Source organism: Pseudomonas sp. R4-39-08 (assembly GCF_003852275.1).
Lineage (GTDB): Bacteria > Pseudomonadota > Gammaproteobacteria > Pseudomonadales > Pseudomonadaceae > Aquipseudomonas.
Map to the genome: position 1 here is coordinate 5143792 of NZ_CP027733.1, position 229886 is coordinate 5373677.

Here is a 229886-nt window from a genome sequence, read left to right on the forward strand (position 1 = left end):
CGCTGCGCCCCATGCTGCCGATGGTGGCCGGCATGTGCGACATGCCGTTCCCGCGCTTCGCGGCCGTGAGCGTTATCGCGGCAGCGGGGTGGTCGGTGGCTTATCTGCTGCCGGGATGGGCCGCTGGCGCTGCGTTCCGCCTGCCATTGCCGGAAGGTTTCTGGCCGGAAGCAGCCATTGTCGCGGCCTGCCTGGCGGTGCTGCTGGGGCTGAGCTTGAACAGCAGCCTGCGCGGCCATCGTCGCGCGACCCTGTGGATTGGTTGCGCCAGCCTGACCTTGCTGGTCGCGCTGTTCATCGGCTACCCGCACCTCAACCATTTCGACCAGGGCCTGAGCGCCCTTGTGCAGGAACATCGCAGCCCGTGGCTTGACGAAGTAATGGTGCGCATCACCCAACTGGGCGAGTTCAAGAAAATGTTCGTGGCCAGCGCGGTGTTCACCGGCCTGCTGTTACTGGCGCGACAGTGGCGTCATGCCCTATTCGTTGGCGTCACACTGGCGGGAGCCGCCGTGATCAACACCGGCACCAAGCTCTTCTTCGCCCGTGGCCGCCCGGAAATCCTCACCGACCCGCTCACCAGCTTCAGCATGCCCAGCGGCCATGCCTCCGGCGCGTTTGCGTTCTTTCTGACCCTGGCGGTACTGGCCGGGCGCGGCCAACCCACGCGGTTACGCCTGACCTGGCTGCTACTGGGCTGCATACCCGCCGCGTTCATTGCCTTGTCGCGGGTGTACCTGGGCGCTCACTGGCCCACGGACATCCTGGCCGGCACGCTGCTGGCGATGACCGTCTGCGCGTTCAGCCTCAGCTTCAGTCAGTACCGCAGCCCCTTGCCCGCGATGACGCAAAAAGCCTGGTGGCTGGTGTTGCCCGCCGTGGTGGCCGTGCTCGGGTTTATTGCTTTTACCGGCACGTCCCATGCTTTGCTCAGGTACGCTTACTGATCCTTGGCCGGGCCGATCCACTCCACCGATGCCGAGCGGCGCTCAACGCAACGCTCGCGTCGCTCCAGCAGCATTTCATCAGCGATTTCAGCGGCGCGTTCGGCGATGTATTCCGGGCCCCGCGTGGCATCCTGCTGGAGGAATTGCGTGGTCACGCTGACAAGGTACGCGTCCCAGGCTTCTTGTTCCGAGGGTGTCAGCCGAATCATGGTCATCTCCGATCATTAGGGTGTGATCGGAAAATAGTGCAAGCCACGCTGCTGGAAGCAACGAAACAAAGTCTGAAAACCACGTCAGGGAAATCCGAATTTCAGGTGAATAATTCACCTTGCAACTCATCCAGCAGCATCTGGATCGCATCCAGCCGCTGCTGCGGATCGTCGAGTTGCAGCAGGTCGAGCTTGTCGGCCTCGGTGAACGGCAGCAGATACGCCAGCTGATTAGCCAGGGCCTGCTGGCCCTCGGCACGGGCGTCCATATCCAGCGAAGCGACCATCGGGTGCTCCGCCAATGCCTGCAGCAGCGCCAGCAGGTCGGCATCCTCTTCTTCCAGCGGCTGGTCCGGCAGCTCGTCGAGCCACTGCACCTCGGCCACCAGCAACTGGTCCTTGTGCACCTGGGCGTCACGTACGCGGAAACGCCGCCCGCCTTCGACACGAATGCCCAGCAGGCCGTTGTCCTGTTGCTTGAAGTCGCGAATCAGCGCCTCACAGCCAATCAGCGCATAGCCGTCCGGGGCCAGGCCGACTTCCTTGCCGTCAAGGATGCACACCACGCCGAAGCTTTCGCCCTTTTTCATGCAGCGGCTGATCATGTCCAGGTAGCGCGCCTCGAACAGTTGCAAATCGAGGGTGCAGCCAGGGAACAGCACAGTGTTGAGCGGAAACAGCGCCAGACTCATAAAGGTTTCCTTAAACCCGGTTCAAACGATCACCGACACGGCCAGCGGCAGGAACACCGCCGTGGCCACGCCCATCAGACTCATCGCCAGCGCCGCGAAGGCGCCGCATTCTTCACTTTCCTGCAGGGCCACCGAGGTGCCGACGGCATGGGCCGTCATACCCAGGGCCATGCCGCGTGCTTCGGGGCTGTGTACGCCCAGGCGCGACAGGAGCGCCGGGCCGATCATCGCGCCGACCACCCCGGTGATCAACACGAACACCGCGGCCAATGCCGCCACGCCACCGATCTGCTCGGCCACCAGCATGGCAATTGGCGACGTCACCGACTTGGGCGCCATGGTCATCAGCACCCTGTGTTCAGCGCCGAACCACCAGCCCAACACCACGCACAGGCCGGTGGCCAACACCCCACCTATCACCAGCGTAGTAAAGATCGGCCAGAACAATTGGCGAATCCGGCGCAGGTTCAGATACAGCGGCACCGCCAGGGCTACCGTCGCCGGCCCCAGCAGAATGCCCATGATCTCGGTGCTTTCGCGGTATTCGACGTAGCTCAGGCCGCAAGTGAGCAACACACCAATCACCAGCAACATGGAGACCAGCACCGGCTGCAGGAAGATCCAGCGGGTTTTCTCGAAAGCCGCCAGTACCAGTTGATAAGCACCCAGGGTGATGCCGATCCCGAACAGCGGGTGATGAATGACGGCCGTCCAGGCGCCCTGCCAATCGAACATCATTGGCCCTTCTCCTTGCGCTTGACCATCTGTTGCATCAGCACGCCGACGACGCCCATGGCGATGACCAGCGACAGCACCAGCGCGCCGACAATGGCCCAGAAGTCTGCAACGATGTCCTTGGCATACACCATCACGCCCACGGCCGGCGGCACCAGCAGCAACGGCAGATACCGCAGCAGGCTGCCGGCCGCCAGGCTCAGCGGCTCGCTGACTTCGCCGCGCCAGATCAGAAAGCCAAGCATCAGCAGCAGGCCGATGATCGGTCCCGGCAATACCGGCAACAGCAGATGATTGATCGCTGTGCCGATCAGTTGAAACAACACCAGCCAGGTCAGGCCACGTAACAGCATCCGCTTTCTCCCCCTTAAAGCCCGCGCGCATTATAAGCACGCCCGCCCTATGCTCCGGCATTCGCCAAAAGCATGTCGTTGACCGGGCCGATTGCCCATGATGATCTACATTGGTTCTCTGTATCCCATAAAAAACCCTCATCAGCGGGGGATAAAAACGATGAAACCAGGAGAGATGCAATGCCCCAGGTACCCGTAGCGCAGCTCAAAGAGTTTGTCGGCAAGGAACTCGGACGTTCCGAGTGGCTCACCATCGACCAGGCGCGCATCAACCTGTTCGCGGAGGCCACCGGCGATCATCAATTCATCCACGTCGACCCGGTCAAGGCGGCGCAAACCCCGTTCGGCAGCACCATTGCCCATGGGTTCCTGTCGCTGTCGCTGATGCCCAAGCTGATGGAAGACATCCTGATCATGCCCGAAGGCCTGAAGATGGCGGTCAATTACGGCCTCGACAGCGTGCGCTTTATCCAGCCGGTAAAGGTCAACTCCAAGGTGCGCCTGAACGTCACGCTCACCGATGTCCACGAGAAAAAACCCGGCCAATGGCTGTTCAAGGCCACCGCCACCCTGGAAATCGAAGGCCAGGAGAAACCTGCCTACATCGCCGAGTCGCTGTCACTCTGCTTCGTGTAGGACGCTGCCTGTGGTGAGGCAACAAACCTTGCCACAGTGTATGTAAATTTATGTATGAACCTCTCGGCTGCGGCATACTCGGCGCTCAATTATCCGGATCCCGCTATGCGCCCACTCGCTCCCCTTGCCCTTGCCCTGTTGCTCACCGCGTGCGGAGACGGCGAATCGCTGTTGCCGCCCGACGCGCGCCTGCCCGATGGCGGCCGCTACCGTGGTGATGTGGTCAACGGCTTGCTGCAAGGCCAGGCCCGTGTCGACTACCCCAACGGCAGTTGGTACGCCGGCGAGTTCGATAAGGGCCAGTGGCATGGCCAGGGCGAATGGCATGGCAGTAACGGCGAAGTCTATCAGGGCCAATTCAAGCAGGGCCTGTTTGACGGCCAGGGCCGCCTGACCACGGCGGGCAGCAGCTACGTCGGTGGTTTCAAGAACGGTCGACGCAACGGCGAAGGCACCCTCAAAGAGGGGCAGATGACCTACCGCGGCGAATTCAAGGACGACCAGTACTCCGGCCTCGGACGCCTGGAGCTGGCCGACGGCAGCCAATACCAGGGCCAATTCGCCCACGGCAAGCCCAATGGCGAAGGCCAGCGCAACGACGACAGCGGCAATCAGTTCAGCGGCCACTTCGTCGATGGTCAGCTGGAAGGCAACGGCACGTTCAACAGCGCGGATGGTGATATCTACGTCGGCCAATTCAAACAGAACCAGCTCAACGGCAAGGGCCGCTATGAAAACGCCGACGGCGACGTGTGGATCGGCCAGTTCAAGGAAGGCGTGCTCAGCGGCAAGGGCGAATTGATCGGCGTCGATGGCAGCCACTACGTCGGCCAGTTCATCGATTGGCGCTTTAGCGGCGAAGGTCGCCTGAACCTTACCGATGGCAGCTTCTATATCGGCGGCTTCGACAGCGACAGCTACCAGGGCCGCGGCACGCTGGTGCTCACCGATGGCACGGTTCAGGCCGGCACCTGGGTCAACGGCATGCGCGTGCGCGATGCCGAGGGCAAGCTGCTGCCCGACCCACTGGAAATCGGCGTATTGGCCCAGGGTCGCTTGCTGGCTGACGCCCTCGCCGCCGTGCCCGCGTCTACGCCTGCCATCGAGCTGTACACCCTGGCACTGGCCGGTGACGGCAAGCAAAGCGTATTCCTGCGCGAAGCCGATTACGTCAGCAATATGCTCGCCACCCGCTTCGGTGCACATGGGCAGATTCGCCTGGTCAACCACCGCGACCATATCGCCGACCGCCCCATGGCCACCCGCGAAAATCTGCGCCGTGCCGTGCAAACCCTGGCCGAACGCAGCGGGCCGGAAGACCTGGTGTTCATCTATATGACCAGCCACGGCACTCATGAACACGAACTGGTGCTGGACCAGCCGCGCATGGAACTGGCCGACCTGCCGGCCGACGAGCTGGCCGCCGTGCTCGCGCCGCTGAAAAACCGTGACAAGATCATCGTGATTTCCGCCTGTTACTCCGGCGGATTCATCCCGGCATTGAAGGATGAGCGCACGCTGATCATGACCGCCTCGCGCGCGGATCGCGTGTCGTTCGGTTGTTCAGAAGAAGCAGACTTCACCTACTTTGGTGATGCCCTTTTCGCACAAGCTTTCAGCCAAACGGACGATTTGCAACAGGCGTTCAAACTGGCACAACTGCACGTGGCCGAGCGCGAACAGGCGGACAATTTCGAAGCCTCCGAACCGCAGATCTGGGCCCCCAAGGGCGTGATCGCCCATTGGCAATTATTACGCAAACAGCAGGCACGAAAGGCGCTCGAAAGCGTCTCAATGAATAGCAAGGAAGCCAAAGGCAACTAAGCTGTAACGTGTAACAAGGGGGGAAACACAATGTACCTGACACCGCAGCATATCCTGCTGGCCGGAGCCTCTGGCCTCACCGGCGAACACTTGCTGGACCGCCTGCTCAACGAACCCACCGTGACCCGCGTACTGGCACCCAGCCGCAAACCACTGGCTGAACACCCGCGCCTGGAAAACCCGGTGGGCGACCCGGCCGTGATCCTGCCACACCTGAGCGGCCAAGTGGATATCGCTTTCTGCTGCCTGGGCACTACGATCAAGAAAGCAGGTTCGGAAGCGGCGTTCCGTGCGGTCGACCTGGACCTGGTGGTGACCTTCGCCAAGCGCGCACGGGAAATGGGCGCGCGGCACCTGATCGTGATCAGTGCGATTGGCGCCGACCCGAAATCCTCGGTGTTCTACAACCGGGTCAAAGGGGACATGGAGCAGGCGTTGAGAGCACAGGATTGGCCGCAACTAACGATCGTGCGGCCATCGTTGCTGTTGGGCGAAAGACTCGAGCCGCGTCTGGCCGAACAACTGGCCGGGCCGCTGTCACGCCTGATTCCGGGCAAGTACCACGGCATTGAAGTCTGCGAACTGGCCCGCGCCATGTGGCGCCTGGCGCTGGAAGAGCAGGACGGATTGCGCGTGGTGGAGTCGGATGAGCTGCGCAAGCTCGGCAAATAAAGTCTACACAGCAACAAATGTGGGAGGGGGCTTGCTCCCGATCGCGGTGGGTCAGTCGCCTGATGGGTTGCCTGAACCACTGCTATCGGGAGCGAGCCCCCTCCCACATTTGGTTTTGTGTTGCCATTAACGTCGAGTTATAGCCCGCCCGTGGCGTTGAAGCCCACACCCAGCACCGTCAACGCCGACAGTGGCAACAACAGGGTGTCGAGCAGCGCACTGGCCGGCAGGTCGATATGCGGATAACGCGGGGCCTCGGCGCCGAACCGGTCCTTGGCACAACAGCCTCCATTGATCGCATACAGGTCCAACCGCGTACCGGCGTACACCACCGGCGCGCCAGGTTGCGCGGCATCCAGCGTGCGAGCGGTGGCGCAGCCCGCCAATAGCAGCGCCAGCACGACCAACAGCGCCTTATTCATCGCCGCTCAAGTGATGCTCGCCCCAGCGTGGCAGCATGTCTTGCGGGATATTAAGCAAGTTGAGAATACGCGCCACCACAAAGTCCACCAGATCATCGATGGTCTGCGGCTGATGATAGAAGCCTGGCGATGCGGGCAATATGGTCACGCCCATGTTCGACAACTTGAGCATGTGCTCCAGATGGATGCTCGAATAGGGCGCTTCACGCGGCACCAGGATCAACTGCCGGCGTTCCTTCAAGGTCACGTCCGCCGCGCGCTCGATCAAATTATTACAGGCGCCCGTGGCAATCGCCGACAGCGTGCCGGTGGAACAGGGCACCACCACCATCGCCGCCGGCGCACCGGAGCCGGAAGCGACCGGCGACATCCAGTCCTCTTTGCCATAGACCTTGATCTGCCCCGCCGCCGCGCCGGTGTATTCGGTGAGGAAGGCCTGCATCATCTGCACCTTGGCCGGTAATGCGACATCGGTTTCAGTCGCCATCACCAACTGCGCCGCCTTGGAGATCAGAAAATGCACCTCACGGTCTTCACGCACCAGGCAATCAAGCAAACGCAGGCCATAAGGCGCACCGGAGGCGCCGGTCATCGCCAGGGTGACGCGTTCCGGGCCGCTCACTTGAGCGCCTCGGCCAGTTTGCCGTGCAGGCCGCCGAAGCCGCCGTTGCTCATGATCACCACGTGGGTGCCCGGCTTGGCCAGGTGCTTGACGTGCTCGATGATGCCCTCCAACGAGTCACAGACGGTTGAAGGCACACTGCACCGCGCGGCGATCGCCGGCAAGTCCCAGCCCAGGTTGGCCGGTGCATACCAGACCGCCTGGTCGGCGCTATTGACGCTTTCCGGCAGGCCATCACGGTGCGCCCCCAGCTTCATGGAGTTGGAGCGCGGCTCGACGACAGCAATGATCTGCGCATCACCGACGCGTTTGCGCAGGCCGTCCAACGTCGTGGCAATCGCCGTGGGGTGGTGGGCAAAGTCATCGTAGATGGTAATCCCATTCACATCGGCGACCTTTTCCATGCGCCGCTTAACGCTCTTGAATGCGCTCAATGCCGCGATACCCATGGAAGGCACCACCCCCACATGCCGCGCAGCCGCCAGGGTGACCAAGGCGTTGGCGACGTTATGCTGGCCGGTCATGTCCCACTCGACCGTGCCTTGGGGTTGGCCTTCGAACAGCACTTCAAACCTGGAACCGTCGTCACTGAGCAATTTGACCTGCCACTGCCCGCCCGCGCCGGTGGTTTGCACCGGAGTCCAGCAGCCCATCTCGATCACGCGCTGCAACGCCGGTTCGGTGGTCGGGTGAATCACCAGCCCTTCACTTGGAATGGTACGCACTAGGTGGTGGAACTGCCGCTCGATGGCCGGCAGATCCGGGAAGATGTCGGCATGATCGAATTCAAGGTTGTTCAGGATCGCCGTGCGCGGACGGTAGTGGACGAACTTGGAGCGCTTGTCGAAGAAGGCGCTGTCGTACTCGTCGGCCTCGATCACGAAGAACGGCGTCTCCCCCAGGCGCGCCGACACCGAGAAGTTCTGTGGCACACCGCCAATCAGGAAACCCGGGCTCATGCCCGCATGCTCCAGCACCCAGGCCAACATACTGCTGGTGGTGGTTTTGCCGTGGGTGCCGGCAACCGCAAGCACCCAGCGCCCCTGCAGCACATGGTCGGCCAGCCACTGGGGGCCGGAGACATACGGCAAGCCTTTATTAAGGACATACTCGACCGCAGGGTTACCGCGGGACATGGCGTTGCCGATCACCACCAGATCGGGGACCGGGTCGAACTGCGCCGGGTCGTAGCCTTGAGTCAGCTCAATGCCCTGAGCTTGTAGCTGAGTGCTCATGGGCGGATAAACATTGGCATCGGAGCCGGTAACGTGATGGCCCAGCTCTTTGGCAAGTACCGCCATCGAGCCCATGAACGTGCCGCAGATACCCAGAATATGAATGTGCATAGTTGACCTCGTAAATCATCGAGGCAGGTTAGCGCAGGGAGTAGGAAATGGCACTCTTTAGGTCACTCTGCCAAGTGCGCTGGCAGTAGGCAGACCAGTGGAGCCACCCATGGGCTTGAGGTGAACCGCATTTTTCACAGCTAAACGACCAAACTGCGTGAAATTTCATACTTTCGCAACTTTCGGTAAAGCGTATTACGGCTCACCCCTAACTGCTGCGCCGTATGGCTCATGTGCCAGCGTTGCTGCTCCAGCGTTGCCAGCAAAGCCGACCGCTCGGCGTCGTCCAGGGGCGAACGTGCAGGGCTCTGTTCACTCGATTGCGCGCGAGCCTGGCGGATGTTTGCAGGTAAATCCTCAAGCCCGACCAAGCTTGTGTCGCACAGCGCGACCAGCGTGCGCAACACCGTACGCAGCTGTCGGATATTGCCCGGCCACGCGTACGCCAACAGCACTTCACGCGCCGCAGGCGTCAGGCCAACAGCCTGCTTACCCGCCTCCTGCGCCAGCAGGAAGTCCAGCAGTTGCGACTTGTCACGGCGCTCACGCAACGCCGGAAGGGCGACTTCCAGACCGTTCAAGCGGTAATACAAATCTTCGCGAAAGCTGCCGTCCTGCACACGCTCAAGCAGATTTCGGTGCGTGGCGCTGATAATTCGCACGTTCACCGCCTGGGGCTCACCGCCGATAGGCACCACCAGGCGGTCCTCCAGCACTCTTAACAATCGGGTCTGCAGCGCCACCGGCATATCGCCGATTTCATCCAGAAACAGCGTACCGCCATCGGCTTGTTGCAGCTTGCCGCGCATGCCTTCCTTCAGCGCTCCGGTGAAACTGCCACCGCGATAGCCAAACAGCTCGCTTTCGATCAGGTTTTCCGGGATGGCCGCACAGTTGAGCGCGACAAAGGCCTTATCGGAACGCTGGCTGGCCTGGTGCACGGCCTTGGCGAACGCTTCTTTCCCGCACCCGGTTTCACCGTTGATCAGCAGTGGCACATCGCGCTCGAACACCCGCAGCGCCTTGCGCATTTCGCCTTGCAGGGCCGGGTCGCCCAGGCAAATTCCTGATAGCCGTGGCGATGCTGGTCGGGTAACCGGCGTGGGCACACGGCGCGGCTGGCCTCTCAATGCCGCAAACAGGCTGCGCCCCTCACGGGTACGCAATGGCCAACTGGCGGTCGCACTGGCGCTGGCGCGGCTCAGCAGTTGGTCCAGCGAACAATCGAAAAATGCCTCCACCGGCTGCCCCAGCAAACCGCTACGCGTGCATGCGAGCAGGTTGAGCGCGCTCTGGTTGGCCGCGCAAATGCGCCCCTCACCGTCGAACGCCAGCAGCCCTTCACTGAACAGGCCCACGGACTCTGCCTGCAGGTGAAAGCGCAGTAGCCAATGGTGCTCGAAGTGGCGCAGGAAATAGCAACTCTCGATCATCTTCGCCGAGAGATTGACCAGCGCCATGGTGTGGAATTGGCTCTGGCGCGACACCGCTTCCCGAGCCGACGACACGTCCAGCACCGCCAGCAATTCACCGTGAGGATCGAACACCGGGCTCGCCGAGCAGGTCAGCCCCGTGTGACGGCCGCGAAAGTGTTCGTCGCGATGAATCGTCACGGACTGGCGCTCAACCAGGCACGTCCCGATGCCATTGGTGCCCTCGCGGGCCTCACTCCAATCGGCGCCCAGCCATAACCCGGCGCGCTCGAAAATCTTGCGCTCGGACGGCGCGGTGACGCAGTTGAGGATCACGCCGCGCGCGTCGGTGAGCAGCACCGCGTGGCCCGCGCCGGAGAGCTGTTGATGCAGGCTGTTCATCTCGTTGCCGGCGATGTGCAGCACCTGCTGCAGGCGTTCGCGACTTTCCAGCAGGCGACCCTGTTCGAGCACGGTAGGGGCGATAGTTTGCGCGGGATCGAGGTGGTAATCCTCCAGGCAGCGCAGCCAGGAGCGAGCAATGGACGGATCGCTGCCGGGGCCTTGGGAGCATTCATGCCCGCGTGTGACGGTCAAGACTTGCCGGGCGTGGCGACTGAGCTGATCGTTGTGCATGTTCTTATTATTCTCCCTGCGTGAGAACGCCCAGCATCCTCCAGGCACCCAGCCATTGCAATCCCGACCCGACCCGCCGGTCACGGGCTGTATCGTTTATGGCACACACTGTCACCGCGCCTGTATCGAATGGGTGACAGCAACGCCCGGTAAAACTATTAACCCTTGATTTACCTGGCCTGCAACGCAGTGGCCCAACCTTTGCTCTACGCTTTATCACGCGCTTGCCGCGCTGTACTCCAATAAACATAAAAGCAGGAGATGCCCACCATGCGTTATGCACACCCCGGTACTGAAGGCGCTATCGTTTCGTTCAAGGCCAAGTACGGCAACTACATCGGTGGAGAATTCGTTGCCCCGGTCGATGGCAATTACTTCACCAATACGTCGCCGGTCAACGGCAAGCCCATCGCCGAATTCCCGCGCTCCACTGCCAAAGACATCGACAACGCCCTGGACGCCGCCCACGCCGCCGCTGACGCCTGGGGCAAGACTTCGGCCCAGGACCGCTCGCTGGTCTTGCTGAAAATCGCCGACCGTATCGAACAGAACCTTGAACTGCTGGCCGTCACCGAAACCTGGGACAACGGCAAGGCCGTGCGCGAAACCCTCAACGCCGACATCCCGCTGGCCGCCGACCACTTCCGCTACTTCGCCGGCTGCATCCGCGCTCAGGAAGGCAGCAGCGCCGAAATCAACGAACTCACCGCCGCCTATCATTTCCATGAGCCGCTGGGCGTGGTCGGCCAGATCATCCCGTGGAACTTCCCCCTGCTGATGGCCGCCTGGAAGCTCGCCCCGGCCCTGGCCGCCGGTAACTGCGTGGTGCTCAAGCCTGCCGAGCAGACGCCGCTGGGCATCAACGTACTGTTGGAGCTGATCGGCGACCTGCTGCCGCCCGGCGTACTCAACGTCGTGCACGGTTTCGGCAAAGAAGCCGGCGAAGCCCTGGCCACCAGCAAGCGCATCGCCAAGATCGCCTTCACCGGCTCCACCCCGGTGGGTTCGCACATCATGCATGCGGCGGCCGAGAACATCATTCCGTCCACCGTCGAACTGGGTGGCAAGTCGCCGAACATCTTCTTCGCCGACATCATGAAAGCCGAACCGCAATTCATCGAAAAGGCCGCCGAAGGCCTGGTGCTGGCGTTCTTCAACCAGGGCGAAGTGTGCACCTGCCCATCGCGCGCGCTGGTGGAAGAGTCGATCTATGAAGACTTCATGAAAGTGGTGATGAAAAAGGTCGAGTCGATCAAGCGCGGCGATCCGCTGGACACCGACACTATGGTTGGCGCCCAAGCGTCGGAGCAGCAGTTCGACAAGATTCTGTCCTATCTGGAAATCGCCAAGGGCGAAGGGGCGCAACTGCTCACCGGCGGCAAGGTGGAGAAGCTCAGCGGCGACCTGGCCACCGGCTATTACATCCAGCCGACCCTGCTCAAGGGCACCAACGAAATGCGCGTATTCCAGGAAGAAATCTTCGGCCCAGTGGTAAGCATCACCACCTTCAAGGACGAAGCCGAAGCCCTGGCCATTGCCAACGACACCGAGTTCGGCCTGGGCGCCGGCCTGTGGACCCGCGACATCAACCGCGCCTACCGCATGGGCCGTGCGATCAAGGCCGGCCGCGTGTGGACCAACTGCTACCACCTGTACCCGGCGCATGCCGCGTTTGGCGGTTACAAGAAGTCCGGTGTGGGCCGTGAGACGCACAAGATGATGCTGGACCATTACCAGCAGACCAAGAACTTGCTGGTGAGCTACGACATTAATCCATTGGGCTTCTTCTAACCCACAACACCCTCCCACCCTTGCAATGCAATCAAAGGTGGGAGGGGGCTTGCTCCCGATAGCGGTGGATCAGCCAACAACTCAGTAGCTGACACACCGCCATCGGGGGCAAGCCCCTTCCCACACTTAGAACTTCACAAGTACTTGCGAACTGCATTCGGCACACAGAGGCCGAGTTAAAACAATAAGAATGGAAGGTACTTCCCATGCCCAGCGAACCCACAAGTTCTTCCGTCGACTTCGAAAAAGTCGACTCCCAATACTTTCAACAACGCGAACTCAAAAAAGGCGCCGCCGGCTGGGTGTTATTAGTTGGCCTCGGTGTCGCCTACGTCATCTCCGGTGACTACGCCGGCTGGAACTTTGGCCTGGCCCAGGGCGGTTGGGGCGGCATGTTTCTCGCCACACTGCTGATGGCCACCATGTACCTGTGCATGTGTTTTTCACTGGCCGAACTGTCTTCCATGATTCCTACCGCAGGCGGCGGCTACGGCTTTGCCCGCAGCGCGTTTGGCCCTTGGGGCGGGTTTCTCACGGGCACGGCGATCCTGATCGAATACGCCATCGCGCCCGCCGCCATCGCGGTGTTTATCGGCGCGTATTGCGAGTCGCTGTTCGGCATTGGCGGCTGGATGATCTATTTAGCGTTCTACATCATCTTTATCGGCATCCACATTTTTGGGGTGGGTGAAGCGCTGAAGTTGATGTTCGTAATTACCGCCATCGCAGCCATCGCCCTGGGCGTGTTTCTGGTAGCGATGGTGCCGCACTTCAATGTCGCCAACCTGCTGGATATCCCGGTGACCGAAGCCAAGGGTGCCAGCCCTTTCCTGCCGTTCGGCTACGTCGGCGTGTGGGCGGCGATTCCCTATGCGATCTGGTTTTTCCTCGCGGTAGAAGGCGTGCCCCTGGCCGCTGAAGAAACCAAGAACCCCAAACGCGACCTGCCACGCGGGCTGATCGGCGCGATTGTGGTGCTGACCAGTTTTGCCCTGTTGATTCTGGTGATCGCGCCGGGCGGTGCGGGCACTTACGCCTTGATCAAATCCGGCAACCCACTGGTGGAAGCGTTGGCATTGTCCTACGGCGGCTCGACCTGGATGGGCAGCTTCGTCAACCTGGTAGGCCTGGCAGGCTTGATCGCCAGCTTTTTCTCGATCATCTACGCCTATTCGCGACAGATCTTTGCCCTGTCCCGCGCTGGCTACCTGCCGCGCAAGCTGTCCGAGACCAACAAGAGCAAGGCGCCGGTGTTGGCGCTGGTGATCCCCGGCATCATCGGTTTTGGCCTGTCGTTGACCGGCCAGGGTGATCTGCTGATTCTGGTGGCCGTGTTCGGCGCCACCATCTCCTATGTGCTGATGATGGCCGCCCACATCACCCTGCGCATCCGTCGCCCCAAAATGGACCGCCCCTACCGCACGCCGGGCGGCATCTTCACCTCGGGCGTGGCGCTGGTACTGGCCTGCGTGGCCGTGGTGGCGGGCTTTCTGGTGGATCCGCGCGTGGTCATTGGCGCCGCGATCATCTATGGAGTATTAATTGCTTACTTTGCTTTCTACAGCCGGCATCACTTGGTAGCGGGCACGCCGGAAGAAGAATTCGCGGCGATCCAGGCCGCAGAGGCCGCCTTGCACTAACTGCCGTAAACCTCGACGCGGGCGCCTTGCCCGCGTCGTCAAGGAGACACTGTATGGCAAGCTTTTCCCACGCGGTGGGTGCACAGACCTACCGCTTCGACAGCCTCAAGGACCTGATGGCCAAGGCCAGCCCGGCGCGTTCCGGCGACTTCCTGGCGGGCGTGGCGGCGCACAATGATGGCGAACGGGTCGCGGCCCAAATGGCGCTGGCCAACACCCCGCTCAAGCACTTCCTGGAAGAAGTGTTGATTCCCTATGAAAACGACGAAGTCACCCGGCTGATCATCGATACCCACGACAAACAGGCCTTCGCCACGGTCAGCCACCTGACCGTCGGCGGCCTGCGCGACTGGCTGCTCAGCGACGCCGCCGATGAACAATCCCTACGCGCACTGGCGCCGGGGCTGACCCCGGAAATGGCCGCCGCCGTGTCCAAGATCATGCGCGTGCAGGACCTGGTACTGGTGGCACAGAAGATCCGCGTGGTCACCCAATTTCGCGGCACCATGGGCCTGCGCGGGCGCCTGTCCACACGCCTGCAACCCAACCACCCCACCGACGAACCGGCCGGCATCGCCGCCAGCATTCTCGATGGCCTGCTCTACGGCAACGGCGACGCGATGATCGGCATCAACCCGGCCACCGACAGCATCGCCTCGATCTGCGCCATGCTGGAGATGCTCGACGCAATCATCCAGCGCTACGACATCCCCACCCAGGCCTGCGTGCTGACCCACGTCACCACCTCCATCGAAGCGATCAACCGTGGCGTGCCGCTGGACCTGGTGTTCCAGTCGATCGCCGGCACCGAAGCGGCCAACGCCAGCTTTGGCATCAGCTTGAGCCTGTTGCAGGAAGGCTATGACGCGGGCTTGAGCCTCAACCGCGGCACTCTGGGGCAGAACCTGATGTATTTCGAAACCGGCCAGGGCAGCGCCTTGTCGGCCAACGCGCACTTCGGCGTCGACCAGCAAACCTGTGAAACCCGCGCCTATGCGGTGGCCCGGCACTTCAAACCGTTTCTGGTGAACACCGTGGTCGGCTTTATCGGCCCCGAGTACCTGTACAACGGCAAGCAGATCATCCGCGCCGGGCTCGAAGACCACTTCTGCGGCAAGCTGCTCGGCGTGCCGATGGGTTGCGACATCTGCTACACCAACCACGCCGAAGCCGACCAGGACGACATGGACACCCTGCTGACCCTGCTCGGCGTGGCCGGGATCAATTTCATCATGGGCATCCCCGGCTCCGACGACATCATGCTCAATTACCAGACCACCTCGTTCCACGACGCGCTGTATGCGCGCCAGACACTGGGGTTGAAACCGGCGCCGGAGTTCGAGCAATGGCTGGCGAAGATGGGCATCTTTACGCAAGCCGACGGCAAGGTACGCTTCGGCAACAGCCTGCCACCGGCGTTCCGCCACGCGTTGGCGCAACTGGGATGAAGGAGCCGCCTGTGCAACTCGACCTGCCTGACAACCCCTGGCTGCAACTGCGCCGCCTGACCCCGGCGCGCATTGCCCTGGGCCGCACCGGCACCAGCATTCCCACCAACGCGCAGCTGGATTTCCAGTTGGCCCACGCCCAGGCGCGGGATGCGGTGCATCTGCCCTTCGACCATCAAGCGCTGAGCCGCCAATTCGCCGAACGCGGCCGCGACAGCCTGTTGCTGCACAGCGCCGCCACCGACCGGCATATGTACCTGCAACGGCCGGATCTGGGACGCCGCCTCAGCGATGAATCGGCGCAGACCCTGCGTGATTACGCGGCGGCGCATCCCGATGGCGTGGACCTGGCGATCGTGGTCGCCGATGGCCTGTCGGCGCTGGCCGTGCATAAACACACCGCGCCTTTTCTTGCACGCCTGGAAGAACAGACCCACGCCGAAGGTTGGTCTCTGTCACCGGTGATCCTGGTGGAACAGGGCCGCGTCGCCGTGGCCGATGAGATCGGGCAGCTACTCGGCGCCAAAATGGCGGTGATCCTGATCGGCGAACGGCCGGGGCTGAGTTCGCCGGACAGCCTGGGCCTGTATTTCACCTACAACCCCAAGGTTGGCCTCACCGACGCCTATCGCAACTGCATCTCCAATGTGCGCCTGGAAGGCCTGAGCTACGGCATGGCGGCCCATCGCCTGCTGTACCTGATGCGCGAGGCCTGTCGCCGGCAACTGTCCGGGGTCCATCTCAAGGATGAGGCGCAACTGCAGACGATCGAATCAGATGACCCGGACCTGATGAAAGGCAACTTCCTGCTTAGCCCACCTGCGGATTGATCGCGGCACGATTGCGCTTTTTCGCGGCATTAGGCAGCATCAAGCCACCACCGCGCGTGTGGTCATACCCATTTGGATGTTGAGGCCTGGCATGCGGATTATTCAAGCGACCCTGGAACACCTGGACCTGCTGACCCCGTTGTTCGTCAAATACCGCGAGTTCTATGGTGCCCTGCCGTTCCCGGACTCCTCGCGGGCCTTTCTGGAAAAGCGCCTGCGGCGCAAGGAATCGGTGATCTACCTGGCGCTGGCCGATGATGATGACAAGCGACTGCTGGGGTTCTGCCAGCTGTATCCGAGCTTTTCCTCGTTGTCGTTAAAACGCGTGTGGATCCTCAATGACATCTATGTGGCCGAGGACGCACGTCGACAATTGGTCGCCGACAACCTGATGCGCACGGCGAAGAAGATGGCCAAGGAAACCCACGCGGTGCGGTTGCGGGTGTCTACCAGCAGCGACAACGACGTGGCGCAAAAGACTTATGAGTCGATAGGGTTTCGCGAAGACACCGAATTCAAAAACTACGTGCTGTCGATCAACGAAGACTGACCCTCAAACACCGCCGATCCCCTGTGGGAGGGGGCTTGCTCCCGATAGCGGTATGTCAGCCAATACTCATGTCCCTGACCCACCGCAATCGGGAGCAAGCCCCCTCCCACATTAAACCGGCACCCAACCGCTTCACACTTTCACGACACTCCCCGCTACAAAAGCCACACGCTTTTCACCATTCAATCCGTATAATGCCGACCTTTCAGGGTTGTAAGAATCTCGACATACACGTGTAGCCTTATTCCCCGTCGTCCCCGCACTGGCCTGCTGAGCCGGGCCATTCACACAGGTGCCATCCATGGATTTCAACCCGCTTGACCTTATCCTGCATCTCGACGTTTACCTCGACATGTTGGTAACCAACTATGGTCCGTGGATCTACGCCATTCTGTTCCTGGTGATTTTTTGCGAGACCGGCCTGGTGGTCATGCCGTTCCTGCCGGGTGATTCGTTGCTGTTCATTGCCGGCGCTGTCGCCGCAGGTGGCGGCATGGACCCGGTGTTGCTGGCCGGCCTGCTGATGCTGGCAGCCATCCTCGGCGACAGCACCAACTATGTAATAGGACGAACCGTGGGCGAGCGCTTGTTCAGCAACCCGAATTCGAAAATCTTCCGCCGCGACTACCTGCAAAAAACCCACGACTTCTACGACAAGCACGGCGGCAAGACCGTGACCCTGGCGCGCTTCCTGCCGATCCTGCGCACCTTCGCGCCGTTCGTCGCCGGCATTGCCAAGATGCCCTACCCGCGTTTCTTCGGTTTCAGCGTGCTGGGCACCATCCTTTGGGTCGGCGGCCTGGTGACTTTGGGTTACTTCTTCGGCAACGTGCCATTTATCAAGAAGAACCTGTCGTTGCTGGTGGTGTTCATCATCTTGCTATCCCTTGTGCCGATGATCATCGGCGTGGTGCGCAGCCGCTTTGGCCGCACCTCCTCCGAAGCCAACCCGCACTGATCGCCCATGTGGTCCCTCAGCGCCTGGCGTCGCCGGCGCCTGCTGGCCAAGCACCCGATTGCCGATGACACCTGGCAACGGGTGCGTCACCACCTGACCTTCCTCGACGGCATCACCGCCGAGCAAGACCAGTGGCTGCGCGAAGCCTGTGTGCTGTTCCTCGCCGAAAAACACCTCACCGCCCTGCCCGGCGTCGAACTGCATCAGGAACAGCGCTTGCTGCTCGCGGCCCAGGCGCAACTGCCGCTGATGAACCTGGGTGACCTCGACTGGTATCAGGGCTTCCATGAAATCGTGCTGTACCCTGACGACTTTCTCAGCCCGCAACGTCATCGCGATGCCAGCGGCGTGGAACATGAGTGGGACGGCGAGCACAGCGGCGAAGCCTGGCAACAAGGCCCGGTGATCCTCGCCTGGCCCGGCGTACTGGCCAGCGGCCAATGGGAAGGCTACAACCTGGTCATCCATGAGCTGGCGCACAAACTGGACATGCTCAACGGCGACGCCAACGGCCTGCCCCCACTGCACAACGACATGCGCGTGCAGGAATGGGCCAGCGTGATGCAAAGCGCCTTCGACGACCTCAATCACCAACTGGACGCCAACCCGGACGCCGACACCGAGATCGACCCGTACGCAGCGGAAAACCCGGCGGAATTCTTTGCCGTCACCAGCGAGTATTTTTTCAGCGCCCCGGATTTACTGGTCAGCCATTACCCACAGGTGTACGCCCAACTCAGCCGCTTTTACCGCCAGGACCCGCTGGCCCGCCTGACCCAACTGCAAGCCCACGACCCGCGCTACCAGCCGCAGGTCGAATGACCGTACGACGCTTGGCGCATGGCATCGGCGTCAGAATATGCCTATAATCGCCGCCACTTTTAGGCCAATCCGGCCATGTCATATGGCCAACTACGGGGGCAACGCCCAATGAGCTACAGCAAGATTCCGGCTGGCAAAGACCTGCCGAACGACATCTACGTCGCCATCGAAATTCCGGCCAACCACGCGCCGATCAAATACGAAATCGACAAAGACAGCGACTGCCTGTTCGTTGACCGTTTCATGGCCACCCCGATGTTCTACCCGGCCAACTACGGTTTCATTCCCAACACCCTGGCTGACGACGGTGACCCCCTCGACGTGCTGGTCGTGACCCCTTACCCGGTCACCCCAGGCTCGGTCATTCGCGCACGCCCGGTCGGCATCCTGAACATGACCGACGACGGCGGCGGCGATGCCAAAGTTATCGCAGTGCCACACGACAAGCTGTCCCAGCTGTACGTCGACGTGAAGGAATACACCGACCTGCCGCCACTGCTGCTGGAACAGATCAAGCACTTCTTCGAGAACTACAAAGACCTCGAAAAAGGCAAATGGGTGAAGATCGACGGTTGGGGCAACGCAGACGCCGCCCGTGCCGAAATCATGAAGTCGGTAGCCGCCTACAAAGGCTGATACTTGCGCCTCATTGCCACGGCAATTAAAAAGCCCCGATTATTCGGGGCTTTTTTTATGAACATTAAACAACGAGTTCAACGTTTGATTTTCCATGTTTAACTAACACGAATGAATGAAGAATCAAGCTACAACTAAGGAAAAGCCTACACACGCAACTCAACGTATAGTTTATTTGAATAGTTTTCCTGGCCGGTAAACTCTGCGTTTATGAATACATCAGGTGATCGTTTAAAAGCGCTATTACGGGAAGTTCATCTTTCCGCCTCCGACTTCGCCAAGAATCGCGGCGTCACGCCTCAGCACGTGAACAACTGGTTCAAACGCGGCGTCCCCATGGGCCGACTCAACGAGTTCGCAGAACTGCTGTGCGTTTCCAGTCGCTGGTTAAGCGACGGTCGCGGCCCCAAACACCCACCGGTCAACTACCTGTTGGACGGCCCCACCGCAAGGATTGCACCGACCCGCGAAGACATCGGCAAATACCTCACAGGCCCTGCCTGCCGCCCGGATAGTACCGACGTGGAGATCCCCCTCCACCCCACATTCACCTCAACCGAACGCATCCGCGTCACCCAGCACACCCTCGAAACCCTCAACGTAAACCCCGACCGCGCGGTCGGCGCCTACATGGTCGACAACAGCATGATCGACATCATCCAACAAGGCGCCACCCTCGCCATCGATAAAGGCCGCACCCAAATCATCGACGGCGAAATCTACGCCGTCGAACACGACGGCATGCTGCGCATCAAATACCTCTACAACCGACCTGGCGGTGGCCTGCGCATGCGCAGCCACAACGCCAGCGAACACCCGGACGAATACCTCACCTACGACGAACGCTTCGAGCAGAACTTCCAGATAGTCGGCTGGGTATTCTGGTGGTCCACCCTCAACAACCGCCGCCCACCGGTACCGCTGGACGAACACCTGCTGGGCTGGGAAGGCTCTGAATCGGAACCGGAGGTGGGCAACTGAGGTGAATGTGGGTATCATGCGCCGCACATTTGGCAGGGGGTGGCTTTTAAGCTATTTACCCTGCCAGGCGATGCGGAGGAGTTCCCGCAGATGCCCTACTATTCAGCCCGACGCAATGTGGGCTGAGCGATTTGAAGGCTGATGAGGTTTGTCAAAAACAAGCTGAGACAGTCCCCGAGAAGCCGGCCACAAGCCGGCTTTTTAATGCCCGTCTATCTCAGATCAATTGTCCAACATCTGCTGGACAATCGAATGGTCAAAAGAGGCCGCTTAGCGACCTGCCGCCCTTGCACGTCATGAGGCCTGCAAACATTCCACAGCCCGATCGGCCACCATCTTGGCCATCTCCACCAAATGCATCACCGCTCTCTGCGGCGCAGCCACTGGTTCGCCGAGCACACGCGACGTAGCCACCGCACAATGCAACAGCTCAGCCACCTGAACCCAGGCGTCCTCGAAACTCAGTTCTTCGCTGACCGTAAACGGATTGGTCACAGCTGATGACGGCGAATCCGAATAAACATTATCCATAGCAAAACTCCAATCGATAATTTGGAGCTGCCACTTCCTGCGACTAAACAAAAGGCGGCAGCTGTACGCAGGTTAGTCGACCGGTCGATTGGGAACCCGGCGCACCCGAAGGTGCCCTGCGCACAGCTACCATAAGATGCAGGCGGAGAAATGCCTGACTCATGAATTGCTTATGCGCCAATCGATTCCGGGCGACTAAACCCGATCACTGAATGTGCAGTGACAATCCGCAGCCTAGTCACTCATTTCCGCTGGCGCAATGCGGTTGGGATTCTCTCGGAAACGTCCTGCGAATGAAAGGGATAGGACCTGCTGGCGCTTCAAAGTCAAATCCCCCATCGCTCTTCACATTGATTTATGCACCAGGCTACTGCACAAGCCAGAAAAAACCATCGTCCTTTTTAAGTTGACAGTAAGACTCCTCCCACCCGATTTATCCGTCACGAGCCACCCATTAATCTGTGCCCATGCTGAACACAACGCCCAACCAACCTAAACAAAAAAGGATTCAACCATGAGCACTCCAACCTACAACCGCCTCAACAAAGACGACGCCATTGTCCTGCTGGTCGACCACCAGACCGGCCTGATTTCCCTTGTGCAGGACTTCTCCCCCAACGAGTTCAAGAACAACGTGTTGGCCCTGGCCGACCTGGCCAAGTTCTTCAACCTGCCGACCATTCTCACCACCAGTTTCGAGCGAGGCCCCAACGGCCCGCTGGTGCCGGAGTTGAAGGAAATGTTCCCGGACGCGCCGTATATCGCTCGCCCTGGTCAGATCAATGCGTGGGACAACGAAGACTTCGTCAAGGCGATCAAGGCCACCGGGCGTAAGCAGATCATCATCGCCGGTGTCGTGACGGATGTTTGCGTGGCGTTCCCGACCTTGTCGGCGCTGGCGGAAGGGTTTGAGGTGTTCGTGGTAACGGATGCGTCGGGCACGTTCAATACCACGGTGCAGCAGGCGGCATGGAGCCGGATGACCCAGGCCGGTGCGCAATTGATGAACTGGTTTTCGGTGGCGTGTGAGTTGCACCGTGACTGGCGCAACGATATCGAAGGGCTGGGGAATCTGTTGTCGCAGCGGATTCCTAACTATCGCAATTTGATGAATGGGTATGCGGCGCTGACGGCTCAGCAGAAATAAGTCAGCCCAGTGTGACGATAAGCCTGCCCTGAAAAGGCAGGCTTTCGGTGTTTGAACCGGCTTACCCCGCCAGCTCTCTCTCTATCTGCTCAATGCTGGGCAAACTGGTCTGCAGTTCTGCCGACAAAGACTCTACCCACTGATATTCCGCCACACCGATAGGCCGGTTGTTATCGCGCAGAGCATATTCAGCCACCACCTCATTTTTACCCTTGCACAGCAACAGGCCAATGGTCGGGCCATCCTGTGGGTGCTTCAGTTCGGCATCTACAGCCGCGAGATAGAAGCTCAACTTGCCCAGATGCTCGGGCTTGAATTTACCCGCCTTGAGTTCGATCACTACGTAGCAGCGCAGTTTCAAGTGGTAAAACAACAGGTCAACGAAGAAATCATCACCGCCAACATTCAGCAGTACTTGCCGGCCAACGTAGGCAAAGCCCGCGCCCAACTCTAATAAGAACTCAGTGACATGTTTGATCAAAGCATTTTCGATATCACGCTCTTTCGCATCCAGGCCCAGGCTTAGGAAGTCAAAGCGATAAGGGTCCTTGAGAGATTCTCGTGCCAGATCGGATTGTGCCTTGGGCAAATGGCTTTCGAAGTTGCTGACTGCCTTGCCACTGCGCTCCAGCAAGCAATTTTCGATGTGCAGTAACAGCGTGTTCCGCGACCAGCTGTGTTTAACTGCCTGAGTGATGTACCAGCGACGTGTTTCCGGGCCGGGAAGCTTTTCGAGCAACACCATGTTGTGACCCCAGGGCAATTGTGCAGCAGCCTGTTGCACAAATTCCGAATCCGGCCACGCCTCGGCAAAAGCACGCATGTACTTGAGGTTGCGCGGCGAAAAACCCTTAATGTCGGGAAACGCTGCACGCAGATCCTGCGCAAGGCGGTCGATCACTTTGCTCCCCCAGCCTTGATCGCTCTGACGGGCCAAAATTTCGCGTCCAATCTGCCAGTAGAGCATCACCAATTCACGATTGACCGCGATTGACGCGCGCTGCTGTGCGTTATGGATACGGCTCTTGAGGCCTGTCAGCCAATCGGTGTAGCCATCAGGCGGCGCGTTTAAACCGATAGAGGCCTCGTTCATACTTTTTCACTCTTGTGTTTTCGGCAGGCTAGTCAAGCCGCCGGGCCGTCACAAGAGCTCTTAAATAGTCTAGGAAGGGTCCTGCTTACCTTACGGAACGGTCCTGCTGTTCGGGCCCGCGCGGGGCTCTTCGCTGACGCAGAGGGCCAACCGGCTGAAATAGGCCGGCGCACTATCTGAAAAAGAACTTTTCATGCATATCGGCAAAGCCGCGCAGGTGTCCGGCACGACCATCAAAGCGTTTCGTCATTATGAGGTCATCAGGTTGATGCCCGAGCCCCAGCGCCAGGGCGGTCATCGCGTCTATACGGCGCAAAGTTTCGAATCGCAACGGATGGGGGTCTGGTTGAATGCATTTGAGTCCTGCTGAAAGGCGCTCATTGGGCACTATTCGTCAATCAGCAGCATCGCAATCTGAAGTGCTCCGTGGGCATCAGTCGCCATCGACTATTGCCCGCCCTTTGTAAGCGCAATCTGATTTTTCAAACCACTCATCCAGCTGCCTTTCGCTGAGGCAGACTCCGACGCCTTGCCTTCTGCCGAGACGTCATGGATGACCCACGCTGCCCACATCACCTCGATCGAATATGGGCTGGATACTTTCCATCAGAGCCTGATGATTTATCGCCAGCAAATGGGTGCCTGGTATTCCCGGGCACTGGATTCGGTGAGCCATGCCACGGATATGCCGTCGTTGCTGGGAATGGACCGGGTGTTACGGGCCGGGGATTCGCAGCAGTCGGTGAGCCTTACCGACGCGGATTTCTCTACCGTGGCTCTTTGCCCTGCGGGTGGCGTGCTTAAGATCCAGAGCAGGTTCGAGTCGCTGTATGACGTGCCGATTGGCGACATCCCCGTTGAGGTGACCCGCCTGGATGACGGTAGCTCTGCAGTGATCATGCTCGATGAACACGGCGAGGGTTCGCACTACTGCGCCGCTGGCGGGCGCTATCAAGTTCGGGTTCAAGGCGGAGTTTCAGCGCAGCAAGTGGATGCCTTGTTTGACTCTTATGCCGGGCTGACAGCAGACCTGGAGCAATGGCTGCGCGATCAGTGGAAGAACTTCAAGCCGCATTGGCAGCAATCCACGGCCAGTGCAATTGGCAGCGGCGTACTGGCGGGCAGTTGGGCGGCGATCCGTGATGTGTGGGACAGCATAAAGCTGGTGCAGTCGATCCTTGAAGATCCGTTGCAATATGTAGAACAACTGGGAGCCCAGGCAGCCAAGTTGGCGCAAATTGCCACCGATGCCCCCAGGATCATGGAACAGGCGATGTTGCTCGCCAGCGATGAGGCTGCACTGTACCTGCTGATACGTACGGCGATGATATGGCTGGACGCGTTGCCGCCGAGCCAGGTCGCGGAAATGGCTGCAGGGTTAATAGTATCGCTGCTGATTGATCTGGTGATTGGCGCGGTGCTGACCATCGCCTTACCGGCGGCGGGTGTGGCGTATTTAAGCTTGCGGCTGGTCAAGTATGGCGCTCGGATTGTTGAGGCCGCGGTTGGCTTCGTACAGAGTATGTTGGCGATTCTGACCAAGTTTATGCAGGCGGTGGATCGCTATAAAGCGGTGGCGGTTCGAGGGGTGGTCGGTGGGCTGAAACAGGGCACCCTGCAGATGCGCTGGAAGGCTCGGCAGAACGCGGTGCTGAGGCACAAAGAGCATGTGGATGATGTGCCTGCCGTGGCTTCGAACCCGAAGGGTGATGCGGCGGCCTCTGCGGATAAAACCGTTACGAACGGTTGCCCGGTGTCGATGGTCACTGGCGAGGAACTGCTGACGCTTACCGATGGCGCGCTGGATGGGCTCCTGCCGTTCGAGTGGACGCGCTTGTATCGCAGCAGTGCGGTGGAAGTGGATTGTGGCTTGGGGTTTGGCTGGAGCCATGCGCTGGCGCAGCGGCTCGTGGCGTCAGGCGATTCGATGGTGTGGACGGACCATGAGAATCGCGCGACCACCCTGCCCTTGCCGACGGCTGCTCGGCCGGCGATTACCAACAGCCTGGCGGAAGCGACGATTTACTTGGGGTCGTTGCCTGATGAGCTGGTGCTGGCCCAGGGGTCGCGGTTCTACCATTTTCGCGACGGAGTGCTGACGGCGATCAGCGATGCGTATGACAACCGGTTGTTGGTTGTCCGGGATCGGTTGGGACGGCTTGAGCGGCTGGACAACGGCGTGGGCCGTTCGCTTCTGTTGCGTTATGAGTTCGACCGCATCGTGGCGGTGGACTACCAGGTTCATCGCGCCACGGGGCATGAACCCTTTGTTTGGGTGACCGAGCAGAACGTCGTTTCCTACGCCTATGACGACAATGGACGACTGGTTTCAGCGACCAATGCTGTCGGTGAGTGTGAGCGTTATCGGTACGACGAGCAGCACGTCATTCTTGAGCGCCAGCTGGCCGGCGGGGCGAGTTTCTTTTGGGAATGGGAACGCGCTGGCAAGGCGGCGCGCTGTGTCCGGCATTGGGCCAGCTTTTCGCAGATGGATACGCGGTATGCCTGGGGTGATGACGGTCGCGTCACCGTGCACAACGCCGACGGCAGCCAGGAAGTTTACGTACATGACCAGCGGGCGCGGCTGGTACAGCGCATCGATCCCGACGGCGCTCAACACTTCAAATCCTACGATGACAAGGGCCGCCTGACCGTCGAGCAGGACCCGCTGGGTGCGGTGACGGCGTATCAATACGACGACGCCGGACGCTTGGTCGCGCTGTTTCCGGGGGATGACGAACCAACGTCTTACGAGCATGACAACGGTTTCGTACGGGTGGTGCGGCGTGGTGAGGCGGCCTGGAAATATGAGCGCAATGACCAGGGCGATGTCATTCGCCAGATTGACCCGGATGGCAATGCGACCGACTACAGCTACGACAAACAGGGACAACTGACCGGGGTTTGGTACCCCGACAACAGCTGCCATCGGTTTGTGTGGAGTGAGCGCGGGCAGCTCGTTGAAGAGCAGTTGCCCAATGGTGGGATCAAGCGCTATCGCTATGACGACCTGGGCCGGCAGGTTGCGAGTGAGGACGAACAAGGCACGCTGACCCAGTATCAATGGGACGCCGTAGGCCGCCTGCTGAAACTGACCCAACCCGACGGTACCTACCGAGAATTCAGCTACAACCCCTACGGAAAAATCATCGCCGAACGCGATGAATTGGGCCAAGTCACCCGCTACGAATACGCCGACGGCCTGCACCTGATCAGCCGCCGCATCAATGCCGACGGTACCCAGGTCAACTACCGCTATGACAACGCCCGCTTACTGCTCACCGCGATCGAAAACGAAGTCGGCGAAACCTACCAGCTCGACTACCACCCCAACGGCCTGATCCAACAGGAAACCGGTTTCGACGGCCAACGCACCGCGTACGCCTACGACCTCAACGGCAACCTGCTGGAAAAAACCGAATACGGCGACGATGGCAGTCAGCTCGTCACTCAATACCAGCGCGACTATGCCGGTCGCCTCGTAAGAAAAACCCTGCCCGACGGCAGCGCCGTCGACTATACCTACGACCGCCAAGGCAACCTCCTCAGCGTCGACGACGGCCACTGGTTCCTGGCCTACGAGTACGACCGCCAAAACCGCCTCACCGCCGAACACCAGGGCTGGGGCACGCTGCGCTACGGCTATGACGCCTGCGGCCAACTTCAGCACTTACGCCTACCGGACAACAACCGCCTCACCTTCAACCACGACAAAGGCGGCCACCTTGCCACCGTCGAACTGAACGGTGCGCTGCTGACCTCACACCTGTTCAAAAGCGGCCGTGAACACCAACGCCAACAAGGCCAACTCCTCAGCCACTACCACTACGACGAGCAAAACCGGCTACATACCCACGCCGTCATCCAACAGGAAAACCACCTCTACCAACGCCACTACGACTACGACAAAACCGGCAACCTCACCCGCCTGCACGACACCCGCAAAGGCGAACACCTTTACCGCTACGACCCACTCCACCGCCTGACCCGCGCCGACCACTCGCAAGACATCCAGGAACGCTTCGGCCACAACCCGGCGGGCAACCTGCTGATGCAAGACAGGCCGGGCCCGGACATCGTCGCGGGTAATCGATTGATGATCCAGGGCGATCACCATTACGACTATGACGCCTTCGGCAACCTGATACGCGAGCGACGTGGCAAGGGTCATTCACTCGTTACCGAGTACCGCTACGACTGTCAGCACCGGCTGATCGGCATCACCAAGCCCAACGGCCAAACCGCCAGTTATCGCTACGATCCGTTTGGGCGGCGTATCAGCAAAACCGTGGATGGGAAAACTACCGAGTTCTTCTGGCAAGGCGACAAGCTGATTGCCGAGCATCATACGGAACGTCACCGAAGCTATATCTACGAACCCGACAGCTTCCGCCCATTGGCACTGCTGGCAGGCTTCGGCCCAGCAGAGACCAAGCCCTACCACTACCAACTCGACCACCTCGGCACCCCACAGGAACTCACCACGCCTGAAGGCGAAATCGTCTGGTCCGCCCACTACCGCGCCTACGGAGAAATCAGCCGCCTCGACGTAGGCAAAGTCGACAACCCGCTACGTTTCCAAGGCCAATACTTCGATCAAGAAAGCGGCCTCCACTACAACCGTCATCGCGACTACAATCCTGATATTGGTCGTTACCTGACGCCTGATCCGGTGAAGCTGGCGGGTGGGATCAATGCGTACCGGTACGTGCCCAATCCTACAGGGTGGGTCGATCCGCTGGGTTTAAGTAAGTGCCCGGGTGGCGATGGCTGTAAGCCAGGAAATGAACCGCTCGACCCAGCCAACACGGCTTTAGTTAATGATGGCGAAGCAGAGTTACCAAAAGCAGGAGGGGCGCAGCGAGCAGCCCGGTATTCGGCCAATTGGCAGACTGCTGATCTAAACGAAAACATTCTCAAGTTCGCAGGCCCCAGTCCAATAGTGACAACAACAGACAAAGGAAAGAAAACATACACAAACCCTCAGAATGGCATTGAGTTAGTGGAAGACCTAAACGGAAACTATTTTAGAATTCACGACCCATCCCTCTCAGGAGCTAGGCGATATCTTAGCCTCGCTGGAATAGTACCAAATAACAAAATCTCCCCGTCGGGAAAGCAAATGGGTAGAACACAAAGCGAATATAATGAAGTGACACATTTTAAAAAAGGAGATAAGCAATGAAGTTAATTTGCACACCTCTAACTGGCCAAGCCATGTCTTTGCTAGATATCAATGCTTGCCCAGACGACCAAATGGCAAGACTCATCCTCACAAACGCAGAACACCTACAGCTTCAAAACTCAGGAATATTCGAAGAAATCAACAATTCCTTGAGAAAACTTATCGATGACTACGAGGATGAACATATTAAAAATCACGAAGATCTTTCCGAAATGCTGAGAATACTGGAAAAAAAATCATTACCTGAAAACCCCGAATTACTAAAAAAATTAATCCATCTAAATAAATTAGCTATCGATAAAAAAACTGGCGTCTTTTTCTATTTTTAAACAATGAATATAAATTTAAAAAAAGCAGAAGTTATAGCGCTCAACAAACATGTTGAAGAAGACGTTACACTGCTCATTGAGGGTACGTTCATAAACTGCTTTATCAGCTACTGCCCCTACGAGCTAGAAGTAGGAAAAACGTATGCCGTGGAGCTGACATTAAACCTTTCCGACGATTACGAAATTGAGCGCACAGTGGTCAGCCGACCTTTGGTAAAACGGATAGGTCGAGGTTACGCCTATGTTCTCTACGGATATTTGAGTAATAACATGTTCATCACTTTCACATCACTTCATGATGAGGACATACATTACGTTCATCCCGAATGCAATGAGCACTTTATCAAACTAAAGATTGAAAGAATCGACGCCAGTTTCCACTGAGGTGTTAATAACCGTCCCTCATCACCATCACGACGCCACTCACAGATCAAGTCTAGACGATGAGCCGAATAACCTCTCCATTCGACTCACTCCCAGGCCCCGCCCATGGATTATTCACGCTGGATCTGGCAACACATCAACTGGCCCCATTTCCATTGGCAGCCCGGACGCTTGGCTGCTTTGCTGCGCGACTGCGGTCACTCCCAAGGCAAACTCCTAGGCATGCTCGGCTCCGCTGGTCAGGCAGCCAGCGCGTAGAACGAACTGGACGCGCTGCTGCAAAACATCCTGGCCTCCTCCGCTATTGAAGGTGAGCAACTTAATGTCGGCTCGGTGCGGTCCTCCCTGGCGCGACGGTTAGGCTTGGAAACGACGAAAGACGGTCAGGTCAGCCGCCGTAGCGAACGCCTCGCTGACCTGATGATAGATGCCACTGAGCAATTTGCCGAGCCGTTCACGTACTCGCTTCTCATGCACTGGCATCATCTGCTGTTTCCGATTCCAGAAGCGGGTCTTACCGCGCGAAGCATAAAGGTAGGGGGGTTGCGAGGGGATGAGCCTATGCAGGTGGTATCGGGGCGTCTTGACCGGCCGACCGCGCACTTTGAGGCGCCGCCACGCCAGGGGCTGGAGCAGGCGCTGGATGACTTCCTTGAATGGTTCGAACTGAGCCGCCATCAACCAGAACTGGACCCGTTCATACGCGCTGGCATTGCGCATTTCTGGTTTGTCACACTTCACCCGTTCGATGACGGTAATGGTCGCCTGACACGCGCCATCACTGACTTGGCCTTGGCCCAGGGCGACCATCACGCGATACGCTTTTATGCGATGTCAGCCAGTATCCTTGACGACCGCTCGGGTTACTACAAAGCGCTGGAGTCCAGCCAAAAGGCCACACTTGATATTACAGATTGGCTGGAGTGGTTCCTGAGAACATTGTTACGCAGCCTGCAGCAGGCGATGGCGCGGATAGACCGTGTGTTGAGCAAGACCCGGTTCTGGGACCAACACCGCGGCGCTGCGTTATCTGCCGAGCAGGTCAAAGTACTCAATCGTCTGCTCGACGGTGGTGATAAAGGCTTTGAGCATGGGATCAGCGCCGCGCAGTACCAGGCAGTCGCCAAAGTGTCCAAGGCGACAGCCACCCGCCATCTGTCTGATTTGCTGGAAAAAAACTGCCTGATCCGTCTCCCCGGAAGCGGTCGCAGCACGCGTTACCAAGTCAATACCCAAGGCGGATGACACCCCCACTCATTTGCCCCAATCCCCCATGTCTGCTAGTGTCGCGCCGGTTTACCGTCTACCGGAATTGCCGCCATGGCCCGCAAAAAAGTTGCACTCGATTTCGAACAATCCCTCGCCGACCTGCAAACCCTGGTCGAGCGTCTGGAGAACGGCGAGTTGTCGCTGGAAGACTCGTTGACGGCGTTTGAGCAAGGCATCGGCCTGACCCGTGACTGCCAGAGCGCGCTGGCGCAGGCCGAGCAGAAAGTGCAGGTATTGCTTGAGCGTGATGGGGAGTTGGCCGAAGAACCTTTCGATGCGGAACAACCCGAATGATCGACGCGTATCAGGCCAGTAGCCAAGCCCGGGTGAATGCGGCGCTGGAGCCCTTGTTTGTTGCGCCAAGCCCGGAAATGAAGCGCCTTTACGACGCCATGCGCTACAGCGTGATGAATGGCGGCAAGCGCGTGCGCCCGTTGCTGGCGTATGCGGCGTGTGAAGCGCTGGGTGCGCCAGCCGAGGACGCGAATGGCGCGGCCTGCGCGGTAGAACTGATTCACGCCTACTCCCTGGTACACGACGATCTGCCTGCGATGGATGATGACGATCTGCGTCGCGGCCAGCCGACCACCCATAAAGCCTTCGATGAAGCCTATGCGATCCTGGCCGGTGATGGCCTGCAGAGCCTGGCGTTCAGCGCGTTGCTCGACCCGCGTTTGAGCCGCGTGAATGCCGAGATCCGCCTGCGCATGGTCACCGCCCTGGCCCTGGCGGCAGGTCCGGCCGGCATGGTCGGCGGGCAGGCGATCGACATGGGTTCGGTCAGCCTCAAGCTGGATCAAACAGCCCTGGAACACATGCATCGTCACAAGACCGGCGCGTTGATCGAGGCTGCGGTGCAGCTCGGTGCCCTGGCCAGTGGCCGGGCCGAAGCCGCGCAATTAGAGGCGCTGCACACCTATTCACGGGCTGTTGGCCTGGCGTTCCAGGTGCAGGACGACATTCTCGACGTGGAAAGTGACACCGAGACCCTCGGCAAACGCCAAGGCGCGGATATCGCCCGGGACAAGCCCACCTATCCTGCGCTGCTCGGGCTGCAAGCCGCCAAGGCGTATGCCCTGGACCTGCGCGACCAGGCCCTGGACGCCCTGCGACCTTTCGACGCGGCGGCTGAGCCGTTGCGTGACCTGGCGCGGTATATCGTCGAACGTCGCCACTGATAACCGTGGCGATCAGCGCCGCATATCGGCCAAGTTGGTGCCCCTGCGTGGGCAGTTTGCAACGCTTGAGGTAAACTGCCGCCTCTTCTATACCTATAACGATTCGCCTGATGCCCACGACGTTCCAAGAGATTCCCCGCAAGCGCCCGTCCACGCCCCTGCTCGACCGCGCTGCCACGCCGGACGGCCTGCGTCGACTGGGTGAAGCCGAGCTGGAAACCCTGGCCGATGAACTGCGCCTGGAATTGCTCTACACGGTCGGCCAGACCGGTGGGCATTTCGGCGCCGGGCTGGGCGTGATCGAGCTGACCATCGCCTTGCACTACGTATTCGACACCCCGGACGACCGGCTGGTGTGGGACGTGGGCCATCAGGCGTATCCGCATAAAATCCTCACCGGGCGTCGCGAGCGTATGGCCAGCCTGCGCCAGAAGGACGGTATCGCCGCCTTCCCGCGTCGCTCCGAGAGCGAGTACGACACCTTTGGCGTCGGCCACTCCAGCACCTCGATCAGCGCAGCGCTGGGCATGGCGATTGCCGCTCGCCTGCAAAACAGCGATCGCAAGGCGATTGCGGTGATCGGTGATGGCGCGCTGACTGCGGGCATGGCCTTCGAAGCGTTGAACCATGCGCCGGAAGTGGACGCCAACATGCTGGTGATCCTCAACGACAACGACATGTCGATTTCGCGAAACGTCGGCGGCCTGTCCAATTACCTGGCGAAAATCCTCTCCAGCCGTACCTATGCCAGCATGCGCGAAGGCAGCAAGAAAGTACTGTCGCGCCTGCCCGGCGCGTGGGAAATTGCCCGTCGCACGGAAGAATATGCCAAGGGCATGCTGGTGCCCGGCACGCTGTTCGAAGAGTTGGGCTGGAACTACATCGGCCCTATCGACGGCCATGACCTGCCGACCCTGGTCGCCACGCTGCGCAATATGCGTGACCTCAAGGGCCCGCAGTTCCTGCATATCGTCACCAAAAAAGGCAAAGGCTTCGCGCCGGCGGAAGTCGACCCGATCGGTTACCACGCGATCACCAAGCTGGAACCGCTGGACGCTCCCGCCGCTGCGCCAAAAAAGGCCAGCGGGCCGAAGTATTCCGGTGTCTTTGGCGAATGGCTGTGCGACATGGCCGCCGCCGACCCGCGCCTGGTGGGGATTACCCCGGCGATGAAGGAAGGCTCCGACCTGGTGGCGTTCAGCGAGCGTTTCCCGCTGCGTTACTTCGATGTGGCGATTGCCGAGCAGCACGCGGTGACTTTCGCCGCCGGCATGGCCTGCGAAGGCGCCAAGCCGGTGGTGGCGATTTATTCCACCTTCCTGCAACGCGGTTATGACCAGCTGGTGCATGACGTGGCGGTGCAGAACCTCGACGTCTTGTTCGCCATCGACCGCGCCGGCCTGGTGGGCGAAGACGGGCCGACCCACGCTGGCAGCTTCGATCTGTCCTACCTGCGCTGCATCCCCGGCATGCTGGTGATGACGCCCAGCGACGAGAACGAACTGCGCAAGATGCTCAGCACCGGCCACCTGTACAACGGTCCGGCGGCCGTGCGCTATCCGCGCGGGAATGGCCCGAATGCGCTCATCGAGAAAGACCTGGAACCTATCGAGATCGGCAAGGGCATCGTGCGCCGCCGGGGCAGCAAGACGGCCTTCCTGGTGTTCGGTGTGCAACTGGCCGAAGCCCTGAAAGTCGCCGAGAAGATCGACGCCACCGTGGTCGACATGCGGTTCGTCAAACCGCTGGATGAAGCGTTGGTGCGCGAGATTGCCGCTGGCCATGAGCTGCTGGTGACGGTCGAAGAAAACGCCATCATGGGCGGTGCCGGCGCGGCGGTCAGCGAGTTCCTGGCGCGGGCGAATATCCTCAAGTCGGTGCTGCACCTGGGCCTGCCGGATATGTACGTCGAACACGCCAAACCGGCGCAGATGCTGGCTGAATGTGGGTTGGATGAAGCCGGTATCGAAGCCTCGGTGCGCGAGCGCTTGGCGCTCCTGAATCAGTAACCGGATCCAAATGTGGGAGGGGGCTTGCTCCCGATAGTGGTGGATCAGCCAACTTATATATGACTGAACCACCGCCATCGGGAGCAAGCCCCCTCCCACATTTGATTTGTGTCACCTTCAAAGGCCATGGGTAGCCCATGAAACATCTTCGTCTCGCCCTGCCCCTGCTGCTTCTGCCAGCCTCGCACCTGCTCGCCGACACCCGGGACCAGGCCCTGAAGCTCTCCGACGTGGTCATCAGCGCCAACCGCCAGGTGCAGGCGCGCAATGACAGCAGCGCCGCCAACACCGTATTTACCCGCGCCGATATCGACCGCCTGCAACCTTCCAGCCTGACCGATCTGCTCAGCCGCGTGCCCGGCGTGCAAGTTGCGCCCACCGGCGGCCGTGGCAGCTTGCCGGGCATTTACATTCGCGGCACGAAGTCTGCGCAAAGCCTGGTGCTGGTGGATGGCCAGCGCATTGCCAACACCACGTCCGGTGACAGCGGCCTGCAATACCTGAACGTCGACCAGATTGAGCGCGTGGAAGTGCTGCGCGGTTCACGTTCGGTGATCTACGGCAGCGATGCGATTGGCGGGGTGATCCAGGTGTTTACCCGACGCAACGCCGCGCAAGGCCTGCAACCGCGCCTGAAGCTGGGCGTTGGCAGCAACCAGACGTGGCAGCGCAGCCTTGGCCTGTCGGGTGGCGATGAGCAGACGCGCTTCAACCTGGGCGCAAGCCTGGATGAAACCGCAGGCATCAATTCAACCCATCAGTCGTTTCCCAGCGATGGCGACCATGATGCCTACCGCAACCGGTCCCTGAGCCTGAACCTCAGCCATTCGTTCAGCGAAGAGCTGGAGGTGGGTTTCAACCTATTGGATAACCGCGGCAAGTCGGAGTACGACAACAGCTTCGGGCGCTACGACTTCGCCACCGGGCAAAGCCTCGGCCAGAAACCCTACACCGACTACACCGTCAGCAGTGCCAGCGGCTACGTCGACGCCACCCTCAGCGAAGGCTGGCAGTCGCGCCTGGAACTGGGCCACAGTGAAAACCGCGACACCAAGCGCGATACCCTCAGCGACGATTTCAGCGTGTTCGATACCTACCGCGACTCGGTCAACTGGCAGAACGACCTGACGCTGAACGACCGCAACAGCTTGATCGTCGGTGGCGACTGGTACGAAGACCGCTTCCACGGCTCCACAACCTTTACCGAAGACAGCCGCTGGAACCGCGCCGCCTTTGTGCAGCACCGTTTCCAGGGTGAGTGGTTTTCCACCGAACTGGGCCTGCGCCGCGACCAGAACCAGCAGTTCGGCGGCCAGAACAGCTGGAGTGGCACGCTGACGGTGCCGATCAATCCGGACAACGATGTGTTGCTCAGCTACAGCGAAGGCTTCCGTGCGCCCACCTTCAACGACCTGTATTACCCCGATACGCAGTACAGCAACCCCAACCTGCAGCCTGAGCGCTCAAAGAGTTACGAGCTGCAATGGCGCAGTCAGTTAACCGACAGCACCCGGCTCGAGGCCTCGCTGTACCGCACCGACCTGAGCGATGCGATCATCCTCGACGGCGGCAAGCCGCAGAACGTCGCCTCGGCGCGGATCAATGGTTTTGAAGCGGCGCTCAAACAGGACCTGTTTGGCTGGCAGGGCAACCTGGGTGTGTCGCTGATCGACCCGCGTGATCGCGACAGCGGCCATACTTTGGCACGTCGTGCACGGCGCACGGTGAACCTGGATCTGGACCGGCAGTTCGATAAGTTCGGCGTAGGTGCAAGCTGGCAGGCGATCAGCAGCAGCTACGATGACGAAGCCAACCGTAATCGCCTGGGCGGGTACGCCTTGCTGGGCCTGCGCAGCAGTTGGGCGTTGAGCCACGCGGTGTCGCTGTCGTTGAAGGTCGACAACCTGTTGGACAAGGCCTATTCCCGTGCGCGCTACAGCTATAACGATCCGGCGTTCCTGAACAATCAGGATTACCGGGAAGAAGGCCGGGTCTGGATGTTCGGCGTAACGTGGACGCCGCAGATGTGAGGCGCCACAAAATGTGGGAGGGGGCTTGCCCCCGATAGCGGCCTCACAGGTTCGGCGCAATCACCTGACACAACCGCGCCAGCGCTTCCAGCATCTGCCCGCTGGGCCGTTCCAAGCCCTTGTCCGGCACCAAGCGCACGCGCGCCAGCATCGTTGGCCAGACCTTCCAGGCGTCCAGTTGCGCCTGATCGCCCACCAGGATCAGCTCGGGATCACGCTGCAATACTGATTCGACACTGACCTGCGGCGCCGGCAGCGTGAGGTCATCGAACACGTTGCGCGCCCCGCACACCTTCAACCCATCACTGATGATCTGCCCACCACCCACGGTGTACAGCGGCTGGTTCCATACCTGGTAAAACACCCGCACCGGCTCGGCGCGCTGATAGCGCTGGCGCAGGTAGGCGAGGCGTTGGCGCAGTGTGTCGGCCAACGCCCGGCCGGCCTCCCCGCGCCCCAATTGCTCGGCAATGGCTTGGACCTGGCCGGTCAGTTGTTCAAGGCTATGGGGTTCGGCGATGTACACCGGGATGTTCAGGCGCTGCAACTGCTCGCGTTGGGCCGCGCCGACACTGCCGGGCCAGAGCAGGATCAGATCGGGCTTGAGGCTGAGCAGGCGTTCCATGTCCAACTGGCCGTAGCGTCCGACCGATGGCACATTCGCCAATTCTTTCGGACGATCACCGCCATCGAGCACACCGACCAGTAAATCAGCGGCACCCAATTCGACCACGATTTCGGAAAGCGACAGCGCCAGGCTCACCACCCGTTCGACCGCCACCACCTGGGCGCTGAATACCAGCAGCAGCGCCAGCCCGTAGCGCTTCATCCCAACTGACGCGGTATGCGGTAGAGGTAAAACAGCACCATCGTCGACAGCGCCAGCAAGAACAACGGCACCGCTTCCAGCCCGACGAACACCGCCAGCGCGCCGATCCAGGCCGGTAACGCTGCCACCAGCAAGGCCGTGCGCCGACGCGCCGCAAGGGCGATCCAGGCGGCGGGCTCTTCAGGGGTGTCGAGGGCTTTGGAGGTGGCGATCAGCGCGTGTTTATAGGCGTGAAAATAACGCAGGCTGAGAAACATCGAGGCCACGCCGGCGATAAACAACGGCATGGCCAGTACGGGAAGCAGGGACTCGGCGCGGCCGAACACCAGGTTGATCACAAACAATGGCAGCAATGCCAGGGCCAGGTACTGCCACCAGTTGAAGGACAGTCGCCGTTTCACCTGGCCGCGGGTCACGCGCGGTCGACCTCGCCTTGATGCTCATTGCCCATCATGTGGTCGAGCTTGCTGGCTTTGGTGGCCAAGTAGAGTTTGTTGTGCGGGTTGTGCCCGGTGTGCAGCGGGACGCGCTCGGCCACGGTGATGCCCATTTCGGTCAAGGCTTTGACCTTGCGCGGGTTGTTGGTCATCAGGCGCAGGGATTTCACGCCCAGGTGCTCGAGCATCGGCAGGCAGATGGCGTAGTCACGCTGGTCGGCGGCAAAGCCCAGGCGCTCGTTGGCTTCCACGGTGTCGGCGCCGCCATCTTGCAATTCATAGGCGCGGATCTTGTTCAGCAGGCCGATGCCACGGCCCTCCTGTCGCAAGTACAGCAGAACGCCACGGCCTTCACGGGCGATGGCCTGCAATGCGGCTTCCAATTGCGAACCGCAGTCACAGCGCTGGCTGAACAGCGCGTCGCCGGTCAGGCATTCGGAATGCACGCGGCCCAGCACCGGCGCACCATCAGCGATATCGCCCAGGCTGAGCACAACGTGCTCGCGCCCGGTGGCTTCTTCGAGAAAGCCATGCATGGTGAACGTGGCAAAGGGGGTAGGCAGCTTGGAAGCGGCGACGAAAACGACGGGCACCGTGTGCTCCTGATTTCAGATTTCACAGAGGCGGGCATTGTAACAGCCTGTTCCTACAGACGCTTAAGCTGAATGATCGCTGATAAAGATCAATAGGTTCGATTGGCCTTCGGCTTGGTTCTATGCAGGTCAGAACGGATACGGCTGTTTCCAGCGTTCGAAAATCGGCTTCAACTCGCCGTTTTTCACCAGGGCGGTCATGCGCCGGTCGTAGACTTTCATCAATGCCCGCCCGCGTTCGTTATCGGCAAAAGCTATATAGAGCGGCAGTTCCATGATGTGGGTGAGGGTGAACCGGGACGGGTCGTCGGCCTGACTGAGCACGTACTTGGCTTCGGTGAGGGCCTCAATGTAGAAGTCTGCATGGCCGTATTGCAGCATCGCTAAAATGCCGCTGCGGCGCTGAATCTGGTTGAACCGGCGCACATTCGGCAAATATTTCTCGTATTTATAGCCACGCACCCAGGCCAGGCGGTAATCGCCGAGCGTCGCCAGGTTGGGCGTGGGCAACGTTGCCAGCCCGAGGGCATAGATAGGGTCGGAGTCGAACGGCCAGTGCGGGTACAGCACCTGGTCAGCTTCGTCGCGATAGACACCGACGCAGCCATCCACCTCGCCACGCTGGGCCAGGCCAATCGAGCGGGTATAGGGCGCGCTGTGGATTTGCAAGGCGACGCCTGCCGGTTCAAACACCCGGCGCAACACGTCCCAGGCCAGGCCGCTGCCATCTTTGCCGGTGTAGTCGTTCCACTCTTCGCTGGCCAGCATGATCTTGCCAGGCACCGGGGCTTCATCCGCCTGGAGCACAGCGGTAAAGGCGCACAGCATGATCAGCAACCAGCGGCGCACACTCATAGTGACGGCTTCCTACGTGGAGATATTCATATGAAGGGTAGCCCAGGGCGCCGGCTACGGCAGCTCGCGGAAATGCTGATAGCCGTGCACTGCCGGGGTAATGTCCTGGCCGTGGCTGTCGAGCAGCGTCACGCCCTGCCCCGCTTCGGCCCGTCCGATCACATGGATCGGCCAGCCATTGGCCCGCAACGGTGCCAGTTCGGCCTGGGGTAACGTGAACACCAGGACATAGTCGTCGCCACCACTCAACGCGGCCACACGGGCCTCGTCGTTGCCGACAAACGCCAGCAATGCCGCCGACAACGGCAATGTGTCGCGCTCGATCAACAGGCTGACAGCCGATGCCCTGGCGATATGCCCGCAATCGGCCAATAACCCGTCGGAGATATCCATGGCCGAGGTTGCTTTACCGCGCAGGGCCAGGCCCAACGCCAGTTGCGGCTGCGGCGACCAATAGTGGGCGAGCAGCGGTTCGGCGATGGCGGCTGCCGCGCTGCGCTGACCCAATACCAGCGGCAAGGCCCCGGCCGCATTGCCCAACTCCCCACCGACGCACAGCAGATCCCCCGGCCGCGCACCGCTGCGCGTCAAGGCAAGCCCGGCCGGCACGCGGCCAAACACGGTCAAGGTCAGGCTCAGCGGCCCGCGCGTGGTATCGCCGCCCACCAGGCCCACGTCGCAGCGTTGCGCCATGGCGTTCAAACCTTGGGCATAGCGTTGCAACCAGTCGGCATCGACGGTCGGCGTGGTCAGGGCAAGGGTAAACGCGAGGGGGTGGGCGCCCATGGCGGCCAAATCGCTTACCGCCACGGCCAGCGAGCGCTGGCCGAGCAGGAACGGGTCACACGGGTCGGCAAAGTGCACGCCGGCCACTAAGGTGTCTGTAGAAACTGCCAACTGCTCCCCGGCGGGGAGCGCGAGCAAGGCGCAGTCATCGCCGATCCCCAGGGCAATGCCTTCGCCGCCTTGCGCACAGGGCGCGGCGGCGAAGTAGTTGCGGATCTGCTCGAACTCGCCCACGGGACTCAAGCGCAAATCAGCGCTTGTGTTCCTTCACTTCGGCTTCACGCAGGCGCGGAGCCAGCTTGTCGAGCACGCCGTTGACGAACTTGTGGCCGTCGGTCGAACCGTAGACTTTCGCCAGTTCGATGCCTTCGTTGATCACCACGCGGTACGGTACGTCGACGCGCTTGAGCAGTTCCCAGGTGGACAGGCGCAATACGGCCAGTTCAACCGGGTCCAGCTCTTTGAGGGTCAGGTCCAGGCATGGCGACAGCGCGGCGTCGATCTCGGTCAGGTTGGCCGGAACACCGTGCAGGATGTCGTGGAAGTAGCTCTGGTCGACGAAGGTGAAATCGTTGTCGACGCGAAATTGCGCTTCGATTTCGTTCAGCGAGGTACCGGCCATGTGGCGCTGGTACAGGGCCTGGGTCGCGAGCTGACGGGCCGCGCGACGCTTTTCGCTTTTCGACGGTTTGCCGGCGTCGGCTGGACGCTCGTCGCGAGGGTTGAAACGATCGCTCTCGTCGGAAATCACTTGGCCTCCAACTGCGACAGCAGGCTGACCATTTCCAGGGCGGACAGGGCAGCTTCAGCGCCTTTGTTACCGGCCTTGGTGCCGGAGCGCTCGATGGCTTGCTCGATGGAATCCACGGTCAGCACGCCGAATGCGACCGGCACGCCGAACTCCATGGACACCTGGGCCAGGCCCTTGGTGCATTCGCCTGCCACGTATTCGAAGTGCGGGGTACCGCCACGAATGACCGCGCCCAGGGCAATGATCGCCGCGTACTCACCCTGCTGGGCAACCTTTTGCGCAACCAGTGGAATTTCGAAGGCGCCAGGGGCACGGATGATGGTGATGTCGCTCTCGCTCACACCGTGGCGAACCAGGGCGTCAACGGCACCGCTTACCAGGCTTTCAACCACGAAGCTGTTGAAGCGGCCAACCACCAGGGCATAGCGGCCTTGGGGGCGATGAAGGTACCTTCGATGGTCTTCAGGGTCATTCGACAAATCTCTTAAAGAGCCGGGACGCGAAAAGTGCGTCCCTCAGTGATGATTTAACCGCGAACAAGGGGCAAAAAATCGCCAGCCTTTATTCGGAGGGCACGTATTCTACAACTTCCAGATCGAAACCGGATATCGCATTAAATTTCATCGGTGCGCTCATCAGGCGCATTTTGCGCACACCGAGGTCGCGCAGGATCTGCGAACCGGCACCGACGATGCTGTAGGTGGTCGGTTTTTTCACCGGCGCGCGCTCCGCCGTTTCGCGGATATGCGCCAGCAACACGTCGCCATCCAGCGGGTGACCAAGCAACAGCACCACGCCACTGCCCGCCTCGGAAACCGCGGCCATGGCGGCGCGCAGGCTCCAGCGGCCGGGCTGCTTGACCATCAGCAAGTCGCGCAGCGGGTCCATGTTGTGTACGCGCACCAAGGTGGGCTCGTCGGCGCAGATATTGCCCAGGGTAAGGGCCATGTGCACGTCGCCTTCCACTGAATCACGGTAGGTCACCAAATTGAATTGGCCCAGTTCGCTGTCCAGCGGCTGCTCGGCAATCCGCTGAACGGTACGTTCGTGGATCATGCGGTAGTGGATCAGGTCGGCAATGGTGCCGATCTTGAGGTTGTGTTCGGCGGCGAACGCTTCGAGTTCGCTGCGACGGGCCATGGTGCCGTCGTCGTTCATCACTTCACAGATGACGCCGCTCGGCTCGAACCCGGCCATGCGCGCCAGGTCGCAGGCCGCTTCGGTATGGCCGGCGCGGGCCAGGGTACCGCCCGGTTGGGCCATCAGCGGGAAGATGTGGCCCGGGCTGACGATGTCTTCGGCCTTGGCATCCTTGGCGGCGGCGGCCTGCACGGTGCGAGCGCGGTCAGCGGCGGAGATGCCAGTGGTGACGCCAGTGGTGGCTTCAATCGATACGGTGAACTTGGTGCCGAAACCCGAGCCATTGCGCGGCGCCATCAACGGCAGCTTGAGCAACTCACAGCGTTCGCGGCTCATGGGCATGCAGATCAACCCACGGGCGTGCTTGGCCATGAAGTTGATGTGCTCAGGCAGGCAGGCCTCGGCGGCCATGATGATGTCGCCTTCATTCTCGCGATCTTCGTCATCCATCAGGATGACCATCTTGCCTTGGCGGATGTCTTCAACCAGTTCTTCGATGCTATTGAGCGCCACGCGGCACCCCCTTGGTCAGGATTTCAGGTAGCCGTTAGCGGCCAGAAAACTTTCGGTGATGTTACCCGATGCAGGCTCTGCGGCCTTTTCGCCGAGCAACAGGCGCTCCAGGTAACGGGCAAGCAAGTCCACTTCCAGGTTCACCCGGCGACCTGGCTGGTAGGCGGCCATGATGGTTTCGCTGAGGGTGTGGGGAATGATGGTCAGTTCGAATTCGGCGCCATTGACGGCGTTCACGGTCAGGCTGGTGCCGTCGACGGTGATCGAGCCTTTGTGGGCGATGTACTTGGCCAGCTCCTTCGGCGCGCGGATACGAAATTCCACGGCGCGCGCGTTTTCGCTGCGCGCCACGACTTCGCCGACGCCATCGACATGGCCGCTGACCAGGTGGCCGCCCAGGCGTGTGGTCGGCGTCAGGGCTTTTTCCAGGTTGACCGGGCTGCCGGCCGCAAGATCGCTCATCGCGGTGCAGTCCAGGGTCTCGCGGCTGACATCGGCGGCAAAGCCATTGCCCGGCAGCTCGACGACGGTCAGGCACACACCGCTGACGGCGATGCTGTCGCCCAGCTTGACGTCGCCCAGATCGAGCTTGCCGGTTTCAACCAGCAGGCGGATGTCGCCGCCCTTGGGGGTCATGGCGCGGATGCTGCCGATGGCTTCGATAATGCCGGTGAACATGTCGTGCTCCTGAAAACGGGGGGCTGACGCTTGCGCGCAGGCCGGGAATTATACGCTCGCTGCCGGCAGCGGGACGGCGGTGATTCGCCAGTCGTCGCCAACCGCGCGCATGTCAGTGATCTTGAGGTGGGGGGCGTCGACGAGTTTCTCAAGCGGCCAGTCCAGCAACGGCCGGGCGGCGGAGCCGAGGAACTTGCCGGCGACGAAAATCACGTATTCGTCGACCAGGCCCTGCTGGGCAAACGCGCCCGCCAGGCTTGGGCCCGCTTCCACCAGCACGTCGTTGACGCCACGGGCGGCCAGTGCCACCAACGCTGAGCGCAGGTCGACCTGGCCCTCCACGCCCGGCACCACCAGGCACTCGGGGCCACGGGGAAACTGGTTTTCCGCGGTCACGCACGTGATGACCAACGCCGGGCCAGCCTTGAAGAAAGGTGCATTGAGCGGCACGCGCAGGCGACCGTCGATCAATACGCGCAGCGGCGGACGCGACATGGCCAGGGCGGTGGTGTGTGCATCCAGGCCCAGCTCGGCGGCGCGCACGGTCAGGCGCGCGCCATCGGCCAGCACCGTATCGGCGCCGGTCAGCACCACACTCGCTTCGGCACGCAGGCGCTGGACGGCGGCGCGGGCGGCAGGGCCGGTGATCCATTGGCTTTCGCCGCTGGCCATCGCGGTGCGCCCGTCCAGGCTCATCGCCAGTTTGACCCGCACAAACGGCAGGCCCTGTTCCATGCGCTTGAGAAAGCCAGGGTTCAGCGCGCGCGCTTCAGATTCCAGCACGCCGCTACGAATCTCGATCCCTGCCTGGGCCAGGCGCTGCATGCCGCGCCCCGCCACTTCCGGGTTGGGGTCCTGCATGCCGGCCACTACCCGTGCCACACCGGCGCTCACCAGCGCATCGGCGCAGGGCGGCGTGCGGCCGTGGTGGCTGCACGGCTCGAGGGTCACGTACACCGTAGCGCCACGTGCCTTGTCACCGGCGGCGCGCAAGGCATTAGGTTCGGCATGGGGCTCGCCGGTGCGCTCATGCCAGCCTTCGCCGACAATCTGCCCATCGCGCACGATCACGCAGCCCACCCGTGGGTTGGGATGGGTGGTGTACAGGCCCTTGCGCGCCAATTCGAGGGCGCGGGCCATGTAATGGGCGTCGAGCACAGCCTGTTCAGCGGTCATTGTTTGGAAGGCTCACGGGCCAGGCGGTCGATTTCTTCGCGGAACTCATTGAGGTCCTGGAAGCGTCGATACACCGAGGCGAAACGGATATAGGCGACTTCATCGAGCTTTTGCAGCTCACCCATCACCAACTCGCCCACCACCAGGCTCTTGACCTCGCGCTCGCCGGTCGCGCGCAACTTGTGCTTGATATGCGCCAGCGCCGCTTCCAGCCGCTCGACACTCACCGGGCGTTTTTCCAGGGCGCGCTGCATACCGGCGCGCAGTTTTTCTTCGTCGAAAGGCTGGCGGCTGCCGTCGGACTTGATCAGACGTGGCAATACCAGTTCGGCGGTTTCGAAGGTGGTGAAACGCTCACCGCAGGCCAGGCATTCGCGCCGGCGACGCACTTGGTCGCCCTCGGCGACCAGACGCGAGTCGATGACCTTGGTGTCGTTGGCACCGCAGAAGGGACAGTGCATGGTTGGCAGGCAACAAAAAATGGGAGGGCCATGGTAGCGCATCCCCGTAGCAAGACAAGCCATAGCCTTTACGGTATATAGGCAGGCTTATATGTTTCATATTTTTAAGCCACGGATTTTGTCCTTTCTGGAGCCGTACATGCAGTTACGACCACTTGTTTTGATCACCCTGTTCAGTTTTCTGGTCGCCTGCAGCAGCGAAGCCCCCAAGCCTGCCGCGCCGCAGCCAACCCCTGCACAAGAGAAAAAAGTCCCCGGCATTGAAGACCTCGGCCCCCTGCCCGCCTACCAGCGTGAAATCAGCGGCAACCTGACCAACGTGCCGGCCGGCGCCGAAGTCGAAATGGCGCTGCTGGTGATCGACGACCGCTCGCGTCCGCAACAACTGCTTGCCAGCAGCGTGTTGACCGGCAACGGCAAGCCCCTGGCCTTTCGCCTGCGCTTCAACCCCGAAGCGTTCCCCGCCGGTGCGCGGGTGGAATTGCGCGCTCGCGCCAGCCAGTCTGGCCAGTTGATCCTGCACCTGCCCGCCGTGCGCATCACCCAGGCGATTACCCAGACCACCGGCCCCCTGCAGCTCGTCAAGGCACCATGACGCCACCGCTGCACCTGCAACGCGCCCTGAGCGAGTTGATCGGCGACGCACAGCTGGTGCCCTGCGCGCTGCCGGGCACCGAACTGTCGTTGTGGCTGCTCGACGCCGACAACATGGACCGCGCCTTCAGCCAGGAAGAAACCCGGCGCATCCTGCACGAGCCGCCCTACTGGAGCTTCTGCTGGGCCAGCGGGCTGGCGCTGGCGCGCTATCTGGCGGCGCATCCCGAGTGGGTCGCGGGCAAGCGCGTGCTGGATTTCGGCGCCGGTTCCGGCGTGGCCGCGATTGCAGCGGTCAAAGCCGGGGCATTGGAGGTGGTGGCCTGCGACCTCGATCCGCTGGCGCTGGCCGCTTGCCGGGCGAATGCCGAACTCAACCGGGTGAAACTGAGTTATTCAGCGGACTTCTTCACCGAAGCCGATCGGTTCGACCTGATCCTGGTGGCCGACGTGCTTTACGACCGCGCCAACCTGCCGCTGCTGGACCAGTTCCTGACCCGTGGCCGCGAAGCCCTGGTGGCCGATTCGCGGGTGCGCGACTTCCAGTACGCGGGCTATCAGCGCCTGGAAGTGCTGGACGCATTGACCCTGCCGGACCTGGCCGAGCCTTGGGAGTTTCGCAAGGTGAGCTTGTACCATTCGCGGCGATGATCGTCAGCGTTACAAATTTCCAGCAATAAATTGGTTGAGACAAGAAAAAGCACGGCGTGGAAAATGCCATTCCTCGCTCGCAGCTCTGACAGTCGACTGCAATGTCTTCGCACACAAATTCTCTGATAACCAAAGAAGCAAAGGACTTGTCAAATGCAGGGCATCTGCCTAACCTTTGCGCTAATACACCCGCCATGCCTCTGGTTGCTTCGGTAACCAAGCACAAATTGTGCGGGTTTTTTATGCCCGGTATTTTCGGAGCATGAGGTCATTCAGCAAACCTGCCATCGATGTTCCAGCTCAACTGGAACTGCTCAAGCTGCGCGGACTGATAATTCATGATGAGGCTCGCGCTGAGCGCTTCTTGCAATCCGTCAGTTTCTTTCGACTCAGCCCTTATATGCGGCCTTTCCAACAGTCGGAAGACATCAATCATCACTTTCGTGACGGTAGCCAGTTTCGTCAGTTGACCCGCCTTTACGACTTCGACCGGCGGCTTCGCTTACTGACAATGGATGCCGTTGAGCGGGTCGAAATAGCCTCGCGTTGCGTTATCAGCAACCACATGGGGCCAGTACATGGCAGTCACTGGTATACCGACCCGCTGCTGTTTCACCCGGCGTTTGATCATCAGCGCCTGCTTACGACACTCTCTATCAAACAAAACAAGGCAATGCGCGAATACATGCGCGAATGTGAACGGATCGACAGGTCGCACGCGAGCGATACGAGAAAGAATCTGCTTAAACGCCTAAGGTCAAAAGAGAGCTACGCCCGCCATTACCCCACGACCTACACCCACCCAGCGCTGATGCCTGGCTGGGCCATGTTGGAGGAACTTACGCTGGGGGACTTATCCCACCTGTACAAAGGCTTGGCCAGGGACGCTGATAAAAAAGCCATCGCCAGGCGCTTGCTGCTGCCGGCGCCACTGATGCAATCCTGGCTGCACACCTTGACTACGGTCCGAAATATTTGCGCCCATCATTCGCGAATGTGGAATCGGGAATTGGGCGTTCGACCCGAACTGCCAAGGAAAGCCAACTTTTTATGGCCCGGGCATTTGCTTCAACCAGGGTCACATAGTCGAATGTTCTCCGCTCTCTGCATACTCAATCATTTGATGCGCCAAGTGAGTCCACGTACTCGCTGGGGCCACAGCCTGCATTTGCTTATCAGCGAATTTCCCGAGGTCAGTATCAAAGCAATGGGTTTTCCTCAAGACTGGTACCTCGACCCGTTTTGGCAAGCGTCCGAGCGCTGAGTCCCATACGACTTCCGATAGCCCGCGCCAGCCCTTATAGTTGCCCCCATTCCCGCTTTATTCGAGACGCCTCATGAGTGAGCCCACGCCGTACATCTTCGACGTCACCACCGCCAACTTCGACCAGGCGGTGATTCAGAACTCTTTTGAAAAACCCGTGTTGGTGGATTTCTGGGCCGAGTGGTGCGCGCCGTGCAAGGCGCTGATGCCGATGCTGGCGCAGATTGCCGAGAGTTATCGCGGTGAATTGCTGTTGGCCAAGGTCGATTGCGAGGCCGAGCAGGACATCGTGGCGCGTTTTGGTATTCAGAGCCTGCCGACCGTGGTGCTGTTCAAGGACGGCCAGCCGGTGGATGGGTTTGCCGGGGCGCAGCCGGAGTCGGCGGTGCGGGCGATGCTCGAGCCCCATGTGCAGATGCCGCCACCGGCTGCGGCGGATCCGTTGGAGCAGGCACAAGCGTTGTTTGCCGAAGGCCGCATCAGCGATGCCGAAGCCGTACTGGTGGCGCTGCTGGGCGAAGACAACACCAACGCCGCCGCGCTGATCCTGTATGCGCGTTGCCTGGCCGAGCGCGGCGAACTGGATGAAGCGCAAACCGTGCTGGACGCCGTAAAAGGCGATGACCACAAAGCTGCCCTCGCCGGGGCCAAGGCGCAAATCACCTTCCTGCGCCAGGCGGCCGACCTGCCGGACGCCGCCGACCTGAAAAGCCGCCTGGCGCAGAACCCGCAGGATGACGAAGCGGCCTATCAGTTGAGCATTCACCAACTGGCGCGCCAGCAATACGACGCCGCGCTGGAAGGCCTGCTCAAGCTGTTTATCCGCAATCGCAGCTACAGCGAAGGCCTGCCGCACAAGACTTTGCTGCAGGTGTTCGAGCTGCTGGGCAACGATCACCCGCTGGTCACGGCGTACCGCCGCAAATTGTTTGCCGCGTTGTATTAATCGCCCATCCAGCTGTACAGCGGCGTATCCCCGCCGCTGGTCACCTTCACCTTGGCGCTGTGGCGCAGGCGCACCAACAGGCGCTTGCCTGCCGCCGCATCGCCGGCCAGGCCTTCCAGTTGATCCAGTAACTCCAAGCCGCTGAGCTGCCCGGCGTTGCGCAACAGATCCTGGGCGTTCTGCCATAGATCCTCACTTGGCCTGACCGGTACCGCAGTCGACTCGGTAGGCACCGGGGCGGCCTGCAGTTGTGCGCCCAACCGCGCCCAATCGCCGTCGTCCAACTCCAGGGTCAAGTCCACCGGCAGGTCGCCGACGGTTCCACGAATTCGCAACATCGTCCTTACTCCTGCATTTTTTCTGACGGGCATGCTCCCATGCAGCTTGCGCAACGCCAAGCGGGCGGTCAAACTCTCGGCACCAGTGTTATAAGATCACATAACAAAACTTTCATCTTTGGAGTCCTGTCATGCGCCGTCTGCTGCTCGCTTTGCCGTTTGCCCTGCTGCCACTGGCGGTCGCTCATGCTCATGAAGATCACGACCATGAGCACGCCAGCCTCGGTGCCCATGAACATGGCGTGGGCCGTCTCAATGCGGTGCTCGACGGCCAGTCCCTGGAGCTTGAACTGGACAGCCCGGCCATGAACCTGGTGGGTTTCGAACACGTCGCGACCAGTGCCGCCGACAAGGCCAAAGTCGCCGCTGCGCGCAAACAGCTGGAAAGCCCGCTGGTGTTGTTCAAGCTGCCCAAGGCCGCCGGTTGCGTCGTCAGCTCCCAGGAACTCAACAGCCCGCTGTTCGGCGACAAACCGGAAGCCGATCACGATGACGACGATGGCGATGACAATGACCACGCCACCGACGGCAAAGGCGTCGCCGCCCACGAACACCATCACGACCACAGTGAAATCCATGCCCACTACCAGTTCACCTGCGCCACGCCAGCGGCACTGAGCAACCTGGACCTGAGCCAAGTGTTCAAGACCTTTCCCGCCACCCAGAAGATTCAGGTACAACTGATCGGCCCGAGCGGCCAGCAAGGTATTGACGCGACCGCCACTGCAGCCACCCTGAAGTTCTGAGTTCACATGACCCATGCATTGATCCAACTGTCCGACCTGGGTTTCAACTGGCCCGGTCACCCGCAGTTGCTGGACATCCCCGCGTTCCGCCTGGAACCGGGGGAAACCCTGTTCCTCAAGGGCCCCAGCGGCAGTGGCAAAACCACCTTGCTCGGACTGCTCGGCGGTGTACAGACGCCCAGCCGGGGCAGTATCCGCCTGCTTGGCCAGGAGCTGACCGAACTCTCGGCCGGCGCCCGTGACCGGTTCCGGGTGGACCACACCGGCTACATCTTCCAGCAGTTCAACCTGCTGCCGTTCTTGTCGGTGCGCGAGAACGTTGAGCTGCCGTGCCACTTCTCCAAACTGCGTGCGCAGCGGGCGATCCAGCGCCACGGCAGTGTCGACCAGGCCGCGGCGACCTTGCTGGCACACCTGGGCTTGAAAGACCCGGACCTGCTCGAGCGTCGCGCCGATTCGCTGTCCATCGGCCAGCAACAACGGGTGGCCGCCGCCCGTGCGCTGATCGGCCAACCGGAACTGGTGATCGCCGACGAGCCCACCTCGGCCCTCGACTACGACGCGCGCGAGGCATTCCTTCAGCTGCTGTTCGCCGAATGCCGCGACGCCGGGGCCAGCCTGTTGTTTGTCAGCCACGACCAAAGCCTGGCGCCGCTGTTCGACCGCAACCTGTCGCTGGCCGAACTCAATCGCGCCGCCGCGCCCGCAGAGGTTTGAGATGTATCTGTTTCGTCTAGCCATGGCCAGCCTGGCTAACCGCCGCTTTACCGCGATCCTCACCGCCTTCGCCATCGCGCTTTCCGTCTGCTTGTTGCTCGCGGTGGAGCGCGTGCGCGTGGAAGCGCGCAACAGCTTCGCCAGCACCATCAGTGGCACCGACCTGATCGTCGGTGCCCGCTCGGGCTCGGTGAACCTGCTGTTGTACTCGGTGTTCCGCATCGGCAACGCCACCAATAACATCCGCTGGGACAGCTACGAGCACTTCGCCGCCAGCCCTCAGGTGAAGTGGGCGATCCCGATTTCCCTCGGCGATTCCCATCGCGGTTACCGGGTGATGGGCACCAACGAATCGTACTTTGAGCATTACCAGTACGGGCGCAAACAAAACCTTGAGCTGGCCAGCGGCCGCGCCTTTGCCACCGACCCGTTCGAGGTGGTGCTCGGTGCCGAAGTGGCCGACGCCCTGCACTATAAGCTCGGCGACAAGCTGGTGCTGGCCCATGGCGTGGCGGTGGTCAGCCTGGTCAAGCACGATGACAAGCCCTTCACCGTGGTCGGCATCCTCAAGCGCACCGGCACGCCGGTGGACCGCACGCTGCATATCAGCCTCGGCGGCATGGAGGCGATCCACATCGACTGGCACAACGGCGTGCCGGCCCAGGGCAAAGGCCGTATTAGCGCCGACCAGGCGCGCAATATGGACCTCACTCCGCAAGCCATCACCGCCTTCATGCTCGGCTTGAACAACAAGATTTCCACCTTCGCTCTGCAACGGGAAATCAATGAATTCCGTGGCGAGCCGATGCTGGCGATTCTGCCGGGCGTGGCGCTGCAAGAGCTGTGGAGCATGATGGGCACGGCCGAAAAAGCCCTGTTCGTGATTTCGCTGTTCGTGGTGCTCACCGGTTTGATCGGCATGCTCACGGCGATCCTCACCAGCCTCAACGAACGCCGCCGCGAAATGGCGATCCTGCGCTCGGTGGGCGCACGGCCGTGGCATATCGCAACGCTGCTGATCTTCGAGGCTTTCGCCCTGGCCCTGGCCGGCGTGGTGGCAGGTCTGGGGTTGCTGTACCTGTGCATTGCCGCATCGCGGGGCTATTTGCAGGCCAACTACGGTCTGGACCTGCCGATGGCGTGGCCGAGCGAATATGAATGGACGTTGCTCGCCGGTATCCTGGCGGCGGCGTTGTTGATGGGCAGCGTGCCCGCATGGCGTGCCTATCGCCAGTCGTTGGCCGATGGCCTGTCCATCCGTTTATGAGGAAGCTGTCGATGCGTCGTGCCCTGTTTGCCTTGCTACTGCTGGTGGCCTTGCCTGCCTGGGCCGAGGAGCAGCCCAGGGATTTGTCGTGGCAGGAAATGATCCCGCCGGATGCGCCACCGGAAGTGCCCAATATGAAACCGCTGCATGACCTGTCGAACATGGCCGATGCCTTGTCAGTCGAAGCCGCGCCGGCTGCCAGGCAGGACCTGCCCAACGCGCCGGTGGTGCAGAGCCTGGACGGCCAGCACATTCGCCTGCCGGGCTACATTGTGCCGCTGGAGGTGAGCGAAGAAGGCCGCACCACCGAGTTCCTGTTGGTGCCGTATTTCGGCGCGTGCATCCATGTTCCGCCGCCGCCGTCGAACCAGATCGTGCATGTGAAAAGCGAAGTCGGCGTGAAACTCGATGAGCTGTACCAGCCGTACTGGATCGAAGGCGCGATGCAGGTCAAGCCGTCGTCCAGTGAACTGGCTGACTCCGGTTACCAGATGGATGCCGAGAAGATTTATATGTACGAGCTGGAGGAATAACCCTTACCTGCAAACACACCGCAGATCAAAATGTGGGAGGGGGCTTGCTCCCGATAGCAGAGTGCCAGTCAACAGAGTTATTGGCTGACCCACCGCCATCGGGAGCAAGCCCCCTCCCACAGTTTTTACCGCGTGGTTGCCCTTTCATTGAGCTGAGTCAACAGATCGAGTGGAACGATCTTTACCATTGGACGTACAACTTTTAACGTCCTTTTGGAGCTCCCATGAACAAGTCCCTGCTCGGCGCGTCCCTGTTCGCGCTCGCCCTCGTCGCCCCTGTCGCTCACGCTCACCAAGCGGGCGACATCCTGATTCGCGCCGGTGCAATCACCGTGAATCCGAAGGCCGACAGCAGCAGCGTCAAGGTTGACCAAGGCCCATTGGCGGGCACCAACCTGGGCGGCAAGGCGACCATGAGCAGCGACACCCAACTGGGCTTGAACTTCGCCTACATGCTCACCGATCACGTCGGTATCGAACTGCTGGCCGCCACGCCGTTCGAGCATGACGTGAAAATCAAGAACACCGCCCTCGGCGCCGCCAACGGCAAGCTCGGCACGCTGAAACACCTGCCGCCGACCTTGAGCGTCGTGTACTACCCGCTGGACCACCAGTCGGCGTTTCAACCGTATGTGGGCGCCGGTATCAATTACACCTGGATCTACGACGAGCACGTCGGCAGCCGCGCCGAGCAGGCCGGTTTCAGCAACTTCAAGGCCGAGAATTCCTGGGGCTGGGCCGCGCAGATCGGCGCCGATTACATGATCAACGACAAATGGATGATCAACGCCCAGGCGCGCTATATCGATATCAGCACCAAGGCGACGGTGGATAACAACGCGTTGGGCCAGGGCACCCGGGCCAAGGTCAACGTGGACGTCGACCCGATGGTTTACATGGTGGGTATCGGCTACAAGTTCTAAGCAACACGCATAACCAAAATGTGGGAGGGGGCTTGCTCCCGATAGCGGTGGACCAGTCAATAAATCTTTGACTGACACTCTGCTATCGGGGGCAAGCCCCCTCCCACATTTGGTTCTGTGTTGTTTTCAGGTGTGGCGGTAGAAGCGGTCGAGCAGCGCCGGCAAGCCCGCCCGCCACGCCCGGGGCTTGATGCCAAAGGTGTGCAGGATTTTCTTGCAGGCCAGCACCGCGTGTTGCGGTTCTTCGGCCGCATCCGGCCGCGCCGCGTGGGCCTGGGCGGTCGGCGACTCGATGGCCAGCGGGTGGAAGTTGCGCGCTTCGGTGAGGATCGCCTGGCCCAGCGCCAGCGGTGTGGTCGCCTCGTGGCCGGCGTAATGGTAGGTGCCCCACAGCGGCGCTGCGCAATCGAGTTGCTTGAGCACGGAAATGATCACCCGCGCCGCATCGTCCACCGGCGTAGGGTTGCCGCGACGGTCATCCGCCATCAGTAATTCATCCGGCTGTTCGGCCCGGGCCAGGAAGCGCCCGAGGGTGCCGTCGACGCTGTCATCGAGCAGCCAGCCAAAGCGCAACAGCACATGTTGCGGACAGGTAGCGCGTACGCTCTGCTCGATACGCCACAACGCCTGGCCGCGCAGGCCCAGGGGCACCGGCTCGTCTTTTTCGCTGTAGGCGGTGGCGCGGGAACCGTCGAACACGCGGTAGCTGGACGGTTGCAGCAGGGTAATGCTGTGGTGCTGGCACAACTCGGCCAGGCGTTCGATGGCGAATTCCTGGGAAGCCAGGCGCGTTTCGCTGACCGCTTCGGCCTGGAACCAGTCGAAATAGTAGGCGAGGTTGATCAACGCATCGGGACGGGTGTCGTCGAGCAACTGGGTGAGGCTTGCGGCATCCCAGCCGTCTTGGGGCGGTTTGGGGGCGAGGAAACCGATGTCTTCCTCTGCACCGAGGCGAATCAGCGCCTGCCCGAGGGCATTCCCGCCGCCCAGTAACATAAGGCGCATTCGCATAGATTGAGCAGGCCCGGTCTGTTTGGAACGATGGTTGTGTCGGCAGGCGCGTGAGCCTTGCCGTAGGTTTATTCCAGAATCGTTGCATTTTGCGGGTTTGTAGCGCAACCGTCACGGACAAAGTAGGTGTTTGCAACTTGTTGGAGCAGGTGGCATCAATCACTACATGAACTTTCCCGAATCAACGGACAAGGCATTGGACGGCTTCCACCCCGCCGTCAGTACCTGGTTCCGCAGCACCTTCCCCTCAGTGACCGGCGCGCAGGCCCAGGCGTGGCCGCTGATCCGGCAGCGCCGCTCGACGCTGATCGCCGCGCCGACCGGTTCGGGCAAGACCCTGACCGCCTTTCTCGCGGTGCTGGACGACCTGGTCCACCAGGGTCTGGCCAACGGCGGCCAATTGCCCGATGAAACCCTGGTGGTCTACGTTTCGCCGCTCAAGGCACTCTCCAACGATATTCAGATCAATCTGCAAAACCCACTGGCAGGCATCACCGAGCACCTCGAGAAACAAGGCCTGCCGCCGTTGGTGATCCGCACCGCAGTGCGCACCGGCGACACCCCGCAAAAAGAGCGCGCCCAGATGCGCAAGCGCGCGCCGCATATCCTGGTCACCACCCCGGAATCGCTGTATGTGCTGCTCGGCTCGGACTCGGGCCGACAGATGCTCGCCAACACGCGCACGGTGATCGTCGATGAAATCCACGCGATTGCCGCCGGCAAGCGCGGCAGTCACTTGGCGCTGAGCCTGGAGCGCCTGCAGGCGTTGTGCGCCGAGCCGCTGACGCGCATCGGCTTGTCGGCCACACAAAAGCCCATCGAAGCGGTCTCGCGGTTTCTGGTCGGCACCGGGCGCGAATGCGCCATCGTCGACATCGGCCACGCCCGCCCGCGCGACCTGGATATCGAGGTGCCACCGGTGCCGCTCTCGGCAGTGATGGCCAATGATGTGTGGGAACTGGTCTATAACCGTCTCGCCGAACTGGCCCGTGACCACCGCACCACCCTGATTTTCGTCAACACGCGACGCCTGGCCGAACGCCTGGCGCGGCACCTGAGCGAGCGCCTGGGCAAAACGGCGGTGGCCGCCCACCATGGCAGCCTGGCCAAGGAAATGCGCCTGGACGCCGAGCAACGTCTCAAGGCCGGTGAGCTGCAGGTGCTGATCGCTACCGCGTCCCTGGAGCTGGGGATTGATATCGGCGATGTGGACCTGGTCTGCCAGATCGGCTCGCCCGGCTCGATCAACGGTTTTCTGCAACGGGTCGGTCGCTCCGGGCATCAGGTCGGCGGCACACCCAAGGGCCGCCTGTTTGCCACTACCCGCGACGACCTGATCGAATGCGCCGCTCTCCTCGACTGCGTACGCCGTGGCGAACTCGACACCTTGCACATCCCCGTGGCGCCACTGGACGTGCTGGCCCAGCAGATCATCGCCGAGGTCAGCGCCCGTGAATGGTCGGAAGCAGCCCTGCTGACGCTTATCCGCCGCGCCGCGCCGTATGCCGAGTTGGATGAGCGCCACTACCAGGCGCTGTTGCGCATGCTGGCCGATGGCTACAACGGACGCCAGGGTATCCGCAGCGCTTATCTGCACCGTGACGCCGTGACCCATACCCTGCGCGGCCGCCGTGGTGCCCGGCTCACGGCGGTGACCAGCGGCGGTACCATCCCCGACAACGCCGACTACAGCGTGCTGCTGGAGCCCCAGAGCCTGAACATCGGCAGCGTCAACGAAGACTTCGCGGTGGAAAGCATCGCTGGCGATATTTTCCAGTTGGGCAATACGTCGTACCGCATCCTGCGGGTAGAGGCCGGCAAGGTGCGAGTCGAGGACGCCCACGGCCAGCCGCCGACCATTCCGTTCTGGCTGGGTGAAGCGCCGGGGCGCAGCAATGAGTTGTCGGCGGCGGTCGCCCGTTTGCAGGGGCAGCTGGATCAGCTGCTCAGCGCCAGCCCCGGCGACCTGCTCCCGGCGCAGGCCTGGCTCACTGGTACGCTGGGTTTGAACCGCGCCAGCGCCGAACAGATACTGGATTACCTGGCCCGCGCACGCCTGGCCCTCAGCGCGTTGCCATCCCAGGACACGTTGATCATGGAGCGGTTTTTCGACGAGTCCGGCGGCACCCAGTTGATCATCCACACGCCGTTTGGCAGCCGCATCAACCGCGCCTGGGGCCTGGCCCTGCGCAAGCGCTTTTGCCGCACCTTCAACTTCGAGCTGCAAGCGGCGGCCAGCGAAAATGCGATCGTGCTGTCGCTGTCCACCAGCCACAGCTTCGCCCTCGATGAAGTGTGGCGTTACCTCAACAGCAATAGCGCTGAACACCTGCTGATCCAGGCGGTGCTGGATGCACCGCTGTTCGGTGTGCGCTGGCGCTGGAACGCCGGCGTGGCGCTGGCGTTGCCGCGCTATACCGGCGGGCGCAAGGTAGCGCCGCAGATCCAGCGCATGAAAAGCGAAGACCTGATCGCCAGTGTGTTTCCCGATCAGATTGCCTGCCTGGAAAACCTCGCCGGCGAACGCGAAGTGCCCGACCATCCGCTGGTGGAACAAACCCTCGACGACTGCCTGCACGAAGCCATGGACAGCGATGGCTGGCTGGCCCTGCTGCGGCGCATGGAAGCGGGCGACATTCGCATGGTCAGCCGCGACCTGCCCGCGCCTTCGCCGATGGCCGCCGAGATTCTCAGCGCGCGCCCCTACACCTTCCTCGATGACGCGCCGCTGGAAGAACGCCGCACCCAGGCCGTGCTCAACCGCCGCTGGAGCGACCCGCAAAGTACCGACGACCTCGGCGCACTGGATGCCGAGGCCATCGCCGGCGTACGCGAAGAGGCCTGGCCGGCGCCCCAGGGGCCGGATGAAATGCACGAAGCGCTGATGAGCCTGGCCTGCATTGCAAGCCAGGAAGTCACGCCGCAGTGGGCCGAGTGGCTGCAAGCATTGACCGAGGCCGGACGCGCTTACCCGCTGCCCAACGGCCTGTGGGTGGCCGTGGAACGCTTGAGCTGTTTGCAGGCGATTTACCCGCACACCCTGGCGCTGCTGCCCGGTTTCGATGAGCCGTGGACATTCGATGAGGCGTTGGTAGAAGTGCTGCGCGCACGCCTGGGCGGTTTCGGCCCGTTGACGCTGCCCGAGATTGCCGCGCCGCTGGTGTTGCCCGCCGCCACCGTGGCCCAGGCATTGGCGCGGCTGGAGCAGGAAGGCTATGTGCTGCGCGGGCACTTCAGCCCCGGCGCCGTTGAGGAGCAATGGTGCGAACGACACCTGCTGGCGCGTATTCATCGCTACACGGTCAAGCGCCTGCGCCGGGAAATCGAACCGGTGGCGCTGCAGGATTTCATGCGTTTTCTGTTCGACTGGCAGCACCTGTCCGACCACGCGCGTGGCCAAGGCAGCGCGGTGTTGCCGCAAATCGTCGGCCAGTTCGAAGGCTATGCCGCCGCCACCTCGGCGTGGGACAGCGACCTGCTCAGCGCGCGGATCAAGGACTACTCGTCAACCTGGCTCGACGACTTGTGCCGCAGCGGCAAGCTGGTGTGGACGCGCCTGAGCCACAAGGCCAGCGCCATGGCCTTGCGCAGCACGCCAATCGTGCTGTTGCCGCGCAGCCAGGTGCCGCTGTGGAGCGGGCTGACCGAACAGACGGACAGCACGACGTTGTCGCCCAAGGCGCAAAAAGTGCATTTGGCCCTGCGCGAACAGGGCGCGTTGTTTTTCGATGAGCTGGCGCACGAAGCCCATCTGCTGCGCAGCGAGCTGGAAACCGCGTTGCAGGAGTTGGTCGGCGCGGGCTTGGTCAATGCCGACAGCTTCGCCGGGCTGCGCGCCCTGACCACGCCCGCCAGTAAACGCCAGGCGCGCAGCAGCCGGCGGGGGCGCGGCGCGTTTATCGGCGGTATGGACGACGCCGGGCGCTGGGCCTTGATCCGCCGCGCGCCGAGCGACGCCGGTGCGCATTCGGCCGAGACGCTGGAGCATGTGGCGATGACCCTGCTGCGCCGCTATGGCGTGGTGTTCTGGCGCTTGCTGGAGCGCGAGGCGGACTGGCTGCCGAGCTGGCGCGAATTACTGCGCACTTTCCATCGGCTGGAGGCCCGGGGCGAAATTCGCGGTGGGCGGTTTGTCAGCGGGTTGGCGGGTGAGCAGTTTGCATTGCCGGAGGCTATCCCGTCGCTGCGCGAAGTACGGCGGCGCCCTCACGACGGTAGCTTGATTGCCGTGTGCGGGGCGGATCCGTTGAATCTGGTGGGTACGCTGTTACCAGGCAACAAGGTGCCGGCGGTGAGTGGCAATCGGATTGTGTATCGGGATGGGGTGCCGGCGGCGGTGATGGTGGGCGGTAAGCAGCAGATTTTGTCGGAGGTGGATCAGCAGACGGTGCAGGAGAAGTTGATCCGGCATTGAGTTTGAGGGCCTCATCGGGAGCAAGCCCCCTCCCACAGTTGATTGCGTTCACAGATCAAAATGTGGGAGGGGGCTTGCCCCCGATGGCTTCAGCTAAAGCAACACAATTATTGCGAGCGAGGCTGCTCGGTCAGCATCACCGCCTCAGTCTCATCCACTTGGGCAGTGCGCTTGGGCAACAACACCTGCTGTGGATAAGTCTGCGCGAAATGCACCTCATCGCAGTTATCCACAAGCTTTTTCAGACGCTGGTTAAACGCACGGCTCACCGCATATTGCCCACCCGACACGGTACGGAACTGCGCCGTCAGCACCACGCCGTTGAGGTCCATCTTGTCGACCCCAAACACCTCCAACGGCCCTTGCAGGTTGTACTTGAGGAACACATCGTCGCGAATCGACTGCCCGGCCTCGCGGATCAGCTCCACGGCTTTGTCCACGTCGGTGTCGTAGGTGAACTGCACCGAGAAGAACGCATAAGCGAACTGCCGCGACTGGTTGGTGACGGCCTTGATCTGCCCGAACGGCACCGAATGCACGAAACCCTTGCCGTCGCGCAGGCGCAGGGTGCGGATGGTCAGGCCCTCGACGGTGCCGGCATGGCCGGAGTCGAGCACCACCCAGTCGCCGATCGACAAGGTGTCTTCGATGATGATGAACAGGCCGGTGATCACGTCCTGCACCAATTGCTGCGAGCCGAAACCGATGGCCAGGCCGACCACACCGGCACCCGCCAGCAGCGGCGCGACGTTGATGCCCAGGTTGGCCATGGTGGTGATCGCACAAATCACCACGAGGATAATCTTCACCGCGTTACGCAGCAGCGGCAGGATGGTTTTCACGCGGGTGCTGGGCTGGCGGCTGGAGCGCTTGTTCACCGGGGGTTTGAGCGCTTCCTGAATCGCGGTATCGAGCACCACCCAGAACAGCCAGGTCATCAGCAGGATCAGGCCGATGCTGCTGAGGGAGTCGCTGATCGCCCGGCCCACCGAGTTGCGCTGGGCAAACTCGAACAACGACACGCCCCAGATCCGCCCGAGGATTTCAATAAAGGCGATGGCCATGACAATGCGCAATATCGCGTGCAACAGGCTGAGGAAGCGCTCCTTGTAGGCGCTGCTGCGCTGGATCGCCACCTGGCTGCGCGACTTGAACAGGTGTTGCAGCACGGTGCTGAGGAACACGGTGCCGATCAGCAGGATCGTGGTGAACAAGGCACAGCGCAGGGCCTTTTGGTTGTCGTCGCCGGCACCGATCAGGTTGATCGCCGAGACCAGCACCATCAGCAGAATCGGCCAATACCAAAGCCCGGAAAATACTCGCAATGACTGTTGCAACGCCGGGTGCTTGAGGCGCTGGGCCAGCGGCCGATTACGAATCAGATGCGCCACCGGACGCCGCAGGCGCACCACCAGCACGCCGAAGATCAGCGTGGCGAACAGGCCGGTAAACACTGCGATGCTGCTGGTGATATTGCCGCCGAACTGGCGGGCGATCTGCGGGCTGGTCAGCGCATCGCTGAGGGCCGCGAGGAAGCCGATCAGAAACAGCGGTTTGGGGCAGTAGTCGCGAATGATCTGCACCGCCGGGCGCTTGTGGCCGAGGTTGAACATAACAATGACGCACAGCAGCATTGAGGTGGAAAAGATGCCGCTACTGGTGGCATAGGCAAAACACAGCGCCAGCGCCCGGCCCACGGAGTTGACTAGAAAGTGGCTGACAGACAGCGTCAATGGCAGGCAGATAACCGCCGGGATGGTGTAAGGCACCACGTACCCCAGCACCGCCAGCAGGCGCGCCCGGCGCTGGAAAAACACCCGCTGGCTCAAGCGCCGGACGATCAGGCGCCCCAGCAGGGTCAGCAGCGCAAAGGCGCCGATCCACACCGCCGAAAGCAACAGGAAATCCCCGGCCACGCTCCACGGCGAGCGCGCGGCCGTCTGGTTGACCAGCCGCCCTACTTCGTTGGCGGCGCGGTCGGCGCGCAGGCGCCATTCGTCGATGAAATTCTGGTTGAGGTCCAGCTTCTGCTGCACATCATCGATGCTGGAGCTGATGGCCCCGAGCAGGCCGCCTTCCACCAGCAATTCCGGCTTGGCCGGGGCTTCGGGCTCAGGCGCGGTGGCTGCGGCATACAGTGCGCCATTGCCGCAGAACAGCAGCGCGCCGAGCAGTAATGCAGTCTTGAAATTCAGCAAAACACCGGGCTCCTTCAGAGGGTCTGTTAGGAACTGACGGGTTTGAGCCGTGATCGTTCCCCTGATTCACCACCACGGCTTCCTACCTTTGGACGCTCGACCGTTTGTAGGAATGTGGAAACTTTCGGTCAAAACTCACAGTCATCCCAACACGCAGGGCAATCGACCCTACCTCAATGGGAGTAAGCATGGCGGCGATTCATATCGGCATTTCCGGCTGGCGCTACACGCCCTGGCGGGGCGATTTCTACCCCGAAGGCTTGACCCAGAAACGCGAGTTGCAGTTTGCGTCACGCGCCGTCAACGGCATCGAAATCAACGGTTCGTTCTATGCGCTGCAAACGCCCAAGCGCTACGCCGAATGGTATGCCGACACGCCTGAAGGCTTCCTGTTCAGCGTCAAGGCCCCACGCTATATCACGCACATCCTGCGCCTGCGGGATGTGCACAAGCCCATGGCGAATTTCTTCGCCTCCGGGGTACTGGAGTTGAAAGAAAAGCTTGGGCCGATCCTTTGGCAGTTCCCGCCCAGCTTCAAGTTCGACCCGCCCCTGTTCGAAGTCTTCCTCGCCGAACTGCCCACCGACACCCAGCAGGCGGCCGCCCTCGCCCATCAACATGAGCCGCGCCTGAATGGCAAGGCGAGCATGAAAGCCTACGGCAAGCGGCCCATGCGCCATGCCGTGGAAATTCGTCACGCAAGTTTTGCGGTGCCTGAGTTCGTGCAGCTGTTGGATAAGTACGGCGTGGCCCTGGTGGTAGCGGACACCGCCGGCAAGTGGCCGTATGCCGAAGACGTTACTGCCAACTTCATGTACCTGCGTTTGCATGGCGACAAACAGTTGTACGCCAGCGGCTATACCGACGAAGCCCTCAAGCGCTGGGGCGACCGCATCGAGCGCTGGCGTCACGGCAAACAGCCCACGGATGCGCATCTGATCGACCCGAAACACAAGCCACGCGCCCGCAAACAGCGGGACGTGTTCTGCTTTTTCGACAACGACATCAAGGTGCGCGCACCGTACGATGCCCGCCAACTGTTGCAGCGCTTCGGGCTGGATAAACAGCTGCTGACCGAGCCCGGACGACTGCCCGAGCCGGGGGTGCTGGCATGACCCAGCCTGAGTTGATCCCCACCACGCCCACCACTGCCATCACGCGCTTTACCGTGCTGACGGTCAATATTCACAAGGGCTTCACCGCCTTGAATCGACGCTTCATCCTGCCCGAACTGCGCGAAGCGGTGCGCAGCGTCGGCGCCGACATGGTGTTCCTTCAGGAAATCCACGGCACCCACGAGCGCCATCCCCAGCGCTACAGCGACTGGCCGAAGATGCCGCAGTACGAGTTCCTCGCCGACAGCATCTGGCCGCAGTTCGCCTACGGGCGCAACGCGGTCTACCCCCACGGCGACCACGGCAACGCGTTGCTGTCGAAATTCCAGATCATCCGTCACGACAACCTCGACATCTCCCAAAGCGGCCATGAAAACCGTGGCCTGCTGCATTGCGTCCTGCGCCTGCCGGGCAGCGGGCAGCAGGTGCATGCGATCTGCATCCACCTGGGCTTGCGAGAGGTGCATCGCCAGCAGCAATTGCGCTTACTGGAACAGCGCATCAGCGAGATTCCGGCTGACGCGCCGCTGGTGGTCGCCGGCGATTTCAACGACTGGCGCCAGCGCGCCGACCTCAGCCAAAGCGGCCTCAAGGAGGTCTTCGCCGAAACCCTGGGCAAACCTGCGCGCACGTTTCCGGCGCGCCTGCCGCTGCTGCCGCTGGACCGCATTTACGTGCGCAATCTGACTGTGCATAACCCCCGCGTGCTGACCACGCGCCCCTGGTCGCACCTCTCGGACCATGTGCCGCTGTCGGTGGAGATTGAGCTATGAACATTGCTGTAGAACATATCGCCACTGATCAGCCGCCGGATGACGCCAAGGCCCGTGACCTGGATTACGGCTGGCAGAGTGGCAATCAAATCGAACTGCTGGAGAATGGCGAGGCCTACTTCCCCAAGGTGTTCGAGGCCATGCGCGCGGCGCAGCGCGAGATTCTGCTGGAGACGTTTATCCTCTTCGAAGACAAGGTCGGCTTTGAGCTCAAAGACATCTTGATCGAGGCGGCGCAGCGCGGGGTAACGGTGGTTGCCAGCCTTGATGGCTTTGGTTGCGGCGAATTGAGTGTTTCGTTTTTGCGCGAGCTGGCCGAGGCCGGGGTGGCGGTGCAGATGTTCGATCCGGCCTCGAAAACGCTGGGCATTCGCACCAACTGGTTTCGCCGCCTGCACCGCAAAATCGTGGTGGTGGATGCCGCTGTGGCCTTCATCGGCGGCATCAACTTTTCCGCCGACCACCTGGGCGACTTCGGCCCTGAAGCCAAGCAAGATTATGCGGTGCAAATCGTCGGCCCGGCGGTAGCCGACCTGCACCACTTCGCCCTGGCGCAAAGTGGTCGTCAGGTGCGCACACGGCGTGGCTGGCGGCGGCGCCCGCAACGTCCTGCGCCGTGGGCCACGTCTGAGGAAGACGGCCTGGTGCGCTTGATTTATCGCGACAACGTGCAGCATCGCGATGACATCGAAGAAGCCTATATCCACGCCCTGAGCAAAGCCCGTACACGCGCCGTGATCGCCAACGCGTATTTCTTCCCCGGCTACCGCCTGCTGCGCGAAATCCGCAACGCCGCGCGCCGTGGCGTGCACGTCCAACTGATCATGCAGGGCCAGCCGGATGTGCTGCTCGCCAAGCTGGCGGCGCGCATGCTCTATGACTATCTGCTCAAGGATGGCGTGGTGATTCATGAATACTGCCAGCGCCCGCTGCACGGCAAGGTCGCCCTGGTGGACGATGACTGGAGCACCGTGGGCTCAAGCAACCTGGACCCGTTGAGCCTGGCACTGAACCTGGAAGCCAATGTGCTGATTCGGGATCGGGCCTTCAATCAGCAGTTGTACGAGAGCCTGGAGGCACTCGCCAGAAACCACTGCCAGACCATGCCGGAAAAACGCAAACCACGCTTGTGGTTGTGGCGCCTGACTGTGGGTTTCCTGGTGTTTCATGTAATGCGCCACTTCCCCGTCCTGACCGGCTGGCTGCCGGCGCACAAGCCGCGTTTAAAACCCATCGAGAGTCCGGCCCATGACGTCTGAAAAACACGGCTCACGGTTCCAGCGCTGGAAGAAACCCCTGACCATTGCATTCTTCCTGCTGCTGATCGTGCTGTTCACCCTGCTTGCCCGGCGCATCGACTGGAGCGAAGTGCTGCAGACCCTGAGCGAATTCAAAGTGCGCACCTTGCTGATCGCCAGCGCGCTGACAGTGTGCAGCTTTATCGTCTACGCCTGCTTCGACCTGATCGGCCGCACCTACATTCGCCAGCCGTTGCGCTGGAAGCAGATCCTGCCGGTGGGCATCATCAGCTACGCGTTCAACCTCAACCTGAGTGCATGGGTGGGTGGCATCGCGATGCGTTATCGCCTGTACTCGCGGCTGGGGGTGAGCACCAGCAATATCGCCAAGATCCTGGGGCTGAGCCTGGCGACCAACTGGTTCGGCTATATGGCGATCTCGGGGGTGATTTTCAGCAGCGGCCTGGTCACCATGCCGCCGGGCTGGAAGGTCAGCACCACGGCCTTGCAAGGCATCGGCGCACTGCTGGTACTGGCCAGCCTGGGCTACCTGGCCGCCTGCCGGTTTTCGAAAAAACGCGCGTGGACGATTCGCGGCATGGAAATCAACCTGCCGTCGCTGCGCATGGCGTGTTTGCAATTGATGCTGGGCGCGTTGAACTGGGCGCTGATGGCGGCGGTGATTTTCACACTGTTGCCGTCGAAACTGGACTATCCGCTGGTGCTAGGGGTGCTGCTGATCAGCGCGATTGCCGGGGTGCTTACGCATATTCCGGCGGGGCTTGGCGTGCTCGAAGCGGTATTCATTGGGCTGTTGCAGCATGAAGCGTCACGCGGGAGTTTGCTGGCCGGGTTGATTGCTTATCGGGCGATCTATTTTATTTGCCCGCTGTTGATCGCACTGGTGATGTATTTGGGTGTGGAAGCGAAGGCCAAGGCGTTGCGGGTCAAGAAGACAGCTTGATACCTGTGATGATCGTCCCCACGCTCCGCGTGGGCACGCAGCCCGTGACGCTCTGCGTCATCTGCGGGACGCGGAGCGTCCCAGGAGGCATTCCCACGCGGAGCGTGGGAGCGATCATCGAGCATCGCTATTGCGACTGAATGATGCTCAACCGTTCGCCCACTACCATCTCGGTGATCCAGTCCACCAGGATCGAGGTGTAGGCCTGTTGTGACACTGGGTCGCTCAATGAATGGTCGGCGCCGTCGATGATGCGGTGGGTCAGGGAATGGGTCTGCTGGCACGCCGCGCGGTAACTCATGATGGTGGCATGGGGCACATGGTCGTCGGTTTCCGATTCGACAATCAGCACATCGCCGGTAAATTGTGCGCAGGCGTGCAAGGCGCGGTTGGTTTCGGCGTGCACAAGGGTGCTGCGGTAGTCCATCAGGTCGGCTTTATCCAGGTCACGCTTGGGCTTGAGCCATTCCTGGTCGCGGTACAGCGCCGGCACACGCAACGCCAGCCAGCGCACCGGGCGCAATGAGGTAAGGATGGCGGCCAGGTAGCCGCCGTAGCTGGTGCCCACCACCGCCACCGCCGAGGTGTCGATCGCCGGGTGGGACAGCAGGCGGTCATAGGCGGCCAGCAGGTCGCGCAGGTTATCTTCACGGGTCACGCGGGACAGCGGGATCCCGGTGCCGGCGTGGCCGCGCAGGTCGAAGGTCAGACACACACAACCGAGCCCCGCGATGCCTTTGGCCCGTTCCAGGTCGCGTTCCTGGCTCCCGCCCCAGCCATGCACGAACAAAACGCCCGGCACTTTGGATTTGGGGCTCAGGAAGGTCCCACTCATCTGTTCGTCGTCTATATCGATCGCAATGCTCTCGCTTCTAGCCGTCATAAGCCTCAACCGTCACGTATTTGAGTAAAAAATCGCTGTTTTCAGCCGGGCCTCGGTACACCTCGATGGCATCCGCCGGCAGCGCCTGGTCCACGTAGGTTTCCACCGAGGCCACTCGGATGGCCGTAAGGCTCGGGTTGTTGATAAAGCTCTGCAGCGCCGCGACTTCCGCGCTGCTGGCCCCGCCCATGCGCCAGGATTGCTCGAGCACGCCACTGCGGCGCTGGCCGTCGCTGTCCAGGCCGTGGGCGATGTCGTAGTTGCGCCGCGAGGCGTAGAAGCCCGGGTAGGCTTCGTCGGCAGCTCTGTCGAAGACCTGCGCTTGCCTCACGGCTTCACGTACATCGTCGGGCAGGTCCAGCCTGAGCAAATCGTCGTAGCCACCGGGCACCACCAGCAATCTGGAGCCGCCGTAGACGTCTTCCCCCTGCCCGTCCTGGGTCAGGTATTGCTCGCCGCAGTAGCTCAGCACCTGATCGCCAATAAAGCTCTGGCCTACACTGTGAGTGACCACGTCGTGCAGGTCTTGTTCCAGCACCACGCCATCGTCGAACATCCCCGCCGCTTCGGGACGCGCTAACAGGGCGTCGAATTCGTCGAGGCTGCGAATGACTTGCTGGCCGCGCCCAGCGCAGGCGTTCACGGGTTTCAAGCGAATCGGCCCGCTGTAGAGCAAGCGCGTGGCGGCCGGCCGTGCATCCTCCACAGCGAAGACACTCAAGCCATCGAGCACCACGCCGCGCACTCGCTCACTGAACAACGGCGACCAGCCCTCCGGCGCCTTGGCTTCAGGGCCCAGCAAGCCATGACTGATGGCTTTGGTGCAGATGAACCCGTGATCGACATAACCGCCCCACAGGTCTTGCGGGCCGTTGATATTGAGCGCGCGGGCTTGGGCCGCCCCCACCAGAGTTTGTGTGGGAAGCAGGTAGAGGTCGCGGCCAGCGTGCTGCTGTGGATCGTAGCTGCCGCCGAACTTGAGCCCCAGTATCTGCGCCAGCCAGCGCGCCAGGGCGCGATTGGTATCGACTTCATGCTGGGGTGCACCAGCGCGTGTCGAGTGAGCGACTACCCATTTTTTCGGTGAAATTGGGGTCATGCGTCCCCCTTGGCATTCGGCCATGTGTGTAGGGGAAGCGTAGCAGGGATCAGGCCAAGATCTGGCCGAGGAGGATCGTTTGAAAATCAATCAGTTGGGGCAAACGCAATAGCAGTTAGCCTGCGCCATTCTGCACGACGCGGCTGCGGGTACGCGGCGTTCTGCACGATTCACATGCATCGCACCCGATATCCGGCGACGGCGCCAGCTAAGATACTGGGCCTATCAACCCATCACGAGGCAATCCACATGGCCAAGCAAGCACTCATCCTGATCGATATCCAGAACGACTACTTCCCCCAGGGCAAGTGGCCGCTTGATGGTGTGGAGGCCGCCGCGGACAACGCTGCGCGAGTGCTGCAGGCCTTTCGCCAGGCCGGGGATGCCGTGATTCACGTACGTCACGAGTTCGAAGGCGATGACGCGCCGTTCTTCACGCCGGGCTCAGAAGGTGCTCATCTGCATGCCAAAGTGCTGAACCAGGGCAATGAGCCGGTGGTGCTCAAGCATTTTGTGAATGCTTTTCGCCAGACCAACCTGCGCGAGTTGCTGGAACAGCGCAGCATCACCGACGTAGTTGTGGCCGGCAGCATGAGCCATATGTGCATCGATGCGGTGGTGCGGGCAGCAGCGGACTTGGGCTACAAGGTCACGGTGATCCACGATGCGTGCGCGACCCGCGACCAGGAATTCAATGGGCAGGTGATTCCCGCCGCGCAAGTGCATGGCGCATACATGGCGTCGCTGGCCTTCGGGTATGCGGGCGTGGTGTCGACAAATGACTATCTGAAGGCCCAAGCGGCGGTGGCTTGACCGCCGCTGAGTAACCTCAGCGCGTGGCGATGATGAACAGGCGCGGGAATGGCAGCAACACGGTGCCGTCGCTCAGGGCTGGGTAAGCGTGGCTAATCCGCGCCTGGTACTCCTGCAGGAACGCAGCTTGTTCGCCATCATTCAGGGGGGCCAGGAAGGGTCGCAGCCCTGAAGCCTTGAACCACTCCACCACGGCCGCGTGGTCCACCAGCGGGTGGTGGTAGGTGGTGCGCCATACGTCGACGGTAGTGCAGTACCGACTCAGCAGCTCGTAGTAATAGCTCGCCGAATGCCGCTCGTTATGCCTGACCGCGCCGATCTTTGCAGCCCATGGCCCCTGCGCCGCGACTTCGCGGGCGAGCCGGTGGGCAGGCTCGTCGAGGTTGTCCGGCGTCTGTATCGCCAGCGTGCCGCCGGGGGTCAGTTGATGGACCAGATGCGGATAGAGCGTGGCGTGGTCAGGCAGCCACTGCAGGGAAGCATTGGCGAGAATCACGTCGAACTGCTGCGCCGGGGTCCAGGCGCCGATATCCGCCAATTCGAAGCTGAGCGTCGGCAAGCGTTTGCGCGCGTCGATCAACATGTCGTCGGAGCTGTCCATGCCGGTGATGTGCGCATGGGGAAAGCGCTCGGCCAGCACCTGGGTGGAATTGCCGGGGCCACAGCCCAAATCGACGGCTGTGCCCACGTCGGTATTGGGAATCGCCGCCACCAGGTCGCGGACGGGGCGCGTGCGCTGCTGCTCGAACATCGTGTATTGCTTGGCGGACCAGGTCATCACAGTTTTCCTTCGTTGGCGGTCAAGCATGCCCCATAAAAAACCCCCGATGCCAGGGGCTATCGGGGGTTTTGTGGGTTCTGGGTCTCAGACCTTAGAACGGGATATCGTCATCAAAGCTGTCGAAATCCGGAGCCGGCTGCGGCGCGGCCTGTTGTGGCGCTGGGCGCGACTCACGCTGAGGCTGCTGGCTTGGCTGCGGACGCGATTGCTGAGGACGCGGTGCCGAGTTGGACATGCCGCCCTGGCCCTGTTGGTCGCCCTGTGGACGGCCGCCCAGCAGTTGCATGGTGCCTTGCATGTCGACCACGATTTCGGTGGTGTAACGCTTGATGCCGTCTTTTTCCCACTCGCGGGTCTGCAGTTTACCTTCGATGTATACCTGCGAACCTTTGCGCAGGTACTCACCGGCGATCTCGGCAACCTTGCCGAACATCGACACACGGTGCCATTCGGTTTTCTCGACCTTCTGGCCAGTCTGCTTGTCGGTCCACTGTTCGCTGGTCGCCAGACTCAGGTTGGTCACGGCGTTACCGTTCGGCAGGTAGCGAACTTCGGGATCCTGGCCGCATGTACCGACCAATATGACTTTGTTAACCCCACGGGCCATAACGTTCTCCTAGGCTGGGCGCGCTGTCGGCACTGGGTTGACCAGTTGCTCGAGCGTCGCGCGATCCAATAATTCGGTGTCCAATTTGATGTAAATCGCAGCTTCTTCCGCGATCACTACTGCATCCGTTACTCCAACGACGGCCTTGAGGCGCTCGGCCAGGCCAGCTTCGCGCATCGCTTCAGGCGATAACGGCAGGCGCAGGCTCGTCACATACGGAGGTTCGCGCATGGTAACAGCAAAGGCCAGCCAAAGTGCAGCCAGCCCGGCGCATCCGAGGAACACAACCGACAAACCGCCATGCTGGAACATCCAGCCGCCCATGATCCCACCCAGCGCCGAACCGAGGAACTGGCTGGTGGAATACACGCCCATCGCCGTGCCCTTGCCGCCGGCCGGTGAAACCTTGCTGATCAGCGAAGGCAATGACGCCTCCAGCAGGTTGAACGCAGTGAAGAACACCACCGTACCGATCACCAGCGCCCGCAGGCTGTCGCCGAACTGCCAGAAGAATAGTTCAGTGAGCATCAATGTCGCGACGGCGCCGAGTAAAACTCGTTTCATTTTGCGTTTCTTCTCGCCGTAGATGATGAACGGGATCATGGCGAAGAACGAAACCAACAGCGCGGTCAGGTAGACCCACCAGTGCTGCTCCTTGGGCAACCCGGCTTTTTGCACCAGGGCCAGGGGCAAGGCGACGAAGCTGCACATCAGCATTGCGTGCAACACGAAGATACCTAAATCCAGGCGCAGCAGGTCCGGATGCTTGAGGGTCGGCAACAGCGCCTGGCGCGCGACGCCGGATTCACGGTGCTGCAGCGTGCCGGTAGAGCGCGGCACCATAAAGGCCACGATCACGATACCGAACAATGCCATGCCGCCGGTGGCAAGAAACAACCCATGCAGGCCGAACGCGCGCGTCAGCAGCGGGCCGACCACCATTGCCACGGCAAACGACAAACCGATGGTCATGCCGATCATGGCCATGGCCTTGGTGCGATGCTGTTCGCGGGTCAGGTCCGACAGCAGCGCCATTACCGCGGCGGAAATCGCCCCGGCGCCCTGCAGGATACGTCCGGCGATCACGCCCCAGATCGAATCGGACTGCGCCGCGAGCACACTGCCGAGGGCGAACACGATCAGCCCCAGGTAAATCACCGGGCGCCGGCCGATACGGTCGGAAATAATGCCGAACGGAATCTGGAAGATCGCCTGGGTCAGGCCATAGGCGCCGATCGCCAGGCCGATTAATGCGGGGGTCGCGCCGGCGAGATCCATTCCATAGGTCGCCAGCACCGGCAACACCATGAACATGCCCAGCATACGGAAGGCGAACACCAGGGCCAGACCGCTTGCCGCTCGGGTCTCGCCGCTACTCATGCGTTCGCTATGGGGATCGTGCATGGAAAAACCTCGTGTGAACCGGCGGCGATTCTACCAGTCCCATCGATTGAGGGGGTATATGCGGCGCTTTGCCGCGCAGCTTTCATGTAAGGCTGCAAGCGGCCTTTTGACAGTGTATATTCATCCAGTCTTTAGCCGTATACTCCGGCATTATTTACGCCCGCCGTGCGAGGCCATCTTGGACAAGATCCTGATTCGTGGGGCTAGAACCCACAACCTGAAGAACATCGACCTGACCCTGCCCCGGGACAAATTGATCGTTATCACCGGCCTGTCCGGCTCGGGCAAATCGTCCCTGGCGTTCGACACGCTGTACGCCGAAGGCCAGCGGCGCTATGTGGAATCGCTGTCGGCCTATGCCCGGCAGTTCCTGTCAATGATGGAAAAGCCCGACGTCGACACCATCGAAGGTTTGTCGCCGGCCATTTCCATCGAGCAGAAGTCGACGTCCCATAACCCGCGTTCCACCGTGGGCACCATTACCGAAATCTACGATTACCTGCGTCTGCTGTATGCACGGGTGGGTATTCCCCGCTGCCCGGACCACGATATTCCGCTGGAAGCCCAGACCGTCAGCCAGATGGTCGACCTGGTCCTGACCCAGCCGGAAGGTGCCAAGCTGATGCTGCTGGCGCCCGTCATCCGCGAGCGCAAGGGTGAGCACCTGTCGGTCTTTGAAGAGCTGCGGGCGCAAGGTTTCGTGCGCGCCCGCATCAACGGCAAGCTTTATGAGCTGGATGAAGCGCCGAAGCTCGACAAGCAGAAGAAGCACTCCATTGACGTGGTAGTCGACCGCTTCAAGGTACGTGCCGATCTGCAGCAGCGCCTGGCGGAGTCGTTCGAGACCGCGCTGAAGCTGGCAGACGGTATTGCCCTGGTGGCGCCGATGGACGATGAGCCGGGCGAAGAGGTCATCTTCTCTGCGCGCTTTGCCTGCCCGATCTGCGGCCACGCTATCAGCGAGCTGGAACCCAAGCTGTTTTCCTTCAACAACCCGGCCGGCGCCTGCCCGACCTGTGATGGCCTGGGCGTTAAGCAATTCTTCGACATCAAGCGCCTGGTCAATGGCGAACTGACCTTGGCCGAGGGGGCGATACGCGGCTGGGACAGGCGCAACGTCTATTACTTCCAGATGCTGGGGTCGTTGGCGTCCCACTATAAGTTCAGCCTGGAGGTGCCGTTCAACCAATTGCCGACGGATCAGCAGAAGGTCATCCTCAATGGCAGTGGTTCGCAGAATGTCGACTTCAAATACCTGAACGACCGGGGCGATATCGTCAAACGTTCGCACCCGTTCGAAGGCATCGTGCCAAACCTGGAACGTCGCTATCGCGAGACCGAGTCGGCGAGCGTACGTGAAGAACTGGCCAAATTCCTCAGCACCCAACCTTGCCCTGATTGCCGCGGCACTCGCCTGCGCCGTGAAGCGCGGCATGTGTGGGTTGGCGAGAAGACGTTGCCGGCGGTGACCAACCTGCCAATCGGCGATGCCTGTGAATACTTTGGCGTGCTCAAGCTGACCGGCCGCCGTGGGGAGATTGCCGACAAGATCCTCAAGGAAATTCGCGAGCGTCTGCAGTTCCTGGTCAACGTTGGCCTGGATTATCTATCGCTGGATCGCAGTGCCGATACCTTGTCGGGTGGCGAGGCCCAGCGGATTCGCCTGGCCAGCCAGATCGGCGCGGGGCTGGTGGGCGTGTTGTACATCCTCGACGAGCCGTCGATTGGTTTGCACCAACGTGACAATGATCGCCTGCTGGGTACGCTGAAGCACCTGCGGGATATCGGCAACACGGTGATTGTGGTCGAGCACGATGAGGACGCTATTCGCCTGGCGGATTACGTCGTTGATATCGGCCCGGGGGCTGGCATACATGGCGGGCATATTGTCGCCGAAGGCACACCTGCCGAAGTGATGGCTCACCCGGACTCCCTGACCGGTAAATACCTGTCTGGCCGGGTCAAAATTCAAGTGCCGGCCAAACGTACCCCACGCAACAAGAAGATGGCCTTGCACCTCAAGGGTGCCCGTGGCAACAACTTGCGCAATGTGGACCTGGAAATTCCCCTGGGCCTGCTGACCTGTGTGACCGGTGTTTCCGGTTCGGGCAAGTCGACGCTGATCAACAACACGCTGTTCCCATTGAGTGCCACCGCCCTGAACGGCGCCACTACCCTGGAAGCGGCGGCCCACGACAGCATCAAGGGCCTGGAACACCTAGACAAAGTGGTCGATATCGACCAGAGCCCGATTGGCCGTACGCCGCGTTCCAACCCAGCGACGTATACCGGGCTGTTCACGCCGATTCGCGAGCTGTTTGCCGGCGTTCCGGAATCCCGCTCGCGGGGTTATGGGCCAGGCCGCTTCTCGTTCAACGTCAAGGGCGGTCGCTGTGAAGCCTGCCAAGGCGACGGTCTGATCAAGGTAGAGATGCACTTCCTGCCGGATATCTACGTACCGTGCGACGTGTGCAAGAGCAAACGCTATAACCGCGAAACCCTGGAAATCAAATACAAGGGCAAGAACATCCACGAAACCCTGGAGATGACCATCGAGGAAGCTCGGGTGTTCTTCGATGCGGTTCCGGCGCTGGCGCGCAAGCTGCAGACGTTGATGGATGTTGGTCTGTCTTATATCAAGCTGGGGCAGTCGGCGACCACGCTATCGGGTGGTGAAGCGCAGCGGGTGAAGTTGTCCCGTGAGTTGTCCAAACGGGATACGGGCAAAACCCTGTATATCCTTGATGAACCCACTACGGGCCTGCACTTTGCCGATATCCAGCAACTGCTGGACGTGCTGCACCGCTTGCGCGATCACGGCAACACAGTGGTAGTGATCGAGCACAACCTGGACGTGATCAAGACGGCAGACTGGCTGGTAGACCTAGGACCGGAGGGCGGTTCCAAGGGCGGTCAGATCATTGCGGTCGGTACACCGGAGCAAGTCTCCGAAATGTCACAGTCCCACACTGGCTACTACCTGAAGCCGCTGCTGGAGCGTGACCGGGCCTGATTTATCGGGCCCAATACAAAGCCCCTGTCACCTCATCGGTGGCAGGGGCTTTTTTGCAGCCGGAATCAGAACTGCGATTGCAGGTAATTTTCCAGGCCGATCAGCTTGATCAGACCCAACTGCTTTTCCAGCCAGTAGGTGTGATCTTCTTCGGTGTCATTTAACTGCACTCGCAGAATTTCACGAGTGACATAGTCGTTGTGCTGCTCGCAGAGCTCGATGCCCTTGCAGAGCGCGGCCCGCACCTTGTACTCAAGGCGAAGATCGGCTGCGAGCATGTCAGGCACCGTAGTGCCCACATCCAAGTCGTCGGGGCGCATACGTGGCGTACCTTCGAGCATCAAGATACGGCGCATCAGTGCGTCAGCGTGCTGCGCCTCTTCTTCCATCTCGTGATTGATACGTTCGTAGAGCTCGGTAAAGCCCCAGTCTTCGTACATGCGCGAATGGATGAAATATTGGTCACGAGCTGCCAGTTCGCCCGTCAGCAACGTGTTGAGGTAATCGATTACGTCGGGGTGACCTTGCATCGCCCTACATCTCCCTGCTTGAAAGTCTGTAGTTTGAACCATGCTGACTTGAAGGTCACGGGATCAACGGCAGAAAAGCGAAGATTTCCGGAGAAAAGTAGCTGAAATAACGCAAAAACCGCCCAAATGAGGGCGGTTCTGCTTATCGTTTAGAGTCAGTTAAGCGATACACCCAGTGCCTTTGCGATTGCTTCTCCATAAGCGGGGTCCGCCTTATAGAAATGCTGCAGCTGGCGCTGGACCACATCGCTGGAAACGCCGCCCATCGCACCGGCGATGTTGCTGGTAAGCAGCGCTTTCTGCTCGTCGCTCATCAAGCGGAACAGCGCGCCGGCGTGGCTGTAGTAATCGGTATCTTCGCGATGATCGTAACGATCTGCTGCGCCGCTCAAGGCGAGTGCAGGCTCCGCGTAGTGTGGCGCCTGCTTAGGCGCATCGGCGTAGCTGTTTGGCTCGTAGTTGGGCGCTGCGCCACCGTTGCTGCCAAAGGCCATCGAACCGTCACGCTGATAGCTATTGACGGGGTTACGTGGGGCGTTCACCGGCAGCTGCTGGTGATTGGTGCCAACGCGGTACCGATGAGCATCTGCGTAGGCAAAGACGCGACCTTGCAGCATACGGTCTGGCGACAGGCCAACGCCCGGAACCATGTTGCTTGGGCCGAACGCGGCTTGTTCCACTTCAGCGAAATAGTTCTGCGGGTTGCGGTTGAGTTCCAGCTCACCCACCTCGATCAGGGGGAACTCCTTCTGCGACCAGGTCTTGGTTACATCGAACGGGTTTTCGTAATGAGCATTGGCCTGGGCCTCGGTCATGACTTGGATGCAGACGCGCCATTTCGGGAAGTCACCGCGCTCGATTGCGCCGAACAGATCGCGCTGGGCGTAGTCTGGATCGGTGCCCGCCAGGCGCGCAGCTTCAGCCGGTGCCAGGTTCTTGATGCCTTGCTTGGTCTTGTAGTGCCACTTCACCCAGTGGCGCTCGCCCTTGGCGTTAATCAGGCTGTAGGTGTGACTGCCGAAGCCGTGCATGTGGCGGTAGCCGTCCGGGATGCCACGGTCCGAAAACAAGATGGTGACCTGGTGCAGCGCCTCTGGGGAGTGCGACCAGAAATCCCACATCATCTGCGCGCTTTTCAGGTTGCTTTGCGGCAAGCGCTTTTGGGTATGGATGAAATCGGGGAATTTCAGCGGGTCGCGGATGAAGAACACAGGCGTGTTATTGCCAACGATGTCCCAGTTGCCTTCCTCGGTGTAGAACTTCAAGGCGAAACCGCGTGGGTCGCGCTCAGTGTCAGCCGAACCGCGCTCGCCACCCACAGTGGAGAACCGCAGGAAGGTCGGCGTTTGCTTACCTACTGACTCGAACAGCTTGGCGCTGGTGTATTGAGTAATGTCTTGGGTAACGGTGAACGTACCGTAGGCGCCCGAACCTTTGGCGTGTACACGGCGCTCCGGAATATTTTCACGATTGAAGTGAGCGAGCTTCTCGATCAGGTGAAAGTCGTCGAGCAGCAGTGGGCCACGGGGGCCGGCGGAACGGGAATTCTGATTATCCGCAACGGGAGCTCCGCTTGCGGTGGTAAGGATTTTATTCTGGCTCATGCGCAATCTTCCTCAGGTCGGAATTGAAACTGCCGGCTAATCGGCTTGGAGGGAGTATTGATCAACGGCATGACACCCACAAATTTATTAAATTGCGGACTTCAATAGAAAATTACTACCAACCAAGGCAATACGCATAGTGCCCCTTGCTCCATAGGGAAACTTGTACATATCGCGCTTTTGTTACGCGCACAAAAAACCGGGCGCTAGGCCCGGTTCTTCGTTACAGACTCGTCTTACTCGGCGCTTACAGCTTCGCCGGCAGTAGCACGATCAACCAACTCGACGTACGCCATAGGCGCGTTGTCGCCAGTGCGGAAACCGCACTTGAGGATGCGCAGGTAGCCACCCTCACGGGTAGCGTAACGCTTGCCCAGGTCGTTGAAGAGCTTACCAACGATAGCTTTCGAACGAGTACGGTCGAAAGCCAGACGGCGGTTAGCCAGGCTGTCTGTCTTGGCCAAAGTGATCAGCGGCTCAGCAACGCGACGCAGTTCTTTAGCTTTCGGCAGTGTAGTTTTGATCAGCTCGTGCTCGAACAGCGACACCGCCATGTTTTGGAACATGGCCTTGCGGTGCGAGCTGGTACGGCTCAGGTGACGACCACTTTTACGATGACGCATGGTTCATTCCTTACCAAACTCACGTTCGGTGATTACGACGATCAGGCAGTCGCCTTGTCGTCCTTCTTAAGACTTGCAGGCGGCCAGTTGTCGAGGCGCATGCCGAGGGACAGACCGCGGGAGGCCAGAACGTCCTTGATTTCAGTCAAGGATTTCTTGCCCAGGTTCGGAGTCTTCAACAGTTCTACTTCGGTACGCTGAATCAGATCACCGATGTAGTAAATGTTTTCCGCCTTAAGGCAGTTAGCCGAACGTACAGTCAGTTCCAGATCGTCAACCGGGCGAAGCAGGATCGGATCGATCTCGTCTTCCTGCTCGATTACCACTGGTTCGCTGTCACCTTTGAGGTCGACGAACGCAGCCAACTGCTGTTGCAGAATGGTTGCAGCGCGGCGGATAGCCTCTTCAGGATCCAGGGTACCGTTGGTTTCCAGATCAATAACCAGCTTGTCCAGGTTAGTACGCTGCTCGACACGGGCGTTTTCCACCACGTATGCGATACGGCGAACCGGGCTGAACGAAGAGTCAAGCTGCAAGCGACCAATGCTGCGGCTTTCGTCTTCATCGCTCTGACGCGAGTCGGCCGGTTCATAACCACGACCACGAGCTACGGTGAGCTTCATGTTCAGGGCGCCGTTAGACGCCAGGTTAGCGATTACGTGATCGGGGTTAACGATCTCGACATCATGATCCAGCTGAATATCGGCAGCGGTAACCACCCCCGAACCCTTCTTCGACAAGGTCAGCGTAACTTCGTCACGGCCGTGCAGCTTGATAGCCAGACCTTTAAGGTTCAACAGGATTTCAATTACGTCTTCCTGTACACCTTCGATGGCGCTGTACTCGTGGAGCACACCGTCAATCTCGGCCTCGACTACTGCACAGCCGGGCATTGAGGACAACAGGATGCGGCGCAGCGCGTTGCCCAGGGTGTGGCCAAAACCACGTTCGAGAGGCTCGAGCGTAATTTTAGCGCGGGTTGGACTGACAACCTGCACATCAATGTGGCGGGGTGTCAGGAACTCATTTACCGAAATCTGCATGGATGCACCTATTTTCTAGCCCTTACTTGGAGTAGAGCTCGACAATCAGGCTTTCGTTGATGTCGGCGGACAGATCACTGCGAGCAGGAACGTTCTTGAAAACGCCCGACTTCTTCTCAGTGTCTACTTCTACCCATTCTACGCGGCCACGTTGGGCACACAGATCGAGAGCTTGGACAATGCGAAGTTGGTTTTTTGCTTTCTCGCGAACTGCGACCACGTCACCAGCACGAACCTGGTAGGACGGAACGTTTACGGTCTGACCGTTAACGCTGATCGACTTGTGCGATACCAGCTGACGGGATTCGGCACGAGTCGAACCAAAGCCCATACGGTATACAACGTTGTCCAGACGGCATTCGAGCAGTTGCAGCAGGTTTTCACCGGTTGCACCTTTTTTGCCAGCAGCTTCTTTGTAGTAGCCGCTGAACTGACGCTCGAGAACGCCGTAAATACGACGGACCTTCTGCTTTTCACGCAGTTGGGTGCCGTAATCGGACTGGCGACCGCGGCGTTGGCCGTGGATACCAGGTGCTGCTTCAATGTTGCACTTCGATTCGATCGCGCGCACGCCGCTCTTCAAGAAGAGATCGGTGCCTTCGCGACGAGCGAGTTTGCATTTTGGACCAATGTAACGAGCCATTCTTTACAATCTCCTGGATTACACGCGGCGCTTCTTCGGCGGACGGCACCCGTTGTGCGGGATTGGCGTCACGTCGGTGATGCTGGCGATCTTATAGCCACAGCCGTTCAAAGCACGGACAGCAGACTCACGACCTGGACCTGGACCTTTGACGTTAACGTCGAGGTTTTTCAGGCCGTATTCCAGCGCAGCTTGGCCAGCACGTTCAGCAGCTACTTGAGCAGCGAACGGGGTGGACTTGCGGGAACCGCGGAAACCCGAACCACCGGAGGTAGCCCAAGAAAGCGCGTTACCTTGACGGTCGGTGATGGTCACGATTGTGTTGTTAAAAGATGCATGGATGTGGGCGATGCCATCAACCACTGTCTTTTTAACTTTTTTACGAGGACGAGCAGCAGGTTTTGCCATGATAATTTTCCTGTCGATTCGCGTGGGCGATTACTTGCGGATCGGCTTACGCGGACCTTTACGGGTACGCGCGTTAGTCTTGGTACGCTGACCGCGCACTGGAAGACCACGACGATGACGCAGACCACGGTAGCAACCGAGGTCCATCAAACGCTTGATTTTCATGTTGATTTCGCGACGCAGGTCACCTTCAGTGGTGAACTTCGCCACTTCGCCACGCAACAGCTCAATCTGCTCGTCGCTCAGATCTTTGATCTTTGCGGCTGGGTTTACCCCAGTATCTGCGCAAATTTTCTGCGCAGTAGTGCGACCAACACCATAGATGTAGGTCAGCGAGATAACAGTGTGCTTGTTATCTGGAATGTTAACGCCTGCAATACGGGCCATTCAGTGGGACTCCAATTGACAGCTACCTACGCCCCGGAAGCCAAGAAATAGGGCGCGAGATAATATCGCTGTAATAACAAATAATCAACCCGGCAGCGCACTAGCTGCCGGGCTTCAAGCGGATCACACTCAGCCTTGGCGCTGTTTGTGACGCGGTTCCGCGCTGCAAATTACTCGAACAACACCTTCGCGGCGAATAATTTTGCAGTTACGGCACAGCTTTTTCACCGATGCACGAACTTTCATCACCAACTCCTCGAACCTTATGGGGTACTCAGCGCAACATGCCGCTGCCGTAGCCCTTCAGGTTGGCTTTCTTCATCAGGGATTCGTACTGGTGCGAAACGAGGTGCGATTGTACTTGGGACATGAAGTCCATCACAACCACGACCACGATCAGCAACGAGGTCCCGCCAAGGTAGAACGGAACGTTTGCTGCAACCACCAGGAACTGGGGAAGCAGACACACGGCCGTCATATATAGAGCACCGAACAGGGTCAAACGAGTCAGAACGCCATCAATGTAGCGCGCAGACTGCTCACCTGGACGAATACCCGGAATAAAGGCACCGGACTTCTTCAGGTTTTCCGCTACGTCTTTCGGATTGAACATCAACGCCGTATAGAAGAAGCAGAAGAAAATAATCCCTGCACTAAACAGCAGAATATTCAACGGCTGACCAGGAGCGATCGACTGAGAGAGGTCCTGCAGCCAGCCCATATTTTCGGACTGACCAAACCAGGTACCCAACGAAGCCGGAAACAGCAAGATGCTGCTCGCGAAAATTGCCGGAATAACGCCGGCCATATTCACCTTCAGCGGCAAGTGGCTAGTCTGCGCAGCAAAGACCTTACGGCCCTGCTGACGCTTGGCGTAGTGAACAGCAATACGACGCTGGCCACGCTCAATGAACACCACAAAACCGATAATCGCTACTGCCAGCAAACCGATGGCAACCAAGGCGAAGATATTGATATCACCCTGACGCGCAGACTCGAAAGACTGCCCGATTGCTCTCGGAAGACCGGCGACGATACCTGCGAAAATCAACATCGAGATACCGTTGCCAACACCACGCTCAGTAATCTGCTCACCCAGCCACATCATGAACATCGCACCAGCCACAAAAGTGGATACCGCGACGAAATGGAAGCCAAAGTCACCAGTGAACGCAACGCCCTGCCCAGCCAGGCCAACGGACATGCCGATAGCTTGAACCAGGGCGAGGACGACAGTGCCGTAGCGGGTGTACTGGCTAATCTTGCGACGGCCAGCTTCACCTTCCTTCTTCAACTGCTCCAACTGCGGGCTGACGGCGGTCATCAGTTGCATGATGATCGATGCCGAAATGTACGGCATGATCCCCAGTGCAAAGATGCTCATCCGTTCCAGCGCGCCGCCGGAAAACATGTTGAACAAGCTAAGAATGGTCCCCTCATTCTGTCGAAACAGGTCTGCGAGTCGGTCCGGGTTGATACCTGGAACCGGGATGTGTGCGCCTATTCGGTAGACGATAATCGCCAGGAACAGAAAACGCAGACGAGCCCAAAGTTCAGACATACCGCCTTTGCCGAGCGCTGAGAGAGCACCTTGCTTAGCCATTTATTCCTCGAACTTGCCGCCAGCTGCTTCGATAGCCGAACGCGCACCTTTGGTGGCGCCGATTCCCTTGCCGATAGTGACAGCGCGAGTCACTTCACCGGACAGCATGATTTTCACACGCTGTACGTTGACGTTGATCACGTTGGCATCTTTCAGGGTCTGCACAGTAACGATGTCGCCTTCCACTTTAGCCAGCTCGGACAGACGCACTTCTGCGCGGTCCATGGCTTTCAGGGATACGAAACCGAACTTAGGCAGGCGACGATGCAGCGGCTGTTGACCGCCTTCAAAGCCTGGAGCAATGGTGCCACCGGAGCGGGAGGTTTGACCTTTGTGGCCACGGCCACCAGTCTTACCCAAACCGCTACCGATACCACGGCCCGGACGATGCTTTTCGCGACGGGAACCCGGCGCTGGACTCAGATCATTGAGTTTCATCGATTAACCCTCTACACGCAGCATGTAGTAAGCCTTGTTGATCATCCCGCGATTCTCGGGAGTATCCTGGACTTCTACAGTGTGACCGATGCGACGCAGACCCAGACCTTTAACGCACAATTTGTGGTTAGGGATGCGGCCGGTCATGCTTTTGATCAGCGTTACTTTAACGGTAGCCATGATCAGAAGATCTCCTTGACAGTCAAGCCGCGCTTGGCAGCAATGGACTCAGGAGATTGCATAGCTTTCAAACCCTTGAAAGTGGCGTGAACCACGTTTACCGGGTTAGTCGAGCCGTAGCACTTGGCCAGAACGTTCTGAACGCCAGCAACTTCGAGGACAGCACGCATAGCGCCGCCAGCGATGATACCGGTACCTTCAGAAGCAGGCTGCATGTACACCTTCGAAGCGCCATGGGCGGACTTCATTGCGTACTGCAGAGTGGTGCCGTTCAGATCAACTTGGATCATGTTGCGACGAGCAGCTTCCATTGCCTTCTGGATCGCGGCAGGCACTTCACGTGACTTGCCACGGCCGAAGCCAACACGCCCTTTACCATCACCAACCACGGTCAACGCGGTGAAAGTGAAGATACGGCCGCCTTTAACGGTTTTGGCTACGCGGTTAACTTGAACCAGCTTCTCAATGTAGCCTTCGTCGCGCTTTTGGTCGTTATTTGACATAACTTAGAACTCCAGCCCAGCTTCACGAGCAGCATCAGCCAGCGCTTTAACGCGGCCGTGGTACTTGAAGCCAGAGCGGTCGAAAGCCACTTGCGAGACGCCCACGGCCTTAGCACGTGTAGCGACCAGCTGGCCAACCTTTGTGGCCGCGTCGATGTTGCCGGTGGCACCATCACGCAGTTCTTTATCCAAAGTCGAGGCGCTTGCCAGGACTTTGTTGCCGTCGGCCGAGATGACCTGGGCGTAGATATGCTGCGACGAGCGGTACACGCAGAGACGCACGACTTCGAGTTCGTGCATTTTCAGGCGTGCTTTGCGAGCGCGACGCAGTCGAGTAACTTTTTTGTCGGTCATTTGCTATGCCCTACTTCTTCTTGGCTTCTTTACGACGGACGACTTCGTCCGCGTAGCGCACACCTTTGCCTTTGTACGGCTCTGGTGGACGGAAGTCGCGGATCTCAGCGGCCACCTGACCTACCAGCTGCTTATCGATGCCCTTGATCAGGATATCGGTTTGGCTAGGGGTCTCAGCGGTGATGCCTTCCGGCAGTTCGTAATCCACTGGGTGCGAGAAGCCAAGGGCAAGGTTCAGAACCGTGCCTTTTGCTTGCGCTTTGTAACCAACACCGACCAGCTGGAGCTTACGCTCGAAGCCTTGGCTTACGCCTTGGACCATATTGTTTACCAACGCACGCGTGGTACCGGCCATTGCGCGAGTTTGTTGATCGCCATTGCGAGCAGCGAAACGCAGCTCACCAGCTTCTTCAACGATCTCAACGGACGAATGGATGTTCAGTTCAAGAGTGCCCTTGGCACCCTTCACCGAAAGCTGTTGGCCTGCGAATTTGACTTCGACACCGGCTGGCAGCTTAACGGGGTTCTTAGCGACGCGAGACATGCTTATCCCCCTTAGAACACAGTGCAAAGAACTTCGCCGCCGACACCGGCAGCGCGCGCAGCACGATCCGTCATCACACCTTTGTTGGTGGAGACGATAGACACGCCCAGACCGCCACGAACTTTCGGCAGATCTTCAGCGGACTTGTACTGACGCAGGCCTGGACGGCTAACGCGCTTCACTTCCTCGATGACCGAACGGCCTTCGAAGTACTTCAGCTCGATGGACAGCAACGGCTTGATTTCGCTGCTGATCTGATAACCCGCAATGTAACCTTCGTCTTTCAGGACTTTGGCAACAGCTACCTTCAACTTGGAAGATGGCATGCTTACGACGGACTTTTCAGCCATCTGGGCATTACGGATACGAGTTAGCATGTCCGCTAACGGGTCCTGCATACTCATGGGCTAGACGCTCCTAATACACAAAAAATTAGCCTTGCGGCTACATATATCGCCGAGAATCTCCGAGCGTAAAAAACACGGGCTCAGGCGAGCCGCGTATTTTAGACACAGTCCGGAAATGAAACAAGCCCCAAAAGGGGCTTGTTCCAGATTCAAGGTCACCGGCGGTCAGTATCTTGCGATACCAACCACCTTGACGCTGAAAGTACTTACCAGCTGGCTTTAACCAGACCTGGTACGTCACCACGCATTGCCGCTTCACGCAGTTTGTTACGGCCGAGGCCGAACTTGCGGTAAACGCCGTGTGGACGACCGGTCAGGCGGCAGCGGTTACGCATGCGCGAGGCGCTTGCGTCACGTGGCTGCTTCTGCAGAGCAACTGTAGCTTCCCAACGCGCTTCTGGACTTGCGTTCAGATCAACGATGATTGCTTTCAGTGCTGCACGCTTCTTGGCGTACTTGGCAACCGTGAGCTGACGTTTCAGCTCGCGGTTTTTCATGCTCATCTTGGCCATGGTCCTACTCCAATCAGTTGCGGAACGGGAATTTGAAAGCACGCAACAGGGCGCGACCTTCATCATCGTTCTTGGCAGTGGTGGTCAGGGTGATGTCCAGACCGCGGAGAGCATCGATCTTGTCGTAGTCGATTTCCGGGAAGATGATCTGCTCTTTCACGCCCATGCTGTAGTTACCACGACCATCGAAGGACTTGGCATTCAGGCCGCGGAAGTCGCGAACCCGAGGCAGGGAGATCGACAGCAGACGATCCAGGAATTCGTACATACGCTCACGGCGCAGAGTCACTTTGACGCCGATCGGCCAGCCTTCGCGGACTTTAAAGCCAGCGATGGATTTCCGAGCGTAAGTCACAACGACTTTTTGACCGGTGATCTTTTCCAGGTCAGCAACAGCGTGCTCGATGACTTTTTTGTCACCGACCGCTTCGCCCAAACCCATGTTCAGGGTGATTTTGGTAACGCGTGGAACTTCCATCACGTTCGAAAGCTTAAGTTCTTCCTTAAGTTTCGGTGCGATTTCTTTCCAGTAAATCTCTTTTAGTCGTGCCATGGTCTTCTACCTAGCAGTGTTCAAGCATCAACCGCTTTTTGGGTCGACTTGAAGACACGAATTTTCTTGCCATCTTCTACTTTGAAACCAACGCGGTCAGCCTTGTTGGTTTCGCCGTTGAAAATGGCGACGTTAGAAGCGTCCAGCGGAGCTTCTTTTTCGACGATACCGCCCTGCACGCCCGACATCGGGTTAGGCTTGGTATGACGCTTGACCAGGTTCAGACCGCCGATAACCAGACGGTTATTAGCGAGAACCTTAAGCACCTTACCGCGCTTACCTTTGTCTTTGCCGGCGATCACGATGATCTCGTCGTCACGACGAATCTTTTGCATGTCGGATCTCCTTACAGCACTTCTGGGGCGAGCGAGACGATCTTCATGAACTTCTCAGTACGAAGTTCACGGGTCACTGGCCCAAAGATACGGGTGCCGATAGGCTCTTGCTTGTTGTTCAGAAGAACAGCAGCGTTGCCATCAAAGCGGATAATGGAGCCATCAGCACGACGTACGCCGTGACGAGTGCGGACTACAACAGCAGTCATCACTTGGCCTTTTTTCACTTTACCGCGAGGAATTGCTTCCTTGACGGTAACCTTGATGATGTCACCGATACCAGCGTAACGACGATGGGAGCCACCCAGCACCTTGATGCACATAACGCGGCGAGCGCCGCTGTTATCGGCCACATCGAGCATGGATTGAGTCTGAATCATATAATTTCTCCGACCCCTAGTCCTTAGACTTCCACAGCGCGTTCGAGAACATCAACCAATGCCCAAGACTTGGTCTTGGCCAGCGGACGAGTTTCACGAATAGTGACTTTGTCGCCGATGTGGCACTGATTGGTTTCGTCGTGCGCGTGCAGCTTAGTCGAACGCTTAACATATTTACCGTAGATCGGGTGCTTAACGCGACGCTCGATCAAAACGGTGATGGTTTTGTCCATCTTGTCGCTGACAACACGGCCAGTCAGCGTACGGACAGTCTTTTCGGCTTCAGCCATGATCACTTACCTGCCTGCTGGTTGAGCACAGTCTTCACGCGAGCGATGTCGCGCTTAACTTGCGAGAGCAGATGAGACTGCCCCAACTGGCCAGTTGCTTTCTGCATACGCAGATTGAACTGGTCGCGCAGCAGGCCGAGCAGTTGCTCGTTCAGCTGCTGTGCGGATTTTTCACGAAGTTCATTCGCTTTCATCACATCACCGTCCGTTTAACAAAGGCGGTGGCGAGCGGCAGCTTTGCAGCAGCCAGGGCAAAAGCCTCACGCGCCAGCTCTTCAGTTACACCCTCGATTTCATACAGGACTTTGCCTGGCTGAATCTGGGCTACCCAGTATTCCACGTTACCCTTACCTTTACCCATCCGAACCTCGAGAGGTTTTTTGGAGATCGGCTTGTCCGGGAATACACGGATCCAGATCTTGCCGCCACGTTTTACGTGACGGGTCAGAGCACGACGCGCTGACTCGATCTGACGAGCGGTGAGACGACCACGAGCTACAGACTTCAGCGCGAACTCGCCGAAGCTGACTTTGCTACCGCGCTGAGCCAGACCACGGTTGTGGCCTGTCATCTGCTTGCGGAACTTCGTACGCTTTGGTTGCAACATTTGGCGTACCCCTTACTTAGCAGCTTTTTTACGAGGCGCTGGTGCTTGTGGTTTCAGTTCTTCTTGGCGACCACCAATTACTTCGCCTTTGAAGATCCAAACCTTTACACCGATCACACCGTAAGTGGTGTGAGCTTCGTAGTTGGCATAGTCGATGTCGGCACGCAGGGTGTGCAATGGCACACGACCTTCGCGATACCATTCAGTACGTGCGATTTCAGCACCGCCGAGACGACCGCTCACTTGGATTTTGATGCCTTTGGCACCAATGCGCATGGCGTTCTGTACAGCGCGCTTCATAGCGCGACGGAACATGACACGACGCTCCAGCTGCTGAGCTACGCTCTGCGCAACCAGCATACCGTCGAGCTCCGGCTTGCGGATCTCTTCGATATTGATGTGCACAGGCACACCCATTTGCTTGGTCAGGTCCTGACGCAGTTTCTCAACATCTTCACCTTTCTTCCCGATAACGATACCTGGACGAGCGGTGTGGATGGTGATACGTGCGGTTTGCGCCGGGCGATGGATATCGATACGGCTTACGGACGCGCTTTTTAGTTTGTCTTGGAGATACTCACGCACCTTCAGATCAGCGAACAAATAGTCCGCATAAGTCCGGCCGTCTGCATACCAGACGGAGGTGTGTTCCTTGACGATTCCCAGGCGAATGCCAATGGGATGTACTTTCTGACCCATCTCTTCGACTCCGTTACTTGTCAGCAACCTTGACAGTGATATGGCAAGACCGCTTGACGATGCGATCAGCACGGCCTTTGGCACGTGGCATGATGCGCTTCAGCGAACGCCCTTCGTTGACGAAAACGGTGCTGACCTTCAGGTCATCAACGTCTGCGCCTTCGTTATGCTCGGCGTTGGCTACGGCCGACTCCAGCACTTTCTTCATGATCTCGGCGGCTTTCTTACTGCTGAAAGCCAACAGGTTGAGCGCTTCGCCCACCTTCTTCCCGCGGATCTGGTCGGCGACCAAGCGGGCTTTCTGGGCGGAGATTCGAGCGCCCGACAACTTAGCGGCTACTTCCATTTCCTAACCCCTTAACGCTTGGCTTTCTTGTCTGCCACGTGCCCACGATAAGTGCGGGTACCGGCAAACTCGCCCAGTTTGTGGCCGACCATGTCTTCGTTAACGAGAACTGGGACGTGTTGACGACCGTTGTGTACTGCGATGGTCAAACCGACCATTTGTGGCAGGATCATCGAACGACGCGACCAGGTTTTAACTGGTTTGCGATCGTTCTTTTCCGCCGCCACTTCGATCTTCTTCAGTAGGTGAAGATCAATAAAAGGACCTTTTTTCAGAGAACGTGGCACTGTCGTATCCCTCTATTTACTTGCGACGACGGACGATCATTTTGTCGGTACGCTTATTACCACGAGTCTTCGCGCCCTTAGTCGGGAAGCCCCATGGCGATACCGGATGACGACCACCAGAGGTACGACCTTCACCACCACCGTGTGGGTGGTCAACCGGGTTCATGGCAACACCACGAACGGTTGGGCGAACGCCACGCCAGCGTTTGGCACCAGCTTTACCCAGCGAACGCAGGCTGTGCTCGGAGTTCGAGACTTCGCCCAGGGTCGCACGGCATTCAGCCAGTACTTTACGCATCTCACCAGAACGCAGACGCAGGGTCACGTAGACACCTTCACGAGCGATCAGCTGAGCCGAAGCACCAGCGGAACGAGCGATTTGCGCGCCTTTACCTGGCTTCAATTCGATGCCGTGTACGGTGCTACCAACTGGAATGTTGCGCAGTTGCAGAGCGTTGCCCGGCTTGATCGGTGCCAAGGCACCTGCGATCAGCTGGTCACCAGCACTCACGCCTTTAGGGGCGATGATGTAGCGACGCTCGCCATCTGCGTACAGCAGCAGAGCGATGTGAGCAGTACGGTTTGGATCGTATTCAATACGCTCGACAGTGGCGGAGATGCCATCTTTGTCGTTGCGACGGAAATCGACCAGACGATAATGCTGCTTATGGCCACCACCGATGTGACGAGTGGTAATACGACCATTGTTGTTACGACCACCAGTCTTCGATTTCTTCTCGAGCAGCGGTGCGTGAGGAGCGCCTTTATGCAGCTCCTGGTTGACCACCTTGACCACAAAACGGCGGCCAGGGGAAGTCGGTTTGCATTTAACGATTGCCATGATGCACCCCTTCCTTACTCAGCACTGCTGCTGAAATCGAGATCTTGGCCTGGTTGAAGGGAGATAACCGCCTTCTTCCAGTCATTACGCTTGCCCAGACCGCGAGCAGTGCGCTTGCTCTTACCCAGAACATTCAGGGTAGTAACACGCTCTACTTTCACGCTGAACAGGCTTTCGACGGCCTTCTTGATTTCCAGCTTGGTTGCGTCAGTTGCAACCTTGAAAACGAACTGACCTTTCTTGTCAGCCAGAACCGTAGCCTTTTCGGAAACGTGCGGGCCAAGCAGAACTTTAAATACGCGTTCCTGGTTCATCCCAGCAGCTCCTCGAATTTCTTCACGGCCGACACGGTGATCAACACCTTGTCGTATGCGATCAGACTAACTGGATCGGAACCTTGCACGTCACGTACATCAACGTGAGGCAGGTTGCGAGCAGCCAGGTACAGGTTCTGATCAACAGCTTCAGACACGATCAAAACGTCGGTCAGGCTCATGTTGGTCAGTTTGCCCAGCAGTTCTTTGGTTTTTGGACTTTCAACAGCGAAGTCCTGAACCACGACCAGACGATCAGTACGCACGAGTTCAGCAAGGATGGAGCGCAGTGCTGCGCGGTACATCTTCTTGTTGAGCTTCTGAGAGTGATCCTGTGGACGAGCTGCGAAAGTGGTACCACCGCCACGCCAGATTGGGCTACGGATAGTACCGGCACGAGCACGGCCAGTGCCTTTCTGACGCCAAGGGCGCTTACCGCCACCACGTACGTCGGAACGGGTCTTTTGCTGCTTGCTACCTTGACGGCCGCCGGCCATGTAGGCCACGACTGCTTGGTGAACCAGCGTCTCGTTGAATTCGCCGCCAAATGTCAGTTCGGAAACTTCGATCGCTTGAGCGTCATTTACATTTAATTGCATGTCAGCTTCCCCTTAACCGCGAGCCTTGGCCGCTGGACGTACAACCAGGTTGCCGCCAGTAGCGCCAGGAACAGCACCCTTGACCAACAACAGATTGCGTTCAGCGTCGACGCGCACTACTTCGAGGGACTGCACGGTCACGCGCTCAGCGCCCATATGACCGGACATTTTTTTGCCCTTGAATACACGACCAGGAGTCTGGCACTGGCCAATAGAGCCCGGGACGCGGTGGGAAACGGAGTTACCGTGAGTGTTGTCTTGACCACGGAAATTCCAACGCTTGATCGTACCCTGGAAGCCTTTACCCTTGGACTGACCGGTTACATCAACCAGTTGACCAGCGGCGAAGATTTCAGCGTTGATCAGATCGCCAGCCTTGTAGTCGCCGTCTTCAAGACGGAACTCCATGACGGTGCGACCAGCTGCAACGTTTGCTTTAGCGAAGTGACCTGCTTGAGCAGCAGTCACGCGCGAAGCACGACGCTCGCCGACAGTGACTTGCACTGCACGATAGCCATCGGTTTCTTCAGTTTTGAACTGGGTGACGCGATTCGGCTCGATCTCAATGACCGTGACCGGAATGGAGACACCTTCTTCGGTGAAAATACGGGTCATACCGCATTTACGACCGACTACACCAATAGTCATGTTGTAAACCTCATGAGTGTACGGGGCTTTCACCCGCTATGGCCGCCCATTTCAGAGCGTTACACGACTAAGACCCAAGTCTTAGCCGAGGCTGATCTGTACTTCCACACCGGCCGCCAGATCAAGCTTCATAAGTGCGTCAACGGTTTTATCCGTTGGCTGGACGATGTCCAGTACGCGCTTATGAGTGCGGATCTCGTACTGGTCACGCGCGTCTTTGTTGACGTGCGGGGAGACCAGAACGGTAAACCGCTCTTTACGGGTAGGCAGTGGAATTGGACCACGCACTTGAGCACCAGTACGTTTCGCGGTTTCCACGATTTCCTGGGTGGATTGGTCGATCAGGCGATGGTCAAAAGCCTTCAACCTGATACGGATTTGCTGATTTTGCATTGGATTTCAGACTCCGGCTGCTATTCCCAGCGAGCGCAATACGCCCGTTAAAAGGAGGCGCAATTCTATAGACGGCCCTGATAGGTGTCAACCCAATAAAAAAGGCCCCCGCTGAGCGGGGGCCTTTTCAAAACATCAGAACTATCTCAGAAGAGATAATTACTCGATGATTTTAGCTACAACGCCAGCACCAACGGTACGGCCGCCTTCACGGATTGCGAAACGCAGACCGTCTTCCATAGCGATGGTTTTGATCAGGGTGACAACCATTTTGATGTTGTCGCCTGGCATTACCATTTCTACGCCTTCCGGCAGTTCGCAGTTACCAGTCACGTCAGTAGTACGGAAGTAGAACTGTGGACGGTAGCCTTTGAAGAACGGAGTGTGACGGCCGCCTTCTTCTTTGCTCAGCACGTACACTTCAGCTTCGAACTTGGTGTGCGGCTTAACCGAACCTGGCTTGACCAGAACCTGGCCACGCTCAACGTCGTCACGCTTGGTACCACGCAGCAGAACGCCGCAGTTCTCGCCAGCACGACCTTCGTCGAGCAGTTTACGGAACATTTCAACACCGGTGCAGGTGGTGACGGTAGTGTCACGCAGACCAACGATTTCCAGTGGATCTTGAACCTTGACGATACCGCGCTCGATACGACCAGTTACAACAGTACCGCGACCGGAGATCGAGAATACGTCTTCGATTGGCATCAGGAACGGCTTGTCGATAACACGGACTGGATCTGGGATGTAGCTGTCCAGAGTTTCAACCAGTTTACGAACGGACGTGGTGCCCATTTCGTTGTCGTCTTTGCCTTCCAGAGCCATACGAGCAGAACCGATGATGATCGGAGTGTCGTCACCTGGGAAGTCGTAAGTGCTCAGCAGGTCGCGCACTTCCATCTCAACCAGTTCCAGCAGCTCAGCGTCGTCTACCAGGTCAGCCTTGTTCAGGTAAACCACGATGTACGGAACGCCAACCTGACGGGACAGCAGGATGTGCTCACGGGTTTGTGGCATCGGACCATCAGCGGCCGAGCAAACCAGGATTGCGCCGTCCATCTGGGCAGCACCGGTGATCATGTTCTTCACATAGTCAGCGTGACCTGGGCAGTCAACGTGAGCGTAGTGACGGATCAGCGAGTTGTATTCAACGTGCGCGGTGTTGATGGTGATACCACGAGCTTTTTCTTCTGGTGCGCTGTCGATTTTATCGAAATCAACGATTGCGGAACCGAATACTTCGGAGCAAACGCGAGTCAGAGCAGCAGTCAGAGTGGTTTTACCGTGGTCAACGTGACCGATAGTGCCAACGTTGACGTGCGGTAGGGAACGATCAAATTTTTCTTTAGCCACGACAATTAACTCCTTGCCTAAAGGACTGAATCAGCCTTGTTTTTTGGATACAGTTTCAGCGATGTGCGCCGGAGCTGTGTTGTATTTTTTGAATTCCATAGAGTAGCTTGCGCGACCCTGAGACATGGAGCGAACGTCGGTCGCATAACCGAACATCTCACCCAACGGAACCTCGGCGCGAATCACTTTGCCGGAAACCGTGTCTTCCATACCCAAGATCATGCCGCGACGACGGTTAAGGTCGCCCATGACATCACCCATATAGTCTTCAGGTGTAACAACTTCTACCGCCATGATTGGCTCAAGCAACTCACCACCGCCCTTCTGGGCCAGTTGCTTGGTTGCCATGGAGGCAGCCACCTTAAACGCCATCTCGTTGGAGTCGACGTCGTGGTAAGAACCGTCAAAAACGGTTGCTTTCAGGCCGATCAGCGGATAGCCGGCAACAACACCGTTCTTCATCTGCTCTTCGATACCCTTCTGGATAGCAGGGATGTATTCCTTAGGAACAACACCACCTACTACTTCGTTCACGAATTGCAGACCTTCCTGACCTTCGTCAGCAGGAGCAAAACGGATCCAGCAGTGACCGAACTGACCACGACCGCCGGATTGACGAACGAACTTGCCTTCGATTTCACAGCTCTTCGTGATGCGCTCACGATAGGAAACCTGAGGCTTACCGATGTTGGCTTCGACGTTGAACTCACGGCGCATCCGGTCAACCAGGATGTCCAGGTGAAGCTCGCCCATGCCCGAGATGATCGTTTGACCAGTCTCTTCATCAGTCTTGACGCGGAAAGATGGATCTTCCTGAGCAAGCTTGCCCAGAGCGATACCCATTTTTTCCTGGTCATCCTTGGTCTTGGGCTCAACGGCAACCGAAATAACCGGCTCCGGGAAGTCCATGCGAACCAGGATGATTGGCTTGTCAGCGTTGCACAAGGTTTCACCGGTGGTGACGTCCTTCATGCCGATCAAGGCCGCGATGTCACCAGCGCGCACTTCCTTGATCTCTTCGCGGGCGTTTGCATGCATTTGCACCATACGACCCACGCGCTCTTTCTTGCCTTTAACCGAGTTGATTACGCCGTCGCCGGAGTTCAACACGCCCGAGTAAACGCGGACGAAGGTCAAGGTACCCACGAATGGGTCAGTGGCAATTTTAAATGCCAGAGCGGAAAACGGTTCTGCGTCGTCTGCATGACGCTCCAGCTCGATAGTCTCGTCATCCGGGTCGGTACCCTTGATGGCAGGAATATCAACCGGTGCCGGCAGGTAGTCGATCACAGCATCGAGAACCAGGGGAACGCCCTTGTTCTTGAACGAGGAGCCACAAACAGCCAGGACGATCTCACCAGCGATAGTACGCTGACGCAGAGCAGCCTTGATTTCCACGTTGGTGAGTTCTTCACCTTCGAGGTACTTGTTCATCAGCTCTTCGTTGGCTTCGGCCGCAGCTTCAACCATGTTGTTGCGCCATTCGTCAGCCAGTTCCTGCAGTTCAGCAGGGATAGGCTTGCGAACAGGAACCATACCTTTGTCGGCATCGTTCCAGTAGACAGCTTCCATGGTCAGCAGATCGATCTGGCCTTGGAAATTATCTTCGGAACCGATAGCCAGCTGGATCGGCACCGGAGTGTGACCTAGACGTTGCTTGATCTGACCGATCACACGCAGGAAGTTGGCACCAGCACGGTCCATCTTGTTTACGTAAACAAGACGTGGAACGCCGTATTTGTTGGCTTGACGCCATACGGTTTCCGACTGTGGCTCAACACCCGAGGTACCGCAGAACACAACGACAGCGCCGTCGAGTACGCGCAGGGAACGTTCAACTTCAATGGTGAAGTCTACGTGACCCGGGGTATCGATTACGTTGAAGCGGTGCTCGTCTTTGTACTGCTTCTCGGAACCTTTCCAGAAGGCGGTAATAGCAGCAGAAGTAATGGTAATACCACGCTCCTGCTCCTGAACCATCCAGTCTGTGGTCGCGGCGCCGTCATGCACCTCGCCCATCTTGTGACTTTTGCCGGTGTAAAACAGTACGCGCTCGGTGGTGGTGGTTTTACCAGCATCCACGTGAGCGACGATACCGATATTACGGTAGCGGCTAATCGGAGTAGTACGAGCCATAAAGCCCTCGCAAAATTAGTGAAGCTAAAATTAGAAGCGGTAGTGCGAGAAAGCTTTGTTAGCTTCAGCCATACGGTGCACGTCTTCACGCTTCTTAACAGCAGCACCTTTACCTTCAGCAGCGTCCAACAGTTCGCCGGCCAAACGCAGGGCCATAGACTTCTCGCCGCGCTTACGGGCGAAGTCTACCAACCAGCGCATTGCCAGAGCGTTACGACGGGACGGACGAACTTCAACCGGAACCTGGTAAGTAGCACCGCCTACACGGCGCGACTTCACTTCGACCAGCGGAGCGATGGCGTCGAGAGCTTTCTCGAAGATTTCCAGGGGGTCGCTGTTCTTGCGTTCTTTAACCTTTTCCAGCGCGCCATAAACGATACGCTCGGCAACGGCTTTCTTGCCGCTTTCCATTACGTGGTTCATGAACTTGGCCAGAATTTGGCTTCCGTATTTTGGATCGTCAAGCACTTCGCGCTTGGCTGCTACGCGTCTTCTTGGCATGGATAAGCCCTCAAACGGTCTTCAGGTTCGCTCGGAATCGGTGCCCTTTCGGGACGCCTCCGACCTTACTCTTATCGACTCAGAAAATAAGATGATTCAGGTTTACAAAAAGCCGTTACTACTTAGGCTTCTTGGTACCGTACTTCGAACGACCCTGGTTACGACCTTTAACGCCGGAAGTATCCAAGGAGCCGCGTACGGTGTGATAACGAACACCTGGCAAGTCTTTTACACGACCGCCGCGGATCAGTACCACGCTGTGCTCTTGCAGGTTGTGGCCTTCACCGCCGATGTACGAGGAAACCTCGAAACCGTTGGTCAGGCGCACACGGCATACTTTACGCAGTGCCGAGTTAGGTTTTTTCGGCGTGGTGGTATACACACGGGTGCATACGCCACGACGTTGCGGGCAGTTCTGCAGCGCAGGCACGTCGGATTTCTCGACGATACGCTTACGCGGCTGACGTACCAGCTGGTTGATAGTTGCCATCTACTAGCTCCACTGTTGTCTTGCGACGCTATTGTCTTGCAAGAAAAGCAAAATGGCAGGAACGAATTCCCGCCAAATTTAGGGGTACAAGAGTCTAAAGAGGATCTTGCCCCCAGTCAAGGCAAGGCCCCGACCTCCCCGCCCGTCGAACCGGGGCAAAAATGCCTCGATCCGACGAATGGGGCTGCCAGGGCCCGGACTTATTTATCGCAGAACTCAGTTACCGCTTGAGTTCAGCGCTTCGGTCAGTGCAGCTTCCACTTCACTGGCGCTTACGCGCAACGGTTTGTCAGCGTCACGGCGGCGCTTGCGCTCGCTGTGGTAAGCCAAACCGGTACCAGCCGGGATCAAACGACCCACGACCACGTTTTCTTTCAGGCCGCGCAGGTAATCGCGCTTGCCGGTTACCGCAGCTTCGGTCAGTACGCGAGTGGTCTCCTGGAAGGAGGCCGCCGAGATGAACGACTCAGTGGACAACGACGCCTTGGTGATACCCAGCAGCACGCGAGTGAACTTGGAAACGAATTTCTCGTCGCCAGCCAGACGCTCGTTCTCTACGAGTACGTGAGTCAATTCCATCTGGTCGCCCTTGATGAAACTGGAATCGCCGGATTCAGCGATTTCAACTTTACGCAACATCTGACGCAGGATGGTCTCGATGTGCTTATCGTTGATCTTCACGCCTTGCAGACGATAAACGTCCTGGATCTCGTTAACGATGTACTTGGCCAGCGCACTCACACCCAGCAGACGCAGGATATCGTGTGGGTCGCTCGGGCCGTCGGAGATAACTTCGCCGCGGTTTACCTGTTCGCCTTCGAAGACGTTCAGGTGACGCCACTTCGGAATCAGCTCTTCGTACGGATCGCTACCGTCGTTCGGGGTAATGACCAGACGACGCTTGCCCTTGGTCTCTTTACCGAACGCGATGGTGCCGCTGACTTCAGCCAGAATCGACGCTTCTTTCGGACGACGAGCTTCGAACAAGTCGGCAACACGCGGCAGACCACCGGTGATGTCTCGAGTCTTCGAAGTTTCTTGCGGGATACGCGCGATAACATCACCGATCGCGATCTTCGCACCATCCGCTACACCGACCAAGGCGTTGGCTGGCAGGAAGTACTGAGCGATTACGTCAGTGCCTGGCAGCAACAAGTCCTTGCCGTTGTCATCGACCATCTTCACGGCAGGACGGATGTCTTTACCGGCAGCTGGACGATCTTTCGCGTCGAGTACTTCAATGTTGGTCATACCGGTCAATTCGTCAGTCTGACGCTTGATCGTGATGCCTTCTTCCATGCCCACGTAGGTCACGGTACCTTTCATTTCGGTAACGATTGGGTGAGTGTGCGGATCCCACTTGGCCACGATTGCGCCAGCGTCGACCTTGTCACCTTCTTTAACCGAAATCACAGCACCGTACGGCAGCTTGTAACGCTCACGCTCACGACCGTAGTCATCAGCGATCGCCAGCTCACCGGAACGGGACACAGCAACCAGGTGGCCATCCACTCGCTCAACGTGTTTCAGGTTGTGCAGACGGACAGTACCGCCATTCTTCACCTGAACGCTGTCGGCTGCGGAGGTCCGGCTTGCCGCACCACCGATGTGGAACGTACGCATGGTCAGCTGGGTACCCGGCTCACCGATGGACTGGGCAGCGATAACGCCGACCGCTTCACCGATGTTCACCTGGTGACCACGAGCCAGGTCACGGCCGTAGCACTTGGCGCAGATGCCATAGCGGGTTTCGCAGCTGATCGGCGAACGAACGATCACTTCGTCGATGCTGTTGAGTTCGATGAACTCGACCCACTTCTCGTCTACCAGAGTGCCGGCAGGAACGATAACTTCCTCGGTACCCGGCTTGAAGACGTCACGGGCAATAACACGACCCAATACGCGCTCACCCAGCGGCTCTACAACGTCACCGCCTTCAATGTGCGGAGTCATCACCAGGCCATGCTCGGTGCCGCAATCGATCTCGGTTACAACCAGATCCTGGGCAACGTCTACCAGACGACGTGTCAGGTAACCGGAGTTAGCGGTTTTCAACGCGGTATCCGCCAGACCTTTACGAGCACCGTGAGTGGAGATGAAGTACTGGAGTACGCTCAACCCTTCACGGAAGTTCGCTGTAATCGGCGTTTCGATGATGGAACCGTCCGGCTTGGCCATCAGGCCACGCATACCGGCGAGCTGACGGATCTGCGCAGCAGAACCCCGTGCGCCCGAGTCGGCCATCATGTACATCGAGTTGAAGGATTCCTGGTCAACTTCGTCGCCGTGACGGTCGATGACTTTCTCTTTCGAGAGGTTGGCCATCATCGCCTTGGAAACTTCGTCGTTGGCCTTGGACCAGAGGTCGATCACCTTGTTGTACTTCTCGCCCTGGGTTACCAGGCCGGAGGCGTACTGGCTCTCGATCTCTTTCACTTCATCGGTTGCAGCCGCGATGATGCGAGCTTTTTCATCAGGGATAACAAAGTCGTTAACACCGATGGAAACGCCGGAAATGGTCGAATAAGCAAAACCGGTGTACATCAACTGGTCAGCGAAGATCACGGTCTCTTTCAAACCAACCACGCGGTAGCACTGGTTGATCAGCCTGGAGATCGCCTTTTTCTTCATTGGCAGGTTGACGACGTCGTACGACAAGCCTTTTGGTACAACCTGATACAACAGCGCACGGCCGACAGTCGTGTCGACGATACGAACATTGCTCACGCTGCCGCCGTCACGGTCGTTGACCGTTTCGTGAATCCGCACTTTGACCTTGGCGTGCAGTGCGGCTTCGCCGGCACGGAACACACGGTCAACTTCCTGCAGGTCAGCGAACACACGACCTTCACCCTTGGCGTTGATCGCTTCACGGGTCATGTAGTACAGACCCAATACAACGTCCTGCGACGGAACGATGATTGGCTCACCGTTGGCTGGCGACAGGATGTTGTTGGTCGACATCATCAACGCACGCGCTTCCAACTGGGCTTCCAGTGTCAGCGGAACGTGCACGGCCATTTGGTCGCCGTCGAAGTCGGCGTTGTACGCAGCACAGACCAGAGGGTGCAGCTGGATAGCCTTGCCTTCGATCAGTACCGGTTCAAACGCCTGGATACCCAGACGGTGAAGGGTCGGTGCACGGTTGAGGAGAACCGGGTGTTCGCGAATCACTTCAGCGAGAACGTCCCAAACCTCTGGCAGCTCGCGCTCGACCATTTTCTTGGCCGCTTTGATGGTGGTCGCAAGACCGCGCATTTCCAGCTTGCCGAAGATGAACGGCTTGAACAGCTCGAGCGCCATCTTCTTAGGCAGACCGCACTGGTGCAGACGCAGGGTCGGGCCTACGGTAATTACCGAACGACCGGAATAGTCAACACGCTTACCGAGCAAGTTCTGACGGAAACGACCTTGTTTACCCTTGATCATGTCAGCCAGGGATTTCAGAGGACGCTTGTTGGAACCGGTGATAGCGCGGCCACGACGACCGTTGTCGAGCAAGGCGTCGACGGCTTCTTGCAACATACGCTTTTCGTTGCGCACGATGATGTCCGGAGCGGACAGATCGAGCAGGCGCTTCAAGCGGTTGTTACGGTTGATCACGCGGCGGTACAGGTCGTTGAGGTCGGACGTCGCGAAACGACCACCGTCCAACGGTACCAGCGGACGCAGATCTGGCGGCAGAACCGGCAGAACGGTCAGCACCATCCACTCTGGCAAGTTGCCGGAACCCTGGAAGGCTTCCATCAACTTCAGACGCTTGGACAGTTTCTTGATCTTGGTTTCGGAGTTGGTTTGCGGAATTTCTTCGCGCAGACGGCCAATCTCGTGTTCCAGGTCGATAGCGTGCAGCAGTTCGCGGACAGCTTCGGCACCCATGCGGGCATCGAAATCATCACCAAACTCTTCCAGTGCTTCGAAGTACTGCTCGTCGTTCAGCAGCTGACCTTTTTCAAGGGTGGTCATGCCTGGGTCGATAACGACATAGCTCTCGAAGTAGAGAACGCGTTCGATATCACGCAGGGTCATGTCCATCAGCAAGCCGATACGGGACGGCAGCGATTTCAGGAACCAGATGTGGGCAACCGGCGAAGCCAGTTCGATATGCGCCATGCGCTCACGACGAACCTTGGCCAGCGCAACTTCAACGCCGCACTTCTCGCAGATCACACCACGGTGCTTCAAGCGCTTGTACTTACCGCACAGGCACTCGTAATCCTTTACCGGGCCAAAGATCTTGGCGCAGAACAGGCCGTCACGCTCAGGTTTGAACGTACGGTAGTTGATGGTTTCCGGCTTTTTAACTTCACCGAACGACCACGAACGGATCATCTCAGGCGATGCCAGTCCAATACGGATGGCGTCGAACTCTTCGACTTGACCCTGGTTTTTCAGCAAATTCAGTAGGTCTTTCAAGGCCTTTCCTCCTGGCGGAGCAGAGAGCGGGCATCACTGCCCCGCTCTCGATTCGCGTCACGTGTTATTCGGTTTCCAGATCGATATCGATGCCGAGGGAACGAATTTCTTTGATCAACACGTTGAAAGACTCGGGCATGCCCGGCTCCATACGGTGATCGCCGTCCACGATGTTTTTGTACATCTTGGTACGACCGTTCACATCGTCCGACTTCACTGTGAGCATTTCTTGCAGAGTGTATGCAGCACCGTATGCTTCCAGTGCCCAGACCTCCATCTCCCCGAAACGCTGACCACCGAACTGAGCCTTACCACCCAGCGGCTGCTGGGTAACCAGGCTGTACGAACCGGTAGAACGAGCGTGCATCTTGTCGTCTACCAAGTGGTTCAGCTTCAGCATGTACATGTAGCCAACAGTAACCGGGCGCTCGAACTTGTTGCCGGTACGGCCGTCGAACAGCTGCATCTGGCCGCTTTCCGGCAGGTCTGCCAGTTTCAGCATGGCCTTGATTTCGCTTTCCTTGGCACCGTCGAACACCGGGGTAGCCATTGGAACGCCGCCGCGCAGGTTCTTCGCCAGATCCAGGATTTCCTGGTCGGTGAAGGTGTCCAGTTCTTCGTTGCGACCGCCGATCTCGTTGTAGATCTCGTGCAGGAACTTGCGCAGGTCTGCGACCTTGCGCTGCTCTTCGATCATACGGTTGATCTTCTCGCCCAGACCTTTGGCCGCGAGGCCCAGGTGGGTTTCGAGGATCTGACCAACGTTCATACGCGAAGGTACGCCCAATGGGTTGAGGACGACGTCGACCGGGGTGCCATTGGCATCGTGCGGCATGTCTTCAACCGGCATGATCACGGAGACCACACCCTTGTTACCGTGACGACCGGCCATCTTGTCGCCCGGCTGGATGCGACGACGGATTGCCAGGTAAACCTTGACGATTTTCAGCACGCCTGGAGCCAGGTCATCGCCCTGCTGCAGTTTGCGCTTCTTGTCTTCGAACTTGTCGTCCAGCAGACGGCGGCGATCAACGATGTAGGCCTGGGCCTTCTCGAGCTGCTCGTTCAGAGCATCTTCAGCCATGCGCAGTTTGAACCACTGGCCGTGCTCAAGACCGTCGAGGATTTCGTCGGTGATTTCCTGACCTTTCTTCAGACCTGCGCCGCCTTCAGCCTTGTGGCCTACCAGAGCGGAACGCAGACGTTCGAAGGTCGCGCCTTCAACGATACGGAACTCTTCGTTGAGGTCCTTGCGGATCTCGTCGAGTTGAGTCTTCTCGATGGACAGCGCACGAGCATCACGCTCAACGCCGTCACGAGTGAAGACCTGTACGTCGATGACAGTACCCTTGGTACCGGTAGGTACACGCAGGGAGGTGTCTTTAACGTCGCTGGCTTTTTCACCGAAGATGGCACGCAACAGCTTCTCTTCCGGAGTCAGTTGGGTCTCGCCTTTCGGGGTGACCTTACCGACCAGGATGTCGCCAGCGCCAACTTCAGCACCTACATAAACGATACCGGCTTCGTCCAGCTTGTTCAGTGCAGCTTCACCCACGTTCGGGATGTCTGCAGTGATTTCCTCTGGCCCAAGCTTGGTGTCACGCGCCACACAGGTCAGTTCCTGGATGTGGATCGTGGTAAAGCGATCTTCTTGAACAACTCGTTCCGACAGGCAGATGGAGTCTTCGAAGTTGTAACCGTTCCAGGCCATGAACGCGATGCGCATGTTCTGACCCAGTGCCAGCTCACCCATGTCGGTGGACGGGCCGTCGGCCATGATGTCGCTACGCTGAACGCGATCACCCTTACGCACCAGCGGACGCTGGTTGATGCAGGTGTTCTGGTTCGAACGGGTGTATTTGGTCAGGTTGTAGATGTCGACACCGGCTTCACCGGTTTCAACTTCGTCATCTGCAACACGAACCACGATACGGCTGGCATCAACGGAGTCGATCACGCCGCCACGACGAGCCACGACGCAAACGCCGGAGTCACGGGCTACGTTACGCTCCATGCCGGTACCTACCAGCGGCTTGTCGGCGCGCAGGGTCGGTACAGCTTGACGCTGCATGTTGGAACCCATCAAAGCACGGTTGGCGTCATCGTGCTCCAGGAACGGGATCAGCGACGCTGCAACCGAAACTACCTGCTTGGGCGATACGTCCATCAAGGTGACGTCTTCCGGCGCCTTGACGGTGAACTCGTTCAAGTGACGAACGGCTACCAGCTCGTCGATCAGGACTTTCTTGTCGTTCATCGTGGCCGAAGCCTGAGCGATCACGTGATCAGCTTCTTCGATGGCGGACAGGAACACGATCTCGTCAGTGACCAGACCCTCTTTCACCACACGGTACGGGCTCTCAAGGAAGCCGTACTGGTTGGTGCGCGCATAAGCGGCCAGGGAGTTGATCAGGCCGATGTTCGGACCTTCCGGCGTTTCGATCGGGCATACACGACCGTAGTGCGTCGGGTGTACGTCACGGACTTCAAAGCCTGCGCGCTCACGGGTCAGACCGCCCGGGCCCAGTGCGGAGACACGGCGCTTGTGGGTAATCTCGGAGAGCGGGTTGTTCTGGTCCATGAACTGCGAGAGCTGGCTGGAACCGAAGAACTCTTTCACCGCTGCAGCCACTGGCTTGGCGTTGATCAGGTCTTGCGGCATCAGGCCTTCGCTTTCAGCCATCGACAGACGCTCTTTGACCGCACGCTCAACACGTACCAGGCCAACGCGGAACTGGTTCTCGGCCATTTCGCCTACGCAGCGAACACGACGGTTACCCAGGTGGTCGATGTCATCGACAATGCCTTTGCCGTTACGGATGTCGACCAGGGTCTTCAATACCGCGACGATGTCTTCCTTGCACAGCACGCCCGAACCTTCGATTTCGGTACGACCGATACGACGGTTGAACTTCATCCGGCCGACCGCAGACAGGTCATAGCGCTCAGGGCTGAAGAACAGGTTGTTGAACAGGGTCTCGGCAGCGTCTTTGGTTGGCGGCTCACCAGGACGCATCATACGATAGATCTCGACCAGCGCTTCCAATTGGTTGCTGGTGGAGTCGATCTTCAACGTGTCGGAGATGAACGGACCGCAGTCGATATCGTTGGTGTACAGGGTCTCGATGCGAACGACCTGGGCCTTGGCGATTTTAGCCAGGATCTCGGTGTTCAGCTCGGTGTTGCACTCAGCCAGGATTTCGCCTGTAGCCGGGTGAACGATGACCTTGGCGGTAGTGCGGCCCAGGACGTAGTCCAGCGGAACTTCCAACTCTTTGAGGCCGGCTTTTTCGATCTGGTTGATGTGGCGCGCGGTAATACGACGGCCAGCTTCAACAATGACCTTGCCCTTTTCATCCTGGATGTCCAGGACGGCAATTTCACCACGCAGACGCGAAGCGATCAGCTCCAGCTTGAGGGTTTCATCCTTCAGGCTGAATACGTTGGTGGTGTAGAAGGCGTCCAGCACTTGCTCAGTGGTATAGCCGAGCGCGCGCAGCAGTACCGAGGCCGGCAGCTTGCGACGACGGTCGATACGCACGAACACGCAGTCTTTCGGGTCGAACTCGAAGTCCAACCACGAACCGCGGTACGGAATGATCCGCGCGGAGTACAGGAGCTTACCGGAGCTGTGCGTTTTGCCGCGGTCGTGGTCGAAGAACACGCCCGGGGAACGGTGCAGCTGGGAAACGATTACGCGCTCGGTACCGTTGATAACGAAGGTACCGTTTTCAGTCATCAACGGGATTTCGCCCATGTAGACTTCTTGCTCTTTGATGTCCTTGATCGCTTTGTTCGACGATTCTTTGTCGAAAATGATCAGACGGACTTTTACCCGCAAAGGTACGGCGTACGTAACACCGCGCAACACGCATTCTTTGACATCAAATGCCGGTTCGCCCAGGCGATAACCGACGTACTCCAGCGCAGCATTGCCGGAGTAGCTGATGATCGGGAAAACGGATTTGAAGGCCGCATGCAGGCCCACGTCGCGGAACTGATCTTTGGTCGCTCCCGCCTGCAAGAATTCACGATACGAATCCAGCTGGATAGCCAGAAGGTACGGGACATCCATGACGTCCGGCAACTTGCTAAAGTCCTTGCGGATACGTTTTTTCTCAGTATATGAGTAAGCCATCAGCGTTCCCCAGCTTGGTCACCTGCTTGTTTGGCCCTCCCGACGGGAGCAGCCAGAAAATCTTGCAAACCCCATGGTTTGCACCACCGCATCGGGTGGCTACAGCGCGTTAATGGCGGCGACCGAGTCGTCAGCCAAGAACGGAAAAAGGCCGGTGGCAAGAGCCACCAGCCATCAGCCTTCAGCTTAAAGCGTGGGCTGGAGACGCAAGGTCGATGCTTACTTCAGCTCGACTTTAGCGCCTGCTTCTTCCAGAGTAGCTTTGGCTTTGTCAGCAGCGTCTTTCGACACAGCTTCCAGAACCTGGGCAGGAGCGCCGTCAACTACAGCCTTGGCTTCTTTCAGGCCCAGACCGGTCAGTTCACGTACTGCCTTGATCACGTTTACTTTCTTCTCGCCAGCTTCCAGCAGCATGACGTTGAATTCGGTTTGCTCTTCAGCAGCGACAGCAGCAACAGCTGGACCAGCGGAAGCAGCGGCAGCGGAAACGCCGAATTTTTCTTCGAAAGCTTTGATCAGCTCAACAACCTGCAGAACCGACATTTCAGCTACGGCGTTGAGGATATCGTCTTGGGAGATAGACATTGCTGTATTTCCTGAATTGGGGGACGGCCTACGCGGCCATCGAAATAAACAAAAATACGCGAGAGAAGTTGCTCAGCCTTAGGCTGCGGCAGCTTCTTTTTGCTCGCGAACTGCAGCCAGAGTACGAGCCAGCTTGCTGGTAGCGCCTTGAATCACGCTCATCAGCTGCGAAATGGCTTCGTCGCGGGTCGGCAGTGTTGCCAGTACGTCGATTTGGTTAGCTGCGAGGAACTTGCCCTCGAACGCAGCTGCCTTGATCTCGAACTTGTCCTGACTCTTGGCGAATTCCTTGAACAAACGGGCAGCAGCGCCTGGATGATCTTTAGAGAACGCGATCAGAGTCGGGCCGGTGAACACGTCGTTGAGCACACTGTATTCAGTGTCAGCAACGGCGCGCTTGAGCAAGGTGTTACGTACAACACGTACGTACACGCCAGCTTCACGAGCCTCTTTACGGAGTCCGGTCATAGCGCCTACTGTCACACCACGGGCATCAGCCACGACAGCGGACAGAGCAGCTTTGGCAGCCTCGTTGACTTCAGCGACGATGGCCTTCTTGTCTTCGAGATTAATTGCCACGGGTTTAACTCCTGCTTGTTACCGTTTCATCCGGCCTAGGCCTGATGTCGTTTTGGTGTCTGATTCGGTAAGGAACCGGGAGCACCATCTGCGTAGGCTTGTTGGTTTAAGACTTGCGTCGCCTACGGTCTTGGATAGCCCCCGCCAGGCAGGGACCCCAATCTTTCAATTGGCGCAATCACTTGCGCCAACCTGTGTCTTATACGTCCAGCGAGCCTTGGTCGATGACCAGACCTGGGCCCATAGTGGTGCTCAGGGTAACGCGCTTGACGTAGATACCTTTCGAGGAAGCAGGCTTGATACGCTTCAGATCAGCGATCAGGGCTTCAACGTTTTCCTTCAGCTTGACGGCATCGAAGCCGACTTTGCCAACGGAGGTGTGAATGATGCCGTTTTTGTCGGTGCGATAACGAACCTGACCAGCCTTGGCGTTTTTAACCGCGGTAGCTACGTCTGGCGTTACGGTGCCGACTTTAGGGTTAGGCATCAGGCCGCGCGGGCCCAGGATCTGACCCAACTGACCTACAACGCGCATTGCATCCGGGGAGGCAATAACGACGTCATAGTTCAGGTCGCCGCCTTTCATTTCGGCAGCCAGGTCGTCCATGCCAACGCGATCGGCGCCGGCGGCCAGAGCAGCTTCAGCGGCCGGGCCTTGGGTGAAGACAGCAACACGTACGGTCTTGCCAGTACCGTGTGGCAGCACAGTAGCGCTACGAACGACCTGGTCGGATTTACGTGGGTCAACACCCAGGTTCACAGCAACGTCAACGGACTCGCTGAACTTGACAGTCGACAGCTCGGTCAGCAGAGCAGCAGCGTCTACAAAATTGTAGGCCTTGCCCGCTTCGATTTTGCCGGCGATAGCCTTTTGGCGCTTGGTCAGCTTAGCCATTACACACCCTCCACGTTAAGGCCCATGCTACGAGCAGAACCGGCGATGGTACGCACGGCTGCATCCATATCAGCTGCAGTCAGATCCGCGTTTTTGGTTTTCGCGATTTCTTCCAGCTGAGCACGAGTTACGGTGCCAACCTTAACGGTGTTCGGACGAGCGGAACCGCTAGTCAGACCGGCAGCTTTCTTCAGAAGAACCGAAGCCGGAGTCGACTTGGTTTCGAAAGTGAAGCTACGGTCGCTGTATACAGTGATGATCACTGGAGTCGGCAGACCTGGCTCAAGACCCTGAGTACGGGCGTTGAAAGCCTTGCAGAACTCCATGATGTTCACGCCGTGCTGACCCAGAGCTGGACCGACGGGTGGGCTAGGGTTGGCCTGAGCGGCCTTCACTTGCAGCTTGATGTAAGCGGTAATCTTCTTGGCCATGAGGCACTCCAATTACGGGTTCGAACGCCTCGAAAGGCTCCCCGGTTACTTGCGCGTTTATCCCAGTGACGACAAAACCCCACAGCCTAGGCTGCGGGGTTGGGATGCTTGCTCAGCTAGACCTTCTCGACCTGACTGAACTCCAACTCTACCGGAGTAGAGCGACCGAAAATGAGCACTGCCACTTGGATCCGGCTCTTTTCGTAGTTAACTTCTTCGACAGTACCGTTGAAATCAGCGAACGGACCGTCTGTAACACGAACAACCTCACCTGGCTCGAACAATGTCTTCGGCTTAGGCTTGTCACTACCGTCAGCAACGCGACGCAGAATTGCTTCCGCCTCTTTGTCAGTGATCGGCGCAGGCTTATCAGCGGTACCGCCAATGAAACCCATGACACGAGGAGTGTCCTTGACCAAGTGCCAAGTACCTTCGTTCATGTCCATCTGTACCAGCACGTAGCCAGGGAAGAACTTGCGTTCACTCTTGCGCTTCTGACCATTCCGCATTTCAACCACTTCTTCAGTGGGAACCAGAATTTCGCCGAAGCCATCTTCCATGCCTGCCAGCTTTACGCGCTCCAGCAAAGAGCGCATAACATGCTTCTCGTAACCCGAGTAAGCATGCACAACGTACCAACGCTTAGCCACGGGACACCCTTAGCCAACAATCAAGGAAACAAGCCAGCCGAGCAGGGAATCAAGCCCCCACAACAGCAACGCCATAACCAGAACGACAGCCACGACAATCAATGTGGTCTGTGTGGTTTCTTGGCGAGTCGGCCAAACGACTTTACGAATTTCGGTGCGAGCTTCCTTTACCAGGACCGCGAAAGACTTGCCTTTAGCGGTCTGCAGACCTACAAAGGCAGCTACAGCAGCAAGGGCAAGCAAAGCGAGAACGCGGTACAGGATCGGCGAAGCAGAATAGTACTGATTGCCAACAACGCCTACGACCACCAAGGCGACTACGGCGAGCCACTTGAACAGATCGAAACGAGAGCTTTGAGCTTCAGCCTTAGGAGTCATCTATGAAGATCCTGTGAAAAGAAAGCCAGACACACCACGTGAATCTGGCAGGTCAGGAGGGAATCGAACCCCCAACCTACGGTTTTGGAGACCGTCGCTCTGCCAATTGAGCTACTGACCTAAAACAAAATCAGGCCGACCATTATGCAGGCCCGAAAAAGACTTTACAACAACCAACCCCAACAGACTTGAAATCAACTGACAACCAACGCCAGAAACAACACGACACAAGCCGAGGCAGCCGTTAAAACAAAGGCAGATATTTTCATATCTGCCTTGTTATATGGAGCTCTTGAGCGGATTTGAACCGCTGACCTCACCCTTACCAAGGGTGTGCTCTACCAACTGAGCTACAAGAGCAAAACACCGTGCACAACCTGCAAACTTGGAGCGGGTAGCGGGAATCGAACCCGCATCATCAGCTTGGAAGGCTGAGGTTCTACCACTAAACTATACCCGCGGAGCTTGCAGCTCACGCTAAAATGGTGGAGGGGGAAGGATTCGAACCTTCGAAGTCGTAGACGTCAGATTTACAGTCTGATCCCTTTGGCCGCTCGGGAACCCCTCCTAAGCGAGCCGGCATTTTACATCACGCCGACCTTCTGTCAAGCATTTTCTCATTTAAATTATGAGGTTAGCTGCATTGACGCCGCTTCCCACCAAAGCCTCTGAAGGTCTTCACTGCGAAGCGGGCGCCATTCTATGCAAACTATTCGAGAGTTGCAATGCCTTCGCACAGCATTATTTTGTGTTTTAACTCATTGAATTCCTTAGCAAGGTTTTCAAAGGGCAGATCATCCGCCAAGCGCCTGCTTTCAGGGGCCACTCGAAGCCAATAACCGCTGGCCTCAGGCATGTTCAGCAATTGAACCTTGACCTTTATATCCAGGCTGGTGAGGCGCTGCTCGACAGCTTGCGCCTGACGCTGATCGGTAAATCCTCCGATGTACAGGCAGGAATTTTGCGCGTCGGGCGTTTTTGCACGATCTCTTCGAGCCATCGTTTCGGAAGATTCACTCAGCAATCGTATGTCCTGCTGGGAGCCACGATAAAGGCTCAGGGGGGTGACGTCCTTGGCGCGCAATGGCGCCTCTTGCTGATGCCATATGTAATAAAAGACGTTGAGGATCAGTAGAAGCAGGAACAGCCAACGCATAAACACCTCATAACAACGGACATGCCATTGCCAGACCAATAAATACCAGATCAGGAACAAGCCGCGCCTGCGGCACAGCGTCGAACACCAGGTCAGCATCTCCACCGGTCAGGAACACCGTGAAGTCATTTCCCCAATAACTTCTGGCAAGCTCGGTCTGTGTCAACACAAACCCCCTTAGCATCAGTGTACAGCCACGCTCGACCGCCTCGGCGGTTGTACGTCCAGGCGTTAGACGTTCCAGAGCACGCTCAGCAGCAGCATCGTCGTAGCGTATCTTGCGGGTATGCGTGCGCAGCTGGTTGCGCATAAGGGGCAGACCTGGGCAAATGAAACCTCCCAAGTGTTCGCCATCGGCATCGATAAAATCGGCAGTCGCCGCAGTGCCAAAATCCAGCACCAGGCAAGCGCCTGACGCCAACTTGTACCCACCAAGGATCGCCAGCCAACGATCAAGACCAAGCCGCTCGAAATCGTCATAGCCATTGCGAACGCCCGCCATCTGCGCAGCTGATGTCGCGCACGAAACAGTGATGCCAAAAGCCTCGACCAATGTCTCGACCAGCTTGTTTGTTTCCTCCATCGCACGAACGCTCACCAGCCGGCAACGGGTGAGCGACATGCCCGGCACCGCGTTCAGACTTTCAATCAATGCGAGATTCGAACCGACAACGCCCTCCGCCACGGCGGCCACCCTGTCGACACCCAGCACTCGCCATTTGATAAAGCTATTCCCACAGTCGAGCTCAAGAATCATCACGCAACCTCAGGCTTAGCTCACCACCGCTGTAAGTTTTCTCAACACCGTCAACGCTCAAGCGCAACGCACCTTGACGGTCAACACCGAGTACCACTCCATCAATACGACTCACACCGGCGATAAGCGATACCGCCCGCCCTTGCCATGCATGATTGCTCTCCCATTCCTCCTGGAGAGCTGAAAAGCCAGACTCCCTGTGCCGATCCAGGTAGCGCTGGAGCTGCAAGCTGACTTGGGCCACCAAGGCATTACGATCAGCAGCAGTCCCCGCCTCAAGCTGTACCGACGTCCATTGCTGGTCAACTTCAGCCTTCTGCATATTCACATTGATCCCGATGCCGACAACCACATGACAGATGTCTGCCGGATCCCCCACCAACTCCAGCAATATTCCAGCAATCTTCTTCTGCCCGACCAGTACGTCGTTTGGCCATTTCAAGACTGCGCCCTGCACACCCGACTCTCGCAAAGCCTGGATGACTGCCAAGCCAACCACAAGACTCAAGCCCTCCAATTGCCGGAGACCATCCTCAATACGCAGCACGAGACTGTAATAGATGTTTTGGGCGAATGGACTGACCCACTTTCGACCACGTCTGCCCCGGCCAGCTGTTTGCTGCTCAGCCAATACCAGAACCGGCGCGGCCTGCGAGGCACCCACCAAGCGCAACGCCTCAGCGTTGGTGGAATCAAGCGAGCCATGAATGTGGATAGGCCACGGCAACGACGGCACACTTCGCGCAATCTCTTCTGCATTCAAAAACACCAGCGGCGCTGCTAGCTGGTATCCCTTACCACGCACCTTATGAATAGGTAGATTCAATTCAGCCTCGAGAAGCTGAAGCTGCTTCCACACGGCACTGCGGCTAACGCCCAAGGCGGCACCCAGCGCCTCCCCGGAATGGAATCGGCCATCTTTCAGAAGTTCTAACAGCGTAAGCATGCAGGTATCGCCTCACAATGAGGCACGCATAATAGCCATGCCAAGAGGCATTGCATAGAAAGGCCGCACGCCCTCAGCCGGAGATATAGGCCTTGGCACTTTTCGACCGCCCAAAACAAAACCCCATCTGCTTTCGCAAATGGGGTTTCGGAATTTAATCTTGACGATGACCTACTCTCACATGGGGAAACCCCACACTACCATCGGCGATGCATCGTTTCACTACTGAGTTCGGGATGGGATCAGGTGGTTCCAATGCTCTATGGTCGTCAAGAAATTCGGGTACTGAGTCGTGACCATGTGGCCTCGCTTCAGCAAATTGGGTATGGGATAGAAGTCGGTGTTTTGTGAGCCTCGAACTTTCGGTTCATTGCGTCTTCACACACCGCAATCTGATGCTCTCTCGAGTAGTCAAATTGCTTGGGTGTTATATGGTCAAGCCTCACGGGCAATTAGTATTGGTTAGCTCAACGCCTCACAGCGCTTACACACCCAACCTATCAACGTCGTAGTCTTCGACGGCCCTTCAGGGGACTCAAGGTCCCAGTGAGATCTCATCTTGAGGCTAGTTTCCCGCTTAGATGCTTTCAGCGGTTATCTATTCCGAACATAGCTACCCGGCAATGCCACTGGCGTGACAACCGGAACACCAGAGGTTCGTCCACTCCGGTCCTCTCGTACTAGGAGCAGCCCCTCTCAAATCTCAAACGTCCACGGCAGATAGGGACCGAACTGTCTCACGACGTTCTAAACCCAGCTCGCGTACCACTTTAAATGGCGAACAGCCATACCCTTGGGACCGGCTTCAGCCCCAGGATGTGATGAGCCGACATCGAGGTGCCAAACACCGCCGTCGATATGAACTCTTGGGCGGTATCAGCCTGTTATCCCCGGAGTACCTTTTATCCGTTGAGCGATGGCCCTTCCATACAGAACCACCGGATCACTAAGACCTACTTTCGTACCTGCTCGACGTGTCTGTCTCGCAGTCAAGCGCGCTTTTGCCTTTATACTCTACGACCGATTTCCGACCGGTCTGAGCGCACCTTCGTACTCCTCCGTTACTCTTTAGGAGGAGACCGCCCCAGTCAAACTACCCACCATACACTGTCCTCGATCCGGATAACGGACCTGAGTTAGAACCTCAAAGTTGCCAGGGTGGTATTTCAAGGTTGGCTCCACGCGAACTGGCGTCCACGCTTCAAAGCCTCCCACCTATCCTACACAAGCAAATTCAAAGTCCAGTGCAAAGCTATAGTAAAGGTTCACGGGGTCTTTCCGTCTAGCCGCGGATACACTGCATCTTCACAGCGATTTCAATTTCACTGAGTCTCGGGTGGAGACAGCGCCGCCATCGTTACGCCATTCGTGCAGGTCGGAACTTACCCGACAAGGAATTTCGCTACCTTAGGACCGTTATAGTTACGGCCGCCGTTTACCGGGGCTTCGATCAAGAGCTTCGCGTTAGCTAACCCCATCAATTAACCTTCCGGCACCGGGCAGGCGTCACACCCTATACGTCCACTTTCGTGTTTGCAGAGTGCTGTGTTTTTAATAAACAGTCGCAGCGGCCTGGTATCTTCGACCGGCATGAGCTTACGGAGCAAGTCCTTCACCCTCACCGGCGCACCTTCTCCCGAAGTTACGGTGCCATTTTGCCTAGTTCCTTCACCCGAGTTCTCTCAAGCGCCTTGGTATTCTCTACCCAACCACCTGTGTCGGTTTGGGGTACGGTTCCTGGTTACCTGAAGCTTAGAAGCTTTTCTTGGAAGCATGGCATCAACCACTTCGTCGTCTAAAAGACAACTCGTCATCAGCTCTCGGCCTTAGAATCCCGGATTTACCTAAGATTCCAGCCTACCACCTTAAACTTGGACAACCAACGCCAAGCTGGCCTAGCCTTCTCCGTCCCTCCATCGCAATAACCAGAAGTACAGGAATATTAACCTGTTTTCCATCGACTACGCTTTTCAGCCTCGCCTTAGGGACCGACTAACCCTGCGTCGATTAACGTTGCGCAGGAAACCTTGGTCTTTCGGCGTGGGTGTTTTTCACACCCATTGTCGTTACTCATGTCAGCATTCGCACTTCTGATACCTCCAGCAAGCTTCTCAACTCACCTTCACAGGCTTACAGAACGCTCCTCTACCGCATCACTTACGTGATACCCGTAGCTTCGGTGTATGGTTTGAGCCCCGTTACATCTTCCGCGCAGGCCGACTCGACTAGTGAGCTATTACGCTTTCTTTAAAGGGTGGCTGCTTCTAAGCCAACCTCCTAGCTGTCTAAGCCTTCCCACATCGTTTCCCACTTAACCATAACTTTGGGACCTTAGCTGACGGTCTGGGTTGTTTCCCTTTTCACGACGGACGTTAGCACCCGCCGTGTGTCTCCCATGCTCGGCACTTGTAGGTATTCGGAGTTTGCATCGGTTTGGTAAGTCGGGATGACCCCCTAGCCGAAACAGTGCTCTACCCCCTACAGTGATACATGAGGCGCTACCTAAATAGCTTTCGAGGAGAACCAGCTATCTCCGAGCTTGATTAGCCTTTCACTCCGATCCACAGGTCATCCGCTAACTTTTCAACGGTAGTCGGTTCGGTCCTCCAGTTAGTGTTACCCAACCTTCAACCTGCCCATGGATAGATCGCCCGGTTTCGGGTCTATTCCCAGCGACTAGACGCCCTATTAAGACTCGCTTTCGCTACGCCTCCCCTATTCGGTTAAGCTCGCCACTGAAAATAAGTCGCTGACCCATTATACAAAAGGTACGCAGTCACCCAACAAAGTAGGCTCCCACTGCTTGTACGCATACGGTTTCAGGATCTATTTCACTCCCCTCTCCGGGGTTCTTTTCGCCTTTCCCTCACGGTACTAGTTCACTATCGGTCAGTCAGTAGTATTTAGCCTTGGAGGATGGTCCCCCCATATTCAGACAAAGTTTCTCGTGCTCCGTCCTACTCGATTTCATGACTAAGAGATTTTCGCGTACAGGGCTATCACCCACTATGGCCGCACTTTCCAGAGCGTTCCGCTAATCTCAAAGCCACTTAAGGGCTAGTCCCCGTTCGCTCGCCACTACTAAGGGAATCTCGGTTGATTTCTTTTCCTCAGGGTACTTAGATGTTTCAGTTCCCCTGGTTCGCTCCATACACCTATGTATTCAGTGTAAGGTAACCATCTTATGATGGCTGGGTTCCCCCATTCAGACATCTCCGGATCAAAGTCTGTTTGCCGACTCCCCGAAGCTTTTCGCAGGCTACCACGTCTTTCATCGCCTCTGACTGCCAAGGCATCCACCGTATGCGCTTCTTCACTTGACCATATAACCCCAAGCAATCTGGTTATACTGTGAAGACAACATTCGCCGAAAATTCGATCATACTCAATTAAGAGCGACTCACAAATTTTACCTTAGCCTGAGCCGTTACCAGTGAAAGTAACGTCCAGTCTATCTTTCTATCACATACCCAAATTTTTAAAGAACGAACTAGTCAAAGACTAGAAATCAACATTCACCATCACAACGATGGAATGCTCATTTCTAAGCTTTCTACAAACAGAAGCAGTAGTGGTGGAGCCAAACGGGATCGAACCGTTGACCTCCTGCGTGCAAGGCAGGCGCTCTCCCAGCTGAGCTATGGCCCCGTATTTCTACAGGCGTTTCCCACACAAAATTGGTGGGTCTGGGCAGATTCGAACTGCCGACCTCACCCTTATCAGGGGTGCGCTCTAACCAACTGAGCTACAGACCCAATTTCGAGCTGCTAAGGCCGACCTCACCCTGCTCTTTACCACAAAGCATGGGGTGCGCTCTAACCAACTAAGCTACAACACTTTGGGCTGCTTCTTTTCGTCTTCTTCAATGAATCAAGCAATTCGTGTGGGAGCTCATGAAGCAGCTGATGCCGTCGATTAAGGAGGTGATCCAGCCGCAGGTTCCCCTACGGCTACCTTGTTACGACTTCACCCCAGTCATGAATCACACCGTGGTAACCGTCCTCCCGAAGGTTAGACTAGCTACTTCTGGTGCAACCCACTCCCATGGTGTGACGGGCGGTGTGTACAAGGCCCGGGAACGTATTCACCGCGACATTCTGATTCGCGATTACTAGCGATTCCGACTTCACGCAGTCGAGTTGCAGACTGCGATCCGGACTACGATCGGTTTTCTGGGATTAGCTCCACCTCGCGGCTTGGCAACCCTCTGTACCGACCATTGTAGCACGTGTGTAGCCCAGGCCGTAAGGGCCATGATGACTTGACGTCATCCCCACCTTCCTCCGGTTTGTCACCGGCAGTCTCCTTAGAGTGCCCACCATGACGTGCTGGTAACTAAGGACAAGGGTTGCGCTCGTTACGGGACTTAACCCAACATCTCACGACACGAGCTGACGACAGCCATGCAGCACCTGTCTCAATGTTCCCGAAGGCACCAATCCATCTCTGGAAAGTTCATTGGATGTCAAGGCCTGGTAAGGTTCTTCGCGTTGCTTCGAATTAAACCACATGCTCCACCGCTTGTGCGGGCCCCCGTCAATTCATTTGAGTTTTAACCTTGCGGCCGTACTCCCCAGGCGGTCAACTTAATGCGTTAGCTGCGCCACTAAGAGCTCAAGGCTCCCAACGGCTAGTTGACATCGTTTACGGCGTGGACTACCAGGGTATCTAATCCTGTTTGCTCCCCACGCTTTCGCACCTCAGTGTCAGTGTTGGTCCAGGTGGTCGCCTTCGCCACTGGTGTTCCTTCCTATATCTACGCATTTCACCGCTACACAGGAAATTCCACCACCCTCTACCACACTCTAGTCAGTCAGTTTTGAATGCAGTTCCCAGGTTGAGCCCGGGGATTTCACATCCAACTTAACAAACCACCTACGCGCGCTTTACGCCCAGTAATTCCGATTAACGCTTGCACCCTCTGTATTACCGCGGCTGCTGGCACAGAGTTAGCCGGTGCTTATTCTGTCGGTAACGTCAAAACAATCACGTATTAGGTAACTGCCCTTCCTCCCAACTTAAAGTGCTTTACAATCCGAAGACCTTCTTCACACACGCGGCATGGCTGGATCAGGCTTTCGCCCATTGTCCAATATTCCCCACTGCTGCCTCCCGTAGGAGTCTGGACCGTGTCTCAGTTCCAGTGTGACTGATCATCCTCTCAGACCAGTTACGGATCGTCGCCTTGGTGAGCCATTACCTCACCAACTAGCTAATCCGACCTAGGCTCATCTGATAGCGCAAGGCCCGAAGGTCCCCTGCTTTCTCCCGTAGGACGTATGCGGTATTAGCGTCCGTTTCCGAACGTTATCCCCCACTACCAGGCAGATTCCTAGGCATTACTCACCCGTCCGCCGCTCTCAAGAGAAGCAAGCTTCTCTCTACCGCTCGACTTGCATGTGTTAGGCCTGCCGCCAGCGTTCAATCTGAGCCATGATCAAACTCTTCAGTTCAAACATCTTTGGGTTTTTAAGAAACCCTAAACTTGGCTCAGCAATCGTTGGTTACATCTTTGATTTCTCGCGGAGTAACTTGTGATGCTGATAATCTTGTTGACTATCAGTCTGACTCCACAAGCACCCACACGAATTGCTTGATTCAGTTGTTAAAGAGCGGTTGGTTAAGAGCTATTCGTCTCAACCGAGGCGCGCATTCTACAGCAGCCTCATTTGCTGTCAAGCGGTTATTTTCAGAAGTTCTCGAAGATTTCTTCAACAACTTCAACCACTTGCGCTTGCGATCTCTCGTAAGCGGGAGGCGAATTCTACAGCGTTACACACTGCTGTCAACACCTCTTTTTCAACTTCCTTTTGGCTTCGATGGACTGAAGCAACCTGCTATCGAAACCTACTTAACTCATTGTTTACCAAGGAGTTTTCCGTTTCGACTGCGCCGGAAGTGGGGCGAATTATAGAGCGATATAATTCGCCGTCAAGCCCTAATTAACGACTTATTCGGATTTGAGCGTGATACGCGCAAATGCCTTCTTTCCCGCCTGGCAAACGTGAGTCGCGCCCAGCTCGTATATAAAGGTGCGATCAACCACCTCACCATCTATACGCACACCGCCCGAACCGAGAAGGTCACGGGCAACCGCTGAGTTCTTCACCAGGCCCGCCTTATTAAGGACAGCTGCGATAGGCATTGCCTCGGCCGCCGTCAACTCGATCTCCGGCAGATCGTCCGGCAACTCGCCATCCTTCATGCGATTGCCCGCCGCACGGTGAGCATTGGCCGCAGCCTCTTCACCATGAAAGCGCGCCACGATCTCTTCGGCCAGCTTGATCTTCACATCACGCGGGTTTGCACCTGCCTCCACATCAGCACGCAACGCATTGATCTCATCCATCGAGCGGAAGCTCAGCAACTCGAAGTAACGCCACATCAACGAATCCGGAATGGAAACCAGCTTGCCGTACATCACGCCCGGCGCTTCCTGGATGCCGACATAGTTGCCCAGCGACTTGGACATCTTCTTGACGCCGTCCAACCCCTCCAGCAACGGCATGGTCAAAATGCACTGAGCTTCCTGCCCATAGGCACGCTGCAGCTCACGCCCCATCAACAGGTTGAACTTCTGATCCGTCCCGCCCAGCTCGATATCCGCACGCAACGCCACCGAGTCATACCCCTGGACCAACGGGTAAAGAAACTCATGGATAGCGATCGGCTGATTGGTGGAATAGCGCTTGTCGAAGTCATCGCGCTCGAGCATGCGAGCGACGGTGTATTGCGACGTCAGGCGGATGAAGTCCGCCGGCCCCATCTGGTCCATCCAGGTGGAGTTGAATGCCACCTCGGTTTTGGCCGGATCAAGGATTTTGAATACCTGAGTCTTGTAGGTCTCGGCATTGTCGAGCACTTGCTCGCGAGTCAGCGGCGGACGCGTTGCGCTCTTGCCGCTCGGGTCGCCGATCATCCCGGTGAAGTCACCGATAAGGAAGATGACTTGATGACCCAGCTCCTGAAACTGACGCAGCTTATTAATAAGCACGGTATGGCCAAGGTGCAGATCCGGCGCGGTTGGGTCAAAGCCGGCCTTAATACGCAGGGGCTGGCCACGCTTGAGCTTTTCGACCAGCTCAGCTTCGACCAACAGTTCTTCCGCACCACGTTTTATCAGCGCTAGCTGCTCTTCAACCGACTTCATAACAGACCCGCAAGGCTCAGATTCAAAAGGGAACCAACCATACAAGATCAGGGACTAATTACAAGTTTTGCCCTGCGCACGGACACCATTGCGCAAGCCCAGCGTTCGCGAGCTTGCGCCACAGATGATTTGGTTATATTTTATACAGTTATTTCATCTTCATCATGTCATTCATCTTTTCCATTTCATCTTCAAAGTCAAAATACCTATGACCACTGAACCGTCTAAAGCGCCGCCGCTTTACCCGAAGACCCACCTGCTCGCCGCAAGTGGTATCGCCGCCCTTCTCAGCCTGGCACTCCTGGTATTCCCTTCCAGTGACGTAGAAGCCAAACGAACATCCCTAAGCCTCGACCTGGAAAGCCCTGTTGAGCAACTGACACAAGATCAAGACGCTTCCGACGCTCAACAAGCCACAAATACCCCTGCTGAGCCTCCGTTCGCACAGATTGAAAACACGCCCGAAGAGACTCAGGAAGCCACCCAGGAAAAGCCCGCAGCAGTTGCAGCCAAGAGTCCTCAGCACCGCGAAGTGATCGTGAGTAAAGGCGACACACTGTCAACGCTGTTCGAAAAGGTCGGATTGCCTGCCGCCACCGTCAATGACGTCCTGGCCACCGATAAGCAAGCCAAGCAATTCACCCAGCTCAAACATGGGCAGAAGCTTGAGTTCGAACTGACGCCCGATGGCCAGTTGAACAACCTGCACACCAATATCAATGACCTGGAAAGCATCAGCCTGAGCAAAGGCGCAAAGGGTTTTGCCTTCAATCGCATTACCACCAAACCGGTCATGCGCTCTGCCTACGTACACGGCGTGATCAATAGCTCGCTGTCGCAATCCGCCGCCCGGGCGGGCCTGTCCCACAGCATGACCATGGACATGGCCAGCGTATTTGGCTACGACATCGACTTCGCCCAGGACATTCGCCAGGGTGACGAATTCGATGTGATCTACGAACAGAAAGTTGCCAACGGCAAAGTGGTCGGCACTGGCAACATCCTGTCTGCGCGCTTCACCAACCGCGGCAAAACCTACACCGCAGTGCGCTATACCAACAAACAGGGCAATACCAGTTACTACACCGCAGATGGCAACAGCATGCGCAAGGCGTTCATCCGTACACCGGTGGACTTCGCTCGTATTAGCTCGCGTTTCTCCATGGGTCGCAAGCATCCAATTCTGAACAAAATCCGCGCTCACAAAGGTGTCGACTATGCCGCTCCCCGTGGCACGCCAATCAAGGCAGCTGGCGACGGTAAGGTTCTGTTGGCCGGGCGTCGCGGTGGTTACGGCAACACGGTGATCATCCAGCACGGCAACACCTACCGTACGCTGTATGGCCACATGCAAGGGTTTGCCAAGGGCGTCAAAACCGGTGGCAACGTGAAGCAGGGGCAAGTGATCGGTTACATCGGCACGACCGGCCTGTCCACCGGGCCGCACTTGCATTATGAATTCCAGGTCAACGGGGTACACGTAGATCCATTGGGTCAGAAACTGCCAATGGCCGACCCGATCGCCAAGGCAGAACGCGCGCGCTTCATGCAACAAAGCCAGCCACTGATGGCCCGTATGGATCAGGAGCGCTCCACCCTGCTGGCTTCGGCGAAGCGTTAAGGCATGTCGCGTTATATCGGTGTGATGTCCGGGACCAGCCTCGATGGCCTGGATATCGCCCTTATCGAACAAGATTCGGCGATCAGTCTGATCGCTACCCATTACATCCCCATGCCTGCCCCTCTGCGCGCCGAGCTGCTAAGCCTGTGCGCCAGCGGCCCGGATGAGATCGCCCGTTCGGCAATCGCCCAGCAATCCTGGGTGACACTCGCCGCTCAAGGCATCCACACTTTGCTGGACCAGCAAAACCTCACACCCCAGGACATCCGTGCGATTGGCAGCCACGGGCAGACCATCCGCCATGAACCTTCCCGAGGTTTTACGGTACAGATCGGCAATCCTGCGTTGCTCACCGAGCTGACTGGCATCACGGTGGTCAGTGACTTCCGCAGCCGCGACGTTGCCGCAGGCGGTCAGGGCGCACCCTTGGTACCTGCCTTCCACGAGGCGCTGTTCGGTGAAAGTACCGGCAAGCGTGCGGTGTTGAATGTCGGCGGTTTCAGCAACCTGAGCCTGATAGAAACCGGCAGGCCGGTATCGGGCTTCGACTGCGGCCCGGGTAATGTCTTGCTGGACGCGTGGATTCATCATCAACGTGGCGAACACTTTGATCGTAACGGGCAATGGGCAGCCAGCGGCAAGGTTCAGCCGCAGTTACTCAACACGCTGCTCAGCGACCCTTTTTTCGCGACCAAAGGCCCGAAAAGTACCGGCCGGGAAGTTTTCAACCTGCGTTGGCTGCAGCAACATCTCGACGGGCTGCCAGCGTTTCTTCCCGAGGACGTGCAAGCCACCTTGCTGGAGCTGACCAGCCTGACCATCGTCGAATCTCTGCAAAGCGCCCAACCTCAGACAGAAACCCTGTTGATATGCGGCGGCGGCGCCCACAACGGAACGCTGATGAATCGATTGGCCGCGCTGCTACCGTCCACACAGGTCAGTAGTACCGCGCTCTATGGCGTAGACCCCGACTGGGTGGAAGCCATGGCCTTCGCCTGGCTGGCCCATTGCTGCCTGGAAGGCATCGCCGCGAACCGCCCTAGCGTCACGGGTGCTCGCGGGCTGCGCGTGCTGGGCGCGATCTACCCGGCCTGATCGCCAGGCAGCAAAACGCCGCTTGGCCGATCAAAGCCAAGCGGCGTTTTTTTATGCGTGCAAATCAGGCTTCGATCAGATCGAGAACGACGACCCGCAACCACAGGTCGTCGTAGCATTAGGGTTCTTGATCACGAAACGCGACCCCTCGAGCCCTTCCTGGTAATCCACTTCAGCACCCGCCAAGTACTGGAAGCTCATCGGATCAACGACCAGGCTCACGCCCTCGCGCTCAACGATGGTGTCGTCATCGGCCACATCTTCATCGAAGGTAAAACCGTACTGAAACCCTGAACAACCGCCGCCCGTAACGAATACGCGCAGCTTCAAGCGATCATTACCCTCTTCATCGACCAGGCTCTTCACCTTGTGCGCAGCACCGTGGGTGAATTGCAAAGCCGTGGGGGTGAAGGATTCAACGCTCATGCTGATAATCTCCCGGCGTAGCGCCGCCATATGCGTAATGGCCGGTATTATCCGCTTCTCCTAGAAAAGCGGTCAACTATTGTTACGGTATATCAATCTGCGTTGCACCCCGTAAAAATGCAAAAGGCCCGACTTACGAGCCTTTTGCGCATCAGAGCGAACGCCTTAAGGCAACATGCCCGCATGGGACAAGCCCAACTTCTCATCCAGACCAAACAGGATGTTCATGTTCTGCACCGCCTGGCCCGATGCGCCCTTGACCAGGTTATCGATCACCGACAGCACCACCACCAGGTCGCCATCCTGCGGACGATGCACCGCAATCCGGCACACGTTGGCGCCCCGCACGCTACGGGTTTCCGGATGGCTGCCCGCCGGCATCACATCGACGAACGGTTCGTTGGCATAACGCTTTTCGAACAATGCCTGCAGGTCTACCGAGCGATCGACAACGGTCGCGTATAACGTGGAGTGGATCCCACGGATCATCGGCGTCAGATGCGGTACGAAGGTCAGGCCCACATCCTTACCCGCAGCACGGCGCAACCCCTGGCGGATTTCAGGCAGGTGACGATGCCCTTTGACCGCATAGGCCTTCATGCTTTCCGACGTCTCGGAGTACAGCGAGCCCACTGCGGCCCCACGACCAGCACCGCTGACGCCCGACTTGCAGTCCGCGATCAGACGCGAGGCATCCGCCAAGCCGGCTTCCAGCAGCGGCAGGAAACCCAGCTGGGTCGCAGTCGGATAGCAACCCGGCACCGCGATCAGGCGGGCCTGCTTGATCTGCTCACGATTGACTTCCGGCAAGCCGTACACCGCCTCCTCCAGTAACTCTGGCGCGCCGTGGGGCTGGCCGTACCACTTGGCCCACTCATCGGCATCTTGCAAGCGGAAGTCCGCCGACAGATCGATAACCTTGGTGCCCGCCGCCAATAGCTCGCCGGCCAATGCGTGCGCAACCCCGTGAGGCGTGGCGAAGAACACCACATCACAGGCGCCCAACGTCTTGATGTCCGGCACACTGAAGGCCAAGCCGTCGTAGTGGCCTCGCAGGTTGGGGTACATATCGGCCACGGCCAGGCCAGCCTCGGAGCGTGAAGTGATGACCACCACCTCAGCCTGCGGATGCTGAGCCAACAGACGCAGCAATTCGACACCGGTGTAACCCGTGCCGCCGACGATACCGACCTTGACCATAAACCTGCCCTCAACGAACCCACTGGAAAGCCGTCGATAATAGGGGCCGTATCGCCCTGCGACAACCGCCAACGTGACGTACGGGCGCATGAGCTACTACTATCTTCGCTACCGTGAACCTGGGAATTACTGAAAATGCTCTATCTATGGGTCAAAGCCTTCCATATCGTCAGCATCGTCTGCTGGTTTGCCGGGCTGTTCTACCTGCCACGCCTGTTTGTCTACCACGCCCAAAGTGAAGACACCGTCAGCAAGGAGCGCTTCAGCGTCATGGAGCGCAAGCTGTACCGGGGCATCATGGGCCCGGCGATGGTTGCCACGCTGGTCTTCGGCATCTGGTTGCTGGTGCTCAACCCCGGTATTTTCCAATCGGGCGCGTGGATCCACGCCAAACTCACCCTGGTCGTCCTGCTGATCGGCTACCACCACATGTGTGGAGCGCAGGTAAAACGCTTCGCCCGTGGCGAAAACACCCGCAGCCATGTCTTTTATCGCTGGTTCAATGAAGTGCCCGTTCTGATATTGCTGGCGGTCGTAATTCTGGTCGTGGTCAAACCGTTTTAATGTCAATTACCCGGGGAACCTCCAATGTCGCTGCCCGCCCTGCTTGAACAACGTTTGCGCCTGCCTGTGGTGGCTGCGCCGATGTTCCTGATTTCCAACCCGCAACTGGTGCTGGCCTGCTGCCGCAACGGGGTCGTCGGCAGTTTCCCGGCGCTCAATCAACGCGAAAGCAGCGGTTTCAAGGCCTGGCTGGAGGAAATCGAAGCCGGCCTGGCGCTGTTGGATAACCCGGCGCCCTATGCCGTCAACCTGATCGTGCACAACAGTAACCCACGACTGGCGGCCGACCTGGCGATCTGCGTCGAGCACAAAGTGCCCATCGTTATCACCAGCCTCGGTGCGGTGAAGGAACTGGTCGATGCCGTGCACAGCTACGGCGGCCTGGTGTTTCATGACGTAACTACTCGTCGCCATGCCGAAAAAGCCGCTGAAGCGGGCGTCGACGGCCTGATCGCGGTCGCCGCCGGCGCGGGCGGTCACGCCGGCACCTGGAGCCCGTTCGCGCTGATTGCCGAAATACGCCAGTTCTTCGACAAAACCCTGTTGCTGGCCGGCTGTCTCAATCACGGTCGGGAGATTCTCGCCGCCCAAGTGCTTGGCGCAGACCTGGCGTATTTCGGCACGCGCTTTATCGGCACCACCGAAAGCCATGCCCCGGATGCGTATAAAGAGATGCTGCTCACAGCGCGCGCCGCCGACATCGTGCACACTCCGGCTGTTTCCGGCGTACCTGCAAGCTTTATGCGCCAGAGCCTGGAAAACGCCGGTTTTGATCTCGCTGCCCTTCAAGGCAAAGGTGAGGTCAACCTCGGCTCCAAACTCAAACCGTTGAGCGATGAGGCCAAAGCATGGAAGACTGTATGGTCTGCCGGCCAAGGCGTCGGTGAGATCAATGATTTGCCGAGCGTGGATGAACTCGTCGCGCGACTGGATGCGCAATACCGCCAGGCACGCGAAAGCGCGGCACAATTGCGCTGGCCACGTTGAACCAAATACCAGGCCTGCCAATTGGGCAGCCTGCATACCCTCCCCTGATCAAGTGACAAGGATGCCCGCATGAGCGACAGCCGTTTCAAGATTGTGTTCGACGGAGCCTTGCGCCCGGGTGTCGAAAGCACCACCGCCAAACTGAACCTCGCCGAGCTGTTCAAGAGCGATGTCGAAGCGATCGAAAAGCTTTTCACCGGCCGCCCGGTCGCGCTCAAGCGCGATCTGTCCCGCGCCGATGCCGACACCTACCTCACCGCCTTGCAAAACGCCGGGATCGAGGCACGTATCGAAGCCGAACAACCCGTGGCTTTCAGCCTTGCCGAAACCCACGAGACAGGCGCATCGGCCTCGGACTTCTCGCACGCCGCCGCATCGCCTTACGCACCGCCACGCGCTGCGGTCGGTGATAACTTGCCCGAGTACGCCACGCTCAAGGTCTTCACTATCCACGGGCGTATCGGTCGCCTGCGCTATCTCGCCTGGACGCTGGCACTGACCGTCGCGATGCTTGTGGCTGCAGGCATCATCAGCACCGTGGGTTTCGCGGTGGCCACCGCCTCGCCAACGATCGCGATCATTCTCGGTTCGCTGCTGGGCTTTGCACTGTTCGTTGCGCTCGTCGTGGTAAGCGTGCAAATCGGCGTGCAGCGCCTGCACGACCTGGGCTGGTCTGGCTGGCTGTACTTGCTGAACCTGGTTCCGCTGGTGAACAGCGTGTTCCCTCTGCTGCTGCTGGTACTGCCGGGTAACACTGGCGCCAACCAGTACGGTGCGCCACCACCGCGCAACTCCACAGCGGTTAAAATCCTGGCTTCGTTGTGGCTGGCGTTTATCCCGTTGATGCTCATCGTCGCGGTCACCCTGGGCATGAACGGCTACCTGGACCAACTCGAAGCCAACATGGGCAGCAGCTATGAAAGCAGCTCCCTAAGCACCGATGAAGATGCCGACCAAAGCGTCATCGGTGATGAAGACGCCGCGCAAAGTGCTGACGACGCGGCCGAACCTGTAGACTCTCCAGAACAGTGAAGAAACGCCCGCCGCCTGTGATGCCTCTGTCACAGGCCGGCGGCGTTGCGATGGAGAAAGGCATGACCCGTTACGCTCTGATCACCGGTGCCTCCAGCGGTATCGGCCTGGCTTTGGCCGAAGCCCTGGCCCGACGTGGCCGCAGCTTGATTCTGGTGGCCCGCCAACGTGATCAGTTGGAAAGCATTGCGATCGAATTGACTCAGCGTTTCGGCGTCGAGGTGCTGTTTCGCGCCTGTGACCTTGGCGAGCCGCTGCGGTTGTCGGGTTTTTTGCTGGAACTCGAAGAAGGTGAGCGGCAGATCGACCTGCTGGTCAACTGCGCCGGTATCGGCACCAGCGGGCCGTTCCTGGCCCAGGACTGGATGACCGAGCAGGACCTGATCGAAGTCAACGTCCTCGCCCTGACCCGCATGTGCCATGCGTTGGGCAATGCCATGGCATTGCACGGCGGCGGGCAGATTCTCAACGTGGCCTCGGTCGCCGCCTTCCAGCCAGGCCCGTGGATGAGCAGCTACTACGCAAGCAAAGCCTATGTGCTGCATTTTTCCGAAGGCTTGCGCGAGGAACTGAAGACCTGTGGCATCAAGGTCTCGGTGCTGTGCCCAGGCCCTACGCGCACCGCCTTCTTCGGTACCGCGCAAATGGACACCGCAAAGCTCGACCGCAGCCAACAGTTGATGAGCCCCGAAGAAGTTGCGCTCTATACCGTGCGTGCGCTGGAAAAGAACAAGGCCATCATCATCCCCGGCCGGCGCAACCGCTGGCTGGCATTCAGCCCGCGCCTGAGCCCGCGCTGGCTGACCCGCAAAATTGCCGGCGCCATCAACAAGGCCTATTGCCCGCGTTGACCGCTTGAGTACACTCACCTTCACTTTCACCCTGGAGAAACAGCTGTGGATACTCTGTTCACCAAGATCATCAACCGGGAAATACCCGCGAACATCATCTATGAAGATGACCAGGTCCTGGCTTTCCACGACATCGCCCCACAGGCGCCGGTCCATTTTCTGGTTATCCCGAAAAAACCCATTCGCACCCTCAATGACCTGACCGAAGACGACAAAGCCCTGGCCGGTCATATCCTGTTCACCGCCCAGCGCCTGGCGGTGGAACTAGGCTGCGAAAAAGGCTTCCGCGTGGTGATGAACTGCAACGAAGACGGCGGGCAGACCGTTTACCACATTCATATGCATGTGCTGGGTCAGCGCCAGATGAACTGGCCACCGGGCTGAGTGCGCAGGGGCAAATTGACTCAGCGCAAACGCGCCGCCCTCTCTTGCGGTAAACTGGCCGCCGAGATTCTTCCCGGAGGTCAGCATGACTACCCAACGTCACTACTCGCCGATTGACCGTCTGTTGCTGCAAGCCGACACGGCCATGCGAACGCTGCTGCCGTTCAGCGGCCAACCGTACCGCGCGTCACCCGCCATCGTGCAGCCGGACGCACAGATGAGCGAGACCGAGACCCGCCATGTGGCCGGCCTGATGCGCATCAACCATACCGGTGAAGTCTGTGCCCAGGCGTTGTACCAGGGCCAGGCCCTGACCGCCAAGTTACCGCAGGTACGTGCAGCGATGGAGCACGCGGCCGAGGAAGAGATCGACCACCTGGCGTGGTGCGAACAACGCATTCGCCAGCTGGGAAGTCATCCCAGCGTGCTGAACCCGCTGTTCTATGGTTTGTCGTTCGGTATCGGCGCCGCTGCCGGCCTGATCAGTGACAAGGTCAGCCTCGGTTTTGTCGCAGCCACCGAACGCCAGGTCTGCAAGCACCTGGACGAACACCTTGAACAACTGCCGGCCGAGGACGAAAAGTCCCGGGCCATTCTTGAGCAGATGCGCATCGATGAAGAGCACCACGCTGAAAGCGCACTGGATGCCGGCGGCTTCCGCTTTCCTGCGCCGGTGAGATTCGGCATGAGCATGCTGGCCAAAGTCATGACCAAGAGCACCTACAGAATCTGAAGCATGAAGATCATTCCCACGCTCCGCGTGGGAATGCCACCCAGGACGCTCCGCGTCCCGCTTTCAGCGCAAAATCCGGCACCTGCGCAAGGGTGACGCGGAGCGTCACGAGATGCATTCCCACGCAGAGCGTGGGAACGATCAACCCAACTCGACGATTTCGTAATCATGGGTAATGGCCACACCGGCCGCGCCCAGCATGATCGACGCCGAGCAGTACTTCTCTGCCGACAGCTCGATGGCACGCTTGACCTGCGCTTCCTTCAGCGCGCGCCCCTTGACCACAAAATGCATATGGATCTTGGTAAACACCTTGGGATCTTCGGTTGCGCGTTCGGCCTCCAGAAAGGCTTCGCAGCTTTCCACGGCCTGACGGGATTTTTTCAGGATACTGACCACGTCGAAATTGCTGCAACCGCCGACACCCAGCAGCAACATTTCCATCGGGCGTACACCCAGGTTGCGGCCACCGGCTTCCGGCGGGCCGTCCATCACCACCACATGGCCACTGCCCGATTCACCGAGGAACATGGCTTCGCCCGCCCATTGGATGCGTGCCTTCATCGCCCAGACTCCACTGCTAAAAAAGGGTCGCCAGCTTAGCACAGGGCCCCGCAGCGGCAGCGCCCTGCAGGAAAACGATCAATAACAGCGTTTGCCGGTGAAATACGCTAATCGAGTCAGAATGTGTCTGGTAAGCTGGCGCCAAATCAATGGCGCATTGCCATCGTTTGTACAGCGCATATCAATGCCGGTCGCGCTGATAAAAACAAATCCAACCACATCGTGCAGTTTTTCGGGATACAACCATGGTTGCTCTTACTCCCACACCCAAGATCAAGAACCTCGACAAGCTGCTGATGCATTGCCAGCGCCGGCGTCATCCGGCCAAGCACAACATCATCTGCGCGGGCGAGCGCTCCGAAACGCTGTTCTTCATTATCAAGGGCTCGGTCACCATCCTGATCGAGGACGAAGACGGTCGCGAAATGATCATCGCCTACCTCAACACCGGGGATTTTTTCGGCGAGCTGGGGCTGTTCGAGCAGGCCGGCAAGGAGCAACAGCGCAGCGCTTGGGTGCGCACCAAGGTGGAGTGCGAGGTGGCTGAGATCAGCTATACGAAATTTCGCGAACTGGCCCAACATGATCCCGACATTCTGTATGCCCTGAGCGGGCAGATCGCCCAACGTCTGCGCGATACCACGCGCAAGGTCGGCGATCTGGCGTTCTTCGACGTGACCGGGCGTGTCGCTCGCTGCCTGCTGGAGCTGTGCAAGCAGCCAGACGCCATGACCCACCCCGACGGGATGCAGATCAAAGTCACGCGCCAGGAAATCGGGCGCATCGTGGGCTGTTCGCGGGAAATGGTGGGGCGTGTGCTCAAGGATCTGGAAGAGCGCAATCTGGTGCATGTCAAAGGCAAGACGATGGTGGTGTTCGGAACCCGTTAACCTGGCAGCAAGCCTGCCAACATCTGACGGTACAAGGTGTCGAGCCGGCTGAGCATGTCCGGCACGGGAAACACTTCATGCAGCGCAATATGGCTCTCGGCACGCACCCGCTGTTCCAGGCCACAGGCTTGATTGAAACGATTGACCGCCGCAACCAACTCATCGCGATCGTTATCCAGCAATAAAGCACCGTGCACCAACCCCACTGGGCGACCACCGCTCTGCCGCCAGCGTTGGGCCGTACCGACCATTTTCCGGCCGCTGAGATTGACGTTGTAACGACCGTCGCAGAACGCGCCGTCAATTTCGCCAATAGACGCCTCGCCGCCCAATTCAAGCAGCACATCGCAGATCGGCTGGCACAGGCGCTGGTAGCCGGTTTCGATGCGCCCTTGATCCCCCTCACTGCGCGGCGGCGCATAGACCAAGGCGATATTGACCGTGGCGGCCGACTGCGGCACCGGCTCACCGCCGGTTTCGCGCAACAACACCGGCCAACCGGCCTCTGCCGAGACTCGGCTGGCCGCTTCAAAAGCCGGCAATCGACTCAAACGGCGCGGCATGACCAAGGCTTGATCGTTGGGCTGCCAGAACAACAACCCGTATTCCCGCTCACCTGCGCAGACGGCGGCCAGCAAGTCCTGCTCGGCGGCAAGGCCTGCTTGCACAGTCATCGAAACCAGCTTAGTCATCAACATTGACCTACCTGAATAAGCACAAGACCAATGTGGGAGGGGGCTTGCTCCCGATAGCGGTGGTTCAGTTGACTGATTCACAACTGGTACACCGCTATCGGGAGCAAGCCCCCTCCCACATTTTTACTGCATTTCACATAATCGACTGCGCTGGAATCAATCCAGGGTCGAACCGCTGACAGACACACCCCGCTCCGGAAAGAACAGACGCTGCAGTTCCGCCCCTGGGTTCTCGGCGCGCATGAACGTCTCGCCGACCAGGAACGAATACACTTCGCTGATCTCCATCAGCTCCACATCGGCGCGGTTGACGATGCCGCTCTCGGTGATCACCAAGCGGTCACGGGGAATACGCGGCAGCAGGTCGAGGGTGGTTTCCAGGCTGACATCGAAGGTGTGCAGGTTACGGTTGTTGACCCCCACCAGCGGTGTGTCGAGGGTCTTCAGTGCACGCTCCAACTCGTCGCCGTCGTGCACTTCGACCAATACATCCAGGCCCACACTTTTGGCTACCGCTGCCAGCTCGGCCATCTTCACGTCATCCAGTGCGGAAACGATCAGCAGCACACAGTCGGCGCCCAGGGCGCGCGCTTCGACGATCTGGTAGGGATCAACCATGAAATCCTTGCGGATCACCGGCAATGTGCACGCGGCGCGCGCCTGCTGCAGGAACAGATCAGAACCCTGGAAGAAATCAACATCGGTCAGTACGGACAGGCACGTCGCCCCACCCTTTTCATAGCTGACGGCGATTTCCTGTGGCACGAAGTGCTCGCGGATCACGCCTTTGCTCGGTGAGGCCTTCTTGATCTCGGCGATCACCGCCGGCTGCTTCTTCTTGGCCTGTTCGAGCAAGGCCCTGGCAAACCCTCGTGGCGCATCAGCAGCTTTTGCCAGGGTTTCCAGCTCGGCCAGGCTCACACGGGCACGGCGCTCGGCGACTTCTTCAGCCTTGCGCGCCAGGATTTTTTCCAGAACGGTCGGAACACTCATGCTTCATTCTCCATCTTGAATACGGCGGTGAATGCTCCGAGTTCTTCAAGTTTCTCGCGAGCCAGACCGGTGTGCAGCGCATCGTGGGCCAAGGCGACACCTTCCTTAAGACTATAGGCATGGTCGGCTGCGTAAAGTGCCGCGCCAGCATTGAGCACAATCATTTCCGCAGCTTTTTGACCGTTTTCGGTCTTGCGTCGCCCCAAGGCATCACGAATCAATTCCAGCGACGCCGCCGGGCTTTCCACCGCCAGGCCATGCAGGCTCTGGCTCTTCATGCCCAGGTCCTCAGGCTCGACCCAATATTCTGTAACCTGGTCGTTTTTCAACTCCGCCACGAAGGTTGGCGCCGCCAGGCTGAATTCGTCCAGGCCATCTTTGGAATGCACCACCAGCACATGCTTGCTGCCCAGGCGCTGCAGCACTTCGGCCAATGGCCGGCACAAAGCCTGGCTGAATACACCGACGACTTGATGCTTCACACCGGCCGGATTCGTAAGCGGGCCGAGCATATTGAACAGGGTACGCAGGCCGAGGTCCTTGCGCGGGCCAGCCGCGTGTTTCATCGCGCCGTGGTGGGATTGGGCGAACATGAAGCCGATGCCGACGCTGTCGATGCAGCGTGCCACCTGTACCGGCGTCAGGTTCAGGTAGATGCCGGCCGCTTCCAGCAGGTCCGCGCTGCCACTTTTGCCGGACACCGCGCGGTTGCCGTGCTTGGCCACGGTGCAACCCGCTGCCGCGACCACGAACGAGGACGCCGTCGATACGTTGAAGATGTTCGCACCGTCCCCGCCGGTGCCGACCACATCGACCACGCCGTCGAGGGTCTTGAGTTCGACCTTGTCCGCCAGTTCACGCATCACCGATACGGCACCGACGATTTCGTCGATGCTTTCGCTCTTCATGCGCATGGCCATCATAAAGGCGCCGATCTGTGCGTCGGAGCACTGGCCGGTCATGATCTCGCGCATCACATCGCTCATTTCAGCGGTGCTCAGATCCAGGTGACCGACGATACGGCCCAGGGCAGTCTTGATATCCATGGAAAGTCCTTAGCGCGTGCCGCCGCTCTGCTTGAGAAAATTGGCGAACAGCTCGTAGCCCTGCTCGGTCAGGATCGATTCAGGGTGAAACTGCACCCCTTCGATATTCAGTGTCTTGTGGCGCAGGCCCATGATCTCGTCGACCGAGCCGTCTTCCAGCTGGGTCCAGGCCGTCAGTTCCAGGCACTCGGGCAGGGTGTCGCGCTTGACCACCAACGAGTGATAACGGGTCACGGTCACGGGCAGGTTCAAGCCGTGGAACACGCCCAGATCCTTGTGGAATACCGGGCTGGTCTTGCCGTGCATCACCTGGCGCGCGCGCACCACGTCGCCGCCAAACGCCTGGCCAATGGACTGATGGCCCAGGCACACGCCAAGAATTGGCAGCTTGCCGGCAAAATACTGAATGGCTTCCAGGGAGATGCCCGCTTCGTTCGGTGTGCACGGGCCAGGCGAAACCACGATGCGTTCCGGATTCAGTGCGGCGATCTCGGCGACGGTCAGTTCGTCGTTGCGCACGACCTTGACCTCGGCACCCAGCTCGCCCAGGTACTGCACAACGTTGTAGGTAAAGGAATCGTAGTTATCAATCATCAGCAACATGTGGGTTCAAACCTCTTGAATTCACTGATTTCAAATGACCGCCTTCCAAGCGTGTGGCCCGCTGCCAGACGCACGTTCCGGTTGCCGGGGTGAACGGCAAGGGGCGTCAGACAAAAGGTAAAGAAGGCAAATCGGTACAGATCCGGCCAGGCCGGCAGGGAAAAATGTCAGGTGCGCCAACGCCAACGGGCGTGTGCCTTGACTACTCGCATCAAGAGTTTGCTGATGATCAACACGGGGAGGGTCTCATTCATACGTTCAGGCACAGTAACGTAGCCTCGCCAGCGGTGCAATATGGAGCAGCAAATACGGGCTTATGCTCGATGGGATGCCCGTAGGAAAATTCGGTTTTGCGCTATAGAAAACGCTCAATACTTTGCTAGTGTTTCGATTCAGACATAAAAACAACTCAATGGAATTTTCCATGCTCAGAGCTCCGTTCTTCGCGCCCCTGGCTGCCGGCCTGCTTTCCCTGGCTTGCGCGCAGGCCTATGCGGCACCGTCACCCTACTCAACCATGGTGGTGTTCGGCGACAGCCTGGCTGATGCCGGTCAGTTCCCCGACGGCAGCGCCGGATCGACGTTGCGCTTTACCAACCGCACCGGGCCGACGTTCCAAGGGGATTACGGTCTCGTTTCTTCGACCTTGCTCGGCGCAAAACTGGGTGTGGCACCAAACGACCTGAATGCCTCCACCTCACCGGTGCGCGCGGCCCAGGGCTTGCCGGACGGCAACAACTGGGCGGTCGGCGGCTACCGTACCGACAATATCCTCGACTCCATTACCTCGGTCTCCAACGCTGCGATCCCCCCCGGCAATGCAGGGGGCGGCACGGTGCTGCGCAGTCGACAGGGTTACCTGCCGGCCAACGGCGGGCTGGCCGATCCAAATGCGCTGTACTTTCTGTCCGGTGGCGGCAATGACTTCCTCCAGGGTCGCGTACTCAGCCCCGCTCAAGCGGTCGCCGCCGGCGGGCGACTGGCGGATAGTGCCCAGGCCCTGCAACACGCCGGCGCGCGTTACATCATGGTATGGATGCTGCCCGACCTCGGACTGACGCCGGCCATCAATGGCACCCCGCAGCAGGCAGCAACGTCGGCCCTGAGCACTATTTTCAACCAGTCTCTGGTACAGCGCCTGTCGCAGATCGATGCGCAGGTGATCCCGCTGAACATTCCGTTGTTGTTGAACGAAGCCTTCGCCGATCCGGCCCGCTTCGGCCTCGCCACCGGGCAAAACTTGACCGGTACCTGCTTCAGTGGAAACAGCTGCACCGCCAACCCGGTCTACGGCATCGGCGGCACCAATCCGGACCCGACCAAGCTGATCTACAACGACTCGGTCCATCCTACCGTCGCCGGGCAACAGCTGATTGCCGACTACGCCTATTCCCTGCTCGCTGCGCCCTGGGAGCTGACCTTGCTGCCGGAAATGGCCCAAGGCACATTGCGCGCCCATCAAGATGAGTTGCGCAATCAATGGCAGGCAGACACCGGCCAATGGCAAGCCGTGGGCCAATGGCGCGCGATCGTGGCGGGCGGTGGCCAGCGTCTGGATTTCGATGACCAGAGCAGCTCGGCCAGCGGCGATGGCAGTGGCTATAACCTCAACATCGGTGGCAGCTACCGACTCAACGAGGCCTGGCGCGTGGGCGTAGCCGCAGGCCTGTACCGCCAGACACTGGAAGCCGGCGCCAGCGACTCGGATTACAAGCTCAACAGCTACATGGGCACTGCATTCGCCCAGTATCAACAGAATCACTGGTGGGCCGACGCCGCCTTGACCGGCGGCAAGCTGGACTTCGACAGCCTCAAGCGCAAGTTCGCCCTGGGCGTCAGCGAGGGGGCGGAAAAGGGTGACACCGATGGCTGGCTATGGGCCCTGAGCGGTCGCGTGGGTTATGACATCGCCGCGCCGGACAGTGACTGGCACCTGTCGCCCTTTATCAGCGCCGATTACGCGCGGGTCGAAGTGAACGGCTACTCGGAAAAAGACAGCCGCTCCACCGCCCTGACCTTCGATGACCAGCAGCGCGACTCCAAGCGCCTGGGCGTCGGGCTGCAGGGCAGCTACCGCATCACACCGCACACCCAGGTGTTTGGCGAAGTGGCCCACGAGCACGAGTTCGAAAATGACACCCAGAAGGTGAATATTTCGCTCAACAGCGTGCAGGAGATCGACTTCAAGCTGGACGGGTATACGCCGCGCAGCAATTCGGATCGCTTGAGCCTGGGGGTCAGCCACAGGCTGACGCAGGAACTGGCGTTACGAGCGGCGTATAACGTGAGGAAGGATGACAGTTTGACTCAGCAAGGGGTCAGTGTCGGGGTGAGTCTGGATTTCTAACAGCAGGACAATGAAGGCTTAATGTGGGAGGGGGCTTGCCCCCGATAGCGGTCTGTCAGTCCATGATGTGCTGGCTGACACACTGCTATCGGGAGCAAGCCCCCTCCCACATTTTGATCGGCGCCAGCCTTCAACCCTGCGGCGTTTGCTCAGCCAACGCCACCGCACGGAACATCGCCCGGCGCTTGTTCAGGGTTTCCTCCCATTCAAGGGCCGGCACCGAGTCAGCCACGATGCCGCCACCGGCCTGCACATGCAGTTCGCCGTCCTTGATCACCGCCGTACGGATCGCAATCGCCGTGTCCATGTTGCCGTTCCAGGCGAAGTACCCCACGGCGCCGCCGTAGACGCCACGCTTGACCGGCTCCAGTTCGTCGATGATTTCCATCGCGCGAATCTTTGGTGCGCCCGACAAGGTACCGGCCGGCAGAATCGCACGCAGTGCGTCCATCGCGGTCAGGCCGGCCTTCAGCTCACCGGTGACGTTGGACACGATATGCATCACATTGGAATACCGCTCGATGACCATCTTCTCGGTCAACTTCACCGAGCCGATTTCCGAGACCCGCCCGGTGTCATTACGCCCCAGATCGATCAGCATCAGGTGCTCGGCGATTTCCTTGTCGTCGCTCAACAGGTCCTCTTCCAGCGCCAGATCCGCTTCTTCGGTGGCGCCTCGCGGGCGCGTGCCGGCGATCGGGCGCACGGTGATCAGGTTGTCTTCAACGCGCACCAGCACCTCCGGCGAGCTGCCCACCACGTGGAAGTCACCGAAATTGAAGAAGTACATATACGGCGTCGGGTTGAAGCAACGCAGCGCTCGATACAGGTCGATCGGCGCGGCCTTGAAGTCGATGGACATCCGTTGCGAGGGCACCACCTGCATGCAGTCACCGGCGAGGATGTATTCCTTGATGGTATCGACTGCCCGCTCGTAGTCCGCCTGGGTAAAGCTGGAGCGAAATACCGGGTCGGCGGCGGGCGGACGGCTGAGGTCCAGGCCACGGCGCGGGGTGATCGGCTGGCGCAGTTTTTCCAGCAGCGCTTCGAGGCTGGCCTGGCCTTGCTCGAAGGCATCCGCCTGGGCAGGGTCGGCCAGCACTATCGCGTGCATCTTGCCGGCAAGGTTGTCGAACACCACCACCGCGTCGGAGACCATCAGCAAGATGTCCGGCACGCCGAGCGGGTCCGGGTTCGGGCATTTACCCAAACGCTGCTCCACGTAGCGCACGCAGTCATAACCGAAATACCCCACCAGACCGCCGTTGAAACGCGGCAGGCCGGGAATGGTCGGCACGTTGTAGCGCGCCTTGAAGGCTTCGACGAAGGCCAGCGGATCTTCTACGTCATGGCTTTCGATCTCGAGGCCATCATGGGTGATGCTCACATGATGGTCATGCACGCGCAGTACCGTGCGGCACGGCAGGCCGATGATCGAATAACGGCCCCACTTCTCGCCGCCCTGTACCGATTCCAGCAGATAAGAGTTCGGCTCGTCGGCCAGTTTCAGGTAGATCGACAGCGGCGTGTCGAAGTCGGCCAGGGTTTCGCAGGCCATGGGGATACGGTTATAGCCGGCAGCGGCCAAACGCAGGAATTCTTCGCGGATCATCAGGTGCCTCGTGGTGTGAGGGTCAATCGGTCAGGTAGGCAAACGGGCCGCAGCGCGGCGGGGATCAGTCAGGCGCGCCAACGCCAGCGGGCCAGGGCCTTGATGACTTTCATCCAGAGTTTGCGAGTGACCACCACGATGGCATTTCCAGTAGGGGACGGGTCGATGTCGGGCAACGTTATCTCAGCGCCCGCGCCCAAGCAACCGGGGATTAACAGGCGCAGGTCATCGATGACCAGCGCTGGCGATTCTTCTGCAATCGGCCGGCCATGGTTGTAGCCGTAACTCAAGGCCACGCACTGCACCCCCGCCGCTTTTGCCGCCAAGACATCACTGCGCGAGTCGCCGACGAACAACGATTGGGACGCCGGAATATTCGCCATTTTCATCACGAAAAACAGTGCCGCCGGGTCAGGCTTTTTCTGCGGCAGGGTATCGCCGCCGATGATCCAGCGAAAATACCGGCCGATCTTCATCTGGTCCAACAGCGGAGCGACGAAGCGCTCCGGCTTGTTGGTGATCAGGGCCATTTCCACGCCCTGCTTGCTCAGCCACTTGAGGGTGTCACGCACGCCGGGATACACCACCGTCCGTTCGTGGCTGCTTTCATAGGCGGCATTGAACAATTGCAGGGCCTGTTCGGCTTCCACCTCATCCACACCGGTGGCGTCGATATGGCCTGCCAGCGCCCGCCGCACCAGCATCGGCGCGCCGTTGCCGACCCATTCACGCACCGCCTCGATCCCCACAGGCTTGCGCCCCAGTTTGAGCAGCATCTGGTCCACCGCCGCCGCAAGGTCAGGCACCGAGTCGATCAAGGTACCGTCCAGATCGAACATCACCAGCCGTGGCAATTTGCCGGGGAACAACTGCTCAAAGCCGCTCATGGACGCGCCAGCGCCAGTTCGGCATGCATCTTGGCGATCACTTCCTGGTAATCAGGTGCATTGAAGATCGCCGAGCCGGCCACGAAGGTGTCGGCGCCCGCCGCAGCGATTTCACGGATATTGTTCACATTGACCCCGCCGTCGATCTCCAGGCGGATATCCCGGCCCGACGCATCGATCAGCGCCCGCGCTTCGCGCAGCTTGTTCAGGGTGCCGGGGATGAACTTCTGCCCGCCAAAGCCTGGGTTGACGCTCATCAGCAGGACCATGTCGACCTTGTCCATCACGTACTCCAGCACACTCAGCGGCGTGGCCGGGTTGAACACCAGGCCCGCCTTGCAACCGCCTTCGCGGATCAATTGCAGGGTACGGTCGACGTGCAGCGTGGCTTCCGGGTGGAAGGTGATGTAGGTCGCGCCGGCGTCGATGAAGTCACCGACGATGCGGTCCACCGGGCTGACCATCAGGTGCGCGTCGATCGGCGCGGTAATCCCGTATTTGCGCAGCGCAGCGCACACCATCGGGCCGATGGTCAGGTTGGGCACGTAGTGGTTGTCCATGACGTCGAAGTGCACGAAGTCGGCACCCGCGGCCAATACCTTGTCCACTTCTTCGCCCAGGCGGGCGAAGTCGGCGGAGAGAATCGATGGAGCAATGACGAAGGGCTGCATGACGCACCTTTTTTGAGCTAAATCACGATGGCGCGCATTGTATACCTCATGCTTTGCCGTGCGCACCGTGACCTAACTCAACGGCTAGTACGCAGCCCGGTAGATTTTCTCGATATCGGCCGCACTGAGCTGGCGCGGATTGTTGCGCATCAGGCGTTCAATACCCGCCGCTTCAGTGGCCATCGCCGGGATAGCCTCCTCAGGCACGCCGAAACTGCGCAGGCCCGACGGAATCTCGACGGCGGCGCACAGTCGCGTCATCGCCTCGACGGCCTGGTCGGCGGCATCATTCACACTCAACCCGCTGACATTTACCCCCATGGCCTGGGCGATGTCGCGCATCCGCTCGACACAGGCCAGCTTGTTCCAGTGCATCACATAGGGCAGCAACAGTGCGTTGCTCACGCCGTGGGCGATGTTGAACCGGCCGCCCAACGGATACGCCAGCGCATGCACCGCGCCCACGCCCGCGTTGCCAAAGGCCATGCCGGCCATCAGGCTGGCGGTGGCCATATCGTCACGGGCCTGCAGGTTGGCCGGGTTGGCATAAACCTTGGGCAAGGCGCCGGCAATCAGCTTGATCGCGCCGATCGCCAGGGCATCGGTGATCGGCGAGGCGTTCAGGGACAGGTAGGATTCAATGGCATGCACCAGCGCGTCGACGCCACTGGCGGCCGTGACGCTGCGTGGGCAGGTCAGGGTCATTTGCGGGCTGATCAGCGCGACATCCGGCAGCAGGTAGTCGCTGACGATGCCTTTTTTTAGCTGGGCGACCTTGTCGGAAAGAATCGCCACATTGGTCACCTCGGAGCCGGTGCCGGCGGTAGTGGGAATCGCAATCAGCGGCGGGCCCTTGCGCGGCACCTGGTCGACGCCGAACAGATCCGCCAGGGCGCCGTGGTAACCGGCGTACGCGGCCACGCTCTTGGCGATGTCGATGGCACTGCCGCCGCCCACGCCGATCAACCCGTCGTGCCCGCCATCGCGGTAGGCCTGCATGCAATCTTCGACAATGGCGATTTCCGGGTCGGGCAGCACGCGGTCGAAAATTTCATAAGTCCGCCCGCCCAGATGTTCGAGTGCCAGCGCGACGGTGCCGGACTTGACCAGCGCGGCATCGGTGACAATCAGCGGGTTATCCACATCCAGGCGCGTCAACTCGGCGCCGAGTTGCTCAATGGCGCCAGCGCCGGTCAGCAGTTTGTGGGCGATCTTGAATGAGGAAGTACTCATGTGCGCGGCCTCTTGTCGGTGATGGGCTGGCACAAGAATAGCTGACCGAAACAGGTTGTCTGCTATTCAGGATCCGAATAGTGATTTCCGAGCCAATACAAATCCACTGTGGGAGGGGGCTTGCTCCCGATAGCATTTTGTCAGTCGACTTATTCATCAACTGAAAGAATGCTATCGGGAGCAAGCCCCCTCCCACATTTTGATCTCCAACAGGCTTTAGACCTGGGCAGTGCGCAGCTTTTCGCTACGGCCGCGCAGCCATTCCAGGGTCAGCAACAGCACCACCGAGAAGCCGATCAGCAGGGTCGCCGCTGCGGCAATGGTGGGGCTGAGGTTTTCACGGATGCCGCTGAACATCTGCCTGGGCAATGTGGCTTGCTCCGGCCCGGCGAGGAACAGCGTCACCACCACCTCATCGAACGAAGTGGCGAAGGCGAACAACGCCCCGGAAATCACCCCCGGCGCAATCAACGGCAAGGTCACCCGGCGAAACGCGGTCAACGGTGATGCGCCCAGGCTAGCCGCCGCCCGCACCAGATTGTGGTTGAACCCTTGCAAGGTCGCCGACACGGTGATGATGACAAACGGCACGCCCAGTACCGCATGCACCACGATCAGCGAGAAAAAGCTGTTGCCCAGGCCCAGCGGGGCGAAGAACAGGTAACTGGCCACGCCAATAATCACCACCGGCACCACCATCGGCGAAATCACCAGGGCCATCACCAAGGCTTTGCCGGGGAAATTGCCACGGGTCAGGCCAATCGCCGCCAGCGTGCCGAACACCATCGCCAGCACCGTGGCCGCCGGGGCGACGATGATGCTGTTCTTCAGGGCGCGCATCCATTCGGCCGAGGCGAAGAAGTCCTGATACCACTGCAGCGAAAAGCCCTGCAACGGGTACACCAGGAAACTGCCGCTGTTGAACGACAGCGGGATAATCACCAGCACCGGCAGGATCAGGAACAGCAGGATCAGGCCACACAGAATCCGCAGGCTGTAGAACCACAGCCGCTCCACCGGTGACATATAAGGGCTCAGCATCGCAAGGTCTCCTCAGCTCAGGCGCAGGCGACTGGCGCCCACCAGCCGGTTGTAGATCAGGTACAGCAACACGGTCGCCAGCAGCAGCAAGCCGCCCAACGCCGTGGCCATGCCCCAGTTGATGCTGGTGTTGGTGTAGAAGGCCACGAAGTAGCTGACCATCTGGTCGTTCGGGCTGCCCAGCAAGGCCGGGGTGATGTAGTAACCAATCGCCAGGATGAACACCAACAGGCAACCGGCGCCGACGCCGGCGTAGGTTTGCGGGAAGTACACGCGCCAGAAGCTGGCGAACGGGTGGCAGCCCAGGGAAATCGCCGCACGCATATAAGTCGGCGAGATGCCTTTCATCACGCTGTAGATCGGCAGAATCATGAACGGCAGCAGGATATGCACCATGGAGATGTACACGCCGGTACGGTTGAACACCAATTCCAGCGGCGCATCGATCAGGCCCAGGCCCATCAGGGCGCTGTTGATCAGACCGCCGGATTGCAGCAATACGATCCACGCCGCCACCCGCACCAGAATCGAGGTCCAGAATGGCAGCAGTACCAGGATCATCAGCAGGTTGCTTTTGCGCGCCGGCAGGTTGGCCAGCAGGTAAGCCAGGGGATAGGCCAGCAGCAGGCAGATGACCGTGATCACCAAGCCCATCCAGAACGTTCGGGCGAAGATATCCAAGTAGATGGCCTGGTCGGGGGTGGCCGGAGCAATTTCGCCCAAGTCGTCGATACGGTGATCGACGGCCGCCAGCAGGTAATAAGGCGTCAGGCTGCTGGTATTGCGCCGGATCGCCTGCCAGTACGCCGGGTCGCCCCAACGTTCGTCGAGGGTTTCCAGCGCGGCTTTATAAGAGGCCGGCGCTTCGGTAAACGGCAGCGCCCGCGCGGTTTTGGTGAGCAGGCTGCGATAGCCGGCCAGTTCCATGTTCAAGCGTTTGGACAGATCGCCCAGGGTCTGGTTTTTGCGCGCTTGCGCCAGGTCTTCACTGAGCGCCTGGTACACCGGCTCGCCGGGCAAGCCACGGCCATCCCAAGCCGTCACCGCCACCACCGTACGCGGCAAGCCGCCCACCACTTCCGGGTTGCCGACGCTCTTGTAGAGCAGCGCAACAATGGGCACCAGGAACACCAGCAGCAAAAACAGCACCAATGGCGCAATCAAGGCCTGGGCTTTCCAGCGATTGAGCCGCTCGGCACGGGCCAGGCGCTGCTTGAGGGTGGGAATGGCGAGGGCCATGGCTGAACTCCGGATCTTGAAGATAAATGCAAATCCCTTGCGGGAGGGCGCTTGCCCTAATGCCAGTGTAGGAGCGAGCTTGCTCGCGAAAAACGCCCAGGCAACGCGTTCATTCTGAATAAACGCGGGGCCCTGAGTTCTTCGCGAGCAAGGGCTAGCCGCCCGCCTCGCTCCTACAAAAAGCCTCAAGGCTTGCCCCCTCCCACAGGGTGATGCGGTGTTACTTGGCAGCCCAGGAATTGAAGCGCTGCTCGAGCTGCTCGCCGTTATCGGCCCAGAAGCTCACATCGATCTGCACCTGGTTGGCGATGTTTTCCGGGGTGGTCGGCATGTCCTTGAGCACGTCCTTGGCCAGCAACGGGACGGCCTGGGTGTTGGCCGGGCCGTAGGCGATGTTTTCGGAGTAGGTCTTCTGCTGCTGCGGCTGCACCGAGAAGGCGATGAATTTCTTCGCCGCTTCGGCGCGGTCCTTGGCCAGGCCCTTTGGAATGGCCCAGGCATCGAAGTCATAGATGCCGCCGTTCCACACCACTTTCAGGTTGCTTTCTTTCTGCACGGCGGCGATGCGGCCGTTATAGGCCGAGCTCATCACCACGTCGCCCGAAGCGAGGTACTGCGGCGGTTGCGCACCGGCCTCCCACCATTGGATCGAGGCTTTGAGTTCGTCGAGTTTCTTGAACGCACGGTCCTGGCCATCTTTGCCGGCCAGCACTTTGTAGACGTCCTTAGGCGCAACGCCGTCGGCCATCAAGGCGAATTCCAGGGTGTACTTGGCGCCTTTGCGCAGGCCACGCTTGCCCGGGAATTTCTTGGTGTCCCAGAAATCCGCCCAGCCGGCGGGTGCGGACGCCAGTTTGTCGGCGTTATAGGCCAGCACCGTCGACCATACGAAGAAGCCTACGCCGCAGGGCTGGATCGCGCCTTTGACGTAGTCTGCCGTGTTGCCGAACAGTTTCGGGTCCAGGGGCTCGAACATGTCTTCGTCGCACCCACGGGAAAGCTCAGGCGACTCCACTTCCACCAGGTCCCAGGACACGCTCTTGGTGTCGACCATGGCTTTGACCTTGGCCATCTCACCGTTGTATTCACCGGCGATGATCTTGCCGTTGCCCGCGCTTTCCCACGGTGCATAGAAGGCCTTGACCTGGGCCGCCTTGTTGGCGCCGCCAAACGATACGACGGTCAGGTCCGGGCCTGCCATGGCCTGTGTCGCGCCCATCAGGCCGATAGCCAGGACGGAAAACTTAAGGGATCTCAACATTGTTGTGCTCTCCACGTGCAGGGTTGGTGAAGCCAGGGGGCGATCAGTTCGCCTCTAGAAGTGGGTCGAGTGCGCGAACGTGCTCGACTTGCCAGCCAATCGGTACTACGTCGCCGACCGCCAGGGCCGGGTCCAGCTCGGCGATCGGTTGTTTCACGAAAAAATCGGTCTTGCCGCAGACTTCCAGGCGCAAACGCACGTGGTCGCCCAGGTAGATGAACTCCGCCACCCGCCCGGAAAAACGGTTGATGCAATTGTCACTCGCCCCATTGAGGCTGACGCGCTCCGGGCGCACCGACAGGGTCACCGGGCCGCCGATCTGGCCGACGTTCACCGCCAGCGCCTCCACCTTCTCGCCGCGCGCCAGTTCCACCACGCAGCGCTCGCCGGTGTGGCTGTACAGACGGCCATTGAGGCGGTTGTTTTCGCCGATGAAGTTGGCCACAAAGGTGTTTTTCGGTTCTTCGTAGAGGGTGCGCGGCGCGGCGATCTGCTGAATTTCGCCCTGGTGGAACACCGCCACGCGGTCGGACATGGTCAAGGCTTCGCCCTGGTCGTGGGTCACATACACCACGGTGACGCCGAGGCGCTGGTGCAGGTGCTTGATTTCCATCTGCATGTGTTCGCGCAGTTGCTTGTCGAGGGCGCCGAGGGGTTCGTCCATCAGCACCAGTTGCGGCTCGAACACCAATGCGCGGGCCAGAGCCACCCGCTGTTGCTGGCCCCCGGACAGTTGCGCCGGGTAGCGCTGGGCAAAGGCGTCGAGCTGCACCATGCTCAGCACGCGCTTGACCCGCTCGCTGATGTCGGTCTTGCTCAAGCCACGTACGGATAAGGGAAATGCCAGGTTCTCGGCCACGGTCATGTGCGGGAACAAGGCGTAGTTCTGGAACACCATGCCGATATCGCGCTTGTGCGGCGGCACGTTATTGATCGAGCGGCCAGCCAGCTGGATTTCGCCAGCGGTGGGCGTTTCAAAACCGGCCAGCATCATCAGGCTGGTGGTCTTGCCCGAACCGGACGGCCCGAGCAAGGTGAGGAACTCGCCCTTGCGAATCTCCAGGTTGAGGTCTTTGACGATCAGGTTTTCGCCATCGTAGCTTTTCTGCACGCCACGAAAGCTGACCAGCACATCATTTGAATCCACCTCGCTCATACCCGCACCTTTGTGTTTTGGACTGCTGTGACACCAGCGTAGTCCAGGCGCAAGGCCCCGGAAATCGGGGCCAGGAGAGAATCGCATCAGCCGGATGGAAGGTTCGGGGTAGGGATCGCCCTACACACATGGCGGGCATGGGACAGTGCAGCGACAAGCCTTCGCTGGGCGGCGCTTGCGCGGTGTCGTTAATGGATACGCCGCTACAGCAGCTTGTGTTCCATGGCGTATTTCACCAGCTCGGCCAGGGAGGTGATATGGAGCTTTTGCATCAAGCGCGCCTTGTGGGTGCTGATGGTTTTGCTGCTCAGGGCCAGTTGCGCGGCGATGTCGTTCACGTTGGCGCCCTGGGCCAGGCGTTCGAACACCGAAAACTCGCGCTCCGACAACAGCGAATGCAAGGGGCGTGAGTCCGTCAGGCCGACTTCGAAAACCATGCGGTCGGCCAGGTCCGGGTCGATATAACGCCCGCCCGCCGCGACCTTGCGAATCGCCATCAGCAACAGCGCCGGGTCGCTGTCCTTGGTGGCATAACCGGCCGCGCCAACCTTGAGAGCACGGGCGGCCATTTGCGCTTCATCGTGCATGGACAGCACCAGGATGGCCGGCGGGTTATTCAGCGCACGAATGCGCGCGATGGCTTCCAGGCCATTCACGCCGGGCATGGAGATATCCAGCAACACCACTTCGCAGGGCACATGTCGCAAAGTCTCCAGCAACTGCTCGCCATTGCTCGCTTCACCCACAACCAGCAGGTCTTTGGCCAGGCCGATCAATTGCTTGATGCCTTCACGAACAATGGTGTGGTCTTCGGCTACCAGTACGCGGATCACGGGAATTTCCTTTTAGTGTCATGCATTCAACGGCACCGTGACGCTCAGGGTGGTGCCCTCCCCCAGCTCACTGACCAGGGACAACTGCCCGCCCATGATCAGCACCCGCTCACGCATGCCGACCAGGCCGAACGATACCGGCCGCCCTTGGGCCTGCACGAAGCCGATACCATCATCGCTGATAGTCAGCCGCAGGTCTGGGCCGTCCACCTCCAGCGTGAGTTCTACAGTATGCGCCTGGGCATGGCGCATCACATTGGTCAGGGCCTCCTGCAGAATGCGAAACAGGCCGATGGCCTTGGCATCGCTCAGCACCGGCACGTTTTCCGGGACTTTGACCAGGCAGGGAATCTGCGTGCGCGCTTCGAAACGTCGCGCCTGCCATTCGATGGCCGAAGCAATGCCGGCGTCGAGAATCGGCGGGCGCAGCGCGGTTGCCACATCCCGCACCAGTTGGAAGAGCTGCGCGATCAGGCGCTTCATACTGTTCAAGCGCTCGTTGAGGCCCGGGTCGAGCTGTGCATAGGCCAATTCGCACATCGAGGTTTCCAGCTTGAGCACGGTGAGCATCTGCCCGAGTTCGTCGTGAACCTCGCGGGCGATACGCGCCTTTTCTTCTTCGCGCACCGTTTCCAGGTGGGCTGACAATTCGCGCAACTGCGCCTCGCTTTGCAGCAAGGCGGCCACATAGCGGCGGCGCTCGGTGACGTCCGTCAGGTACACCACCAGATACTCGCCGTCGGCAAAGCGCAGAAAGCTCAAGGACACATCGGCGGGCAGGATGCTGCCGTCAGCGCGCAGGCAATCGGTGGCGAAGGTCTGGGCGCCGTCCTCGCTGGCACGCGCGCGCTTCCACAGGTTGAGCCAGCGGTCCATGCTCAAGGCCGGGTCAAGATCGATCAGCGGCCGTTCGATCAACGCGCCAGGGCCATAGCCGAGCATGCTTTCGGCGGCGCGGTTGGCGTACCGCACATGGCTGTCCCAATTGACCCACAGGATGCCGACCGTACTTTGATCGATGGAAAACTGCGTCAGCCGCAAGGCTTCGGCACCGGCGGCACGTGCTGCGCTTTCGTCCCGCGCCGCCAGCAGGGCGTGCTCCAGACTGCGCTGCTGGCGGCGCTGCCAGAGCACTGCCGCGAGGCTGGCGAGCAGCAACAGGCCCAGCAATACGCTGAGGTTTTTCCACAAGCCCATTGATTCGGAAAAACGCGGGTACTGGGGTTGCAGCCAGCGGTTGTGCAACTGGTCGAGGTCGCGGGCGGGTATTGCCCGCAAGGCACTTTGCATGATGCCCGCCAGTTCCGGCCACTCATGCCGCGTGGCCACCCGCAGCAACTGCGGCAGGCCGATATCGCCGACCACCGCCAGCCCGGCAAACTCCGCCTCGCCGGCCAACCGGCTCAGTTGCGCCTCATCCACCACCGCATAGCGCGCCTGCCGGCTCACCAGTAACTGCAGGGCCTGGCGTTCCATGGGCACGCCTTGCAGGTTGAGGTTGGGATACGTACTGCGCAGGTAGTCGGCCACCGCGCTGGGCATGCGCACAGCGATGCGCGAGTGTGTGTCGAGTTTTTCCAGCTCCACCGCGCCGCCGCCTTCGCGAATGCCGACGATATGCTGGGGCACCCGCATATACGGGTCGCTGAACATCCACAGGCGCAAGCCGGCCGGGGTTTGCTGCAGGCCGGGTGCGATATCCACCTCGCCGTCACGCACGGCAGCTTCCAACTGCTCCAGATCGGGAAAGTTACGCCAGGTCAGCTCAATGCCCAACGCTTTGGCCAGCCACTGCATCAACTCGACATTGGCCCCGGACAAGCGCTGTAGCCGTCGGTCGTATTGTGCGTAAGGCGCCTGCAGTACCAAGCCCACGCGCAATTGCGGGTGCAGCGCCAGCCATTCGCGCTGCTGCGCATTCAGTTGCGCCTGGGGTGTGGCAGGTGCCGGCGCGGCGTTCGCCATCAAGGCAACCCACAGACAGCCGATAACCAGCAGGAAGCGAAAACCCATGATCCACGTCTCACATCACTGACAAATACTGATCAACCCATTAGGCTGCTGGAATCATTTCTGGCCGGGATTTAACGATGCCACCTCGAAACCGTTCGGCACTGCCAGCATTGTGCCTGTCGCTGCTATTTACCAGCGCCTTTTCTGTTCAGGCCGCCGACGCGCCAGCGCCCGCCGCCGAAACACCCGTCGAGCGCCAGCCCTTGGTCGAGCGCAGCCAGGCAGAAGCCAGCGCCCTCGAACGCCAGGTCGCGCAACAGGAACAACAACAATTGCAGGCCGGCAGCGATACGTTCCTGGCCCTGTGGAAGCCTGCCAACAGCGCCGAACCCCAGGGCGTGGTGATTATCGTGCCAGGCGCCGGCGAAAATGCTGACTGGCCGCAAGCAATCGGTCCGCTGCGCAGTAAATTGCCGAACGCTGCCTGGGGCACCCTCAGCCTGTCATTGCCGGACGTCAATCTGGACACCCTGCCGCCACGCGTCATCGAACCGCCCAAAGCGGCGGTCGACACCAGCAGCAAAGACGGCAGCACGGTCGCCAAGCCCGTCGAACAGGCCGCCAGCGCAGAAGCCGAAGGCACTGACCCGGCGGTGGTACCGGGCGCGGATGAACAGGACAAGACCGATGCCAAACGCATCTTCGACCGGATCGACGCCGCCGTCGCGTTCGCCCAGACCCAGGGCGCCCGCAGTGTGGTATTGCTCGGTCATGGCACCGGCGCATGGTGGGCCGCGCGTTATCTGAGCGAGAAACAGCCTGCCCAGGTACAGAAGCTGGTGATGGTGGCCGGAAAGACACCCGCCGCGCGTCAACCGGACCTGCAGCAATTGGCACCGGCGTTGAAAATCCCTACGGCGGATGTGTTCTATCAAGACGGCGCCCAGGATGGCAAAAATGCATTGGCACGTGCCCAGGCGGCCAAACGCGGCAAAAATGAGGGCTACAAGCAGGTGCAGCTCAAGGCCTTGCCCGGCAACAGCGCCGCCGAGCAGGAACAGCTGTACCGGCGCGTTCGCGGCTGGTTGAGCCCGCAGGCCAGCAAAGACTGAACACAGTGTCCGCCATTGCCAAAAAACAATGTGGGAGGGGGCTTGCTCCCGATAGCAGTGTGTCAGTCAGTACATTTGATACTGATACACCGCTATCGGGAGCAAGCCCCCTCCCACATTGGATCGGTGTCAGGGCAATCGCCTCAGCGAAAGTCCCGCCGCTCGCGAATTAACGTATAGGCGTTATGCAGCTCACGAGTTCGCTCGGTCGCCTCGCGCACCTGCGCGGGGCTGGCGCCACTGCCGGCGATCTTGTCCGGGTGGTGGCGGCTGAGCAGGCGGCGATAGGCCCGCTTGATCACCGAAGGCTCGGCGGTGGCCGTCACCCCCAGAAGCCGCAACGCGTCCTGATAAGCCCCGCTACGATTGATCAACGGCTTGCGCGCCGGTGTGTAATCGGACGCCAGGGCCCGGACCTGTTGCGGCGTCCAGCCCAGCCATTTGCCCCACAGCTCGATCAGGTCGCGCTCGGCATCATCCGCCCGGCCGTCCGCCCAGGCCATGCGCCAGCAGGCCCGTAAAACACCCTCGGCGGCATGGGGTTGCGCCTTGAGCACGCGCAGATAACTGCGCACCCGGTCGCTGCCGGATTTGCCACGGTTAAACGCCAGGATGGCTCGGCGCTGGGCCGACTCGGTCATCTCCAGGGCGCGCATTTCCTGGCGCGCCTGCTGGATATGCCCGTCCACGATCCGGCCGTTACTTTTGGCCAGGCGCCCCAGCAGAACGAACAACAACTCGTCGTTGCGCAACGCGGGGCGCCCGCCAAGACGTTCGCGCAACTGCGCCCAGCTGTGCAACTGCAGGCGCCGGTCCAGCGCCTGTCCCAGCAATGCACCCAACAAAGCCCCCGGAATACTGGCAATCGCAAAGCCAGCCCCGGCGCCGATCAGCGTCCCTGGCCACAACATCCTACGGCCTCGCTGTCAGCAAGGTCTCGACCTGCGCCAGACGCTCAAGCGTTCCGACATCAACCCAGCGTCCCTTCATGTGTTCACCCGTTACCAGACCTTTGTCCATCGCCGCCCGCAACAGCGGCGCCAGCTTGAAGGCACCCGCACTGCAGCCCGCGAACAACTGGGGGTCGAGCACGGAAATGCCACTGAAGGTCAGGTTATCGGCACCGGGCGCCGCATCATGAAGCAACCCGTCGCTCAAGTAGAAGTCGCCACCGGAGGGGTGATGCGCCGGGTTGTCGACCATCACCAGATGGGCCAGTCCCTGGAGCGGTCGCTTCAACTGGCTGAAGTCGTAGTCGGTCCAGATATCACCGTTGACCACCAGAAACGGCGCATCCCCCAGCAACGGCAACGCCTTGAAGATCCCACCGCCGGTTTCCAGCGGCTCGCCTTCGGCCGAATAGCGGATACGCAGGCCGAATTGGGCACCGTCGCCCAAGTAGCTTTCGATCTGTTCGCCGAGCCAGGCATGGTTGATCACGATCTCGGTGAAGCCGGCCTTGGCCAGCGCTTCAAGGTGATATTCGATCAGCCGCTTGCCGCCCGCCTGCACCAGCGGCTTGGGCGTATGCAGCGTCAGCGGGCGCATGCGCTCACCCTTGCCGGCCGCCAGGATCATCGCTTTCATACGCAGGCCTCGGCCGGTTGGCGCAGGCTGGCGAGCAGCTCGCCCAGGTCACTCAACTCCGGTCGGTCGGCGAGCACCGCTTCTATATAGGCAAAGAAGCGCGGCACATCCGCCAGGTAGCGTGGCTTGCCATCACGGTGGCAAATCCGCGAGAAGATACCGATGACCTTGAGGTGACGCTGCACGCCCATCAGGTCGCTGGCGCGCAGGAATTCTTCAAACTCGGCCTGCACGGGGATCCCCAACTGCCCGGCGCGCTCCCAATAGCCACGCTGCCACTCCCGCACGCGAGCCTGGGGCCAACTGAGGAAGGCGTCCTTGAACAGGCAGGTAATGTCGTAGGTCACCGGGCCGTAGACCGCGTCCTGGAAATCCAGCACGCCGGGGCTGGGCTCGCTGATCATCAGGTTGCGCGGCATATAGTCGCGGTGTACCAGCACTTTGGGCTGCGCCAGGGCGCTGTCGATCAGCTGTTCGCTGGCGCGCTGCCAGAGGGCCTGTTGCTGAGCATCCAGCTCGATACCCAAGTGCCGGCGTATGTACCATTCAGGAAACAATTCGAGCTCGCGGCGCAGCAACGCCACGTCATAGCTGGGCAACGGCGCGTCCATCGGCAACTGCTGGAACGCCAGCAACGCATCGATGGCGTCGGCAAACAATTGATCGGCGTTTTGTTCGTCAATCACGTCCAGGTAGGTGTTTCGGCCCAGGTCATTGAGCAAAAGAAAGCCACGCGGCAAATCTTCTGCATAAATTTTTGGCACATTAATTCCCGATTTCGCGAGCAAATGCGCGATATCGACGAAAGGTTTGCAGTTTTCCTGGGGCGGTGGCGCATCCATCACGACGAATGTATGCGCCCCACCCTCCCAGCGGAAGTAACGCCTGAAACTCGCGTCGCTGCTGGCCGCAGTCAATGTGGCTGGGGGTACGGCGCCCCAGTCCTGGGCGTTGAAGAGGATCGGCAACTGCTCATCCAGCCAGACTTCCAGCTGTTGTAAACGTAGATCGTGCTCGGGCATTACAAGGGTCTCCGACGGCGCTAGCCGTCAAGCGGGGCATGCTTTATTATCACGCATCTTTTTCAGACCATCGAGAGGCGTGCGGCCCAAACCGCGGGCAGATGGCACGCAGGAAGCCCGGACTAATAAGATGGCATTGAAATCCCCCGCGTTTCGTAGAAAATTTCCGTTGCTGGTAACCGGCAGTCTGCTGGCCTTGCAACCCTTCGCCACCTCATTCGTGGTCGCCGCGGAACAGTATGACTGCTCAGTCTCTGCTTCGGGTGCCTGGGACTGCGCGCCGAAAACCGCCGCCGCCCCATTGCCACCGCGCCCGGTGCATGACGGCTCTGCCGTCAGCTCGGCCAACAGCACGCCGCAAGGCGAGGCTGGCGGCAGCGTCGACGCCGAGCCCAAGACCATGCTGGTCACCGAAGCCAAGGGCCGTGGGCTGCGTTCGCGCAGCAAAGACTACAGCCACCTGGACTGGGTGCCTCGCGAGAAGCTGACCGCAGCGCAGCTGGCCGAAACCGGCCCTTACTGCGGCGGCGCCTACATCGAGCCGACTCGTCCTGGCATGAACGACAAGACGGACAAGAGCGATGCGCCGACCTTCATCGGTGCCAAGGCCTCTCGTTACGAGCAGGAACAGCAGGTTGCCACACTGGCCGGTGACGTCGTCATGCGCCAGGGCAGCATGCAGCTGGAATCCGAGGAAGCCAGCCTGTATCAAGCCGAGAACCGTGGCGAGCTGAACGGCAACGTGCGCCTGCGCGACAACGGCGCCCTGATCGTGGGCGACCATGCCCAGGTCCAGCTCGATACCGGCGCCGCCCAGATCGACAACGCCGAATACGTGATGCACAAGTCGCGTATCCGCGGTAACGCGCTCTACGCCAAGCGTGCCGAGAACGCGATCATCCGTCTCAAGGACGGTACGTACACCACCTGCGAGCCGGACAGCAACGCCTGGCAGCTCAAGGGCAACAACATCACGTTGAACCCGGCCACCGGTTTCGGTACGGCCACCAACGCGACGTTGCGGGTCAAGAACATCCCGATCCTGTACACCCCTTACATCTATTTCCCGATTGACGACCGTCGTCAGTCCGGCTTCCTGCCGCCGAGCTTCAGCACCGGCAGTGAAACTGGCTTTACGCTGGTGACGCCGTACTACTTCAACCTGGCACCGAACTACGACGCCACGTTGTACCCGCAATACATGACCAAGCGCGGCATGTTGATGGAAGGCGAATTCCGCTACCTCACCAAGTCCAGCGAAGGGCAGTTTGGTGGGGCGTACCTCAACGACGACAACGACGAGCGAAAGAACCAGACCGATTACGAAAAAACCCGCTATATGCTCAATTGGCAGCATAAGGGTGGGTTGGATTCGCGTCTGACGTCGCAGGTGGATTACACCCGGATCAGCGATCCTTACTACTTCCAGGATTTGAGGTCGTATGAGGAAGGCGTTGAAAGCCAGGATGCTCTGAACCAGCAGGGTTCCCTGACGTATCGAGGCGACTCTTATCAGGCCCGCTTGAATGTCCAGTCCTATCAATTGGCGACGATCACTCAGATCACACCCTATGATCGGTTGCCGCAGCTCACCCTGAATGGCCAATTACCATTTCATCCGGGTGGCCTGGACTTCAGCTATGAAACTGAAGCCGTTCGCTTTGATCGGGATCTGGAGAACGGTAACTTTACCGATGAAAACGGACTGGTCACGCGTCGACTCGATACCAACGTTACCGGCCTGACCCGTGCAAACGGGACGCGCCTGAACCTGGCGCCGGCTGTTTCGTATCCGATGAACTGGTCTTACGGCTTCTTGACGCCGAAGTTGAAGTACGTTTACACCAAGTACGATCTTGATCTTGATAGTACTGGCAAGTCGCAATTGCCGGCTGGCCAGCCATTTGAGAGTTCGCAAGATCGCGCCGTCCCTATCGCGAGTGTCGACGGCGGCCTGTACTTCGACCGTAAAACCAATTGGTTCGGCAAGGACTACAACCAGACCCTCGAACCTCGTGCGTTCTACCTTTACGTACCGAATAAAGACCAAACCGAGATCCCTGTTTTCGATACCAGCGAAAACTCGTTCAGCTACTCTTCGCTGTTCCGTGATAACCGCTTCAGCGGCTCCGACCGCATCGGTGACGAAAACAAACTGTCCTTTGGCCTTACCAGCCGCTGGATCGAAGAAAATGGTTTCGAACGCCAACGTGCTTCCATTGGCCAGGCGGTGTACTTCAAGGATCGTGAAGTTCAATTGCCAGGCATCGACGCCAAAACGCGTGATGACGCGCACTCGAACGTTTCGCCAATTGCGCTGGAATACGAGTTCCGCTTCAACCGCGACTGGCGCGCCACGGCCGATTACAACTGGGACACCGAAAGCCATAGCCCTCGTTCCGGCAGCGCGATGTTCCACTACCAGCCGGAAGACAACCCGAACAAGGTCGTTAACCTCGGCTACCGCTATCGCAATGACCAGGTTGTCTACAACCAGCTGACCGGCAAATGGCAGTTTGGTGGCGACTTCGGCCAGGAAGGTGATCCGAACTTCGTGAAGGATTACTACAAAATCCAGCAACACGACTTCTCGATGATGTGGCCGATCATTCCGCAGTGGAACCTGATCACTCGCTGGCAGTATGACTATGCCCGCAACCGTACCCTGGAAGCCTTTGGTGGTTTCGAGTACGACAACTGCTGCTGGAAGCTTCGTGTCATCAACCGTTACTGGGTTTCCAACGACGAATACACGCAGATCGCCCCTCAGAACGAAAAGGGTGACCACGGGCTCTTCTTCCAGATCGTCCTCAAAGGACTCGGCGGCCTGACCGGCGCCAAGGTAGAGAGCTTCCTCGACAAAGGCATTGAAGGTTATCGTGAACGTGAAGACAAAGCTTTCTGAGTGCTTGCGCCCGCTCGTGCTGGGCGCGCTGTTCCTGGGTGCCGCCTCGGCGCATGCCGCGGTGCAACAGCTGGATAAAGTCGCAGCCATCGTCGATAACGACGTGATCATGCAGAGCCAACTGGACCAACGGGTCAAGGAAGTTCAGCAAACCATCGCCAAGCGTGGCGGTGGTGTGCCGCCGACCAGCGTCCTGGAGCCCCAGGTGCTGGAACGCCTGATCGTGGAAAACCTGCAACTGCAGATCGGCGAGCGCTCCGGCATTCGTATTTCCGACGAAGAGCTGAATCAGGCCGTCGGCACCATCGCTCAACGCAACAATATGAGCATCGATCAGTTCCGCGCGGCCCTGGCCCACGACGGCCTGTCCTATGAGGACGCACGTGACCAGATCAAGCGTGAAATGATCATCAGCCGTGTACGTCAGCGTCGCGTCGCGGAGCGGGTTCAGGTGTCGGAGCAGGAAGTGAAGAACTTCCTGGCCTCGGACCTGGGCAAGATGCAGCTCTCCGAAGAGCTGCACCTGGCCAATATCCTGATCCCGACGCCCGACAGCGCCAACGCCGAGCAGCTCAATGCGGCCGCAGCCAAAACCCAGGCTATCTATGATCGCCTCAAGGCCGGCGCTGATTTCGCCCAAATGGCGATTGCCCAGTCCGGCAGCGACAACGCGCTCGACGGTGGTGACATGGGCTGGCGTAAAGCCGCTCAACTACCACCGCCGTTCGACCGCGAGCTGAGTGCGATGAACGTGGGTGACATTACCCAACCGGCACGTACTCCGGGCGGTTTCATCATCCTCAAGCTGCTGGCCAAGCGCGGCGGCGAGACCTCGCTGAAAGACGAAGTGCACGTTCGTCACATTCTGGTCAAACCAAGCGAAATCCGTACCGAGGCACAAACCAAGGAACTGGCCCAGAAGATCTATGACCGCATCGAAAGCGGTGAAGACTTCGCCACCCTGGCCAAGAGCTTTTCGGAAGACCCGGGTTCTGCCCTCAACGGCGGCGACCTGAACTGGATCGACCCGAAAGCCCTGGTGCCCGAGTTCCAGCAGGTGATGGCCGATACTCCGCAAGGCGTACTGTCCAAGCCGTTCAAGACCCAATACGGCTGGCATGTGCTGGAAGTCCTTGGCCGTCGCGCCACCGACAACACCAACCAGGCCCGCGAACAGCAAGCCCTGACCGTACTGCGTAACCGCAAGTACGACGAAGAGCTGCAAACCTGGTTGCGTCAGATCCGTGACGAAGCCTACGTAGAAAACAAGCTGCCAGGCGCCGAGCAAACAGGCACCGACCAGGCAACCCAGTGAAACCCCAGCGTTTCGCGGTAACACCCGGCGAGCCGGCCGGCATTGGTCCAGACCTGTGCCTGCTGCTCGCCTCGCAACTCCAGCCATACCCCCTGATTGCCATTACCAGCCGCGACCTGCTCCTCGAGCGGGCCGCGCTACTGGGTGTGGCTGTCAATCTGCTGAGCGTCGCACCGGGCAACTGGCCCGACCTGCCGGCGCCGGCGGGCAGCCTGTATGTGTGGGACACGCCCCTGCAAGCCAAAGTCATCGCCGGGCAACTGAACAAGGCCAATGCGGCCTTCGTGCTGGAAACCCTGACCCGCGCCGGCCAAGGCTGCATCGACGGCGACTTCGCCGGCATGATCACCGCGCCCGTCCATAAAGGCGTGATCAACGAATCCGGGATCGCCTTTTCCGGCCATACCGAATTCCTGGCCGAACTCACACACACCGAACAAGTCGTGATGATGCTGGCCACCCGGGGTCTTCGCGTCGCGCTGGTCACCACGCACCTGCCGCTGCGCGACATCGCCGACGCCATCACCGCCGAGCGCATAGAACGCGTCACACGCATCCTGCACGCCGACCTGCAACACAAGTTCGGCATTGCCCAACCGCGTATCCTGGTCTGTGGGCTCAACCCCCACGCCGGTGAAGGCGGGCATTTGGGCCGTGAAGAAATCGACATCATTGAACCGACATTAGAGCGTCTGCGCCAAGAAGGCATGGACCTGCGTGGCCCATTGCCTGCCGACACTCTGTTTACCCCCAAATATCTGGAGCACTGCGACGCAGTGCTGGCGATGTACCATGACCAGGGGCTGCCCGTGCTGAAATACAAAGGCTTCGGCGCCGCAGTCAACGTGACACTGGGCCTGCCGATCATCCGCACCTCCGTCGACCATGGCACTGCCCTGGACCTGGCAGGCAGCGGCAAGATCGATACCGGCAGCCTGCACGTGGCCCTGGAAACCGCCTATCAGATGGCCGAGACCCGTATATGACTGAGCATTACCAACACCGGGCGCGCAAGCGCTTCGGGCAAAACTTCCTGCACGACGCTGGCGTAATTGACCGCATCCTGCGCTCCATCCACGCCAAGCCTGAAGACCGCCTGCTGGAAATCGGCCCAGGCCAGGGCGCATTGACCCAGGGCCTGCTGGCCAGCGGCGGCCAACTGGACGTGGTTGAGCTGGACAAGGACCTGATCCCGATTCTCAACCAGCAGTTTGCCGACAAGCCCAACTTCAATCTGCATCAGGGCGATGCGCTGAAGTTCGACTTCAACACGCTCAACGCTGCGCCCAGCAGCCTGCGTGTGGTCGGTAACCTGCCGTACAACATCTCCACTCCGCTGATTTTCCACCTGCTGAACAACGCCGGGATCATCCGCGACATGCACTTCATGCTGCAAAAAGAAGTGGTGGAGCGCCTGGCCGCCGGGCCGGGTGGTGGTGATTGGGGCCGGCTGTCAATCATGGTCCAGTACCATTGCCGCGTCGAACATCTGTTCAACGTCGGCCCGGGCGCATTCAACCCGCCGCCGAAGGTCGACTCGGCCATCGTGCGCCTGGTGCCCCATGCCGTGCTGCCGCACCCGGCCAAGGACCACAAATTGCTTGAGCGCGTCGTGCGTGAAGCGTTCAACCAACGCCGCAAGACCCTGCGCAACACGCTCAAGGCGCTGTTGAGCAACGCCGAAATCGAAGCGGCCGGCGTCGACGGCAGCCTGCGCCCCGAGCAACTGGACCTGGCCGCGTTCGTGCGCCTGGCCGACCAGCTGGCGATTCAGCCTGCTCCGACAGAAGGGTAAGGTTCAACGCGATCCAATGTGGGAGGGGGCTTGCTCCCGATAGGGGAGTATCAGTGGATAAATTTCAACTGACACACCGCTATCGGGAGCAAGCCCCCTCCCACATTTGGATCACATATCTGGCCTAATGCCCACCTCTTGGCCTAGACTGGCCCGCATCAGCTGTCCTGCGCATCTGCTTTTAAGGCCTCTTGCATGTCCGATCCTCGCTACCAGATCGACGTCAGCGTCGTTACCCGCTTCCTGGCGGACCAATCCCAACCTGAACACAACCGCTTTGCCTTTGCCTACACCATCACGGTGAAAAACAACGGGCTGGTGCCGGCCAAGCTGCTGTCGCGCCATTGGGTGATCACCGACGGTGATGGTCAGGTCGAAGAAGTACGCGGCGCGGGTGTTGTCGGCCAGCAACCGTTGATCGACATCGGCGCCAGCCATACCTACAGCAGCGGCACGGTGATGACCTCCAAAGTCGGCACCATGCAAGGCACCTATCAAATGAAAGCGACCGACGGCAAGCTGTTTGACGCGATCATCAAGCCATTCCGCCTCGCCGTACCCGGAGCCCTGCACTGATGGCAACGTATGCGGTCGGTGACCTGCAAGGCTGCCTGGAGCCCCTCAAGTGCCTGCTCGAACGCGTCACGTTCGACCCGGCAACCGATCGCCTGTGGCTGGTCGGCGATCTGGTCAACCGTGGTCCGCAGTCCTTGGAAACCTTGCGCTACCTCTATAACCTGCGCGATTCGCTGGTCTGCGTGCTGGGTAACCATGATCTGCACCTGCTCGCGGCCGGTCATAACATCGAGCGCCTGAAAAAAGGCGACACGCTGCGGGAAATCCTCGAAGCGCCGGACCGGGCCGAGTTGCTGGAATGGGTGCGCCGACAAAAGCTCATGCATTACGACGAGGCCCGCAACATCGCCATGGTCCATGCTGGCATCCCACCGCAATGGACGTTGAAAAAAGCCTTGAAGTGCGCAGCCGAAGTCGAAAGCGCCCTGGGCGATGACAACCTCTACACCGCCTACCTCGACGGCATGTATGGCAACGAGCCGATGAAGTGGGACAGCGACCTCAGCGGCGTTGCCCGCCTGAGGGTGATCACCAACTACTTCACGCGCATGCGCTTCTGCACGGCCGAGGGCCGACTGGACCTCAAGAGCAAGGAAGGCGCCGATACCGCGCTGCCTGGCTATAAACCCTGGTTTGCGCACAAGGAACGCAAAACCCGTGACACGAAAATCATCTTCGGTCATTGGGCCGCCCTAGAAGGCAAATGCGAAGAACCCGGCGTGTTCGCCCTCGACACCGGCTGCGTGTGGGGTGGTGCCATGACCCTGATGAACATCGACACCGGCGAGCGCATCAGTTGCCAGTGTGAATCCCCCGTATCCAATACACAGACGGCCGCCGCCAAGCCCTAGGAGCCCGCCATGACAGAATTCAAACGTATTCCCCCCGAACAAGCCCAAGCCCTGCGCGAACAAGGCGCTGTGGTCGTCGATATCCGTGACCAGCCTACGTATGCCGCTGCGCACATTGCCGGCGCCCAGCATCTGGACAACGTCAACATCGCCGACTTCATCCGCGCCGCCGACCTCGACGCGCCGCTGATCGTTGCGTGCTACCACGGCAACTCCAGCCAGAGCGCAGCGGCCTATCTGGTCAGCCAGGGTTTCTCCGACGTCTACAGCCTGGACGGCGGCTTTGAGCTGTGGCGTGCGACCTATCCTGCGGAAATATCTTCAGGCGATTCGCAATAATTTTTTTCACACCCCGCTACCCCGCGTGACGCTTGGGCTTGCGCCGTTTCTGACGAACGGCGCGGCCAAACTAATTGCGCATCTCGCCTTGACCTCCCCGATTCCGAACTATCCTTAAGCGCAGGCCATCCAAATCAGGGGAGAGCCGGTACACCGGCGTGCGGGTCATCGGTAGCGTTTCAGGGTGTTCTGGGGGGAAAACAGCTATTGGCGAACGTCAATGACTGCCAGCATCGACTGATTGATCCGGCGTCGGCTCCACGTATCGAGCGAGGTGACGACGTCATGAGTATCTTTAGCCACTTCCAACAACGTTTCGCGTCCACACAGGAGGAGGAACTCACGCTTCAAGAGTACCTCGAACTGTGCAAACAGGATCGCAGTACCTATGCGTCTGCCGCCGAACGCCTGCTGCTGGCAATCGGCGAGCCGCAGTTGGTGGAAACCGCCAACAACTCGCGGCTGTCGCGAATATTCTCCAACAAGGTGATCCGCCGCTATCCGGCCTTTGAAGACTTCCACGGCATGGAGGAATGCATCGACCAGATCGTCTCCTACTTCCGCCATGCTGCCCAAGGCCTGGAGGAAAAGAAACAGATCCTCTACCTGCTCGGCCCCGTCGGCGGTGGCAAGTCGTCCCTGGCCGAAAAACTCAAGCAACTGATCGAAAAGGTGCCCTTCTACGCGATCAAGGGCTCGCCGGTGTTCGAGTCGCCCCTGGGCCTGTTCAACGCCACCGAAGATGGCGCGATCCTCGAAGAAGACTTCGGCATCCCTCGGCGCTACCTCAATACCATTATGTCGCCCTGGGCCACCAAGCGCCTGTCCGAGTTTGGCGGTGATATCAGCCAGTTCCGCGTGGTCAAGCTCTACCCGTCGATCCTCAACCAGATCGGCGTCGCCAAGACTGAACCGGGCGACGAGAACAACCAGGACATCTCCGCACTGGTGGGCAAGGTCGATATCCGCAAACTGGAAGAATTCCCACAGAACGACGCCGATGCCTACAGCTACTCGGGCGCACTGTGCCGGGCCAACCAGGGCCTGATGGAATTCGTGGAGATGTTCAAGGCGCCGATCAAGGTGCTGCACCCACTGCTCACGGCCACCCAGGAAGGTAACTACAACAGTACCGAAGGCCTGGGCGCGATTCCGTTCACCGGGATCCTGCTGGCTCACTCCAACGAATCGGAGTGGCACACCTTCCGCAACAACAAGAACAACGAAGCCTTCATCGACCGTATCTACATCGTCAAGGTGCCTTACTGCCTGCGGGTCAGCGATGAAATCAAGATCTACGACAAACTGCTGTTCAACAGTTCCCTGGCCAAGGCGCATTGCGCACCCGACACCCTGAAGATGCTCGCCCAGTTCACCGTGCTGTCGCGCCTCAAGGAGCCGGAGAACTCGAATATCTACTCGAAAATGCGCGTGTACGATGGGGAAAACCTCAAGGACACCGATCCCAAGGCCAAGTCGATTCAGGAATACCGCGACACGGCGGGCGTCGATGAAGGCATGAACGGCCTGTCGACGCGCTTCGCGTTCAAGATCCTCTCCAAGGTCTTCAACTTCGACCCTCACGAGATCGCCGCCAACCCAGTGCATCTGCTGTACGTGCTGGAGCAGCAGATCGAACAGGAACAATTCCAGGCCGAAACCCGCGAGCGCTATCTGCGCTTCCTCAAGGAATACCTGGCGCCGCGCTACATCGAATTCATCGGCAAGGAAATCCAGACCGCTTACCTGGAATCCTACAGCGAGTACGGCCAGAACATCTTCGACCGCTACGTGCTGTACGCCGACTTCTGGATTCAGGACCAGGAATACCGCGACCCGGAAACCGGCGAAATCCTCAACCGCGTGGCACTCAACGAGGAGCTGGAAAAAATCGAGAAACCCGCCGGCATCAGCAATCCGAAGGATTTCCGCAACGAAATCGTCAACTTCGTGCTGCGCGCCCGCGCCAACAACAACGGCAAGAACCCAACCTGGCTCAGCTACGAGAAGCTGCGGGTGGTGATCGAGAAGAAAATGTTCTCCAACACCGAGGATCTGCTGCCGGTTATCAGCTTCAACGCCAAGGCGAGCAAGGAGGATCAGCAGAAACACAACGACTTCGTCACACGAATGGTCGAGCGCGGCTACACCGACAAACAGGTACGACTGCTCTCCGAGTGGTACCTGCGGGTGCGCAAATCGCAGTAAGGCAGCGACAGGCGGCCACTGCCAGGCATCCGACCTGGCAGTCGACCGCTTGTCCCTAAGCTTCCAGCTCGCGGCTTGAAGCTTGTAACGTGAAGCTGCCCGGAGGGCTCCCCATGAGCTATGTGATCGACCGACGCCTCAATGGCAAGAACAAGAGCACGGTAAACCGCCAGCGTTTCCTGCGGCGTTACCGTGACCACATCAAAAAGGCCGTTGAAGAGGCCGTCAGCCGCCGCTCCATCACCGACATGGAACATGGCGAACAAATCAGCATTCCCGGACGGGACATCGACGAACCCGTGCTGCACCACGGCCGGGGCGGTAAGCAAACCGTGGTGCATCCAGGCAACAAGGAGTTCACCACGGGTGACCACATCCAGCGCCCGCAGGGTGGCGGTGGGGGCAAGGGCGCGGGCAAGGCCGGTAACTCCGGCGAGGGCATGGACGAGTTCGTGTTCCAGATCACCCAGGAAGAATTTCTTGAATTCATGTTCGAGGATCTGGAGTTGCCCAACCTGGTCAAACGCAACCTGACCGGCACCGACACGTTCAAAACCGTGCGTGCGGGTATCAGCAACGAAGGCAACCCGTCCCGTATCAACATCATCCGCACGCTGCGCTCAGCCCACGCGCGGCGTATCGCCCTGTCGGGGAGCAGCCGTGCAAAACTGAAGCAGGCCAAGGAAGAGCTGGAGCGCCTGAGGCGCGAAGAACCGGACAACTTCGGCGATATCCAGGAAATAGAGGCAGAAATCGAGAAGCTCAGCGCGCGTATTCATCGCGTGCCGTTCCTCGATACCTTTGACTTGAAATACAACCTGCTGGTCAAGCAGCCCAACCCGAGCTCCAAGGCCGTGATGTTCTGCCTGATGGACGTGTCCGGCTCCATGACCCAGGCTACCAAGGATATCGCCAAGCGCTTCTTTATCTTGCTGTACCTGTTCCTGAAGCGGAACTACGACAAGATCGAGGTGGTGTTCATCCGCCATCACACCAGCGCCCGGGAAGTGGACGAAGAGGAGTTCTTCTACTCCCGCGAAACCGGCGGCACCATCGTCTCCAGCGCCCTGAAGCTGATGCAGGAAATCATGGCCGAGCGCTACCCGGTCAATGAGTGGAATATCTACGCGGCCCAGGCGTCCGACGGGGACAACTGGAACGATGACTCGCCGATCTGCCGCGACATCCTGATCAACCAGATCATGCCTTTCGTGCAGTACTACACCTACGTCGAAATTACCCCCCGTGAGCACCAGGCGCTATGGTTCGAATACGAGCGCATCGGCGAAGCCTTTGCCGATACGTTCGCCCAACAGCAACTGGTCTCGGCCGGCGATATCTATCCGGTCTTCCGTGAACTCTTCCAGCGCAGGTTAGTGTCATGACCGCCAAAAAAGAGCATAAGCGCCAACCTATTTCCACCGGGTCCGAGTGGACCTTTGAACTGATCCAGGCCTATGACCGGGAAATCAGCCGCATCGCGGCGGGTTATGCCCTGGACACTTACCCCAATCAGATCGAAGTGATCACCGCCGAACAGATGATGGACGCCTACGCCTCCGTCGGTATGCCGCTGGGCTATCACCATTGGTCCTACGGCAAACACTTTCTCAGCACCGAAAAGTCCTACACCCGCGGCCAGATGGGCCTGGCCTACGAGATCGTGATCAACTCCGACCCGTGCATCGCTTACCTGATGGAAGAAAACACCATCTGCATGCAGGCGTTGGTGGTGGCTCACGCATGCTACGGGCATAACAGCTTTTTCAAGGGCAACTACCTGTTCCGCACCTGGACCGATGCCAGTTCAATCATCGATTACCTGGTGTTCGCCAAGCAGTACATCATGCAATGCGAGGAGCGCCACGGCATCGACGCGGTGGAAGACCTGCTCGACTCCTGCCACGCGTTGATGAACTACGGCGTTGACCGTTACAAACGCCCCTATCCGATTTCGGCCGAAGAAGAACGCCTGCGTCAGAAGGAACGTGAGGAGCACTTGCAGAAACAGATCAACGATCTGTGGCGCACCATTCCAAAGCGCGCCGGCAAGAACAGCGACAAGGACAATGCACGCTTCCCCGCCGAACCTCAGGAAAACATCCTGTATTTTCTGGAAAAACATGCGCCACTGCTGGAGCCCTGGCAACGCGAAATCGTGCGCATCGTGCGCAAGATCGCCCAGTACTTTTATCCACAGCGCCAGACCCAGGTGATGAACGAGGGCTGGGCGACGTTCTGGCACTACACGCTGATGAACGACCTATACGACGAAGGCCTGGTCACCGACGGGTTCATGATGGAATTCCTCACCTCCCACACCAGTGTGGTGTTCCAGCCCGGTTTCGATAGCCCGTACTACAACGGCATCAATCCCTATGCGCTGGGCTTTGCGATGTATCGGGATATCCGGCGCATGTGCGAACACCCCACCGAGGAGGACCGCCGCTGGTTCCCGGAAATCGCCGGTAGCGACTGGCTCTCCACCATCAAGTTCGCCATGAGCAGTTTCAAGGACGAGAGCTTCATCCTGCAGTACCTGTCCCCCCAGGTGATTCGCGACCTCAAACTGTTCAGCATCATGGATGACGACCTCAAGGACGACCTGGTAGTGCCCGCTATTCATGACGAACCCGGCTACCGGACTATCCGCGAGACCCTGGCGGCGCAATACAACCTGGGCAACCGCGAGCCCAACGTACAGATCTACAGCATCGACGTGCGGGGTGACCGCTCGCTGACCTTGCGTCACCAGCAGCACGACCGCAAACCCTTGGGCGAATCCACCGAGGAGGTGCTCAAGCACCTGCACCGGCTGTGGGGCTTCGATATCCACCTGGAAACCCTGCAGGGCGACCAGGTGGTGAAAACCCACCATGTTCCACCGCGCAGCGATCATAACGACACCGACTACGGCCGCCTGGACCTGGCCGTCGTGCATCTCTGAAACGGCAAAGCCTCCATTGGCCCGGCACAGACGGTATCCTGTGCCGCTAATGGAGGCTTTTTCATGAAAATCTACAAAGTCGGCGGTGCCGTGCGTGATCGCCTGCTGGGCATCGAGGTCACCGATATCGATCGCGTCGTCGTTGGCGCCACCATCGAAGAGATGCAGGCCAAAGGCTTCAAGCCAGTCGGCGCTGACTTCCCCGTGTTCCTGGACCCGAAAAACGGCGATGAATACGCCCTCGCCCGCACCGAGCGCAAAAGTGGCAGGGGCTACGGCGGCTTCGTGTTTCACGCCAGCCCCGACGTCACGCTGGAAGAAGACCTGGTTCGTCGCGACCTGACCATCAATGCCATGGCCGAAGATGATGAGGGCAATCTGACCGACCCCTACCACGGCCAACGCGACCTGGACGCACGCGTTTTACGTCACGTTTCGCCCGCGTTCGCCGAAGATCCCCTGCGAGTGCTGCGGGTTGCGCGGTTTGCCGCTCGCTATGCGCACCTCGGATTCAGCGTGGCTCCCGAAACCCTGGCACTGATGCGTCAGCTCAGCGAATCCGGCGAGCTGGAAGCGCTGACGCCAGAGCGCAGCTGGAAGGAGATTTCCCGGGCGTTGATGGAAGACCAGCCCCAGGTGTTTATCCAAGTGCTGCGTGACTGCCATGCGCTGAAAACCCTGATGCCGGAAGTGGATGCGCTGTTTGGCGTACCGCAGCCCGAAGCCCATCATCCCGAGATCGACACCGGCGTGCACACCCTGAGCGTGCTGGAACAGGCTGCAGTGCACAAACAACCGCTGACCGTGCGTTGGGCCTGCCTGCTGCACGATCTGGGCAAAGGTCTGACGCCTGTGGATAAGTTGCCGCAGCACATTGCCCACGAACACCGGGGCTTGAAGCTGATCAAGGCAGTTAATGAACGTTTCAAAGTGCCAAAGGATTGCCAGGAACTGGCGCTGCTGGTGGGCCAATATCACACCCACGGGCATCGCGCCCTGGAGCTGAAGGCGTCGACGCTATTGGAGTTGCTGCAAAGTTTTGACGTCTACCGTCGACCGCAACGCTTCGAGGAATTCGTGGTCGCCTGCGAGATGGATGCGCGGGGCCGCAAGGGTCTTGAACAGCGCAGTTATCCACAGGCGGATTATTTGCGGGGGGCGGCGAAGGCTGCGCGCGAGGTGGCGGTGGCGCCCTTGCTGGAAAAAGGCTTCAAAGGCCCGGAGCTGGGCGAGGCGCTCAAGCGTGAACGGCTTAACGCACTCAAAGCCTACAAGGAACGCCAAAGTTCACTGTAAAAACCTGAGAGCGCTGCGTTATCGTTCACGCTCTTCGCGAGCAAACTCGGCGCCTACAGAAGCACGTCTGCCGTGAGTTGCTGGCCCTGCCACTCAAACGCCACAGGCGCGAGCACCTGATCGATCTGCGCATCGCGCCACAGCGCAGCCATGGTCTTGCCCGCTTCAGGATGCACCCGATCCGGTGCCATCATCGACAGCGGCCACAACACGAAAGCGTTTTTCAGGATCTCTGCCCGCGGCAGGATCAACCCGTCGAAATTACCCACCAGGTCGCCATACAGCAGCACGTCGATATCCAGGGGCAGCCCCTTACGATCTGGCGCATAGCGGCCGTTGTCGGCCTCGATGGATTTCAACCGACGGTCCAGCTCTATCAACGACAGGTCGGTCCAGGCCGACACCACCAGATTGAAGAACGGCCCGCTCTTGATACCCACCGGCTGGCTTTCGAACACCGCCGAACAGCGCATGTCCGTCAAAAAGCTCGCCAGCGCATCGAGTCCCGCACGTAAATTGAGCTCGCGCTCGATATTACTGCCCAGGCCAAGGTAAACCTGAGTCAGCGACATCCGCGCTCGATCTCCACGCCCACGCCTTTGGCCGCTGGGACGGCACCTGGCTTGGTCAATTTGAGGTGCAGCCAGGGAATCTGGAATTCACTCATCAACACTTCGGCCAGGCGTTCGGCGAAGGTTTCCACCAATTGGTAGTGGGATTGCTCGGCAAAGGCCTGGATACGCGCGGACACGCTGGCATAATCCAGTGCCAGGGCCAGGTCGTCACCGGCGGCGGCCGGACGGTTATCCCAGGCAAAGCTCAGGTCCAGGCGCAGGCATTGACGGATTCCGCGCTCCCAGTCGTAGGCGCCGATCACGGTGTCGACTTCCAGGCCTTCGATAAACACTCTGTCCAAGCACTCTTCTCCGCAGCACGACAAGGGCGCGATGCCCCGTTAGAATCAGGGCGTCCTCGCCCGGAATAGTTAGCATGTTTTGGTCACTGGCGATTCTCGCCTACCTGCTCGGCTCGCTGTCCTTTGCCATTTTGCTCAGCCGCCTGACGGGAAATCCCGATCCGCGAATGAGTGGCTCAGGCAATGCCGGTGCCACCAATATGTTGCGCCTGGCCGGCAAGAAACTCGCCGTGCTGACGCTGCTGGGCGACATCTGCAAGGGCCTGCTGCCCGTACTGCTCGCCAGCCTCGTCGGCCTTACCCTGCAACAGCAGGCCTGGGTGGGCGTATGCGCCGTCCTGGGCCATCTGTTTCCCCTGTACTTCCGCTTTCGCGGCGGCAAAGGCGTCGCCACGGCGGCCGGCATGCTGCTGGGGATCTACCCGCCGGCAGCCTTGCTGGCGGTACTCGCCTGGCTGCTGACGTTCTACCTGACCCGCACCAGTTCGTTGGCTGCGCTGATCGCCACACCGCTCACCCTGCCGTTACTGGCCTGGCAAGCACCGGCGGCGCTGCTGCCGATGAGCGTGCTGACACTGCTGATCGTCTGGCGCCACCGCGGCAATCTACGCGACCTGTTTGCCGGGCGCGAACGGCATTTCTAACGGGCGTCCAGGCTAACCCTTACAGCGGTGACAACTGCTCCATCGGCCAACGCGCCTGCACGCTGATCGCCAGGCTCTCATGCTGCCCGGCCTGCAGGCGTTGACAGCCAGCGTAGGCGATCATGGCGCCATTGTCGGTGCAGAACTCTGGGCGCGCATAGAACACGTCGCCGTTCATCTCACCGAGCATTTTCTCCAACGCGCTGCGCAAAGCCTTGTTGGCACTGACGCCGCCAGCTATCACCAGGCGCTTCATGCCTGCCTGCTTCAGGGCGCGCTTGCACTTGATGGTCAAAGTCTCCACCACGGCCTGCTGGAACGCCAGCGCGATGTCGCAACGGGCTTGCTCGCCGTCGTCTCCGGCGCTGACGCTCTGCTGCCAGGTATTCAACGCCGAGGTTTTCAAGCCGCTGAAGCTGAACATCAGCCCCGGGCGATCGCACATCGGCCGTGGGAAGGTGTAACGACCGGCCACGCCTTTTTCGGCAAGACGGGCAATTTCCGGACCGCCGGGATAATTGAGCCCCATCATCTTCGCGGTCTTGTCGAATGCTTCGCCTGCGGCGTCGTCCAGCGACTCGCCCAACAGCGTGTATTGGCCGATGCCGTCGACCTGAACCAGCTGCGTATGCCCCCCCGAAACCAACAAAGCGACGAACGGGAACGCTGGCGGTGTTTTTTCCAGCATCGGTGCCAGCAAATGCCCTTCCATGTGGTGCACACCGAGGGCCGGAATCCCCCAGGCAAACGCCAACGCCTGGGCACAGGAAGCCCCAACCAGAAGGGCTCCGACCAATCCCGGGCCTGCGGTATAGGCAATCGCGTCGATCTCGGTCGGCACGCAGCCGGCCTCATCCAACACCTGGCGAATCAACGGCAGCATGCGTTTGACGTGATCACGGCTGGCAAGCTCCGGCACCACGCCGCCATAGGCGCGGTGCAGGTCGATCTGACTGAACAGCGCATCGGCCAAAAGCCCGCGTTCACTGTCGTAAAGTGCGACACCGGTTTCGTCGCAGGAGGTTTCAAGTCCCAGTACTAGCATGGGTTTGCGCCTTGTAGAGGCTGAATTCGAAGGCGCGCATAATAGTCGCCACTCCCCCTCCCGACTAGCGGTTTTCGATCAGAGGCTTTGCATTCCTGCCAATGAGGGGTTAACATCCGCAACCCTTAAAAACCGACGACCTCAGCCGCGAATTGTTTGCGACGAGAACGTTGATCCCGGTAATGAAAGAAGGTAGCTCTGGATGCCAGCCGTCAAAGTAAAAGAGAACGAACCCTTCGACGTAGCTCTGCGTCGTTTCAAGCGCTCCTGCGAAAAAGCCGGTGTTCTGGCTGAAGTTCGTAGCCGCGAATTTTATGAGAAGCCAACTTCTGAGCGTAAGCGTAAGGCAGCAGCCGCTGTTAAGCGTCACGCCAAGAAAGTTCAGCGCGAACAGCGCCGCGCCGTTCGTCTGTACTAATACACAGACGTTCGTAGCAAGCTTCTGCCAAGCCCGGCCCTCAGCCGGGCTGTTGGCATTTGCGGATATCGCTTGATGCTTCATCGTCGACGCCGCACACGCGACCGAGACACTGCTTCACACGTCAGGACTGGCTCTTTTGCCAGCGGTGCACGTCTCTTCTGACGAGCCTAACAAGGCTACTGACGAGCACACCTATTCTTCAAGCAGGCGATCAACTGTGTCGACTGTGCCCATCGATGAGCTTCCGAGACCGCTCACAGGTCAAGACCGGACTCACGGGCAACTTTTATTCGTCGGACACTGATAGAGACTAACGTCAGCGAATGTTCGGCAGATACACTCCCTGACACCCCATGCAGACGATAATGCTCGAGCGCCCAACGCGCGCTTGAACATTTCACGGGCCCTCATTTACACGCAGTGATGACGAGAACGCCATGGCCGGGCTGATTCCCCAGAGCTTTATTGACGACCTTCTGAACCGCACCGACATCGTCGATGTTGTCAGCTCACGCGTGCAACTGAAAAAAGCCGGCAAGAACTACACCGCCTGCTGCCCGTTCCATAAGGAAAAAACCCCGTCGTTCAGTGTCAGCCCGGACAAGCAGTTCTATTACTGCTTCGGTTGCGGCGCCGGCGGCAACGCCCTCGGCTTCCTGATGGACCACGACAATCTGGATTTCCCCCAGGCCGTCGAGGACCTGGCGAAAGCCGCCGGCATGGAAATCCCCCGCGAAGAAAGTGGCCGCGCGCACAAACCGCGACAACCCACCGACTCGCCGCTGTATCCGCTGCTGACCGCCGCTGCCGATTTCTATCGGCAGGCGCTTAAAAGCCATCCGCAGCGCAAAGCCGCTGTCGATTACCTCAAGGGCCGGGGCCTCACCGGGGAAATCGCCCGGGACTTCGGGCTCGGTTTTGCCCCGCCCGGCTGGGACAACCTGTACAAGCACCTGAGCAGCGATACGCTCCAGCAAAAAGCCATGATTGACGCCGGCCTGCTGATTGAAAACGCCGAGACTGGCAAACGCTATGACCGCTTCCGTGACCGCGTGATGTTTCCGATCCGCGACAGCCGCGGCCGCATCATTGCGTTCGGTGGCCGAGTGCTGGGGGACGACAAGCCCAAGTACCTGAACTCCCCGGAAACCCCGGTGTTCCATAAAGGCCAGGAACTCTACGGCCTGTTCGAAGCGCGCAAGAACAACCGCAACCTCGACGAGATCATCGTGGTTGAAGGCTATATGGACGTCATCGCCCTGGCTCAGCAGGGCCTGCGCAATGCGGTGGCGACCCTCGGCACCGCCACCAGCGAAGAACACATGAAGCGCCTGTTCCGCGTCGTGCCCAGCGTGCTGTTCTGTTTCGACGGCGACCAGGCCGGCCGCAATGCCGCCTGGCGCGCGCTCGAGGCCACGCTGTCGAGCCTGCAGGACGGGCGCCGTGCACGCTTTTTGTTCCTGCCCGAAGGCGAAGACCCGGACACCCTGGTGCGCTCCGAAGGCACCGACGCGTTCCGTGCGCGTATCAATCAACATGCACAACCGCTGGCGGACTATTTTTTCCAGCAGTTGACCGAAGAGGCCGACCCGCGCTCGCTTGAAGGCAAGGCCCACATGGCCACCCTCGCAGCGCCGTTGATCGACAAGGTCCCAGGCGCCAATTTGCGCACCCTGATGCGCCAGCGCCTGCTGGAAATCACCGGATTGAGCGGCGAAGCCGTGAGCCAGCTGGTGCACAGCGCCCCTCAGCACGCGCCGCCCACCTACGACCCAGGCATGGATTACGACGCCATGCCGGACTATGCCGACTTTCACCAACCGCAGGAGGCGTTTACGCCCCAGCAGGAGTGGACGCCGAAGAAGCCCGGGGCCGGCGGCAAGAAGTGGGACAAGAAGCCCTGGAGCAAGAATGGCAAGCGCGGCGATCGCGATGAGGCCTATGCCCCGCGCACGCCGGTTGCCGTAGAAGCGCCGACGCTGATTGCGTTGCGCACGCTTATCCACCACCCGCAATTGGCGGGCAAGGTAGAAAGCGCCGATCATTTCGCCAACGAGAGCAACACCTACGCTCAGGTGCTTATCGCCCTGATCGAGGCCGTGCAGAAAAATCCTAAGCTAAACTCAATTCAGCTGATGGCTCGCTGGCATGGCACGGAACAGGGCCGCCTATTGAAGGCACTCGCGGAAAAGGAGTGGCTAATTGACGGCGATAACCTTGAACAACAGTTTTTAGACACCATTAACAGGTTATCCGCGGGTCAACATACACAGACCCTCGATGAGCTCATCAAGAGAGCAAGACAGCCGGGATTGTCGGCTGAAGAGCAGATTCAGATAGCAAAACAGATGCGCGACCTCTTAAAACAGAACGTTTGCACATCAAACCCGACCTCAGCTGGCGTGTGAGGTCATAGCTCGGGTATAATCCTCGGCTTGTTTTTTGCCCGCCAAGACCTTCAGTGGATAGGGTGTTATGTCCGGAAAAGCGCAACAGCAGTCTCGTATCAAAGAGTTGATCACCCTTGGTCGTGAGCAGAAGTATCTGACTTACGCAGAGGTCAACGACCACCTGCCTGAGGATATTTCAGATCCAGAGCAGGTGGAAGACATCATCCGCATGATTAATGACATGGGGATCCCCGTACACGAGAGTGCTCCGGATGCGGACGCCCTTATGTTGGCCGACGCCGATACCGACGAGGCAGCCGCTGAAGAAGCCGCTGCCGCGTTGGCCGCGGTGGAGACCGACATCGGTCGCACGACTGACCCTGTGCGCATGTATATGCGTGAAATGGGTACCGTCGAGTTGCTGACACGCGAAGGCGAAATCGAAATCGCCAAGCGTATCGAAGAGGGCATCCGTGAAGTGATGGGCGCAATCGCGCACTTCCCTGGCACGGTTGACCACATTCTCTCCGAGTACACTCGCGTCACCACCGAAGGCGGCCGCCTGTCTGACGTCCTCAGCGGTTATATCGACCCGGACGACGGCATTGCGCCGCCTGCCGCCGAAATACCGCCGCCTGTCGATCCGAAGGCGCCGAAAGCGGACGACGATGCCGACGAAGACGAGGCTGAAGCCAGCACCGACGACGAAGAAGAAGTCGAAAGCGGTCCAGACCCAGTCATCGCTGCCCAGCGTTTCGGTGCGGTTTCCGATCAAATGGAAATCACCCGCAAGGCCCTGAAGAAGCATGGTCGTGCCAACAAGCAGGCCATTGCCGAGCTGCTGGCCCTGGCTGAGCTGTTCATGCCGATCAAACTGGTACCGAAGCAATTCGAAGGCCTGGTTGAGCGGGTTCGTAGCGCCCTTGAGCGTCTGCGTGCACAAGAGCGTGCGATCATGCAGCTCTGTGTCCGTGATGCGCGCATGCCGCGCACCGATTTCCTGCGCCAGTTCCCGGGCCACGAAGTTGACGAAAGCTGGAGCGACGCCCTGGCCAAAGGCAAGGCGAAATACGCCGAAGCCATTGGTCGCCTGCAGCCGGACATCCTCCGTTGCCAGCAGAAACTGAGCGCACTGGAGGCTGAAACCGGCCTGACGATTGCCGAGATCAAGGACATCAACCGTCGCATGTCGATCGGTGAGGCCAAGGCCCGCCGCGCGAAGAAAGAGATGGTTGAAGCCAACTTGCGTCTGGTGATCTCCATCGCCAAGAAGTACACCAACCGTGGCCTGCAATTCCTCGACCTGATCCAGGAAGGCAACATCGGCTTGATGAAAGCGGTGGACAAGTTCGAATACCGTCGCGGCTACAAGTTCTCGACTTATGCCACCTGGTGGATCCGTCAGGCGATCACTCGCTCGATCGCCGACCAGGCCCGCACCATCCGTATTCCGGTGCACATGATCGAGACCATCAACAAGCTCAACCGAATTTCCCGGCAGATGTTGCAGGAAATGGGTCGCGAACCGACCCCGGAAGAGTTGGGCGAACGCATGGAAATGCCTGAGGACAAAATCCGCAAGGTATTGAAGATCGCTAAAGAGCCGATCTCCATGGAAACCCCGATCGGTGATGACGAAGACTCCCATCTGGGTGATTTCATCGAAGACTCGACCATGCAGTCGCCAATCGATGTCGCCACCGTTGAGAGCCTCAAGGAAGCGACTCGCGACGTACTCTCCGGCCTCACTGCCCGTGAAGCCAAGGTACTGCGCATGCGTTTCGGCATCGACATGAATACCGACCACACCCTTGAGGAAGTCGGTAAGCAGTTTGACGTGACCCGTGAGCGGATCCGTCAGATCGAGGCCAAGGCGTTGCGCAAGTTGCGCCACCCGACGCGAAGCGAGCATCTGCGCTCCTTCCTCGACGAGTGATACCAGAACCCCCGGCCCAGGCCGGGGGTTTTGCTTTCTAACAATTACTTCCACAGATAACTGCCCCGCAACTCCCCTCCCCCGCAATGCCCGTCTACACTCGAGAAATTCCCCGTGCCATAACGAGACCGTTATGCCCAGATTGCCGACCGTGATACTGCTGTCGCTGCTGACCTGGACCGCAACGGCTGGCGCGTTGACTCTCACGGATGATGAGCGTAGCTGGCTGACGGACCATCAGGAGCTGCGCCTTGGGGTGGATGCGTCCTGGCCGCCCTTTGAATACCGCGATGAAGAGAGCCGCTACCAGGGCCTGTCCGCCGATTATGTGCGCCTGATCCAGGATCGCCTGGGCATCCGGGTCAAGCTGATCGAGCCGGCAAACTGGACCGCTGTGCTTGAGCAAGCACGCAACAGTCAGCTCGACCTGCTACCTGGCGTCATGTCTACCCCGGAACGCCAGAGTTTCCTGGCCTTCACGCGCCCCTATCTCGACTTTCCCATCGTGATACTGGCCCATGAAGGCGGCGCCAAGCCGCGCAATCTCAACGATTTGTACGGACTGAAAATCGCCGTGGTGGAAAACTATGCGCCTCATGAATTACTGCGCACCCACCATCCGGACCTCAATCTCGTCGCGATGCCGAACGTCAGCTCTATGCTGCAGGCCCTGGCCACCGATGAAGTCGATGCGGTCGTCAGCGACCTGGCTTCCAGCGTGTGGAGCCTGCGCCAACTGAAACTCGATGGCTTGTACGTGAGCGGCGAAACGCCCTACCGCTATCAGTTGGCAATGGGCGTCCCGCAGGATGAGAAAATACTGGTGGGCATTCTGGACAAAGTGCTCGCCGATCTCAGCCCAGCCGAAACCGATGCGATCCAGCAGCGCTGGGTCGGCAGCTTCAGCGATCACCGCACGCTCTGGGCGGATTTGCTGATGTACGGTCTGCCTGCGGTATTGCTGCTGAGCACCGTGCTGGCCGTTGTGATTCGAATCAATCGTCGGCTCAGCTCGGAAATTTCCCGCCGGGTTGCCCTTGAGCAAGAACTGCGCAGCAGCGAGTACCACTATCGCGGCCTGGTGGAGAGCCTGTCCGCTATCGCCTGGGAAGCCAACATCAGCGATTTCACCTACAGCTACGTGTCGCCCCATGCTGAAGAATTGCTCGGCTACCCCCGCGCACATTGGCTGATCCCCGGTTTCTGGCGCAACATCATTCACCCCGCCGACCTGACCCGCGCCGAAACGTATTGCTACCGTGAAACCCGCGCCAACCGTGATCACAGCATCGACTATCGCGTTATCACCGCCGATGGCCGCTGCCTGTGGGTACGCGACATTGTCAGCCTGATCGAATACGGCCATGAACCGGTGCTGCGCGGCTTGATGATCGACATCAGCGAAGCCAAGCGTACGGAAGAGGCACTGCAGCTGTCAGAGCAGAAATTTGCCTCCGTGTTCCAGCAATGCCCGGACATCCTGGTGATCGCCCGCCTGTCCGACGGATGCCTGCTTGAAGTCAACAAGGCCTTTGAAGACCAGATTGGCCTGAGCGCCCAGGAGGTGGTGGGCAAAACCGCCACCGAGCTGAATATCTGGGGTGTTGAAGGCGTCGGTCCGGATTTGCTGCAACGCGTGCAGACCACCAGCATCCGCAACCTGGAGATGATTTTCTGGCGCAGCAATGGCCAGGCGTTTACCGGGCTTATTTCGACCGAGCCGTTCCAACTCGATACCACCGAGGCACTGGTGGTCGTGGTGCGAGATATCACCCAGCTCAAGGAAACCCAACAGCAGCTGCAAACTTCCGAGGAGAAGTTTGCCAAGGCGTTTCATGCCTCCCCCGATGGCTTGTTGCTGAGCCGGCAAAGCGATGGGCTGCTGATCGAAGTGAACGAAGGCTTCAGCCACCTGACCGGCTACACCAGCGCCACGTCGCTCGACCAGTCGGCTTTGGACCTTGGCATATGGGTCGACCTTAATGAGCGCAAGCACATGCTGGAGTTGATGCAGCGCGACGGCTTTGTCCGCGACTTCATCTGCCGTATCCGCCGCGTCGACGGCCAGATTCGCCTCTGCGAACTGTCCAGCCGCCCGCTGCCCATTGGCGACGAAGACTGCATGCTGACCATCGCCCGCGACATCACCGAACGCCAGCTGATGCAGGAAAAATTGCAACAAGCCGCCACAGTGTTCGAAAGCACCGCCGAAGGCGTATTGATCACCGACACGCGGCAGAACATCAGTGCAGTAAACCGCGCCTTCAGTGAAATCACTGGCTACAGCGAGGCCGAAGCGCTGGGCCATACCCCGCGCCTGCTCGCCTCCGGCATGCACGACAGCGCTTTCTATGCCGCGATGTGGCACCAACTGACGACCCAAGGTCACTGGCAGGGCGAAATTTCCAACCGGCGCAAGAACGGTGAGCTGTACCCGAGCTGGCTGACCATCAGCGCCGTGCGCAATCGCGAGCAGGTGGTCACGCATTTTGTCGCCGTATTTGCCGACATCTCCAGCCTCAAGCTCGCCCAGGCGCGCCTCGACTATCAGGCCCATCACGACCCGTTGACCGGCCTGCCCAACCGCACGCTGTTTGAAAGCCGACTACAGGCGGCCCTCAACGGCCAGCAGGAAAGCGGCAATCAAGGCGCGGTGTTGTTTCTTGACCTGGACCGCTTCAAACACATCAACGACAGCCTGGGCCACCCGGTCGGCGACCTGCTGCTCAAAGACATCGCCGTACGCCTCAAGGACCAGCTGCGCGATATCGACACCGTCGCCCGCCTGGGCGGCGATGAATTCATCATCCTGCTGCCCGGCCTGCACCAGGCCAGCGATGCGCAATATCTGGCGAACAAACTGCTCGATTGCTTCACACCGCCCTTCCAGGCCGGCGAGCACGAATTCTTTATCAGCGCGAGTATCGGCACAAGTTTGTACCCGCAGGACGGCACCGATGTCGCCACCCTGGTCAAAAATGCCGACGCCGCGATGTACCGTTCCAAAGCCAAGGGCCGCAACCGCGTTGAAAGCTACACCCGCGACCTGACGGCTCAGGCCAATGAACGCGTGGCACTGGAGCATGAACTGCGCCGCGCCATCGAACGTGAAGAGATGAGCCTGTATTACCAACCCAAACGCAGCCTGCTCACCCAGCAACTGATCGGCGCCGAAGCCTTGATACGCTGGCACCACCCGACCTTTGGCGACGTACCGCCCGAACACTTCATCGCCCTGGCCGAAGAGAACGGCACGATCCTGCAAATTGGCGACTGGGTACTGGAACAGGCCTGCCGACAGATGCACGCCTGGCAAGACGCTTTCGATGATTTCGGGCCACTGTCCGTCAACCTCGCCGGCGCGCAACTGCGTCACCCCAACCTGCTGTCACGCATCGAACAACTGCTGCGCGACTACCGCCTGGAGCCCGGCTGCCTGCAACTGGAGATCACCGAAAACTTCATCATGAGCCAGGCCGAAGAAGCGCTGGAAGTGCTGCACCAACTCAAAGGCCTGGGCGTGCAGCTGGCAATCGATGATTTCGGTACCGGCTATTCTTCCCTCAGCTACCTCAAGCGCCTGCCGCTGGACTTCCTCAAGATTGACCAATCCTTCGTCCGCGGCCTGCCCGACGACCCTCACGACGCCGCCATCGTCCGCGCCATCATCGCCCTCGGCCACAGCATGCAATTCACCATCATCGCCGAAGGCGTGGAGAACCCCGCCCAGCAAGCCTTCCTCGCCGCAGAAGGCTGTGAACAGATGCAAGGCTACATCGTCAGCCTGCCCCTGCCACCGGAGCAATTTGCCGCAACCTTCCTTCGTACACGGATGAGGGATTTTACGGATGGCACAGCGGGGAAACCGTCGTTATAATCCGCGTCCAGTTACAAGGGCCTATAGCTCAGTTGGTCAGAGCAGAGGACTCATAATCCTTTGGTCCACGGTTCAAGTCCGTGTGGGCCCACCACTTTGAAAGCCGCGCATTGCGCGGCTTTCGTCGTTTTTGGAGTTCAAAAAGGTCGAGCTGAAAACTACAAAAAATCGCTTCCCGTCCACAAAACGTCCGCACCCGCTTAAATCTTACTCAATCCGCTTTGTATAGCGACGCAAAATCCAACCCTCGTAAAGCTCATCTTCCATGACTACTGAGACGTAGAGCCATGCTCGATCTGCGGAATCTAGTACCTGTACCAATGAACCAATTCTAATTTTGAGCACGGTCTCAGACTGCCTGCTTGGTTCGTCCATCAGATGGATATCCACCCCTGTGACGATCCTAAAGCCCACCAGCTCACTTTTATCGGCTCCTGAGGGTAGGTGACGCGCTTGTGCCCGAGCTGCGGCGGGAGTCCCAACGCTGGTGAACAGCCCCGAGATATTTCGTTGCAGTTCGAAACTCTTATTTATATTGCCTATCGGGTCCTTTGCGAACGCCGCCAGCACCAAGTACAAAAAGTATACAAGCGCTCCGTAGGACAAACCCTTCAAGTTTCCATTACTTAGGAAAGCGCTTACTACCTCCTTCGAAGCAGCCAAGTCATTCACCGAATCATTCACCGGTGTAAAGTCCTCTACGCCTCCAATGGCAGCTACAGCCTCCTCAAAGCCCGACTCGATTTGTGCAGCCGAGATTCTTCCTGACCGGATCAGCTCAAAAAACTCCAGCACCACAACAAACGTGAGATATACGCAAGCGCTCATATGACATCTGGCCCGGCCCTCCTACCTCATCCAGAACCATAAGAACACAGCAAATTTGCTCAGATTTTTTTACCGACCCTTTTTAAAGCATCTTGCAGCCAGTGGGCATCATTAAACGAGATTTCAGCGGTTTCTCCAGAGAACAACAGTTGATGTCCTGGCAAAATGTCTTCCGCCTTCATTGAACGACTGAAAAACCTCGTAGTTTCGGCAAACTCAAACACTCCATCTGGATACGCTGCCGGCTGTAGCGCATGGCAAAAAACACAAGCGACGTCTTTTGTTCCGTAATCAAATGAGTTCACAAGATTAAAAATCTTTTTATCTCGAATAAACTCGACTTCTGGTCCGTGCAAGGTTTCGTATGCAATATGGATAACCGTTTTACCATGCTCCGGCGCCTGCTCTACTGCCTTAACCAGTAAACTCCTGACATCCCTAGCTTTCCTATCAATGGAAATATCTGCTGTGCATTCCCATCTAGCACAATAAACTCTACGTATAATTTTTACAAACCGATTAAGTGCCGATTCCGCTTCCGGCATGCGTAAAAACTTGGCATCCATCGCCATTGTATAGGAGGCATGAGATTCCCATTCTTGATCTATCAGGGCGTTTATTTCCGGAGAGGGGAATTTAACCGAAAATTTTGAAAAATGATCCCACATTTTTGGATAATTGATAAGTTTAAGCGTCAACTCGAACTCTGAATTTTCCGTAAATGGAGTTTTATCCTTGATCGCCGACCGGTATAGCTCCGCAACTGCTCCTTTAGGAATAGACGCCACTTCGGATTTAAAATTAACTCTTACCATAAAAGGCAGTTTACTTTTCAGCATTTCAGGCAGCAATTCTGCCCACTGCTTCAGCCATGCCTCCCGTTCTTGCTCTGAATAATCGGTCACTTTTTGGAATCGTTTACACTCGACGAAAAGAACATCATCACCTTTAATCACTTTCAAGTCAGGAGTTTTCCCTCCACCCTTAACCTCTGGGATAAACTCTACAAGCCAGCCCTGTTCTGCGTAAGCTATGGCTACAATCAATTCAAACAATACCGAGTCAGCGTTATTGTCTTTCCCATAGAACATATCTTTAACACGTTTCTCCACTCCAACGACGCTCTTAAGTAAGTCTATAGAACTGCCAATCTTCATGAAATAAGGTTTTATTCGCGCCCATTGCGACTGATCATGCCCAAAAGCTTTTGTAGAGCAGACCTCGGCCAGATACAGGTACCAGTCTATCCATTTAGCAAAGTAAGCCATTCGATTATTGTACTGCATTGAGTCTTTAGTGGCAGATTCAACTATAGATTTGGTGATCCCCGCAAAGTATCCTTCCACACCAGACTTTCTACGAGCCCAAACATCCTCAGACATGAATGACTTGAAGTACTCAACCGCCGCCTTGATATTTATTACTACGGGATCTTTATGTATATCACTGATCCCTGCATAAAAACTGCGCAGCCGTTGTTCATGCTCACGTTTGGCTTTGATTTTAGCACGTTCAATTCGCGCATCTTTTTTCTTTATTTTTGCCATCTCAAACATTCCTTGTTCAGAAGCCATCTAAATCACTAAAAGATCGTCGGGCACTATGCCTGCTCAATGCTGCGATGAATAGCTATTAAGTCAGGGATATGCCGAAGGCATCGCTCTGTAAAAAATTCTCGAGCCTTGTTTATTCGATACTTATCAAACAAGCAATGTAATGCCTGTTCAAGCTTTGCATAGTTTGTAGTCTCAAGCTGCGAAATCACTCGAAAACGAAACGGCACCCCGGTTGTGTAAAGCTGTGCAATCCGCTTCTCCACAGGCCCAGTGGTGATTCCTATTTTGATAATTTCAACGCCTTCGGACGTGAATAGATTCGTTCCCAATACATACAACGTGCCGACGTCTGCAGCTAGCTTTTCTAGGTCCTCAACTTCGATAAAGTCTGGCTCATTTAGCTCCTGAGGTTCAGCGCCTGTCTCCAATGACATCCGATGAGGCTTCTGCGACTTGTCCGCGAAAATGTCGTTCGCACTGCGGCATGCGATGTAGATCCTGGCGAGTAACGCGTGGTCAAGATCCTTGTAGTTACCGCTTTCGACATTACGCACATGCGACTCAGTGCCGTAATAAGTCGGATAGCGTTCTTTGACGATCGTCCTGATTTCTTGAGGTGTGAGTCCTACCGGGTGTTCACGCAAAATCGCGCGCACCACATCGGTAAAGCTGAGGTTGGGCTGCATCAACGTTCCTTGTTTTCGTGCCACCTGAAGAAGGCATTCTATTTTGCCATCACTCGATTCAGAAGGATCCTACCTGCTTTGCGAGTTGCAGCCCAGAGGTCACCGCGTTAACCTCCTTCATGTCGCTGCTCATCAGCGACCGGGCCTGGAAACCCGACAAGAAGTGACGCTACAGCGTCGCCAAACAATCAGCGGACGCTTTTTTTGTGCCTGCTTTTTGTGCTTTTTGGCGGCTGTGCGTGGGAGACATTCGTGTCTGCCGAGTCGCTTCTTCTCGGTTTCCAGCCTGCGTACAGCTGCCACCTTTACGCCTGGAAACGTCAGTGGCAGCTCTTTTGGTAATACCAAGGAGCAAGCTATGCAGTACGGAAAAACCTCGTTCAAAACCACAACGTCCGCTCAGAACTTCCGTAAATCAGGAGGTCAGCAATGAGCACTCCATCCTCAGCCGAAACCATCGGCGCCGTAACCTTCGCAGATTGCGGCGAGGAAAAAGAAGATCTGAAACTGTTCCGCGTTAACGCGGGGGTACCGATCCGGGAAGCCCTTGATCACGCATCGCACGTGCTCTATTACTCCAAAATTCTCTCGCTTGAGGCCGCCATGGACCCCAGGGCGGAGAGGTTTGCGTTCGCCTCGCACTACTTGGGCGAAATGGGCAAGGCGATCATTGATGATCTACTGTTCTCTTTCGAGCCAGATGCCCCATCGAAGTCAGATGCCCCGTTAGAGCCAACCAACCTGGGTCCGCGGTAACTAGTCCGCGCCCGGTGCATCCCACCGGGCGCCTAAAACACACGCCTTAGCTTTCAGTCCAGGCAACCCGCCGATCCCTGCGCAACTGCCCATTCACCTGCAAAAACAACTGCCTAATCGGTCGTATCTCATTATTCATATACACCCGGTCAATCTTCTCCATATCCCCAAACCCCGCCGCATTCTCCGGCATGCACCCCGCCAGCGCCGGATTCATCCGCCAAGCCGCAATCACGTCATTCCTCGTAATATTCTTGATCCGCTCAAACTCATCCTTCGTCGCAATATCCCCCACCGGAATGATCTGAATCGCCTTATCCCCGCCCCCCGGAATGTTCACGAACAGCGAACGAAAATTCCCAACCCCCTTGCTCGCCCCAATCTGTGCCTGCATGCGTTCCTCGTCCGCCTCCGACAGGTTTGGGTCGTTTGTGTAGAAGATGAACCCTGCGTGCGCGCCGTTGTTGTAGTACCGGCGCCGAAACAGCGTGGCCGACTCGTTGAGCAGCAGCGCATGCATCCCGCCCAGGTAGTCAGGCACGCCGTAGATGTTCTGTTCCACGTCATAGTCCATCACATGCTCCACCTGGTCCGCGTCGAAGTGCAGTTGCTTTCCCCCTGGCAACAGCAGCACACACCCGCCACCGACCTTTCTGCGCATGTTCAGCGCCGGCAGGTGCTCCAGTTCCAGCACTTGGCCCAGCACGTTGGATTTGCGCTGAAAGTAGGCCTCGCCGAACACCATAAAATCCAACGCAGCGCGGCCCATGGTCTGCGCACTGCACCCGGCCGAGGGGACGAAGTCACGCAGCAGCAGGTTGCGTTTGAAGCGCGGGATGGTGCCGTGGTGGGCATTGGCGCGCAGCAGCTTGGCCAGGCCTGTGCGGGAGACGGGCGGCGTGTAGAGTTGCCCGTCGTCGCTGGCGAACACGCCCATGTATTCGCCCAGGTTGCCGGTCAGCACCGACTCGGGCGCGCCGAAGCTGAACGTGTTGACCTTGCGGTGCGTGCGGGTGGCCGGTGGCTTGGGATCGTTCATGGCTGCCTTCGAGGGTTGACCAGCGGCTGCGCCGCTTCTTGTGGACGTTGAGGGGTTCGTGGGCCAGTGCGTGCATCACCGCCCAGGCGATGTCGGCGTGGCCGGTGGCGTCAGTGCGTGATGCGCTGTAGGTGATCTGGCCGCTGGTGGTGGCGCCGCGCTTGATGGTCAGGAAAGCGGCGGCGATGTCGTTCCAACTGGCGTCCCACTCGATGCGGCGGCCCTGGATGGTGTCCTGGGCTTTGAGCACCAGCGTGTTCTTGGTTTCAAGGCTGTAGTGGATCGGCGTGGCGCGCGGGAAGAAGTCGCGCACCAGATCGAACACGCCGTAGCCCACGCCGGTGACATCGATGCCGATGTGTTGCACGTTGAAGCGCTCGCACAGCTTGTTGAACTGGCTGGCTTGGTAGGTGAACGAGTGGCCGCGCCAGGAGTGTTTTTCCAGGATGCGGAATTTGCCGCCCTGCTCCAGCGGCGGCGCGACCACCACGCAGGTGGCATCGTCGCGGGTGCGGCTGGGGTCATAGCCGATCCATACCGCCACCGGCAGGGACCTGAACCTGGTGGTGAGGCAAAAACACAACGCGACCGTTGGCCGCGACATGCACGAACGGATCCAGGGCCTACGCGAAAGCACGGCGGCGATCCGCCAACGGCTGGTGGCGCCCAGGACCTGGCTGGGTTCGGAGGGGGTCAACGTGCTGCAGGTACTGGGTGATGTGATCGATCTACTCCAGGAAATGAACACCGCCCTTGCCGCACACAAATACGGGCCGACACCGCCGCCGGATAACGCTACGCAGTTTGGTACGCATGCGGCTTCTGCAGCGGCGCGGGCTTGGAAACTGAAACCCATTATCGGATAAATTGATGCAGGATATTCGATGCGGCCAGTGCGACCGAAAGCTCGCAGAAATCGCGGGTTCGTTTGAGTTACAAATCAAACGCCCTCCGTCGGATGCTTAACCACATTCGAATCGAGCGTTCGCAAGCAAAATTCCGACGAGAGGCCAGGCAGGGTGTACATCCGGTTAATAATTTAACTCAACTGATGGTTGTATAGCGCGATGCATTGCGCAATACTTTACATACGTAAGCGCATAGGATTTTACGCATCTTAATGTGCTTCCTTGTGTTTCTTGTGTAATCTACAGGAGTTAAATCATGGCAGCTTTACTTGAGCGGGCCGAACAGGCCGTATCGGTTACAGCGATGGTGCGGGGATTCAGTGCGAAGCTCAAAGAGGTATCGAGTCGCGCTACCGATCGCCTGGTCGTATTCAAGGATAACGAGCCGGCCGCAGTCATTGTGAACGTTGAGGCTTATCAGGAAATGCTTGATGAGCTGGAAGACCTTCGCATTGAAGCGACAGCGCGTGATCGGCTGGCAAATTTCGAACCACAAAAGGCGATCTCTCACGCAGATATGCGGGCTAGGTACACCAAAAAAGACTAAGGATTTGCGATGGTTTGGGGCGTCACATACCACCCGGATACAGAAGACGACTTCGATAAACTTGGTTCGGCTGCCGCTAACCGGATCCTTGATGTGATCGAAGAAAGGATCGAAAACGGCGAGCCCGACAAAAGCGGCAAACCTTTGAGCGGCAGCCTCGCTGGCTGCCGCAGAATCCGAACCGGCGATACGCGAATTGTCTATCGTGTTGATGGAAAAGCTATTCAGGTTCTGATCATCGCGGTCGGAGCCCGCCGCGACAGCGAGATTTATGATGCGGCCAAAAAGAGAGTCTGAGCCCGCTATTGCGGGCTTCTCTTTGTCTTAACACCCACTTTCCCTACCTGAAGGCCCAGAGCCTCCCGCCAGTATGCCGCGAGCATCCCGAACAACGAGTTCAAGAATGCAGCAACCCACTATTGGCAGCCTGTTCGTAGGCATCAGAGGCTGATGTCGGATTTGAAAACGCCGGATACCGTACCGTCTGGCAGGTCGAACTTAACCCCATTAACCGGGCTGTGCTTGCCGATCGATTTCCCCATGCACGCCAATTTGAAGACGTGCGCGCCTGCGGGGCCCACAACTTGTCAGCCGTCGATGTCATCACCGCCGGCTTCCCTTGCCAAGACATCAGCATCGCCGGATGCCGTGAAAGCAACCGCGCCATCCGCGGCCTGCAAGGCGAACGCAGCGGTTTGTTTTGGGAAAAATGTGCAGAAGGAAGACGAAGTACCGAATGATTTTACTGTCCACGAGCCGTCCACACCGGAGGTGTAATACTTTCTGAAAACAGCAGAAGAACCCCCCTTAAACCGCGACATTATGGCGTTTTTTATCTGTCGATACTGGGCCTTTTTTAGGACTCATAATCCCTTTGTCGTAGGTTCGAGTCCTACCGGGCCCACCAACTCCAAAAAGCCGCGCATTGCGCGGCTTTTGCATGTCTGGTGCCACAGTTCTGTAAGCCCGACCAAGCCTGTAACATACCTGCCCACTGCCCCCCGCACTGGAGCTTCACCCTTGCCCGCCCTAGACGAAATCGACCGTCAACTGATCGCCGCCTTGCAGCTCAACGCCCGCGAAAGCGTGGCCATGCTTGCCCGGCAGTTGGGGATTGCGCGGACCACGGTGACTTCGCGCCTGGCGCGCCTTGAGAAGACCCAGGTGATTACCGGTTATGGTGTGCGCCTGGGCCAGCGTGTGGCGGATGGCGGGTTGCAGGCGTATGTGGGCATTACCGTGCAACCGCGTTCGGGCAAGGAAGTGCTGCGCCGGTTGAGTGCGATGGCTCAGGTGCAGCAGTTGTGCGCGGTGAGCGGTGAATTCGATTACGTGGCGTGGCTGCGCACAGAGTCGCCGGAGCAGCTTGATCAATTGCTGGATCAGATCGGCAGTGTCGAGGGTGTGGAAAAAACCACTACTTCAATCATTCTCAGTAACAAATTGGACCGTGGACAACCTATCTGACCAGCCACTTCGTCAGATTGACTAAAACCAGTGCAATCCGACGACACATTGCGTCTTATTAACGAGCGCAACGCTCCCTAAACTGGCTGCCATCTTTTCCTATACTCAACGGGCCCTGTCCCGCCGAGTCGTCAGTAAGGTCAGCCATGAGCATTCCGTCCAGCACCATCAGCAAGACCAACCGACACCCCGCCAATGGTAAAAAGCCCATCACCATCTTCGGCCCGGATTTCCCGTTCGCCTTTGATGACTGGATCGAGCACCCGGCCGGCCTGGGCAGTATTCCCGCCGCCAACCATGGTGCTGAAGTGGCGATTGTCGGCGCGGGGATCGCGGGCCTGGTGGCCGCTTACGAACTGATGAAGCTGGGCCTCAAGCCGGTAGTGTACGAAGCCTCGAAAATGGGTGGTCGCCTGCGTTCCCAAGCGTTTGAAGGCGCCGAAGGCATTATCGCCGAGCTGGGTGGGATGCGCTTTCCGGTGTCGTCCACGGCCTTCTATCACTATGTGGACAAGCTGGGCCTGGAAACCAAACCCTTTCCCAACCCGCTGACGCCCGCGTCTGGCAGTACCGTCATCGATCTGGAAGGCCAGACGCACTACGCGCAAAAACTCTCCGACCTGCCGGTGCTGTTCCAGGAGGTCGCCGACGCTTGGGCCGACGCGCTGGAAGCCGGTTCGCAGTTCGGCGATATTCAACAGGCGATCCGTGACCGCGACGTGCCGCGCCTCAAAGCGTTGTGGAATAAGCTGGTGCCGCTGTGGGATGACCGCACCTTCTACGACTTCGTCGCCACCTCAAAAGCCTTTGCCAAGCTGTCGTTTCATCATCGCGAAGTATTTGGCCAGGTCGGTTTCGGCACCGGCGGCTGGGACTCGGATTTCCCCAACTCGATGCTGGAGATCTTCCGCGTGGTGATGACCAACTGCGACGACCATCAGCATCTGGTCGTTGGCGGCGTGGCCCAAGTACCCATGGGCATTTGGCGTCACGTACCGGAACGCTGTGCCCATTGGCCCGCCGGCACCAGCCTCAGCTCATTGCATCGAGGCGCGCCACGGGCCGGCGTGAAGCGCATTGCTCACGCCGCCGACGGCCGTTTCGCCGTTACCGACATCTACGGTGACACCCGCGAATACGCCGCTGTATTGACCACCTGCCAAAGCTGGCTGCTGACCACCCAGATCGAATGCGACGAAACCCTGTTCTCGCAAAAAATGTGGATGGCTCTGGACCGCACGCGCTACATGCAGTCATCGAAAACCTTTGTCATGGTCGACCGCCCGTTCTGGAAAGACAAAGACCCGGAAACCGGCCGCGACCTGATGAGCATGACCCTCACCGACCGCCTGACGCGCGGCACTTATCTTTTCGACAACGGCGACGACAAGCCTGGGGTGATCTGCCTGTCCTACTCGTGGATGAGCGACGCGCTGAAAATGCTGCCCCAGCCCATCGATAAGCGGGTCAAACTGGCACTCGATGCGCTGACGAAGATCTACCCGAAAGTCGACATCAAGGCGCGCATCATCGGCGACCCGATCACCGTGTCCTGGGAAGCCGACCCGCATTTCCTCGGGGCCTTCAAAGGTGCACTGCCCGGCCACTATCGGTATAACCAGCGCATGTATGCGCACTTCATGCAGAAGGACATGCCCGCCGAACAACGTGGGATTTTTATCGCCGGCGACGACGTTTCCTGGACCCCAGCCTGGGTGGAGGGCGCGGTACAAACCTCGCTGAACGCGGTGTGGGGCATCATGACCCACTTCGGCGGCCGCACCCACCCGCAAAACCCAGGGCCCGGCGATGTGTTTGACGAGATAGGGCCAATCGCCCTGCCCGAATAAGGAGCCTGACATGCGTGTCGCCCTGTACCAATGCCCGCCACTGCCGCTGGACGTGGCCGGTAATCTCAAGCGCCTGCAGCAACTGGCGCATGAAGCGTCGGGTGCCGATGTGCTGGTGCTGCCGGAAATGTTCCTGACCGGCTACAACATTGGCGCCGAAGCCACAGGCGCCTTGGCCGAGGCCCGGGATGGCGAGTCGGCACACACCATTGCTGAAATCGCGCAAAGTGCCGGGTTGGCGATTCTGTATGGTTACCCGGAGCGGGCCGAAGACGGCCAGATCTACAACGCCGTGCAGTTGATCGACGCCCACGGCAAACGCCTGTGCAACTACCGCAAGACTCACCTGTTTGGCGACCTCGACCACGCGATGTTCAGCGCGGGTGAGGATGACTTCCCGCTGGTGGAAGTGAACGGCTGGAAGCTGGGTTTCCTGATTTGCTACGACCTGGAGTTTCCGGAAAACACCCGGCGCCTGGCCCTGGCCGGTGCCGAACTGATCCTGGTACCGACTGCCAATATGGTGCCGTTCGACTTTGTCGCCGACGTCACCGTGCGGGCCCGAGCGTTCGAGAACCAATGTTTCGTGGCCTATGCCAATTACTGCGGGCACGAAGACGATATTCACTATTGCGGCCAAAGCAGCATTGCCGGGCCCGATGGCCAACGCATTGCCCAGGCGGGCCTGGATGAAGCGTTGATCGTCGGCACGCTGGACCGGCAATCGATCCTCGATGCCCGCGCCGCCAATCATTACCTGCATGACCGTCGCCCCGAGCTTTACGGCGCGCTGCACAAGCCCTGATCCACCGGGTTTGCTAGCATAGGCGCTTCCCCCGCTTCGGAAGTGCCCATGCCTGCGTCGGTTCTCGCTCAACCCCTGCACCTCACTCTGGCTAATGGCCTGCGCATTTGCCTGCGCCATGCACCGCGTTTGAAGCGCTGCGCGGCTGTTTTGCGCGTGGCTGCCGGCAGCCATGACGCGCCATTGGCATGGCCGGGGCTGGCGCATTTCCTTGAGCATTTGTTGTTCTTGGGAACCGAGCGTTTTCCGGCAGACGATGGGTTGATGGCCTATGTGCAGCGCCATGGCGGGCAAGTGAATGCCAGCACCCGCGAGCGCACTACCGAATTCTTTTTTGAGCTGCCGGTTCCGACCTTCGCCGATGGGCTCGTGCGATTGGCCGACATGCTGACGCACCCTCGCCTGGCCCTCGACGACCAACTGCGCGAGCGCGAAGTGCTGCACGCCGAGTTCGTCGCCTGGTCGCAAGATGCCAAGGCGCAGCAACAGATGGCCTTGCTGGAGGGGCTGGCCACTGATCACCCGCTGCGCGGCTTTCATGCGGGCAATCGCGACAGCCTGCCAGTGGAACATGAGGCTTTTCAGCAGGCGTTGCGCGAATTTCATCAGCGCTTCTATCAAAGCGGGCAGATGACGTTGAGCCTTGCCGGCCCACAATCGCAGCAAGACCTGGAAGCGCTGGCGCAGCAATTCAGTGCGCAGCTGAACGGCGGCCCGCTGCATCCCCAGGCAGCGCCACCGGCGCTGATGGCTAGGCAAGCCAGGGGCTATCAACATGTTGCCGATCATCATCTGCATCAGGTCATCACCTGTGACGCACCGCGCGAAGCGCTGGCATTTCTCTGTACCTGGCTCAACAGCCCGGCGCCGGGTGGCTTGTTCGCTGAACTCAAAGCGCGACACCTGGCGACTGCCTTGCACGCCTCGGTGCTGTATCACTTTGCCGGACAGGCCGTGCTGGATATCGACATCCAAGGCGAAGCGACGACACAGATCGAGGCGCTGCTGCACGACTGGCTGAGTTTTTTCGCACACAGCGACTGGACGCCCCTACGTGAAGAGTTCGCCTTGCTCACTGCTCGCCAACAGCAAGTCCAAAGCGCCCTGGGGCTGGCACGCAACGACCTCGAAGACGTATCGGACCAAAGTCTCGCAGCACTCAAGGCCATGCTCGACGCACTGCATCTGCCGCCCGCCAGGCATGAATGGCAGCTTGCGCCGGCTAACCCGTTTCTTCGTCCGGCCGCTCAAGAAGAACGTGCCGGCTTGATTCGCGGCCAGACCAGCGCCCACCGGGGCTTGCGCACATTTGCCCAGGACCGCTTACGGGGCCGACGGGAAACATCGGCGCTGATATTCAGCCAGGCATTGGCCAATGACACCGATGAAGGCGCCCTGTACCTGCGCTGGCGATTTGAGGGCGCCGTGCCTGCTGGCCTGGACGGCCTGTTACAACCGCTGCGCGACAGTGCCGGTCAAGCGGGCGTCGAGTTGGTTTTCGAAACCATCGCCAATGACTGGCAGGTAAAAATGCTCGGCTTCCACGAGCCGATGCCGGCCGTGCTTGAAGCGCTGACGCGCTGCTTGAGCACTGCCGCTGAACACTTGGCGCCTCCACCCCCGGCACCGATGATTGCCATCCGCGAATTGCTCAAGGCGTTGCCCGCCTGCTGTGCCGGCGTTCAGCCGACGCCCCAAGCGACGCCAGCACCGTGGGCCACCGCCCGCTGGCAAGGGCTGGGCTCAGGGTTGCCGGCAGCCTGTGAAGCGGCGATCAAGACCGCAGCAGCCCGCTTGCCTGGGCAGCCTGCGCCTTTGCAATACGAGCCTCGACCGCTCAAAGGTCAGCGTCGCTGGCATGAGATCAACACCGCGTCCAGCGAAGCGGCGATGCTGTTGTTTTGCCCGACACCCACTCACGCCCTGTCCGATGAAGCCGCCTGGCGCTTGCTCGGTCATCTGCTTCAGGGCCCGTTCTACCAGCGCCTGCGGGTCGAACTGCAAATCGGCTACGCCGTTTTCAGTGGCATCCGACAGGTCAATGGGCAGACCGGCTTGCTGTTCGGCGTGCAGTCTCCCAGCGCGTCCCTGGGTGAGATCCTCGAACAGGTGCAGACGTTCCTGGCACAACTGCCGTCGTTGATCGAGCGCAGCGCAGACATGGGCAACGAGGCCTTGGCGCAGCAATTCACTGCCCAATCCCTGCCGATGGCCCAAGCCGCCGACTTGCTGTGGCATGCGCAGTTGGCGGGCCACTCATCGGGTTACCTGGAGCGATTACAAGATTTGATACAAAGCTGCTCGCGGGACGATATGCGGCGCGCCGTGCAACAACTGAACAACGCCACAGGCGGCTGGCGCTGCATTGCCAATGGCCCGTGCATCGGGGCGCGCTGGCAGCCAGCGGCGTGATCATTGCCAACCGTGCAACAGGCTTTTTCTTTCGAGACAGCGCTAACTCGAAAAGAATTGCGTAATATTCCCACGCAATATCTGAACATCTCCCATGGGAGGTGGACTATATGTACTACTTGGTAGTGAACATCCCGTCCCTTGATAGGAGTATGAATATGACCTGGTCCAAACCTGCTTACACTGATTTGCGCATCGGTTTCGAAGTCACCATGTACTTCGCCAGCCGTTAATCCGCTGGGTAATACAACGCCTCGGTTCGCCCGGGGCGTTTTTGTTTTGAGCTGTGCTTGATGGAGCGATCATGTTTGTCCAGATTCTAGGTTCCGCCGCCGGCGGCGGCTTCCCGCAGTGGAACTGCAACTGTGTGAATTGCGCAGGTTTTCGTGATGGTAGCCTGCGGGCCCAGGCGCGGACCCAGTCGTCCATCGCGATTTCCGATGATGGTGTGAATTGGGTACTGTGCAACGCATCGCCGGATATCCGCGCACAACTGCAGGGGTTTGCGCCGATGCAACCGGGCCGCGCCCTGCGTGACACCGGCATCAGCGCGATCATCCTGATGGACAGCCAGATCGACCACACCACCGGCCTACTGAGCCTGCGCGAGGGCTGCCCGCACCAGGTGTGGTGCACCGATATGGTCCATGAAGACCTGAGCACCGGTTTCCCGCTGTTCACCATGCTCACGCACTGGAACGGCGGCCTGGCCTGGAACCGTATTGAGCTGGACGCCAGCTTCACTATCCCGGCCTGCCCCAACCTGCGCTTCACGCCACTGCCGCTGCGCAGCGCCGCCCCGCCGTATTCGCCGCACCGCTTCGACCCGCACCCGGGCGACAACATCGGCCTGATCGTCGAAGACCTGCGCACCGGTGGCAAACTGTTCTACGCCCCAGGCCTGGGCAAGGTCGACGCACCGCTGCTGGACATCATGGCCGGCAGCGACTGCCTGCTGGTGGACGGCACGATGTGGGACGACGACGAAATGCAGCGCCGTGGCGTCGGCACCCGCACCGGCCGCGAAATGGGCCACTTGGCGCAAAACGGTCCTGGCGGCATGCTCGAAGTGCTGGAACAGTTGCCCGAGCAGCGCAAAGTGCTTATCCACATCAACAACACCAATCCGATCCTTGATGAAGATTCCCCCGAGCGAGCCGAGCTGGTGCGGCGTAATGTCGAAGTAGCCTACGACGGCATGAGCATCGAGTTGTAGGAGACTCATATGACTGATACACCGATGACCCCTGAAGCATTCGAACACGCCCTGCGCGCCAAAGGCGCCTTCTATCACATCCACCACCCGTATCACGTGGCGATGTACGAAGGCCGCGCCACCCGCGAGCAGATCCAGGGCTGGGTCGCCAACCGTTTCTATTATCAGGTGAACATTCCCCTCAAGGACGCGGCGATCCTGGCCAACTGCCCGGACCGGGAAATCCGTCGCGAATGGATCCAGCGCCTGCTCGACCACGATGGTGCGCCCGGAGAAGACGGCGGCATCGAAGCCTGGCTGCGCCTGGGCCAAGCCGTCGGTCTCGACCCGGACCAACTGCGCTCCCAGGAACTGGTATTGCCCGGCGTACGCTTTGCGGTAGACGCCTACGTCAACTTCGCCCGCCGCGCCAGTTGGCAAGAAGCCGCCAGCAGCTCCTTGACCGAACTGTTCGCGCCGCAGATCCACCAGTCGCGCCTCGACAGTTGGCCGCAGCATTACCCGTGGATCGACCCGGCCGGCTACGAATACTTCCGCACCCGCCTGGGCCAGGCCCGTCGCGACGTGGAACACGGGTTGGCGATCACCCTGCAGCACTACACCACCCGTGAAGGCCAGGAGCGCATGCTGGAAATTCTCCAGTTCAAACTGGACATCCTGTGGAGCATGCTTGATGCCATGAGCATGGCCTACGAACTGAACCGCCCGCCGTATCACAGCGTGACCGCGCAGCGGGTCTGGCATAAAGGGATCACCCTATGAGCTTTGATCGCAGCAGAAAACCGGCCTGGCGCCAAGGCTATCGCTACCAGTACGAACCCGCGCAAAAAGGCCATGTGTTGCTCTACCCCGAAGGCATGATCAAGCTCAACGACAGCGCCGCGCTGATTGGTGGCTTGATCGACGGTGAACGCGACGTGGCCGCCATCATCGCCGAGCTGGACCGGCAATTTCCCGGCGTGCCGGAACTCGGTGATGACATCGAGCAATTCATGGAGGTCGCCCGTGCCGAGCACTGGATCACCCTTGCCTGAAAAACCCGCCATCGGCCTGCCGCTGTGGCTGCTCGCCGAGCTGACTTACCGCTGCCCGCTGCAGTGCCCGTACTGCTCCAACCCGCTGGATTTTGCCGAGCAGGGCAAGGAGCTGAGCACCGAGCAATGGATCAAGGTCTTTCGCGAGGCCCGCGAAATGGGCGCTGCGCAGCTCGGGTTTTCCGGCGGTGAACCGCTGGTGCGCCAGGACCTGGCCGAGTTGATCTTTGAAGCGCGCAAACTGGGGTTCTACACCAACCTGATTACCTCAGGCATTGGCCTGACCGAACAGAAGATCAGCGATTTCAAAAAGGCCGGCCTGGACCATATCCAGATCAGCTTCCAGGCCAGCGACGAACAGGTCAACAACCTGCTGGCCGGCTCGAAAAAAGCCTTCGCGCAAAAGCTCGAAATGGCCCGGGCGGTGAAAGCCCACGGTTACCCGATGGTGCTGAACTTCGTCACCCATCGGCATAACATCGACAAGATCGACCGCATTATCGAGCTGTGCATTGCCCTCGAGGCGGATTTTGTCGAGCTTGCCACCTGCCAGTTCTACGGCTGGGCGCAGCTCAATCGCGTGGGGTTATTGCCGACCAGGGAACAACTGGTACGCGCCGAACGCATCACCAACGAATACCGCGCCAAGCTTGAAGCCGAAGGCCACCCGTGCAAGTTGATTTTCGTCACGCCGGATTACTACGAAGAACGCCCGAAAGCCTGCATGAATGGCTGGGGCAGTATTTTCCTGACCGTGACACCGGACGGTACCGCCCTGCCCTGTCATGGCGCCCGACAGATGCCGGTGCAGTTTCCCAATGTGCGCGACCACAGCATGCAACACATCTGGTACGACTCGTTCGGTTTCAACCGTTTTCGCGGCTACGACTGGATGCCCGAGCCGTGCCGTTCATGCGATGAGAAGGAAAAGGACTTCGGCGGCTGCCGTTGCCAGGCCTTCATGCTCACGGGGGATGCGAGCAACGCCGACCCGGTGTGCAGCAAGTCCGAGCAGCACGGCATCATCCTTCAAGCGCGGGAAGAAGCCGAACATGCCACCCAGACCATCGAGCAACTGGCGTTTCGCAATGAGCGCAATTCACGCCTCATCGCCAAAGGCTGAGGGCCTCAGCGCTTGGCGATGATGTACACCGCGTGAATGATGCCGGGGAAGTAACCGCACAGGGTCAGCAGAATGTTCAGCCAGAACGCGCCGCCGAAACCTACTTGCAGGAACACACCCAGTGGCGGCAGCAGAATGGCGATGATGATACGAATGATGTCCATGGGTCAGCTCCAGAAATCGGCTCGTGTGAGCCGTGTAGCTAATCGACCTTGGCGCTTCGTGAGGGTTCAGTGGGTTCTGGCGTTGGGCCATCCTTTAATCAACAGACAAAAAAACGCCCCCAGCCAAAAGAATCAGGCTGGAGGCGCCGCGTATCCCCGCGAGACGGTTCAGGAAGTCGAGGTCAGACAGCGATGCCCTTGCGGCATTGCAGTTGGGCGGTACGTACCCGAGAGAAGGCACGGGCAAGGCGCAGAAGCATTTCGTCGATGTGGTTTTTGCTGACATTCAGGGCGGGGGTAAAGCGCAGACAATCAGGCTGCGTAGCGGTGAGGATCACGCCTTCGTGGAGCGCGGCCTTTACTACCGCAGCCGCAGAATCGTCCGATAGCGTGAGGCCCCATAGCAGACCGTTGCCGCGCAATTGTCCGTGTTCATAACGGTGGGCCAGGCGCGCGAGGCCCTCTGCCAGGTAGTGGCCAGATTCGCGTACCAGTTCGAAAAAGCCACTGGCCAACACGGCATCGAGTACCGCGCTACCCGCTGACGCCATCAGCGCATTGCCGTGATGCGTGCCGTCCAGCTCGCCCGCCTCGAAGCAACAGGCTGTGCCGCGCGCCAGCAACGCCGCCAGGGGCACGCCACCGCCCAGGCCTTTGCCGAGGGTAATGATGTCGGCGCGCACGCCGTATTGCTGTTCGGCGAGCAGGCTGGCGCAGCGGCCGATGCCGGTTTGCACTTCGTCAAGAATCAGCAGGATCCCCAGCTCGCGGCACAGGCGTTCGACGCCTTTGAGGTAGTGTTCGGTGGCGGGAATGACACCCGCTGCGCTCTGGATTGGCTCCAGCATGATGGCGACGGTGTGCGCGTCGACGGCAGCGTGCAGCGCCGGCAGATCGTTGAACGGCACATGACTGAAGCCCGGCAATAGCGGGTCGAAAAGGTTTTCGCGGGCAACGGCCGAAGCCGACATCGCTGCGAAACCATGGCCATGGCAGCCGTTACCCGCCGTGATGATGTGATAAGCGCCGCCGCGATGCAGTTGGCCCCACTTGCGCGCCAGTCTGATCGCGGCTTCACAAGCTTCCCCACCGCTATTGAGCAGATAGGCCTGATCGCTGCCGGTGTGATGGCACAGGCGCTCAACCAGGTCGAGCTGAGCCCGGTTGTGCAAGCCCATGCCAGGATTGATCACGGTTTGCATCTGTTCAGCAATGGCGTCGCGCACCGCTTGTGGACTATGGCCTAGGCTGTTGGCACCGCCGCCCTGGCTGAAATCCAGGTAGGCACGGCCGTCGCTGTCCGACAGCCAGGAGCCGTGACCCTGGACGAACACCTCGCAGGGGCGCGCGACAGTAGGCATCAGGCAATGGCTGGAAAAATCACGATGCGGATCATGAAGCACCAGGTCGTCAAGGCTCGGCGCGCCGCGCCGGAACAGGTTCACAGTTCACCCCTGACAGCAACCGGACCTTGGTCGGTAACGGGTTCAAGCCCAGTGCTGAGGTGTTTTGCCTTGCCTATGTAAACGCCATTACCAAAAACGTTATTCATTGCCCGATCCGGCCCTGTAAGCCCTGCGAATAGGCGCTAGACTAGGCGTCTCAAGGGCCCACGGCCATTTCGATTTTCCAGCTTTTTCGATAAGCAAATCTTATGGATTTCAAGCAACTGCGTTATTTCGTCGCGGTGTATGAAGAAGGCCATGTAGGCCGTGCCGCCGAGCGTCTGTCGATTTCCCAACCGGCCTTGTCGCAGCAGGTTCGCCAACTGGAACAGAACCTGGACGTGAGCCTGTTCGAGCGCAGCAGCAAACGCCTGCTCCCCACGCTGGCGGCCCACACGCTGTACAACCATGCCTTGCCCCTGATCGACGGCATGCAGCAAGCGGTGGAGGCGTTGCGCAACTTCAAAGGCCAGGCGATGCGCACCTTGGCCATCGGCGTGCTGCAAACCGTGCACACCAGCCTGGTGCCGCAGATGCTCGAGCGGGTGCGCAAGGCCCAACCTCACTTGGTGGTGCAAATCTACGAATTGACCGGGCTGGAAATCGAGCGGCGGCTGCTCAATGGCTCGCTGGATATCGGTATCAGCTACCTGCCACCGCGCCAGCCGGGCCTGCATGGCGTGTTGTTGTATGAAGATGAATTGAAGGTGGTCATCCCTGAGCACCATCCCTTGCGGGAATTCAAGAAGGTCTCGCTGAAACAGGCAGCCGAGTTGCCGATGTTGCTACTGGGCGAGGAATTTCAGGTGCGCCAGATCTGGCAGGCCCAGTTGGCCAACCTGGGCCGGCGCCCGCAGGTGCAGGCAGAGCTCAATACCATGGTGGGGATTCTCGACAGCCTGCCCCACACCCAATTAGCCACTGTGCTACCGGGGCGTTCGCAGGACGAACACAACAGCCAGTCGCTGCTGTGGAAACCCTTGAGCGAACCCAGGGTGCCGTTGAAAGTCGGATTGGTGTGCCGTGACGTGCAGCGCCAGCAAGCGACGGTGGCATTGCTGCGCACGTTGCTGGAAGACGTGATGAATGCCCCGCAGGCAGGCGCCTGACTTTTTCGCGGGCAAAAGAAAACCCCGCCGAAGCGGGGCTTTGCAGACTGTTTCCCTGACATCCATTTCACTCCGCCATCCTGGCAGAATCCTACGTGTCCGTGTTGTTGCTTTGCGCTTCCTGCGCGACGTCCATGTGAAGTAGATTATCCGTGGATCCAATATGGCGATAGAGGACGATTAGCAGCACGTCATGTAAGAGAATGCTTACATGCGCGCCTCACCCCCTAGAACAGCGCTTCATCCATCAGGAACAGCGATTCGCTACCGGCTTTTACCGACGCACTCAACGAGTGAATGCGTGGCAACAGGCGCGCAAAGTAGAAGCGCGCAGTGCCCAGCTTGCTGGCATAGAAATCCTCTTCGGCCTCTTTGCCCAACGCAGCCTTGGCCATGCGCGCCCACATATAGGCGTACGCCATGTAACCGAACGCATGCAGGTATTCCACCGAGGCTGCGCCGATTTCATTCGGGTTGGTCTTGGCACGGTCCAGCACCCAGGCGGTCAGTTCATCCAGGTTATCCACCGCCGCGCCGAGCGGCCGGGTGAACTCGCCCAATGCCTCGCCCGCAGTGGCGATGAACTGGCGGATCTCATCGGCGAACAAGGTGTAGAACGCGCCACCGCTGCCGACAATCTTGCGCCCCATCAAATCCAGCGCCTGGATACCATTGGTGCCTTCGTAGATCTGGGTGATGCGCACATCACGCACCAACTGTTCCTGGCCCCACTCGCGAATGTAGCCGTGGCCACCAAATACTTGCTGGCCGAGCACGGTGGTTTCCAGGCCCAGGTCCGTGAGGAATGCCTTGGCGACCGGCGTCAGCAACGCCACCAGGTTGTCGGCGCGCTCGCGGGCGGCGGCGTCTTCGCTGAACTTGGCGATGTCCAGTTGCGTCGCGACGTAGGTGGAGAACGCACGGCCGCCTTCGTTCGCCGCCTTCATGGTCAACAACATGCGGCGCACGTCCGGGTGCACGATGATCGGGTCGGCGGGTTTTTCCGGGGCCTTGGCGCCCAATGGAGAGCGGCTCTGCAGCCGGTCGCGGGCATATTCAATTGCGTTCTGGTAGGAGCGCTCGCCGGAAGCCAGGCCCTGGATGCCCACCCCCAGGCGCTCGTAGTTCATCATGGTGAACATCGCCGCCAAGCCACGGTTAGGCTCACCGACCAGGTAACCCACCGCTTCGTCGAAGTTCATCACGCACGTCGCGGAGGCCTGGATGCCCATCTTGTGTTCGATCGAGCCGCAGTTCACCGGGTTGCGTGCGCCGAGGCTGCCGTCGGCGTTCACCATGAACTTCGGCACCAGGAACAGCGAGATGCCTTTGGGGCCCGCCGGTGCATCCGGCAGTTTGGCCAGCACCAGGTGGATGATGTTTTCGGTCAGGTCGTGTTCACCGCCGGTAATGAAAATCTTGGTGCCGCTGACTTTGTAGGAACCGTCTGCTTGGGGCTCGGCCTTGGTGCGAATCATGCCCAGGTCGGTGCCGGCATGGGCTTCGGTCAGGCACATGGAACCGGCCCACTCGCCGGAATACATCTTCGGCAGATAGATGGCCTTGAGTTCCTCGCTGGCGTGGGTATTGATCGACACGCAAGCGCCCGAGGTCAACATCGGGTACAGGCCGAAAGCCAGGCTGGACGAGTTGATCATCTCTTCGACCTGTGCCGACACCGCCTTGGGCATGCCCATGCCGCCGTATACCGGGTCGCCACCCACACCGACCCAGCCGCCTTCGGCGTAAGTCGCGTAGGCCTGGGGGAAACCGTCCGGCGTAGTGACCGCACCGTCCGTCCAATGGCAGCCTTGCTCATCGCCGCCACGGCTTAACGGCGCGATGGATTTGGCGGTGACCTTGCCGGCTTCTTCGAGGATCGCTTCAACGGTTTCGGCGTCAACCGTGTCGGCCAGGGCAGGCAATTGGGCCCACGTCGTGGCGACTTCAAAAACTTCGTTGAGGACGAAGCGCATATCACGCAACGGCGCTTTGTAATCAGCCATGGCAAACCTCGTGAGAAGGTGAAAAGTGATTCGATAGGATCGGTTTTACAGACTCCGAGTGTACCCGAACAACTTTTCAGACACATAGGGTCCGTTCGTGACCATTAAGTATTTATAAGTCACACCAAACCTCTCCCGTCTATAGGGCAAATGCCTGCGCCGGTAAGCTCATCAGGCATTCGCTGCCCGCCTCCACGGCGGCCCGGTGCATGGCGGTGCGCGGCAACAGGCGCTTGAAATAAAAGTCGCAGGTCGCAGTTTTGCCCTGGGCAAACCCGGGCTCATCGTGCGCCTGCGCCGCGATCGCCATGCGCAACCACAGGTAGGCGAGGATGATGTAACCGCTGTACATCAGGTAATCCATGGCCGCCGCGCCTACTTCGTCAGGATTTTTCATCGCTGCCGTGCCGACCTTCAGGGTCAGCTCACCCCATTGCTGGTTCAACTGGTTGAGCTGTTCTACAGCGGCCTTGAGTTGCGCGTGCTCGGCATTGGCGACGCAGAACTTATGCACAATTCTGGTAAAGCCGCGCAGCAACTTGCCCTGGCTGCCCAGCACCTTGCGCCCCAGCAGGTCGAGGGCCTGGATACCGTTGGTGCCTTCATAGATCGGCGCAATCCGGGCATCCCGGGCCAATTGCTCCATGCCCCACTCGCGAATGTAGCCATGCCCGCCGAATACCTGCATACCGTGGTTGGTCACCTCCAGCCCGGTTTCGGTCATGAAGGCTTTGCAGATCGGCGTGAGGAAGGCCAACAGGTCCTCGGCCTCCTGGCGCTGGCCCGCATCGTCACTCAGGTGCGCCGTGTCGAGCAACTGGGCGGTGAAGTAGGTCAGCGCGCGATTACCTTCGTTGAAGGCTTTCATGGTCAGCAGCATGCGGCGTACGTCGGCATGCACGATGATCGGGTCGGCGGCTTTCTCCGGGGCCTTGGTGCCGGTCAACGAGCGCATTTGCAGGCGGTCGTTGGCGTATTTGATCGCGCCCTGGAAGCTCGCCTCGCCGTTGCACAAACCCTGCATCCCGGTGCCCAGGCGCGCGTGGTTCATCATGGTGAACATGCAGTTGAGGCCTTTGTTCGCCTCACCAATCAGGAAGCCCTTGGCGCCGTCGAAGTTCAGCACGCAGGTGGCCGAGGCCTTGATGCCCATCTTGTGCTCGATGGAGCCGCAGTGCACCGTGTTGCGTTCACCGGAATCGGCATGGAACTTGGGCACGATAAACAACGAGATGCCTTTGGTGCCCGCCGGCGCATCCGGCAGTTTGGCCAGCACAAGATGGATGATGTTGGCACTCATGTCGTGCTCGCCGGCCGAGATGAAGATCTTGCTGCCGGTGACCGCGTAACTGCCGTCGGCCTGAGGTACGGCGCGGGTCTTGATCAAGCCCAGGTCGGTGCCGCTATGGGCTTCGGTCAGGCACATGGTGCCGGTCCATTCGCCAGCGGTGAGCTTGTGCAGGTAAGTGGCTTTCTGTTCGTCGGTGCCATGGGCGTGAATCGCCGACATTGCACCGTGGGTCAGGCCTGGGTACATGCCCCAGGAGGTGTTGCTGGAGCCGATCATCTCGCTCAGCACCAGCCCCAGTGACTGCGGCAAGCCTTGGCCACCGTAGGCCGGGTCTGCCGCCAGGCCATGCCAGCCGCCTTCCACGTACTGGGCGAAGGCTTCCTTGAAGCCCTTGGGCGTGGTCACCACACCCTGATCAAAATGGCAGCCCTCTTCATCGCCGCTGCGATTGAGCGGCGCGAGTACGTTCTCGCAGAACTTCGCGCCCTCTTCGAGAATTGCATTGACCATGTCGGGGCTGGCGTCCGTCGCGCCCAGGGCCGCGTAGTGGCCGTGGAAGTCGAACACGTTGTCGATCAGAAAGCGCATGTCGCGCAGGGGAGCTTTGTATTCAGGCATGGCAATGTCTCCGGCGGCAGATAGCTCAACCTACTGCCGGCCAACGCCTCGGACAATCACTGTAGCGCTGCTGAATACAGCACCATTACTCAACCGGCAGCACGCTCCATACGCACCGCACCGCGACGGTTCTGCCCGGCCGCAATCACGCAGTTGCGCCCGGCGCCCTTGGCGGCATACAGCGCCTGGTCGGCGCACTTGAGCACTTCTTCAGGGCTGCGCTGCTCGGCCTGGCGCTCGGCCACGCCGATGCTGACGGTCACCGACACACTCGAGGCACCGCTGCCGGCCCGACGCTGGCGGCCTTGATGGTCGTCAGGGGGGCGGTCCGGGTTGCGCAATTTGATCGCATAGTTGGCGATGATCTCGCGGATTTCCTCCAGGTGCGGCAGGCATTCATCCAGGGTCTTGCCGGCGAACACCACGGCAAACTCTTCCCCGCCGTAACGATAGGCGCGCCCGCCACCGTTGACCTTGGACAGCTTGCTCGCCACCAGGCGCAACACCTGGTCACCCACGTCATGGCCATGGGTGTCGTTGAACCGCTTGAAGTGGTCCACGTCGCCCATCGCCAGCACGTAGTTGCGGCCCAGCCGCTGCATGCGCTCGTTAAGGGCGCGGCGCCCCGGCAAGCCGGTCAGCTCATCGCGAAACGCCATTTGATACGCCTCGTGCGCCACACCGGCAGCGATCATCAGCATGACCTGGCTGCACATGATGTTGAGGGTAAACGGCAGGATGAACGTTTGCGGCAGCATCCAGAACATCCCCAGCAACCCCACCAGCTGCGCGGCATGCAGCGGGCGCGGCTGATACCAGTACTGGGCGGCCAGGGTGAGAAAGCCGATCAGAAACATCGGGTATGACAGCTGGATCAGGCTCATCCAGGCGCCATGCAGCACCGGCCAGCGAATCTCGGCCAACCAGTCCAGCACGCCCTGGGGATAACTTTGCTCCAGCGCCAGCGCCACACTGCCGACGGCCAGCAACACCGCGCAGCGTGCGACGAAGTCGCGGAACAGGTGGGTCTTTTCCTGCCACAGCGCATACACGCTGAACAGCAAGGGCAGCAGCAGGCAGCACAGGTGAAACACCACGGCGGCGTCTTCGCGCACGCGGCCATTGTCGCGGTAGAAGTCGGTCTGGGTGTCGAGCAGGAAATAAGCGACATACACCGTGATCATCAGGAACAGCTCACGCTGGCGCCGATACACCGCGCAGTACGCACCGCCGAGCAACAGCACCAAGGTTGGCAGCACGTTGAACAGCGAGGTGAAGAAGACGTTGAGGTCTTTGAGATAAGCAGCCGAGAGCCCGGCCAGCAACAGCAGCAACGAGGGCAGGAAATGGCTGAACCGTAGGGCAGACACGCGTGACAAGGGTAAAACTCCGACCCGCAAAAAGTGATGGCATAGTGCCTCTGCGGGACCAGTTAAACACAACTCGTCCGGCATGTATCACATTGCCATCACTGTAACGGCACGGGTTGATAATCCCTTAGCTTCGGAGCGCATTTTTATAGGCGACAGTGACCAAATGTGGGAGGGGGCTTGCTCCCGATAGCGGTGTATCAGTCAACCCCTTTGTAGCTGACCCACCGCTATCGGGAGCAAGCCCCCTCCCACAGGGGATCGCATTACACTCTCAGGCTCGTGGCATTACAACCGGCGAAAAAAAACCGCCACCCCTAAGGGCGGCGGTTTCGGAAGATCCGGTACAGCTTAGTAAGCCAGGCCGAAGTCTTCTTCTTTCATGTCCATCAGGTTGCTCGCGCCCGACAGCATGGTTGCCACGTGGGTGCGGGTGCGCGGCAGGATGCGCTGGAAGTAGAAGCGCGCGGTCTGCAGCTTGGCGGTGTAGAACGCCTCTTCGGTGGTGCCGGCGGCCAGTTTTTCAGCGGCCAGGCGGGCCATGTCGGCCCAGAAGTAAGCCAGGCACGCGTAACCGGAGTACATCAGGTAGTCCACCGAGGCGGCACCGACTTCTTCACGGTCTTTCATCGCGGCCATGCCGACCTTCATGGTCAACTCGCCCCACTCTTTGTTCAGCGCCGCCAGCGGTGTAACGAACTCTTCGACCGCGTCATTGCCTTCGTTGGCCTGGCAGAACTTGTGGACGATCTTGGTGAAGCCCTTCAGCGCTTCGCCTTGGGTCATCAGCACTTTACGACCGAGCAGGTCCAGCGCCTGAATACCGGTGGTGCCTTCGTACAGCATCGAAATACGGCTGTCGCGAACGTTCTGCTCCATGCCCCACTCAGCGATGAACCCGTGGCCGCCGTAGATCTGCACGCCGTGGTTGGCGGATTCGAAACCGACTTCGGTCATGAACGCCTTGGCGATCGGGGTCATGAAGGCCAGCAGGCCATCGGCCTGTTTCTTGGCGTCTTCATCGGTGCCGTACTTGACGATGTCCACTTGCTTGGCGGTGAAGTACACCATCGCACGGTTGCCTTCGGCGAAGGCTTTCATGGTCAGCAGCATGCGGCGTACGTCGGGGTGCACGATGATCGGGTCGGCGGCTTTGTCCGGCGCTTTCGGGCCGGTCAGGGAGCGCATCTGCAAGCGATCACGCGCATATTTGAGGCCGCCCTGAAAGCCGATTTCGGCGTGGGCCAGGCCTTGCAGCGCAGTCCCCAGACGCGCGGTGTTCATAAAGGTGAACATGCAGTTCAGGCCTTTGTTCGCCGGGCCGATCAGGTAACCGGTAGCCGCGTCGAAGTTCATCACGCAGGTGGCGTTGCCGTGGATACCCATCTTGTGCTCCAGGGAGCCACAGGTCACCGCGTTGCGCTCGCCCACCGAACCATCGGCGTTGGGCAGGAACTTGGGCACGATGAACAACGAGATACCTTTGGTGCCAGCCGGTGCATCCGGCAGGCGCGCCAGGACGATGTGGACGATGTTGTCGGCCATGTCGTGTTCACCGGCCGAGATGAAGATCTTGGTGCCGGAGACTTTGTACGAACCGTCAGCCTGGGGTTCGGCCTTGGTGCGCAGCATGCCCAGGTCGGTGCCGCAGTGCGGTTCGGTCAGGCACATGGTGCCGGTCCACTCGCCCGAGACCAGTTTGGTCAGGTAGGCGTCTTGCTGCTCGGGCGTGCCATGCTCGGAAATGGTGTTCATCGCGCCATGGGACAGGCCTGGGTACATGCCCCACGACCAGTTGGCTTCGCCGACCATTTCACTCACTGCAAGGCCCAGGGACTCGGGCAGGCCTTGACCGCCGTGCGCCACGTCGTGAGCCAGGCTTGGCCAGCCGCCTTCGACGAACTGTTTGTAGGCTTCTTTGAAACCTGCTGGGGTTTTAACGCCTGACTCGCTCCAGGTACACCCTTCGATGTCACCCACGCGGTTCAACGGTGCCAGCACTTGCTCACAGAACTTGGCGCCTTCTTCCAGAATGGCGTCGACCATGTCCGGGGTAGCGTCCTGGCAAGCCGGCAGGCTCTGATAGTGCGCTTCATAGCCGAGCAGTTCGTCACGCACGAAGCGAATATCACGCAAGGGGGCCTTGTAGTCAGGCATAGCGATAAACCTCTGCTGATGTATCTGGGATGAACAACCGCGTGGATGTGTGATGGCGGTCAAACAGGTGTTTGAAACATACGTTTACGACCTGGGGTTGTCAAGCGTCGGCCCGATGCCGTTTGTCTTGATGCGGGTCAATGGCAGGCACAGCGAAGCCTGTGGCGTGATGCCACAGATCAAGAAGTGTAGGATTTCGGCGGGAGGGCACGGAACACATGTGGGAGGGGGCTTGCTCCCGATGGCAGTGCATCAGTCAAATAGCTATCGACTGATAGACCGCTATCGGGAGCAAGCCCCCTCCCACATTTTGAATTGCATAAGGCAGGAGGGTCAGGCGTAGGTATCGATCAACGTACCGAGCATTTCGTCCGAAGCCTTGGCGACTTTCGCCCCCAGCTCCACTTGAAACTTGCCCTGGGCCATTTCGACCATATTGCTCGCCGAATTGGATGCCTGGGCGCGATCATTGGCCTGCAGACGGTCGCTTTGCGCGGCCGATGGCTGGGTTGTCGCGGCGCTGGCAATGTTGCCGGCGGCCTGGTCGACACGGCTCTGCCCGGCCTGAATGGTGCTCAGGCCCGAATAAAACGCGCTGCTTCCAGAGATTTCCATGGCGCAAGCCTGCCTTTAGAGAATCGTGATAGCCAATTGAACCAGACATCCTGGCAAAAGGCCCGCTAAAAACACTAATGGCATATTGCCTTAGCGATAGCCAAAATCAGTCAAGCAGGTCCATTTCCAGGTAGGCGGCCACCGCGGCTGCCCCGGCGTGCTTGAGTTTGGGCACTCGCCCCAGGCAAGGCGCCGGCAAACGCTCGGCCAAGGTGGCGAGGTTCTCTTCCAGACGAGAGGTCTTCGGATCGATGATATTGGCCACCCAACCGGCCAGCGGCAGACCATCTCGTGCGATCGCTTCGGCCGTGAGCAACGCGTGGCTGATACACCCCAGCCGCACCCCCACCACCAGAATCACCGGCAGCTTGAGCGCAATGGCCAGCTCCGACAGATTGGCCTGGTCGGCCAAGGGCACACGCCAACCGCCCGCGCCTTCGATCAACGTGAAGTCCGCTTGGTGCGCCAGGATCCGTTGCATCGGCTTGAGCAGCGATTGCACCGTGAGCGCGACACCTGCCTCACGGGCGGCCAGATGCGGTGCAATCGCCGGTTCGAACGCCACCGGGTTGACCTCGGCATACGTCAAGGGCAACGAACATTCGGCGAGCAGCGCCAGGGCATCGGCATTGCGCAACCCCTTGGGCGTTACCTGGCAGCCCGAGGCCACGGGCTTTCCCGCCGCCGTGCTTTTGCCGGCTTGACGCGCAGCATGCAGCAGGCCGGCAGCGATGGTGGTCTTGCCCACATCGGTGTCGGTACCGGTGATGAAATAAGCGGCGCTCATAGCGGTTTCTCCAGTACGGCGTACACCACCTGATAGGTGGCGGGCAGGCCCTGGGCCTGGCGGAACTGCTCGTAAGCCTGGATCAATGCCGCGATTCGCGCACGGCCGGTCAACCCTCCCGGGCGCCCTGGGTTGAGGTTATGCGCGCCCAAGGCTTTCAATTCGTGGGTCAGGCTGCGCACGTCCGGGTAATGCAGTACATGGGCCCGTCGCTCCAGGCTCGCCACCCGAAAACCACTGGCGGCGCACAGCTTTTGATACGCCTCGAAGGTACGGAAGCGGTTGACGTGAACCAGGCCATCCGCCGCGCGCCAGCTTTCGCGCAACTCATCCAGCGTGCCCACGCACAGGCTGGCGAAGGCCAGCACGCCGCCCGGTTGCAGCACGCGAAACGCTTCACTGAGGACCGCATCGAAGTTCGCACACCACTGCACCGCCAGGCTGGAGAAGATCAGCTCGAAGCTGTCGGCCTTCAGCGGCAGGCGTTCCGCATCCCCCGCGACGAAATGCTGCGCGCCGCCCAAAGGCCGCGCATGGTTGAGCATGCCCTCGGCAATATCCAGCGCCGTGCCTTGGCTGGCCGGCAGGCGCTCAGCCAGTGCACGGCTGAAATAGCCCGTGCCGCAGCCCAGGTCGAGCCAGCGCTGGGGCGCAAGGCCCATCGGCAGCCGAGCGAGCAGTGCGTGCCCGACCGCCCGCTGTAACTCGGCCACGCTGTCGTAACTGGCGGCGGCCCGGGAGAACGACGCGGCCACCTGGCGCTTGTCCGGCAAGGCGCCCGGCAGAGGAGGATGGGATAGATCAGTCATCAGCATACTCATGCAAAAAAGCCTGGATGGCCCCCGCCACACCGTGGGGGTCTTCCAGAAGAAAAGCGTGACCGGCCTGTTCAATCAGGCCGATTTCCACATCGGGCAGCAGCGCCAGCAGGTCACTGGCGGCTTCGGCGGGCACCAGCCCGTCCTGACCGGCAAACAGGTGCAGTTGTGGCCCGCGAAAGGCCTGCAAGGCGGCGCGGGTGTCCAGTTGGGCGAGCAACTCCAGGCCGGGCATCAATACGCTGGGCGCAGTATTCGGTGCTCCACTGACCAGCAGCCGCGACAGCCCGCGTGGGTCGGCGGCGCCCTTGGCGCACAACAGGCCAAAGCGCTTGAGGGTGACCTGGGAATCCGCGTGGCAGCCGGCGAGGAACGCGTCGAGTGTTTCAGCGGGCATGGCATGCGGCCAATCAGCGTGGGCGACAAAACACGGATTGCTCGCCAGGGTGAGCAAACCGCAGCAACGCTCGCCGCGTCGCGCCGCCAGCTCTGAGGCGAGCATGCCGCCGAGGGACCAGCCGCCGAGCCAGACATTCTCCGGCAGCGTGGCCTCCAGTTCGTCGAGCCATTCGGCCAGTTCGCTGCAATCCAATGCCGGCAAGGGCTCGACCTGCACCTGCAAGTGTTCATTCAAGCCCTGCAACGTCGCAGCCAGCGGCTCCAGCGGCGACACCCCCAGGCCCCAGCCGGGCAGCAGTACCAGTCGATCACGCATGCTCGGGCTCCGTGGCGTTCAACAATCGGAAACATGCTTCCAACGCGTTTAACAATAGCTGCACCTGCGCCGCGCTGTGGGCCGCCGTCAATGTCACGCGCAAACGAGCGCTGCCGGCGGGCACAGTGGGCGGGCGGATCGCGGTCACCATCAATCCGCGCTCGCGCAGCATCTGCGACAGGCGCAGGGCACGCGCGCTGTCGCCAATCAGGATCGGCTGGATCGGCGTAAAACTGTCCATCAGCGCCAGGCCGATCTGTTCGGCGCCCTGGCGAAACTGGCGGATCAACGCGTTGAGATGCTCGCGGCGCCAATGCTCGGTGCGCAGCAGCTCGAGGCTTTTCAGGGTGGCGCAGGCCAATGCCGGTGGCTGGCTGGTGGTGTAGATGTAGGGGCGGGCGAATTGGATCAGGCTTTCGATCAGTTCTTCACTGCCCGCCACAAAGGCCCCGGCGGTGCCGAACGCTTTGCCGAGGGTACCGACCAGTACCGGCACGTCATCCTGGCTCAAGCCGAAATGCTCGACAATCCCCGCGCCATTGGCCCCCAGCGGGCCAAAGCCGTGGGCGTCATCTACCATCAACCAGGCACCTTTGGCCTTGGCTTCACGGGCCAGCGCCGGCAGATCGGCCAGGTCGCCATCCATGCTGAATACGCCATCGGTCACCACCAGCGTGTTACCGCAGGCTTTCTCCAGGCGCTTGGCCAGGCTGGCGGCGTCGTTATGCAGGTAGCGGTTGAAACGGGCCCCCGACAACAAGCCGGCATCCAGCAACGACGCATGGTTGAGACGGTCTTCCAGCACCGTATCGCCCTGCCCCACCAACGCCGTGACCGCGCCGAGGTTGGCCATGTAGCCGGTGGTAAACAGCAACGCACGCGGGCGCCCGGTCAGGTCGGCCAGGGCTTCTTCCAGCGCATGGTGCGGCGTGGCGTGGCCCACCACCAAGTGCGACGCACCACCGCCCACGCCCCAACGGGACGCACCGGCGCGCCAGGCCTCGATCACCTGCGGATGGTTGGCCAGGCCCAGGTAGTCGTTATTGCAAAAGGCGAGCAGCGGCTTGCCGTCCACCACCACTTCCGGGCCTTGAGGGCTCTGCAGCAAGGGGCGTTGACGGTAAAGGTGTTCGGCACGGCGGGCAGCGAGGCGCGCGGCGAGATCGAAAGACATGCGGGTTCAACTCGGTCAAAACTGTGGGAGGGGGCTTGCTCCCGATGGGGGTGTGTCAGTCGGTACATAAGTTGACTGACCCTGCGCCATCGGGAGCAAGCCCCCTCCCACATTGGGATTTGGTTTCAGTCAAACAGCGGCGTTGTAGAACTGTTCGCTGCTCTTCTGCTCCACCAACGCCTGCTCAATGGCCGCCTGATGCACTTCATCGGCGTGCTCCTCGCGGGCTTCCGGCAAGATGCCCAGGCGCGAGAACAGTTGCATGTCCTTGTCCGCCTGCGGGTTGGCGGTGGTCAGCAGCTTGTCGCCATAGAAAATCGAGTTGGCGCCGGCGAAAAACGCCAGGGCCTGCATCTGCTCGTTCATCGCCTCACGCCCAGCCGACAGGCGCACATGGGATTGCGGCATCAGGATGCGCGCCACCGCCAGCATGCGGATGAAGTCGAACGGGTCGATGTCGTCGGCATTTTCCAGCGGCGTACCGGCCACCTTGACCAGCATGTTGATCGGCACCGACTCCGGATGCTCCGGCAGGTTGGCCAGTTGGATCAGCAGGTTGGCACGGTCATCCAGGGACTCGCCCATGCCGAGGATGCCGCCCGAGCAGATCTTCATCCCCGACTCACGCACGTAGGCCAGGGTTTGCAGACGCTCGCCGTAGGTGCGCGTGGTGATGATCGACCCGTAGAATTCCGGCGAGGTATCCAGGTTGTGGTTGTAGTAATCAAGGCCAGCCTGAGCCAGCGCGGCGGTCTGGTCCTGGTCGAGACGGCCGAGGGTCATGCAGGTTTCCAGGCCCATGGCCTTCACGCCTTTGACCATCTCCAGCACGTAGGGCATGTCTTTGGCCGATGGATGTTTCCATGCGGCGCCCATGCAGAAACGCGTCGAGCCGATGGCCTTGGCGCGGGCGGCCTCTTCGAGGACCTTCTGCACTTCCATCAGTTTTTCTTTTTCCAGGCCGGTGTTGTAGTGACCCGACTGTGGACAATATTTGCAATCTTCCGGGCACGCGCCAGTTTTGATCGACAGCAGGGTGGATACCTGCACGCGGTTGGCGTCGAAATGCGCGCGGTGCACGGTCTGCGCCTGGAACAACAGGTCATTGAACGGCTGCACGAACAGTGCTTTGACTTCGGCCAAAGACCAATCGTGACGCAGGGTGGCAGAGGTGCTGGCGCTCATGGGTGATTCCTTGATTATGCTTAGGCTAACGCTGCGGGCAGGGCAATACCCACAGGTACGACACGGATGCTCGGCATATTTAAGGAAGATTCATGCACTGTCAACCAACCAACAAACACCAGGTTTACATCTGGTTAAAAAGCGTACAAACCTGTTTAATCTGCGATGAACGGGCTGATAGCGTCGATTGTGTATGCAACGCCTGCGAAACCGAGCTGCCATGGCTGATGGAGCAGTGCGAGGTGTGCGCCCTGCCCCTGCCGATGGACGGGTTGGTCTGCGGCCAATGCCAGCAACAACCGCCCGCGTATAAACAGGTGATCGCGCCCTGGACCTACAGTTTCCCGGTAGACAGCCTGATCAGCCGGTTCAAGCACCAGGCACGCTGGCCCTTGGGGCACTTGCTGGGACGCCTGCTCGGGCGATTCCTGCACCACCGGTTCGAGAATGCTGAACTCAGCCGCCCCGATTGCCTGCTTCCGGTGCCGATGCCACCCAAACGTCTGCGCCAGCGCGGTTATAACCAGGCCGCGATGCTGGCGCGTTGGCTCAGCAGCGACCTGGACATCCCCTACAATGAACACCTGTTGCTGCGCCCCCATGAAACCGTTGCGCAACAAGACCTCGACGCCAAGACGCGCAAGCGCAATCTGCGCAATGCCTTCGCCCTGGCACCCGGCGCCTGGGTGCAGGGACGTCACCTGGCGCTGGTCGACGATGTACTGACCACCGGCGCCACCGCCCATAGCCTGGCGCGGTTATTGATGCAGGCCGGTGCGCGCCAGGTCGATGTGTATTGCCTGGCCCGCACGCCAAAACCCGGTGCGTGACTTGACTCCCGTGCCGCTGGGCGGCAACGTCCGCTCATTCCAGCCAAGCGTGTCCACATGCCCCTGACTTCCCCGCTCAGCCAGCACATCATCCGCCGCCCCCAGCGCATTGCCCTGCTGGGGCATATCGCCGAGCAGGGCTCCATCACCCGTGCCGCCAAAAGTGCCGGGTTGAGCTACAAGGCCGCCTGGGACGCCATCGATGAGCTGAACAACCTGGCGCAAAAGCCCCTGGTGGAGCGCAGCGTCGGCGGCAAAGGCGGTGGCGGCGCCAGGCTGACCGCCGAAGGTGAGCGCGTGCTGCGCCTCTATCAGCGCCTGCAGGTGCTGCAAGCCGAAGTGCTCGCCACGGACGAAGCGGCCCGCGACTTCAACCTGCTGGGGCGCCTGATGCTGCGCACCAGTGCGCGCAATCAACTGCACGGTCAGGTCAGCGCCATCGAGCGCCAGGGCCGTAATGACCGAGTCCGCCTGCAATTGTCCGGCGGCCTGCACCTGGATGCACAGATCACCCACGACAGCACGCAACGGCTGGAGCTGGAGGCTGGCGTGGAAGTGGTTGCCCTGATCAAGGCCGGATGGTTGGAATTGCTGGCCATCGGGCAAGCCGCAACACCTGGACACAATTGCATGAGCGGCGTGATCGAGGCGGTTCTCGACGCTGAAGACGGCCCCAGCGAAGTGCGCATCGGCCTGCCCAACGGTCAGGTGCTGTGTGCCCTGGCGCAGCCCGCCGCACTTACTGCGCTCAATGCCGCGCAAGGCCAGCCGATCCAGGTGCAGTTCGCCCCCGGCAATGTACTGCTCGGCACCCCGGTGTAGCGAGCACGCGCCATCAAACTGCAACAATTTCGTCACGCTCGCTCCTTAAGGTATCTGCAAAAACCGTAGGGAGCCTGACATGAACTTATTAGAAGAAAACCAAGCCACCGACCTTGAACAGATGGTCGGCCTCACCCGTCGCCGCTTCATCGGCGCCGGCGCCCTGTGCGGCGCTGCGATGTTCCTGGGCGGCAACCTGCTCAGCCGCAGCGCACTGGCCGTGAACGCCGCCTCTGCCAGCCCGTTGCTGGGATTTGCCAGCATCGGCGCCGCTACCAGCGACACCCTCACCCTGCCGCCCGGCTACAGCGCCTCGGTACTGATCAGTTGGGGCCAGCCCTTGAGCAAGCGCGCCCCAGCCTTCGACCCCAGCGGCAACGGCACCGCCGAGGCCCAGGAACAACAGTTCGGCGACAACAACGACGGCATGAGCCTGTTTCCCTTCCCCGGTGACGACCGCCGCGCACTGATGGCGATCAACAACGAATACACCAACTACCGCTACCTCTACGCCCATGGCGGCGCGCCGCAATCGGCCGAAGACGTGCGCAAGGCGTTGGCCAGCGAAGGCGTTTCGGTGATCGAAATACAGCGCAAGGGCGATACCTGGCAGTTCGTCCAGGATTCACGCTACAACCGGCGCATCCACGGCAACACGCCGATCCGCCTGAGCGGCCCCGCCGCCGGCCACGACTGGTTGAAAACCCGCGCCGACAAAACCGGCAAGAAAGCCCTCGGCACCTTCCAGAACTGCGCCAACGGCAAGACGCCGTGGGGCACTTACCTGACCTGTGAAGAGAACTTCACCGACTGCTTCGGCAGCAGCGACCCACAGCAAACCTTCGACGCCGGGCAAAAACGCTATGGCGTGGTCGCCGCCAGCAAAGACATCCACTGGCACACCCAAGACCCGCGCTTCGACATGGCCAAGAACCCCAACGAACTCAACCGCCATGGCTGGGTAGTGGAAATCGACCCGTTCGACCCGCACGCCACACCGGTCAAGCGCACCGCCCTGGGCCGCTTCAAGCACGAAAACGCCGCGCTGGCAGAAACCCGCGATGGCCGCGCCGTGGTGTACATGGGCGATGACGAGCGCGGCGAGTTCATCTACAAGTTCGTCAGCCGCGATCGGATCGACCACAACAACCCGAAAGCCAACAAGGATCTGCTCGATCACGGCACTTTGTACGTGGCGATCTTCGACGCGGGCGATGGCGACGCCGATCATCCCAAGGGCAAAGGCCAATGGGTCGAACTCACCCACGGCAAAAACGGCATCGATGCCAGCAGCGGCTTTGTCAACCAGGCTGAAGTGCTGATCCATGCCCGCCTGGCTGCCAGCGTGGTGAAAGCCACACGCATGGACCGCCCGGAATGGATCGTGGTCAGCCCCACCGACGGCCAGGTCTATTGCACCCTCACCAACAACGCCAAGCGCGGCGAAGACGGCCAGCCGGTGGGCGGGCCCAACCCGCGGGAAAAGAACGTGTATGGCCAGATCCTGCGCTGGAAAGCCGACGCCGATAACCACGGTGCCACGGACTTCACCTGGGACCTGTTCGTGGTCGCCGGCAACCCCGGCGTGCACGCGGGCTCGCCGAAGGGCGGCTCGTCCAACATCAACCCGCAAAATATGTTCAACAGCCCGGACGGCCTGGGTTTCGACAAGGCCGGCCGCCTGTGGATCCTCACCGACGGCGACTACAGCAACTCAGGCGACTTCGCCGGCATGGGCAATAACCAGATGCTCTGCGCAGACCCAACTACTGGAGAAATCCGCCGGTTCATGGTCGGGCCGGTGGCGTGTGAAGTGACCGGGATCAGCTTTTCGCCGGATCAGAAAACCCTGTTCGTGGGCATTCAGCATCCGGGTGAAACCGGGGGCTCGACCTGGCCGGAGCACCTGGCGAACGGCAAGCCGCGTTCGTCGGTGGTGGCGATTCGGCGGGATGATGGTGGGGTTGTTGGCGCCTGACAAACCGCTATCGGGGGCAAGCCCCCTCCCACATTTTGAACTGCGGATACATTCCAGTGTGGGAGGGGGCTTGCTCCCGATGGCAATGGCACAGACGCCCCCTATCTCAAGCCCGGTGCGTTACCATACCCGGCCGGACGCGGCGCCCTGCTGCGCGCAGGAGTTCGCATGGCCCACCCGTTTGAAACACTCACTCCCGACCTGGTGCTCGACGCCGTCGAAAGCATCGGCTTTCTCAGCGACGCCCGTGTATTGGCGCTCAACAGCTACGAAAACCGCGTGTATCAGGTGGGCATCGAAGACTCCGAACCCCTGATCGCCAAGTTCTACCGGCCCCAACGCTGGACCAACGAAGCGATCCTGGAAGAGCACCGTTTCACCTTCGAACTGGCTGACTGCGAAGTCCCGGTGGTCGCCCCGCTGATCCACAACGGCGCAAGCCTGTTCGAGCACCAGGGTTTCCGCTTCACTCTGTTTCCACGCCGTGGCGGACGGGCGCCGGAGCCGGGTAACCTCGACCAGCTCTATCGCCTCGGGCAATTGCTCGGGCGTTTGCATGCCGTGGGTTCCACCCGCCCGTTCGAACACCGCGAAGCGCTCGGCGTGAAGAACTTCGGTCACGATTCCCTGACCACGTTGCTCGAAGGCAACTTCATTCCCAAGAGCCTGTTGCCGGCGTACGAGTCCGTGGCCCGCGACCTGCTCAAGCGTGTGGAAGAGGTGTACAAGGCCACTCCGCACAAGAACATCCGCATGCACGGTGACTGCCACCCCGGCAACATGATGTGCCGCGACGAGATGTTCCACATCGTCGACCTGGATGACTGCCGCATGGGCCCGGCGGTGCAGGACCTGTGGATGATGCTCGCCGGGGATCGCCAGGAATGCCTGGGCCAACTGTCGGAATTGATGGACGGTTACCAGGAATTCCACGACTTCGACCCACGGGAACTGGCCCTGATCGAACCCTTGCGCGCCCTGCGCCTGATGCACTACAGCGCCTGGCTGGCGCGACGTTGGGAAGACCCGGCATTTCCCCACAGCTTCCCGTGGTTTGGCAGCGAGCGCTATTGGGGCGACCAGGTGCTGGCGTTGCGTGAGCAGCTGTCGGCCCTCAATGAAGAGCCGCTGAAACTGTTCTGACCGCTGATCGTTCCCACGCTCCGCGTGGGAATGCATCGGGTGACGCTCTGCGTCACACATTCAAGAGCAGACGCAGAGCGTCCAAATCGGCATTCCCACGCAGAGCGTGGGAAGGATCGGAAAACCCAATTACAATCGCGCTTTGTTAGCTGCCTAAGCAAGGATTCTGCAATGCACGCCGCCAACCCTCGCAAGGGGTACATCCTGGGCCTGAGTGCCTATGTCATCTGGGGTCTGTTCCCGCTCTATTTCAAAGCCATTGCCAGTGTGCCCGCCGCCGAGATCATCGTGCATCGCGTGCTGTGGTCGGCGCTGTTCGGCGGTTTGCTGTTGATGGTGTGGAAACACCCAGGCTGGTTTCGCGAGCTGCGCGACAACCCCAAACGCCTGGCGATCCTCGCCCTCAGTGGCTCGCTGATCGCCGCCAACTGGCTGACCTACGTGTGGTCGGTCAACACCGGGCGCATGCTTGAGGCCAGCCTGGGTTACTACATCAACCCGCTGGTGAATGTGCTGCTCGGCATGCTCCTGCTCGGCGAACGCCTGCGTCGCCTGCAATGGGTGGCGGTGGGTTTGGCGGCGGTCGGTGTGGCGCAACAGGTGTGGCAGGTCGGCAGCTTGCCGTGGGTGTCATTGGTGTTGGCGCTGACGTTTGGCTTCTATGGCCTGATTCGCAAGCAGGCGCCGGTCAAAGCGCTGCCGGGGCTGGTGGTGGAAACCTGGATGCTGGTACCGATTGCCATCGCGTGGTTGCTGTTCAACCCGACGGCGCACAGTGCACAACTGCCGTTCTGGAGCACCTCCGAGGCCTGGTGGCTGGTGGCGGCCGGGCCCGTCACGCTGGTCCCGCTGGTGTGTTTCAACGCCGCCGCACGGCATTTGCCCTACACCGCACTGGGCTTTCTACAGTACGTCGCGCCCACGCTGGTGCTGCTGGAAGCCGTGCTGCTGTTCGGCGAACATCTGGCGCCCAGTACATTGATCGCCTTCGCCTTTATCTGGGCCGGCCTGGTTATCTACAGCCTGGACGCCTGGCTGACCATGCGCAAACGCTGATCAAATAACGTACAACCTCCTGCAAGCCACATTTTTCGAGGCTTGCAGCGATTCACCCCAAGGTTATCCACAACCTGATCCCCGCCATTTGTGCACAAGCCGTTGAAACTGTTCGTTTTTTGCTCAGGTGGCGAAGATCCCCGGGCGGCGTGGCCTGGCGTCGGGTCTCTACAGGTTATCCACAGGCCCATGCAAGATTTCCATGCATAACCTTGTGCATGGCTATTCGTCGGCGCGCAGTTCCACCATCAGATCGTCCGCCAGGGTTTCCAGGGAGGCCTGCAACGTCTCCAGGGATAACGTCGAGGGCACCTGCAGCAAGGCCTCGGCATTGAACAGCGGATCGCCGCTCATCGGGGCCGGGCGCACATCGGTGCTCAAGCGTTCCAGGTTGACGCCCTGCTGGCTCAACAGCGCAGTGATCTCACGCACGATGCCCGAGCGGTCATTGCCCACCAGGGTCATCACAATCGGTTTTGAAGCCGAGGCCTGCCCGGAACTGCCCTCACCCACCAGCACGCGAATGCCGTGTGTGGATAAATCCTCCAGCGCCCCCACCAATGCCTGACGACTCTCTGCGGGAACGCTGACACGCAGAATCCCGGCAAACTGCCCGGCCATATGGGCCATGCGGCTTTCCAGCCAGTTGCCACCGTGGGCGGCAATGTTTTGCGCGATGCGCTCAACCAGGCCGGGTTTGTCGGCGGCGATAATTGTGAGTACAAGATGGTCCATGGCGAAGCCCTCTGGAATTCAATCTACAAGGTGGACCCGGGAGCCCTCGAAAACAAATCGTGTACCATTTTTATATTTATCTGGAACAATCCAATAGTTTTTTGAGAACATCTGGTTCTCCGCTGTGACCGTACGACCAAAGTGAGTCGCTAAACGACGTATTTAGTCTAATTTTCACAACCGCAAGTCATCATGTAGTATGCCCAACCGTGCACTACATAATGAAAATCTGAAAAAGCGCATAAGCTCCGCAGAGTGAGGCAAGCAATGACTGAACACGTTCAAGTCGGTGGCCTGCAGGTCGCCAAAGTCCTGTTCGACTTCGTGAACAACGAAGCCATTCCCGGTACCGGCATCACTGCCGACCAGTTCTGGGCCGGCGCCGACAAGGTCATCCACGACCTGGCCCCGAAGAACAAAGCCCTACTCGCCAAACGCGACGATTTCCAGGCGCAGATCGATACCTGGCACCAGACCCATGCCGGCCAGGCCCACGACCCGGTGGCCTACAAAGCCTTCCTGCAAGACATCGGATACCTGCTGCCAGAAGCCGCAGACTTCCAGGCCTCGACCCAAAACGTCGACGATGAAATCGCGCGCATGGCCGGCCCTCAGCTGGTGGTGCCGGTGATGAACGCCCGCTTCGCCCTCAACGCCTCGAATGCGCGCTGGGGTTCGCTGTATGACGCGCTGTATGGCACCGACGCCATCAGCGAAGCCAACGGCGCGGAAAAGGGCAAGGGCTATAACAAAGTGCGCGGCGACAAGGTCATTGCCTTCGCCCGTGCGTTCCTCGACGAAGCCGCGCCGCTCAGTGCGGGCAGCCACTTTGATTCCACCGGATACAAGATCGTCGACGGCAAGCTGATCGTCAGCCTCAAGGGCGGCAGCAACAGCGGCCTGCGAGACGACGCGCAGTTGATCGGTTTTCAGGGCCCTGCGGCCGAGCCGATTGCGCTTCTGCTCAAGCACAACGGCCTGCACTTCGAGATCCAGATCGACGCCAGCACCCCGGTCGGCCAGACCGACGCGGCCGGCGTCAAAGACGTGCTGATGGAAGCCGCGCTGACCACCATCATGGACTGCGAAGATTCCGTCGCCGCCGTGGATGCCGACGACAAAGTGGTGATCTACCGCAACTGGCTCGGCCTGATGAAGGGCGACCTGGCCGAAGAAGTGGCCAAGGGCGGCAAGACCTTCACCCGCACCATGAACCCTGACCGCGTCTACACCGGCGTGGATGGCAACGACGTGACCCTGCACGGCCGTTCGCTGCTGTTCGTGCGCAACGTTGGCCACTTGATGACCATCGACGCGATCCTCGATAAAGACGGCAACGAAGTGCCGGAAGGCATCCTCGACGGCCTGCTCACCAGCCTGGCGGCGATCCACAGCCTCAACGGCAACAGTACGCGCAAGAACAGCCGCACCGGTTCGGTGTACATCGTCAAACCGAAGATGCACGGCCCGGAGGAAGCGGCGTTCACCAACGAGCTGTTCGGCCGTATCGAAGACGTGCTGAACCTGCCGCGCAATACGCTCAAAGTCGGGATCATGGACGAGGAGCGGCGTACCACCGTCAACCTCAAGGCCTGCATCAAGGCGGCCAGCGAGCGCGTGGTGTTTATCAACACCGGCTTCCTCGACCGCACCGGCGACGAAATCCACACCTCCATGGAAGCCGGCGCGATGGTGCGCAAGGCCGCCATGAAAGCGGAAAAATGGATTGGCGCCTACGAGAACTGGAACGTCGATATCGGTTTGAGCACCGGCCTGCAAGGGCGTGCGCAAATCGGCAAAGGCATGTGGGCGATGCCCGACCTGATGGCCGCGATGCTCGAACAGAAAATCGCGCACCCACTGGCCGGCGCCAACACCGCGTGGGTGCCATCGCCCACTGCGGCTGCGCTGCATGCGCTGCACTATCACAAGGTTGACGTGTTCGCGCGCCAGGCCGAACTGGCCAAGCGCGAGCGCGCATCCGTGGACGATATCCTGACCATTCCCCTGGCCAGCAACACCGATTGGTCTGACGAAGAAATCCGCAACGAACTGGACAACAATGCCCAGGGCATCCTCGGCTACGTGGTGCGCTGGATCGACCAGGGCGTCGGCTGTTCGAAAGTGCCGGACATCAACGATGTCGGCCTGATGGAAGACCGCGCCACCCTGCGTATCTCCAGCCAGCACATCGCCAACTGGTTGCGCCACGGCATCGTCAACGAAACCCAAGTGATGGAAAGCCTCAAGCGCATGGCGCCGGTGGTGGACCGTCAGAATGCCGGGGATGCGTTGTACCGCCCGCTGGCGCCGGATTTCGACAGCAACATCGCGTTCCAGGCAGCGGTGGAGCTAGTGATTGAAGGGACCAAGCAACCGAACGGGTATACCGAGCCGGTGTTGCACCGCAGGCGTCGGGAGTTCAAGGCTAAAAACGGCCTGTAAATGAAAAAGCCCTGATCGAAAGATCGGGGCTTTTTTTCGGGTGTTGGGGTGATTGAACTGGCCTCATCGGGAGCAAGCCCCCTCCCACATTTTGAATTGTGAATACTTTCAGAAGGTGGGAGGGGGCTTGCTCCCGATGGGGCCATCACCTTCATCACAAAACTCAGGAAACCATCCCCAACTCCTGCTTCACCAACTTCGCCAACTTCGCGCTATCAATCGGCTTGAGCAAAAAATCCACCACGCTCAAGTGCATGGCATCGATTACATCCGGCGCTTCGGCGTCCCCCGACATGATGATGATCGGCAACGCCGCACGGGTCGACTCGCGCACTTTTCGGATCAATTCCAAACCGTTGCTCGGTGCCATGCGCAGGTCGGTGATCAGCAAACCGATGGAGCTGGTGGACTTCAACAAATCCCACGCTGCCTCGCCACTGTCAGCCGTCATGCAGCGAATGCCGTTCAGCCCGAGGATTTCCGCCAGCAATTCACGCGCATCGTTATCGTCGTCCACGATCAATACACGTTGGGGCGGTAAATCGGGCTCCAGCATCACGGCGCTCAGCGCCTCGCGCTCGGCATCACTCAAAATATCGTGGTCGGACATACAGTTCTCAGCAATTTTCATCAATCTCGCAGCACACTCGTCAGACATCTGCGGGAGGGCGAACAATGTGCACTTCGTCGGAAAGTTTGCCTAGTGGGTGTTCTACGGGTTTTGGACGATAGTCATGTAAGGTTTTTCCTTAGTTTTGCGTGGGTTTCACCAACCTAGACTTACGTCCAATGGGCACCCGCCGTGCGGCAGTCGACCATGCAGCACGATAACGACAAAAAAACTGCGGTCACTGTTATGAGTAAAGCTGATGCTTTCACGCAGGCGGGTAAAACCGCCGTGTTGCAGAACATCCATGGCACATTGCAATTCCTGCAACGCTTCCCTCCATTCAATCAGATGGAGCAGGCGCATCTGGCGTTTCTGGTGGAACAGTGCCAACTGCGCTTCTATGGCCCCGGCGACAGCATCCTCAAACCGTCGGGCGGGCCGGTCGAGCATTTTTATATCGTCAAGCAGGGCCGCGTGGTCGGCGAGCGCCCGGACTCGGCAGATACCACGTTCGAAATCACCACCGGCGAGTGCTTCCCCCTCGCCGCTTTGCTCGGCGAACGCGCCACCCGCACCGAGCACAAAGCCGCCGAAGACACCTTCTGCCTGCAACTGAACAAGATGGCGTTCATCAAGCTGTTCGCCCTGTCCAGCCCGTTTCGGGATTTTGCCCTGCGCGGTGTCAGCAGCCTGCTTGACCAAGTCAACCAGCAGGTGCAGCAAAAAGCCGTGGAAACCCTCGGCACCCAATATTCCCTGAACACGCGCCTGGGGGAACTGGCCATGCGCCATCCCGTCACCTGCAGCCCGGACACCGCGCTGCGCGAAGCGGTGAGGCTGATGCACGAGCAGCAGGTCGGCAGCATTGTGATTGTCGATGAGCACAAGGCGCCGCTGGGCATCTTCACCTTGCGTGACCTGCGCCAGGTAGTGGCCGACGGTACCGGTGATTTCAGTCAAGGCATAGCCGGCCATATGACCCAGGCACCGTTTTTCTTGTCCCCGGACCACAGCGCGTTCGACGCGGCGATCGCCATGACCGAGCGGCATATCGCCCATGTATGCCTGGTGCAGGACCGGCGCCTGTGTGGCGTGGTATCGGAGCGCGATCTGTTTTCCCTGCAGCGCGTCGACCTGGTGCACCTGGCGCGGACCATCCGCAACGCGTCCCGGGTGGAACAGCTGGTGGCGATCCGCGGCGAAATCGGCCAACTGGTCGAGCGCATGCTGGCCCACGGCGCTTCGTCGACCCAGATTACTCACATCATTACCTTGCTGAACGATCACACCGTGTGCCGGGTCATCGAGCTGACCCTGACGGAAAGAGGCGACCCCGGCGTGCCCTTCAGTTGGCTGTGTTTTGGCAGCGAAGGCCGCCGCGAACAGACGCTGTTCACCGACCAGGACAACGGCATCCTGTTCGAGGCCAAAGACGCCGTGGAGGCCGCCGACATTCGCGAGCGCCTGCTGCCCCTGGCGCAACAAATCAACCAGAGCCTGGCGCTGTGCGGCTTCAGCCTGTGCAAGGGCAATATCATGGCCGGCAACCCGGAGCTGTGCCTGTCGCGGGCCGAGTGGGCGCGGCGGTTTGGCGCCTTCATCCGCGAAGCGACGCCGGAGAATCTGCTGGGGTCGAGCATCTATTTCGACTTGCGGGTGGTGTGGGGCGACGAGCAGGGCTGCGAGCAACTGCGCCAGGGCATTCTGGATCAGGTGGCGGATAACCGACTGTTCCAGCGCATGCTGGCCGAGAATGCCTTGCGCCAGCGCCCACCCGTGGGGCGCTTTCGCGAGTTCGTGCTGACGCGCAAAAGCGGTGAAAAGGCCACCCTTGATCTCAAGGTGCAGGGCCTCACGCCGTTTGTGGACGGTGCGCGCCTGCTGGCCCTGGCGCACGGTGTGCATGCCAACAACACCCTGGAGCGGCTGCGCCAGTTGGTCGCCAAAGGCGTGATCGAGCCACTGGACGGCGCCGCGTATGAAGAGGCCTATCACTTCATCCAACAAACCCGCATGCAACAGCACCAGGTGCAGACGCGGGAAAACCAGCCGTATTCCAACCGCGTCGATCCGGACAGCCTCAACCATCTGGACCGCCGCATCCTGCGCGAATCCCTGCGTCAGGCCCAGCGCCTGCAAAGCAGCCTGACCTTGCGCTATCAACTGTGAGCCTGTTCAGTTGGCTGCGCGCGAAAAAACCCAGGCTCGACGCGGCGCAGCAGCAGCGCCTGGCCGAGTTGCGCGGGCCCTCGGCGCTGGGCCATGGCACATTGCGCAGCCAGCGCTGGGTGGTGGTCGACCTGGAAACCAGCGGCCTGAACCTCAACCGTGACCAGGTGCTGTCCATCGGCGCCGTGGTGATCGAGGACGGGGCGGTGGACTTCTCGCAGATGTTCGAACGCACCCTGCAACGCACCGCCACCAAACTCAGCCCCAGCGTGTTGATCCACGGCCTCGGCCCCAGCGCCATCGCGGCCGGCAGCGACCCGGTGGACGCGCTGCTGGACTTCATGGCGTTCGTTGGCGACAGCCCGCTGCTGGCCTTCCATGCGCCGTTCGATCAACACATGCTGGGCCGGGCGCTGATGGACAGCCTGGGTTATCGCCTGACCCACCCGTTTCTCGATGTGGCCGATATCGCCCCGCTGTTATGCCCTGAAGCGAACATCCGTGAGGCGGGGCTGGATGACTGGATCAGCCATTTCAAATTGCAGGTGGGCGAGCGCCATCACGCCAGCGCCGACGCACTGGCGACGGCGGAGCTGATGCTGATTCTGTTCAGCCGTGCGCGCCAGCAACACATAGACACGCCCCAGGCGCTGCAAGAGCGCTTGTCCCAGTGGAAGCGGCGTAAACAAGCTCCGTCTTTCTAGTGGACGCGGAGCGTCCGGGGCGGCATTCCCACGCCGTCGTTCCAGGGGACGCGGAGCGTCCAGGGCGGCATTCCCACGCAGAGCGTGGGAACGATCGCCCGACAGACGCCAATTGCGCCCATCCCACGCCTCTGACACAATCGCGAATAATTCTCGTTAGTTTAAACTTTATTCGGTGATGCCTTGTCGTCGGTCCAGCCCCCACACAGTGAGCTTGTTGGCGCGTTGTATCGCGACCATCGTGGCTGGCTGCTGGCCTGGCTGCGGCGCAACGTAGCCTGCCCGAGCCGCGCCGAAGACCTCAGCCAGGACACCTTCATGCGCCTGCTGGGCCGAGACGGGCTGCGCGCACCCCGCGAGCCACGCGCCTTTCTGGTAGCGATTGCCAAGGGCTTGCTGTTCGATTATTTCCGCCGCGCCGCCCTGGAACAGGCCTACCTCACTGAGTTGATGCTGATTCCGGAAAGCGAACACCCTTCGCCCGAAGAACAGCACCTGATCCTTGAAGACCTCAAAGCCATCGACCGCCTGCTCGGCACACTGTCGAGCAAAGCCCGCGCCGCGTTCCTCTATAACCGCCTCGACGGCATGGCCCATGCAGAAATCGCCCAGCGCCTGGGTGTGTCGGTGCCGCGCGTGCGCCAGTACCTGGCCCAGGGCATTCGCCAGTGCTACATCGCGCTGTATGGCGAGCCGACGTGACGCTGATCAGCTCCAAGCCGGTGTCGGCCCGCGTGCTGGACGCCGCGATTGCCTGGCAACTGTCCCTCGACGCAGGCGATGGCAGCGAGGTGGAACAGGAAGAATTCGCCAAATGGCTGGCCAGCGATGAAGAACACGCCCGCGCCTGGCGCCAGCTGGGCATGCTCGACCAGCGTTTCAGCGTAGCCTGCGGCCCTGCGCGGGCCGCGTTGTTGCAGTCGCGCGAAAGCGTTCGCCAGCGTATGCGCAAGCTGGGCCGTGGCCTGGCGAGCATTGCGCTGGTAGTTGGGCTGGCGTTGTTTGCCGGTGAGCGGTACGTGCCGATCCACTATTGGCTGGCCGATCAACGCACCGCCACCGGCGAGCAGCGCACACTCACGCTGGCTGACGGCACCCGGATCACGCTCAATACCCACAGCGCAATTGACGTGCGTTTCGACGATAAGCATCGTTTGATTGTGTTGCAGGAAGGCGAAATTTTCGTCGAGACCGGCCACAACGATGCCCGCCCGTTCTCTGTCCAGACCCGCGACGGCAACCTGCGGGCGTTGGGGACGCGGTTTATCGTCAGGCGCGAAGATCACGCCACGCGCCTGAGCGTGCTGCAATCGGCCGTGGCCGCCCAGCCCCAGGCGCTGCATCAGGAGCAGGTGTTCAAGCAAGGCCAGCAAGTGCTGATGCGCAGCGATGGCCTGGGCCCTTTGCTTGCCGTGCCCCCGGCCACCGATGCCTGGACCCGCGGCATGCTGGTCGTCGACAACGCCCGCCTGGGCGATGTGGTGGCGGAACTCGGCCGGTATCGCACCGGCCATCTGGGCGTGGATGACAACGTGGCCGACCTGCGCATCACCGGCAGCTTCCCACTGCACGACACTACCCTGGCGCTCAATGCGCTATTGCCCACATTGCCGGTGCAGATCGAGCAGCACACGCCGTGGTGGGTGACCGTCACGGGTAAGCCTTAGGGTTTGCAGTGCCTGGGCGATCGCTATCGGGAGCAAGCCCTCTCCCACATTTTGAATGTATTCACAAATCAAAGTGTGGGAGGGGGCTTGCCCCCGATGAGGCCCTCAAGAACACCACCCAAAAAATATTTTCACCGCGCCCTATCACTTTCCGATTCTCGTCCGGCACCTAGGCAATTGAGAAATATTTTCATTCAGGAGCCGCCCATGTCCCGCACGCTAGACACCTTGTTGCGCCCCAGCCTGTTAGCCGTGGCGATTGCTCTCGGCGCCCCGCTGGTCAGCGCCCCGCTGATCGCCGCCGAGCAGGCCACCAGCGTGCGCGCCTACAACCTGGCGCCCGCCCCACTGGCCTCCACCCTGAACCAGATCGCCAGCCAGGCCGGCCTCGCCCTCACCCTCAACCCGGCACTCGCCGCCGGCAAAACCTCGGCCCCGGTCAAGGGCCAGTTCGACGCCCAGGGTGCGTTGCGTGAAGCGTTGCGGGGCACGGGGTTGCAGTTGGAACAGAGCAGCGCCGGGACGTTTACGTTGGTGGCAATTGCAGATGGTGTCGTGGCGTTGCCGGAGACGAGCATTATTGGTCAGGGCAGTTATGAGAGCGCGTGGGGGCCGGTGGACGGCTATGTCGCCACTCGCACTGCAGCGGGCACCAAGACCGACACGCCCATCGCAGAATTGCCCCGTTCGGTCACGGTAATCACTCGCCAACAAATGGAGGACCGCTCTGTTCTCAACCTTAACGATGCCCTGCGCTACACCGCAGGCGTGCAGAGCAGCGGCTATGGCTCGGATTCACGCAGCGATTGGTTGCTGGTGAGGGGTTTCGTCCCCACTCAATTCCTCGACGGCCTACCACTCCCAAAAGGCAACTACGCCACGCCCAAAATAGACACCTGGAACCTTGAGCGAATTGCCGTCCTGCGTGGCCCCGCATCGTCGGTTTACGGGCAAACACCGCCAGGGGGATTGTTGGATATGGTCAGCCGACGTCCCCAGGCCGACGCCTCGAACGAAATTGAAGTACAAGCCGGCAGCAATAATCACAAGCAGATCAACTTCGATAGCACCGGCAAAATCGACGACGAAGGCCAGTTGCTCTATCGTATCAGCGGCGTCGTGCGCGACAGCAATACTGCGGTGGACCACATCCCCGACAAGCGCTACAACGTTGCCCCCAGCCTTACTTGGAATATCAACGACGATACCAAGTTGACCCTGCTCACCCAGTTCACCCGCGACGATACCGGTATTACCGGACAGTTTCTGCCGCTTCAGGGCACCAAACTAAGCTCGCCCGCCGGGAAGATTTCCCACCATAAGAACCTGGGTGATCCGGATTGGGAATTTTATGATCGCACCTACTACGCACTCGGCTATGCCTTCGAAACACGTTTAAACGACACGTGGCAGTTTCACCAGAACCTGCGCTATACCAAGAATGACTTGTCGTTCCAAGGCATAACCGCCGGTGGCGCGTTCTTCCCAAATGGACCTGAAGTCGCGGTCGATGCCGATGGCAACGTGAGTCGCTCTGCGGGCAAGGTCGATGAGAACATCGGCCAGTTTGCCGTGGATAACAATTTTCAGGCTGACTTCAAGACCGGTTCGATCAGTCATACGCTGCTGCTGGGGCTCGATCACCAGCGCTCGGACAGTGACGCACGCTGGCTGTGGGGCTCGGCAGGTGTCCCCACCATCAACTTCAACCGCCCGGTATATGGACAGGACTTCTCCAAGGTCCAGTACTTCAGCATGTACGACTACACGCAGAAGACGCACCAGACCGGTCTCTACGTCCAGGACCAAATGGCGCTGGACAACTGGCGGCTGACTCTGGGTGGACGCGAAGACTGGGTACACACCGGCACCACCTTCCATAATCAGAACGACGCCACCAATACTCAGCGCGACAAGCACTTCAGCGGCAATGCTGCACTGAGCTACGTCTTCGAAAACGGTATCACTCCGTACCTGTCCTACGCCGAATCATTCCAGGCAGGGTCAGGCACCCAAGTGGGCAGTACCGGGGCGTTCAAACCCACCGAAGGCAAGCAGTACGAGGCCGGCCTCAAGTATCAGCCGCCAGGCACCCAAGCCCTGTTTACCGCTGCAGTGTTCGACCTGACACAGCAAAACACCTCCGTTACCGAAGGCAGTATCACGCGTCAGGTGGGTGAAGTACGGGTCCGTGGTCTTGAATTGGAAGCCAGCGCTGACGTCACAGAAAGCCTCAAGCTGGTAGGTTCCTATACCTACAACGACAGCGAAATTATCGAGGGTGCAGCCGCTGAAAAGGGCAATCGACTGAACCAATTGCCTCGCAACCAAGCCACGGGATGGGCTGATTACACTTGGCGCAGCGGCATGCTGGATGGCTTCGGGGTTGGCGCGGGCGTGCGCTACGTCGGCGACACCTATGGCAACGCCGCCAACACCGAACTGGGCCATGTAGGCTCCTACACCGTCTACGACGCCTCGGTGCACTACGACCTTGGCCGTTTGAACAGCACCATGAAGGGGGTGACCGTAGCCGTCGACGCCAAAAACATCTTTAACAAGGACTACCTGTCTACCTGCGACGGTTTTTACTGCTACTACGGTGACCAGCGTAATGTGGTTGCCAGCGTGAACTACAAATTTTAAGACGGTGAACAACCGCTGATAAAGGGCCGCCCAAGTTGCGGCCCTTTTGCCTTTGGAGCCGTGATGAAAAGCAAAACCATCCGCCGCTGGTCCTTCATCCACACCTGGACCAGCCTGATCTGCACCGTATTCCTGCTGCTGCTCGCCCTCACTGGCCTGCCGCTGGTGTTTCACCACGAGATCGACCATCTGCTGGGCAACGAGCCGCAGCTCAAGCAGATGCCCGCCGGGACGCCGCAACTCAACCTGGAGCAACTGGTGGCCAAGGCCCAGGCCCATCGACCTGGCGAGGCCATGCAGTACCTGGCGTGGGACGAGGACGACCAGAACGGTGTGATCGCGATCATGGCTGCCACGGCCGGCACCGAGCCGAATTCGTCCCACACCTTCATGCTGGATGCGCGTACCGGCGAAGCGGTGGAAATGCCCTCCGCCAATGGTGGGCTCACCCTGTTCCTGCTGCGCCTGCATGTGGACATGTTCGCCGGGCTGCCAGGCAAGCTGTTGCTGGCGTTCATGGGGGTTCTGTTCGTGCTGGCGATCGTCTCGGGCACGGTGCTGTACCTGCCGTTCATGCGCCGCTTGAAGTTCGCCACCGTGCGCCAAAACAAGTCCACTCGCCTGCGCTGGCTCGACCTGCACAACCTGATCGGCGTGGTCACACTGACCTGGGCACTGGTGGTGGGCGTGACCGGTGTGATCAGCGCCAGCGCCGACCTGATCATCGCCGCCTGGCGCGAGGACGCCCTCAGCGCCATGATCGAACCCTATAAAAACGCCCCGCCGCTGACCCAGCGCGCACCGGCCAGCGAATTGCTGAGCATCGCCGCCAATGCCGCGCCCGGCATGCAAGCGGACTTCATCGCCTTCCCCGGCACGCGCTTTTCCAGCGAACATCACTACGCCGTGTTCATGAAGGGCAGCACCCACCTCACTTCCCATCTGCTCACCCCGGTATTGATCGACGCCCGCACCCTGGCCGTGACCGCCATCGCCGCACGGCCCTGGTACATGGACGCCATGGGCATGTCCCAGCCGCTGCACTTCGGTGACTACGGCGGCATGCCGATGAAAATCCTCTGGGCGGTGCTGGATGTGCTGACCATCATCGTGCTGGTCAGCGGGATTTACTTATGGATCGTGCGGCGCAAGGCGGGCAAGGCATGAAGCCCCGGCAGTCGAGTTTCTGGAAAGTGTTTGGCATTCCGCTGGGGATTGGCCTGTTGAGCGCCGCCGGGTTGTTTGCGGCGTTGCTGGGGGACGGGGGGTGGGATGCGTTGAGTTGGGTCGGGTTGGGCGTTCCTGCTGGCATTGGTGCATGGGCGTTGTTCAAGCGGCGCGGCTGAGGGCGCTATCGGGGGCAAGCCCCTCCCACATTTTGATTTGTGAACACTGTTAAATGTGGGAGGGGCGGTGCGACGATTCGACTTGCTCCCGATGAGGCCTTCGAAACCACCAAAAATCCCCCTCGCCAGCCACGGCGCAAGCCTCTAGGCTAGCCACATCCCATTTCGAGGAATGCCCATGTCCGCCCCCAGCATGACCTTGTTCCACAACCCCGCGTCGCCGTTCGTGCGCAAAGTCCGCGTGCTGCTGATCGAGACCGGCCAGCAGGACCGTGTGGCCCTGCATGCCTGTATGCCCACCCCCGTCAACCCGGATGCACATGTGGTGCAAGGCAACCCGGTCGGCAAGATCCCGGCCCTGCGCCTGGCCGACGGTTCGGTACTGCATGACAGCCGGGTGATCCTCGATTACTTCGACCACCAGCACGTCGGCAACCCGCTGATCCCCCGCGACGGCGCGGCCCGCTGGCGCCGCCTGACTCTGGCCTCGATGGCCGACGGGATCATGGATGCCGCCGTGCTGGTGCGCTACGAGACTGCGATGCGCCCGGTGGAGAAACATTGGGACCAGTGGCTGGACGAGCAGCGCAACAAGATGCGGCGCGCACTGGCCGAGCTGGAAGCCGAGGCGATTGCCGAACTGGCCAGCCACTTCGACATCGCCGCGATCAGCGTGGCCTGTGCCTTGGGCTACCTCGACTTCCGCCATCCCGACCTGCAATGGCGCGTGGATAACCCCAGGCTTGCCGCCTGGTACGCCGAGGTCAGCCAGCGGCCTTCGATGCAGCAGACCCAACCGCCCGTTTAACGGCCCCCCTGTAGGAGCGAGCTTGCTCGCGAAAATCGTCAACGATAACGCGGGGCACTTGGTTAAACGCGGCGTTCTTGCATTCTTCGCGAGCAAGCTCGCTCCTACAGTGGACGGTGGCGTTGATGAGGAAGTTGACCATCCTCGCCTTCATTTGCTGATCTTCGCGCAACCCGATCATTGCACCGCCTCCGCCTTGCGCTTGCCCACGCCATACCAATCCAGTCTGCGCGTCAGCACCATCACCGTACCCAGCAGGCCGAACAGCAACAACGAGCCCATCAGCAACGCGTAATCCTCGGCACTCAGCAGCCCGTACAACAACCCATACAACGCCGCCAAGCCCACCGAAAAACCCAGGCCGTGGATCACGCTGCGCAGCACATGGCACACGTAGAAGCCGATCAACAGCACGCAGGCGCTGGCCGATATCAGGTACGCCAGGGCAAACCCCAGATGCTCGGACAGCGACAACAGCAGCAGGTAGAAGAACGCCAATGCAAAGCCCACCAAGGCGTACTGGATGGGGTGCACGGCCAGGCTCTTGAGCACTTCGAACAGGAAGAAGCCGGCAAAGGTCAGGGCGATGAACAGCAGCGCGTATTTGATCGCGCGTTCGCTCTTGAGGTACTGGTCCACCGGGTCGATGAAGTTCACGCCGAAGCTGCGGTTATTGAAGTCATCACAACCCTGGCGGTCCAGGCAGGTTTGCAGGGCCTGCTCGAGGTTGGTTGCGAAGAACGAGGTTTGCCAGTGGGCGGTAAAGCCCTTGTCGGTGACGTCCCGCTGCGCCGGCAGGAAGTTGCCGATAAAGCTTGGGTGCGGCCAGTTGGAGGCAAGTGATACCTGGCTGGTCTTGCCCACGGGCACCACCTGCAGTTGTTCAGTGCCCTGCAGGCGCAGGTCGAAGGCGAAATCCACGGTGGCGGGTTTCCGGCTGTCCTGGTCGGGCAGCAGCACATGCACGCCCTCTCCCAGCCAGTCCACCAGGGAGCCCGGCGCAAATTCCAGGCGCTGATCGCCCAGCTCCAGCGTCAGCGCATTTTCGATGCCGCGAATATCGCTGATGCCCATCGCCAGAAACGCCGGATCAAAACGGTAGTCGGCGAAGTTTTCCGTGATGCCCAGTTGTGCAGGCAGTTGGAAACGTCCACTGATGCGGTTGTCGGCATGAAACAACCGCGCCTGGTAGATGCCCCGTGCGCGCAGCTCGGTCTGCACCTGGCCGTCGAGCTCAAAGCGCTCCGGCAGGAAATACAAACGGCCGCGCTCCTCGCGGGTTTCTTCGTAGCGTTTGTTGAGTTTTTCATTGAGTTTCCATTCGCGCACCGTCTTGCGATAAGGCACCACCATCACCGGGCCGGTGAGGCGCTGCGCGAAGCTGGAACTGCGGGCGATGTCCATCAGTACGCCGTCGCGCAGTTGCTGGCGGTCGCTGATGATGCCGTTGATCATCAGCAACGGAATCAGCAACAGCAGGATCAGCAGCGCAATCGCGCCAAGTTTGAAAAGCAGGCTGCGGTTCATGGGACTCTCCCTGTTTTGATAAGGAGAGTCTGGGCAGCCTGTGTGGGGGATTTATGTGGGCAGTGTGGAGATTGTGTGGAGATGCAGCACCACCTCCACGCCACCCGGTACGTTGCCGATTTGCAGCGCGCCGCCGTGCAGCTTCATCACTTCTTCGACAAAGTTAAGGCCCAGGCCGGTGCTTTTGCGCCCGCTGGCCGGACGCGGCAGGGAATAGAAACGCTCGCTCAGGCGCGGCAAGGCGTAATCCGGAATCGGCGCGGCCTGGTTGAACAGGCTCACCCGAACGTCGTTGTGCCGCACCTGCGCACTGAACCGCAGTTCGCCGCCGGGCGGGGTGAAGTCCAGGGCGTTGTCCAGCAGGTTGCCCAGGGCCTGGCGCAGCAGGAAGGGTTCGCCAAACACCCGCACATCGGCGCCGATACTTTGCTCGACCTGCAGGCCGGCGCTTTCGATCCGCGCACATTGCGCCTTGAGTACATCATCGACCAGGCCCGCCAGCGCGATACTCGATTGTTCTTCCAGCCCCTGGCGTTGCTCCACCTGTGCCAGGTTCAACAACCGCTCGATCAGCTGCTGCAGGCGTGCGCTTTCGCTGTCGATATTGCCGACAAAACGCTGCTGCTGTTCGCGGGTCATGTCGCCCTGCAGCAACTCCGCCGCGCCGCGAATGGCCGCCAGCGGGCTTTTCAGTTCGTGGGTCAGGGTGTGCACGTAGTGTTCGACATAGGCTTTGCCCTCCAGCTGCGTGCGCATGTGTTCGACAGCGGTGGACAGCTGCTTGAGCTCGCCGCCACGGTAATGGGGCAACTCAGCCCGACGCCCTTCGCTGACGGCCTCGGCATAGGCGGTCAAGCGCTTCAGGGCGACGCTCAGCCACCAAGACAACAGTGCGCCCAGCAGCAGGCCCAGAGTCACCAGCCCGGCGCCATACCACAGCAGGCGCCGCTCGGTGCGGTCGACGTAGGGCTGTAACGAGCTATTGGGCTTGGCCACGGTCACCACGCCGATAATCCGGCCGTCGTCACGAATCGGCGCGCCCACGTGCATCACCGACGAGGTTGGGTCATCCGCTTCGCTGCGGGTTGAGCGCGCGCCGTACTCACCGCGCAGGGTCAGGTATACGTCGTTCCACCTGGAATAGTCCTGGCCCACCGCCTCGCCCGTGGAGTCGAGCAATACCGTGCCCTTGGCGTCGGTGACATAGATGCGGTGGTTGACCTGGTTCTTCGGCAGGCCCCAGATGACCGCACCCGGCTGACGATTGCCATACGCCTTGAGCACCTGCGGCCAGTGGCTCTGGTCGAGGGTGCCGTTCTTCACATCGGTGCGCAGGATTTCGGCGAGCAGGTTGGCGGTGTCCACCAGGGTTTCTTCGGTGGACTGGCGTACGCCGGGGCGGATTTCCTTCATCACCGTGTTGAGCACAAAGTAACCGGTCAGGCCGATAAACAGCGCGTAAACCAGGAAAATCCGCAGCCCCAGGCGCATCAGCTATGGCTCGGGCTGTAGCTGTAACCCAGGCCGCGATGCGTCTGGATCGGTTCGGCATCGGCGGCCACGCTGCGCAACTTGCCCCGCAGGCTTTTGATATGGCTGTCGATGTTGCGCTCGTAACCAGCGTCGGCGGGTACGCCTACCGCGTCCAACAGTTGCTCGCGGCTGAACACACGCTCGGGTTGCTCCAGCAGGCTTTGCAGCAGGCGGAATTCGTGACGCGTCAGGCTCAGCGGCTGGCTGCGATAGTGGATCTGCATGCGTTCCAGGTCGACCTGGAACACCGCAGGCGCCGCATTCGGGCCGACCCGCTTGAGAATCGCCCGCACCCTGGCCGCCACTTCACGCGGGCTGAAGGGCTTGACCACGTAATCGTCGGCGCCGATTTCCAGCCCCACCACCCGGTCGATCTCGCCATCGCGCGCGCTGAGGAACATCACCGGCACTTCGCTGAACCGGCGCAGTCGCTTGCAGGTTTCAAAACCGCTGATGTCGGGCAGGCCGATGTCGAGGATGATCAAGTCGGCCGGGGTTTGGCGCTGATGCTCCAGCGCCGCCTGGCCCAGGCTCAGCCAGGTGGTGCTAAAGCCCTCGCCTTGCAGGGCGAAGATCAGCGTGTCGGCAATCGCCGCTTCGTCTTCGACAATCAGGATATGCGGCATGTGGGTCCGTCAGCAGTCCGGTTTGTCGGCAGTGTAACGACGGGCCGGGTTTACTGCTGCACCGAATTCACGCAAGGCCTTGGCGCCGATCAGCAGTGGGTAATTGAAGCTGCTGCGGTCGGTAAGGTTGACCTCGACGGTACGCTTGACGTCACCCAGGCACATCTCCAGGTCGATCACCGGGCGCTTGGCCACACTGGCTTCGTCCTTGTCGTCATCTTCGTCGGCGCGGCTCTTGATCTTGCTGATGCGCGAGACCTTGTGCTCGTAGACTTTGTTGTCGGCGTCCTTGCCGCCGAGGCGGAAGCGTACCCAGTCGTCGCCATCACGGGTGAAGGTTTCGATATCGCGGGCCGACAACGAGGCGGTCAACGCGCCGGTGTCCATCTTGGCCTTGAAGGTCTGGCCGATTTCCGGCAGTTGAATGTATTCGTAGCGACCGTAGAGGGTCGGTTCGGCGGCCATCACAGGCATGGCGGTGATAACGGGAAAAACTAGGGCGAACGCGCCAAGGAACAATTTCACGGCATGATTTCCTCGAAAGAAGTGGACGGATTCTAGACCGCACGCACGGCACTTAGTTGGATCACCGAGCATAACCGGCACGTTGTGAAACATTCGTACAGCCATTTGCGATTTGGCCTCTGGACGCACCTTGCTTATCATTGCCCGCCCACAGAATTTCAAGAGTTGCTTATGCGCCGCCTGCTCACCGGCTGTTTGGTCACACTGCTGCTGTTACTCAACACGCTGATTTTGATCGGCCCCTTGCTGGTGTTTGCCCTGCTCAAGCTGGTGGCACCGGGCCGCTCGCGTGACTATGCGTCATCGGCGGTGATGTGGATCGCCGAGACCTGGGCCGAGATCGACAAGCTGATCTTCGCGGTGTGCATTCCCACCCAGTGGGATATTCGCGGCGGTGAAGACCTGCGGGGCGACACCTCTTACCTGGTCATCAGCAACCACCAGTCCTGGGTGGATATTCCAGCGCTGATCCAGGCATTGAACCGACGCACGCCGTTCTTCAAATTCTTCCTGAAAAAAGAGCTGATCTGGGTGCCCTTCCTTGGCCTGGCCTGGTGGGCGCTGGATTATCCGTTCATGAAGCGCTACACCAAAGCGTACCTGGCCAAGCACCCGGAGCTGGCCGGGCAGGACCTGAAGATCACCAAAGAGGCCTGCGAGCTGTTCAAGCGCCAGCCGGTGACGGTGGTCAACTACCTGGAAGGCACGCGGTTCAGCGAGGCTAAACGCAAGCAGCAGGACTCGCCGTTTAACCGACTGCTCAAACCGAAGGCGGGCGGCGTGGCCTTCGTGTTGGCGGCGCTGGGCGAGCAGTTGGATGCCGTCCTCGACGTGACCGTGGTGTACCCACAGCCAAAGATTCCAGGGTTCTGGGATTTGATCAGCGGCGCGGTGCCGAAGGTGATCGTGGATATCCGCACCCGTGAATTGGACGCGGCGTTGTGGCAGGGGGACTACGAGAACGATCCGGCGTTTCGCCTGACCGTCCAGAACTGGGTCAACCAGCTCTGGCGGGAGAAGGATGCGCGCATCGAGCAGCTGCGCGCGCAGCAGTCTTAGCTGCCGGTGCCCCAGGCCTGGGCCAGCTTGCCCAGCACCGAGCTATCGGCGCCCTGCCCGCCCAGGTATTGCAGGATCACCGGAGCAAACTGACCGATCATGCCGCTGTCCATGCCCAGGGCGCTGAACGCGGTGTTCAAATCATTAGTGTTTTTCACGTTGCCCAGCAGGCCGTCCAGGCCGCTGGTCTTGCTGCCGCCGGCCTGGCCGAGCATCCCGCTTAAGGCACCCAGGCTGCCCAGGGCATTGTTACCCGACAGTTTATCGAGGCCCGGCACGCTATCGCCCAACTGCGAAAAGTCATTGCTGCTCAGCTTGTTCTTCGCCAGGCCCAGCATCGCGCCCGTGCCGCCGACGGCTTGCTCCGGGGTGATATTGAGTTGAGAGGTCAGGGCTGTCAGCAGGTCGGCCGTCTCCGATGTTGGAGCAGCGGCGGCGGCCTTGTTGTTGCCACCCTGCATGCCGGAAATGGCGTTGGCCGCATCGCCAAGGCTGAAGCCTGCGGCAAACACCGGGCTGGCGGCCACGGTCAACAGGCAGGAAAGGGCAAAACCGCGTGAAATCTTCATCAAGACAACCTCAGAAAATAGGTGCAAAAGCAGGCGTTGGACTGGGTATCCCGTCGGTTGTTCCGGAACCCATCGGGGATAAGCGGGTCTAGGAACTGACTACAAAATTTGTCAGGAAGAGACTTATGACTGCGATCCAACCCCAAGTGATTGAGCACAAGCCTGCCTTCTGGAGCCGCCCGCGTCTGTTCATCGGCGCCTGCGCCGTGGTGGCGGCCGGCATCGGCGGCGCGCTCTACACCCAGGACAGCGTCAAATCCGCGGCGACGTTGGTGACGACGACCCAGCAGCCGGCCGCGCAAATCATGGCGCACAAGGATTATCTGGAAGTACAGCCGATTGCCGCCACGGCGCCTGCGCCCGACCAGAGCCTGGAGCTGTGGGCCATCCCCAAAGACGGCACGCCTGTGTCTCTGGGACTTTTGCCAGAAGATGGCAAAGGCATCATTGGCTTGAATCCACGCCAACAGGAAAGCATCAGCAAGCCGGTGGAATTGATGGTGAGTTCGGAAACCAAGGGTGGCTCGCTGAGCAAGCAGCCAACCGGCCCGACCGTCTACCAGGGTGCGCTGGCCGCACGCTAAACACCCTAATCCCTTGTGGGAGGGGGCTTGCTCCCGATAGCGGCAGGTCAGTCACAGCGGCACTGACTGAACCACCGCCATCGGGAGCAAGCCCCCTCCCACATTTGATTTTCAGTGGCTGGGACATTTGCCCAAGGCTTTATGCCGCGCTGAACAGCTTATGCGGATCAATCACAAATTTCTTCGGCACACCCGCATCGAACTCGCCATAGCCACGTGGCGCGTCATCCAGGCTGATCACCTGCACGCCGACGATTTCAGCGATGTTGATACGGTCCCACATGATCGCCTGCATCAGCTGGCGGTTGTACTTCATCACCGGCGTTTGCCCGGTGTGGAAGCTGTGGGATTTGGCCCAACCCAGACCAAAACGAATGCTCAGGCTGCCCATTTTAGCGGCGGCATCGACAGCGCCTGGGTCTTCGGTGACGTAAAGGCCGGGGATACCGATCTTGCCCGCCACGCGCACCACGCCCATCAGTGAGTTGAGCACCGTGGCCGGGGCTTCGGCCTTGACGCCGTCATGGCCGTGGCCGCGTGCTTCAAAGCCTACGGCATCGACGGCGCAGTCCACTTCCGGCTCGCCGAGCAGCGCGGCAATCTGTTCGTGCAACGGCGTGTCGGTGGACAGGTCGGCGATTTCAAAGCCTTGGGCCTTGGCGTGGGCCAGGCGGATCGGGTTGACGTCACCGATGATCACGACCGCAGCGCCCAGCAGACGTGCTGACGCGGCAGCGGCGAGGCCGACCGGGCCGGCACCGGCGATGTAGACCGTGCTGCCTGGGCCAACGCCTGCCGTGACCGCACCGTGGTAGCCGGTCGGCAGGATGTCGGAGAGGCACGTCAGGTCACGGATTTTCTCCATCGCCTTGTCGCGGTCCGGCAGTTTGAGCAGGTTGAAGTCGGCGTAAGGCACCAGCGCGTATTCAGCCTGGCCACCGGTCCAGTCGCCCATGTCGACATAGCCGTAAGCGCCGCCCGGGCGCGCCGGGTTGACACTCAAGCACACGCCGGTGTGCATTTCCTTGCAGGAGCGGCAACGGCCGCACGCTACGTTGAAGGGCACCGACACCAGGTCACCGATCTTCAGGTTCTCGACGTCGCTGCCCTTCTCGATCACTTCGCCGGTGATTTCATGCCCCAGCACCAGGCCGGTCTGGGCGGTGGTGCGGCCGCGCACCATGTGTTGGTCGGAGCCGCAGATGTTGGTAGAGACCACGCGCAGGATGACGCCGTGCTCGATCTTCCTGCCACGGGGGTCCTG

At 59.6% G+C, this 229886-nt stretch carries 216 protein-coding genes, 7 tRNA genes, 3 rRNA genes and 5 pseudogenes (2 of these 231 only partly in view); 99 read left to right on the plus strand and 132 right to left on the minus strand.

From position 1 onward, the window contains the following. Positions 1-947, plus strand: the 3' portion of a protein-coding gene (locus C4J88_RS23760) for a bifunctional DedA family/phosphatase PAP2 family protein (RefSeq protein ID WP_124408270.1). It extends 370 nt beyond the left edge of the window; the window shows 947 of its 1317 coding nt (coding positions 371-1317); its start codon lies beyond the left edge, outside the window; it ends in the stop codon at positions 945-947. Here C4J88_RS23760 and C4J88_RS23765 read toward each other — a convergent pair. The 4 genes from C4J88_RS23765 to C4J88_RS23780 form a co-directional block, all read right to left on the minus strand. Next, positions 941-1156, minus strand: a complete 216-nt coding sequence (locus tag C4J88_RS23765) for a hypothetical protein (protein WP_124408271.1) — start codon at positions 1154-1156, stop codon at positions 941-943. The genes C4J88_RS23760 and C4J88_RS23765 overlap by 7 nt on opposite strands. Before the next feature lie 101 nt (positions 1157-1257). Then, positions 1258-1848, minus strand: coding sequence for an LON peptidase substrate-binding domain-containing protein (locus C4J88_RS23770; protein ID WP_124408272.1), 591 nt, complete (start codon positions 1846-1848; stop codon positions 1258-1260). 21 nt (positions 1849-1869) lie between these two features. Further along, positions 1870-2586, minus strand: coding sequence for an LrgB family protein (locus tag C4J88_RS23775; RefSeq protein ID WP_124368486.1), 717 nt, complete (start codon positions 2584-2586; stop codon positions 1870-1872). Next, positions 2583-2936 carry a CidA/LrgA family protein gene (locus tag C4J88_RS23780; protein WP_124368487.1) on the minus strand — a complete coding sequence of 118 codons (354 nt, stop codon included), beginning with the start codon at positions 2934-2936 and terminating at the stop codon, positions 2583-2585. Before C4J88_RS23780 ends, C4J88_RS23775 begins: the two co-directional genes overlap by 4 nt. Before the next feature lie 180 nt (positions 2937-3116). Between C4J88_RS23780 and C4J88_RS23785 the strand changes: the two genes are divergently transcribed. From C4J88_RS23785 to C4J88_RS23795, 3 genes are all read left to right on the plus strand, one after another. Next, positions 3117-3572, plus strand: a complete 456-nt coding sequence (locus tag C4J88_RS23785) for a MaoC family dehydratase (RefSeq protein ID WP_124408273.1) — start codon at positions 3117-3119, stop codon at positions 3570-3572. A 105-nt stretch (positions 3573-3677) separates the two neighbouring features. Continuing rightward, complete coding sequence (locus tag C4J88_RS23790) at positions 3678-5396, plus strand: C13 family peptidase (RefSeq protein WP_124408274.1); 1719 nt, start codon at positions 3678-3680, stop codon at positions 5394-5396. 30 nt (positions 5397-5426) lie between these two features. Beyond that, a complete protein-coding gene (locus C4J88_RS23795) occupies positions 5427-6068 on the plus strand; it encodes an oxidoreductase (protein WP_124408275.1) in 642 nt (213 codons plus the stop codon). A 137-nt stretch (positions 6069-6205) separates the two neighbouring features. Here C4J88_RS23795 and C4J88_RS23800 read toward each other — a convergent pair whose 3' ends face one another. The 4 genes from C4J88_RS23800 to C4J88_RS23815 all read right to left on the minus strand — a co-directional run bounded on the left by C4J88_RS23800 (position 6206) and on the right by C4J88_RS23815 (position 10506). Continuing rightward, complete coding sequence (locus C4J88_RS23800; RefSeq protein ID WP_124408276.1) at positions 6206-6490, minus strand: YceK/YidQ family lipoprotein; 285 nt, start codon at positions 6488-6490, stop codon at positions 6206-6208. Then, positions 6483-7112, minus strand: a complete 630-nt coding sequence (gene ubiX, locus C4J88_RS23805; protein WP_124364568.1) for a flavin prenyltransferase UbiX — start codon at positions 7110-7112, stop codon at positions 6483-6485. The genes C4J88_RS23800 and ubiX overlap by 8 nt, the downstream gene beginning before the upstream one ends. Next, positions 7109-8458, minus strand: coding sequence for a UDP-N-acetylmuramate:L-alanyl-gamma-D-glutamyl-meso-diaminopimelate ligase (gene mpl / locus C4J88_RS23810; RefSeq protein WP_124408277.1), 1350 nt, complete (start codon positions 8456-8458; stop codon positions 7109-7111). The genes ubiX and mpl overlap by 4 nt, the downstream gene beginning before the upstream one ends. 140 nt (positions 8459-8598) lie before the next feature. Next, positions 8599-10506 (minus strand): sigma-54-dependent Fis family transcriptional regulator, encoded by a 1908-nt coding sequence (locus C4J88_RS23815; RefSeq protein ID WP_124408278.1) that lies wholly within the window; start codon positions 10504-10506, stop codon positions 8599-8601. A gap of 270 nt (positions 10507-10776) precedes the next feature. On the opposite strand from C4J88_RS23815, the gene C4J88_RS23820 reads away from it, so the two are divergent. The 9 genes from C4J88_RS23820 to C4J88_RS23860 all read left to right on the plus strand — a co-directional run bounded on the left by C4J88_RS23820 (position 10777) and on the right by C4J88_RS23860 (position 20162). Continuing rightward, the gene (locus C4J88_RS23820; RefSeq protein WP_124408279.1) at positions 10777-12297 is read left to right on the plus strand and encodes an aldehyde dehydrogenase family protein; all 1521 of its coding nucleotides are present in this window, start codon (positions 10777-10779) and stop codon (positions 12295-12297) included. A gap of 206 nt (positions 12298-12503) precedes the next feature. Then, positions 12504-13937, plus strand: coding sequence for an ethanolamine permease (gene eat, locus C4J88_RS23825; RefSeq protein ID WP_124408280.1), 1434 nt, complete (start codon positions 12504-12506; stop codon positions 13935-13937). A 53-nt stretch (positions 13938-13990) separates the two neighbouring features. Further along, positions 13991-15385 carry an ethanolamine ammonia-lyase subunit EutB gene (locus C4J88_RS23830; protein WP_124408281.1) on the plus strand — a complete coding sequence of 465 codons (1395 nt, stop codon included), beginning with the start codon at positions 13991-13993 and terminating at the stop codon, positions 15383-15385. Beyond that, complete coding sequence (gene eutC, locus C4J88_RS23835) at positions 15382-16215, plus strand: ethanolamine ammonia-lyase subunit EutC (RefSeq protein WP_124408282.1); 834 nt, start codon at positions 15382-15384, stop codon at positions 16213-16215. Before C4J88_RS23830 ends, eutC begins: the two co-directional genes overlap by 4 nt. A gap of 91 nt (positions 16216-16306) precedes the next feature. Next, positions 16307-16765 carry an N-acetyltransferase gene (locus C4J88_RS23840; protein WP_124368498.1) on the plus strand — a complete coding sequence of 153 codons (459 nt, stop codon included), beginning with the start codon at positions 16307-16309 and terminating at the stop codon, positions 16763-16765. Positions 16766-17066: 301 nt separating this feature from the next. Further along, positions 17067-17723 carry a DedA family protein gene (locus C4J88_RS23845; protein WP_046069710.1) on the plus strand — a complete coding sequence of 219 codons (657 nt, stop codon included), beginning with the start codon at positions 17067-17069 and terminating at the stop codon, positions 17721-17723. 6 nt (positions 17724-17729) lie between these two features. Then, the gene (locus tag C4J88_RS23850; RefSeq protein ID WP_124408283.1) at positions 17730-18545 is read left to right on the plus strand and encodes a zinc-dependent peptidase; all 816 of its coding nucleotides are present in this window, start codon (positions 17730-17732) and stop codon (positions 18543-18545) included. Positions 18546-18653: 108 nt separating this feature from the next. Further along, entirely contained in the window at positions 18654-19181 is a 528-nt protein-coding gene (gene ppa / locus C4J88_RS23855) for an inorganic diphosphatase (protein WP_003176323.1), read from the plus strand. A gap of 210 nt (positions 19182-19391) precedes the next feature. Next, on the plus strand, positions 19392-20162 hold the full coding sequence (locus C4J88_RS23860) for a S24 family peptidase (RefSeq protein WP_124408284.1): 771 nt from the start codon (positions 19392-19394) through the stop codon (positions 20160-20162). A 294-nt stretch (positions 20163-20456) separates the two neighbouring features. Here the strand turns inward: C4J88_RS23860 and C4J88_RS23870 are convergent, their stop codons facing one another. Next, positions 20457-20693 (minus strand): hypothetical protein, encoded by a 237-nt coding sequence (locus tag C4J88_RS23870; RefSeq protein WP_124408285.1) that lies wholly within the window; start codon positions 20691-20693, stop codon positions 20457-20459. A gap of 514 nt (positions 20694-21207) precedes the next feature. On the opposite strand from C4J88_RS23870, the gene ycaC reads away from it, so the two are divergent. Beyond that, a complete protein-coding gene (gene ycaC / locus C4J88_RS23875) occupies positions 21208-21840 on the plus strand; it encodes an isochorismate family cysteine hydrolase YcaC (protein ID WP_124408286.1) in 633 nt (210 codons plus the stop codon). A gap of 61 nt (positions 21841-21901) precedes the next feature. Here ycaC and C4J88_RS23880 read toward each other — a convergent pair whose 3' ends face one another. After that, positions 21902-22933: a YhcG family protein gene (locus C4J88_RS23880; protein WP_124408287.1), complete on the minus strand. Its 1032-nt coding sequence runs from the start codon at positions 22931-22933 to the stop codon at positions 21902-21904. Positions 22934-23126: 193 nt separating this feature from the next. On the opposite strand from C4J88_RS23880, the pseudogene C4J88_RS23885 reads away from it, so the two are divergent. The 8 genes and pseudogenes from C4J88_RS23885 to C4J88_RS23920 form a co-directional block, all read left to right on the plus strand. Then, a pseudogene (locus C4J88_RS23885) lies at positions 23127-23258 on the plus strand (MerR family DNA-binding transcriptional regulator); the annotation flags it as partial. A gap of 228 nt (positions 23259-23486) precedes the next feature. Then, complete coding sequence (locus C4J88_RS23890; RefSeq protein ID WP_124408288.1) at positions 23487-28118, plus strand: RHS repeat-associated core domain-containing protein; 4632 nt, start codon at positions 23487-23489, stop codon at positions 28116-28118. Continuing rightward, a complete protein-coding gene (locus C4J88_RS23895) occupies positions 28115-28447 on the plus strand; it encodes a hypothetical protein (RefSeq protein ID WP_124408289.1) in 333 nt (110 codons plus the stop codon). Before C4J88_RS23890 ends, C4J88_RS23895 begins: the two co-directional genes overlap by 4 nt. A 489-nt stretch (positions 28448-28936) precedes the next feature. After that, positions 28937-30076, plus strand: a pseudogene (locus C4J88_RS23900) (Fic family protein). Between the two features lie 75 nt (positions 30077-30151). Then, positions 30152-30394 (plus strand): exodeoxyribonuclease VII small subunit, encoded by a 243-nt coding sequence (locus C4J88_RS23905; RefSeq protein WP_003176346.1) that lies wholly within the window; start codon positions 30152-30154, stop codon positions 30392-30394. Beyond that, positions 30391-31278: a polyprenyl synthetase family protein gene (locus C4J88_RS23910; protein WP_124408290.1), complete on the plus strand. Its 888-nt coding sequence runs from the start codon at positions 30391-30393 to the stop codon at positions 31276-31278. Before C4J88_RS23905 ends, C4J88_RS23910 begins: the two co-directional genes overlap by 4 nt. Before the next feature lie 110 nt (positions 31279-31388). Then, on the plus strand, positions 31389-33287 hold the full coding sequence (dxs, locus tag C4J88_RS23915) for a 1-deoxy-D-xylulose-5-phosphate synthase (protein WP_124408291.1): 1899 nt from the start codon (positions 31389-31391) through the stop codon (positions 33285-33287). A 137-nt stretch (positions 33288-33424) separates the two neighbouring features. Then, entirely contained in the window at positions 33425-35317 is a 1893-nt protein-coding gene (locus C4J88_RS23920) for a TonB-dependent receptor domain-containing protein (RefSeq protein ID WP_124408292.1), read from the plus strand. Positions 35318-35360: 43 nt separating this feature from the next. On the opposite strand, the gene C4J88_RS23925 is transcribed toward C4J88_RS23920, so the two are convergent. The 11 genes and pseudogenes from C4J88_RS23925 to nrdR form a co-directional block, all read right to left on the minus strand. Then, a complete protein-coding gene (locus tag C4J88_RS23925; RefSeq protein ID WP_124408293.1) occupies positions 35361-36146 on the minus strand; it encodes a cobalamin-binding protein in 786 nt (261 codons plus the stop codon). Then, on the minus strand, positions 36143-36562 hold the full coding sequence (locus tag C4J88_RS23930; RefSeq protein WP_124364584.1) for a nuclear FMR1 interacting 1 family protein: 420 nt from the start codon (positions 36560-36562) through the stop codon (positions 36143-36145). The genes C4J88_RS23925 and C4J88_RS23930 overlap by 4 nt, the downstream gene beginning before the upstream one ends. Further along, positions 36559-37176, minus strand: coding sequence for a GTP cyclohydrolase II (ribA, locus tag C4J88_RS23935; RefSeq protein WP_057724861.1), 618 nt, complete (start codon positions 37174-37176; stop codon positions 36559-36561). The genes C4J88_RS23930 and ribA overlap by 4 nt, the downstream gene beginning before the upstream one ends. A gap of 129 nt (positions 37177-37305) precedes the next feature. Further along, positions 37306-38031, minus strand: a complete 726-nt coding sequence (locus C4J88_RS23940; protein WP_124408294.1) for an ABC transporter substrate-binding protein — start codon at positions 38029-38031, stop codon at positions 37306-37308. Positions 38032-38085: 54 nt separating this feature from the next. Next, positions 38086-39051 (minus strand): thiamine-phosphate kinase, encoded by a 966-nt coding sequence (gene thiL, locus C4J88_RS23945; protein WP_124408679.1) that lies wholly within the window; start codon positions 39049-39051, stop codon positions 38086-38088. A 16-nt stretch (positions 39052-39067) separates the two neighbouring features. Further along, positions 39068-39568, minus strand: coding sequence for a transcription antitermination factor NusB (gene nusB / locus C4J88_RS23950; protein ID WP_124408295.1), 501 nt, complete (start codon positions 39566-39568; stop codon positions 39068-39070). Further along, positions 39565-40040: pseudogene (gene ribE, locus C4J88_RS23955) on the minus strand (6,7-dimethyl-8-ribityllumazine synthase). Before ribE ends, nusB begins: the two are co-directional and overlap by 4 nt. Before the next feature lie 89 nt (positions 40041-40129). Then, on the minus strand, positions 40130-41221 hold the full coding sequence (ribBA, locus tag C4J88_RS23960; protein ID WP_124408297.1) for a bifunctional 3,4-dihydroxy-2-butanone-4-phosphate synthase/GTP cyclohydrolase II: 1092 nt from the start codon (positions 41219-41221) through the stop codon (positions 40130-40132). 15 nt (positions 41222-41236) lie between these two features. After that, on the minus strand, positions 41237-41899 hold the full coding sequence (locus C4J88_RS23965; protein ID WP_124368509.1) for a riboflavin synthase: 663 nt from the start codon (positions 41897-41899) through the stop codon (positions 41237-41239). A 48-nt stretch (positions 41900-41947) separates the two neighbouring features. After that, a complete protein-coding gene (gene ribD, locus C4J88_RS23970) occupies positions 41948-43075 on the minus strand; it encodes a bifunctional diaminohydroxyphosphoribosylaminopyrimidine deaminase/5-amino-6-(5-phosphoribosylamino)uracil reductase RibD (protein WP_124405409.1) in 1128 nt (375 codons plus the stop codon). Next, complete coding sequence (gene nrdR, locus C4J88_RS23975; protein ID WP_124364590.1) at positions 43072-43536, minus strand: transcriptional regulator NrdR; 465 nt, start codon at positions 43534-43536, stop codon at positions 43072-43074. The genes ribD and nrdR overlap by 4 nt, the downstream gene beginning before the upstream one ends. A gap of 139 nt (positions 43537-43675) precedes the next feature. On the opposite strand from nrdR, the gene C4J88_RS23980 reads away from it, so the two are divergent. The 4 genes from C4J88_RS23980 (at position 43676) to trxA (ending at position 46991) form a co-directional block, all read left to right on the plus strand. Then, positions 43676-44131, plus strand: coding sequence for a YbaY family lipoprotein (locus C4J88_RS23980; RefSeq protein ID WP_124364591.1), 456 nt, complete (start codon positions 43676-43678; stop codon positions 44129-44131). Next, positions 44128-44781, plus strand: a complete 654-nt coding sequence (locus C4J88_RS23985) for a methyltransferase (RefSeq protein WP_124408298.1) — start codon at positions 44128-44130, stop codon at positions 44779-44781. The genes C4J88_RS23980 and C4J88_RS23985 overlap by 4 nt, the downstream gene beginning before the upstream one ends. A 262-nt stretch (positions 44782-45043) precedes the next feature. Continuing rightward, positions 45044-46045 carry an Abi family protein gene (locus C4J88_RS23990; RefSeq protein ID WP_124408299.1) on the plus strand — a complete coding sequence of 334 codons (1002 nt, stop codon included), beginning with the start codon at positions 45044-45046 and terminating at the stop codon, positions 46043-46045. Between the two features lie 73 nt (positions 46046-46118). Next, a complete protein-coding gene (trxA, locus tag C4J88_RS23995; RefSeq protein ID WP_124364593.1) occupies positions 46119-46991 on the plus strand; it encodes a thioredoxin in 873 nt (290 codons plus the stop codon). On the opposite strand, the gene C4J88_RS24000 is transcribed toward trxA, so the two are convergent. After that, positions 46988-47329 carry a hypothetical protein gene (locus C4J88_RS24000; RefSeq protein ID WP_124368514.1) on the minus strand — a complete coding sequence of 114 codons (342 nt, stop codon included), beginning with the start codon at positions 47327-47329 and terminating at the stop codon, positions 46988-46990. The genes trxA and C4J88_RS24000 overlap by 4 nt on opposite strands. A gap of 131 nt (positions 47330-47460) precedes the next feature. On the opposite strand from C4J88_RS24000, the gene C4J88_RS24005 reads away from it, so the two are divergent. From C4J88_RS24005 to C4J88_RS24025, 5 genes are all read left to right on the plus strand, one after another. After that, on the plus strand, positions 47461-48075 hold the full coding sequence (locus C4J88_RS24005; protein WP_124408300.1) for a DUF2796 domain-containing protein: 615 nt from the start codon (positions 47461-47463) through the stop codon (positions 48073-48075). A gap of 6 nt (positions 48076-48081) precedes the next feature. Beyond that, on the plus strand, positions 48082-48792 hold the full coding sequence (locus C4J88_RS24010; RefSeq protein ID WP_124408301.1) for an ABC transporter ATP-binding protein: 711 nt from the start codon (positions 48082-48084) through the stop codon (positions 48790-48792). Between the two features lies 1 nt (position 48793). After that, positions 48794-50059, plus strand: a complete 1266-nt coding sequence (locus C4J88_RS24015) for an ABC transporter permease (RefSeq protein WP_124408302.1) — start codon at positions 48794-48796, stop codon at positions 50057-50059. A gap of 11 nt (positions 50060-50070) precedes the next feature. Beyond that, entirely contained in the window at positions 50071-50592 is a 522-nt protein-coding gene (locus C4J88_RS24020) for a DUF3299 domain-containing protein (RefSeq protein ID WP_124408303.1), read from the plus strand. A gap of 224 nt (positions 50593-50816) precedes the next feature. Beyond that, the gene (locus C4J88_RS24025; RefSeq protein ID WP_124368519.1) at positions 50817-51515 is read left to right on the plus strand and encodes an OmpW family protein; all 699 of its coding nucleotides are present in this window, start codon (positions 50817-50819) and stop codon (positions 51513-51515) included. A gap of 126 nt (positions 51516-51641) precedes the next feature. Here the strand turns inward: C4J88_RS24025 and C4J88_RS24030 are convergent, their stop codons facing one another. Next, on the minus strand, positions 51642-52526 hold the full coding sequence (locus C4J88_RS24030; RefSeq protein ID WP_124364600.1) for a sugar nucleotide-binding protein: 885 nt from the start codon (positions 52524-52526) through the stop codon (positions 51642-51644). A gap of 166 nt (positions 52527-52692) precedes the next feature. Between C4J88_RS24030 and C4J88_RS24035 the strand changes: the two genes are divergently transcribed. Further along, positions 52693-56940, plus strand: coding sequence for a DEAD/DEAH box helicase (locus C4J88_RS24035; RefSeq protein ID WP_124408304.1), 4248 nt, complete (start codon positions 52693-52695; stop codon positions 56938-56940). A 107-nt stretch (positions 56941-57047) separates the two neighbouring features. Here C4J88_RS24035 and C4J88_RS24040 read toward each other — a convergent pair whose 3' ends face one another. Then, a complete protein-coding gene (locus tag C4J88_RS24040) occupies positions 57048-59138 on the minus strand; it encodes a mechanosensitive ion channel family protein (protein ID WP_124368521.1) in 2091 nt (696 codons plus the stop codon). Positions 59139-59326: 188 nt separating this feature from the next. Here C4J88_RS24040 and C4J88_RS24045 point away from each other — a divergent pair, with 188 nt between their 5' ends. The 4 genes from C4J88_RS24045 to C4J88_RS24060 are packed head-to-tail and all read left to right on the plus strand — an operon-like array spanning position 59327 to position 63228. After that, positions 59327-60253, plus strand: a complete 927-nt coding sequence (locus tag C4J88_RS24045; protein WP_124408305.1) for a DUF72 domain-containing protein — start codon at positions 59327-59329, stop codon at positions 60251-60253. Then, entirely contained in the window at positions 60250-61026 is a 777-nt protein-coding gene (locus tag C4J88_RS24050) for an endonuclease/exonuclease/phosphatase family protein (RefSeq protein WP_124368523.1), read from the plus strand. The genes C4J88_RS24045 and C4J88_RS24050 overlap by 4 nt, the downstream gene beginning before the upstream one ends. After that, positions 61023-62285, plus strand: coding sequence for a cardiolipin synthase ClsB (clsB, locus tag C4J88_RS24055; RefSeq protein WP_124408306.1), 1263 nt, complete (start codon positions 61023-61025; stop codon positions 62283-62285). The genes C4J88_RS24050 and clsB overlap by 4 nt, the downstream gene beginning before the upstream one ends. After that, a complete protein-coding gene (locus C4J88_RS24060; RefSeq protein WP_124372020.1) occupies positions 62275-63228 on the plus strand; it encodes a lysylphosphatidylglycerol synthase domain-containing protein in 954 nt (317 codons plus the stop codon). Before clsB ends, C4J88_RS24060 begins: the two co-directional genes overlap by 11 nt. Before the next feature lie 127 nt (positions 63229-63355). Here the strand turns inward: C4J88_RS24060 and C4J88_RS24065 are convergent, their stop codons facing one another. After that, positions 63356-64111: a S9 family peptidase gene (locus C4J88_RS24065; protein ID WP_124408307.1), complete on the minus strand. Its 756-nt coding sequence runs from the start codon at positions 64109-64111 to the stop codon at positions 63356-63358. After that, on the minus strand, positions 64101-65210 hold the full coding sequence (locus C4J88_RS24070; RefSeq protein WP_124408308.1) for a DUF3182 family protein: 1110 nt from the start codon (positions 65208-65210) through the stop codon (positions 64101-64103). Before C4J88_RS24070 ends, C4J88_RS24065 begins: the two co-directional genes overlap by 11 nt. 249 nt (positions 65211-65459) lie before the next feature. On the opposite strand from C4J88_RS24070, the gene C4J88_RS24075 reads away from it, so the two are divergent. Further along, positions 65460-66023, plus strand: a complete 564-nt coding sequence (locus tag C4J88_RS24075) for a cysteine hydrolase family protein (RefSeq protein ID WP_124408309.1) — start codon at positions 65460-65462, stop codon at positions 66021-66023. 16 nt (positions 66024-66039) lie between these two features. Here C4J88_RS24075 and tam read toward each other — a convergent pair whose 3' ends face one another. From tam to C4J88_RS24090, 3 genes are all read right to left on the minus strand, one after another. Then, positions 66040-66801, minus strand: a complete 762-nt coding sequence (gene tam, locus C4J88_RS24080; protein ID WP_124408310.1) for a trans-aconitate 2-methyltransferase — start codon at positions 66799-66801, stop codon at positions 66040-66042. A gap of 94 nt (positions 66802-66895) precedes the next feature. After that, the gene (locus tag C4J88_RS24085; RefSeq protein ID WP_003232445.1) at positions 66896-67411 is read right to left on the minus strand and encodes a single-stranded DNA-binding protein; all 516 of its coding nucleotides are present in this window, start codon (positions 67409-67411) and stop codon (positions 66896-66898) included. Positions 67412-67420: 9 nt separating this feature from the next. Continuing rightward, entirely contained in the window at positions 67421-68815 is a 1395-nt protein-coding gene (locus tag C4J88_RS24090) for an MFS transporter (RefSeq protein WP_124364611.1), read from the minus strand. A 178-nt stretch (positions 68816-68993) separates the two neighbouring features. On the opposite strand from C4J88_RS24090, the gene uvrA reads away from it, so the two are divergent. Further along, positions 68994-71828 (plus strand): excinuclease ABC subunit UvrA, encoded by a 2835-nt coding sequence (gene uvrA / locus C4J88_RS24095; RefSeq protein WP_124408311.1) that lies wholly within the window; start codon positions 68994-68996, stop codon positions 71826-71828. Between the two features lie 65 nt (positions 71829-71893). On the opposite strand, the gene bfr is transcribed toward uvrA, so the two are convergent. The 55 genes from bfr to tyrS all read right to left on the minus strand — a co-directional run bounded on the left by bfr (position 71894) and on the right by tyrS (position 114460). After that, positions 71894-72358: a bacterioferritin gene (gene bfr / locus C4J88_RS24100; protein ID WP_003176400.1), complete on the minus strand. Its 465-nt coding sequence runs from the start codon at positions 72356-72358 to the stop codon at positions 71894-71896. 155 nt (positions 72359-72513) lie between these two features. Then, positions 72514-73962: a catalase gene (locus C4J88_RS24105; protein ID WP_124405421.1), complete on the minus strand. Its 1449-nt coding sequence runs from the start codon at positions 73960-73962 to the stop codon at positions 72514-72516. A 236-nt stretch (positions 73963-74198) separates the two neighbouring features. Further along, the gene (rplQ, locus tag C4J88_RS24110) at positions 74199-74585 is read right to left on the minus strand and encodes a 50S ribosomal protein L17 (RefSeq protein ID WP_007918448.1); all 387 of its coding nucleotides are present in this window, start codon (positions 74583-74585) and stop codon (positions 74199-74201) included. 41 nt (positions 74586-74626) lie between these two features. Continuing rightward, complete coding sequence (gene rpoA / locus C4J88_RS24115; protein WP_003176403.1) at positions 74627-75628, minus strand: DNA-directed RNA polymerase subunit alpha; 1002 nt, start codon at positions 75626-75628, stop codon at positions 74627-74629. A 22-nt stretch (positions 75629-75650) separates the two neighbouring features. Next, a complete protein-coding gene (gene rpsD, locus C4J88_RS24120) occupies positions 75651-76271 on the minus strand; it encodes a 30S ribosomal protein S4 (protein ID WP_003176404.1) in 621 nt (206 codons plus the stop codon). An 18-nt stretch (positions 76272-76289) separates the two neighbouring features. Next, positions 76290-76679 (minus strand): 30S ribosomal protein S11, encoded by a 390-nt coding sequence (gene rpsK / locus C4J88_RS24125; RefSeq protein ID WP_002555466.1) that lies wholly within the window; start codon positions 76677-76679, stop codon positions 76290-76292. A gap of 30 nt (positions 76680-76709) precedes the next feature. Next, positions 76710-77066 (minus strand): 30S ribosomal protein S13, encoded by a 357-nt coding sequence (rpsM, locus tag C4J88_RS24130; RefSeq protein WP_003210063.1) that lies wholly within the window; start codon positions 77064-77066, stop codon positions 76710-76712. A gap of 129 nt (positions 77067-77195) precedes the next feature. Further along, positions 77196-77312: a 50S ribosomal protein L36 gene (gene rpmJ, locus C4J88_RS24135; RefSeq protein ID WP_002555468.1), complete on the minus strand. Its 117-nt coding sequence runs from the start codon at positions 77310-77312 to the stop codon at positions 77196-77198. 28 nt (positions 77313-77340) lie between these two features. Next, entirely contained in the window at positions 77341-78669 is a 1329-nt protein-coding gene (secY, locus tag C4J88_RS24140; protein ID WP_003194637.1) for a preprotein translocase subunit SecY, read from the minus strand. Beyond that, on the minus strand, positions 78670-79107 hold the full coding sequence (gene rplO, locus C4J88_RS24145; protein ID WP_003176407.1) for a 50S ribosomal protein L15: 438 nt from the start codon (positions 79105-79107) through the stop codon (positions 78670-78672). A gap of 3 nt (positions 79108-79110) precedes the next feature. Further along, entirely contained in the window at positions 79111-79287 is a 177-nt protein-coding gene (gene rpmD, locus C4J88_RS24150; RefSeq protein WP_003176408.1) for a 50S ribosomal protein L30, read from the minus strand. 2 nt (positions 79288-79289) lie between these two features. Further along, positions 79290-79790: a 30S ribosomal protein S5 gene (gene rpsE, locus C4J88_RS24155; RefSeq protein WP_003176409.1), complete on the minus strand. Its 501-nt coding sequence runs from the start codon at positions 79788-79790 to the stop codon at positions 79290-79292. 3 nt (positions 79791-79793) lie between these two features. Then, entirely contained in the window at positions 79794-80144 is a 351-nt protein-coding gene (gene rplR / locus C4J88_RS24160; protein WP_017135964.1) for a 50S ribosomal protein L18, read from the minus strand. A 10-nt stretch (positions 80145-80154) separates the two neighbouring features. After that, entirely contained in the window at positions 80155-80688 is a 534-nt protein-coding gene (rplF, locus tag C4J88_RS24165; RefSeq protein ID WP_003176412.1) for a 50S ribosomal protein L6, read from the minus strand. An 11-nt stretch (positions 80689-80699) separates the two neighbouring features. Beyond that, positions 80700-81092: a 30S ribosomal protein S8 gene (gene rpsH, locus C4J88_RS24170; RefSeq protein ID WP_003176413.1), complete on the minus strand. Its 393-nt coding sequence runs from the start codon at positions 81090-81092 to the stop codon at positions 80700-80702. A gap of 209 nt (positions 81093-81301) precedes the next feature. Beyond that, complete coding sequence (rpsN, locus tag C4J88_RS24175) at positions 81302-81607, minus strand: 30S ribosomal protein S14 (protein WP_003176414.1); 306 nt, start codon at positions 81605-81607, stop codon at positions 81302-81304. Positions 81608-81620: 13 nt separating this feature from the next. Beyond that, complete coding sequence (gene rplE / locus C4J88_RS24180) at positions 81621-82160, minus strand: 50S ribosomal protein L5 (RefSeq protein ID WP_003176415.1); 540 nt, start codon at positions 82158-82160, stop codon at positions 81621-81623. 20 nt (positions 82161-82180) lie between these two features. Then, positions 82181-82495, minus strand: coding sequence for a 50S ribosomal protein L24 (gene rplX / locus C4J88_RS24185; RefSeq protein ID WP_003176416.1), 315 nt, complete (start codon positions 82493-82495; stop codon positions 82181-82183). An 11-nt stretch (positions 82496-82506) separates the two neighbouring features. Beyond that, complete coding sequence (rplN, locus tag C4J88_RS24190; protein WP_002555479.1) at positions 82507-82875, minus strand: 50S ribosomal protein L14; 369 nt, start codon at positions 82873-82875, stop codon at positions 82507-82509. A 23-nt stretch (positions 82876-82898) separates the two neighbouring features. Beyond that, on the minus strand, positions 82899-83165 hold the full coding sequence (gene rpsQ, locus C4J88_RS24195) for a 30S ribosomal protein S17 (protein WP_003176419.1): 267 nt from the start codon (positions 83163-83165) through the stop codon (positions 82899-82901). A 2-nt stretch (positions 83166-83167) separates the two neighbouring features. After that, entirely contained in the window at positions 83168-83359 is a 192-nt protein-coding gene (gene rpmC, locus C4J88_RS24200) for a 50S ribosomal protein L29 (RefSeq protein ID WP_002555481.1), read from the minus strand. Next, complete coding sequence (gene rplP / locus C4J88_RS24205) at positions 83359-83772, minus strand: 50S ribosomal protein L16 (protein WP_003232424.1); 414 nt, start codon at positions 83770-83772, stop codon at positions 83359-83361. The genes rpmC and rplP overlap by 1 nt, the downstream gene beginning before the upstream one ends. A gap of 12 nt (positions 83773-83784) precedes the next feature. After that, entirely contained in the window at positions 83785-84471 is a 687-nt protein-coding gene (gene rpsC, locus C4J88_RS24210) for a 30S ribosomal protein S3 (protein WP_003176422.1), read from the minus strand. Positions 84472-84484: 13 nt separating this feature from the next. Further along, on the minus strand, positions 84485-84817 hold the full coding sequence (gene rplV, locus C4J88_RS24215) for a 50S ribosomal protein L22 (RefSeq protein WP_003103908.1): 333 nt from the start codon (positions 84815-84817) through the stop codon (positions 84485-84487). A gap of 11 nt (positions 84818-84828) precedes the next feature. Next, positions 84829-85104, minus strand: a complete 276-nt coding sequence (gene rpsS, locus C4J88_RS24220) for a 30S ribosomal protein S19 (RefSeq protein ID WP_002555486.1) — start codon at positions 85102-85104, stop codon at positions 84829-84831. A gap of 16 nt (positions 85105-85120) precedes the next feature. After that, positions 85121-85945, minus strand: coding sequence for a 50S ribosomal protein L2 (gene rplB, locus C4J88_RS24225; RefSeq protein WP_003176423.1), 825 nt, complete (start codon positions 85943-85945; stop codon positions 85121-85123). A gap of 14 nt (positions 85946-85959) precedes the next feature. Further along, a complete protein-coding gene (gene rplW, locus C4J88_RS24230; protein WP_002555488.1) occupies positions 85960-86259 on the minus strand; it encodes a 50S ribosomal protein L23 in 300 nt (99 codons plus the stop codon). Continuing rightward, positions 86256-86858 (minus strand): 50S ribosomal protein L4, encoded by a 603-nt coding sequence (rplD, locus tag C4J88_RS24235; protein WP_057014518.1) that lies wholly within the window; start codon positions 86856-86858, stop codon positions 86256-86258. The genes rplW and rplD overlap by 4 nt, the downstream gene beginning before the upstream one ends. Positions 86859-86870: 12 nt before the next feature. Next, entirely contained in the window at positions 86871-87506 is a 636-nt protein-coding gene (rplC, locus tag C4J88_RS24240; RefSeq protein ID WP_003176425.1) for a 50S ribosomal protein L3, read from the minus strand. A gap of 81 nt (positions 87507-87587) precedes the next feature. Beyond that, positions 87588-87899: a 30S ribosomal protein S10 gene (rpsJ, locus tag C4J88_RS24245; RefSeq protein ID WP_003186070.1), complete on the minus strand. Its 312-nt coding sequence runs from the start codon at positions 87897-87899 to the stop codon at positions 87588-87590. Between the two features lie 159 nt (positions 87900-88058). Continuing rightward, positions 88059-89252, minus strand: coding sequence for an elongation factor Tu (tuf, locus tag C4J88_RS24250; protein ID WP_003176426.1), 1194 nt, complete (start codon positions 89250-89252; stop codon positions 88059-88061). A 30-nt stretch (positions 89253-89282) separates the two neighbouring features. After that, positions 89283-91388 (minus strand): elongation factor G, encoded by a 2106-nt coding sequence (gene fusA, locus C4J88_RS24255; RefSeq protein ID WP_124364614.1) that lies wholly within the window; start codon positions 91386-91388, stop codon positions 89283-89285. Between the two features lie 30 nt (positions 91389-91418). Beyond that, a complete protein-coding gene (gene rpsG / locus C4J88_RS24260; protein WP_002555493.1) occupies positions 91419-91889 on the minus strand; it encodes a 30S ribosomal protein S7 in 471 nt (156 codons plus the stop codon). Between the two features lie 118 nt (positions 91890-92007). Further along, positions 92008-92379: a 30S ribosomal protein S12 gene (gene rpsL / locus C4J88_RS24265; RefSeq protein ID WP_002555494.1), complete on the minus strand. Its 372-nt coding sequence runs from the start codon at positions 92377-92379 to the stop codon at positions 92008-92010. 216 nt (positions 92380-92595) lie between these two features. Further along, positions 92596-96795, minus strand: coding sequence for a DNA-directed RNA polymerase subunit beta' (rpoC, locus tag C4J88_RS24270; protein WP_124364615.1), 4200 nt, complete (start codon positions 96793-96795; stop codon positions 92596-92598). A gap of 64 nt (positions 96796-96859) precedes the next feature. Next, on the minus strand, positions 96860-100933 hold the full coding sequence (gene rpoB / locus C4J88_RS24275; RefSeq protein WP_124408312.1) for a DNA-directed RNA polymerase subunit beta: 4074 nt from the start codon (positions 100931-100933) through the stop codon (positions 96860-96862). Between the two features lie 219 nt (positions 100934-101152). Next, the gene (gene rplL / locus C4J88_RS24280; protein WP_003176432.1) at positions 101153-101518 is read right to left on the minus strand and encodes a 50S ribosomal protein L7/L12; all 366 of its coding nucleotides are present in this window, start codon (positions 101516-101518) and stop codon (positions 101153-101155) included. Positions 101519-101596: 78 nt separating this feature from the next. Next, positions 101597-102097 carry a 50S ribosomal protein L10 gene (gene rplJ / locus C4J88_RS24285; RefSeq protein WP_003232405.1) on the minus strand — a complete coding sequence of 167 codons (501 nt, stop codon included), beginning with the start codon at positions 102095-102097 and terminating at the stop codon, positions 101597-101599. A gap of 199 nt (positions 102098-102296) precedes the next feature. Further along, on the minus strand, positions 102297-102992 hold the full coding sequence (gene rplA / locus C4J88_RS24290; protein ID WP_003232403.1) for a 50S ribosomal protein L1: 696 nt from the start codon (positions 102990-102992) through the stop codon (positions 102297-102299). After that, on the minus strand, positions 102992-103423 hold the full coding sequence (gene rplK / locus C4J88_RS24295) for a 50S ribosomal protein L11 (protein WP_003176435.1): 432 nt from the start codon (positions 103421-103423) through the stop codon (positions 102992-102994). The genes rplA and rplK overlap by 1 nt, the downstream gene beginning before the upstream one ends. 116 nt (positions 103424-103539) lie before the next feature. Further along, complete coding sequence (nusG, locus tag C4J88_RS24300) at positions 103540-104073, minus strand: transcription termination/antitermination protein NusG (RefSeq protein WP_003176436.1); 534 nt, start codon at positions 104071-104073, stop codon at positions 103540-103542. Positions 104074-104082: 9 nt separating this feature from the next. Beyond that, positions 104083-104451 carry a preprotein translocase subunit SecE gene (gene secE, locus C4J88_RS24305; RefSeq protein ID WP_005791990.1) on the minus strand — a complete coding sequence of 123 codons (369 nt, stop codon included), beginning with the start codon at positions 104449-104451 and terminating at the stop codon, positions 104083-104085. Between the two features lie 45 nt (positions 104452-104496). Continuing rightward, positions 104497-104572 (minus strand) — tRNA-Trp (locus tag C4J88_RS24310). 163 nt (positions 104573-104735) lie between these two features. Next, positions 104736-104811, minus strand: a tRNA-Thr gene (locus C4J88_RS24315). A gap of 26 nt (positions 104812-104837) precedes the next feature. Then, a tRNA-Gly gene (locus tag C4J88_RS24320) sits at positions 104838-104911 on the minus strand. A gap of 23 nt (positions 104912-104934) precedes the next feature. After that, a tRNA-Tyr gene (locus tag C4J88_RS24325) sits at positions 104935-105019 on the minus strand. A gap of 141 nt (positions 105020-105160) precedes the next feature. Then, complete coding sequence (locus tag C4J88_RS24330; RefSeq protein ID WP_124368531.1) at positions 105161-105607, minus strand: hypothetical protein; 447 nt, start codon at positions 105605-105607, stop codon at positions 105161-105163. A 7-nt stretch (positions 105608-105614) separates the two neighbouring features. Next, on the minus strand, positions 105615-106364 hold the full coding sequence (locus tag C4J88_RS24335; RefSeq protein WP_124408313.1) for a pantothenate kinase: 750 nt from the start codon (positions 106362-106364) through the stop codon (positions 105615-105617). Next, positions 106354-107310, minus strand: a complete 957-nt coding sequence (birA, locus tag C4J88_RS24340) for a bifunctional biotin--[acetyl-CoA-carboxylase] ligase/biotin operon repressor BirA (RefSeq protein WP_124408314.1) — start codon at positions 107308-107310, stop codon at positions 106354-106356. Before birA ends, C4J88_RS24335 begins: the two co-directional genes overlap by 11 nt. Positions 107311-107468: 158 nt before the next feature. Next, positions 107469-107584 (minus strand): 5S ribosomal RNA (gene rrf / locus C4J88_RS24345). Between the two features lie 157 nt (positions 107585-107741). Further along, a 23S ribosomal RNA gene (locus C4J88_RS24350) occupies positions 107742-110633 on the minus strand. Between the two features lie 249 nt (positions 110634-110882). Further along, positions 110883-110958 (minus strand) — tRNA-Ala (locus C4J88_RS24355). A gap of 30 nt (positions 110959-110988) precedes the next feature. Next, positions 110989-111065, minus strand: a tRNA-Ile gene (locus tag C4J88_RS24360). Between the two features lie 161 nt (positions 111066-111226). Beyond that, a 16S ribosomal RNA gene (locus C4J88_RS24365) occupies positions 111227-112763 on the minus strand. Together the 16S, 23S and 5S rRNA genes with 2 tRNA genes alongside form the textbook arrangement of a ribosomal RNA operon. A gap of 497 nt (positions 112764-113260) precedes the next feature. Then, positions 113261-114460 carry a tyrosine--tRNA ligase gene (tyrS, locus tag C4J88_RS24375; protein WP_124408315.1) on the minus strand — a complete coding sequence of 400 codons (1200 nt, stop codon included), beginning with the start codon at positions 114458-114460 and terminating at the stop codon, positions 113261-113263. Between the two features lie 208 nt (positions 114461-114668). Between tyrS and C4J88_RS24385 the strand changes: the two genes are divergently transcribed. After that, positions 114669-116081, plus strand: coding sequence for a peptidoglycan DD-metalloendopeptidase family protein (locus tag C4J88_RS24385; protein WP_124408316.1), 1413 nt, complete (start codon positions 114669-114671; stop codon positions 116079-116081). 3 nt (positions 116082-116084) lie between these two features. Beyond that, positions 116085-117176: an anhydro-N-acetylmuramic acid kinase gene (locus C4J88_RS24390; RefSeq protein WP_124408317.1), complete on the plus strand. Its 1092-nt coding sequence runs from the start codon at positions 116085-116087 to the stop codon at positions 117174-117176. 75 nt (positions 117177-117251) lie between these two features. Here the strand turns inward: C4J88_RS24390 and erpA are convergent, their stop codons facing one another. Together erpA and argC are read right to left on the minus strand one after the other, a co-directional pair. Then, complete coding sequence (gene erpA, locus C4J88_RS24395) at positions 117252-117602, minus strand: iron-sulfur cluster insertion protein ErpA (protein WP_003176443.1); 351 nt, start codon at positions 117600-117602, stop codon at positions 117252-117254. Between the two features lie 165 nt (positions 117603-117767). Further along, positions 117768-118802 carry an N-acetyl-gamma-glutamyl-phosphate reductase gene (argC, locus tag C4J88_RS24400; protein WP_010206935.1) on the minus strand — a complete coding sequence of 345 codons (1035 nt, stop codon included), beginning with the start codon at positions 118800-118802 and terminating at the stop codon, positions 117768-117770. A gap of 135 nt (positions 118803-118937) precedes the next feature. On the opposite strand from argC, the gene hemJ reads away from it, so the two are divergent. The 6 genes from hemJ to coq7 all read left to right on the plus strand — a co-directional run bounded on the left by hemJ (position 118938) and on the right by coq7 (position 123353). Beyond that, the gene (hemJ, locus tag C4J88_RS24405) at positions 118938-119366 is read left to right on the plus strand and encodes a protoporphyrinogen oxidase HemJ (RefSeq protein WP_124368536.1); all 429 of its coding nucleotides are present in this window, start codon (positions 118938-118940) and stop codon (positions 119364-119366) included. Positions 119367-119390: 24 nt separating this feature from the next. Further along, the gene (locus C4J88_RS24410; protein ID WP_124408318.1) at positions 119391-120353 is read left to right on the plus strand and encodes a nitronate monooxygenase family protein; all 963 of its coding nucleotides are present in this window, start codon (positions 119391-119393) and stop codon (positions 120351-120353) included. A 69-nt stretch (positions 120354-120422) separates the two neighbouring features. Further along, positions 120423-121385 (plus strand): DUF805 domain-containing protein, encoded by a 963-nt coding sequence (locus C4J88_RS24415; protein ID WP_124408319.1) that lies wholly within the window; start codon positions 120423-120425, stop codon positions 121383-121385. 62 nt (positions 121386-121447) lie between these two features. Next, complete coding sequence (locus tag C4J88_RS24420; protein ID WP_124408320.1) at positions 121448-122236, plus strand: SDR family oxidoreductase; 789 nt, start codon at positions 121448-121450, stop codon at positions 122234-122236. A 45-nt stretch (positions 122237-122281) separates the two neighbouring features. Then, positions 122282-122620 (plus strand): histidine triad nucleotide-binding protein, encoded by a 339-nt coding sequence (locus C4J88_RS24425; RefSeq protein WP_124364626.1) that lies wholly within the window; start codon positions 122282-122284, stop codon positions 122618-122620. An 85-nt stretch (positions 122621-122705) separates the two neighbouring features. Next, positions 122706-123353: a 2-polyprenyl-3-methyl-6-methoxy-1,4-benzoquinone monooxygenase gene (coq7, locus tag C4J88_RS24430; protein WP_124408321.1), complete on the plus strand. Its 648-nt coding sequence runs from the start codon at positions 122706-122708 to the stop codon at positions 123351-123353. Between the two features lie 141 nt (positions 123354-123494). Here the strand turns inward: coq7 and C4J88_RS24435 are convergent, their stop codons facing one another. Continuing rightward, on the minus strand, positions 123495-123917 hold the full coding sequence (locus C4J88_RS24435; RefSeq protein WP_124364628.1) for an OsmC family protein: 423 nt from the start codon (positions 123915-123917) through the stop codon (positions 123495-123497). A gap of 245 nt (positions 123918-124162) precedes the next feature. On the opposite strand from C4J88_RS24435, the gene crp reads away from it, so the two are divergent. Next, the gene (gene crp, locus C4J88_RS24440) at positions 124163-124807 is read left to right on the plus strand and encodes a cAMP-activated global transcriptional regulator CRP (protein WP_124364629.1); all 645 of its coding nucleotides are present in this window, start codon (positions 124163-124165) and stop codon (positions 124805-124807) included. Here the strand turns inward: crp and C4J88_RS24445 are convergent. The 4 genes from C4J88_RS24445 to C4J88_RS24460 form a co-directional block, all read right to left on the minus strand. After that, positions 124804-125499, minus strand: coding sequence for a lipoate--protein ligase family protein (locus C4J88_RS24445; protein WP_124408322.1), 696 nt, complete (start codon positions 125497-125499; stop codon positions 124804-124806). The two genes, crp and C4J88_RS24445, sit on opposite strands and share 4 nt — an antisense overlap. 159 nt (positions 125500-125658) lie before the next feature. Then, positions 125659-126495: an indole-3-glycerol phosphate synthase TrpC gene (trpC, locus tag C4J88_RS24450; protein WP_124408323.1), complete on the minus strand. Its 837-nt coding sequence runs from the start codon at positions 126493-126495 to the stop codon at positions 125659-125661. Next, complete coding sequence (trpD, locus tag C4J88_RS24455; RefSeq protein ID WP_057723690.1) at positions 126492-127541, minus strand: anthranilate phosphoribosyltransferase; 1050 nt, start codon at positions 127539-127541, stop codon at positions 126492-126494. The genes trpC and trpD overlap by 4 nt, the downstream gene beginning before the upstream one ends. Positions 127542-127550: 9 nt before the next feature. Continuing rightward, positions 127551-128144 carry an aminodeoxychorismate/anthranilate synthase component II gene (locus tag C4J88_RS24460; RefSeq protein WP_124364632.1) on the minus strand — a complete coding sequence of 198 codons (594 nt, stop codon included), beginning with the start codon at positions 128142-128144 and terminating at the stop codon, positions 127551-127553. Between the two features lie 424 nt (positions 128145-128568). Between C4J88_RS24460 and estP the strand changes: the two genes are divergently transcribed. Beyond that, positions 128569-130491 (plus strand): esterase EstP, encoded by a 1923-nt coding sequence (gene estP, locus C4J88_RS24465; protein ID WP_124408324.1) that lies wholly within the window; start codon positions 128569-128571, stop codon positions 130489-130491. Positions 130492-130621: 130 nt separating this feature from the next. Here the strand turns inward: estP and trpE are convergent, their stop codons facing one another. The 10 genes from trpE to C4J88_RS24515 form a co-directional block, all read right to left on the minus strand. After that, on the minus strand, positions 130622-132103 hold the full coding sequence (gene trpE / locus C4J88_RS24470) for an anthranilate synthase component I (protein ID WP_124408325.1): 1482 nt from the start codon (positions 132101-132103) through the stop codon (positions 130622-130624). 68 nt (positions 132104-132171) lie between these two features. After that, positions 132172-132990: a phosphoglycolate phosphatase gene (locus C4J88_RS24475; RefSeq protein ID WP_124368545.1), complete on the minus strand. Its 819-nt coding sequence runs from the start codon at positions 132988-132990 to the stop codon at positions 132172-132174. After that, complete coding sequence (gene rpe / locus C4J88_RS24480; RefSeq protein WP_065937054.1) at positions 132987-133661, minus strand: ribulose-phosphate 3-epimerase; 675 nt, start codon at positions 133659-133661, stop codon at positions 132987-132989. Before rpe ends, C4J88_RS24475 begins: the two co-directional genes overlap by 4 nt. An 84-nt stretch (positions 133662-133745) precedes the next feature. Next, entirely contained in the window at positions 133746-134894 is a 1149-nt protein-coding gene (locus C4J88_RS24485; protein WP_124368546.1) for an iron-containing alcohol dehydrogenase, read from the minus strand. Between the two features lie 216 nt (positions 134895-135110). Further along, on the minus strand, positions 135111-135935 hold the full coding sequence (locus C4J88_RS24490; RefSeq protein WP_124364637.1) for an ABC transporter permease: 825 nt from the start codon (positions 135933-135935) through the stop codon (positions 135111-135113). 12 nt (positions 135936-135947) lie between these two features. Further along, positions 135948-137174, minus strand: coding sequence for an ABC transporter permease (locus C4J88_RS24495; protein ID WP_124372035.1), 1227 nt, complete (start codon positions 137172-137174; stop codon positions 135948-135950). Between the two features lie 220 nt (positions 137175-137394). Beyond that, complete coding sequence (locus tag C4J88_RS24500) at positions 137395-138435, minus strand: ABC transporter substrate-binding protein (RefSeq protein ID WP_124368548.1); 1041 nt, start codon at positions 138433-138435, stop codon at positions 137395-137397. Between the two features lie 43 nt (positions 138436-138478). Then, entirely contained in the window at positions 138479-139591 is a 1113-nt protein-coding gene (locus C4J88_RS24505) for an ABC transporter ATP-binding protein (protein ID WP_124408326.1), read from the minus strand. Positions 139592-139794: 203 nt separating this feature from the next. Then, entirely contained in the window at positions 139795-140424 is a 630-nt protein-coding gene (locus C4J88_RS24510; protein WP_124408327.1) for a response regulator transcription factor, read from the minus strand. An 18-nt stretch (positions 140425-140442) separates the two neighbouring features. Continuing rightward, positions 140443-142437 carry a histidine kinase gene (locus C4J88_RS24515; protein WP_124408328.1) on the minus strand — a complete coding sequence of 665 codons (1995 nt, stop codon included), beginning with the start codon at positions 142435-142437 and terminating at the stop codon, positions 140443-140445. A 77-nt stretch (positions 142438-142514) separates the two neighbouring features. Here C4J88_RS24515 and C4J88_RS24520 point away from each other — a divergent pair, with 77 nt between their 5' ends. After that, complete coding sequence (locus tag C4J88_RS24520; RefSeq protein WP_124408329.1) at positions 142515-143489, plus strand: alpha/beta hydrolase family protein; 975 nt, start codon at positions 142515-142517, stop codon at positions 143487-143489. 143 nt (positions 143490-143632) lie between these two features. On the opposite strand, the gene C4J88_RS24525 is transcribed toward C4J88_RS24520, so the two are convergent. From C4J88_RS24525 to C4J88_RS24535, 3 genes are read right to left on the minus strand one after another with little or no spacing between them, the layout of a single operon-like run. Continuing rightward, positions 143633-144400, minus strand: coding sequence for a TerB family tellurite resistance protein (locus C4J88_RS24525; RefSeq protein WP_124408330.1), 768 nt, complete (start codon positions 144398-144400; stop codon positions 143633-143635). Between the two features lies 1 nt (position 144401). Then, positions 144402-145076: an N-acetylmuramate alpha-1-phosphate uridylyltransferase MurU gene (gene murU, locus C4J88_RS24530; RefSeq protein WP_124408331.1), complete on the minus strand. Its 675-nt coding sequence runs from the start codon at positions 145074-145076 to the stop codon at positions 144402-144404. Then, on the minus strand, positions 145073-146098 hold the full coding sequence (locus tag C4J88_RS24535) for an aminoglycoside phosphotransferase family protein (protein ID WP_124408332.1): 1026 nt from the start codon (positions 146096-146098) through the stop codon (positions 145073-145075). The genes murU and C4J88_RS24535 overlap by 4 nt, the downstream gene beginning before the upstream one ends. Positions 146099-146228: 130 nt before the next feature. On the opposite strand from C4J88_RS24535, the gene C4J88_RS24540 reads away from it, so the two are divergent. The 11 genes from C4J88_RS24540 to C4J88_RS24590 all read left to right on the plus strand — a co-directional run bounded on the left by C4J88_RS24540 (position 146229) and on the right by C4J88_RS24590 (position 160330). Then, the gene (locus C4J88_RS24540; RefSeq protein ID WP_124368556.1) at positions 146229-149003 is read left to right on the plus strand and encodes an LPS-assembly protein LptD; all 2775 of its coding nucleotides are present in this window, start codon (positions 146229-146231) and stop codon (positions 149001-149003) included. Next, the gene (locus C4J88_RS24545; protein ID WP_124365212.1) at positions 148984-150318 is read left to right on the plus strand and encodes a peptidylprolyl isomerase; all 1335 of its coding nucleotides are present in this window, start codon (positions 148984-148986) and stop codon (positions 150316-150318) included. Before C4J88_RS24540 ends, C4J88_RS24545 begins: the two co-directional genes overlap by 20 nt. Further along, positions 150315-151304, plus strand: a complete 990-nt coding sequence (gene pdxA, locus C4J88_RS24550; RefSeq protein ID WP_124408333.1) for a 4-hydroxythreonine-4-phosphate dehydrogenase PdxA — start codon at positions 150315-150317, stop codon at positions 151302-151304. Before C4J88_RS24545 ends, pdxA begins: the two co-directional genes overlap by 4 nt. Continuing rightward, positions 151301-152113: a 16S rRNA (adenine(1518)-N(6)/adenine(1519)-N(6))-dimethyltransferase RsmA gene (gene rsmA / locus C4J88_RS24555; RefSeq protein ID WP_124368558.1), complete on the plus strand. Its 813-nt coding sequence runs from the start codon at positions 151301-151303 to the stop codon at positions 152111-152113. The genes pdxA and rsmA overlap by 4 nt, the downstream gene beginning before the upstream one ends. Positions 152114-152308: 195 nt before the next feature. Beyond that, on the plus strand, positions 152309-152689 hold the full coding sequence (apaG, locus tag C4J88_RS24560) for a Co2+/Mg2+ efflux protein ApaG (RefSeq protein ID WP_124364650.1): 381 nt from the start codon (positions 152309-152311) through the stop codon (positions 152687-152689). Further along, on the plus strand, positions 152689-153540 hold the full coding sequence (locus C4J88_RS24565) for a symmetrical bis(5'-nucleosyl)-tetraphosphatase (protein WP_124405441.1): 852 nt from the start codon (positions 152689-152691) through the stop codon (positions 153538-153540). The genes apaG and C4J88_RS24565 overlap by 1 nt, the downstream gene beginning before the upstream one ends. A gap of 9 nt (positions 153541-153549) precedes the next feature. Beyond that, positions 153550-153879 (plus strand): thiosulfate sulfurtransferase GlpE, encoded by a 330-nt coding sequence (gene glpE, locus C4J88_RS24570; protein ID WP_124364652.1) that lies wholly within the window; start codon positions 153550-153552, stop codon positions 153877-153879. 285 nt (positions 153880-154164) lie between these two features. After that, positions 154165-156087 (plus strand): PrkA family serine protein kinase, encoded by a 1923-nt coding sequence (locus tag C4J88_RS24575; RefSeq protein ID WP_124368560.1) that lies wholly within the window; start codon positions 154165-154167, stop codon positions 156085-156087. A gap of 113 nt (positions 156088-156200) precedes the next feature. Next, positions 156201-157472, plus strand: coding sequence for a YeaH/YhbH family protein (locus C4J88_RS24580; RefSeq protein ID WP_124368561.1), 1272 nt, complete (start codon positions 156201-156203; stop codon positions 157470-157472). Continuing rightward, a complete protein-coding gene (locus C4J88_RS24585; protein ID WP_124364655.1) occupies positions 157469-159034 on the plus strand; it encodes a SpoVR family protein in 1566 nt (521 codons plus the stop codon). The genes C4J88_RS24580 and C4J88_RS24585 overlap by 4 nt, the downstream gene beginning before the upstream one ends. A 63-nt stretch (positions 159035-159097) precedes the next feature. Next, positions 159098-160330 (plus strand): multifunctional CCA addition/repair protein, encoded by a 1233-nt coding sequence (locus C4J88_RS24590; RefSeq protein WP_124408334.1) that lies wholly within the window; start codon positions 159098-159100, stop codon positions 160328-160330. Between the two features lie 53 nt (positions 160331-160383). On the opposite strand, the gene folK is transcribed toward C4J88_RS24590, so the two are convergent. Then, complete coding sequence (folK, locus tag C4J88_RS24595; protein WP_124408335.1) at positions 160384-160902, minus strand: 2-amino-4-hydroxy-6-hydroxymethyldihydropteridine diphosphokinase; 519 nt, start codon at positions 160900-160902, stop codon at positions 160384-160386. Next, the gene (folB, locus tag C4J88_RS24600) at positions 160893-161246 is read right to left on the minus strand and encodes a dihydroneopterin aldolase (RefSeq protein WP_124368564.1); all 354 of its coding nucleotides are present in this window, start codon (positions 161244-161246) and stop codon (positions 160893-160895) included. Before folB ends, folK begins: the two co-directional genes overlap by 10 nt. 74 nt (positions 161247-161320) lie before the next feature. On the opposite strand from folB, the gene plsY reads away from it, so the two are divergent. After that, entirely contained in the window at positions 161321-161890 is a 570-nt protein-coding gene (gene plsY, locus C4J88_RS24605; protein WP_124372051.1) for a glycerol-3-phosphate 1-O-acyltransferase PlsY, read from the plus strand. Positions 161891-161909: 19 nt separating this feature from the next. Here the strand turns inward: plsY and tsaD are convergent, their stop codons facing one another. Beyond that, on the minus strand, positions 161910-162935 hold the full coding sequence (gene tsaD / locus C4J88_RS24610; RefSeq protein ID WP_124364659.1) for a tRNA (adenosine(37)-N6)-threonylcarbamoyltransferase complex transferase subunit TsaD: 1026 nt from the start codon (positions 162933-162935) through the stop codon (positions 161910-161912). A gap of 202 nt (positions 162936-163137) precedes the next feature. Here tsaD and rpsU point away from each other — a divergent pair, with 202 nt between their 5' ends. The 5 genes from rpsU (at position 163138) to C4J88_RS24635 (ending at position 171653) form a co-directional block, all read left to right on the plus strand. After that, positions 163138-163353 carry a 30S ribosomal protein S21 gene (rpsU, locus tag C4J88_RS24615; RefSeq protein WP_002551877.1) on the plus strand — a complete coding sequence of 72 codons (216 nt, stop codon included), beginning with the start codon at positions 163138-163140 and terminating at the stop codon, positions 163351-163353. Positions 163354-163793: 440 nt separating this feature from the next. Continuing rightward, the gene (dnaG, locus tag C4J88_RS24620) at positions 163794-165764 is read left to right on the plus strand and encodes a DNA primase (protein ID WP_124408336.1); all 1971 of its coding nucleotides are present in this window, start codon (positions 163794-163796) and stop codon (positions 165762-165764) included. Positions 165765-165831: 67 nt separating this feature from the next. Continuing rightward, positions 165832-167682: an RNA polymerase sigma factor RpoD gene (gene rpoD / locus C4J88_RS24625; RefSeq protein ID WP_124364661.1), complete on the plus strand. Its 1851-nt coding sequence runs from the start codon at positions 165832-165834 to the stop codon at positions 167680-167682. 133 nt (positions 167683-167815) lie between these two features. Beyond that, positions 167816-171559: a bifunctional diguanylate cyclase/phosphodiesterase gene (locus tag C4J88_RS24630; RefSeq protein ID WP_124408337.1), complete on the plus strand. Its 3744-nt coding sequence runs from the start codon at positions 167816-167818 to the stop codon at positions 171557-171559. A 17-nt stretch (positions 171560-171576) separates the two neighbouring features. Continuing rightward, positions 171577-171653, plus strand: a tRNA-Ile gene (locus tag C4J88_RS24635). 113 nt (positions 171654-171766) lie between these two features. On the opposite strand, the gene C4J88_RS24640 is transcribed toward C4J88_RS24635, so the two are convergent. From C4J88_RS24640 to C4J88_RS27875, 3 genes are read right to left on the minus strand one after another with little or no spacing between them, the layout of a single operon-like run. Then, positions 171767-172387, minus strand: a complete 621-nt coding sequence (locus C4J88_RS24640; protein ID WP_124408338.1) for a hypothetical protein — start codon at positions 172385-172387, stop codon at positions 171767-171769. A 59-nt stretch (positions 172388-172446) separates the two neighbouring features. Next, positions 172447-173961, minus strand: a complete 1515-nt coding sequence (locus tag C4J88_RS24645) for a hypothetical protein (protein WP_124408339.1) — start codon at positions 173959-173961, stop codon at positions 172447-172449. A gap of 26 nt (positions 173962-173987) precedes the next feature. Next, the gene (locus tag C4J88_RS27875; RefSeq protein ID WP_124408340.1) at positions 173988-174629 is read right to left on the minus strand and encodes a GIY-YIG nuclease family protein; all 642 of its coding nucleotides are present in this window, start codon (positions 174627-174629) and stop codon (positions 173988-173990) included. 429 nt (positions 174630-175058) lie between these two features. On the opposite strand from C4J88_RS27875, the gene C4J88_RS24655 reads away from it, so the two are divergent. Continuing rightward, entirely contained in the window at positions 175059-175385 is a 327-nt protein-coding gene (locus C4J88_RS24655) for a DUF3077 domain-containing protein (protein ID WP_124408341.1), read from the plus strand. 46 nt (positions 175386-175431) lie between these two features. On the opposite strand, the gene C4J88_RS27880 is transcribed toward C4J88_RS24655, so the two are convergent. Continuing rightward, positions 175432-176262 carry a phage portal protein gene (locus C4J88_RS27880; RefSeq protein ID WP_372238027.1) on the minus strand — a complete coding sequence of 277 codons (831 nt, stop codon included), beginning with the start codon at positions 176260-176262 and terminating at the stop codon, positions 175432-175434. Further along, positions 176189-177028: a hypothetical protein gene (locus C4J88_RS24665; RefSeq protein ID WP_372237997.1), complete on the minus strand. Its 840-nt coding sequence runs from the start codon at positions 177026-177028 to the stop codon at positions 176189-176191. The genes C4J88_RS27880 and C4J88_RS24665 overlap by 74 nt, the downstream gene beginning before the upstream one ends. On the opposite strand from C4J88_RS24665, the pseudogene C4J88_RS27500 reads away from it, so the two are divergent. From C4J88_RS27500 to pqqE, 14 genes and pseudogenes are all read left to right on the plus strand, one after another. After that, positions 176955-177290 (plus strand): annotated as a pseudogene (locus tag C4J88_RS27500) (hypothetical protein); the annotation flags it as partial. The gene C4J88_RS24665 and the pseudogene C4J88_RS27500 sit on opposite strands and share 74 nt — an antisense overlap. A 4-nt stretch (positions 177291-177294) precedes the next feature. After that, complete coding sequence (locus C4J88_RS28190; protein ID WP_124408342.1) at positions 177295-177390, plus strand: Com family DNA-binding transcriptional regulator; 96 nt, start codon at positions 177295-177297, stop codon at positions 177388-177390. Between the two features lie 198 nt (positions 177391-177588). Continuing rightward, on the plus strand, positions 177589-177879 hold the full coding sequence (locus C4J88_RS24675) for a type II toxin-antitoxin system Phd/YefM family antitoxin (RefSeq protein ID WP_124408343.1): 291 nt from the start codon (positions 177589-177591) through the stop codon (positions 177877-177879). A 9-nt stretch (positions 177880-177888) separates the two neighbouring features. Continuing rightward, positions 177889-178176, plus strand: a complete 288-nt coding sequence (locus tag C4J88_RS24680) for a type II toxin-antitoxin system RelE/ParE family toxin (RefSeq protein ID WP_124408344.1) — start codon at positions 177889-177891, stop codon at positions 178174-178176. A gap of 209 nt (positions 178177-178385) precedes the next feature. Further along, positions 178386-178619, plus strand: coding sequence for a DNA cytosine methyltransferase (locus C4J88_RS28195; RefSeq protein WP_372238028.1), 234 nt, complete (start codon positions 178386-178388; stop codon positions 178617-178619). Between the two features lie 280 nt (positions 178620-178899). After that, complete coding sequence (locus C4J88_RS24690; protein WP_124364663.1) at positions 178900-179346, plus strand: Lrp/AsnC family transcriptional regulator; 447 nt, start codon at positions 178900-178902, stop codon at positions 179344-179346. Between the two features lie 167 nt (positions 179347-179513). Next, the gene (locus C4J88_RS24695; protein ID WP_124408681.1) at positions 179514-181196 is read left to right on the plus strand and encodes an NAD(P)/FAD-dependent oxidoreductase; all 1683 of its coding nucleotides are present in this window, start codon (positions 179514-179516) and stop codon (positions 181194-181196) included. A 10-nt stretch (positions 181197-181206) separates the two neighbouring features. Then, complete coding sequence (locus C4J88_RS24700) at positions 181207-182001, plus strand: carbon-nitrogen hydrolase family protein (protein ID WP_124408345.1); 795 nt, start codon at positions 181207-181209, stop codon at positions 181999-182001. A gap of 48 nt (positions 182002-182049) precedes the next feature. Further along, positions 182050-184413, plus strand: a complete 2364-nt coding sequence (pqqF, locus tag C4J88_RS24705) for a pyrroloquinoline quinone biosynthesis protein PqqF (RefSeq protein ID WP_124408346.1) — start codon at positions 182050-182052, stop codon at positions 184411-184413. Between the two features lie 158 nt (positions 184414-184571). Further along, positions 184572-184646, plus strand: a complete 75-nt coding sequence (pqqA, locus tag C4J88_RS24710; RefSeq protein WP_003194766.1) for a pyrroloquinoline quinone precursor peptide PqqA — start codon at positions 184572-184574, stop codon at positions 184644-184646. 71 nt (positions 184647-184717) lie between these two features. Next, positions 184718-185629, plus strand: coding sequence for a pyrroloquinoline quinone biosynthesis protein PqqB (pqqB, locus tag C4J88_RS24715; protein ID WP_078739427.1), 912 nt, complete (start codon positions 184718-184720; stop codon positions 185627-185629). 9 nt (positions 185630-185638) lie between these two features. Beyond that, on the plus strand, positions 185639-186391 hold the full coding sequence (gene pqqC, locus C4J88_RS24720) for a pyrroloquinoline-quinone synthase PqqC (RefSeq protein WP_124368575.1): 753 nt from the start codon (positions 185639-185641) through the stop codon (positions 186389-186391). After that, the gene (gene pqqD, locus C4J88_RS24725; RefSeq protein WP_124368576.1) at positions 186388-186663 is read left to right on the plus strand and encodes a pyrroloquinoline quinone biosynthesis peptide chaperone PqqD; all 276 of its coding nucleotides are present in this window, start codon (positions 186388-186390) and stop codon (positions 186661-186663) included. Before pqqC ends, pqqD begins: the two co-directional genes overlap by 4 nt. Beyond that, entirely contained in the window at positions 186605-187786 is a 1182-nt protein-coding gene (pqqE, locus tag C4J88_RS24730; RefSeq protein WP_124364668.1) for a pyrroloquinoline quinone biosynthesis protein PqqE, read from the plus strand. The genes pqqD and pqqE overlap by 59 nt, the downstream gene beginning before the upstream one ends. 5 nt (positions 187787-187791) lie before the next feature. Here the strand turns inward: pqqE and C4J88_RS24735 are convergent, their stop codons facing one another. Both C4J88_RS24735 and C4J88_RS24740 read right to left on the minus strand, forming a co-directional pair. After that, positions 187792-187950: a YqaE/Pmp3 family membrane protein gene (locus tag C4J88_RS24735; protein ID WP_003194776.1), complete on the minus strand. Its 159-nt coding sequence runs from the start codon at positions 187948-187950 to the stop codon at positions 187792-187794. Positions 187951-188132: 182 nt separating this feature from the next. Continuing rightward, a complete protein-coding gene (locus tag C4J88_RS24740; RefSeq protein ID WP_124408347.1) occupies positions 188133-189395 on the minus strand; it encodes an aspartate aminotransferase family protein in 1263 nt (420 codons plus the stop codon). 209 nt (positions 189396-189604) lie between these two features. Between C4J88_RS24740 and C4J88_RS24745 the strand changes: the two genes are divergently transcribed. Next, positions 189605-190504, plus strand: coding sequence for a LysR family transcriptional regulator (locus tag C4J88_RS24745; RefSeq protein ID WP_124368578.1), 900 nt, complete (start codon positions 189605-189607; stop codon positions 190502-190504). Positions 190505-190731: 227 nt separating this feature from the next. On the opposite strand, the gene C4J88_RS24750 is transcribed toward C4J88_RS24745, so the two are convergent. The 10 genes from C4J88_RS24750 to bioB form a co-directional block, all read right to left on the minus strand. Next, positions 190732-192510: an acyl-CoA dehydrogenase C-terminal domain-containing protein gene (locus tag C4J88_RS24750; protein ID WP_124408348.1), complete on the minus strand. Its 1779-nt coding sequence runs from the start codon at positions 192508-192510 to the stop codon at positions 190732-190734. A gap of 139 nt (positions 192511-192649) precedes the next feature. Continuing rightward, on the minus strand, positions 192650-194419 hold the full coding sequence (locus C4J88_RS24755; RefSeq protein ID WP_124408349.1) for an acyl-CoA dehydrogenase C-terminal domain-containing protein: 1770 nt from the start codon (positions 194417-194419) through the stop codon (positions 192650-192652). An 89-nt stretch (positions 194420-194508) separates the two neighbouring features. Continuing rightward, on the minus strand, positions 194509-195798 hold the full coding sequence (locus C4J88_RS24760; protein WP_124368581.1) for a diguanylate cyclase: 1290 nt from the start codon (positions 195796-195798) through the stop codon (positions 194509-194511). 342 nt (positions 195799-196140) lie between these two features. After that, positions 196141-197946: a phenylacyl-CoA dehydrogenase gene (locus tag C4J88_RS24765; RefSeq protein WP_124408350.1), complete on the minus strand. Its 1806-nt coding sequence runs from the start codon at positions 197944-197946 to the stop codon at positions 196141-196143. A 333-nt stretch (positions 197947-198279) separates the two neighbouring features. Further along, entirely contained in the window at positions 198280-198561 is a 282-nt protein-coding gene (locus C4J88_RS24770) for a pyrroloquinoline quinone biosynthesis protein PqqE (RefSeq protein WP_124364675.1), read from the minus strand. A 106-nt stretch (positions 198562-198667) separates the two neighbouring features. After that, positions 198668-199348, minus strand: a complete 681-nt coding sequence (bioD, locus tag C4J88_RS24775) for a dethiobiotin synthase (protein WP_124408351.1) — start codon at positions 199346-199348, stop codon at positions 198668-198670. Further along, on the minus strand, positions 199345-200157 hold the full coding sequence (gene bioC / locus C4J88_RS24780) for a malonyl-ACP O-methyltransferase BioC (RefSeq protein ID WP_124408352.1): 813 nt from the start codon (positions 200155-200157) through the stop codon (positions 199345-199347). Before bioC ends, bioD begins: the two co-directional genes overlap by 4 nt. Then, the gene (locus C4J88_RS24785; protein WP_124408353.1) at positions 200150-200881 is read right to left on the minus strand and encodes an alpha/beta fold hydrolase; all 732 of its coding nucleotides are present in this window, start codon (positions 200879-200881) and stop codon (positions 200150-200152) included. The genes bioC and C4J88_RS24785 overlap by 8 nt, the downstream gene beginning before the upstream one ends. After that, positions 200874-202055, minus strand: coding sequence for an 8-amino-7-oxononanoate synthase (gene bioF / locus C4J88_RS24790; RefSeq protein WP_124408354.1), 1182 nt, complete (start codon positions 202053-202055; stop codon positions 200874-200876). The genes C4J88_RS24785 and bioF overlap by 8 nt, the downstream gene beginning before the upstream one ends. A gap of 129 nt (positions 202056-202184) precedes the next feature. Further along, positions 202185-203240 (minus strand): biotin synthase BioB, encoded by a 1056-nt coding sequence (gene bioB, locus C4J88_RS24795; RefSeq protein ID WP_124364680.1) that lies wholly within the window; start codon positions 203238-203240, stop codon positions 202185-202187. 92 nt (positions 203241-203332) lie between these two features. Between bioB and C4J88_RS24800 the strand changes: the two genes are divergently transcribed. From C4J88_RS24800 to rarD, 5 genes are all read left to right on the plus strand, one after another. Then, complete coding sequence (locus C4J88_RS24800; RefSeq protein WP_124408355.1) at positions 203333-204070, plus strand: ComF family protein; 738 nt, start codon at positions 203333-203335, stop codon at positions 204068-204070. 57 nt (positions 204071-204127) lie between these two features. Next, positions 204128-204892, plus strand: coding sequence for a TOBE domain-containing protein (locus C4J88_RS24805; protein WP_124408356.1), 765 nt, complete (start codon positions 204128-204130; stop codon positions 204890-204892). Between the two features lie 79 nt (positions 204893-204971). Continuing rightward, positions 204972-206870 (plus strand): PhoX family phosphatase, encoded by a 1899-nt coding sequence (locus C4J88_RS24810; protein ID WP_124408357.1) that lies wholly within the window; start codon positions 204972-204974, stop codon positions 206868-206870. A gap of 168 nt (positions 206871-207038) precedes the next feature. Next, positions 207039-208013, plus strand: a complete 975-nt coding sequence (locus C4J88_RS24815) for a serine/threonine protein kinase (protein WP_124368591.1) — start codon at positions 207039-207041, stop codon at positions 208011-208013. Between the two features lie 171 nt (positions 208014-208184). Then, entirely contained in the window at positions 208185-209069 is an 885-nt protein-coding gene (gene rarD / locus C4J88_RS24820) for an EamA family transporter RarD (RefSeq protein WP_124372074.1), read from the plus strand. 222 nt (positions 209070-209291) lie between these two features. Here rarD and C4J88_RS24825 read toward each other — a convergent pair whose 3' ends face one another. Continuing rightward, entirely contained in the window at positions 209292-209804 is a 513-nt protein-coding gene (locus C4J88_RS24825) for a glycine cleavage system protein R (RefSeq protein ID WP_124368593.1), read from the minus strand. A gap of 267 nt (positions 209805-210071) precedes the next feature. Here C4J88_RS24825 and C4J88_RS24830 point away from each other — a divergent pair, with 267 nt between their 5' ends. Beyond that, positions 210072-212249, plus strand: a complete 2178-nt coding sequence (locus C4J88_RS24830; protein WP_124408358.1) for a malate synthase G — start codon at positions 210072-210074, stop codon at positions 212247-212249. A gap of 163 nt (positions 212250-212412) precedes the next feature. Here the strand turns inward: C4J88_RS24830 and C4J88_RS24835 are convergent, their stop codons facing one another. Then, positions 212413-212859, minus strand: a complete 447-nt coding sequence (locus C4J88_RS24835; protein ID WP_124368595.1) for a response regulator — start codon at positions 212857-212859, stop codon at positions 212413-212415. A gap of 246 nt (positions 212860-213105) precedes the next feature. On the opposite strand from C4J88_RS24835, the gene C4J88_RS24840 reads away from it, so the two are divergent. The 9 genes and pseudogenes from C4J88_RS24840 to C4J88_RS27890 form a co-directional block, all read left to right on the plus strand. Then, positions 213106-215028 carry a putative nucleotidyltransferase substrate binding domain-containing protein gene (locus C4J88_RS24840; protein WP_124408359.1) on the plus strand — a complete coding sequence of 641 codons (1923 nt, stop codon included), beginning with the start codon at positions 213106-213108 and terminating at the stop codon, positions 215026-215028. Next, entirely contained in the window at positions 215025-215732 is a 708-nt protein-coding gene (locus C4J88_RS24845; protein ID WP_124368597.1) for a PolC-type DNA polymerase III, read from the plus strand. Before C4J88_RS24840 ends, C4J88_RS24845 begins: the two co-directional genes overlap by 4 nt. A 183-nt stretch (positions 215733-215915) precedes the next feature. After that, positions 215916-216434 carry an RNA polymerase sigma factor gene (locus C4J88_RS24850; RefSeq protein WP_124364692.1) on the plus strand — a complete coding sequence of 173 codons (519 nt, stop codon included), beginning with the start codon at positions 215916-215918 and terminating at the stop codon, positions 216432-216434. After that, positions 216431-217399: a FecR domain-containing protein gene (locus C4J88_RS24855; protein ID WP_124368599.1), complete on the plus strand. Its 969-nt coding sequence runs from the start codon at positions 216431-216433 to the stop codon at positions 217397-217399. Before C4J88_RS24850 ends, C4J88_RS24855 begins: the two co-directional genes overlap by 4 nt. A 207-nt stretch (positions 217400-217606) precedes the next feature. Continuing rightward, the gene (locus C4J88_RS24860; protein WP_124408360.1) at positions 217607-220045 is read left to right on the plus strand and encodes a TonB-dependent siderophore receptor; all 2439 of its coding nucleotides are present in this window, start codon (positions 217607-217609) and stop codon (positions 220043-220045) included. Between the two features lie 63 nt (positions 220046-220108). Then, complete coding sequence (locus tag C4J88_RS24865) at positions 220109-221212, plus strand: PepSY domain-containing protein (RefSeq protein ID WP_124408361.1); 1104 nt, start codon at positions 220109-220111, stop codon at positions 221210-221212. Next, the gene (locus C4J88_RS24870) at positions 221209-221391 is read left to right on the plus strand and encodes a hypothetical protein (protein WP_124405479.1); all 183 of its coding nucleotides are present in this window, start codon (positions 221209-221211) and stop codon (positions 221389-221391) included. Before C4J88_RS24865 ends, C4J88_RS24870 begins: the two co-directional genes overlap by 4 nt. Before the next feature lie 178 nt (positions 221392-221569). After that, positions 221570-222199: a glutathione S-transferase N-terminal domain-containing protein gene (locus tag C4J88_RS24875; RefSeq protein WP_124408362.1), complete on the plus strand. Its 630-nt coding sequence runs from the start codon at positions 221570-221572 to the stop codon at positions 222197-222199. A 22-nt stretch (positions 222200-222221) separates the two neighbouring features. Then, positions 222222-222311: pseudogene (locus C4J88_RS27890) on the plus strand (outer membrane lipoprotein carrier protein LolA); the annotation flags it as partial. Positions 222312-222376: 65 nt separating this feature from the next. Here C4J88_RS27890 and creD read toward each other — a convergent pair. Genes creD through C4J88_RS24900 form a run of 4 tightly spaced genes read right to left on the minus strand, consistent with a single transcriptional unit; the run spans position 222377 to position 226359 of the window. After that, positions 222377-223726: a cell envelope integrity protein CreD gene (gene creD / locus C4J88_RS24885; protein WP_124408363.1), complete on the minus strand. Its 1350-nt coding sequence runs from the start codon at positions 223724-223726 to the stop codon at positions 222377-222379. Positions 223727-223777: 51 nt separating this feature from the next. Beyond that, positions 223778-225217, minus strand: a complete 1440-nt coding sequence (gene creC, locus C4J88_RS24890; RefSeq protein ID WP_124408364.1) for a two-component system sensor histidine kinase CreC — start codon at positions 225215-225217, stop codon at positions 223778-223780. Next, positions 225217-225885 (minus strand): two-component system response regulator CreB, encoded by a 669-nt coding sequence (creB, locus tag C4J88_RS24895; protein WP_124408365.1) that lies wholly within the window; start codon positions 225883-225885, stop codon positions 225217-225219. Before creB ends, creC begins: the two co-directional genes overlap by 1 nt. A 9-nt stretch (positions 225886-225894) precedes the next feature. Further along, complete coding sequence (locus tag C4J88_RS24900; RefSeq protein WP_124369028.1) at positions 225895-226359, minus strand: ATP-dependent zinc protease; 465 nt, start codon at positions 226357-226359, stop codon at positions 225895-225897. A gap of 222 nt (positions 226360-226581) precedes the next feature. Here C4J88_RS24900 and C4J88_RS24905 point away from each other — a divergent pair, with 222 nt between their 5' ends. Further along, positions 226582-227469, plus strand: a complete 888-nt coding sequence (locus tag C4J88_RS24905; protein WP_124364701.1) for an acyltransferase — start codon at positions 226582-226584, stop codon at positions 227467-227469. Here C4J88_RS24905 and C4J88_RS24910 read toward each other — a convergent pair. Then, positions 227466-228038, minus strand: a complete 573-nt coding sequence (locus tag C4J88_RS24910; RefSeq protein WP_124364702.1) for a DUF2780 domain-containing protein — start codon at positions 228036-228038, stop codon at positions 227466-227468. The two genes, C4J88_RS24905 and C4J88_RS24910, sit on opposite strands and share 4 nt — an antisense overlap. 125 nt (positions 228039-228163) lie before the next feature. Between C4J88_RS24910 and C4J88_RS24915 the strand changes: the two genes are divergently transcribed. Further along, a complete protein-coding gene (locus C4J88_RS24915) occupies positions 228164-228622 on the plus strand; it encodes an anti-sigma factor domain-containing protein (protein WP_124372088.1) in 459 nt (152 codons plus the stop codon). 139 nt (positions 228623-228761) lie between these two features. Here the strand turns inward: C4J88_RS24915 and fdhA are convergent, their stop codons facing one another. After that, positions 228762-229886 carry the 3' portion of a formaldehyde dehydrogenase, glutathione-independent gene (gene fdhA, locus C4J88_RS24920; protein WP_065885453.1) on the minus strand. 75 nt of this gene lie beyond the right edge of the window, so the window shows 1125 of its 1200 coding nt (coding positions 76-1200); its start codon lies beyond the right edge, outside the window; its stop codon occupies positions 228762-228764.

Excerpts from the sequence above, each read along its gene's own strand:
- C4J88_RS24700 (WP_124408345.1), top strand. The coding sequence starts at position 181,207 with ATGCGTGTCGCCCTGTACCAATGCCCGCCACTGCCGCTGGACGTGGCC.
- C4J88_RS24010 (WP_124408301.1), top strand. The coding sequence starts at position 48,082 with ATGACCCATGCATTGATCCAACTGTCCGACCTGGGTTTCAACTGGCCC.
- bioD (WP_124408351.1), bottom strand. The coding sequence starts at position 199,348 with ATGAGCGCCGCTTATTTCATCACCGGTACCGACACCGATGTGGGCAAG.
- C4J88_RS24030 (WP_124364600.1), bottom strand. The coding sequence starts at position 52,526 with ATGCGAATGCGCCTTATGTTACTGGGCGGCGGGAATGCCCTCGGGCAG.
- C4J88_RS24905 (WP_124364701.1), top strand. The coding sequence starts at position 226,582 with ATGCGCCGCCTGCTCACCGGCTGTTTGGTCACACTGCTGCTGTTACTC.
- birA (WP_124408314.1), bottom strand. The coding sequence starts at position 107,310 with ATGCTTACGCTGTTAGAACTTCTGAAAGATGGCCGATTCCATTCCGGG.
- C4J88_RS24420 (WP_124408320.1), top strand. The coding sequence starts at position 121,448 with ATGACCCGTTACGCTCTGATCACCGGTGCCTCCAGCGGTATCGGCCTG.
- secY (WP_003194637.1), bottom strand. The coding sequence starts at position 78,669 with ATGGCTAAGCAAGGTGCTCTCTCAGCGCTCGGCAAAGGCGGTATGTCT.
- pqqB (WP_078739427.1), top strand. The coding sequence starts at position 184,718 with ATGTTTGTCCAGATTCTAGGTTCCGCCGCCGGCGGCGGCTTCCCGCAG.
- erpA (WP_003176443.1), bottom strand. The coding sequence starts at position 117,602 with ATGAGCGTTGAATCCTTCACCCCCACGGCTTTGCAATTCACCCACGGT.
- pqqD (WP_124368576.1), top strand. The coding sequence starts at position 186,388 with ATGAGCTTTGATCGCAGCAGAAAACCGGCCTGGCGCCAAGGCTATCGC.
- C4J88_RS24500 (WP_124368548.1), bottom strand. The coding sequence starts at position 138,435 with ATGTTGAGATCCCTTAAGTTTTCCGTCCTGGCTATCGGCCTGATGGGC.
- C4J88_RS24770 (WP_124364675.1), bottom strand. The coding sequence starts at position 198,561 with ATGGAAATCTCTGGAAGCAGCGCGTTTTATTCGGGCCTGAGCACCATT.
- C4J88_RS24025 (WP_124368519.1), top strand. The coding sequence starts at position 50,817 with ATGAACAAGTCCCTGCTCGGCGCGTCCCTGTTCGCGCTCGCCCTCGTC.
- C4J88_RS23795 (WP_124408275.1), top strand. The coding sequence starts at position 5,427 with ATGTACCTGACACCGCAGCATATCCTGCTGGCCGGAGCCTCTGGCCTC.
- argC (WP_010206935.1), bottom strand. The coding sequence starts at position 118,802 with ATGGTCAAGGTCGGTATCGTCGGCGGCACGGGTTACACCGGTGTCGAA.
- mpl (WP_124408277.1), bottom strand. The coding sequence starts at position 8,458 with ATGCACATTCATATTCTGGGTATCTGCGGCACGTTCATGGGCTCGATG.
- rplF (WP_003176412.1), bottom strand. The coding sequence starts at position 80,688 with ATGTCTCGCGTCGCTAAGAACCCCGTTAAGCTGCCAGCCGGTGTCGAA.
- C4J88_RS24005 (WP_124408300.1), top strand. The coding sequence starts at position 47,461 with ATGCGCCGTCTGCTGCTCGCTTTGCCGTTTGCCCTGCTGCCACTGGCG.
- rpsE (WP_003176409.1), bottom strand. The coding sequence starts at position 79,790 with ATGTCAAATAACGACCAAAAGCGCGACGAAGGCTACATTGAGAAGCTG.
- apaG (WP_124364650.1), top strand. The coding sequence starts at position 152,309 with ATGTCCGATCCTCGCTACCAGATCGACGTCAGCGTCGTTACCCGCTTC.
- C4J88_RS23890 (WP_124408288.1), top strand. The coding sequence starts at position 23,487 with ATGACCCACGCTGCCCACATCACCTCGATCGAATATGGGCTGGATACT.
- C4J88_RS24870 (WP_124405479.1), top strand. The coding sequence starts at position 221,209 with ATGAAGCCCCGGCAGTCGAGTTTCTGGAAAGTGTTTGGCATTCCGCTG.
- C4J88_RS24655 (WP_124408341.1), top strand. The coding sequence starts at position 175,059 with ATGAGCACTCCATCCTCAGCCGAAACCATCGGCGCCGTAACCTTCGCA.
- rpmJ (WP_002555468.1), bottom strand. The coding sequence starts at position 77,312 with ATGAAAGTTCGTGCATCGGTGAAAAAGCTGTGCCGTAACTGCAAAATT.
- C4J88_RS24015 (WP_124408302.1), top strand. The coding sequence starts at position 48,794 with ATGTATCTGTTTCGTCTAGCCATGGCCAGCCTGGCTAACCGCCGCTTT.
- rpsL (WP_002555494.1), bottom strand. The coding sequence starts at position 92,379 with ATGGCAACTATCAACCAGCTGGTACGTCAGCCGCGTAAGCGTATCGTC.
- C4J88_RS24505 (WP_124408326.1), bottom strand. The coding sequence starts at position 139,591 with ATGAGCGAGGTGGATTCAAATGATGTGCTGGTCAGCTTTCGTGGCGTG.
- rplW (WP_002555488.1), bottom strand. The coding sequence starts at position 86,259 with ATGAACCAGGAACGCGTATTTAAAGTTCTGCTTGGCCCGCACGTTTCC.
- C4J88_RS23905 (WP_003176346.1), top strand. The coding sequence starts at position 30,152 with ATGGCCCGCAAAAAAGTTGCACTCGATTTCGAACAATCCCTCGCCGAC.
- creD (WP_124408363.1), bottom strand. The coding sequence starts at position 223,726 with ATGAACCGCAGCCTGCTTTTCAAACTTGGCGCGATTGCGCTGCTGATC.
- C4J88_RS24745 (WP_124368578.1), top strand. The coding sequence starts at position 189,605 with ATGGATTTCAAGCAACTGCGTTATTTCGTCGCGGTGTATGAAGAAGGC.
- rpmD (WP_003176408.1), bottom strand. The coding sequence starts at position 79,287 with ATGGCTACCGTTAAAGTAACGCTGATCAAAAGCATGACCGGCCGCATC.
- C4J88_RS24105 (WP_124405421.1), bottom strand. The coding sequence starts at position 73,962 with ATGAGCCAGAATAAAATCCTTACCACCGCAAGCGGAGCTCCCGTTGCG.
- C4J88_RS24585 (WP_124364655.1), top strand. The coding sequence starts at position 157,469 with ATGACCGCCAAAAAAGAGCATAAGCGCCAACCTATTTCCACCGGGTCC.
- C4J88_RS23860 (WP_124408284.1), top strand. The coding sequence starts at position 19,392 with ATGAATACATCAGGTGATCGTTTAAAAGCGCTATTACGGGAAGTTCAT.
- rpoB (WP_124408312.1), bottom strand. The coding sequence starts at position 100,933 with ATGGCTTACTCATATACTGAGAAAAAACGTATCCGCAAGGACTTTAGC.
- C4J88_RS23840 (WP_124368498.1), top strand. The coding sequence starts at position 16,307 with ATGCGGATTATTCAAGCGACCCTGGAACACCTGGACCTGCTGACCCCG.
- bioF (WP_124408354.1), bottom strand. The coding sequence starts at position 202,055 with ATGTCTTTCGATCTCGCCGCGCGCCTCGCTGCCCGCCGTGCCGAACAC.
- C4J88_RS23965 (WP_124368509.1), bottom strand. The coding sequence starts at position 41,899 with ATGTTCACCGGCATTATCGAAGCCATCGGCAGCATCCGCGCCATGACC.
- rsmA (WP_124368558.1), top strand. The coding sequence starts at position 151,301 with ATGACTGAGCATTACCAACACCGGGCGCGCAAGCGCTTCGGGCAAAAC.
- bioC (WP_124408352.1), bottom strand. The coding sequence starts at position 200,157 with ATGACTGATCTATCCCATCCTCCTCTGCCGGGCGCCTTGCCGGACAAG.
- C4J88_RS24575 (WP_124368560.1), top strand. The coding sequence starts at position 154,165 with ATGAGTATCTTTAGCCACTTCCAACAACGTTTCGCGTCCACACAGGAG.
- C4J88_RS24755 (WP_124408349.1), bottom strand. The coding sequence starts at position 194,419 with ATGCCTGAATACAAAGCTCCCCTGCGCGACATGCGCTTTCTGATCGAC.
- rplR (WP_017135964.1), bottom strand. The coding sequence starts at position 80,144 with ATGACCGACAAAAAAGTTACTCGACTGCGTCGCGCTCGCAAAGCACGC.
- C4J88_RS27875 (WP_124408340.1), bottom strand. The coding sequence starts at position 174,629 with ATGCAGCCCAACCTCAGCTTTACCGATGTGGTGCGCGCGATTTTGCGT.
- C4J88_RS24750 (WP_124408348.1), bottom strand. The coding sequence starts at position 192,510 with ATGGCTGATTACAAAGCGCCGTTGCGTGATATGCGCTTCGTCCTCAAC.
- C4J88_RS24630 (WP_124408337.1), top strand. The coding sequence starts at position 167,816 with ATGCCCAGATTGCCGACCGTGATACTGCTGTCGCTGCTGACCTGGACC.
- C4J88_RS23910 (WP_124408290.1), top strand. The coding sequence starts at position 30,391 with ATGATCGACGCGTATCAGGCCAGTAGCCAAGCCCGGGTGAATGCGGCG.
- trxA (WP_124364593.1), top strand. The coding sequence starts at position 46,119 with ATGAGTGAGCCCACGCCGTACATCTTCGACGTCACCACCGCCAACTTC.
- C4J88_RS23895 (WP_124408289.1), top strand. The coding sequence starts at position 28,115 with ATGAAGTTAATTTGCACACCTCTAACTGGCCAAGCCATGTCTTTGCTA.
- rplA (WP_003232403.1), bottom strand. The coding sequence starts at position 102,992 with ATGGCTAAGCTGACCAAGCGCCAAAAGGCTATCGCCGGCAAAATCGAA.
- C4J88_RS24785 (WP_124408353.1), bottom strand. The coding sequence starts at position 200,881 with ATGCGTGATCGACTGGTACTGCTGCCCGGCTGGGGCCTGGGGGTGTCG.
- C4J88_RS23790 (WP_124408274.1), top strand. The coding sequence starts at position 3,678 with ATGCGCCCACTCGCTCCCCTTGCCCTTGCCCTGTTGCTCACCGCGTGC.
- pqqF (WP_124408346.1), top strand. The coding sequence starts at position 182,050 with ATGCCTGCGTCGGTTCTCGCTCAACCCCTGCACCTCACTCTGGCTAAT.
- trpE (WP_124408325.1), bottom strand. The coding sequence starts at position 132,103 with ATGATCCGCGAAGAATTCCTGCGTTTGGCCGCTGCCGGCTATAACCGT.
- ppa (WP_003176323.1), top strand. The coding sequence starts at position 18,654 with ATGAGCTACAGCAAGATTCCGGCTGGCAAAGACCTGCCGAACGACATC.
- C4J88_RS24410 (WP_124408318.1), top strand. The coding sequence starts at position 119,391 with ATGTCGCTGCCCGCCCTGCTTGAACAACGTTTGCGCCTGCCTGTGGTG.
- C4J88_RS23780 (WP_124368487.1), bottom strand. The coding sequence starts at position 2,936 with ATGCTGTTACGTGGCCTGACCTGGCTGGTGTTGTTTCAACTGATCGGC.
- C4J88_RS23870 (WP_124408285.1), bottom strand. The coding sequence starts at position 20,693 with ATGGATAATGTTTATTCGGATTCGCCGTCATCAGCTGTGACCAATCCG.
- pqqC (WP_124368575.1), top strand. The coding sequence starts at position 185,639 with ATGACTGATACACCGATGACCCCTGAAGCATTCGAACACGCCCTGCGC.
- C4J88_RS24800 (WP_124408355.1), top strand. The coding sequence starts at position 203,333 with ATGCACTGTCAACCAACCAACAAACACCAGGTTTACATCTGGTTAAAA.
- C4J88_RS24000 (WP_124368514.1), bottom strand. The coding sequence starts at position 47,329 with ATGTTGCGAATTCGTGGAACCGTCGGCGACCTGCCGGTGGACTTGACC.
- C4J88_RS24515 (WP_124408328.1), bottom strand. The coding sequence starts at position 142,437 with ATGGGTTTTCGCTTCCTGCTGGTTATCGGCTGTCTGTGGGTTGCCTTG.
- C4J88_RS24645 (WP_124408339.1), bottom strand. The coding sequence starts at position 173,961 with ATGGCTTCTGAACAAGGAATGTTTGAGATGGCAAAAATAAAGAAAAAA.
- trpD (WP_057723690.1), bottom strand. The coding sequence starts at position 127,541 with ATGGATATCAAGACTGCCCTGGGCCGTATCGTCGGTCACCTGGATCTG.
- C4J88_RS24035 (WP_124408304.1), top strand. The coding sequence starts at position 52,693 with ATGAACTTTCCCGAATCAACGGACAAGGCATTGGACGGCTTCCACCCC.
- C4J88_RS24495 (WP_124372035.1), bottom strand. The coding sequence starts at position 137,174 with ATGGCCCTCGCCATTCCCACCCTCAAGCAGCGCCTGGCCCGTGCCGAG.
- rplQ (WP_007918448.1), bottom strand. The coding sequence starts at position 74,585 with ATGCGTCATCGTAAAAGTGGTCGTCACCTGAGCCGTACCAGCTCGCAC.
- pqqE (WP_124364668.1), top strand. The coding sequence starts at position 186,605 with ATGACATCGAGCAATTCATGGAGGTCGCCCGTGCCGAGCACTGGATCA.
- C4J88_RS24330 (WP_124368531.1), bottom strand. The coding sequence starts at position 105,607 with ATGCGTTGGCTGTTCCTGCTTCTACTGATCCTCAACGTCTTTTATTAC.
- rpmC (WP_002555481.1), bottom strand. The coding sequence starts at position 83,359 with ATGAAAGCGAATGAACTTCGTGAAAAATCCGCACAGCAGCTGAACGAG.
- C4J88_RS24060 (WP_124372020.1), top strand. The coding sequence starts at position 62,275 with ATGACGTCTGAAAAACACGGCTCACGGTTCCAGCGCTGGAAGAAACCC.
- rplL (WP_003176432.1), bottom strand. The coding sequence starts at position 101,518 with ATGTCTATCTCCCAAGACGATATCCTCAACGCCGTAGCTGAAATGTCG.
- rpsD (WP_003176404.1), bottom strand. The coding sequence starts at position 76,271 with ATGGCTCGTTACATTGGTCCAAAATGCAAACTCGCTCGTCGCGAAGGC.
- C4J88_RS24520 (WP_124408329.1), top strand. The coding sequence starts at position 142,515 with ATGCCACCTCGAAACCGTTCGGCACTGCCAGCATTGTGCCTGTCGCTG.
- creB (WP_124408365.1), bottom strand. The coding sequence starts at position 225,885 with ATGCCGCATATCCTGATTGTCGAAGACGAAGCGGCGATTGCCGACACG.
- C4J88_RS24540 (WP_124368556.1), top strand. The coding sequence starts at position 146,229 with ATGGCATTGAAATCCCCCGCGTTTCGTAGAAAATTTCCGTTGCTGGTA.
- C4J88_RS24435 (WP_124364628.1), bottom strand. The coding sequence starts at position 123,917 with ATGAAGGCACGCATCCAATGGGCGGGCGAAGCCATGTTCCTCGGTGAA.
- C4J88_RS24535 (WP_124408332.1), bottom strand. The coding sequence starts at position 146,098 with ATGCCCGAGCACGATCTACGTTTACAACAGCTGGAAGTCTGGCTGGAT.
- C4J88_RS24590 (WP_124408334.1), top strand. The coding sequence starts at position 159,098 with ATGAAAATCTACAAAGTCGGCGGTGCCGTGCGTGATCGCCTGCTGGGC.
- C4J88_RS24640 (WP_124408338.1), bottom strand. The coding sequence starts at position 172,387 with ATGAGCGCTTGCGTATATCTCACGTTTGTTGTGGTGCTGGAGTTTTTT.
- rplC (WP_003176425.1), bottom strand. The coding sequence starts at position 87,506 with ATGACTATTGGTGTAGTCGGTCGTAAATGCGGTATGACCCGTATTTTC.
- secE (WP_005791990.1), bottom strand. The coding sequence starts at position 104,451 with ATGACTCCTAAGGCTGAAGCTCAAAGCTCTCGTTTCGATCTGTTCAAG.
- C4J88_RS24415 (WP_124408319.1), top strand. The coding sequence starts at position 120,423 with ATGAGCGACAGCCGTTTCAAGATTGTGTTCGACGGAGCCTTGCGCCCG.
- C4J88_RS23800 (WP_124408276.1), bottom strand. The coding sequence starts at position 6,490 with ATGAATAAGGCGCTGTTGGTCGTGCTGGCGCTGCTATTGGCGGGCTGC.
- rplN (WP_002555479.1), bottom strand. The coding sequence starts at position 82,875 with ATGATTCAGACTCAATCCATGCTCGATGTGGCCGATAACAGCGGCGCT.
- bfr (WP_003176400.1), bottom strand. The coding sequence starts at position 72,358 with ATGCAAGGTCACCCCGACGTAATCGATTACCTCAACACGTTGCTGACG.
- C4J88_RS24385 (WP_124408316.1), top strand. The coding sequence starts at position 114,669 with ATGACCACTGAACCGTCTAAAGCGCCGCCGCTTTACCCGAAGACCCAC.
- C4J88_RS24445 (WP_124408322.1), bottom strand. The coding sequence starts at position 125,499 with ATGACTAAGCTGGTTTCGATGACTGTGCAAGCAGGCCTTGCCGCCGAG.
- rplX (WP_003176416.1), bottom strand. The coding sequence starts at position 82,495 with ATGCAAAAGATTCGTCGTGACGACGAGATCATCGTGATCGCCGGCAAA.
- C4J88_RS24335 (WP_124408313.1), bottom strand. The coding sequence starts at position 106,364 with ATGATTCTTGAGCTCGACTGTGGGAATAGCTTTATCAAATGGCGAGTG.
- ycaC (WP_124408286.1), top strand. The coding sequence starts at position 21,208 with ATGAGCACTCCAACCTACAACCGCCTCAACAAAGACGACGCCATTGTC.
- rplP (WP_003232424.1), bottom strand. The coding sequence starts at position 83,772 with ATGTTGCAACCAAAGCGTACGAAGTTCCGCAAGCAGATGACAGGCCAC.
- nrdR (WP_124364590.1), bottom strand. The coding sequence starts at position 43,536 with ATGCACTGTCCCTTCTGCGGTGCCAACGACACCAAGGTCATCGACTCG.
- C4J88_RS24090 (WP_124364611.1), bottom strand. The coding sequence starts at position 68,815 with ATGCACGATCCCCATAGCGAACGCATGAGTAGCGGCGAGACCCGAGCG.
- C4J88_RS24835 (WP_124368595.1), bottom strand. The coding sequence starts at position 212,859 with ATGTCCGACCACGATATTTTGAGTGATGCCGAGCGCGAGGCGCTGAGC.
- tam (WP_124408310.1), bottom strand. The coding sequence starts at position 66,801 with ATGACCTGGTCCGCCAAGCAATACACGATGTTCGAGCAGCAGCGCACG.
- C4J88_RS23770 (WP_124408272.1), bottom strand. The coding sequence starts at position 1,848 with ATGAGTCTGGCGCTGTTTCCGCTCAACACTGTGCTGTTCCCTGGCTGC.
- C4J88_RS24075 (WP_124408309.1), top strand. The coding sequence starts at position 65,460 with ATGGCCAAGCAAGCACTCATCCTGATCGATATCCAGAACGACTACTTC.
- rarD (WP_124372074.1), top strand. The coding sequence starts at position 208,185 with ATGCACGCCGCCAACCCTCGCAAGGGGTACATCCTGGGCCTGAGTGCC.
- dxs (WP_124408291.1), top strand. The coding sequence starts at position 31,389 with ATGCCCACGACGTTCCAAGAGATTCCCCGCAAGCGCCCGTCCACGCCC.
- C4J88_RS24680 (WP_124408344.1), top strand. The coding sequence starts at position 177,889 with ATGGTTTGGGGCGTCACATACCACCCGGATACAGAAGACGACTTCGAT.
- clsB (WP_124408306.1), top strand. The coding sequence starts at position 61,023 with ATGAACATTGCTGTAGAACATATCGCCACTGATCAGCCGCCGGATGAC.
- rpsC (WP_003176422.1), bottom strand. The coding sequence starts at position 84,471 with ATGGGTCAGAAAGTACATCCCATTGGCATTCGCCTGGGAATCGTCAAG.
- C4J88_RS23775 (WP_124368486.1), bottom strand. The coding sequence starts at position 2,586 with ATGATGTTCGATTGGCAGGGCGCCTGGACGGCCGTCATTCATCACCCG.
- C4J88_RS24485 (WP_124368546.1), bottom strand. The coding sequence starts at position 134,894 with ATGAGTACTTCCTCATTCAAGATCGCCCACAAACTGCTGACCGGCGCT.
- C4J88_RS24665 (WP_372237997.1), bottom strand. The coding sequence starts at position 177,028 with ATGTCGCGGCCAACGGTCGCGTTGTGTTTTTGCCTCACCACCAGGTTC.
- rpsM (WP_003210063.1), bottom strand. The coding sequence starts at position 77,066 with ATGGCCCGTATTGCAGGCGTTAACATTCCAGATAACAAGCACACTGTT.
- C4J88_RS24065 (WP_124408307.1), bottom strand. The coding sequence starts at position 64,111 with ATGACGGCTAGAAGCGAGAGCATTGCGATCGATATAGACGACGAACAG.
- fusA (WP_124364614.1), bottom strand. The coding sequence starts at position 91,388 with ATGGCTCGTACTACTCCGATTAGCCGCTACCGTAATATCGGTATCGTC.
- estP (WP_124408324.1), top strand. The coding sequence starts at position 128,569 with ATGCTCAGAGCTCCGTTCTTCGCGCCCCTGGCTGCCGGCCTGCTTTCC.
- C4J88_RS24070 (WP_124408308.1), bottom strand. The coding sequence starts at position 65,210 with ATGACCCCAATTTCACCGAAAAAATGGGTAGTCGCTCACTCGACACGC.
- coq7 (WP_124408321.1), top strand. The coding sequence starts at position 122,706 with ATGACTACCCAACGTCACTACTCGCCGATTGACCGTCTGTTGCTGCAA.
- C4J88_RS24865 (WP_124408361.1), top strand. The coding sequence starts at position 220,109 with ATGAAAAGCAAAACCATCCGCCGCTGGTCCTTCATCCACACCTGGACC.
- rpsG (WP_002555493.1), bottom strand. The coding sequence starts at position 91,889 with ATGCCAAGAAGACGCGTAGCAGCCAAGCGCGAAGTGCTTGACGATCCA.
- C4J88_RS23820 (WP_124408279.1), top strand. The coding sequence starts at position 10,777 with ATGCGTTATGCACACCCCGGTACTGAAGGCGCTATCGTTTCGTTCAAG.
- C4J88_RS24805 (WP_124408356.1), top strand. The coding sequence starts at position 204,128 with ATGCCCCTGACTTCCCCGCTCAGCCAGCACATCATCCGCCGCCCCCAG.
- ribD (WP_124405409.1), bottom strand. The coding sequence starts at position 43,075 with ATGACCGCTGAACAGGCTGTGCTCGACGCCCATTACATGGCCCGCGCC.
- C4J88_RS24735 (WP_003194776.1), bottom strand. The coding sequence starts at position 187,950 with ATGGACATCATTCGTATCATCATCGCCATTCTGCTGCCGCCACTGGGT.
- C4J88_RS24460 (WP_124364632.1), bottom strand. The coding sequence starts at position 128,144 with ATGTTGCTGATGATTGATAACTACGATTCCTTTACCTACAACGTTGTG.
- C4J88_RS24475 (WP_124368545.1), bottom strand. The coding sequence starts at position 132,990 with ATGAGCGGCTTTGAGCAGTTGTTCCCCGGCAAATTGCCACGGCTGGTG.
- trpC (WP_124408323.1), bottom strand. The coding sequence starts at position 126,495 with ATGAGTGTTCCGACCGTTCTGGAAAAAATCCTGGCGCGCAAGGCTGAA.
- plsY (WP_124372051.1), top strand. The coding sequence starts at position 161,321 with ATGTTTTGGTCACTGGCGATTCTCGCCTACCTGCTCGGCTCGCTGTCC.
- rpe (WP_065937054.1), bottom strand. The coding sequence starts at position 133,661 with ATGCAGCCCTTCGTCATTGCTCCATCGATTCTCTCCGCCGACTTCGCC.
- tyrS (WP_124408315.1), bottom strand. The coding sequence starts at position 114,460 with ATGAAGTCGGTTGAAGAGCAGCTAGCGCTGATAAAACGTGGTGCGGAA.
- crp (WP_124364629.1), top strand. The coding sequence starts at position 124,163 with ATGGTTGCTCTTACTCCCACACCCAAGATCAAGAACCTCGACAAGCTG.
- C4J88_RS24580 (WP_124368561.1), top strand. The coding sequence starts at position 156,201 with ATGAGCTATGTGATCGACCGACGCCTCAATGGCAAGAACAAGAGCACG.
- bioB (WP_124364680.1), bottom strand. The coding sequence starts at position 203,240 with ATGAGCGCCAGCACCTCTGCCACCCTGCGTCACGATTGGTCTTTGGCC.
- C4J88_RS23940 (WP_124408294.1), bottom strand. The coding sequence starts at position 38,031 with ATGAGTGTGCGCCGCTGGTTGCTGATCATGCTGTGCGCCTTTACCGCT.
- C4J88_RS24020 (WP_124408303.1), top strand. The coding sequence starts at position 50,071 with ATGCGTCGTGCCCTGTTTGCCTTGCTACTGCTGGTGGCCTTGCCTGCC.
- rpoD (WP_124364661.1), top strand. The coding sequence starts at position 165,832 with ATGTCCGGAAAAGCGCAACAGCAGTCTCGTATCAAAGAGTTGATCACC.
- dnaG (WP_124408336.1), top strand. The coding sequence starts at position 163,794 with ATGGCCGGGCTGATTCCCCAGAGCTTTATTGACGACCTTCTGAACCGC.
- eat (WP_124408280.1), top strand. The coding sequence starts at position 12,504 with ATGCCCAGCGAACCCACAAGTTCTTCCGTCGACTTCGAAAAAGTCGAC.
- hemJ (WP_124368536.1), top strand. The coding sequence starts at position 118,938 with ATGCTCTATCTATGGGTCAAAGCCTTCCATATCGTCAGCATCGTCTGC.
- rplK (WP_003176435.1), bottom strand. The coding sequence starts at position 103,423 with ATGGCCAAGAAGATTACCGCTTACATCAAGCTGCAAGTGAAGGCCGCT.
- C4J88_RS24815 (WP_124368591.1), top strand. The coding sequence starts at position 207,039 with ATGGCCCACCCGTTTGAAACACTCACTCCCGACCTGGTGCTCGACGCC.
- C4J88_RS23880 (WP_124408287.1), bottom strand. The coding sequence starts at position 22,933 with ATGAACGAGGCCTCTATCGGTTTAAACGCGCCGCCTGATGGCTACACC.
- C4J88_RS24860 (WP_124408360.1), top strand. The coding sequence starts at position 217,607 with ATGTCCCGCACGCTAGACACCTTGTTGCGCCCCAGCCTGTTAGCCGTG.
- C4J88_RS24490 (WP_124364637.1), bottom strand. The coding sequence starts at position 135,935 with ATGCTGAGCCCTTATATGTCACCGGTGGAGCGGCTGTGGTTCTACAGC.
- rplE (WP_003176415.1), bottom strand. The coding sequence starts at position 82,160 with ATGGCACGACTAAAAGAGATTTACTGGAAAGAAATCGCACCGAAACTT.
- C4J88_RS28190 (WP_124408342.1), top strand. The coding sequence starts at position 177,295 with ATGCAGGATATTCGATGCGGCCAGTGCGACCGAAAGCTCGCAGAAATC.
- rplV (WP_003103908.1), bottom strand. The coding sequence starts at position 84,817 with ATGGAAGTAGCCGCTAAGTTGTCGGGCGCTCGAATCTCCGCCCAGAAA.
- rpsK (WP_002555466.1), bottom strand. The coding sequence starts at position 76,679 with ATGGCAAAACCTGCTGCTCGTCCTCGTAAAAAAGTTAAAAAGACAGTG.
- tsaD (WP_124364659.1), bottom strand. The coding sequence starts at position 162,935 with ATGCTAGTACTGGGACTTGAAACCTCCTGCGACGAAACCGGTGTCGCA.
- rpsQ (WP_003176419.1), bottom strand. The coding sequence starts at position 83,165 with ATGGCTGAAGCCGAAAAGACTGTCCGTACGCTGACTGGCCGTGTTGTC.
- C4J88_RS23920 (WP_124408292.1), top strand. The coding sequence starts at position 33,425 with ATGAAACATCTTCGTCTCGCCCTGCCCCTGCTGCTTCTGCCAGCCTCG.
- rplO (WP_003176407.1), bottom strand. The coding sequence starts at position 79,107 with ATGAAACTCAATGATCTGAGTCCAGCGCCGGGTTCCCGTCGCGAAAAG.
- murU (WP_124408331.1), bottom strand. The coding sequence starts at position 145,076 with ATGAAAGCGATGATCCTGGCGGCCGGCAAGGGTGAGCGCATGCGCCCG.
- C4J88_RS24830 (WP_124408358.1), top strand. The coding sequence starts at position 210,072 with ATGACTGAACACGTTCAAGTCGGTGGCCTGCAGGTCGCCAAAGTCCTG.
- C4J88_RS24765 (WP_124408350.1), bottom strand. The coding sequence starts at position 197,946 with ATGCCTGACTACAAGGCCCCCTTGCGTGATATTCGCTTCGTGCGTGAC.
- C4J88_RS24915 (WP_124372088.1), top strand. The coding sequence starts at position 228,164 with ATGACTGCGATCCAACCCCAAGTGATTGAGCACAAGCCTGCCTTCTGG.
- C4J88_RS24840 (WP_124408359.1), top strand. The coding sequence starts at position 213,106 with ATGAGTAAAGCTGATGCTTTCACGCAGGCGGGTAAAACCGCCGTGTTG.
- C4J88_RS23765 (WP_124408271.1), bottom strand. The coding sequence starts at position 1,156 with ATGATTCGGCTGACACCCTCGGAACAAGAAGCCTGGGACGCGTACCTT.
- C4J88_RS24525 (WP_124408330.1), bottom strand. The coding sequence starts at position 144,400 with ATGTTGTGGCCAGGGACGCTGATCGGCGCCGGGGCTGGCTTTGCGATT.
- creC (WP_124408364.1), bottom strand. The coding sequence starts at position 225,217 with ATGCGCCTGGGGCTGCGGATTTTCCTGGTTTACGCGCTGTTTATCGGC.
- C4J88_RS24085 (WP_003232445.1), bottom strand. The coding sequence starts at position 67,411 with ATGGCCCGTGGGGTTAACAAAGTCATATTGGTCGGTACATGCGGCCAG.
- C4J88_RS23815 (WP_124408278.1), bottom strand. The coding sequence starts at position 10,506 with ATGCACAACGATCAGCTCAGTCGCCACGCCCGGCAAGTCTTGACCGTC.
- C4J88_RS24825 (WP_124368593.1), bottom strand. The coding sequence starts at position 209,804 with ATGGACCATCTTGTACTCACAATTATCGCCGCCGACAAACCCGGCCTG.
- C4J88_RS23985 (WP_124408298.1), top strand. The coding sequence starts at position 44,128 with ATGACGCCACCGCTGCACCTGCAACGCGCCCTGAGCGAGTTGATCGGC.
- eutC (WP_124408282.1), top strand. The coding sequence starts at position 15,382 with ATGAAGGAGCCGCCTGTGCAACTCGACCTGCCTGACAACCCCTGGCTG.
- C4J88_RS23830 (WP_124408281.1), top strand. The coding sequence starts at position 13,991 with ATGGCAAGCTTTTCCCACGCGGTGGGTGCACAGACCTACCGCTTCGAC.
- rpsH (WP_003176413.1), bottom strand. The coding sequence starts at position 81,092 with ATGAGTATGCAGGACCCGTTAGCGGACATGCTAACTCGTATCCGTAAT.
- C4J88_RS24675 (WP_124408343.1), top strand. The coding sequence starts at position 177,589 with ATGGCAGCTTTACTTGAGCGGGCCGAACAGGCCGTATCGGTTACAGCG.
- C4J88_RS24050 (WP_124368523.1), top strand. The coding sequence starts at position 60,250 with ATGACCCAGCCTGAGTTGATCCCCACCACGCCCACCACTGCCATCACG.
- C4J88_RS24875 (WP_124408362.1), top strand. The coding sequence starts at position 221,570 with ATGTCCGCCCCCAGCATGACCTTGTTCCACAACCCCGCGTCGCCGTTC.
- C4J88_RS24390 (WP_124408317.1), top strand. The coding sequence starts at position 116,085 with ATGTCGCGTTATATCGGTGTGATGTCCGGGACCAGCCTCGATGGCCTG.
- rplB (WP_003176423.1), bottom strand. The coding sequence starts at position 85,945 with ATGGCAATCGTTAAATGCAAACCGACTTCCCCTGGCCGCCGTTTTGTG.
- rpsU (WP_002551877.1), top strand. The coding sequence starts at position 163,138 with ATGCCAGCCGTCAAAGTAAAAGAGAACGAACCCTTCGACGTAGCTCTG.
- rpsN (WP_003176414.1), bottom strand. The coding sequence starts at position 81,607 with ATGGCCAAGATGAGCATGAAAAACCGCGAGCTGAAACGTCAGCTCACG.
- C4J88_RS23785 (WP_124408273.1), top strand. The coding sequence starts at position 3,117 with ATGCCCCAGGTACCCGTAGCGCAGCTCAAAGAGTTTGTCGGCAAGGAA.
- C4J88_RS23980 (WP_124364591.1), top strand. The coding sequence starts at position 43,676 with ATGCAGTTACGACCACTTGTTTTGATCACCCTGTTCAGTTTTCTGGTC.
- C4J88_RS23850 (WP_124408283.1), top strand. The coding sequence starts at position 17,730 with ATGTGGTCCCTCAGCGCCTGGCGTCGCCGGCGCCTGCTGGCCAAGCAC.
- C4J88_RS24910 (WP_124364702.1), bottom strand. The coding sequence starts at position 228,038 with ATGAAGATTTCACGCGGTTTTGCCCTTTCCTGCCTGTTGACCGTGGCC.
- C4J88_RS24810 (WP_124408357.1), top strand. The coding sequence starts at position 204,972 with ATGAACTTATTAGAAGAAAACCAAGCCACCGACCTTGAACAGATGGTC.
- rpoA (WP_003176403.1), bottom strand. The coding sequence starts at position 75,628 with ATGCAGATTTCGGTAAATGAGTTCCTGACACCCCGCCACATTGATGTG.
- rpsJ (WP_003186070.1), bottom strand. The coding sequence starts at position 87,899 with ATGCAAAATCAGCAAATCCGTATCAGGTTGAAGGCTTTTGACCATCGC.
- C4J88_RS24565 (WP_124405441.1), top strand. The coding sequence starts at position 152,689 with ATGGCAACGTATGCGGTCGGTGACCTGCAAGGCTGCCTGGAGCCCCTC.
- C4J88_RS24900 (WP_124369028.1), bottom strand. The coding sequence starts at position 226,359 with ATGCCTGTGATGGCCGCCGAACCGACCCTCTACGGTCGCTACGAATAC.
- C4J88_RS23925 (WP_124408293.1), bottom strand. The coding sequence starts at position 36,146 with ATGAAGCGCTACGGGCTGGCGCTGCTGCTGGTATTCAGCGCCCAGGTG.
- C4J88_RS24045 (WP_124408305.1), top strand. The coding sequence starts at position 59,327 with ATGGCGGCGATTCATATCGGCATTTCCGGCTGGCGCTACACGCCCTGG.
- rplD (WP_057014518.1), bottom strand. The coding sequence starts at position 86,858 with ATGCAATTAAATGTAAATGACGCTCAAGCGATCGAAGTTTCCGAACTG.
- folK (WP_124408335.1), bottom strand. The coding sequence starts at position 160,902 with ATGTCGCTGACTCAGGTTTACCTTGGCCTGGGCAGTAATATCGAGCGC.
- C4J88_RS23845 (WP_046069710.1), top strand. The coding sequence starts at position 17,067 with ATGGATTTCAACCCGCTTGACCTTATCCTGCATCTCGACGTTTACCTC.
- glpE (WP_124364652.1), top strand. The coding sequence starts at position 153,550 with ATGACAGAATTCAAACGTATTCCCCCCGAACAAGCCCAAGCCCTGCGC.
- C4J88_RS23990 (WP_124408299.1), top strand. The coding sequence starts at position 45,044 with ATGAGGTCATTCAGCAAACCTGCCATCGATGTTCCAGCTCAACTGGAA.